At 35.9% G+C, this 230686-nt stretch carries 190 protein-coding genes, 22 tRNA genes, 3 rRNA genes, 2 other RNA genes and 8 pseudogenes (2 of these 225 cut by a window edge); 33 read left to right on the top strand and 192 right to left on the bottom strand.

What is annotated here, in order from left to right:
• Positions 1–483 carry the start of a transglycosylase domain-containing protein gene (locus tag LB888_RS10805; RefSeq protein ID WP_318752921.1) on the bottom strand. 1611 nt of this gene lie to the left of the window's left edge, so only the first 483 of its 2094 coding nucleotides appear in the window; it begins with the start codon at positions 481–483; the stop codon falls past the left edge of the window.
• 194 nt (positions 484–677) lie between these two features.
• Complete coding sequence (locus tag LB888_RS10800) at positions 678–1871, bottom strand: acetate kinase (protein ID WP_318752920.1); 1194 nt, start codon at positions 1869–1871, stop codon at positions 678–680.
• A gap of 262 nt (positions 1872–2133) precedes the next feature.
• Here LB888_RS10800 and LB888_RS10795 point away from each other — a divergent pair, with 262 nt between their 5' ends.
• Entirely contained in the window at positions 2134–3045 is a 912-nt protein-coding gene (locus LB888_RS10795; RefSeq protein WP_318752919.1) for a YitT family protein, read from the top strand.
• A 182-nt stretch (positions 3046–3227) separates the two neighbouring features.
• Here the strand turns inward: LB888_RS10795 and lepA are convergent, their stop codons facing one another.
• The 3 genes from lepA to LB888_RS10780 form a co-directional block, all read right to left on the bottom strand.
• Complete coding sequence (gene lepA, locus LB888_RS10790; protein ID WP_318752918.1) at positions 3228–5054, bottom strand: translation elongation factor 4; 1827 nt, start codon at positions 5052–5054, stop codon at positions 3228–3230.
• A 417-nt stretch (positions 5055–5471) separates the two neighbouring features.
• Positions 5472–6098, bottom strand: coding sequence for an endolytic transglycosylase MltG (locus LB888_RS10785; protein ID WP_311919545.1), 627 nt, complete (start codon positions 6096–6098; stop codon positions 5472–5474).
• A gap of 14 nt (positions 6099–6112) precedes the next feature.
• Positions 6113–6532 (bottom strand): helix-turn-helix domain-containing protein, encoded by a 420-nt coding sequence (locus LB888_RS10780; protein ID WP_276645725.1) that lies wholly within the window; start codon positions 6530–6532, stop codon positions 6113–6115.
• Between the two features lie 161 nt (positions 6533–6693).
• Between LB888_RS10780 and cls the strand changes: the two genes are divergently transcribed.
• The gene (gene cls, locus LB888_RS10775; protein WP_318752917.1) at positions 6694–8280 is read left to right on the top strand and encodes a cardiolipin synthase; all 1587 of its coding nucleotides are present in this window, start codon (positions 6694–6696) and stop codon (positions 8278–8280) included.
• Positions 8281–8462: 182 nt separating this feature from the next.
• Complete coding sequence (locus LB888_RS10770; protein ID WP_318752916.1) at positions 8463–9149, top strand: YjjG family noncanonical pyrimidine nucleotidase; 687 nt, start codon at positions 8463–8465, stop codon at positions 9147–9149.
• Between the two features lie 410 nt (positions 9150–9559).
• Here the strand turns inward: LB888_RS10770 and mnmA are convergent, their stop codons facing one another.
• Genes mnmA through LB888_RS10755 form a run of 3 tightly spaced genes read right to left on the bottom strand, consistent with a single transcriptional unit; the run spans position 9560 to position 12182 of the window.
• Positions 9560–10687 (bottom strand): tRNA 2-thiouridine(34) synthase MnmA, encoded by a 1128-nt coding sequence (gene mnmA / locus LB888_RS10765; RefSeq protein ID WP_066124463.1) that lies wholly within the window; start codon positions 10685–10687, stop codon positions 9560–9562.
• Between the two features lie 23 nt (positions 10688–10710).
• Entirely contained in the window at positions 10711–11049 is a 339-nt protein-coding gene (locus LB888_RS10760) for a cysteine desulfurase (protein ID WP_066124465.1), read from the bottom strand.
• Entirely contained in the window at positions 11022–12182 is a 1161-nt protein-coding gene (locus tag LB888_RS10755; protein ID WP_318752915.1) for a cysteine desulfurase family protein, read from the bottom strand. The genes LB888_RS10760 and LB888_RS10755 overlap by 28 nt, the downstream gene beginning before the upstream one ends.
• A gap of 312 nt (positions 12183–12494) precedes the next feature.
• Between LB888_RS10755 and LB888_RS10750 the strand changes: the two genes are divergently transcribed.
• The 3 genes from LB888_RS10750 to LB888_RS10740 all read left to right on the top strand — a co-directional run bounded on the left by LB888_RS10750 (position 12495) and on the right by LB888_RS10740 (position 14543).
• The gene (locus LB888_RS10750) at positions 12495–13763 is read left to right on the top strand and encodes a replication-associated recombination protein A (RefSeq protein ID WP_318752914.1); all 1269 of its coding nucleotides are present in this window, start codon (positions 12495–12497) and stop codon (positions 13761–13763) included.
• A 266-nt stretch (positions 13764–14029) separates the two neighbouring features.
• Positions 14030–14221: non-coding RNA, 6S RNA (gene ssrS, locus LB888_RS10745), on the top strand.
• A gap of 52 nt (positions 14222–14273) precedes the next feature.
• Complete coding sequence (locus LB888_RS10740; protein WP_066127039.1) at positions 14274–14543, top strand: hypothetical protein; 270 nt, start codon at positions 14274–14276, stop codon at positions 14541–14543.
• A 159-nt stretch (positions 14544–14702) separates the two neighbouring features.
• On the opposite strand, the gene LB888_RS10735 is transcribed toward LB888_RS10740, so the two are convergent.
• The 12 genes from LB888_RS10735 to hisS form a co-directional block, all read right to left on the bottom strand.
• Entirely contained in the window at positions 14703–15473 is a 771-nt protein-coding gene (locus tag LB888_RS10735) for an ABC transporter permease (RefSeq protein ID WP_276645671.1), read from the bottom strand.
• 1 nt (position 15474) lies between these two features.
• A complete protein-coding gene (locus LB888_RS10730) occupies positions 15475–16401 on the bottom strand; it encodes an ABC transporter ATP-binding protein (RefSeq protein ID WP_318752913.1) in 927 nt (308 codons plus the stop codon).
• Positions 16402–16643: 242 nt separating this feature from the next.
• The gene (locus LB888_RS10725) at positions 16644–16847 is read right to left on the bottom strand and encodes a CsbD family protein (protein ID WP_066127030.1); all 204 of its coding nucleotides are present in this window, start codon (positions 16845–16847) and stop codon (positions 16644–16646) included.
• Between the two features lie 216 nt (positions 16848–17063).
• Entirely contained in the window at positions 17064–18476 is a 1413-nt protein-coding gene (gene sufB, locus LB888_RS10720) for a Fe-S cluster assembly protein SufB (RefSeq protein ID WP_078755635.1), read from the bottom strand.
• Entirely contained in the window at positions 18469–18927 is a 459-nt protein-coding gene (gene sufU / locus LB888_RS10715; protein ID WP_318752912.1) for a Fe-S cluster assembly sulfur transfer protein SufU, read from the bottom strand. The genes sufB and sufU overlap by 8 nt, the downstream gene beginning before the upstream one ends.
• On the bottom strand, positions 18914–20131 hold the full coding sequence (locus tag LB888_RS10710) for a SufS family cysteine desulfurase (protein WP_318752911.1): 1218 nt from the start codon (positions 20129–20131) through the stop codon (positions 18914–18916). Before LB888_RS10710 ends, sufU begins: the two co-directional genes overlap by 14 nt.
• Entirely contained in the window at positions 20124–21434 is a 1311-nt protein-coding gene (gene sufD, locus LB888_RS10705; protein WP_318752910.1) for a Fe-S cluster assembly protein SufD, read from the bottom strand. Before sufD ends, LB888_RS10710 begins: the two co-directional genes overlap by 8 nt.
• A gap of 11 nt (positions 21435–21445) precedes the next feature.
• Positions 21446–22216, bottom strand: a complete 771-nt coding sequence (gene sufC / locus LB888_RS10700; protein WP_276647341.1) for a Fe-S cluster assembly ATPase SufC — start codon at positions 22214–22216, stop codon at positions 21446–21448.
• Between the two features lie 329 nt (positions 22217–22545).
• Positions 22546–23208, bottom strand: coding sequence for a DNA alkylation repair protein (locus LB888_RS10695; protein WP_318752909.1), 663 nt, complete (start codon positions 23206–23208; stop codon positions 22546–22548).
• 81 nt (positions 23209–23289) lie between these two features.
• Positions 23290–24189 (bottom strand): deoxyribonuclease IV, encoded by a 900-nt coding sequence (locus LB888_RS10690; RefSeq protein ID WP_318752908.1) that lies wholly within the window; start codon positions 24187–24189, stop codon positions 23290–23292.
• A gap of 12 nt (positions 24190–24201) precedes the next feature.
• Positions 24202–25971 carry an aspartate--tRNA ligase gene (gene aspS, locus LB888_RS10685; RefSeq protein WP_318752907.1) on the bottom strand — a complete coding sequence of 590 codons (1770 nt, stop codon included), beginning with the start codon at positions 25969–25971 and terminating at the stop codon, positions 24202–24204.
• A 2-nt stretch (positions 25972–25973) separates the two neighbouring features.
• Entirely contained in the window at positions 25974–27293 is a 1320-nt protein-coding gene (gene hisS, locus LB888_RS10680; RefSeq protein WP_318752906.1) for a histidine--tRNA ligase, read from the bottom strand.
• Between the two features lie 15 nt (positions 27294–27308).
• On the opposite strand from hisS, the gene LB888_RS10675 reads away from it, so the two are divergent.
• Together LB888_RS10675 and LB888_RS10670 are read left to right on the top strand one after the other, a co-directional pair.
• Positions 27309–27515: a hypothetical protein gene (locus LB888_RS10675; RefSeq protein ID WP_318752905.1), complete on the top strand. Its 207-nt coding sequence runs from the start codon at positions 27309–27311 to the stop codon at positions 27513–27515.
• 908 nt (positions 27516–28423) lie between these two features.
• Positions 28424–29803, top strand: a complete 1380-nt coding sequence (locus LB888_RS10670; protein ID WP_318752904.1) for an N-acetylmuramoyl-L-alanine amidase — start codon at positions 28424–28426, stop codon at positions 29801–29803.
• A 538-nt stretch (positions 29804–30341) separates the two neighbouring features.
• Here the strand turns inward: LB888_RS10670 and frr are convergent.
• From frr to tgt, 18 genes and pseudogenes are all read right to left on the bottom strand, one after another.
• Complete coding sequence (gene frr, locus LB888_RS10665; protein ID WP_078755625.1) at positions 30342–30899, bottom strand: ribosome recycling factor; 558 nt, start codon at positions 30897–30899, stop codon at positions 30342–30344.
• 148 nt (positions 30900–31047) lie between these two features.
• Complete coding sequence (locus LB888_RS10660; protein WP_318752903.1) at positions 31048–32274, bottom strand: ABC transporter permease; 1227 nt, start codon at positions 32272–32274, stop codon at positions 31048–31050.
• Positions 32267–33037 (bottom strand): ABC transporter ATP-binding protein, encoded by a 771-nt coding sequence (locus LB888_RS10655; RefSeq protein WP_318752902.1) that lies wholly within the window; start codon positions 33035–33037, stop codon positions 32267–32269. The genes LB888_RS10660 and LB888_RS10655 overlap by 8 nt, the downstream gene beginning before the upstream one ends.
• Before the next feature lie 102 nt (positions 33038–33139).
• Positions 33140–34432: a hypothetical protein gene (locus LB888_RS10650; RefSeq protein WP_318752901.1), complete on the bottom strand. Its 1293-nt coding sequence runs from the start codon at positions 34430–34432 to the stop codon at positions 33140–33142.
• Positions 34433–34608: 176 nt separating this feature from the next.
• The gene (locus tag LB888_RS10645) at positions 34609–35364 is read right to left on the bottom strand and encodes a glycosyltransferase family 2 protein (protein WP_318752900.1); all 756 of its coding nucleotides are present in this window, start codon (positions 35362–35364) and stop codon (positions 34609–34611) included.
• A gap of 11 nt (positions 35365–35375) precedes the next feature.
• Complete coding sequence (locus tag LB888_RS10640; RefSeq protein WP_318752899.1) at positions 35376–36428, bottom strand: hypothetical protein; 1053 nt, start codon at positions 36426–36428, stop codon at positions 35376–35378.
• Positions 36425–37705: an O-antigen ligase family protein gene (locus tag LB888_RS10635; RefSeq protein ID WP_318752898.1), complete on the bottom strand. Its 1281-nt coding sequence runs from the start codon at positions 37703–37705 to the stop codon at positions 36425–36427. The genes LB888_RS10640 and LB888_RS10635 overlap by 4 nt, the downstream gene beginning before the upstream one ends.
• A 96-nt stretch (positions 37706–37801) precedes the next feature.
• Positions 37802–39217: a lipopolysaccharide biosynthesis protein gene (locus tag LB888_RS10630; RefSeq protein WP_318752897.1), complete on the bottom strand. Its 1416-nt coding sequence runs from the start codon at positions 39215–39217 to the stop codon at positions 37802–37804.
• 9 nt (positions 39218–39226) lie between these two features.
• Positions 39227–40366 carry a glycosyltransferase gene (locus LB888_RS10625; RefSeq protein ID WP_318752896.1) on the bottom strand — a complete coding sequence of 380 codons (1140 nt, stop codon included), beginning with the start codon at positions 40364–40366 and terminating at the stop codon, positions 39227–39229.
• Positions 40367–40706: 340 nt separating this feature from the next.
• Complete coding sequence (gene rbfA, locus LB888_RS10620) at positions 40707–41078, bottom strand: 30S ribosome-binding factor RbfA (RefSeq protein WP_318752895.1); 372 nt, start codon at positions 41076–41078, stop codon at positions 40707–40709.
• A gap of 118 nt (positions 41079–41196) precedes the next feature.
• Entirely contained in the window at positions 41197–43236 is a 2040-nt protein-coding gene (infB, locus tag LB888_RS10615; RefSeq protein WP_412928000.1) for a translation initiation factor IF-2, read from the bottom strand.
• Positions 43194–43523 (bottom strand): translation initiation factor IF-2 N-terminal domain-containing protein, encoded by a 330-nt coding sequence (locus LB888_RS12235; protein WP_412927998.1) that lies wholly within the window; start codon positions 43521–43523, stop codon positions 43194–43196. Before LB888_RS12235 ends, infB begins: the two co-directional genes overlap by 43 nt.
• 94 nt (positions 43524–43617) lie before the next feature.
• Entirely contained in the window at positions 43618–43923 is a 306-nt protein-coding gene (locus LB888_RS10610) for a L7Ae/L30e/S12e/Gadd45 family ribosomal protein (protein ID WP_078755615.1), read from the bottom strand.
• 1 nt (position 43924) lies between these two features.
• Complete coding sequence (rnpM, locus tag LB888_RS10605; RefSeq protein WP_066125739.1) at positions 43925–44224, bottom strand: RNase P modulator RnpM; 300 nt, start codon at positions 44222–44224, stop codon at positions 43925–43927.
• A 25-nt stretch (positions 44225–44249) separates the two neighbouring features.
• Complete coding sequence (gene nusA, locus LB888_RS10600) at positions 44250–45551, bottom strand: transcription termination factor NusA (RefSeq protein WP_318752894.1); 1302 nt, start codon at positions 45549–45551, stop codon at positions 44250–44252.
• Between the two features lie 24 nt (positions 45552–45575).
• Positions 45576–46047, bottom strand: a pseudogene (rimP, locus tag LB888_RS10595) (ribosome maturation factor RimP).
• A 456-nt stretch (positions 46048–46503) separates the two neighbouring features.
• Complete coding sequence (gene yajC / locus LB888_RS10590; protein ID WP_318752893.1) at positions 46504–46848, bottom strand: preprotein translocase subunit YajC; 345 nt, start codon at positions 46846–46848, stop codon at positions 46504–46506.
• A gap of 53 nt (positions 46849–46901) precedes the next feature.
• Entirely contained in the window at positions 46902–48047 is a 1146-nt protein-coding gene (gene tgt, locus LB888_RS10585) for a tRNA guanosine(34) transglycosylase Tgt (RefSeq protein ID WP_071409223.1), read from the bottom strand.
• Between the two features lie 238 nt (positions 48048–48285).
• Here tgt and LB888_RS10580 point away from each other — a divergent pair, with 238 nt between their 5' ends.
• Positions 48286–48462 carry a hypothetical protein gene (locus tag LB888_RS10580; RefSeq protein ID WP_318752892.1) on the top strand — a complete coding sequence of 59 codons (177 nt, stop codon included), beginning with the start codon at positions 48286–48288 and terminating at the stop codon, positions 48460–48462.
• Here the strand turns inward: LB888_RS10580 and LB888_RS10575 are convergent.
• Together LB888_RS10575 and LB888_RS10570 are read right to left on the bottom strand one after the other, a co-directional pair.
• Positions 48417–48584: a hypothetical protein gene (locus LB888_RS10575; RefSeq protein ID WP_318752891.1), complete on the bottom strand. Its 168-nt coding sequence runs from the start codon at positions 48582–48584 to the stop codon at positions 48417–48419. The genes LB888_RS10580 and LB888_RS10575 overlap by 46 nt on opposite strands.
• A gap of 80 nt (positions 48585–48664) precedes the next feature.
• Positions 48665–49423 carry a glutaminyl-peptide cyclotransferase gene (locus LB888_RS10570; protein WP_318752890.1) on the bottom strand — a complete coding sequence of 253 codons (759 nt, stop codon included), beginning with the start codon at positions 49421–49423 and terminating at the stop codon, positions 48665–48667.
• Between the two features lie 100 nt (positions 49424–49523).
• Here LB888_RS10570 and LB888_RS10565 point away from each other — a divergent pair, with 100 nt between their 5' ends.
• On the top strand, positions 49524–50153 hold the full coding sequence (locus LB888_RS10565; RefSeq protein WP_318752889.1) for a lysophospholipid acyltransferase family protein: 630 nt from the start codon (positions 49524–49526) through the stop codon (positions 50151–50153).
• A 137-nt stretch (positions 50154–50290) separates the two neighbouring features.
• Here the strand turns inward: LB888_RS10565 and LB888_RS10560 are convergent, their stop codons facing one another.
• Both LB888_RS10560 and LB888_RS10555 read right to left on the bottom strand, forming a co-directional pair.
• Positions 50291–50797, bottom strand: a complete 507-nt coding sequence (locus LB888_RS10560) for an acyl-CoA thioesterase (protein WP_276648402.1) — start codon at positions 50795–50797, stop codon at positions 50291–50293.
• An 11-nt stretch (positions 50798–50808) separates the two neighbouring features.
• Positions 50809–51120, bottom strand: coding sequence for a metal-sulfur cluster assembly factor (locus LB888_RS10555; protein WP_066124715.1), 312 nt, complete (start codon positions 51118–51120; stop codon positions 50809–50811).
• A 110-nt stretch (positions 51121–51230) separates the two neighbouring features.
• On the opposite strand from LB888_RS10555, the gene LB888_RS10550 reads away from it, so the two are divergent.
• On the top strand, positions 51231–52046 hold the full coding sequence (locus LB888_RS10550) for a Cof-type HAD-IIB family hydrolase (RefSeq protein WP_318752888.1): 816 nt from the start codon (positions 51231–51233) through the stop codon (positions 52044–52046).
• A gap of 433 nt (positions 52047–52479) precedes the next feature.
• On the opposite strand, the gene LB888_RS10545 is transcribed toward LB888_RS10550, so the two are convergent.
• Together LB888_RS10545 and LB888_RS10540 are read right to left on the bottom strand one after the other, a co-directional pair.
• Positions 52480–52845 carry a hypothetical protein gene (locus LB888_RS10545; RefSeq protein ID WP_318752887.1) on the bottom strand — a complete coding sequence of 122 codons (366 nt, stop codon included), beginning with the start codon at positions 52843–52845 and terminating at the stop codon, positions 52480–52482.
• Positions 52846–52866: 21 nt separating this feature from the next.
• Positions 52867–53364 (bottom strand): metallophosphoesterase, encoded by a 498-nt coding sequence (locus LB888_RS10540; RefSeq protein ID WP_318752886.1) that lies wholly within the window; start codon positions 53362–53364, stop codon positions 52867–52869.
• A 256-nt stretch (positions 53365–53620) separates the two neighbouring features.
• Between LB888_RS10540 and LB888_RS10535 the strand changes: the two genes are divergently transcribed.
• From LB888_RS10535 to LB888_RS10525, 3 genes are read left to right on the top strand one after another with little or no spacing between them, the layout of a single operon-like run.
• Positions 53621–54310: a helix-turn-helix transcriptional regulator gene (locus LB888_RS10535; protein ID WP_276648343.1), complete on the top strand. Its 690-nt coding sequence runs from the start codon at positions 53621–53623 to the stop codon at positions 54308–54310.
• Positions 54311–54312: 2 nt separating this feature from the next.
• Complete coding sequence (locus LB888_RS10530; protein ID WP_318752885.1) at positions 54313–55731, top strand: Y-family DNA polymerase; 1419 nt, start codon at positions 54313–54315, stop codon at positions 55729–55731.
• Positions 55728–56075, top strand: a complete 348-nt coding sequence (locus tag LB888_RS10525; RefSeq protein WP_318752884.1) for a hypothetical protein — start codon at positions 55728–55730, stop codon at positions 56073–56075. Before LB888_RS10530 ends, LB888_RS10525 begins: the two co-directional genes overlap by 4 nt.
• A 354-nt stretch (positions 56076–56429) precedes the next feature.
• Here the strand turns inward: LB888_RS10525 and LB888_RS10520 are convergent.
• From LB888_RS10520 to parE, 13 genes and pseudogenes are all read right to left on the bottom strand, one after another.
• Positions 56430–58099, bottom strand: a pseudogene (locus LB888_RS10520) (formate--tetrahydrofolate ligase).
• 186 nt (positions 58100–58285) lie between these two features.
• Positions 58286–59080: a phosphatidate cytidylyltransferase gene (locus LB888_RS10515; RefSeq protein ID WP_078755602.1), complete on the bottom strand. Its 795-nt coding sequence runs from the start codon at positions 59078–59080 to the stop codon at positions 58286–58288.
• 9 nt (positions 59081–59089) lie between these two features.
• Positions 59090–59839, bottom strand: a complete 750-nt coding sequence (locus LB888_RS10510) for an isoprenyl transferase (RefSeq protein ID WP_318753978.1) — start codon at positions 59837–59839, stop codon at positions 59090–59092.
• Between the two features lie 335 nt (positions 59840–60174).
• Complete coding sequence (gene dnaJ / locus LB888_RS10505; RefSeq protein WP_078755600.1) at positions 60175–61317, bottom strand: molecular chaperone DnaJ; 1143 nt, start codon at positions 61315–61317, stop codon at positions 60175–60177.
• A gap of 247 nt (positions 61318–61564) precedes the next feature.
• On the bottom strand, positions 61565–63391 hold the full coding sequence (gene dnaK, locus LB888_RS10500; RefSeq protein WP_318752883.1) for a molecular chaperone DnaK: 1827 nt from the start codon (positions 63389–63391) through the stop codon (positions 61565–61567).
• Between the two features lie 25 nt (positions 63392–63416).
• The gene (gene grpE / locus LB888_RS10495; RefSeq protein ID WP_318752882.1) at positions 63417–64067 is read right to left on the bottom strand and encodes a nucleotide exchange factor GrpE; all 651 of its coding nucleotides are present in this window, start codon (positions 64065–64067) and stop codon (positions 63417–63419) included.
• A gap of 21 nt (positions 64068–64088) precedes the next feature.
• Entirely contained in the window at positions 64089–65102 is a 1014-nt protein-coding gene (gene hrcA, locus LB888_RS10490) for a heat-inducible transcriptional repressor HrcA (RefSeq protein ID WP_318752881.1), read from the bottom strand.
• 466 nt (positions 65103–65568) lie between these two features.
• Positions 65569–66465: a YitT family protein gene (locus tag LB888_RS10485; protein WP_318752880.1), complete on the bottom strand. Its 897-nt coding sequence runs from the start codon at positions 66463–66465 to the stop codon at positions 65569–65571.
• Between the two features lie 9 nt (positions 66466–66474).
• The gene (gene hemW, locus LB888_RS10480; protein WP_318752879.1) at positions 66475–67632 is read right to left on the bottom strand and encodes a radical SAM family heme chaperone HemW; all 1158 of its coding nucleotides are present in this window, start codon (positions 67630–67632) and stop codon (positions 66475–66477) included.
• A complete protein-coding gene (gene ribF / locus LB888_RS10475; RefSeq protein WP_078755595.1) occupies positions 67622–68611 on the bottom strand; it encodes a riboflavin biosynthesis protein RibF in 990 nt (329 codons plus the stop codon). The genes hemW and ribF overlap by 11 nt, the downstream gene beginning before the upstream one ends.
• 25 nt (positions 68612–68636) lie before the next feature.
• A pseudogene (gene truB, locus LB888_RS10470) lies at positions 68637–69553 on the bottom strand (tRNA pseudouridine(55) synthase TruB).
• A gap of 249 nt (positions 69554–69802) precedes the next feature.
• Entirely contained in the window at positions 69803–72280 is a 2478-nt protein-coding gene (parC, locus tag LB888_RS10465; RefSeq protein ID WP_318752878.1) for a DNA topoisomerase IV subunit A, read from the bottom strand.
• A 274-nt stretch (positions 72281–72554) separates the two neighbouring features.
• A pseudogene (parE, locus tag LB888_RS10460) lies at positions 72555–74600 on the bottom strand (DNA topoisomerase IV subunit B); the annotation flags it as partial.
• A 370-nt stretch (positions 74601–74970) separates the two neighbouring features.
• Between parE and plsY the strand changes: the two are divergent.
• On the top strand, positions 74971–75582 hold the full coding sequence (gene plsY / locus LB888_RS10455) for a glycerol-3-phosphate 1-O-acyltransferase PlsY (RefSeq protein ID WP_318752877.1): 612 nt from the start codon (positions 74971–74973) through the stop codon (positions 75580–75582).
• Positions 75583–76220: 638 nt separating this feature from the next.
• Here plsY and adhE read toward each other — a convergent pair.
• On the bottom strand, positions 76221–78863 hold the full coding sequence (adhE, locus tag LB888_RS10450) for a bifunctional acetaldehyde-CoA/alcohol dehydrogenase (RefSeq protein WP_318752876.1): 2643 nt from the start codon (positions 78861–78863) through the stop codon (positions 76221–76223).
• 579 nt (positions 78864–79442) lie between these two features.
• Between adhE and LB888_RS10445 the strand changes: the two genes are divergently transcribed.
• Entirely contained in the window at positions 79443–79568 is a 126-nt protein-coding gene (locus LB888_RS10445; protein ID WP_318752875.1) for a hypothetical protein, read from the top strand.
• A 279-nt stretch (positions 79569–79847) separates the two neighbouring features.
• On the opposite strand, the gene LB888_RS10440 is transcribed toward LB888_RS10445, so the two are convergent.
• The 5 genes and pseudogenes from LB888_RS10440 to LB888_RS10420 form a co-directional block, all read right to left on the bottom strand.
• Complete coding sequence (locus LB888_RS10440) at positions 79848–80339, bottom strand: hypothetical protein (protein ID WP_318752874.1); 492 nt, start codon at positions 80337–80339, stop codon at positions 79848–79850.
• Position 80340: 1 nt separating this feature from the next.
• Complete coding sequence (traF, locus tag LB888_RS10435) at positions 80341–80700, bottom strand: conjugal transfer protein TraF (RefSeq protein WP_318752873.1); 360 nt, start codon at positions 80698–80700, stop codon at positions 80341–80343.
• Positions 80701–80838: 138 nt separating this feature from the next.
• On the bottom strand, positions 80839–82692 hold the full coding sequence (locus LB888_RS10430) for a hypothetical protein (RefSeq protein ID WP_318752872.1): 1854 nt from the start codon (positions 82690–82692) through the stop codon (positions 80839–80841).
• Between the two features lie 262 nt (positions 82693–82954).
• Positions 82955–84142 (bottom strand): CapA family protein, encoded by a 1188-nt coding sequence (locus LB888_RS10425; RefSeq protein WP_318752871.1) that lies wholly within the window; start codon positions 84140–84142, stop codon positions 82955–82957.
• A 27-nt stretch (positions 84143–84169) separates the two neighbouring features.
• A pseudogene (locus LB888_RS10420) lies at positions 84170–87674 on the bottom strand (pyruvate carboxylase).
• A gap of 290 nt (positions 87675–87964) precedes the next feature.
• Here LB888_RS10420 and LB888_RS10415 point away from each other — a divergent pair.
• Both LB888_RS10415 and LB888_RS10410 read left to right on the top strand, forming a co-directional pair.
• On the top strand, positions 87965–89125 hold the full coding sequence (locus LB888_RS10415) for an AraC family transcriptional regulator (RefSeq protein ID WP_318752870.1): 1161 nt from the start codon (positions 87965–87967) through the stop codon (positions 89123–89125).
• A gap of 73 nt (positions 89126–89198) precedes the next feature.
• Positions 89199–89366 (top strand): hypothetical protein, encoded by a 168-nt coding sequence (locus tag LB888_RS10410; RefSeq protein ID WP_318752869.1) that lies wholly within the window; start codon positions 89199–89201, stop codon positions 89364–89366.
• On the opposite strand, the gene LB888_RS10405 is transcribed toward LB888_RS10410, so the two are convergent.
• The 8 genes from LB888_RS10405 to LB888_RS10370 form a co-directional block, all read right to left on the bottom strand.
• Entirely contained in the window at positions 89321–89587 is a 267-nt protein-coding gene (locus tag LB888_RS10405) for a hypothetical protein (RefSeq protein WP_318752867.1), read from the bottom strand. The genes LB888_RS10410 and LB888_RS10405 overlap by 46 nt on opposite strands.
• 301 nt (positions 89588–89888) lie before the next feature.
• Positions 89889–91949, bottom strand: a complete 2061-nt coding sequence (gene topA, locus LB888_RS10400; protein ID WP_276648975.1) for a type I DNA topoisomerase — start codon at positions 91947–91949, stop codon at positions 89889–89891.
• Positions 91950–92081: 132 nt separating this feature from the next.
• Positions 92082–92981, bottom strand: coding sequence for a DNA-processing protein DprA (gene dprA, locus LB888_RS10395; RefSeq protein ID WP_318752866.1), 900 nt, complete (start codon positions 92979–92981; stop codon positions 92082–92084).
• Positions 92982–93027: 46 nt separating this feature from the next.
• Positions 93028–93816, bottom strand: a complete 789-nt coding sequence (locus LB888_RS10390) for a ribonuclease HII (RefSeq protein ID WP_318752865.1) — start codon at positions 93814–93816, stop codon at positions 93028–93030.
• Positions 93809–94678, bottom strand: a complete 870-nt coding sequence (ylqF, locus tag LB888_RS10385) for a ribosome biogenesis GTPase YlqF (RefSeq protein WP_318752864.1) — start codon at positions 94676–94678, stop codon at positions 93809–93811. Before ylqF ends, LB888_RS10390 begins: the two co-directional genes overlap by 8 nt.
• A gap of 1825 nt (positions 94679–96503) precedes the next feature.
• Positions 96504–98264 carry a pyruvate kinase gene (gene pyk / locus LB888_RS10380; protein WP_318752863.1) on the bottom strand — a complete coding sequence of 587 codons (1761 nt, stop codon included), beginning with the start codon at positions 98262–98264 and terminating at the stop codon, positions 96504–96506.
• 38 nt (positions 98265–98302) lie between these two features.
• A complete protein-coding gene (pfkA, locus tag LB888_RS10375) occupies positions 98303–99277 on the bottom strand; it encodes a 6-phosphofructokinase (protein WP_318752862.1) in 975 nt (324 codons plus the stop codon).
• Positions 99278–99482: 205 nt separating this feature from the next.
• Positions 99483–102818, bottom strand: a complete 3336-nt coding sequence (locus LB888_RS10370; RefSeq protein ID WP_318752861.1) for a DNA polymerase III subunit alpha — start codon at positions 102816–102818, stop codon at positions 99483–99485.
• Positions 102819–102977: 159 nt separating this feature from the next.
• On the opposite strand from LB888_RS10370, the gene LB888_RS10365 reads away from it, so the two are divergent.
• A complete protein-coding gene (locus tag LB888_RS10365; protein ID WP_078755571.1) occupies positions 102978–103160 on the top strand; it encodes a YjzD family protein in 183 nt (60 codons plus the stop codon).
• 772 nt (positions 103161–103932) lie between these two features.
• On the opposite strand, the gene LB888_RS10360 is transcribed toward LB888_RS10365, so the two are convergent.
• From LB888_RS10360 to LB888_RS10090, 55 genes and pseudogenes are all read right to left on the bottom strand, one after another.
• The gene (locus tag LB888_RS10360) at positions 103933–104472 is read right to left on the bottom strand and encodes a QueT transporter family protein (protein WP_318752860.1); all 540 of its coding nucleotides are present in this window, start codon (positions 104470–104472) and stop codon (positions 103933–103935) included.
• 117 nt (positions 104473–104589) lie between these two features.
• Positions 104590–105357 carry a 3-oxoacyl-ACP reductase gene (locus LB888_RS10355; RefSeq protein ID WP_318752859.1) on the bottom strand — a complete coding sequence of 256 codons (768 nt, stop codon included), beginning with the start codon at positions 105355–105357 and terminating at the stop codon, positions 104590–104592.
• Positions 105350–105574: a DUF2829 domain-containing protein gene (locus LB888_RS10350; RefSeq protein WP_066124049.1), complete on the bottom strand. Its 225-nt coding sequence runs from the start codon at positions 105572–105574 to the stop codon at positions 105350–105352. Before LB888_RS10350 ends, LB888_RS10355 begins: the two co-directional genes overlap by 8 nt.
• Positions 105575–105752: 178 nt before the next feature.
• Positions 105753–106418 carry a uracil-DNA glycosylase gene (locus tag LB888_RS10345; RefSeq protein ID WP_318752858.1) on the bottom strand — a complete coding sequence of 222 codons (666 nt, stop codon included), beginning with the start codon at positions 106416–106418 and terminating at the stop codon, positions 105753–105755.
• A gap of 354 nt (positions 106419–106772) precedes the next feature.
• A complete protein-coding gene (locus LB888_RS10340; protein ID WP_318752857.1) occupies positions 106773–108053 on the bottom strand; it encodes a hypothetical protein in 1281 nt (426 codons plus the stop codon).
• 525 nt (positions 108054–108578) lie between these two features.
• Complete coding sequence (locus tag LB888_RS10335) at positions 108579–110375, bottom strand: ABC transporter ATP-binding protein (RefSeq protein ID WP_318752856.1); 1797 nt, start codon at positions 110373–110375, stop codon at positions 108579–108581.
• Positions 110372–112126 (bottom strand): ABC transporter ATP-binding protein, encoded by a 1755-nt coding sequence (locus LB888_RS10330; protein WP_318752855.1) that lies wholly within the window; start codon positions 112124–112126, stop codon positions 110372–110374. Before LB888_RS10330 ends, LB888_RS10335 begins: the two co-directional genes overlap by 4 nt.
• A 388-nt stretch (positions 112127–112514) precedes the next feature.
• Positions 112515–113237: a pseudouridine synthase gene (locus LB888_RS10325; RefSeq protein ID WP_318752854.1), complete on the bottom strand. Its 723-nt coding sequence runs from the start codon at positions 113235–113237 to the stop codon at positions 112515–112517.
• Complete coding sequence (gene scpB, locus LB888_RS10320) at positions 113237–113833, bottom strand: SMC-Scp complex subunit ScpB (protein WP_276649936.1); 597 nt, start codon at positions 113831–113833, stop codon at positions 113237–113239. Before scpB ends, LB888_RS10325 begins: the two co-directional genes overlap by 1 nt.
• Positions 113834–113843: 10 nt before the next feature.
• Positions 113844–114581 carry a segregation and condensation protein A gene (locus LB888_RS10315; RefSeq protein ID WP_078755562.1) on the bottom strand — a complete coding sequence of 246 codons (738 nt, stop codon included), beginning with the start codon at positions 114579–114581 and terminating at the stop codon, positions 113844–113846.
• 22 nt (positions 114582–114603) lie between these two features.
• Positions 114604–115002, bottom strand: a complete 399-nt coding sequence (locus LB888_RS10310; RefSeq protein ID WP_318752853.1) for a hypothetical protein — start codon at positions 115000–115002, stop codon at positions 114604–114606.
• A 245-nt stretch (positions 115003–115247) separates the two neighbouring features.
• Positions 115248–116051, bottom strand: coding sequence for a purine-nucleoside phosphorylase (locus LB888_RS10305; RefSeq protein WP_078755560.1), 804 nt, complete (start codon positions 116049–116051; stop codon positions 115248–115250).
• Positions 116052–116061: 10 nt separating this feature from the next.
• Entirely contained in the window at positions 116062–117234 is a 1173-nt protein-coding gene (gene deoB, locus LB888_RS10300; protein ID WP_318752852.1) for a phosphopentomutase, read from the bottom strand.
• A gap of 107 nt (positions 117235–117341) precedes the next feature.
• Positions 117342–118238 (bottom strand): site-specific tyrosine recombinase XerD, encoded by an 897-nt coding sequence (gene xerD / locus LB888_RS10295; protein ID WP_318752851.1) that lies wholly within the window; start codon positions 118236–118238, stop codon positions 117342–117344.
• Positions 118238–119092: a S1 RNA-binding domain-containing protein gene (locus tag LB888_RS10290; protein ID WP_318752850.1), complete on the bottom strand. Its 855-nt coding sequence runs from the start codon at positions 119090–119092 to the stop codon at positions 118238–118240. Before LB888_RS10290 ends, xerD begins: the two co-directional genes overlap by 1 nt.
• Positions 119093–119451: 359 nt before the next feature.
• A complete protein-coding gene (locus LB888_RS10285) occupies positions 119452–123762 on the bottom strand; it encodes a PolC-type DNA polymerase III (protein WP_318752849.1) in 4311 nt (1436 codons plus the stop codon).
• A 109-nt stretch (positions 123763–123871) separates the two neighbouring features.
• Entirely contained in the window at positions 123872–125140 is a 1269-nt protein-coding gene (gene rseP, locus LB888_RS10280) for an RIP metalloprotease RseP (protein ID WP_318752848.1), read from the bottom strand.
• A 458-nt stretch (positions 125141–125598) separates the two neighbouring features.
• Positions 125599–126942 (bottom strand): DEAD/DEAH box helicase, encoded by a 1344-nt coding sequence (locus LB888_RS10275; RefSeq protein WP_318752847.1) that lies wholly within the window; start codon positions 126940–126942, stop codon positions 125599–125601.
• A 157-nt stretch (positions 126943–127099) separates the two neighbouring features.
• Positions 127100–128140, bottom strand: coding sequence for a peptidylprolyl isomerase (locus LB888_RS10270; protein ID WP_318752846.1), 1041 nt, complete (start codon positions 128138–128140; stop codon positions 127100–127102).
• 131 nt (positions 128141–128271) lie between these two features.
• Entirely contained in the window at positions 128272–128634 is a 363-nt protein-coding gene (locus LB888_RS10265; protein ID WP_318752845.1) for a YtxH domain-containing protein, read from the bottom strand.
• Entirely contained in the window at positions 128634–129071 is a 438-nt protein-coding gene (locus LB888_RS10260; protein WP_318752844.1) for an HIT family protein, read from the bottom strand. Before LB888_RS10260 ends, LB888_RS10265 begins: the two co-directional genes overlap by 1 nt.
• A gap of 40 nt (positions 129072–129111) precedes the next feature.
• The gene (locus LB888_RS10255) at positions 129112–129444 is read right to left on the bottom strand and encodes a DUF1294 domain-containing protein (protein WP_318752843.1); all 333 of its coding nucleotides are present in this window, start codon (positions 129442–129444) and stop codon (positions 129112–129114) included.
• Between the two features lie 290 nt (positions 129445–129734).
• Complete coding sequence (gene nrdH / locus LB888_RS10250; RefSeq protein ID WP_276648906.1) at positions 129735–129965, bottom strand: glutaredoxin-like protein NrdH; 231 nt, start codon at positions 129963–129965, stop codon at positions 129735–129737.
• A 490-nt stretch (positions 129966–130455) separates the two neighbouring features.
• The gene (gene epsC, locus LB888_RS10245) at positions 130456–131022 is read right to left on the bottom strand and encodes a serine O-acetyltransferase EpsC (protein ID WP_318752842.1); all 567 of its coding nucleotides are present in this window, start codon (positions 131020–131022) and stop codon (positions 130456–130458) included.
• Entirely contained in the window at positions 131015–131923 is a 909-nt protein-coding gene (gene cysK, locus LB888_RS10240; RefSeq protein WP_318752841.1) for a cysteine synthase A, read from the bottom strand. The genes epsC and cysK overlap by 8 nt, the downstream gene beginning before the upstream one ends.
• A 624-nt stretch (positions 131924–132547) precedes the next feature.
• Positions 132548–132769, bottom strand: a complete 222-nt coding sequence (locus LB888_RS10235; protein ID WP_071408700.1) for a YneF family protein — start codon at positions 132767–132769, stop codon at positions 132548–132550.
• A 77-nt stretch (positions 132770–132846) separates the two neighbouring features.
• A complete protein-coding gene (locus LB888_RS10230) occupies positions 132847–133098 on the bottom strand; it encodes a DUF896 domain-containing protein (RefSeq protein WP_078756640.1) in 252 nt (83 codons plus the stop codon).
• A 49-nt stretch (positions 133099–133147) separates the two neighbouring features.
• Positions 133148–133218: transfer RNA gene (locus LB888_RS10225), tRNA-Gly, on the bottom strand.
• 5 nt (positions 133219–133223) lie between these two features.
• Positions 133224–133296 (bottom strand) — tRNA-Asp (locus LB888_RS10220).
• 2 nt (positions 133297–133298) lie between these two features.
• Positions 133299–133371, bottom strand: a tRNA-Met gene (locus LB888_RS10215).
• Positions 133372–133386: 15 nt separating this feature from the next.
• A tRNA-Ser gene (locus tag LB888_RS10210) sits at positions 133387–133476 on the bottom strand.
• 24 nt (positions 133477–133500) lie between these two features.
• A tRNA-Glu gene (locus LB888_RS10205) sits at positions 133501–133572 on the bottom strand.
• Positions 133573–133578: 6 nt separating this feature from the next.
• Positions 133579–133666, bottom strand: a tRNA-Ser gene (locus LB888_RS10200).
• 37 nt (positions 133667–133703) lie between these two features.
• A tRNA-Ile gene (locus tag LB888_RS10195) sits at positions 133704–133777 on the bottom strand.
• Between the two features lie 12 nt (positions 133778–133789).
• Positions 133790–133860, bottom strand: a tRNA-Gly gene (locus LB888_RS10190).
• 12 nt (positions 133861–133872) lie between these two features.
• Positions 133873–133945, bottom strand: a tRNA-Met gene (locus LB888_RS10185).
• Between the two features lie 15 nt (positions 133946–133960).
• Positions 133961–134050: transfer RNA gene (locus tag LB888_RS10180), tRNA-Ser, on the bottom strand.
• Positions 134051–134098: 48 nt separating this feature from the next.
• Positions 134099–134172: transfer RNA gene (locus tag LB888_RS10175), tRNA-Ile, on the bottom strand.
• A 9-nt stretch (positions 134173–134181) separates the two neighbouring features.
• Positions 134182–134255, bottom strand: a tRNA-Met gene (locus tag LB888_RS10170).
• A gap of 5 nt (positions 134256–134260) precedes the next feature.
• Positions 134261–134333, bottom strand: a tRNA-Ala gene (locus LB888_RS10165).
• 53 nt (positions 134334–134386) lie between these two features.
• Positions 134387–134460, bottom strand: a tRNA-Pro gene (locus tag LB888_RS10160).
• Positions 134461–134466: 6 nt separating this feature from the next.
• A tRNA-Arg gene (locus tag LB888_RS10155) sits at positions 134467–134540 on the bottom strand.
• A 9-nt stretch (positions 134541–134549) separates the two neighbouring features.
• Positions 134550–134635: transfer RNA gene (locus LB888_RS10150), tRNA-Leu, on the bottom strand.
• A 22-nt stretch (positions 134636–134657) separates the two neighbouring features.
• A tRNA-Gly gene (locus LB888_RS10145) sits at positions 134658–134729 on the bottom strand.
• 17 nt (positions 134730–134746) lie between these two features.
• Positions 134747–134819: transfer RNA gene (locus tag LB888_RS10140), tRNA-Thr, on the bottom strand.
• A 19-nt stretch (positions 134820–134838) separates the two neighbouring features.
• Positions 134839–134911 (bottom strand) — tRNA-Thr (locus tag LB888_RS10135).
• Positions 134912–134943: 32 nt separating this feature from the next.
• A tRNA-Leu gene (locus LB888_RS10130) sits at positions 134944–135025 on the bottom strand.
• Positions 135026–135032: 7 nt separating this feature from the next.
• A tRNA-Lys gene (locus LB888_RS10125) sits at positions 135033–135105 on the bottom strand.
• 1 nt (position 135106) lies between these two features.
• Positions 135107–135182, bottom strand: a tRNA-Val gene (locus LB888_RS10120).
• Between the two features lie 21 nt (positions 135183–135203).
• Positions 135204–135319, bottom strand: a 5S ribosomal RNA gene (rrf, locus tag LB888_RS10115).
• Between the two features lie 83 nt (positions 135320–135402).
• Positions 135403–138284 (bottom strand): 23S ribosomal RNA (locus LB888_RS10110).
• A 256-nt stretch (positions 138285–138540) separates the two neighbouring features.
• Positions 138541–140089 (bottom strand): 16S ribosomal RNA (locus LB888_RS10105).
• The 16S, 23S and 5S rRNA genes sit together here with 22 tRNA genes alongside, the layout of an rRNA operon.
• 426 nt (positions 140090–140515) lie before the next feature.
• A complete protein-coding gene (locus LB888_RS10100; protein WP_318752840.1) occupies positions 140516–140980 on the bottom strand; it encodes a hypothetical protein in 465 nt (154 codons plus the stop codon).
• Positions 140981–141075: 95 nt separating this feature from the next.
• Positions 141076–142061 (bottom strand): annotated as a pseudogene (floA, locus tag LB888_RS10095) (flotillin-like protein FloA).
• A gap of 17 nt (positions 142062–142078) precedes the next feature.
• Complete coding sequence (locus LB888_RS10090) at positions 142079–142678, bottom strand: NfeD family protein (RefSeq protein ID WP_318752839.1); 600 nt, start codon at positions 142676–142678, stop codon at positions 142079–142081.
• Positions 142679–142935: 257 nt separating this feature from the next.
• Between LB888_RS10090 and LB888_RS10085 the strand changes: the two genes are divergently transcribed.
• The 3 genes from LB888_RS10085 to LB888_RS10075 all read left to right on the top strand — a co-directional run bounded on the left by LB888_RS10085 (position 142936) and on the right by LB888_RS10075 (position 145484).
• A complete protein-coding gene (locus LB888_RS10085) occupies positions 142936–143517 on the top strand; it encodes a zinc dependent phospholipase C family protein (RefSeq protein ID WP_318752838.1) in 582 nt (193 codons plus the stop codon).
• 218 nt (positions 143518–143735) lie between these two features.
• Positions 143736–144968 carry an MFS transporter gene (locus LB888_RS10080; protein WP_318752837.1) on the top strand — a complete coding sequence of 411 codons (1233 nt, stop codon included), beginning with the start codon at positions 143736–143738 and terminating at the stop codon, positions 144966–144968.
• Positions 144969–145151: 183 nt separating this feature from the next.
• Positions 145152–145484, top strand: coding sequence for a hypothetical protein (locus LB888_RS10075; RefSeq protein WP_318752836.1), 333 nt, complete (start codon positions 145152–145154; stop codon positions 145482–145484).
• A gap of 348 nt (positions 145485–145832) precedes the next feature.
• On the opposite strand, the gene rny is transcribed toward LB888_RS10075, so the two are convergent.
• Together rny and LB888_RS10065 are read right to left on the bottom strand one after the other, a co-directional pair.
• On the bottom strand, positions 145833–147392 hold the full coding sequence (gene rny / locus LB888_RS10070) for a ribonuclease Y (protein ID WP_318752835.1): 1560 nt from the start codon (positions 147390–147392) through the stop codon (positions 145833–145835).
• Between the two features lie 238 nt (positions 147393–147630).
• Complete coding sequence (locus LB888_RS10065; protein ID WP_318752834.1) at positions 147631–149742, bottom strand: penicillin-binding protein 2; 2112 nt, start codon at positions 149740–149742, stop codon at positions 147631–147633.
• Positions 149743–149927: 185 nt separating this feature from the next.
• On the opposite strand from LB888_RS10065, the gene LB888_RS10060 reads away from it, so the two are divergent.
• Positions 149928–152609, top strand: coding sequence for a YfhO family protein (locus LB888_RS10060; RefSeq protein WP_318752833.1), 2682 nt, complete (start codon positions 149928–149930; stop codon positions 152607–152609).
• The gene (locus tag LB888_RS10055) at positions 152590–153930 is read left to right on the top strand and encodes a DUF1189 family protein (RefSeq protein ID WP_318752832.1); all 1341 of its coding nucleotides are present in this window, start codon (positions 152590–152592) and stop codon (positions 153928–153930) included. Before LB888_RS10060 ends, LB888_RS10055 begins: the two co-directional genes overlap by 20 nt.
• 1072 nt (positions 153931–155002) lie before the next feature.
• Here LB888_RS10055 and dtd read toward each other — a convergent pair.
• From dtd to LB888_RS10025, 6 genes are all read right to left on the bottom strand, one after another.
• On the bottom strand, positions 155003–155449 hold the full coding sequence (dtd, locus tag LB888_RS10050) for a D-aminoacyl-tRNA deacylase (protein WP_276649212.1): 447 nt from the start codon (positions 155447–155449) through the stop codon (positions 155003–155005).
• Between the two features lie 14 nt (positions 155450–155463).
• Entirely contained in the window at positions 155464–157674 is a 2211-nt protein-coding gene (locus tag LB888_RS10045; RefSeq protein ID WP_318752831.1) for a bifunctional (p)ppGpp synthetase/guanosine-3',5'-bis(diphosphate) 3'-pyrophosphohydrolase, read from the bottom strand.
• A 190-nt stretch (positions 157675–157864) separates the two neighbouring features.
• Positions 157865–158515, bottom strand: a complete 651-nt coding sequence (gene deoC, locus LB888_RS10040; RefSeq protein WP_078756397.1) for a deoxyribose-phosphate aldolase — start codon at positions 158513–158515, stop codon at positions 157865–157867.
• A gap of 15 nt (positions 158516–158530) precedes the next feature.
• Positions 158531–159280, bottom strand: coding sequence for a 16S rRNA (uracil(1498)-N(3))-methyltransferase (locus tag LB888_RS10035; protein WP_318752830.1), 750 nt, complete (start codon positions 159278–159280; stop codon positions 158531–158533).
• Positions 159281–160222 (bottom strand): 50S ribosomal protein L11 methyltransferase, encoded by a 942-nt coding sequence (prmA, locus tag LB888_RS10030; protein WP_276649216.1) that lies wholly within the window; start codon positions 160220–160222, stop codon positions 159281–159283.
• 12 nt (positions 160223–160234) lie between these two features.
• A complete protein-coding gene (locus tag LB888_RS10025) occupies positions 160235–160717 on the bottom strand; it encodes a DUF3013 family protein (RefSeq protein ID WP_318752829.1) in 483 nt (160 codons plus the stop codon).
• Positions 160718–160958: 241 nt separating this feature from the next.
• Between LB888_RS10025 and gpsB the strand changes: the two genes are divergently transcribed.
• The 3 genes from gpsB (at position 160959) to LB888_RS10010 (ending at position 162901) form a co-directional block, all read left to right on the top strand.
• Positions 160959–161312 (top strand): cell division regulator GpsB, encoded by a 354-nt coding sequence (gpsB, locus tag LB888_RS10020; protein ID WP_066126240.1) that lies wholly within the window; start codon positions 160959–160961, stop codon positions 161310–161312.
• 21 nt (positions 161313–161333) lie between these two features.
• Positions 161334–161697, top strand: an RNA gene (rnpB, locus tag LB888_RS10015) — RNase P RNA component class B.
• A 76-nt stretch (positions 161698–161773) separates the two neighbouring features.
• Positions 161774–162901: a THUMP domain-containing class I SAM-dependent RNA methyltransferase gene (locus tag LB888_RS10010; protein WP_078756393.1), complete on the top strand. Its 1128-nt coding sequence runs from the start codon at positions 161774–161776 to the stop codon at positions 162899–162901.
• Positions 162902–162977: 76 nt separating this feature from the next.
• On the opposite strand, the gene LB888_RS10005 is transcribed toward LB888_RS10010, so the two are convergent.
• Positions 162978–163949 (bottom strand): hypothetical protein, encoded by a 972-nt coding sequence (locus tag LB888_RS10005; protein ID WP_318752828.1) that lies wholly within the window; start codon positions 163947–163949, stop codon positions 162978–162980.
• A 29-nt stretch (positions 163950–163978) separates the two neighbouring features.
• Between LB888_RS10005 and LB888_RS10000 the strand changes: the two genes are divergently transcribed.
• Entirely contained in the window at positions 163979–164392 is a 414-nt protein-coding gene (locus LB888_RS10000; RefSeq protein ID WP_276649463.1) for a ribonuclease HI family protein, read from the top strand.
• A gap of 25 nt (positions 164393–164417) precedes the next feature.
• Here the strand turns inward: LB888_RS10000 and LB888_RS09995 are convergent, their stop codons facing one another.
• The 5 genes from LB888_RS09995 to LB888_RS09975 all read right to left on the bottom strand — a co-directional run bounded on the left by LB888_RS09995 (position 164418) and on the right by LB888_RS09975 (position 171334).
• Entirely contained in the window at positions 164418–165344 is a 927-nt protein-coding gene (locus LB888_RS09995) for a LacI family DNA-binding transcriptional regulator (protein WP_276649465.1), read from the bottom strand.
• A gap of 510 nt (positions 165345–165854) precedes the next feature.
• Positions 165855–167033, bottom strand: coding sequence for a hydroxymethylglutaryl-CoA synthase (locus LB888_RS09990; protein ID WP_318752827.1), 1179 nt, complete (start codon positions 167031–167033; stop codon positions 165855–165857).
• 88 nt (positions 167034–167121) lie between these two features.
• The gene (locus LB888_RS09985) at positions 167122–168363 is read right to left on the bottom strand and encodes a hydroxymethylglutaryl-CoA reductase, degradative (RefSeq protein WP_318752826.1); all 1242 of its coding nucleotides are present in this window, start codon (positions 168361–168363) and stop codon (positions 167122–167124) included.
• Positions 168364–168570: 207 nt separating this feature from the next.
• Complete coding sequence (locus LB888_RS09980) at positions 168571–170091, bottom strand: hypothetical protein (protein WP_318752825.1); 1521 nt, start codon at positions 170089–170091, stop codon at positions 168571–168573.
• Complete coding sequence (locus LB888_RS09975; protein WP_318752824.1) at positions 170081–171334, bottom strand: AI-2E family transporter; 1254 nt, start codon at positions 171332–171334, stop codon at positions 170081–170083. Before LB888_RS09975 ends, LB888_RS09980 begins: the two co-directional genes overlap by 11 nt.
• 171 nt (positions 171335–171505) lie before the next feature.
• On the opposite strand from LB888_RS09975, the gene LB888_RS09970 reads away from it, so the two are divergent.
• On the top strand, positions 171506–172531 hold the full coding sequence (locus LB888_RS09970) for a lactonase family protein (protein ID WP_318752823.1): 1026 nt from the start codon (positions 171506–171508) through the stop codon (positions 172529–172531).
• Between the two features lie 103 nt (positions 172532–172634).
• On the opposite strand, the gene coaD is transcribed toward LB888_RS09970, so the two are convergent.
• From coaD to LB888_RS09950, 4 genes are read right to left on the bottom strand one after another with little or no spacing between them, the layout of a single operon-like run.
• Positions 172635–173132 carry a pantetheine-phosphate adenylyltransferase gene (gene coaD / locus LB888_RS09965; RefSeq protein WP_318752822.1) on the bottom strand — a complete coding sequence of 166 codons (498 nt, stop codon included), beginning with the start codon at positions 173130–173132 and terminating at the stop codon, positions 172635–172637.
• A 1-nt stretch (position 173133) separates the two neighbouring features.
• Entirely contained in the window at positions 173134–173703 is a 570-nt protein-coding gene (rsmD, locus tag LB888_RS09960) for a 16S rRNA (guanine(966)-N(2))-methyltransferase RsmD (RefSeq protein ID WP_318752821.1), read from the bottom strand.
• On the bottom strand, positions 173700–174083 hold the full coding sequence (locus tag LB888_RS09955) for a YlbG family protein (protein WP_318752820.1): 384 nt from the start codon (positions 174081–174083) through the stop codon (positions 173700–173702). The genes rsmD and LB888_RS09955 overlap by 4 nt, the downstream gene beginning before the upstream one ends.
• Positions 174073–175524 carry an FtsW/RodA/SpoVE family cell cycle protein gene (locus tag LB888_RS09950; RefSeq protein WP_318752819.1) on the bottom strand — a complete coding sequence of 484 codons (1452 nt, stop codon included), beginning with the start codon at positions 175522–175524 and terminating at the stop codon, positions 174073–174075. Before LB888_RS09950 ends, LB888_RS09955 begins: the two co-directional genes overlap by 11 nt.
• A gap of 533 nt (positions 175525–176057) precedes the next feature.
• Here LB888_RS09950 and LB888_RS09945 point away from each other — a divergent pair.
• Positions 176058–176897, top strand: coding sequence for a DUF368 domain-containing protein (locus LB888_RS09945; RefSeq protein ID WP_318752818.1), 840 nt, complete (start codon positions 176058–176060; stop codon positions 176895–176897).
• A 476-nt stretch (positions 176898–177373) separates the two neighbouring features.
• Here LB888_RS09945 and LB888_RS09940 read toward each other — a convergent pair whose 3' ends face one another.
• The 8 genes from LB888_RS09940 to LB888_RS09905 all read right to left on the bottom strand — a co-directional run bounded on the left by LB888_RS09940 (position 177374) and on the right by LB888_RS09905 (position 183986).
• A complete protein-coding gene (locus LB888_RS09940; protein ID WP_318752817.1) occupies positions 177374–178717 on the bottom strand; it encodes an MATE family efflux transporter in 1344 nt (447 codons plus the stop codon).
• A 12-nt stretch (positions 178718–178729) separates the two neighbouring features.
• Positions 178730–180145, bottom strand: coding sequence for a hypothetical protein (locus LB888_RS09935; protein WP_318752816.1), 1416 nt, complete (start codon positions 180143–180145; stop codon positions 178730–178732).
• A gap of 218 nt (positions 180146–180363) precedes the next feature.
• Positions 180364–180963, bottom strand: a complete 600-nt coding sequence (locus LB888_RS09930) for a superoxide dismutase (protein ID WP_311920864.1) — start codon at positions 180961–180963, stop codon at positions 180364–180366.
• A gap of 71 nt (positions 180964–181034) precedes the next feature.
• Positions 181035–181463 carry a MarR family winged helix-turn-helix transcriptional regulator gene (locus tag LB888_RS09925; protein ID WP_078756377.1) on the bottom strand — a complete coding sequence of 143 codons (429 nt, stop codon included), beginning with the start codon at positions 181461–181463 and terminating at the stop codon, positions 181035–181037.
• Between the two features lie 147 nt (positions 181464–181610).
• Positions 181611–181943: a DUF2187 domain-containing protein gene (locus LB888_RS09920; protein WP_078756376.1), complete on the bottom strand. Its 333-nt coding sequence runs from the start codon at positions 181941–181943 to the stop codon at positions 181611–181613.
• Between the two features lie 537 nt (positions 181944–182480).
• Positions 182481–182669 carry a hypothetical protein gene (locus LB888_RS09915; RefSeq protein ID WP_318752815.1) on the bottom strand — a complete coding sequence of 63 codons (189 nt, stop codon included), beginning with the start codon at positions 182667–182669 and terminating at the stop codon, positions 182481–182483.
• Positions 182670–182680: 11 nt separating this feature from the next.
• Positions 182681–182971, bottom strand: coding sequence for a hypothetical protein (locus LB888_RS09910; RefSeq protein WP_318752814.1), 291 nt, complete (start codon positions 182969–182971; stop codon positions 182681–182683).
• 115 nt (positions 182972–183086) lie between these two features.
• Positions 183087–183986: a diacylglycerol kinase family lipid kinase gene (locus tag LB888_RS09905; protein WP_318752813.1), complete on the bottom strand. Its 900-nt coding sequence runs from the start codon at positions 183984–183986 to the stop codon at positions 183087–183089.
• A gap of 188 nt (positions 183987–184174) precedes the next feature.
• Here LB888_RS09905 and LB888_RS09900 point away from each other — a divergent pair, with 188 nt between their 5' ends.
• From LB888_RS09900 to LB888_RS09890, 3 genes are read left to right on the top strand one after another with little or no spacing between them, the layout of a single operon-like run.
• Complete coding sequence (locus LB888_RS09900; protein ID WP_276648649.1) at positions 184175–185146, top strand: rhodanese-related sulfurtransferase; 972 nt, start codon at positions 184175–184177, stop codon at positions 185144–185146.
• Between the two features lie 58 nt (positions 185147–185204).
• Positions 185205–185570, top strand: a complete 366-nt coding sequence (locus LB888_RS09895; protein ID WP_318752812.1) for a hypothetical protein — start codon at positions 185205–185207, stop codon at positions 185568–185570.
• Entirely contained in the window at positions 185498–189403 is a 3906-nt protein-coding gene (locus LB888_RS09890) for a transglycosylase domain-containing protein (RefSeq protein ID WP_318752811.1), read from the top strand. The genes LB888_RS09895 and LB888_RS09890 overlap by 73 nt, the downstream gene beginning before the upstream one ends.
• Positions 189404–189475: 72 nt before the next feature.
• Here LB888_RS09890 and LB888_RS09885 read toward each other — a convergent pair whose 3' ends face one another.
• From LB888_RS09885 to rpe, 40 genes and pseudogenes are all read right to left on the bottom strand, one after another.
• Positions 189476–190648 carry a MalY/PatB family protein gene (locus LB888_RS09885; protein WP_318752810.1) on the bottom strand — a complete coding sequence of 391 codons (1173 nt, stop codon included), beginning with the start codon at positions 190646–190648 and terminating at the stop codon, positions 189476–189478.
• Between the two features lie 511 nt (positions 190649–191159).
• Positions 191160–191540 carry a VOC family protein gene (locus LB888_RS09880; protein ID WP_066126360.1) on the bottom strand — a complete coding sequence of 127 codons (381 nt, stop codon included), beginning with the start codon at positions 191538–191540 and terminating at the stop codon, positions 191160–191162.
• A gap of 68 nt (positions 191541–191608) precedes the next feature.
• Entirely contained in the window at positions 191609–192010 is a 402-nt protein-coding gene (gene cdd, locus LB888_RS09875) for a cytidine deaminase (protein WP_311920857.1), read from the bottom strand.
• A gap of 518 nt (positions 192011–192528) precedes the next feature.
• The gene (locus LB888_RS09870; RefSeq protein WP_318752809.1) at positions 192529–193620 is read right to left on the bottom strand and encodes a muramidase family protein; all 1092 of its coding nucleotides are present in this window, start codon (positions 193618–193620) and stop codon (positions 192529–192531) included.
• A gap of 254 nt (positions 193621–193874) precedes the next feature.
• Complete coding sequence (ileS, locus tag LB888_RS09865) at positions 193875–196658, bottom strand: isoleucine--tRNA ligase (protein ID WP_318752808.1); 2784 nt, start codon at positions 196656–196658, stop codon at positions 193875–193877.
• 247 nt (positions 196659–196905) lie between these two features.
• Positions 196906–197715 carry a DivIVA domain-containing protein gene (locus LB888_RS09860; RefSeq protein ID WP_318752807.1) on the bottom strand — a complete coding sequence of 270 codons (810 nt, stop codon included), beginning with the start codon at positions 197713–197715 and terminating at the stop codon, positions 196906–196908.
• A 143-nt stretch (positions 197716–197858) separates the two neighbouring features.
• Positions 197859–198641, bottom strand: coding sequence for an RNA-binding protein (locus LB888_RS09855; protein ID WP_078756004.1), 783 nt, complete (start codon positions 198639–198641; stop codon positions 197859–197861).
• Positions 198642–198662: 21 nt separating this feature from the next.
• On the bottom strand, positions 198663–198929 hold the full coding sequence (locus LB888_RS09850) for a YggT family protein (RefSeq protein ID WP_318752806.1): 267 nt from the start codon (positions 198927–198929) through the stop codon (positions 198663–198665).
• Between the two features lie 477 nt (positions 198930–199406).
• The gene (gene ftsZ / locus LB888_RS09845; protein WP_318752805.1) at positions 199407–200732 is read right to left on the bottom strand and encodes a cell division protein FtsZ; all 1326 of its coding nucleotides are present in this window, start codon (positions 200730–200732) and stop codon (positions 199407–199409) included.
• Positions 200733–200756: 24 nt separating this feature from the next.
• Positions 200757–202217: a cell division protein FtsA gene (gene ftsA, locus LB888_RS09840; RefSeq protein WP_318752804.1), complete on the bottom strand. Its 1461-nt coding sequence runs from the start codon at positions 202215–202217 to the stop codon at positions 200757–200759.
• A 133-nt stretch (positions 202218–202350) separates the two neighbouring features.
• The gene (locus tag LB888_RS09835; RefSeq protein WP_318752803.1) at positions 202351–203241 is read right to left on the bottom strand and encodes a hypothetical protein; all 891 of its coding nucleotides are present in this window, start codon (positions 203239–203241) and stop codon (positions 202351–202353) included.
• A gap of 41 nt (positions 203242–203282) precedes the next feature.
• Complete coding sequence (locus LB888_RS09830; protein ID WP_318752802.1) at positions 203283–203486, bottom strand: hypothetical protein; 204 nt, start codon at positions 203484–203486, stop codon at positions 203283–203285.
• Positions 203483–204637 (bottom strand): UDP-N-acetylmuramoyl-L-alanine--D-glutamate ligase, encoded by a 1155-nt coding sequence (gene murD / locus LB888_RS09825; RefSeq protein ID WP_318752801.1) that lies wholly within the window; start codon positions 204635–204637, stop codon positions 203483–203485. The genes LB888_RS09830 and murD overlap by 4 nt, the downstream gene beginning before the upstream one ends.
• A gap of 21 nt (positions 204638–204658) precedes the next feature.
• Positions 204659–205612 carry a phospho-N-acetylmuramoyl-pentapeptide-transferase gene (mraY, locus tag LB888_RS09820; RefSeq protein WP_318752800.1) on the bottom strand — a complete coding sequence of 318 codons (954 nt, stop codon included), beginning with the start codon at positions 205610–205612 and terminating at the stop codon, positions 204659–204661.
• 18 nt (positions 205613–205630) lie between these two features.
• Positions 205631–207121 (bottom strand): UDP-N-acetylmuramoyl-L-alanyl-D-glutamate--2,6-diaminopimelate ligase, encoded by a 1491-nt coding sequence (locus LB888_RS09815; RefSeq protein WP_318752799.1) that lies wholly within the window; start codon positions 207119–207121, stop codon positions 205631–205633.
• 16 nt (positions 207122–207137) lie between these two features.
• The gene (locus tag LB888_RS09810) at positions 207138–208841 is read right to left on the bottom strand and encodes a penicillin-binding protein 2 (RefSeq protein ID WP_318752798.1); all 1704 of its coding nucleotides are present in this window, start codon (positions 208839–208841) and stop codon (positions 207138–207140) included.
• A 2-nt stretch (positions 208842–208843) separates the two neighbouring features.
• Entirely contained in the window at positions 208844–209215 is a 372-nt protein-coding gene (locus LB888_RS09805) for a hypothetical protein (protein WP_318752797.1), read from the bottom strand.
• 47 nt (positions 209216–209262) lie between these two features.
• Positions 209263–210213 (bottom strand): 16S rRNA (cytosine(1402)-N(4))-methyltransferase RsmH, encoded by a 951-nt coding sequence (gene rsmH, locus LB888_RS09800; RefSeq protein ID WP_318753977.1) that lies wholly within the window; start codon positions 210211–210213, stop codon positions 209263–209265.
• An 11-nt stretch (positions 210214–210224) separates the two neighbouring features.
• Entirely contained in the window at positions 210225–210656 is a 432-nt protein-coding gene (gene mraZ, locus LB888_RS09795) for a division/cell wall cluster transcriptional repressor MraZ (RefSeq protein ID WP_276649308.1), read from the bottom strand.
• A gap of 221 nt (positions 210657–210877) precedes the next feature.
• On the bottom strand, positions 210878–211255 hold the full coding sequence (locus LB888_RS09790; protein WP_318752796.1) for a hypothetical protein: 378 nt from the start codon (positions 211253–211255) through the stop codon (positions 210878–210880).
• A 79-nt stretch (positions 211256–211334) separates the two neighbouring features.
• A complete protein-coding gene (locus LB888_RS09785) occupies positions 211335–211532 on the bottom strand; it encodes a DNA-directed RNA polymerase subunit beta (RefSeq protein ID WP_078756016.1) in 198 nt (65 codons plus the stop codon).
• A gap of 16 nt (positions 211533–211548) precedes the next feature.
• On the bottom strand, positions 211549–212613 hold the full coding sequence (locus LB888_RS09780; protein WP_318752795.1) for a rod shape-determining protein: 1065 nt from the start codon (positions 212611–212613) through the stop codon (positions 211549–211551).
• 22 nt (positions 212614–212635) lie between these two features.
• Positions 212636–213937 carry a UDP-N-acetylglucosamine 1-carboxyvinyltransferase gene (murA, locus tag LB888_RS09775; RefSeq protein ID WP_311920840.1) on the bottom strand — a complete coding sequence of 434 codons (1302 nt, stop codon included), beginning with the start codon at positions 213935–213937 and terminating at the stop codon, positions 212636–212638.
• Between the two features lie 62 nt (positions 213938–213999).
• Positions 214000–214230: a DUF1146 family protein gene (locus LB888_RS09770; RefSeq protein WP_078756019.1), complete on the bottom strand. Its 231-nt coding sequence runs from the start codon at positions 214228–214230 to the stop codon at positions 214000–214002.
• A 435-nt stretch (positions 214231–214665) separates the two neighbouring features.
• The gene (gene typA / locus LB888_RS09765; protein ID WP_318752794.1) at positions 214666–216498 is read right to left on the bottom strand and encodes a translational GTPase TypA; all 1833 of its coding nucleotides are present in this window, start codon (positions 216496–216498) and stop codon (positions 214666–214668) included.
• Positions 216485–217162 carry an inositol monophosphatase family protein gene (locus LB888_RS09760; protein WP_318752793.1) on the bottom strand — a complete coding sequence of 226 codons (678 nt, stop codon included), beginning with the start codon at positions 217160–217162 and terminating at the stop codon, positions 216485–216487. The genes typA and LB888_RS09760 overlap by 14 nt, the downstream gene beginning before the upstream one ends.
• A gap of 135 nt (positions 217163–217297) precedes the next feature.
• The gene (locus tag LB888_RS09755; RefSeq protein WP_078756022.1) at positions 217298–217585 is read right to left on the bottom strand and encodes a UPF0223 family protein; all 288 of its coding nucleotides are present in this window, start codon (positions 217583–217585) and stop codon (positions 217298–217300) included.
• Positions 217586–217683: 98 nt separating this feature from the next.
• Positions 217684–218301 (bottom strand): DUF1054 family protein, encoded by a 618-nt coding sequence (locus LB888_RS09750; RefSeq protein ID WP_318752792.1) that lies wholly within the window; start codon positions 218299–218301, stop codon positions 217684–217686.
• Between the two features lie 920 nt (positions 218302–219221).
• Positions 219222–220124 (bottom strand): ABC transporter permease, encoded by a 903-nt coding sequence (locus LB888_RS09745; protein ID WP_412928333.1) that lies wholly within the window; start codon positions 220122–220124, stop codon positions 219222–219224.
• A gap of 30 nt (positions 220125–220154) precedes the next feature.
• Positions 220155–221117, bottom strand: a complete 963-nt coding sequence (gene opp4B, locus LB888_RS09740) for an oligopeptide ABC transporter permease (RefSeq protein ID WP_318752790.1) — start codon at positions 221115–221117, stop codon at positions 220155–220157.
• A gap of 1 nt (position 221118) precedes the next feature.
• Positions 221119–222075: an ATP-binding cassette domain-containing protein gene (locus LB888_RS09735; RefSeq protein WP_318752789.1), complete on the bottom strand. Its 957-nt coding sequence runs from the start codon at positions 222073–222075 to the stop codon at positions 221119–221121.
• Positions 222075–223088 (bottom strand): ABC transporter ATP-binding protein, encoded by a 1014-nt coding sequence (locus tag LB888_RS09730; protein ID WP_071407868.1) that lies wholly within the window; start codon positions 223086–223088, stop codon positions 222075–222077. Before LB888_RS09730 ends, LB888_RS09735 begins: the two co-directional genes overlap by 1 nt.
• Before the next feature lie 32 nt (positions 223089–223120).
• Positions 223121–223363, bottom strand: a complete 243-nt coding sequence (gene acpP, locus LB888_RS09725) for an acyl carrier protein (protein ID WP_066124101.1) — start codon at positions 223361–223363, stop codon at positions 223121–223123.
• Positions 223364–223480: 117 nt separating this feature from the next.
• A pseudogene (gene plsX, locus LB888_RS09720) lies at positions 223481–224480 on the bottom strand (phosphate acyltransferase PlsX).
• A gap of 425 nt (positions 224481–224905) precedes the next feature.
• Complete coding sequence (gene recG, locus LB888_RS09715; RefSeq protein ID WP_318752788.1) at positions 224906–226939, bottom strand: ATP-dependent DNA helicase RecG; 2034 nt, start codon at positions 226937–226939, stop codon at positions 224906–224908.
• 73 nt (positions 226940–227012) lie between these two features.
• Positions 227013–228707, bottom strand: a complete 1695-nt coding sequence (locus LB888_RS09710; RefSeq protein WP_318752787.1) for a DAK2 domain-containing protein — start codon at positions 228705–228707, stop codon at positions 227013–227015.
• Between the two features lie 24 nt (positions 228708–228731).
• Positions 228732–229088 (bottom strand): Asp23/Gls24 family envelope stress response protein, encoded by a 357-nt coding sequence (locus LB888_RS09705; protein ID WP_066124110.1) that lies wholly within the window; start codon positions 229086–229088, stop codon positions 228732–228734.
• 289 nt (positions 229089–229377) lie between these two features.
• Entirely contained in the window at positions 229378–229566 is a 189-nt protein-coding gene (gene rpmB, locus LB888_RS09700; RefSeq protein ID WP_066124112.1) for a 50S ribosomal protein L28, read from the bottom strand.
• 117 nt (positions 229567–229683) lie between these two features.
• Positions 229684–230346, bottom strand: coding sequence for a thiamine diphosphokinase (locus LB888_RS09695; RefSeq protein WP_318752786.1), 663 nt, complete (start codon positions 230344–230346; stop codon positions 229684–229686).
• A 12-nt stretch (positions 230347–230358) separates the two neighbouring features.
• Positions 230359–230686 (bottom strand): annotated as a pseudogene (gene rpe / locus LB888_RS09690) (ribulose-phosphate 3-epimerase); it runs 313 nt beyond the window's last position.

Genomic DNA, 230686 nt, shown 5'->3' with positions numbered 1-230686 from the left:
CAAGAAAAATTCTTTTAATTTACGATTGAACGTTTGGTCCAACGTTAAAAATGCATTTTTTACTAATTGTTGTGTAATCGAACTTCCCCCACCACCGGTAGTGTTCCGATTTATAATTAAGCGTACAAAAGCCCGCCCCATCCCAATTGGGTCAAAGCCAACATGTTGATAAAATCGTTTATCCTCGGTATTGACGACTACTTCACGCATCGGAGTAGAAATATTTTCTAAACTAACATAACTCCCTTTTTGATCGCGTAAAGTCCCAGCTACTTCATCATTTATATCTAGGACTGTTGTATGAGACATTAAAGCTTCTTGTAAAGTATCTACAGAAGTTGTTTTTGCAATCAGAACTAAATAACTGGATAAGATTAAAGACAGTGTCATCCCTATGAAGATGAGCCATTTCCATCCACGATAATAGCGCCATAAATTTTTGATGCCTTGCCAGATATGACTCGACTTTTTTTGATTAGCCATTTGCGGCACCACCTTTCTTTCATCTATTTCTTCACTTACTATATTATAAAATAAATTAGAAGAAAAATAGACTATCCTGCTACTAATTTGTTAAATATCGATTAATTTCATGTAAAATAGTAAGTAATTCATATTTAATCACGAAAAAAGACTGGGAGCAACCCCAGCCCTTCATCATTTTTCGTCAAAAATAATTAAGCATTTGCTTTTAAACGCTCAACTTCACGTGCAATTTCAACTTCTTCATTCGTTGGAATATTTAGTACCACTACTTTAGAGTCTTCAGTTGAAATAACTGCTTCTTTACGTGTATCATTACGTTCTGCATCAACTTCTGCACCAAATACAGTGATACCATTGATAACATCTTCACGGACAGGAGCTGAGTTTTCCCCAATCCCAGCTGTAAAGACAATCGCGTCAACACCATTCATTACCGCAATATATTGACCAATGTATTTTTGAATACGGTTAATAAAAATCTCGTATGCTAATTTAGCACGTTCATTTGTTTCTTTGGCAGCCATAATTTCACGCATATCACTTGAAATGCCAGAAATTCCTAGTAAACCAGATTGTTTTTGGAAAATATTTAACATTTCATTGATATCATTGATTTCTAATTTTTTCATTAGGAATGGAATGATTGAAGCATCGATATCACCTGTACGTGTTCCCATTGTCACCCCAGCTAAAGGTGTGAACCCCATAGAAGTATCGACTGCTTTACCACCTTCAACCGCAGTAATGGACGCACCATTACCTAAGTGGCAAGTAATAATTTTTAAATCTTCAATGTTTTTACCTAACATTTCAGCGGCACGACGGCTAACATAACGGTGACTCGTTCCGTGAGCTCCATATTTACGTGCTTTGAAATTTTCATAATATTCATATGGTAAACTATATAAATAATTTTCAGCAGGTAAAGTTGTATGGAATGAAGTGTCAAACACTGCTGCCATTGTTGCATTAGGAACGCGCTCTTTAAACGCACGCATAACTGCTGCTTCTGCTGCATTATGTAATGGCGCAAATTCTGCTAATTCATCTACTTGATCAATTACTTCGTCATCTATTAAAGCTGAATCTTTAAATAACTCGCCACCTGCTACTACACGATGACCAATTCCCGTAATTTCATCAAATGAATGAATCACATTATTCGCTTCTAATTGTTCAAATAAGATTTCAACCGCACGATCGTGAGTTGCGATATCCTCCACTAATTTCACTTCTTGGTCGTCACCATATTCTAATTTGAATACAGAGTCATTAATCCCAATACGTTCTACTAATCCCTTAGCGATGACTGTTTCCTCAGGCATCGTATACAATTGAAATTTTAAACTTGAACTACCAGCGTTCACTGCCATAGTAATAGACATTTAACATGTTCCCCATTTCTAAATAATTTTACATAAGACTATTATAACATTAAACACTTTAATTTTTTAGTATTAAATTGAAAAAGTCTTATAAAATTTGTGAATAGAAACATGATAAGCTAAAAAACGACTCCTATTGTACAAATACTTTTGCTTCATTTGATTGTGAAATAATTAATCAGTTTTTAATCAGATAGCCGTTTACAGTTTTATTTTGAGTGGTATAATGGTTGATGAATAATATAGAAATTAGGAGCTTTCAATGAAAAGAATAAATGATTATCTCAAAATGGAAACATCAACCATTATTTTCTCAATCGTGATGATTACTCTGGGTTGCGCAATCTATGCGGTAGGTATTAATAGTTTTGTTCTACCTAATAAATTTGCCAGTGGTGGTGTCGCGGGTATTGCGATTATTTTATACTATATGCGCCAAATTAATGTTGGGGCCACCAACTTTATCCTGAATGCGATTTTACTGCTTATCGGATGGAAATTTATTGAAAAAAGAACACTGGTCTTCACCATTTATGCCTTAGCTATGATGAGTTGGTTTATGGAAATTATCCAAACACCTGGATTTACCTCAGAAAATGTCTTAATTTCTTCGATTGCTGGTGGTGTCATCATGGGGATTGGTATGGGGATTATTGTCCGTGGTAATGGAACAACTGCCGGAACCGATATTATTGCTTTAATGTTAAAAAAATTCTTTGGTTTAAGTTTTTCACTGGGTGTCTTCATAGTTAATTTATTAATTATTATCGCAAGTTCTTTTGTTATTGGGCTAGAAAATGCGATTGTCACGTTAATTATGAAGTTCATTACTAGCTATATGATTGATATTTTCACTGAAGGTTTTGACCGTCGTAAATCGCTAATGATTATCTCTGAAAAACAAGATGAAGTAGCGCATGCCATTATTGAACAAGTTGGTCGTGGCTTAACAGTTTTGAAAGCCTATGGTTATTACAGTCATCGTGAGAAAGATGTTTTATATGTCATTGTCAGTCGTCATCAAGTCGTCCAAATTCAACGATTAATCTCAAAAATTGATGCTAAGGCCTTTGTCACCATCTCTGATGTCCAACAAGTCATTGGTCAAGGCTTCACTTTCTACAATGCCGACAATCGTAATAAGCGATTTTATTCAGATAATGCCAATTACTAATTCACACTAAGATAATGATACCGACAAGGAGCATTAAGAAAACGCCTCGCTTGTCCCTTTCCTCCCTGAAAATCATTGGATAAATTTTGAAAAAAATTAAACGTACGTCAATGTTACAAAAATAATCGGCGACGAGATAGAATTTTATCGTTTCTATCCCGTCACCGATTTTTTAATTAATCTTAATCTTCGTCCATTTGTAAGATAGCCATGAATGCTTCTTGAGGTACTTCTACAGACCCCACTTGCTTCATTCGTTTCTTACCTTCTTTTTGTTTTTCCAATAATTTCTTACGACGTGAAACGTCCCCACCATATAATTTGGCTGTTACATCTTTACGTAATGCTTTAATATTTGTTCTCGCAATAATCTTTTGCCCGACCGCAGCTTGGATTGGCACTTCGAATAATTGACGCGGAATAATGCCACGCAATTTCTCGACTAATTCGCGGCCGCGACCATAAGCGAAATCTTTATGAACAATCATACTAAAGGCATCGATTAAATCACCATTTAATAAAATATCCATTTTTACTAAGTTAGATGGTTTGTAACCAATGATTTCATAATCTAAGGAAGCGTAACCTTTAGTATTAGATTTTAATTTATCAAAGAAGTCATAAATAATCTCTGCCATCGGCAATTCATAAACAACATTGACACGATAATCATCTAAGTAATCCATCGTAATAAAGTTACCACGTTTACGTTGACCAATATCCATTACTGCCCCAACATAGTCATTAGGCACCATAATCGTTGCTTTAACATATGGTTCGAAAATCTGATCAACTTCAGTTGCTGGAGGCATCATACTTGGGTTATCAACAACTACTTCTTCACCATTCGTCTTTAATACTTTATATATAACCGATGGTGCGGTCGTAATTAAATCAATGTTAAATTCTCTTTCTAGACGTTCTTGAATCACATCCATATGTAGTAAACCTAAAAATCCAGTACGGAAACCAAAACCTAATGCTTGTGACGTTTCCGCTTCGAATTCTAAAGCGGCATCATTTAACTGTAGTTTTTCCAAAGCCTCACGCAAATCGTTATAGTCATTGGATTCAACCGGATAGAGACCAGCAAAAACCATTGGATTTAATTTACGATAGCCTTCTAACGGTTCTGCTGCCGGTCGATCAGCTGATGTGATGGTGTCACCTACCCGTGTATCTTGAACCGTCTTAATTCCGGCCGTTAAATAACCAACATCCCCAACCATTAAATAGTCACGCTTAATTGGTTTTGGAGAAAATACACCTACTTCGATTACTTCAAATTCTTTGCCATTACTCATTAAACGAATTGTGTCACCTGGTTTAACCGTCCCATTCACAATTCGGACATTTAAGACAACGCCGCGATAACTATCGTAAGCTGAGTCAAAGATTAAAGCTTGTAAGGGTTCATCAATATCCCCCATCGGTGCAGGCACCTTTTCAACTACTTGCTCTAAAATTTGGTCAATTCCAATACCGGCTTTGGCACTCGCAAAAACAGCTTCACTGGCATCTAAACCAATAACGTCTTCAATTTCTTGTTGAACTCTTTCTGGATCGGCTGCTGGTAAATCAATTTTATTAATAACCGGCAAAATCTCTAAATCATTATCCAACGCTAAATAAACATTCGCTAAGGTTTGTGCTTCAATCCCTTGTGCTGCATCGACAACCAATAGCGCCCCTTCACAAGCGGCTAATGAACGCGATACTTCATAAGTAAAGTCGACGTGACCTGGCGTATCGATTAAATGAAAAATATACTCTTCACCGTCATTGGCTTGATACTTCAACTCAACAGCATTTAACTTAATGGTAATGCCTCGTTCACGCTCTAAATCCATTGAATCAAGCAATTGGTCTTGCATCTCCCGATCTGAAACCGTATGGGTTTGTTGTAAGATACGGTCAGCCAAAGTTGATTTACCATGGTCGATATGGGCAATAATCGAAAAGTTTCTTATTTTTTGTTGTCTTTTTAACATATCATCTCTTAAAGACATAATTTCACATCCTTTTGCTTGAATTCAATAAAAACTTATTTCAAGCTTTATACATACATGATTAATATTAACAAATTTTCGCTTAATTGAATAGTCATTTTTATCATATTCTCTTAAGTTTTCATTGACAATGACACTTTATACAATGGTCTTATAGTATCAAACTATCTTATGAGAAACAACTATTTGATTTTCTATCATTTTAAGGCAATTTACCCACTTCAACATTCATGGTGTTTTGCCACATAAATAAGAGACTGGATGAAACTTAATAAAATTTCTTCCCAGTCCCTTTTATTATTTAATGATAGAATAGTTAAAATCGTGTCAAACTTTGACGTTATATATTACTACTTACACAAAAAACACACGATTTTAAACGGATTAAATCGATTCTTACTAACGACTCATTTAGCCCTATGGAATATAGTAATAAGCGCCATTAGTTAAGATTTCAGCCACTTGATGAACTGACATATCAGGACTTAATTCATATTCTCCCGCTTGGATTAGTGTATCTAAGCCCCAGTTTGCAATAATTTCTTGTAATTCAGCTGAATCTTGAATAATGCCTTCCTCTGCCAAACGATTCGCGATCGTCGTTGAATCTTCCCCTTCACTAATCGTGAAAGTAGTAGTTGATCCTGCTTCAGCTGCTACTTCATCATTATTTTCTTCATTCGTTGCTTCAGTCGATTCGTCTTCGGCTACCGTACTTTCTTCACCACTGGTTGGTTCAATAGAATTACCAGAAGTTGTTTCTTCTTTCTTTTCTGATTGTTTGTTCATTTGCTCTTCTAAGGCTGACATATTCTCAGACAATTTTTGTTTTTCTGACTCTAAATTACTCTTTTCTTCTTGTAATTTACTTACTTCTTCACGATATTGTGCTAATTCCTTATCGTTATTAGAACCATTAAACAAAGAGTTAACTGTCACACCCGGCACCGGTACATTTCCTTGACCGAAGACAGCATAAGCTCCTGATAATAATGCCGCACATAAAAAGCCAATTCCCATTGATCTTAATGTTTGTTTACTCATGAAATCATTCCTTTCTAACGATTTTCGATGTAATCATCAACAATCGTTTGAACGGTTTTAACATTCAATGCAACATCAGCTGCAATTTCTTGCATGGTGAATCCTTGAGAATATAAACGAATGACTTCTTCTTTAGTTAATTCGGAAACTTCTGTAGTATCAACCATGTCAACTTCTTCTACTAATTGTTCTTCATCAACAACTGTTTCGTTAGGATAATTTTGGTCGTTACCATAGACTAAAGGAGCAGGTTCTTTTAATTCTTGCTCAATTTCAGCTACTCTCGTTTTAATATTATATAATTCTCTTGATTGTTGAATTTGAAATTCTTCTAATTGATTTTCAATTTTTTGATCGTCTTTTGCATAAATAGAAGCAATCAATAATACGATGGCGATTGCTAATAACGCAATCACTAAAATCCATATATCCATAAGGCACCTCTTTCATTATTCATACTTTCTATTTTATTCAAAAAACTGAAAATTTTCAATAGAAATGCTATTACAATCAGATTAAGTTTTTCAAAAAAGTTGAAATAAATAGCGTACTGAAAGTATAATAGAAGAAAGTATAGCTTTTTTATGGAGGAAATATGAAACAGGAAGAACATACAACCAAAGCCTTATATCTACTAAAGGATACAGGTAAACATGGGTTATTCAAAATAATTTTTAGTCGTACCGGCGTTATTACCATTTTATTATTAGTTCAAATTTTCTTCCTCTTCTCAATGTTTAAGTGGTTTGGTGAATATTTTCCAATAATCAATGGTATTTCCCTTACATTTTCAAGTTTTATTGTTATTTATATTTTAAACTCACACAAAATTAGTGCCACTGCCAAAACAACCTGGATTATGGTAATTATGACTTTCCCAATTTTTGGTGGCTTGCTTTTTGCTTATACTCAAAGTAATTTAGGTCACAGAATTTTAGCGCGTCGGGTTAATCATTCCATCGTCCGCAGTGAACACAAAATTCGCCAGAATCCACAAGTAATGGAAGAACTAACAAAAATCAATGAAGGAACTGCTACCCTTGCTCACTATCTGAGATTAAATGGTAATTATCCTGTTTATAATCAAACAACGACTGAGTACTTTAAAACCGGTGAAGATAAATATCAGGCAATGATGATTGAATTAGAAAAAGCCCAACATTTTATCTTTTTAGAGTATTTTATTATTCAAGAAGGTGAAATGTGGGGCCATATACTAGAAATACTCGCCAGAAAAGCAGCCGAAGGGGTTGAAGTGCGTGTAATGTACGATGGTACCAATGCCTTTACCAAAGTTCCTTGGGATTATGATGCGAAGATACGTCAATTAGGAATTCAATGTAAGATGTTCGCACCGATTACCCCCTTTGTATCCACTCACTATAATTACCGGGATCACCGTAAAATACTGGTTATTGATGGACACACGGCCTTTACCGGTGGCGTTAACTTAGCAGATGAATACATTAACTTAACTCACCGCTTTGGTCATTGGAAAGATACTGCCATTATGTTAAAAGGTGATGCGGTTAAGACCTTTACTCTGATGTTTTTACAACTATGGAATATGGATGAAAATAAACCGCGTTATTCAGCTTATTTAAATGAAGCCAATCCCCTACCTAACAAACAAACTGGTTTTATCATTCCTTATGGCGACGAACCCTTTGATTACGAAAAAGTTGGCGAAAATGTTTATATTGATATCTTATATCGTGCTAATCAATATGTACACATTATGACCCCTTACTTAATTCTTGATAGTGAATTAGAAAATGCTATCAAATTTGCTGCCAAACGTGGTGTGGAGGTAAAAATCATTTTACCTGGTATTCCTGATAAGAAAATTCCTTTTGCCCTTGCAAAAACATACTACGCCTCTTTAATGGATGCTGGTGTTGATATCTATGAATATACGCCTGGTTTTATCCACGCAAAAGTTTTTGTCAGTGATAATGATACGGCGGTTGTCGGTTCCATTAATTTAGATTATCGTAGTTTGTACCATCATTTTGAATGTGGTGTTTTACTTTATAAAACAGACTCGATTGCCGATATTGAAGAGGATTTCCAAGAAACATTAGGAATGTCAGAACTTATCTTATTTGATAAACTGAATAGTCGTCCCTTTACTCAAAAATTAACAGGGTGGATCGTTAAAATCTTTGCGCCATTATTATAAAAGATGGTGCATAATTGCTAAATTATTATCATAAAGTTTGTCTAAATTATTCCTTAATGTATATAAATTATTGATTCCAAAGAGACCGAGTATAAGTTTAATGCCAACTACTCAGTCTCTTCTTTTATGTTATAATAAAATCTGACTTTGTAAAAAATCTTCAAGACGAAAGGATGTCCATAATGACCTATCAATATATTTTTATCGATTTAGACGATACGATTTTTGATTTTCAAAAAAGTGAACAAAAAGCCTTTAAAAAATTAACGGAACATATCGGTTTCCCCTACTCAGATGACCTATTCAAGCAATTTAAACAATATAATCAACAACTATGGCATCAAATCGAATTAGGGACGCTTACTAAGTCAGAACTACTCGCAACCCGCTTTCCTAATTTTTTTGAGCAGTTAGGTTTTTCGGTAGTACCTGATGATATGGATGATTATTTCCGGGATCAACTTGCAGAAGCTGGTGATTTGATTGATGGTGCAGAGAACTTCTTAAATACGCTACAACAACATCAAAAAACATTACTCGCAGCATCCAATGGTGTCTATCCAACACAAATAAAACGTCTAAATAAAACCGGCATCATCGACTATTTTGACTATATCTTTATCTCAGAAAAATTAGGGTTTAGTAAACCTGATGCTCGCTTTTTCGAAGAATCATTTAAACAAATTAATAATTTTGATTTTGAACAAGCGATTATGATTGGCGACAGTCTTACCTCTGATATGCGTGGAGCGCACAATATTCAGTTGCATTCTATTTGGTATAATCCTCACCAAAAGCAACAGCCAGACGACTTAACCATCACCTATCAAGCACAAAACTTTAAAGAAATATTAGATATTTTAATTTAAACTATCAGTGGACGAGCGATAAAAACCAGCACTTTGGTAAACTTGTCCACTTTTTATTCAACCTTTTATACTAATGAATTCTAATCAAGAGCAAAACTCAATCGTTTTTCAACTTTTTGTCTAATTCTTACTGTACGGGAGGTGAATAAACAATTCGAGAATCAATCGATTTGCTTCATTTTTTACTCCGATTAAGGTTTAAAAAAACAACTGAATTCGTCTTTAACAGCCTTTCTAAAACCTATACCTAATCACCAGGGAAAATTCTTCTATTCACAACCAAAAGCACACAGCCAACAAAATACAGTCAACCTAATATCTTAAATATCACAAACAAAAAAAGAGTGAATTCGCAATAGTTACTTAATGTCCCTATATCGATTCACTCTATCTTTATTTATCTTTTCATCTTAAACATATTGACGTTTTTCACCGTTCATATAAGCAGCATCAATTAAGCCGCCACCTAAACATTCTTCGCCACGATAAAAGACAACTGCTTGGCCTGGTGTTACTGCACGCACTGGTTCATCAAAAATAACTCTCGCTTTAGTGCCTGATTCATCCAATTGCACTTTCACGTTAATATCTTTTTGACGATAACGGAATTTAGCTGTACATTCAAATTCTTTTTCCGTCCAATTATCAGTTGTAAAATGAATTTCACTTGCTTCTAAATATTCAGAATATAAATTATCATGATGGTAACCTTGACCTACGTATAAGGTTTGAGTCGCTTGGTCTTTACCAATAACAAACCATGGTTCATTAGAAGTACCGGCTGTGCCACCAATTCCAAGACCTTGACGTTGCCCAATGGTATAATACATTAATCCCATATGTTCGCCCATTTCTCGACCATCTAATGTCATCATTTTACCGGGTTTGTTTGGTAAATAATTCGCTAAAAACTCATTAAAATCACGTTCACCGATAAAACAAACACCCGTTGAATCTTTCTTTTTAGCTGTCGCTAAACCAGCTTCTTCGGCAATTTTACGAACTTGTGGCTTTTCTAAATGACCTAATGGGAACATCGCTTTTTTCAATTGTGCTTGTGATAATTGACTTAAGAAATAAGTTTGGTCTTTATTCGCATCTTTACCACGCAATAAATGAACCACACCATTTTCATCTGTTTCCACTTGCGCATAATGTCCCATCGCGATATAATCAGCACCTAATCCCATCGCATAATCTAAAAATGCTTTAAATTTAATTTCTTTATTACACATGACATCAGGATTTGGCGTACGACCATTACGGTACTCTTGTAAGAAATATTCAAAAACGCGATCCCAATATTCTTTTTCAAAGTTGACTGAATAATAAGGAATGCCAATTTGTTCAGCAACTTTTGCTACATCCTCATAATCTTCCGTTGCGGTACAATAGCCCTCATCATCTGTATCGTCCCAGTTTTTCATAAATAAACCGACGACATCATATCCTTGTTGTTTTAATAATAGTGCGGCCACCGATGAATCGACGCCACCACTCATGCCTATTACGACGCGTGTATTTTTGTTATCAGTCAACACATGACCTCCTATTTATATTATTATTTGTGTTCAATCATTACATTTCGATCGACAAAACCATCAAAAATAAAGTTAATTTTTTCTACTAACATCGCATTATTATCTAATTTTGAGACATCAACAGCAGTTAATTCATTACTCGTAACAGTAGAGATTTTTAATGTTTTCAAATCGTTTTTTACTGTCACTTTCAATACTAAACCTCTACGATGTTCCGTATCTAAAGGTCGTTTATATTGAAAATTACCACCTTTAGTCTCCATGAAACCATTATCTCTTAAGGTATAAGGTTTACATTCTGGGCTCATGCTAAATGTACGATTGAATCCTTTTAATGTTGCGGTTGTTGTGAATGCCATAGTTGTTTGGTCCTTTCTTTTAAATTAATTAATTGTTGGATAAAAGTATCAATCTCTTCTTTGGTGTTTTGTTTACCAAATGATAATCGAATACTTTGGTGATGACGCTGGTCATCATTTGGATAATAAGCTGATAAAACATGACTTACTTCTAAACTACCTGCTGAACAAGCACTTCCAGCTGAGATAGCGATATTAGCTAAATCAGTTTGGACTAACAGCTGACTTGCATCAATATTAGGAAAATATAAATTAACAATGTATGGTACTTGATGAGCACCATTACGTTCAAATTGAATGCCCTTTTGCTTGAGTTGAGCCATTAAATAACTCGCTAATTCACTAACGTTGTCTAAATTAGCTTGGTTTGCTAATTCAAAAGCCTTCGTCAACCCTAATATATAAGGAAGATTTTCTGTTCCAGAACGTAACCCGGCTTCTTGTCCACCCCCATGCAATAAAGGCTGAAGCGTCATTTTTTCATCCCATGGTCGATAAGCTAAAAAGCCAATACCTTTGGGCGCACCCAATTTATGACCAGAGGCCGAATAAGAAGTGGCATTTAACGCCTCGAGATCAACTTTACCATGACCAAATGCTTGAACGGCATCAACGTGGAACCATTTAACATGGTCTTTGGCAATTTTTCCGAGTTCTTCAATCGGTAAACGCGCACCTAATTCATTGTTAACCAACATGGCTACCCAACCAATTGTTTGTGGGGTGGTTGCGGCAATAAATTGTTCAATTGAAAAATTTAAATCATGAGGTTTTAAATAAGTGATGTCAAAACCTTGAGTCTCTAAATATTTTAACACTTCTAACACTGATGGATGTTCAATTGCCGTAGCGACAATATGATGACCATAACCTAGTGCTTTTGCTTTCTTTGCTTGTGACAGAATGGCCCAATTATTCGCTTCAGTCGCCCCGCTGGTAAAATATAAATCTGCTTTTGGTAAATGAATCAGCTCTTTTATTTGTTGGCGTGCTTGATTAATTAAATGTTTATTTTTCTTTCCCGCTTGATAAACACTTGATGGATTATAATAATTTTCCAACAAAGCTTCATGGATAACGTTTGCTACTTCTGGATCAACGGGTGTCGTTGCAGCATTATCTAAATATATCACGACACATTCCTCCTTATCACAATATCTATTATACTACATTCCAATTTGTTTGTGTATGGATAATTAAAGGGCCCTATCATTAAAGCACCCATTTAATGAATAACTTCTTCACAAACTTTAAAATTGAATAAGCAATCCTTTTGGTCATTCAAAATGAAAGAATCATACCTTCTTCATTCAAATGGATATAATAATGTATTCACAACTTCAGTATCATAACATATAATAAAGACGTAACCAAGACTTTTGCTTTAATTTAATAAATATTTTAAAATAGAGATATTAATTCATAAAAACCAAAGGAGGATTAGCATGTCTCAACCTTTAGCTTACCGAATGAGACCTCGAGAAATTGAAGAAGTGATTGGTCAGCAACACTTAGTCGGACCAGGTAAAATTATTGATCGCATGGTTCGTGCTCAAAGACTAACTTCCATGATATTATATGGTCCTCCAGGCACAGGAAAAACCAGTATCGCCAGTGCCATTGCCGGTAGTACGCAACATGCCTTTCGGGTCCTGAATGCTGCCACTGATAGCAAAAAGGATATCGAAGTCGTCGTTGAAGAAGCAAAGATGTCAGGCACCGTCATTTTATTACTGGATGAGATCCATCGCTTAAATAAAGTTAAGCAAGATTATCTGCTCCCCCATCTTGAAAGTGGACGAGTGATCTTAATTGGTGCCACTACTGAAAATCCTTATATATCCATTAACCCTGCTATCCGTAGTCGCGTACAAATATTCGAAGTCAAGCCCCTAACGAGTGACGAAATTGTTGAAGGCTTAACCAATGCGCTTTACGATTCAGAACGGGGCTTAGGTCACTATCAAGTTGAATTGGATGACAGCACCTTACGTCATTTTGCACATGTCACCAATGGCGACATTCGGAGCGCCCTCAATTCACTTGAATTAGCTGTTTTATCGACAGAAGCGAATGAAGACGGTAAAGTAGTCATCACTCAAGATATTGCTGAAGAATGCTTACAACGCAAACGTTTGGCTCATGATAAAGATGGCGATGCCCATTATGATACTATCTCTGCATTACAAAAATCCATTCGTGGAAGTGATGTAGATGCTGCCCTCTATTATTTAGCGATTTTACTGGAAGCCGGTGAGTTAATTATTGCCTGTCGTCGCTTATTAGTCATTGCTTATGAAGATATTGGCTTGGGTAACCCTCAAGCAACTGAAAGAACAGTGGCCGCTGTTGAAGCAGCAGAAAAATTAGGCTTACCAGAAGCACGTATTCCGTTAGCCTTTGCGACTGTAGAACTTGCCTTAAGTCCAAAATCCAATACCACAATGGTGGCATTAGACAGTGCACTCACTGATATTCGTAGTGGTAATATTGGCCCCATTCCTGATCACTTGAGAGATGCTCATTATAGCGGAGCGACTAAATTGGGGCGCGGCGTTGAATATAAATACCCTCATAGTTATCCTGGTCATTGGGTTTTACAACAATATTTACCGGATAATGTTAAAAGTAAACAATACTTCAAACCAGAGCCAACTGGTAAATATGAAGAAGCCCTCGCTAATGTCTATAAAAAAATAAAAAGCCAGTCATAATTTCAAAGCGAATATCGTGTGTTACTTTGATCAATAGTAATCTGAAAAAGTATCGCTTTTAATCAGAAAAATATTTTTAAATAAGGTTGAATTATATTGTCTAATCGCTCCATTTTCAAGTAATAAAACATTAAAACTCTTCGCAAAAAGTAATAAATATCTTGCGATAAAGCTTGATATATCGCGATTAGTTGCGGTTTATTGATGATATTTTTGCAAAACGCTTTATTTATAAAACATTTAGTGCTATAATATAATCATAGATGAGATATCTGAAGTGTACGTTGTTTACACATCGTGCGAACCGAACACTTTATTATTATATAGGGATTCTACTGAAGGTCTGGAATGACAAGCCTTTTACACTTGGAAGTCAGGAAGGATTTTCTTGAAGCCCACCTGCAGTTACTTGCGGGTTCATTACATGTGTACGCCTTGACGGCATATTCGGATATTCTTATTAGCTGGCGCGAGCCAGCTTTTTTATAAATGAAATTAAAGGAGTACTATATGATATTAACGGTTTTATATTTTGCTTTTCCCCTCTTAATGTTGATTATCGCTGGATATTTATTCTATTTTCGCCATGAATTAAAAGTTTGGTTAAACCTTGAAGATACTAAAATTATTAAAGCTCTCATTTCAGCCTTTTTCTCAATGGGATTAGTCGGTTTATTTTTAACTACCTTAAAATATGAAACTCTCTTTATCATTTGGATGATTTTGGCTATCTTATTAACGGGAGTACTCACCTTCATCTTCGTAAAATTGATGAAATAAAAGAATGCTATACTTTGGGTGTGAATCGACTGAACTTTCTCCGTTCATTCACTTCATTTGAAAAAATCTCCCTTGCTATCACTTATTACAGTGGTAAACAAGGGAGATTAAATTATATTGTGCTCTTTTGGGTTGGATTTGACTGTTATACTGGTTAAATTAGCTACGTAAGCCAATACCTCGATCCACTAAATAATATGCTAATGAATAAAGTACCACAATAAAAATGATTAAAATGGTAATCGACATCGCTATCGGTACATCGCCTATCCCTAAGAAACCGTAACGGAAACCCGAAATCATATAAACGATTGGATTGATTTTCGAAACGGCTTGCCAAAATGGTGGTAACATTGAAATAGCGTAGAACACTCCACCTAGATACGTTAAGGGTTGTAGTACAAACGTTGGCACAATTGAGACATCATCAAAACTTCTAGCAAACACACCATTGATCAGACCTGCTAGAGAAAATAAAATAGCGGTCATTAAAATGGTCATCACTACCACTAACCATGAATGAACATGTAATGGTACAAAGAATAATGACACCATGGTCACTAATGAAGCGACAATTAAACTCCGTCCTACCCCTCCTAATACAAATCCCCAAATGATAACATGAGTGGGTACAGGGGCTACTAATAATTCTTCAATATTCTTTTGTAATTTTTGAGAGAAGAATGATGAGGAAACATTGGCATAGGAACTGGTAATCGATGACATCATTATCAATCCTGGAACAATAAACTCCATATAACTGAAGCCTCCCATTTCACCAATACGTCCACCAATCATTTTTCCAAATATTATAAAATAAAGTGAAGTGGTAATGACAGGTGGAACTAATGTTTGAACCCAAATTCGCAAATAACGATTGGTTTCTTTCATCACTAAACTTTTTAAAGCTGTAAAATATAAACTATACATGTTAATCCTCCGTCTGATCTTTCTCTTCGGTAATTTTCAGGAATAACTCTTCTAAGCGATTTGATTTATTACGCATCGATAATACCTTAATTCCTTGCTCTGTTAATTGGTTAAAAATATCATTAACCCCTTGATTGCGCTCAACTTCGACTTCCAAAGTTTGGTCACCATCAAATTGATATGCATAGCCTGTTAACTTGGGTTGTTGTTGCAATATGCCCAAATCAAAGATAAAAGTTTCATGCTGTAATTTTGATAATAATGCTTTCATACTGGTATTCTCAATTAGTTGGCCCGCTTGGATGATGCCGATATTACGACATAACATCTCGGCTTCTTCAAGATAATGAGTCGTTAAGATAATGGTGGTGCCATTAGCATTTAACTCTTGTAAGAAATGCCACATCCCTCTTCTTAACTCAATATCAACCCCGGCGGTCGGTTCATCTAAAATCAATAGTTTGGGTTCATGCATCAAAGCTCTAGCAATCATCAAACGACGCTTCATTCCTCCCGATAACATGCGCGCTTTTTCATCACGCTTTTCCCATAAATCTGCCTGCTTTAAATATTTTTCACTGCGCTTGTAAGCTTCTTTACGAGGCACGCCATAATATCCTGCTTGATTGACCACAATTTGTTGGACGGTCTCAAATGGATTAAAATTGAACTCTTGTGGTACCAAGCCAATTTGTTGCTTCGCTTTTTCTAACTGAGTATCAATATCATAACCAAATACTTTAACAGTCCCAGAGGTTTTATTGACTAGCGAAGTAATTATACCAATAGTCGTCGACTTGCCAGCACCATTAGGACCTAATAACGCATAAAAATCACCTTCAGAGACCTTTAAATCAATCCCCTTGAGTGCTTGTACTCCTGTATCATAAACCTTCTTTAAATCCGATATTTCCAATGCATAAGTCATATATAAGAAATCTCCTTTTATTCATCTGATACTATTCTAACATCTATTGGAACACAGGTACAATGGAATGATTATTATAAATATAGTATCTTTTTTAAAAGTGTTGGTGGACAGATTTTTCTCAATAAACCCCACCATTTGACAAAGAGCCATCAATATTAGACGATGGCTATCAAATTCCACGCTATTTTTACTTTCAAACAAAAAAAGATTGGACCCTAGAGCCCAATCTTTTAATTAATTTATTTATCTTCTTTGTCAGATAAACCTTCTTTAATACCTTCTACAGTATCTTTTACATCTTCAATGCCTTCTTTAACAGCGCCTTTAACTTTTTCAGCAACGCCTTCAGATTGTAATTTTTCATTATCGGTAACTTTTCCGACAGTTTCTTTTACTGATCCAGATACTTTATCTAATTTCGCTTCATTTTTTTCTTTTGACATATTCATTTCCTCCTTGTTTTATAGCATACTTCTACTATACTACCTGATGATGAATATGTGAAATAATATGCTCAGAGATAAAAGTTTAAACACTTTAATTGCTGACAGCGTTACAGTTATTTAAAACAAAAATTAGTGTCGAAACGTATCGGTTTATTAAAATGATTTTCGTTAAAAGAGCTAGCTATAAATAAAGAGACTGGATAGACAGTCCTTCTACCCCACACTACCTTCCATTTCATAACTGATCAATCGGTTTAATTCAACTGCGTATTCCATCGGTAATTCTTTGGTGAACGGTTCAACAAATCCCATAACAATCATTTCAGTTGCAGCTGCTTCTGATAAACCGCGACTCATTAAATAGAATAATTGTTCTTCTGATATGCGCGATACTTTGGCTTCGTGTTCTAAAGCCACTTGTCCATTATGGATTTCATTAAATGGAATGGTATCTGATTTTGATTTTTCATCCATAATAATCGTATCACATTCAATATGCGACATGGATCCTTGTGAATTTTTACCAAAATAGACTTGTCCACGATAGTTGACACTACCACCGTCTTTCGCAATCGATTTAGAAACAATTGAGCTCGAGGTATTCGGCGCATTATGATAGATTTTAGCACCGGCATCTTGAATTTGATTCGCTCCAGCAAAGGCAATAGACATGACGGTACCACGAGACCCTTGACCTTGTAAGTAAACACTTGGATATTTCATGGTCACTTGAGCACCAAGGTTACCGTCAACCCACTCCATTGTCGCACCTTCATGGGCAACCGAACGTTTGGTTACCAAATTATAAACATTATGAGACCAGTTTTGAATGGTGGTATAACGGCAATAGGCATCCTTTTTGACAATAATTTCCACCACTGCACCATGTAAAGAAGCGGTTGAGTAAGTCGGTGCTGTACAGCCTTCGACATAGTGAATACTGGCACCTTCATCGACAATAATCAAAGTCCGTTCGAATTGTCCGGTTCCTTCATTATTAATTCTAAAGTATGTTTGTAATGGAATATCGCATTTTACGCCTTTAGGAACGTAAATAAAAGTTCCACCACTCCAGACGGCTCCATTTAATCCCGCTATAAAATTATCCGTGGGCGGTACCACCGTTCCAAAATGTTCTTTAAAAATTTCTGGGTATTCCTTTAAAGCTGTATCCGTATCAGTAAATAAAATACCTAGTTTATCAAACTCAGCTTTTAAATTATGATAAACAGCTTCTGATTCGTATTGCACGGCCGCTCCTGCTAAATAAGCACGTTCAGCTTCAGGTATACCAAGCCGTTCAAAGGTATTTTTGATTTCTTCAGGGACATCATCCCAGCTTCTCGCTGGTTTATTAGTGGCTTTTTGATAATAAGTAATATCCTCAAAGTCTAAGCCAGATAAATCAGGTCCCCAATTAACTTTTTTAGCATTATAGTAGGCATCTAAAGCTTTTAAGCGATAGTCTAACATCCATTGGGGTTCATTTTTTTCTTTTGAAATGGTGCGTACCACTTGTTCATTTAAACCTTTTCCAGTTGAGAAAATGATTTCTGCATTGTCTTTAAAACCATAAGCATAGTCATCCACGACTGGCACTTCAAGTTCTCTTACTACTTCAGTCATCTAAATCACTCTCTTTCTGTGGGTCGACTGCCCCTGCTGCTGCTTTCCAAGCTAATACCGCACATTTATAACGTGCAGGAAATTGTTTAACTCCTTCAAGGAAATAAGCATCTTTTAAGGCAATCTCCCATTGTTCATCAATAGTTTCTCCTTTAACCAATCGATTAAAAACGTCAATTAACTTTAAGGCTTTATCAATAGTAAGTCCTTTAATAGCCTCTGTCATCATACTTGCACTAGCCATACTAATCGAACATCCATGTCCGGTATAAGCCGCTTCTTCAATTACCTGATCCTTCACTACCATTTGCACGATAATAGCGTCACCGCAGGTTGGATTTAATAATTCCATGTGATGGGTTGCATTGTCTAAAGCATAATGGTGATGAGGATGTTGTGCATGATCTAAAATCACTTCTCGATATAAATGAGATAAATTAGATAGGGCCATTAAAAAACTCCTTTACGTTTTTCGTTACTTCAATAAAATGGTTTACTTCTGCTTCTGTATTATAAACGGCTAAGCTGGCTCTTAGCGTCGCATGAACACCTAAATAGCGCATCAAAGGTTGCGCACAATGATGGCCAGCTCTAACGGCAATCCCTTCCATATCATAACCGGTCGCCGCATCATGCGGGTGAACCCCATCAATATTAAAGCTTAAAATGCCATTTTGACCTTGGTGATAGACGGTCACGCCATCGATTTCAGACATCCCTTGTGTTAACCGTTGAGTTAGCTGTTGGACATAAGTTTGTAAAGGTTTCATGCCGATGTCGTTTAGCCAATCAATCGCTGCACCTAATCCTATGACTTCCGCAATTGGTGGTGTTCCTCCTTCAAATTTCCAAGGTGCTTCTTTATAATTACTGGTTTCATCTCCGACATAATGAATCATTTCTCCACCATAAAAAAATGGCTGACATGTTTCATGATGACGACGATTGAGATAGCAAATTCCAATACCCGTTGGTCCATATAGTTTATGACCACTAAAACAATAAGCATCGACTCCTAAGGCTTCAATGTCTAGACTTTGATGAGCGACAGCTTGGGCACCATCTACTATCACGATGATATTATGTTGATGTGCCCACTCAGTCAATTGTCGAAGGGGTTGTTCAACGCCTAAAACATTGGAGACATGTTGGATTACCAATGCTTTAACGGATTTTAACGCTTCTGATTGTGGCAATTGAGCCAAATCAACTGTAAAATCCTCTGTTAAGGACATCATTTTTAATTTAGCGCCTGTTCTTTGACACACGGCTTGCCAAGGCACATAGTTAGAATGATGTTCTAAGGTCGTAGTTAAAATAATATCGCCTTTTTTCATTATGGGTTCAACCAAACCACGTGCTATAAAATTTAGACTCGCCGTTGTCCCACTAGTATAAATGATTTCATTCATTGCTTTAGCACCGATAAATTGAGCCACTTTAGATCGAACCGCTTCATACTGTGTGGTCGCTCTTTCAGCTAAGCTATGAACACCACGATGAATATTAGCATTGTCTTCTTGATAATAGCGCATCATAGCCTCCAATACCACCTGCGGCTTCTGGGTAGTGGCTGCATTATCAAAGTAGATTAACGGCTCATCATTGACCGTTTGATTTAAAATCGGGAATTGTTGACGTAATGGATTAATCATTTAAATCATCTGCCTTAATACTCATTAACTTATGATCAATAACTTCCATTAATTCATCGCGTACTTTTTGTGAAGGCATACTTAAAATAACCGGTCCTAAAAATCCACGTATGACTAAATATTCTGCTGTTTCTTTTGTTAAACCACGACTCATTAAGTAATGCAATTGTTGTTCATCGACTTGTCCAATACTTGCAGCATGGCCTGCGGTCACTTCAAACTCTTCAATTAATAAAATCGGATTGGCATCTCCGCGTGCTTTATCTGATAACATTAAAACGCGACTCTCTTGTTGCGCATCAGCATGTTTGGCGCCATTTTCAATTAAACCAATGCCATTAAAGGTTAAGGTCGAACGGTCTAAGATGACGCCATGTTGGAAAATATTCCCAATCGTATGGTGACCACGATTAACAACTTTTGAATCAATGGCTTGAACTTGCTTATTAGAAGAAATACCGACAATCGCCACTTGTGATTCAGATCCATTACCATCTAAATAAGTATCCAAATCTAAAATAACATTACTATCATTCATTTCTCCAATCGCCCAATCGATATGAGCATCACGTTCAGTCCTTGCATAGCGTTTAATATAGGCATGGGTATTCTGTGGTAAGGTATCGATGGCCATATATTTTAATCGAGCTCCTGCTTTTACTATCGCTTCAACAATAATAGTCGTGCTAAAGGTTGCTTCTCCTTCAGCTTGGACACGCTCTAAGTAATCAACTGAACTGTTCTCATCTACAACGATTAAGACGCGTTTATTAAATGCTTGTTGATAACGGGCATCGGCCATTAAAATACTTTCGATTGGTAATTCAATTTCAACATTTTTGGGTACATAAATAAACAATCCACCATTGAGATGTGCAGTGTTATAGGCAACCACTTTATCCGTATGATGTTCAATGACGGTACCGAAATATTGTTGGACTAAATCAGGATATTCGACTAGCGCCTCAAATAAATCCATTAGGATGACGCCTTGTTCTTTTAAGTCTATTGGTAAGCTTTCCATAATAGTACTATTGCCTGCTTTAACAATTTTGGCACCTTCTGCTTCAGTCAATTCTAACGCAGCGGCTTTTCCATAAGTTAATGGATGTATCATTGCTTCAACATCAGCAATTTTGGTGTTAAATAATGGCCAACGATGAAATTTAGCGCGTTCAATTACCGGCAGTGCTAATGCTGCCCATTTTTCACTTGCTTCATCTCGTAATTGAGTAAACCATTCTGGTAATTCATAGGCAAAAGGTAATAGTTCATACTGTGAGTGTAATTCATTTAATGACATTAAATTCACTCCTATTCTTTCTCTTCTAACGTTAGACCTAGTTCTTCACTAATCCCTTTATAACCTTCTGCTTCCAAGCGTTGTGCTAATTCAGGACCTCCGGTCATGACCACTTTTCCGTCCATCATAATATGAACGACATCTGGTTCAATATAATTTAATAAACGTTGATAATGAGTAATAATTAAAGAACCAAATTGTTCACCACGCATAGCATTAACACCCTTAGAAACGACTTTTAATGCATCAATATCTAAACCAGAGTCAATCTCATCTAAAATCGCAAATTTTGGCTCAATCATCAAGCATTGTAAAATTTCATTACGTTTCTTTTCACCACCAGAAAATCCTTCATTCAAATAGCGCCCTGCCATTTCTTCAGGCATATCTAATAAGGCCATTTTTTCATCTAGTTTTTTAATAAACGTCCGCACGTCCATCTTATCATCTTCAGCTCGGCGTGAGTTAATCGCTGCTCGCATAAATTCAGCATTGGTCACCCCAGGGATTTCACTTGGGTATTGAACGGCTAAAAATAGACCGGCACGCGCTCTTTCATCAACCTCCATCTCTAATACATTTTCGCCATCAAGTAAAATTTCACCTTGAGTGACTTCAAACGCAGGATTACCCATAATTGCTGCTGCTAAGGTTGATTTTCCAGTACCATTTGGTCCCATTACTGCATGAATTTCACCGGTATTCAGTATTAAATTCACACCTTTTAATATTTCTTTGTCTTCAATTCTGACATGTAAATCTTTAATTTCTAAAACAGACATGTGAACGCCTCCTTAAATTCATAAATATATTGTAACTAAATTTTAATGGTCTTTCAATCTTTTCCCAAATTCAACTATCGTTATTAATTCAGAGCCCATTTGTGAAATGGACAATAAAAAACTGTACGGCGCATTGACACTTCGTCTATCAAGTACTACAACGTATTGATATCCTTTCCATCATGATAAGAATGATAAGTTCAAAAGATTACTTTAAAATACCATAGTGCAGTTACTTGTTTCTACGTTGATTTTCAGTCTAATTTAGCTGCTGAATCAGTTTCACGCATTGCTGTATATACCAACTTACTCCGGCTTTAGACTTTTCTCTAATTTAAATGCTTACTTGCTTCACGATATGATAATGAAGATAATTGATGTTGATAATCAGCTAAAAATTGACGTACCCACTGGGGATTGGTTTTAGCATACTCTCTAAGACTCCAACCAATCGCTTTATTAATAAAAAACTCATCACTAACTAAATTGTTTAAAATGATTGCGGCTAATAATTCAGCATTCGTTTTATCTTTACGTCCGATTTGATGATCAATCGCTAAGCGTCTAAGCCACATATCCTCATTCTTTGACCATTCGATCATTAAATCATCAACTCGATTATCCGTTAGCCCAATATTACCGATTAATCGATCTAGGCGGTCAATGGTATCCCACCATTGATGTTTTTTAGCTAAGTGGAAAAGATTAGGAATATCCTCAAATGTTAACCATTTAGCCATTGCTTGTAAATAATCCAATGCGACATAATGCAGCTCACGAAATTGACTATCATAACAATCGTTCACAAATTGCCAATCGATTGTTTGAGTTGCTTTTTCATTTTGAATAAATTCTTTAATAAGCGCTTTTCTAGCAGGTGTTTTGACGCCCAAAAATTCAAATTGATTGCGCATATATTGTTTCATTGATAAAGCGTTTTGTGGGTCCGTCGCGGATTGAATCAAGGTTAAAACATGTGTGTATTTGCTCATTACTACAATTCGCTCCTTTGTTAAATCTTAAAAAAGACTACCAAAACAAAATACTGCTGTTGGTAGTCTCTACAATCTGGATTATTGATTATTTAAAATATCATCCATTAAATTTTCATTGAATACACCTTTTCTTAACATCTCAATTTCTTGCTTGTAAGGGGCTACTTTTACCTTCTCATTATCGGGTTTTGGCACCCATGGTGTTTCTAAGATTTTTGGTAACTGCATCAATTGTGGGTGGTGAACCAATTGGTTAATAGTTTCAAATCCAATTGAACCTAAACCAATATTTTGATGACGGTCTTTATTACTATGGAATGGATTTTTGGAATCATTAATATGAATGACTTTTAAGCGATCTAAACCGATGATTTTATCAAATTGGTTTAACACACCATCTAAATCATTGACAATATCATAACCCGCATCATAAACATGACAGGTATCGAAAGTAACTGATAATTTATCATTATGGGTAACACCATCAATCATTTGTGCAATTTCTTCAAAAGTACGTCCTAATTCCGTACCTTTTCCGGCCATTGTTTCTAAAGCGATTTGCACGTTTTGATCCGGGCGAATCACTTCATTTAGACCTTTGACAATTTGGGCAATCCCCACTGCTTCACCTGCTCCAACATGACTTCCAGGATGCAGAGTAACCTGATTGGCACCTACCGCTTCCACACGATTAATTTCTTCTCTTAAAAATTCAACTGCGAAATCAAAATATCCTTCTTTAGTGGTATTGGCTAGATTCACGATATAAGGGGCATGCACGGTAAAGAAATCAATACCATTCGCTGCCATAAATTGACGAGCTTCTTCAATTTTGAATGTCGAAATATCTTTACGACGTGTATTTTGTGGTGCCCCAGTATAAATCATAAAGACATTAGCACCGTAAGAAGCAGCTTCTTTGGCAGAACCTAGAAGCATATCCTTACCTGACATTGAAACATGAGATCCAATAAACATTAATTTACTCTCCTATTCTTGAATGCGTAAATGTAATTCTCTAACTTGATCATTTGCAACATAACTTGGGGCATTTGACAATACATCAACTCCACGCCCTGTTTTAGGGAAGGCAATCACTTCACGAATATTTGGTTCTTTAGCTAATATCATGACTAAGCGATCTAAACCTAATGCCAGGCCACCATGTGGTGGGAAGCCATAATCAAAAGCATTCATTAAGAAACCAAATTGCTCTTGTGCTTGTTCCGGTGTGAAACCTAATAACTCAAACATTTGATTTTGCATTTCACGCGTGAAGATACGGATTGATCCGCCTCCGATTTCATAACCGTTTAATACAATATCATATGCTTGTGCTAATGCATTAGCTGGGTCTTCTTTCATAGCCGCTAAGTCCATATTTTGTGGTGCGGTAAACGGATGGTGCATTGCCACATAACGTTTGGCTTCTTCATCGTATTCAAATAATGGCCAGTCTGTAATCCAGACAAAAGCTAATTCATCTTGATCAAACAATTCATGCTTTTTGGCTAAATGAACACGTAATTCACCTAAAGAAGCCGCTACGACATCTTTTTGATCCGCTACGAAGAATAAGATATCACCGGGTTCAGCATTCGTTGGCTCAGTAATGGCTTTATAACTTGTTTCATCAGCAAAGAATTTAGCAATCGGACCATTGAAACCTTCATCGGTAATTTTTAACCATGCTAACCCTTTCGCACCATAAGGCTTCACGACATTAATGAGTTCATCGGCTGTTTTACGTGTATAAGCATCCGCTAACCCTTTTAAGTTAATGGCTTTTACTTGTCCACCGTTTTCAATCGTTGATTTAAAGACACCAAACTCAGATTGAGCAGCAAATTCTGATAAATCAACTAGTTTCATTTCAAAACGAATATCCGGTTTATCTACCCCATATTCATTCATTGCTTTTTCATAAGTCATTGTTGGAAAAGCTTCTGTCATTTCAATCCCACGAGCTGCTTTTACTACACGTTTTAACATTTCTTCAACAATTGCTTGAATTTCTTGTTGTGATAAGAAACTTGTTTCTAAGTCGACTTGAGTAAATTCTGGTTGACGGTCACCACGTAAATCTTCGTCACGGAAACAACGAACAATCTGATAATAACGGTCAATACCAGCACCCATTAATAATTGTTTAAAGATTTGTGGTGATTGAGGCAAGGCATAGAATTTACCAGCTTCACGACGAGTTGGCACTAAATAGTCACGTGCACCTTCTGGGGTTGATTTGGTTAAATAAGGTGTTTCAACATCGATAAAATCTAAACTATCTAAGTATTCACGAATCGCTTTTGTGACATTGTGACGTAAACGTAAGTTATTGAACATATTAGGACGACGTAAATCTAAATAACGATTGCGTAAACGTATTTCTTCTTCAACGTCTAAGCGTTCTTCAATATAAATGGGTGGTGTCTTTGCTTTAGCTAATACATTTAATTCATGAGCCATTAATTCATATTGTCCGGTCGGAATATTCGGGTTAATTTGCTCAGCGACACGTTTATTTAAAACCCCTGATACTTCTACGACATATTCGCTACGTAAATGATCCGCTAAATCCATTTGTTCAGCCGATAGATTCTCGGCATTAAATACCACTTGACAAAAACCTTCACGGTCACGTAAATCGATAAAGATAACGCCACCTAAGTCACGACGTCTTTGTACCCAACCTTTAAGCGTAATTGTTTTGCCAACTAATTCTTCACTTACTAAACCTGCATATACTGTTCTTTGTTCCATGTTTATTCTCCTCTAAAGTACTTATCGATGGCTGAAGTATCGGTCGTCAACTCACGATAAATGTTCTCGAAATCTGCCAATAGATCATCAATCGCCACTTCTTTTTGTTTATCTAATGCTTTATTTTTGATGGTAACTTTACCAGTCTCTAATTCATCTTCACCTAACGTTAAGGTTAACTTAGCATTTAATTTATCTGCTGTTTTAAACTGAGATTTTAAGCTACGACCTAAATAATCACGTTCAGCAAAATAGCCTGCTTGACGGGCTGCTTGAACGATTTGTAAAGCTTTAATATTAACCGCATCTCCCATTGTTAATACAAATAAATCTAATGGTTCTTCTTCTGGTAATTCAATCTTTTGTTGTTCTAATAATAATAATAAACGTTCCATCCCTAATCCAAAACCAAAGCCAGGTGCTTGGGGACCGCCTAATTGTTCCACTAAGCCATCATAACGTCCACCACCGATGACGGTTGATTGAGCGCCAATCGCATCATCATTGACAATAATTTCAAAAATCGTATCTTGATAATAATCTAAACCTCGAACAATTAAAGGATTGACTGTATAAGGAATATCTAAAGCTTTTAACATCGCTTGAACTTGTTCAAAATGTTGACGACTTTCTTCACTTAAGAAATCTAAAATTGTCGGTGCTTGTGCTACTAAGGCTTTATCTTTGGCATCTTTACTATCTAAAATACGTAAAGGATTATCCGCTAAACGGCGTTGAGAATCCTCACTTAATTGATCCTTTAAAGGAGTAAAATACTCGATTAAGGCTTCACGATATTTTTGACGATCCGCTGGTTTACCTAATGAATTAATGTTTAATTCCACATTTTCAACTTCTAATTCAGATAAAATATCCCAAGCTAAACCAATCACTTCAGCATCAGTGGCAGGATTAGTACTTCCGAATACCTCAACTCCAATTTGATGGAATTGACGTTGACGCCCTGCTTGTGGACGCTCATAACGGAACATTGGCCCGATATAATAAACTTTTAAAGGCTGTGGATGTTCAGGACCAAATAACTTGTGTTCAACATAAGCACGCACAATCGCGGCTGTTCCTTCAGGTCTTAACGCTAGATCACGATCGCCTTTATCCTTAAAGTCATACATTTCTTTTGAAACGATATCACTCGTATCACCGACTGATCGAGCAAATAATTCTTTCGCTTCAAAAATCGGCGTTCTTAACTCTTTAAATTGATAAGTGTCAAAAATCGCTCTAACAGTATCTTCTAAATATTGCCATTTGTAACTATCTTTAGGCAGAATATCTTCTGTCCCTTTCATCTTTTTAATCATTTTCGTTCCTCCTTGATGGAATGGTATTTAGTATTATCAAATAATCAATTGTGTACTTCAAGTGTGATAATTTTTACATTTGATGGATGTGGGAGTGGACAAGAAGTAGAAAATCGAATGATTTTTACTTCGTCTGTTCACCCCCGCACAGTTGGGAGTGGACCAAAAGTAGAAAATCAAATGATTTTCGCTTTGTCTGTCCACCCCCGCAAAGTTGAGTAGGTCTCAAGCAAGTCATTAAGACGCAGATTGAGACCACTCAACCACTGCGCTTTTAATTAATGAGAAATAACTTGAGTGAACTTATCAAATTGATGCCTAACCTCTTTAAGACGCAGTTTGAGACCACTCAGCCCCTGCGCCTTTAATTATCGAGCACTAATCTGAGTGATTTGGTTAAGATTATTCTCAGCCTCATTAAGACGCAGTTTGAGGCCACTCAACCAGTGCACAATTAACTTACGAACAATAATCTTAACTAAAATTATCAAGATTATGACCAGCCTCTTGGTTTTTTCCTTATTAAATGTTGGAAATTAATACTTTAGTAATAGCTATCCTATGAATCTCGGCATTCGATGTTAATAAAAAACTCAGATGATTGAAAATTTTCACCTACTGTTTGGTTACCACAGTGAGGATTGCTATATCGGTCTAATAAAGTAAAAAAATCCTAAAGCAAAACAATTGCTTTAGGACGTTCAATACGTGGTACCACCTAACTTTGTAATAGTCAAACTATCACCTCAAAGCCATATCGCGGCTAACGGAATAACTTTTCATTATTCTTCTCGATAGTGTCTTCGCTCTTGCCTAGGTGCATTCTTTCAGCCACGGAATGTACTCTCTGAAGGTCGGCTAGCTACTTGTCTATGTTATCGAATATACTATTCATCTTTGTATAAGATTACCGTTAGTTAAGGGATTTGTCAAGTTTATTTTGATAAAAAATAATTGATAGTTTAAACGCTTTTAACATATTTTTAATCTATCAACAAATTTGCACTCGTTAAAATGTCACTATTATCACAAATAGATTACTATTCGATAACATTATTAAAAAGTTTGAACATTCTATGAAAAATGTCTTATAATAACATAAAGTAGAATTGTTTTATATTGGAGGAATTATGAAAGATAATCTAATAAAATTTATGCGATTACTCTTATCGCGTCAATATTTCCCTCCTTTCATGACCGTATTAATGCTATTAATTGGTTCTTTAGCTGTTTTCAGTTTAGTTACAGATGAACAGCTCACAATTGAAAAAGATCAAATAGTAGCAAGGATAGAACCCGCAACAAATTCTGAAAGTATCGTAACCTTAGAAAAAGGTAAAAGCTATGATGTTTTATCTAAAGCAAATGGTTGGTACAAACTGAGACTTGATGCTCGTAGCGATGGTTGGGTACCTGAATGGTTTATTGAAAGTGAAACATTAACTAGTGATCATGCTATTGCGGCTCATATTTTAGTTGATACACCTGTTTATACCGAAACGAACGAAAAATCGGCTGTGATGACTACGATGCAACCTGAAAATTACCTGATTGTTCGCTTTGAGAAAAAAGGCTGGCTACAAGTTGAAGTCGATGGGCGATATGGATACATTAAGACACGCGCCGTTAATTTAATCAATTTAAGTGATGTGCCTTCAATTGATCCTGATAAACTGGATGAAGTCTATGACCCCGTAGCCATTCAAAAAGCAAAAGAAGCAGCTGAAAAAATAGTGGTTGTAAGATATTCTGCTGAACCATTACTTGATGCTCCTTCATTGAATGCCAATCGTATTTATGATATTGCTTATGGTCAAAAATTCAAATACATTGATGAAGTTGTTTCGGCAGATGGCAACGAAACAGAATTTATTTTAGTTGAAGATAGTGATGGTCTACAAGGTTATGTAGAAAGTCGAATTGCGGGAATGGAAGCTGATTCGATTGGCCATGTGACTGAGAAGACTGCTCAATCATTACAAGATGCGGTCATTATGATTGACCCGGGTCATGGTGGTGAAGATGCCGGTGCAACTACTGAAGATGAATCCGTCTATGAGAAAAACATTACCTTGTCTACTTCGCTCTTATTAAAACAAAAATTAGAAGCGGTTGGAGCAAAAGTCCTTATGACCCGTGAAACCGATGAATTCATCGATTTGATACCGCGTAGTGATTTAAGTAATGAGCAACAAGTCGATGCCTTCATCAGTATTCATTTTGATAAAGGTCAAGTTGGCTGGTCAGGTTCCACTACCTATTACTTCCATGAAGATGATTATGAATTAGCAAAAAGTATTAATGATGCGCTCTCGACACTCGCATTACCGAATAACGGAACCTTATTCGGCAATTACTCTGTTCTTAGAGAAAATACGCGTCCAGCTGTATTATTGGAAATAGGTTATATGTCCAATGCGATTGATTTACAATATATCACCTCAGCTGATTATCAAGAAGCAGTAACCAATGTCATTGTAACAGCATTAGAAGAATATTTTGATAAATAAATTTAAGACCTTGAATGTCATCTTTGGACTTCAAGGTCTTTTTGGTTGTTTAAAAACTATCGGTCATTCTGAACAATGAATAGCCATTTATCATTAAAGTAGATAATATTTCACAAACTAATGGGAATGGACCAGAAATAGAAAAGCGAATGATTTTTGCTTCGCTTGCCCCTACCAAAGCACAGTTGGTAGTATGCAAAAAGTGAAAATTTAAAAAAATCACTTCGTCTGCCTACCCCCTGTAAAAAGTTGGAATAGTTCTCAAACAAGTCTTTAAGATGCAGGTTGAGGCTACTCAACCACTACACTTTTAATTAGTGCGGGATAAATTGACTGAATTTTTCAAGAATATTGTCAGCTACTTTAAGACTACTCACCCACCGTGCTTTTACTTTACGCGCAGTTACTTGATTGTATTTATCCAGTGGATGCCACCTCATTAAAAACATTTTAAAGCTACTCAACCACAGACCATAAAAAAAGAGGGAACCAAACAGTATTTCAAACTTTTGGTCCATCCTCAATCATAAATATAAAATTAGTCGCCTAAAATTTCTGCTTCTTTTTCCGCAGAAACTTTTTCTAACTCTTTAGTTGCTTCATCGATAATTACTTGAATATCTTTTTCATAATCTTTCACATCATCTTCAGTTAATTCATTATCTTTTTGCATTTTTTTCGTTTGATCAATTGCATCACGACGAATATTACGTAAAACAATTTTAGCATTTTCTTGCTCTTTACCTACTTGTTTAACTAATTCTTGGCGACGCTCTTGAGTTAAAGCAGGAATGACTAAACGAATCACGCTCCCATCATTTGAAGGGGTAATCCCCACATCAGATTGTAAAATCGCTTTTTCAATCTCAGTTAAAGATGATTTATCATAAGGTGAGATTAATAACATTCTTGCTTCTGGGACGGTAATACTTGCTAATTGATTTAATGGTGTGGGAACGCCATAGTACAATACGTTCACATGATTTAAAATACTAGCATTTGCACGTCCTGCACGAATTGTTGCTAATTCATTGCGGTAAGCATCAATTGCTTTACTCATTCGTTGTTTTGTTTCCTTTAAAATGTCGGCTGCCATAAAGACTCCTCCTATATTGACTCTTTTTTATCATTATAGCATACTCTTTCATGAATTCCTATTCTAAGCAGAGTCTTAATGAAATATTTTGTAAATTTAGGAGCAAATAACTTACAAATTCAAGCATCTACTCCTTTAATAACCTATCTTAACGTAATATTTCAACAACATTTTTTCTAGCAGCTGCTCTAGCCGGAAAGACACTAAAACTAATGCCGATTAATACAGAAATCGAAACACTGATTAAAGCGGTCGGGACATCGATTAAAGCTTTAAATGGCAAGAAATTGCCCGCTATAATCGCAATACCAACACCGAACAGATAACCAATTAGACCGCCTAAAGTCGTGATGGAGATCCCTTCTAATAAGAACTGCCATTGAATACTATTTTGCGTAGCTCCTAATGAACGACGGATACCAATTTCTTTCGTTCGCTCAGAAACAGAAATATACATCATATTCATTACACCTACCCCAGCGATAAATAACGAAATTCCTGCCACAGCCCCAATAAAGTAGGTTACCATTGACACTTGTTGACCAATCGATTCCATCATCTCAGACATATCGAAATATTCATAAGTGCCGTTATCTTTCTCAGAGCCATTTTCTTTTAAATAATCCGCTATTTTACGACTAATGCCACTAACATTGGAATCTGGTTTGTAAAATGCTTTAATACTAAAGTCAACATTCGTATTGGGATTGAGTAATTTATTGGTTCCTCTAGGAACAATGACTTGAGGTGCATCAGAACCGCCAAAACCGTAATTTTGGATGTCTTCGATTTCTTTTGCCGTTAACTCTGTTGCATAGACTCCGACAATCATATAACTGGTCCCATCAATCTTAATGGATTGATGAATGGCTTTTTCTGGATTTTCAAAAATATCGCTTGCAACGATGTCGTCAATAATAACATTACGTTTAGCTGCCTTAGAGTCAAAGTCATATAAATTTCGCCCATATAATATTTGCTGATTCGTTACATCGAGATATTTTGTGCCATAGGTCTTGGATTCTTTATTGGCAAAATCCAAGGTAGCATAATTAACCGAATCCTCATCATCAGAAGATGGGACGACTTCATCAACGCCTGGAATTTGGCGGATGCCATCCAAAGTATTTGTATCAAATGGATCTAATTTTGACCAGTCTGCATCCATATTGGATACATTAAAATGGAACATTTGACTGGGACGACCCTTGGAATCTTGTGCTAATTCATCCAAAGTTTTCTTTCGAAAACCATTCCCAAGACTTAATATTGTAATAACCGCTGCAATGCCGATGATAATACCAATCATCGTTAAAAACGTTCGTCGACCATTCATTTTTAAGGTTGATAACGACGATTTAAAAATTTCACTCATCCTCATTATTTAACACCTCATCAAAATCTAATGGTTTTTTACTTAATTCATAAGTGGCTTCACTCACTTCATTCGAATGGATTTGCCCATCGACAATGCGCACTTTTCGAGTCGCATAAGCTTGTAAGTTAGGATCGTGCGTTACTAATACTACTGTTACCCCTTGTTCACGATGTAAACGGGCTAAGATATCCATAATCACTTTGGATGTTTTAGTATCCAATGCACCCGTCGGTTCATCAGCGATAATAAATCGTGGTTGGTTAATTAATGCCCTTGCGATGGCAATCCGTTGCTTTTGGCCCCCAGATAATTCATGTGGACGGCTATTAAACTTACTACCTAAACCGACACTCTCTAAAGCTTGTTGAACTCTTTCTTTAGTTTTTCTAGCCGGCATACCTTTATACAACAGTGGTAAACGTATATTTTCATTGACCGTCATAGTAGGAATTAAATTAAAATCTTGAAAGACAAAACCAACCATTTCATTACGTAAAACAGAAATTTGTTTGTCGGTTCTTGCTTCTACTGGTTTACCATCAAAATTATAATGGCCTTCGAACTTATTATCTAAAAATCCTAAAACATTAATTAAAGTGGATTTTCCAGAGCCGGATGGCCCCATAATGGTCACAAACTCATTGCGATAAATTGATAAATCAATATCGCGTAAAACATGTAATTGATGCTCCCCCACTTGATAATATTTGTTGATCTTTTTCATTTCAATGAGCGGTTGCTGTTGCATTTCGCTAGTCATACTATTGCACATCCCCATCCATTGGCTCTTCTGCTGGAGGCATGGCCATCGGGTCAACCACGGACACTGCTTGACCATCGGTTAAGTCATAAGGATACATGATCAATTGATCCCCTCATTCAACCCTTTTAAGACCACTTTTTGTAAACCTTGAGTCATCAATTCAATTTTAGTTTTGACTGCTTTACCATCTAAATATAAAAAGACGTAATGTTCTTCCCCTTCTTCAATAATTGCATCCGAAGGAATCGCATAACCGGGTAATGTGATATTCACTTTAGCAGAAAACCCAGCTTGTAAAGGTTCATCGGGTTGTACAACAAAACTAAATTGACTCGCATTGCTACCACCACCTGGGCTAGAAGCCACTAGACCTTCTGCTGAATCTGTTTGGCCATTGGTTCCGCTATAAGAAGGAATCTTATCATAATCCACAATCTTACCGGTTACCGTCCGGTCCTCTGCTGGTATATAAATAATGACGGCACGATCTTCTGCTAAAGCGTAAAAATCATATTCGGTCACACTCCCTACAACAGAGCTTTCTTCAGACACAATGCGTACTACAGGTACATTAGGATTATCTTTGGCATCTGGGTTAACCATTGCAACCCCATCGGTCTTGGCGATAACTTTATTATTTTGTAATTCTTGTTGACGAATTAATTTTATTTCTAATTCTTCAATTTGCTCATTGACTTGACGGATTTGTTCTTTAATACCTTCACTAGGATCTGCTGCTGATTCCATTGCTGACATCTCCGTACCACCGGTATCAAGTGCACCTTCAGGACTATCTTGAGAAAGTGAGCTATCAGTGTTGGTGTTAGCCGGAACATTGACTGAAGGCGAGGTTGATTTGCCAATTTCTTTGACAATGTAATAGACTTGCTTACCATCATTCCCCCAATAATACGCAATTTGATCCCCTTGATAATTATATTCTCCGCCTGTATAATCACTTAATTGTTTAATTAATGCTTGGCGGGTATTATATAATTTCGTTTGCTCACGGTATAAATCCTCAAGAGCATATTGATTTTCTTTTGAGGTTTGCTTGTAATTATATAAAGTGGTGCCTTTAGTTACTTTTTGCCCATCTTTAACTAAAATGGCTTCAATTTCACCTAAATCCGCTTGATAAAAATACGCGGTATCAGTCTTTAATTTTACACTCGCATCCACAGTAACGGGATCTTGTCTGAATAAATTATATAATGTATAGGCCATTTCGCCTTCAACCGGCATGCCATCTGGCCCCAACTCCATATTTTCGCTCCCCATCATCTCATCTTGTTGTGTTGGGAAAAAAGTGTTTTTCGCAATAAAGAAGATGCCGGTTAAAGCAATGAGTCCGCCAATAATTCCTAAAATTAATTTACGCTTAATATTCATATGCCACATCCTACCATTAATCTTGTGCTTTATATTATCGTTATCATAACATTTTAGGTCGAAAAAATAAATGCTAAAATTAAAAAACACAGAAAAGAACGTCTAACTTATTATTTAATATTGTCTATTTAGCAATAAATCAAATGTTTTTTCTATGTTTATAAAAAATTTAACAATTATAATCTTCTGCGTATGGCGTTCCAAACATACCAACAAAAGTAATAAACTGCTTTTGGTAAAGGTAATTGTTCTAAATTATAATAAGTATTCCATGTTCTTTTTAAAGCGCCCCAACGGTCACTCGAGATCGAACCAGCAACTTGACGATACTCATTTAAAACTCGATCTAAGCCATAGGCTTTTACATTGCGTTCACGCATTAACATTAGCCAAGTAGCGGTATCTTGACCTTTACGCACCAAAGGCATCCGAAAATCGCCAACTATAGCACGATCTATCACAACAGTTGAACAAGCAATGGCAGTGTTTTTTAGTAATTGATGATAGGTTAAACTCTCAGGTATCGGCGTTGCTTCTTTAAGTGTCTGTCCTGCTTCATCTACTAGTGAAAAACTGGTATAAGTAAAGGCATATTGATGGTCCTGCATAAATTTAATTTGTTCACTTAATTTTGAGGGTGCCCAACAATCATCACTATCGATAAAGGCGATATACTGCCCTTTAGCAGCAGCAATACCCGTATTACGCGCCACAGCGGCACCACTATTTTGTTCTAATTGTATTAATTTAATGCGTTTATCTTGCTTTGCATAAGATTTAATGAACGCGACAGAATGGTCTTGACTTTGATCATCGACCAAAATGTATTCGAAATTAGCAAACGTTTGATTTATCACACTTTCAATTGTGTGTTTAATGAATTTTTCGGCATTGTATACCGGCGTCACAATTGAAACTAATCCTTTGTTCATAAAGTCACCTTCTACATCAATTGCAAAATTTTAACAGGAACATCGTATAATTTTGCCATATGGTATTGTTCATTATACCAAGCTTTATCCGTTTGATTAGCATAAATTACAAAGATAATCTCATCAACATCATCATGGATATCTTGTACTTTCGTTACAAAGATTAAATCCTTTTGATCTTCTACCGGCAATAATTTTTCTGGATCACCTTGAATCACGACATAACGATGATCGCGTTTAGGGATTGACATAAACGCTACAACATCTGCTTCATGTTCAGTATTCGTACGGTTGAATATAAAATGACGATCTTCCATTGCCCAACTATAATCAAATGCATAACCAATTTTTGATTTAAATAAACGTAAGAAGAATAATGCTAAAGCCGTCAATACTGCCCCACCAATTGCACCAGCCACCCCAAAAACAATGGCTGATCGCGTTGAAATTCGGTTATAATGTTCCAATGTTTCAGTATTAGCTAAATTCGGAAATTTTAATTCTGATAACTGTTCACCAATCTCTGCTTTGTTAACCAGTGAGACTTTATAAGATTCTAAAAATGGTAGGGTTTCTTCCACGATTAAGTTTTGATAGGCTTGAGCAATTTGTAAGTTTTCCTCAGCCGACTTTCCGACCGCCACCCGTACTGTAATCATTTCCGTCGAGCCATCTCTTAAAGCTGCCATTGCCCCACGAAACTGACTCGTTTTAATAATTTCTAATAAATTTTCATTCTCCACCCATCCAGCAAACTGAATACCGGTTTCTTTTTCAATTTTTTCGACCACTTCAGGCTGACCAAAGTATTCATCAATTAAAAATGAATTACTAAAGAAAGCACCTTCTGCATTCGTTAAAATAATTTGAAATTCTGCTGGTTCTTGCTCATACCGTTGTTTTAAATCCTGATAAGCCGCCTCCATTTCAGATGTTTCAAATCCACCAAAATAATAGCGCGAACTGGCTACGGCCAATCCTATTAATAATGCACTTAAAATTATTTTTAAGGCATAGTCTTTTAAAAATCTGATTAATTCACTAATAATCGTGACTAAACTCATCCCTTACACCCCTTATTCTTTCTGACCTCAATAATGTTAACATAACTTATAATAAGTGCAAAGATAATCCAATGCCATTCTATTAACATATTGGAAGCACTTGTTATACTAGAAAAGATAAATGTTATCATAAAAACTAACAAACCTAACGACGTTTGTCTTTGATGATGATTACTGGTTTTGGACATTATCCAAAGTTTTCTCATTAAGATAAAATAGACACCTATGTAAATAATAAAAGATACCAATCCATATGCGACTAATATTTCGACCCACCAATTGTGAATATTCACTAATCCATTAATAGGATAATAAGGTACCTGTGCCATCCACGTTTCGATATTTCCTGCACCAACACCCAAGCCATAAGTTTCGGCTAAAAAGATTAACCCATTTTTCCAAAGGTTGATTCTTGCACCGTCCCCAGATAAGGCATAGTTTTGTTGTGATAATAACATCGTCATAATACTCTTACCTAGAGTAGGTTTTAAAAAGAAAATCCCTATGACCATCATCACGCCACCGACTAATAGAATAAGCCAATGTTTTCTTTTTAAGTTAAAATTAAATTGAAAAATCGTATATAATCCAATCATCACCAATAATACCAATAAAGCCATCCGTGAATCCGTACGATAAATTAAATAACTGGCGGCTCCACCAAATAATATCGTTGTTATTTTTAACCAAAATGATTGAGTTCGGTGATAACAAATAGTAGAAATCGCGATAAATGCTAATAATAAAGTGGCATAATCATTTTGATTAGCAAAATAGGTAACCGGCATGCGCGTTGATGGAATCCGACCAAAGGTGCGATACTTATCTAACTTGTCTAAATTAGCAAATAAATATTTACCGGTGAGAATTTCATGATATCCCCATATAACTTGGGTACAAATCATAAACCAAACTCCGTAAATTAAGGTTTGCCATTGTCTTTCGCTCGTAACCCAAAAATAAAGAGCCAGCATCACAAACAATCCCAAACTCATTAAAAACATCGCCTGGAACCAGCTAACAATATCAACCACCCAAATAACCGATAATAAGGCATATAGCCACCATAAAAGATAGCCAACTAGAGCACGAGTCCCATCACTATTAGGTATGATAACTAAATTTTTCTTTTTTATCGCCACTTGATAGGTCAAAATGACTGGCACCCCTATCGCTAATAATCGGTAAATCGTCATTTGGGCGAATGGTGTTGGAATGGCAAGCAATTTACTTCCTAAGAAGACAGCCATTACTAATATTAAAATATAAAGTTGCACGCTTTGTCATTCCCTCCTCGTAAAATATATTTAGAAGGTCATTTCACATCCTTCTGAGTCTCTCTGTTTTTATTGACTGATTACTACTAGACTTAACTAGGTAAAGTCCCAATTTTTACTATCATTTTTTATTTCAATTGCTTGTTGAACGGTCGACCACTGTGCCACTAATGCTAATAAACCTAAGCCTAAAGTGTACCATTCTATATACGGTAATTCAAAAACATTTAGAAAAGCCGCAATCGACATAATGATAATAGAAATCGTCGGTTTCACTTGACTAAAGCCAAAGCCAACACGGTTTGATAAATAAGTTCTCGCAAAGTAAAACATAATATAAGCTGCAAATGAAGCTGCTGCTGCCCCACGATACCCCCAAACAGGCGTAAGGACTATATTTAATACCATACTAGGTAAAAAAGTTAAAACACTAACAATGATATTCAAATATGTTTTTCTAGAGAAGACAATCCCTAAATTGGTTGTCTCAGATAAAGTATACATAATTTGTGGGAATGCTAATAGACCAAAAATATATTTGACATCGCGATAAGCTTCTGCTACCACTATATGAGCAATTAAATCTTTAAATAATAATAATCCAAAAAAGATACCAGTTAATAAAAACAAGACTGCATCACTTACAAATTTAAAGTGACGAATCTCCTTCTGCTCCTCATGCCAACGATAAGCAGTTGGTATCCAGAAAGAGGTAAAAGCTGTTTTAACGACACCAATAACCGCAATAATCGTTGAGGCTGCTCCATAAATTGCGACGTCTTCTAAAGTCGTAAAATTTTTAATGAAGATTTTATCCACTAAAGTCAACGAATTAGTTAATGATATGGCCACCATCAAGGGTAGACCAAATTTTAACATTCGTTTAATTAAATCACGATTCAGTTTAAATCCTCTAATATCAAAATACTGACGATAACGCCAGAAAAGGACCACATCGCCCAGTAATTGACCAAAGATTAACCCGTATACAATGACTTTAAAATCGCGCCAACCCATCCAAATTAAAAGCATGGATAATACGAAAACATTGAATTTTAAAATCATTGAAAAACTAGAAAACTCAATCGCTCTTTCTTCCATTCGAATTGATAATAAAATAAAGCGTTCAATAATAGTTGCTAAAACCCACACACCACCATAGAGAACAATATAAGTATATTCGGGGCTATCAAATAACCAATTGGAAATCTCTGGTGCAAAAACAATTGACACGATAAACATTAAAATGCCGACAATCATTGGAATTAAGGCGGCTTGTTGAATCAATTGTTTTTTATCTTCGGCTTCTTGGTATTCTCTTGTATATGCCTGATCGAGTCCAATATAAATATAATTAGGCAGTGCTACAATTAAACTTGAGAATAAGCTAGCCTTTCCATACTCTGCTTTCGAGATAAAATAAGTGATGATTGGTATTTGGATAAATGAAATAAACGCACCAAATACTGGGCCTAAACTGAATCCTAACAATCGTTTAATAAAATGTTTCATTATTTTCTCCTATTTAATTAAATAGCTATTAATCTTTTGATTTAAAAAATCAAGGTAAATTTGAGCCGACTGTTCATTTGTAAAACCTCGCTCGACCAGTATTTGTTCTCTTTCATTTTTCGATAGTCGTGGTACTTGGCTCAAGCTTTTCAATGATTGGTACCAATTTGCTATTGGTTCATTTAATGAAAGATAATCTACTTGTCCTTTATCGAAATCGACTTCATCCGTAATGGTGTCACTCATCAAACAAGGAATCCCAACTGTTTGAGCTTCTACGACAACGGTCGGTAAGCCTTCATACAATGACGGCATAATAAGCACATCTAACATTGGCATCACTGTTTCGGGTTTATCAATTCTACCTAAAAAGGTCACATAATCCTTTAAATCCTTTGTTGCTACCAATTGATTGAGTGATTCGAAATCTGCTCCTGAACCAATAATAAAGATTTTTGCTTTTAATTGATGTTCACGGATATACTCCGCTAAGCGAAGCGTGTGTTCTTGATTTTTTACTTTATGCAAACGCCCGATTTGACCAATCACGAGTGTTTGATCATCTAAACCATATTGATTTTTTAACTGATTGCGTCTCTGCTCAAATTCATCATCAGATAGTAAATACCTTTCGGTCGAAATACTATTAGGAATCACCATCATCTGTTCCTCTGGAATGGATCCGTAGATAGCTAAATTAGCTAAACGCCCGCAACCAACATAACTATCAGTAATAAAACGATTAATCATTTGATCTAATTGACGCATTATTTTTTGTCTGAATCCCGTAACATGTAAAGCTTTTGTCATATGGGCATGCAGGAAGAAGCGTTTCACATAAGGACGACTAACTAGATAATAAGCTAGCGCCCGATACCCCGTTATATGGCAATGAATCGCTTGATAATCGTGTTCATTTAAGATTTTTTCAAAGGTTGTTTTAAATTTTCTCCAACCTGCTTTTTTGGGATTTTCAAGACGGTAAATTTGCCCACCCATACTATGAATCGCATCCGTAAACAATGTAGAACACTCATCATAAGTGGCGACATCAAACACAATGTTTTTGTCATTAAGGGCAATAGCTTTATTATAAATAAAAGATGAAATACCGCCTCCGAAACCACTCATTATATGTAAAACTCTCATTGATTCAACTCCTATAGTGTTCATATCCTTGCTATTATATCACACTCTTATTTGTTACGCACGAAATTCTATTAAGCTGGTTTAGTATTTATTGAAAGGCAAATAATGATAAATAAAAGCTTAAAGCCAATATCATTTTATAGATTATTCTTTTCATGAATTAAAATAGCTAACTATTCCTATTGTCAAGCCTTACTGAGACGGTTTGACTTAAGTTATCACTGTTTAAAATGTGTTAAACTAGTGGTCTTAAATCGTCAACTTTACACGCATAATGGGCACACATAAAAAAAGGACTGCCAAAACTAAATAAGTTTTGTACAGTCATTAATATCAGATTTTATTCACCTTCATAGGTGATTTCGTCTGATTGTTTAATTTTATCTAATAAAGCATCAATACGATTACCATAATCAACAGAGGTATCACGTTCAAATTTAAGCTCAGGTACTTTATAAAGCTTAATGGCTTTACCTAGTTCTGAACGCACTTTACCTGTCACTGCTTCTAAACCAGCTTGCTCTTTTTGACGAGCGCCAGCTTTATCAGAAAGTGTACTATAATAAATCGTTGCTTGTTGTAAGTCACCTGTCAATTCAACATCGGTAATGGTCACACCTTCTACACGCGGATCTTTAATCTCACGCATTAAAACACGGTTAACTTCTCTTAAAATTTCTTGTTTAACGCGACCATGTCTGAAATTTGCCATGATTAGCCTCCTCTTAAAAGATAACTTCCACTCACTTTTAATTGGATGAGTGGAAGAACTATCCTATCTTACTTCTCTAACTATTATTAAGACTTAAACTGTTATGTGTGGTGCTATCTTATTTTCTTTCTACTTCTACCATATGGTAAGCTTCGATAATATCATCTACACGGATATCATTGTATTTCTCAATCATAACTCCACATTCAAAGCCTTTCGTCACTTCACGTGCATCATCTTTGAATCGTTTTAAGCTCGCTAATTCCCCATCATAGATAACAATGTTATCACGTATTACTCGGACTTTTGAATTACGACGAATATAGCCATCTAAAACATATGCCCCGGCAATCGTTCCTAATTTAGAAACAGTATATGTTTCACGAACCACTAATTGTCCAGTGATTTCTTCAACATATTCTGGTTCTAACATACCTTTCATCGCTGTTTCAATCTCATCGATAACATTATAAATGATTCGGTGTAAACGAATATCAATTTGTTCTTGTTCTGCTTGTGCGCGTGCTTGAGGAGTCGGACGCACGTTAAATCCAATCACAATTGCACCTGAGGCTGCTGCTAATGAAATATCACTTTCATTTATAGCTCCAACTGCTTGGTGAATTGTGTTTACGCGAACACCTTCCACATCAATCTTTTGTAAAGATGCATTTAATGCTTCAGCTGAACCTTGAACATCCGCTTTAATAATGACGTTAACTGATTTTAATTCGCCTTCTTGTAAGCTTTCGAATAAATTATCTAACGTTACTTTCTTATTAGCATCACGATGTTCTTCTAATGCACGTCTAGCACGCTCTTCACCAGCTTGACGAGCTGATTTTTCGTCTGGGAAAACTACGAATAAGTCACCGGCTTGTGGTGCATCATTTAAACCAGTAATTTCAACTGGGGTAGCTGGACCTGCTTGACGAATACGACGACCGGTATCATTTAACATCGTACGTACTTTACCATAAGTATTTCCTACTACGATTGGATCTCCTACATTTAGTGTACCTTCTTGTACTAATAATGTCGCCGTCGCACCCGTTGCTTTATCTAAACGAGCATCAATCACTGAACCGATTGCTAAACGATTGGCGTTCGCTTTTAACTCTTGAACTTCAGCTACTAATAAAATCATTTCTAATAATTCATCGATATTTTGATTAAATTTAGCTGAGATTGGGACAAAGATAGTATCGCCACCCCAATCTTCTGGGATTAAACCATGTTCAGTCATTTCTTGCATAACACGATCTGGATTAGCAGTTGGTTTATCGATTTTGTTAACTGCCACAATAATTGGGACATCAGCCGCTTTGGCGTGGTTGATTGCTTCTACTGTTTGTGGCATCACACCGTCATCAGCTGCGACTACGATAATTGAAATATCCGTAACATTCGCACCACGAGCACGCATCGTCGTGAAAGCCTCATGTCCAGGCGTATCTAAGAACGTGATGGTTTTACCTTGTAATTGTACTTGATAAGCCCCAATATGTTGCGTAATGCCGCCGGCTTCGCCTTCCGTTACGCGAGAATTTCTTAATTGGTCTAATAAAGTTGTTTTACCATGGTCAACGTGTCCCATAATAGTTACAACTGGTGGACGCGTTGTTAATTCTTCTTCATTAACTTCTTCTTCATTGAAATAAACTTCCAAATCAGATTTATCAATTACAACTTTTTCTTCCGGTTCAATTCCGTATTCTAAAGCAATTAATTCAATGACATCTTTAGATAATGCTTGGTTTTGGTTAGCCATAACCCCTATCATTAATAATTTTTTGATGATTTCAGAAGCATCACGATAAATTAATTTCGCAATATCTTGAATATTCATTCCTTCGGTATACACTAACTTCTCAGGTAATTCTTTATATTTACGTTGTGTAATCCCTTTAGATTGTGTTTGTTGTTGATTATTTTTGTTATTACGACCTCGACGGCGATTGCGACGTCCTCGAGGTTCAAATGCTTTTTTATTTTCCCCTGCATCATCTGCTTTGTTTTTAACTTTTTTTACTGGTGCTTTATCTTTGTTAGCTTTTGCACCTTTGGTTGCTTTCTTAATCGCAGGGTTATTTTCATCATTCTCAACTTCTTCAACTAATTTTCTAGGCTTAGCTTTTCCTTTAGTAGAATTGTCCATTGTTTGTTTTGTTGGTTGATTGTTTTCTTTTTCTCTACCATTTTTACCTCTTCACTCATAGCTTTACCGTTATGTGGTTGTTTTGCTTTCTTATCTTGTTGTGAATGATTAGTTTTCTTAGCGGTATTAGTGGGATTTAACTTATTTAACAAAGTCTTTTGTTGTTTTTCATCCATCATGGACATATGGCTGTTGAACTCAATCCCATTCTGTTTCGCCAATCCTAATACTTCTTTACTTGATAATTTATTTTGTTTCGCAAATTCATATACTCGAATTCCTGTCATATAATCACCTTCCTACTTCTGCAAAGTACTAGACAGTTTATTCGCCGTCAGCCTTTGCGATTACAGGGCTTTCTTCATTAATTTATTAATCATTTTACTTAGCCTCATATGATAAGAATTTTTTAATCATACCAGAATTGCCAATTGCACAAATTGTTCGGCTCTTGCCAATTGCATCTGAAATCTGTTCTCTCGTGAATTCAGTAATCAATCTTGCATTAAATGTTTCGCATAAAGATTGATAACGTTCCATAGTGGCACTACTCGCATCACTAGCACATACGACTAGTTTGACACTATTATTTTTAATGGCTTTTTCAACCATTTCATCGCCACTGACTAAAAATCCTGCACGCAGTGCTAGACCAAGTAAATTTAATTTTTTCTGTTGTGGAGTCATTTTAGAATAATTCCTTACGTGCTTTTTGATGTGCTATGTAACGATACAATTCATCATAAAATTCGTCACTAATTTTCATACTAAAAGCAGCATCAAATGTTCGTTTTTTCTTAGCTAGTTTCGCTAATTCTGGATCTAAGCCAATATAAGCTCCGCGTCCATTTTGACGTCCAGTCGGATCAATGGAAACGTCTCCTTCTTTCGTTTTGACAACACGAACTAATTCTTTTTTAGGAAACATTTCTCCTGAAACTGTACATTTTCTTAATGGAACTTTTCGTTTTGACGGTTGTTGTTTCATTATGATGATTCACCTGTTTTCTAAATTAGCCTTCCATATCTTCTTCTGCTTCAAGCTCTTCTACTAATTCTTCGACGGTTTCAACGTCACCAGTGGTGGTTTCAATGATTAAGTCTTCTGCATCTGCATCTGCATTTGCGGTTTCTATCGCCATTTCAACTTCACCAATCGTTTCATCTACAGTCATATCTAATTCGCTTGTTTCATCAGCTGTAACTGAATCAACTGCTTCAACTGTTGCTTCATCGTCTTCTGCTAATTCAGATTTTAGCTCTTCTTGTTCGGCTAAATATTCTTGATAAGCAGTTACCGACTTAATATCGATTTTATGTTTTGTTAAGCGTGCTGCTAAACGCGCATTTTGACCTTTTTTCCCAATAGCTAATGATAATTGGTGATCTGGTACAACCACTATACAAGAAGGATTGTCGCCATCAAAGATAACTTCTTCAACCGTTGCAGGATTCATCGCATTTTTAATGAATACAGCTGGGTCTTCATCCCATTGTACAATATCCATATTTTCACCATTTAACTCATTAACGATTGTTTGCACACGTTGTCCTTTTTGACCCACGCAAGTACCAACCGGGTCAACATTAGTATCTCTTGAGCGAACCGCTACTTTTGAACGGTCGCCAGCTTCACGGGCAATACTCATGATTTCAACGATACCTGAATAAATTTCAGGAACTTCTTTTTCAAATAGACGTTTTAAGAAACCTTCGTGGGCACGACTCACTACCACTTGTGGGCCTTTAGTTGTTTTATCAACTTTTGCCACATATACCATAATGCGCTCATCCATGGTAAATTGTTCACCCGGGATTTGCTCATTAATCGGCATTACTGCTTCGGCACGCCCTAAATTAACATAAACATAACGATAATCTTGACGTTCAACAGTACCCGTTAATACTTCATCTAAGTATTGGCTATATTCATTAAAAATAATTTCACGTTCTGCTTCACGAATTCGTTGCATAATAACATGTTTAGCTGTTTGTGTTGCAATCCGACCGAAATCTTTTGGGGTTACTTCAAAACGAATTTTATCACCAATTTCATAAACGGGATTAATTTTTTGAGCTTCTTCTAGGCTAATTTCTAAAGTACTATCGTAGTTAACTTCTACTACCTCTTTAACGGCAAATACTTTAATTGAGCCTTTTTCTTCATTAAAATCAACCTCAACGTTTTGCGCTTGGTCATAATTCTTTTTGTAAGCCAATTCTAAAGCTGTTTCTAAGGCATCTTTAATCACTGCACGTGAGATTCCTTTTTCTTCTTCTAGCACTTGAATTGCTTTTACTAAATCTTTACTCATTATCTTCCTTTTCTCCTCAATCAACTAAAATTGAATCGCTAATCGAGCCTTAGCGACCGCTTTTTTCAATATTAAGTATTTTTGTTGCTGTCTTAATGCGTACTTCTAATTCATAATGGTCATCTTTAACTGCAACTAAGAAACCTTCATGTTGCTTTTCACCGTGTTGTGGCATATAGTAGTCGAAATGAACATATTCACCTATTGCAGCTTGAATGGCCTCTTCTGTTTTTAGAGGCTTTTCAGCGCCTGGTGAGGATACTTCTAAAAAGTAAGCTTCTGGAAATGGATCAGGTTTAATCCCATCTAATACTTCCCCTACTTTTTCACTAATTAAAGCACAGTCTTCAATGTCAATGCGACCTTCTTTATCAGCAAAAATTCGTAAGTACCAATTTCTACCTTCTTTTACGTATTCGATATCTACCAGTTCGCAACCTAAATCCTCAATAATGGGTTGGACTAAAGGTGTGACTTTATCAATAATTGCGCTCATACTTCACCTCTTATTCAAAATTTTGCCTTTTTCGTAACAAAGGAGCGAGCGTTGCCGCTCACTCCTTCAGTCACTAACTACTTACTCTATAGCATTATTGTAACACAGACATCATCAGACTACAAGAAAAAGATAGTTTTGCATGGTGGTGAAGGGGTGATGAATGATAAAATGATGATTCTATTAGGTTTAGCTTCAATGAAAAAATGACGCTGTTAATAGTGATAACCTAAGCGTTAGTAACACAACGGTATTAAAATTCTATGTTTAAAATTATTGTTACGACTCTAGAATCAAATCTGATAAGTTTAATGTTCTGTACCATCATCATGAATTTGGTACGAAAAAACTACAGTCTTGGCTGATGAATTTAACTATACGCATCATCATAAAAATGTAAGAAATAAAAATCCCACTAGTTTTGATTGACTAGCGGGAAAATACCATATAATGTTATTACGCTTCAGGTGCAACCTCTGCATCATGAACAATTTCTTCTTCAACTTCTTCCTCTACAGTCGTGTTCGGTTGAGTTGGCGTTGCTTCTTTAACCGTTGCAATAGCTGATAAATTAAATGTTAAATAAACACCTTCACAATCAATCACGACCGTTTGAGTAGCGCGATTAATTTCTTCTAAAACACCGTGTAAGCCCCCAATTGTTACCACATGGTGTCCCGGTTGCATCTTTTCTAACATTGTTTTACGTTCTTGTGCTTGCTTCTTTTGTGGGCGAATCATTAAAAACCACATTACCCCCATCATCAAAGCAAAAGGTAAAAACGTTGCTAAAAGTTCCATTCAAGTCATCCTCTCATAATTTAAATCACTTTATAATTATAACAAAATAATCATTAGAATGCACGAGCGTTTTCTTTATTATAACCATATCGCTCAAAGAAGTCTTCTTTAAACTCTAATAAAGAATCGTTCATAATATTTTCACGGACTTGTTTCATTAAATTCAATAAGAAATGAACATTATGGATAGACGCTAATCTTAAACCAAACATTTCATCGGCTTTGAATAGATGACGTAAGTAAGCACGAGAGTAATTACGACAAGTATAACAATTACAATGCTCATCCAATGGACGAAAATCTCTGGCATATTTAGCATTTTTCACTACTAAACGCCCAGTACTTGTCATCGTTGTTCCATTACGAGCAATACGAGTGGCTAATACACAGTCAAACATGTCAACGCCGCGGATAGCACCATCAATTAACGCATCTGGTGATCCAACCCCCATTAAATAACGTGGTTTGTCTTTTGGCATAACCGGTGTTAAATATTCTAACACTTCATTCATCTCTTCTTTGGACTCACCCACTGATAAGCCACCAATCGAATATCCAGGGAAATCTAAGCTAATCATATCCCGAGCATGTTGTAATCTTAAGTCTTTATAACCTGCTCCTTGTAAAATACCAAATAACGCTTGGTCATGTGGTCGTTGATGTGCTTTTAAGCCACGTTCTGCCCAGCGGGTCGTCCGGTTAATTGATTTTTCCACATAATCATGTGTTTCATAAAATGGTGGACATTCATCAAAACTCATGATCATATCAGCACCTAAATTATTTTCAATATGAATGGCTTTTTCAGGCGTTAAAAATAATTTTGAGCCATTTAAATGATTTCTAAAATGAACACCTTCTTCTTCAATACGACGGATATCACTCAATGAAAAAACTTGGAATCCACCAGAATCAGTTAAAATTCCTTGATCCCAGTTCATAAATTTATGTAAGCCGCCTGCTTCCGCCACTAAGTCATCGCCTGGTCGTAACCAAAGATGATAGGTATTACTCAATACTACCTGGGCCCCCATCTCTTTTAATTCTTCAGGTGATAATCCTTTAACGGTAGCTAAAGTCCCAACGGGCATATACATTGGAGTATCAAAGGTGCCGTGTGGCGTATGTAATTTACCAAGTCTTGCGCCGGTATGTTTTTCTTCTTTAATTAATTCATAACGAATTACTGGTTCACTCAATTAGTTCGCCTCTTTCTTTTTGATTTGCTTTTCTATTGTATCAATGAATAATCGTTTCGACAATTAGTTTTTTAGTTTATTTGGAATCGGCAACCTGTACATTCTCCAATGTTTAGTTTGATTTACAAATTTCCCACAATACTCAAATATTTATTGATAAATTGCAATTTAGGGCGTGGCTGGGCAAAATTTTTTTAAATTCTGTTCAGGTATATCTACTTAATTAAAAGCGCAGTGGTTGAGTGGTCTCAACCTGCGTCTTAATGAGGTTAAAGATAAATTTGGTAAACTCAATCAAGTTATTGTTATTAAATTAAAAGCGCAGTGGTTGAGTGGTCTCAACCTGCGTCTTAATGACTTGCTTGAGACCTACTCAACTGTGCGGGGGTGGACAGACAAAGCGAAAATCATTTGATTTTCTACTTTTGGTCCACTCCCAACTGTGCGGGGGTGGACAGACAAAGCGAAAATCATTTGATTTTCTACTTTTGGTCCACTCCCAACTGTGCGGGGGTGGACAGACGAAGCGAAAATCATTCGATTTTCTACTTCTGGTCCACTCCCTCTTCAATTTTTCGAAATAATATAAAACAATTATTGCGAGATGCAAAAATAGACTAAGTCAATTCAACTTCCCATATTATAGGAAATAATTTACCTGTCACATAAAACCGATTCCCTTCAATATGAGCAATGCCATTTAATACACGATCAGGATTAGCATCGGTAACATGAAGTTCCTCCACTAAATCGGTTAAGTCCCATACTTGTTCTACTTGACCATCTTGTAGATTTATTTTAACTATTTTATTGGTTTGCCATACATTCGCATAAATAGCCTCATTAGCATACTCCAACTCATTAAGGCGTTCAATCATCTGATTGTTTTGAGTGACGGTTAAGGTGTCAAGTGCTACTAAAGTTTCAGGGTCTCGCTTGGTCAATTGAGCACTACCATCAGAAGTCCAAATCACATCAGCTTTTTCATCATAAGCCATTCCCCATCCATCCCCATCAAAAGTAATTTCTTCTAATAAGGTTAGGTCATCTAATGAACGTTTATAAGCTTTCTCTTCTCGCCAAGTAAACTGCCATAAATAGTCCGTGGTAGCGGTTAATCCTTCCCCAAAATAATTATCATCTAATTGATCTTGTACTTGAAAGTCGCCAGTTTCTAAGTCAATCCAACCAATTTCCGATTCGCCATATAATCCTGTTCCTAATACTAAGCGATTCTCTATCACTTCCAAACCTTGGGTAAAGACGGGTTCATTGATAGGATATCGGTTAATTAATACCACTGAATCAGCTGCTTGCACTGTAACCGGCATACCAAGTATCCATAATAAAAATAAGCTTTTATATCTGTCTTTCACATTCATCACTCCTCGTGAGTTCATATTTAATTGTAGCTTATTTCTGAAAAAATTGGTAGAATTAAAGTTAAAGTAATATAGAAAGAAAGTAGGTTATCAAATGACCTTTTATCAATTTGCTGTTCATATGATTAAATTTATTTTCCACTTATTTAATGGAAAACCACAAGTCAGTGGCTTAGAAAATCTTCCAAAGGATCAACCACTTATTATTGCCAGTACGCATCGTTCAATGACAGATCCCTTCTTTTTAGCAGATGTGGTCTATCCTAAAGAGGTTGCCTTTATGGCCAAAGATTCTTTATTTAAACAAAAATGGTTAGCGAAATTATTAACTAAAGGTAATGTTTTTCCCGTTAATCGTGAGAAACCATCCACTACAACCATTAAACATGCTGTCAAAGTCTTAACAAAAGAAAATTTAAATATAGGGATTTTTCCATCGGGTTCACGTCATACCACCGAAATTAAAAGTGGAACGGCCTTTATCCAAAAATTAAGTAAAGCCACCATTGTACCAGTTGCCATACAGCCACCTATTGGTTTTTGGCAATTTATTACCCGTAAACGAGCTAAAATTGCCTTTGGACAACCCATTCCCTTTGATTCAACTCAAAAATATGACAAAGAAATGTTAGCCAAAGTTGATGCTCAAATTGCTGAACAATTCGCCTTATTAGATAAGCAACTAGACCCTGAGTATGTCTATGTACCTAAACCTAAAAAGTAAATATATTTGATATCCTTTAGGTTTTATACTAACTGTGTACGCTTATAAAGGTACAAAAAGCATAGAGCCTATAGAAAAATAAAAAGCCATCTCACATTTTTCGCACTAGCATCGAAAAGAATGAGGTGGCTTTAATGTTAATTTAAAGTCAAACGATTATTAAATTCTTTATCTTTCTCCCGGTCATTTAAACGTGCTTTACGACGTCTTTCATACCCTTCGCACACCAATTTTTCTTCATCAGTTTGTGGAATAACTGCTACGATACCTTCAGGATGTTCAGGCTTTTGGGTTGCCACAAAGGTTAAAAAAGCTGTTGCGGCTAAATAAGTTTTGCCTTTTTGTGGATGTTCTCCCGTTACTTTACAAAACACTTCAACAGAGCGATTAGAAACTCCTGAAACAAAAGTATCAATCGTTACCGCATCCCCTTCCGGTAATGGCGCAATAAAATTTAATTGATCCATTGACGCTGTTACTCCCACTAAACGGGTATGCTTAGCAAAGGCTAGGTAAGCGATACTATCAATCATTTCCATTAAACGTCCACCATATAATGTACCATGACCATTGGTATCACTCGGTAAAATATAATGGGTGGTCACCGTTCTTGAATCTTGACAATATTTTCCGTTCTTTTCCATGTCCTACTCCTTTAAAATGGCATCCCTAAAGCAATTTTAGCATAACGCGACATTCGTTCAGGTCCCCAGGCCGGATACCACACAAATTCAATCATTACATCGCTAATACCATCGACTTTTAAGACTGCATTGCGTACATCCGTTACAATCACATCGGCTAAAGGACAGCCCATCGTCGTTAACGTCATATCAATCGCGCAAACGCCTTCATTATTGACTTCAACATTGTAGATTAATCCCAAATTTACTAAATCGATCCCTAATTCTGGGTCAATGACCGTTTCAAGAGCGGCCATCACTGCTGCTTGTGTTTCTTCATTCATCTCAACACCTCATTCTATTATACAAGATATATATTACTAGAATTATGGATTTTTGCAAGTTATTAAAATTCTGTTATAATAGAAAAGAAATTATTCAAAGGAGAGAAAGCATGAAACAACATTTAATTGCGATAGACCTGGATGGGACTACCTTAAATAACCAATCAAAATTAACATCTAAAACCATTCAAGCACTCCGTGCTGTTAGTGACCTTGGCCACCTCGTTTGTATTGTAACGGGCCGCCCTTACCGTAATAGTAGTGATATTTATCGGGAAATCGGGATCGAAGCACCGATGGTAAACTTCAATGGGGCGCTATGTCATTTCCCAGGCCGTGATCATTATATTCCGAGCTATCATTTAACTTTAGATAAAGAAATTGCTTTTGATTTATTTGCGAATCAAGATCGACTTAATATTGATTTATTGTGTGCTGAAGGCAAAGATCGCCTCTTTACTAGCTCAATGAATTTACCTGATAGTCCTTTCTATCCTTTTGATTTAGCCTTAGTCGACCGCTTAAATCGTGAATCTTTAACTTATAATCCAACGGCCATTACCGTCTTCTCACCTGAAGAAAAAATGGCTGACATTCGTGTCAAAATTGAAGAACATTATGGCGACCAAGTATCTGTTCGAACTTGGGGTGGTATCTTACCTTGTTTAGAAATTGTCCGTAAATCGATTAACAAAGCTGTCGGTGTCAAAGCTATCGCTGATTTTCATCGAATACCCGTTGATAATATTTTAGCTTTTGGGGACGAAAATAATGACTTAGAAATGCTAGAATATGCTGGTTTAGGCGTTGCCATGAAAAATGCAACCGAAGAAATTAAAGCTTCAGCTAATGACATTACCCGCCTAACCAATGATGAAGATGGTTTAGCTGATTACCTTATCCGCTATTTTGATTTAGTGATTTAAAGTGTAGTTGCGTAATAGAGTTGTATAGCCCAATTAATTTTAGCTTTTTAAATGCGGATATGTAATAGAGTTGTATAAACCTATTAATTTTACATTTATTATAAAAATTAAACTCAAAGGTATCAATATTAATTGGCTTATTAAGCACTCATCAAATATATAATAATAAGGGAATGGTAAGAAGTAGAAAATTAAAATATTTTCGCTTCATCTACCTCCCCCGCACAGTAAAATGGCATTAAACAACGTCTTAAAGACTAGTTTGATGCCACTTAATTATTTCGCTTATAAATAACGAATAATAACTTGACTGGTCTTATCAATTTAAGCTTAGTATCTTCGTTTCATAAAGTTTCGATTATCAAATGGCATCTCAGGATACTGATACAGACTTTTTGAGACTAAGCTAACAAAGTGACAATCATGGCATTTGCTATTGGTTGTCACCTTTTTTGAACTCATAAAAATATCTAAAGTCAGTCGTAACCGCGCCTGTTGCCCCGTCAATATCAATATAACGAACTCCTCGAAAATCCCCGGATTTTTCATCTCTCCCACAAAACATACCATAGATTAAACGGATTCCTTCCCACATCATTTCAGCATTATTTAAATGATTATGTCCACAATAAACTGAGTCTATTTGTTCTGAAAAAAAGAACTCTGAAAAAAGTCCAGTATTAATACGACTAAACGAGATGCTTTGATTTGGCTCTCTTGATTCTCCCGCTAAAATATTAACTCGCGCTTGATCATATTCGGGTAACGGTGAATGCATAAATACTAAATTATACTTCATCTCTGTATAACGTCGGGATACCTATCTAAACCATTCGACCTGTCTAGGTAATATCCAGTCATTGGTACGCTCTATTCCAGGCGCTGTCCGACCAGAATCCATCACATAAAGAACATTGGATAACCCCTTATCTCCTTTAATCATCACGGCATATTGTGACAAGCCTTCAATCCATTCTTCATGTTCCCGTTTAACTTTATTTACGACAATCTCATTGAATATTTTTTCAATATCCACTCGGTCAAGACATCGTTCAGAATCATGATGGCCGTAGGTGATTGCTTTAGGGGCATGAAATTGGTTCAGAAAGGCAAAAAAGTTTCTGAAAATTAATTCTTCTTGCTCATTTTGATAAGTATTCACATAATCACCGGTTAACATATTTAAATCTGGTTTTAACATTTCTAACGCTTGTTTGATATCCGTTAAAATTATTTGATCATTTTCGTCGAATGGATAATGATTTAAATGAATATCCGTAATTTGTACAATACGAAATTGATTTGTTGGATTCATCATCAAATACATTACCTCACCCTTTCTCTAATTTTATAATCTAAATATTAGCAAAGTAATGTAAACATTTTCTTAATTAACTGTATGTTATTTGTATGGAAAATGTAAATATTTGAGTAAACATTTAATGACAAATCTTAAAAGTTTTAGATAATCATTTAAATTATCGTCAGTTAAAAAACTAACTTTTGATTGCTTTCCGCTACAAAGCGTGCTAAAATATAGTTAGTTAACAAACTTACACAAAGGAGTGATTTTAGTGTTTTCTGGCCAACAATTAAAAAAACGTCGTGAAGAGCTTGGCTTATCACAAAGCCAACTCGCGAAACAAGTCGGTGTGAGTCGTGCTTCATATTTCAATTGGGAAGCGGACAAGACGCGTCCTAATCAAAAAAACTTAGATTTATTAGCGGAATTGCTAGAGGTGACTCCGACTTACTTTGAATCAGAATATGAGATTGTTGATTTATATTTACAACTCACCCCACCTAATCAACAAGTGGTGCTCAATTATACGAAAAAAACATTAGATGATCAGCTTCAACAAGAAAAAACAGCTCAACCCATCCAATTATTCGAATACCGTGTTTACGAGAAATTATCAGCTGGGACAGGATATTCTGCAATGGATGATCGCAATTATGAGACAGTTTATTTTGATGAAGAAATTGATTACGATATTGCCTCTTGGATTTATGGAGATTCCATGGAACCGAAGTATTTAAATGGTTCAGTCGCCTTAATTAAAGACACTGGTTTTGATTATGATGGTGCGATTTATGCTGTGGTTTGGGACGGTCAGACTTACTTGAAGAAAGTTTACCGTGAAGCAGAGGGCTTAAGACTGGTTTCACTTAATAAAAAATACGCTGATAAACTAGCCCCTTATGATGAAGAACCACGTGTTGTCGGCAAAATCGTCGGTAATTTTATGCCCTTGGAGCGATAATAATGGGCTATATTGATTATTCGCGAGAGCCTCGCTCTGATATCGCGTTTATCGATATGAAATCCTTCTATGCCAGTGTTGAATGTGTTGAATTAGGCTTAAATCCGCTAACGACTTCCCTGTGTGTGATGAGTCGTTCAGATAATTCAAATGGTTTAATTTTAGCGTCCTCTCCTTTATTTAAAAAGGTCTTTGGCAAGAAAAATGTGAGTCGTAGCTATGATTTACCTTTTAATATTCAAACCCGTCGTTTTGATCCTTATATTGCTAAAAAACAAGGATTAAAAAGTGATTTAAGAACCAAACAATATATTGAATATTGGGCACAACGTACGTATATTGTACCACCACGTATGGGTTTATACATTGAGCGTAATCTAGAAATCCAAGCCATTTTACAAAATTATTCCCCTAAAGAAGAGATATTGCCTTATTCGATTGATGAGGGATTTATCGATTTAACGCGTTCACTTGATTATTTTATTCCTGACAGTATTACGACCAGTCGCAAAGTAAAGCTCGATCAAATTTCTAAAAAGATTCAGACCGATATTTTTCAAGCAACCGGCATCTATTCTACGATTGGTATGAGTAATGCTAATCCCCTACTCGCTAAGTTAGCACTGGATAATGAAGCCAAGCATAATCGCAATATGCGAGCTAATTGGTCTTATGAAGATGTCGAAACCAAAGTATGGCAAATTCCTAAGTTAACTGATTTTTGGGGTATTGGTAGCCGAACGGAAAAACGACTCAATAAATTAAAAATCTATTCTATTAAAGAGTTAGCCAATGCTAACCCTGATGATTTAAATAAAGAATTTGGTATTATCGGTCTACAATTATGGTTTCATGCTAATGGTGTGGATGAAAGCAATGTATTAGAACGATACCATCCTCGCGCTAAAGGAATTGGCAACTCACAAATCTTACCTAAAAATTATTATTTTCAATCCGATATTGAATTAGTGCTAAGTGAAATGGCCGAGCAAGTCGCGATTCGCTTACGACGTGTCCATAAAAAAGCAACAAATGTGGCGATTCATATCGGTTTCAGCAATGATGTAGACGTAGCTAGTATCAATACCCAAATGAAGGTTGATCCCACTCAAAGCACCAAGCGCTTAACTCAATATGTCCTCACTCTTTTTCGTAAAAAATATAAAGGACATCCGGTAAGAAGTATTGCGGTACGTTACAGTGGGTTAGTGGATGAAGTGTATACCTTTTACAGCTTATTTGATGATCCCATTAAATTAGATAAGCAAGAAAAAATGGATCATGCCATTGATGAAATTCGCAGTAAATATGGTTTTCTTGCGATTCAAAAAGCGAATTCGCTATTGGAAAATTCGAGAATGGTCGCACGTAGTAAGTTAATTGGTGGACATTCTGCAGGAGGGTTAGATGGTTTATCATGATTGATCGCAGTTATTTACCTTTTCGTTCGGCTCGTATGTACCATGATCGTAAGATGGCTAAATGGATTGGTTTTTTCTTATCAGAACATAATAGTGCCTTAAATGATAATGGCGATGTCATTGATTTTTCAAAGGCTTTATCACTCGATGAAAAACTATTATTACTTTCTCAAGCTTATGTTCATCAATTGACCATCAATTTTGTCGTTGGTACCGAAACGATTACTGGAACGATTACAGTGCTAAATACCGAGCAAATCGGTGTCCAAACTAAGCAACATTATCATTTTATTCCGATTAAAGATATTATTACGATGCAGTTAGCCGACGAAATTGAAAGTTAAGAGGAGTATCACCGACGTTTAGCTTCCGTCATGATACTCCTCTATTTTTTTAACATTTATCCTGCAACTAACTTACTAGAGGTTTCCTTTTTGTCACGAACTAACATGATTAAATTACTAGACAAAATAAGGCACTAAGTTAAAAGATAATGTTTGTGCATTGCAAAACAGCACGCTTAATTCACTAAAAGGCGCTCCTAAAACCGACCTATCTCACAACATTAGTGATTGAATGACCTAAAAGCTTTGATAAAATAATTAACCTCACAAGTCTTGACTACTGAATTAATAGAAAACTTGATGAATACCGAACATTTTTAATACGCCACATTTTACCCAAGCAAACCCATAGGACTAAAACAAGCCTGTAATATTACCATCATTATCAATATCGATTGTTTCGGCTGCTGGGACTTTTGGTAAGCCCGGCATGGTCATAATTTCCCCGGTAATCACGACGATAAAGCCGGCGCCCGCCGATAATCGCAATTCCTTAACCGTTATATCAAAATCTTCTGGCGCCCCAATTAACTGTGGTTTGTCAGAAAAAGAATATTGGGTTTTGGCAATGCATATCGGTAAATTAGCAAAACCTAAATTCGTTAGTTGAAGTATTTGTTTGCGCACTTTTTTATCATAGATAACATGGCTACCATGATAAATTGTTTGTACTACTTTGGTAATTTTTTCTTCGATACTATCGTCTAATTCATAGGCATAACGTAATGTAGCGGGCGTTTTTTCACTCATCGCCACTACTTTTCGCGCTAAATCAGCGCCACCTTTCCCCCTTGAGCCCACACATCAGAAAGGACCACTTCTGCATCTAAACTTTGACATAAGCTCAAAATTTCTTGTAATTCAGCTTCAGTATCCGTCGGAAATTTATTAATAGCCACGACGACTGGTACACCATAGACTGTATGCAAATTAGTTAAGTGGCGTTGAAGGTTCGGTAAACCTTGTTTAACGGCTGCAACATTTTCCAGATTTAAGTCAGTCTTGGCCACACCCCCATGCATTTTTAAAGCGCGTACCGTGGCCACCAATACCACTGCGTGAGGATTCAATTGGGCAGTACGGCATTTAATATCGAGAAATTTCTCCGCTCCTAAATCAGCTCCAAATCCAGCTTCCGTCACGACATAATCAGCTAAATTAAGTGCGGTGCGAGTCGCAATCACACTATTACAACCGTGTGCAATATTCGCAAAGGGGCCGCCATGAATAATAGCAGGTGTCTGTTCCAAGGTTTGGACGAGGTTGGGCATGACTGCTTCCTTTAATAAAACGGTCATGGCACCAGCCGCTTTTAAATCAGCTGCGGTTACTGGTTCACCTTTAACATTATACGCCACAATAATTTTAGCAATCCGTGATTTTAAATCCGCTAAATCTTCTGCTAAACATAAAATCGCCATAATCTCACTGGCAACGGTTATATCATATCCATCTTCACGTGGGACTCCATTAGCACTGCCTTGAAGTCCTGATACGATATGGCGTAATTGACGATCATTCATATCAACCACGCGTTTCCAAACGATAGTGCGTGGATCAATTTGCAGATGATTACCTTGATGAAGGTGATTATCTAACATCGCTGCTAATAGATTATGAGCAGCACTAATCGCATGGAAGTCTCCAGTAAAATGTAAATTGATATCTTCCATTGGAACGACTTGAGCACGCCCACCACCAGCTGCGCCACCTTTTAAACCGAAGACCGGTCCCAATGACGGCTCACGCAATGCTAAGGCAGCCTTTTTGCCAATATATCTTAAACCATCAGCTAATCCTACCGAAGTCGTCGTTTTTCCTTCCCCGGCTGGTGTCGGTGAAATAGCTGTTACTAAAATTAATTTACCTGGATCCTTAGCGGGTAATTTCTGATAATCTATTTTCGCTTTATATTTTCCATAATGATGGAGTTGTTCATCTGAAATAGCTAACTTTTCTGCAATTTGTTCAATGGGTGCCATTTCAACTGAATGCGCAATCTCAATGTCTGTTAAATAACTCATCTCGCACCTTCTTTACTTTCTTAACAATTAAATAATTAAATTTCATTATACTCAGTATTTTTTCATTTTTCAAATAGGTTTGTTAAACTCAAAAGGCGTCTGGCATAACCCTCTCCCTCTCGTGCTACTTTTGTATTAAACTCAAAAAGCACCCTCAATCTAATAAGAATGAAGATGCTGAATTATTTATTGAAATAAATTGAGCCAAATCATAAACATAAAGCTCGCAAAAATTAAACTATCAAATCGGTCTAATACACCACCGTGTCCTGGTAAAAATTTACCTGAATCCTTAACATTAAAATGACGCTTTAACGCTGATTCGACTAAATCACCAAATTGTCCGACTAGCGATAAGATAATACTCAATAGCCAAACATGATTGGTATCACCTAAATTAGGTTGAAAAATAAATACAAAGACAACACCAGCAAGCATCGCACAAAGGACACCTCCAATAGAACCTTCAATCGTTTTGTTGGGACTGACTTCCGGTGCTAATTTATGTTTACCATAGGCTCTACCAATAAAATAAGCGCCAATATCAGTGGCCCAAATCACAACGAATAGATAAGCTAATGTGACTAGGCCCATATCTCGAATTAAAATAATAAAACGAAAGCCGAATCCTACATATAAAGCCGCAAACATTAATACCGATACTTCTTCAAAGTTGATTTCTTTATAACCATAGACGGTTAAAACCAATAGCGCCATTCCACACAAATAAAATAAAAACTGAGAATTGAAATTAGTAATCCAACTTAAATTATAATGTTCTGGTAAAACGATTAAAGCGACTGCAAGCGAAGAAATCAATCCAATCGCATTAAAATATTGAATTTGTTTCATGCGAGCAATTTCAAATAATCCTAAAATAGCCACTACCAGGATGCCATAAGCGAAAGGATGACTTCCTAAATAAACAAAGGGAATAAGCACTGCTATCCCTATTATCGCCCCAATAATTCTTGTTCTCATCGGTCCCTCCTAAACTTTTCCGAAACGACGGTTACGATTACTAAAAGCAACCAAAGCTTCTTCAAAATCTCTTTCAGAAAAATCTGGCCACAAGACATCCGTAAAATACAATTCGCTATAAGCAGATTGCCATAATAAGAAATTACTTAATCGTTGCTCACCACTGGTTCTAATCACTAAGTCAGGTTTTGCAATAGCTCCATAACGTGCAGTGAATAAATAATCTTCAACTAATGCCTCATCAATTTGATCTATCTCAATTGCACCCTCTTTAACTTTTTGACTAATCGCCTGGATGGCCTGAATCATCTCTTGTTGTCCACCATAATTAATCGCAAAGTTTAATACTAGTCCAGTACAATGCGCACTTTCAGCAATCGCTTTATTTAAAATATTTTGGGTATCCTCAGGTAATTTGGTAATATCACCAATACATTCAACACGACAATTATTTTCAATTAATTCTGGTAAAAATGACGAGAAAAAATCACCCGGTAATTTCATTAAAAAGTTAACTTCATCTTGAGGTCGTCCCCAATTTTCTGTTGAAAAAGCATAAAGTGTGATTAACTTAATGCCCTTACTATTAGCATATTTAGTGATACGCTTAATTGTTTCGACTCCACGTTTATGCCCAGCTACACGCGGCATCAATCTTTTTTTAGCCCAACGTCCATTGCCATCCATAATAATCGCAACATGCTGGGGTATTGTTTGTAATTCTTTAGACATGTTATATAATCCTTTTCCCTTTTTTATTCTAAACTTAAATTTATTATATCAAAAAAGCCTAGAGAATAGAATAGTTCTGTCACTTTGTCTGATAACCACTGTCGCCATCATAGTAATCTATCTGTTTACAGGTAAAAAAAGCTAAAACGCATTCCTTGTTGACGATATTCAAAATAAAAAACCGACACCTACTAGCTAGGGTAAGCTAACTAGTAAGGCCGGTTTGATAACTCCTCCAGTTGACTATCAAAAGCACAATGAGAAGATGTCTAAGTTACACATTATTATAAATTATTTATTCTATCTCTGCATTACAAACAGCTTGAAAGATCCACTTTTAAAGTCAACTCAGTGAGGATATATTATTTGCCGTCAAACATATCTTTTACTTTGTCAAAAAAGCCTGGGTCATGTCCTTTTAGACTCGATCCGCTTTCTTTGGCTAAGTCTTTAAATAATTGTTTTTCTTTATCAGATAACTTCGTTGGTGTTACCACTTTGACGGTTACATGTTGATCGCCATTTCCTGTTCCACGTACACTTGGTGCTCCCTTGCCACGTAAACGGAAAGTGGTATCCGTTTGAGTACCCGCTGGTACTTTAAGTTTTACATTGCCATGAACCGTTGGTACGGTAATTTCGTCACCCAAGGCCGCTTGTGCGAAATTAATAGGTAAATTGTAGAAGATTTCAGTACCATTACGTTCAAATTTATCACTTGGTTTCACACGGAAAATAACATATAAATCGCCATAAGGACCACCGTTTTTACCCGCTTCACCTTGTCCTGATAAACGCATTTGTTGATCATCATCAACACCTGCTGGAATAGTAATTTTAACAGAATGTTCTTTGTTTTCAATACCTGAACCATGACAAGTGTGACATTTTTCTTTGATTTCTTTCCCCGTACCTTGGCAGACATCACAGACTGTTTGAGTCATCACACGACCAAATGGTGTATTACGTTCTACTTGAATCGCACCTGTTCCATGACATTTCGAACAAGTTACGGGTTTAGTACCTTCTTTGGCTCCAGAACCATGACAAGTATGACATTCTTCATTACGCTTATAGGTAATAGTCGTTTCTTTTCCAAAGATGGCTTCTTCAAAGGTTAAGGTTACACGATATTGTAAATCATTTCCTCGTTGAGGAGCATTCGGACGACGACTGGCACCTCCCATGCCGCCACCAAAGAATGTATCAAAAATATCTTCGAAGCCACCGAACCCTCCGGCTCCACCCCCGAAGCCACCAAAACCACCACCAAAGTTAGGATCATTGGCTGCATGTCCGTATTGATCATATGCTGCACGTTTTTGGCTATCGCTTAGAACTTCATACGCTTCTGTTATTTCTTTAAATTTTTCGTCCGCACCCGGTTCTTTATTAATATCCGGATGATATTGTTTTGAGAGTTTACGGTATGCTTTTTTTATTTCTGCATCTGAGGCATCGCGTGAAACACCTAGGACTTCATAATAATCACGTTTAGTTGCCATTTTCAACCTCCTTCGTTGTAGACTTATCTATCATAATCAAAATTTAAGAATTTATCAATATTCATCTGAAAAATACTAAATAGGAGTGAGCTGGAAGCCAAGTCTCATCGATTCTGACTTCCTCGCCCACCCCAGCTATCATACTCAATTATTAGGTTGTTCGAATTTATTTAATAACAAAAGCCTTCATTAAAGTCTTACATTATCTTCAAAACGAATCAGACCTTATAATCTTATTATCAGTTGATTACTCGTCTACTTCTTCGAAGTCAGCATCTACTACGCCGTCATCATTTTGGTTATCTGAAGTTGCTTCAGCACCTGCTGCTGCTTGTTGTGCTGCTGCCGCTTGTTCATATAATTTAACGGTTAAGTTTTGAACTACTTCATTTAATGCATCACGTTTAGCTTTCATTGCTTCTAAGTCGTTTGCTTCAACGGCTGCTTTCAATTCATCACGTGCTGCTTCTGCTTCTTTAACTTCTTCTTCAGATACTTTGTCTTTTAATTCATCTAAAGTTTTATCAGTAGCGAAGATTAATTGATCCACTTCATTACGTAAGTCAGCTTCTTCACGACGTGCTTTATCTGCTTCTGCGTTGGCTTCAGCATCTTTCACCATACGATCGATTTCTTCATCAGTTAAACCTGAAGATGATTTAATCGTAATCGTTTGTTCTTTTTGAGTACCTAAATCTTTTGCACTTACGTTAACGATACCGTTTTTGTCAATATCGAAAGTTACTTCGATTTGAGGGATACCACGTGGTGCAGGTGGAATATCCGTTAATTGGAAGCGACCTAATGTTTTGTTGTCAGCTGCCATTTGACGTTCACCTTGTAATACGTGTACATCTACTGCAGGTTGATTATCAGCTGCGGTTGAGAACACTTGTGATTTAGATGTTGGAATTGTAGTGTTACGGTCAATTAATTTAGTGAACACGCCACCCATTGTTTCAATACCTAATGATAATGGTGTTACGTCTAATAAGACGATATCTTTCACATCACCTGAGATAACCCCACCTTGGATAGCAGCACCCATTGCAACCACTTCGTCTGGGTTAACTGATTTGTTAGGCTCTTTACCAGTTTCTTTACGAACAGCTTCAACCACTGCTGGAATACGTGTTGAACCACCTACTAAGATAACTTCGTCAATTTCAGATTGTGATAAACCAGCATCTTTAAGTGCTTGACGAACAGGTTGTTTTGTACGTTCTACTAATTCATGGGTTAATTCTTCAAATTTCGCACGAGTTAATGATAATTCCATATGTAATGGACCTTCTGCTCCTGCTGTAATGAATGGTAAGCTAATTTGTGTTGAAGTCACACCAGATAAATCTTTTTTAGCTTTTTCAGCAGCATCTTTCAAACGTTGTAAGGCCATTTTATCTTTCGATAAGTCAATACCATTTTCTTTTTTGAATTCTGCTACTAAATAATCCATAATTTTTTGGTCAAAGTCATCTCCACCTAAGTGGTTGTCTCCTGATGTAGATAATACGTCGAATACGCCGTCACCTAATTCAAGAATTGAAACGTCGAAGGTACCGCCACCTAAGTCGAATACTAATACTTTTTCTTCTTTATCAGTTTTATCTAAACCATAAGCTAAAGCTGCTGCTGTCGGCTCGTTAACGATACGTTCTACTTCTAAACCAGCAATACGGCCAGCATCTTTTGTCGCTTGACGTTGAGCATCGTTGAAGTAAGCAGGAACCGTAATAACAGCTTTTTCAACTTTTTCGCCTAAATAATCTTCAGCAAAACCTTTTAAGTATTGTAAAATCATCGCTGAAATTTCTTGTGGTGTGTAGTCTTTGCCACCCATTGAAACTTTATGGTCTTCACCCATATAACGTTTAATTGAACTTACAGTGTTAGGATTTGTCACTGCTTGACGTTTTGCAACTTCCCCTACTTGAATTTCATCATTTTTAAAAGCAACAACTGAAGGTGTGGTACGATTACCTTCTGGGTTTGGAATAATTTTTGCTTCTCCACCTTCTAAGACAGAGACAGCTGAGTTTGTAGTACCTAAGTCAATACCAATAATTTTAGCCATTTTACATTTCTCCTTTATAATTTAATTATTGAGATACAATAACCATTGCTGGTCGTATCACGCGTTCATGCAATAAATATCCTTTTTGTAAAACATTGATTACCACGTCAGAATCTTGACCTTCTTCTGCTTCCATCACGCTGACTGCTTGGTGGAAATTAGGGTCAAATTTTTCTCCCATTGGATCAATGACTTTAATGTTTTCACTTTCAAAAGCATTTTGTAATTGTGAGAGAACCATCTCAACACCTTTTTTCAATGCTTTAGCGTCATCAGAATTAGTCTCGCTTTGTAAAGCGCGTTCTAGATTATCAACTACTTCTAACATTGAAGTTGCTAATTTTTGCGAACGATATTTTGCTAAATCTTGACGATCCTTAGCGTTCGATCTTTTCATATTCGCAATTTCAGCTTGTAATCTTAGCACTTGGTCTTCTAGAGCATCATTTTTTGCTTCTAATTCAGCAAGTGGATTCTCTTCCACCTTTGTTTCTACTGTTTCTTCAACAGTGGATGTTGCTTCTACTTCTGCTGTAGTTTCTACTGTTTCTTCATCAGTTGATGTTGCTTTAACTTCTGCTGTTGTTTCTACAACATCTTCGGTAGTTTGGGAATCAACTTCAACTTCTGGAACATCTTTTTCTAATTCTTCATTACGTTTGTTTTCTTCTGCCACTACGATACCTCCTTTTAATTGTTAATAATTCGATAGTTCGATTAATAAATCTTGCATTCCTGTCATAATTTTATGATAAGGCATTGTCGCAGGACCTACCAAACCAAAGGTAATGACATGATTGCCAATTTTACTTTTCGCCGTAACGATACTTACATTTTTAAAGTGATACGGTGGCGTTGTAAAATCAAATGTGACATTCAAACCAACTTTTGCATCAGTTAAAAATTGATACCAGGCTTCGTTTCCATCGATTAAATCAAACAAAGTGCGCCAGCCTTCAGTTGGTAGTTGTGGATCAATGAGATCAAACAAATGATTTTTTCCTGCAACATGATAATACTGACTGTCATGTGCTTCGATTGCCTTTTTGATTAAAGAGGCAAAATTCAATTGTACTGAAACAGCCTGTTGAATTTTTAAGGGAATTGTCAATTTCATACGTTGATACACATCATCTAATGTTAAATCGATCAATTCATCTTGAATAATTTGTTCAATCCTATCGATTGCCTCGTCTTTTAAAGCATATGGTAAATCAAATAATTGACTTTCAACCTGTCCATGGTCACTAATCACTGACGCAATGAGTTGATAATCCGATAATTTGGTTAATTTAAAATCGCGCATCCTACGATGACTCAGATTCGAAATCAAAACGACTACCGGATAACCAGTATAGTGTGCTAACTGATTCGTCGCATGTAAGACAAATTGTTGAACATCATAATAACGTTCACCAAATAACTTACTTGATTGTTCTGGCTTATTTTCAGACTCTTGCTTTAGTTGTTCGATTAATCGATCAATGTAAAATTGGTAGCCTTCATAAGAAGGAATACGACCACTTGAACTATGAGCTTTCATTAGAAACCCTAATTGCTCGAGCGCCATCATATCATTACGAACAGTAGCTGGACTTACTTGTAAGACACTTCTTTGCAATAAAGTCCTCGAACCGATAGGTTCTTCGGTCTCTCCGTACAATTTAACAATCAACTGTAATATCTGTTGTTGTCTAGGCGTTAAATTCATCTATTTTTCTCACCTCACAAATTAGCACTTATATACTTGGAGTGCTAACCTATCTATATCATACACCCTACTATAGCCTTTGTCAACACTTTTTAATAAAAAATTAGCACTCTTTTATAGAGAGTGCTAATCGACAAAAAGTTGCTATTATAAGGTTTTGTATAACAATGATAAAATGTTTAGTTTAAAATAGAAAATAATTGCTAAAAACAAAGCTATTAATTGAGTCATAAAAAAGTTGGTTTGGGGCCCTGTACTAACAGTTACTTAATACATACACTTAGCTATTTAATTTATGACTTTCGTAATCGTCTCTTTGCTTCCATCTCATTATGTGAAAGTTTGGATTGAAGGCAATAACGGCTTTTAGGTCGCAATACCAGACTTTCCATTGATTAATCCATCATTAAAACGTGGTAACGACTTGAAATGACTAGCTTTTACTATATTACCATGCCTTAATAAATTAAGGTTCATTACTAGAAAGGTTGGTTACTGCTGGCGTATCTTTCTCAGGTTCAATAAAGAAAGTAAAGCCTTCGCCAACCACTTGATGAATATCGGTGACGGTTACAAATGCCTTAGGGTCAATTTCATGAACAATTTTTTGTAATGCCAGTAATTGACGTTCGCTAATGACAATATATAGCACATGCTTTTCCAGTTGCGTATAAAAACCATAACCATTTAATACTGTAATACCACGATCTAATGTATCGGTAATTTTCTGTGCGATCGCTTGATGCTCATTCGAAACGATCGTAACAGCTTTACGTGGGTTAAATCCTTCCAAAATAAAGGAAAGAACTTGACTTGTAATCAATAAAGTAATGACCGTCATCACACCTTTTTCTAAGCCAATGACAAAAGTTAAGGGGGTAATAATCATAATATCTAAAATTAACAAACCACGCGCCACGCTAATCCCTAAATATTTTTTCATCATTAGAGCTAAAATGTCCGTTCCAGCAGTCGTTCCATTACCATGGATAACAATCCCAACGGATAATCCGATTAGAAAACCAGCTACTAATGGTGCAACAATAGTATTTTCAGGAATAAATGCTCCTAAATGGATATATTGTAAAAAAATCGTTAATGACGCAATCGCTAAAATTGTATAAAAAATAGTCTTCTTATATAAAAACCTCCAACCGACAATTAGTAAGATCGTATTCACCACAAAACTAACAATAGCATTATTCCAATTAAAAACATATAGAAAGAATAATGAGAACCCCGTGATACCACCTTCACCTAATTCATTCGGAATAATCACTGAATTAATGGCAATCGAAAAAATGAAATTACCTAATAATACCAAAAAGATATTCATCAAAATTCTAATATGATCTTTTTTCATAAGCTCCCCCTACTTTGTAATAGTCCCTAATAGATTACGAAATACCGAATCTGCTAAAAACAATCCACGATTCGTTAAATAAACATGGTCATCAGCAATATTTAATAAGCCATTGTGTTGTTGTTGTACAAAAAAATCATCGAACAGTACGGCCGCATCTTGATTAAAACGCTCCGCAAATTCACTTAAATAGAAACCTCGTGTCGTTCTTAAAGCTAAAAATAAAAATTCTTCCATCTGATCAGACTCTGTTAATGGTAATCGATTCACAACCGGTTTTTGATTCGCTTCCGTAGCTTTTAAATAATGATGAACAGGTCCATTATTATAGTATCGAACATTATCAATAAAGCCATGTGCTCCAGCACCAAAACCATAATATGGCGTATAATGCCAATATTTCAAATTATGACGTGACTCGAATCCAGGTCGTGCAAAGTTACTCACTTCATATTGCTCAATACCATGCTCTTGTAAACGACGAATGGCTAACTCAAACATATCGGCATCTACATCTTCAGACGGCAATGGCAGTTTGCCTTCTCTTTGTAATTGTTGAAAAACTGTTTGATTTTCAATGATCAAAGAATAGAGTGAATAATGTGGTAAGTTTAATGATAAGGCTTTGGTTAAACTATCATCAAAATCGGCTAACGTTTGTCCCGGTAGTCTAAATATCAAATCAATACTTAAATTCGTTAGTCCAGCTTCTCTTAACCATTCAATACATTGATAAACATGACGTTCACGATGATTACGACCTATTTTTCGCAATAACAAATCGTTAAAACTCTGTACCCCCATACTCACGCGATTAACACCAAAAGACTTCAATAATCGACATTTTTCTGGAGTTAATTCACCAGGATTAATTTCAAATGTATACTCCGTTTGATCATCATAGGTCAATATTTGTTGGATGCTCTCCAATAAGTGCGTTAATTCTTCAATATTTAAGCAACTTGGTGTGCCACCGCCTACATAAATCGTATCAAATGGTTTGGTAGACTCTACTTCATCCATATATAATCGCATTTCATTGGCTAAGCCCGTTAAATAACGACCTACTGGTTGTCCATCATAGAAATATTTATTAAAGGCACAATAATGACAAATTTTCTTGCAAAATGGAATATGGATATAAACGGCATCCGCTCTATTCATCATCTTTCACCTTTTCATTATCAGGTATCGTTGACTGTTGTGCTAGCTGCTCAAAATACGTTTTTGTATTAATTAAATCCTGGTCTAATTGATGAATTAGACCTTTAATGCCATCAAATTTCATTTCACCACGCAAATAATGATGCCATCTTACTTTTACAAAATGCCCGTAAATGTCTTGCTCAAAATCTAATATATAGACTTCACAGGTTTTTTGGCGATTCGCTTCAAACGTAATATTATAACCAATGGAAGCCATGCCTTGATACCATTTTCCATCTACTTCAATCTCGCAAACATAGACTCCAACACTTGGTAATACTTCTTGAGGATTAATTTGCACATTAGCAGTCGGGTAGCCAATTGTTCGACCTCTTTTATCTCCATGTACCACCATTCCACTGGTTTGATATAAATAACCTAGCTCTTCATTAGCAATTTCGATTTGATTGTTCGCCAATAAATCCTTAATATTGGTAGTCCCAACTTTTAAATTATTATTTTTTAATTCAGGAACTTCAATGACGTCAAAACGCCCTTTAGCATGCTCCGGCAAAGTTTTCATATTGGCAAGCTCTTGCTTACCATAGGTATAATCAAAACCAGCTACTACTGTGACCGCACCGAGATCGACAATATAACGATCAACAAACTCTTGGGGACTTTGCGTCCCGAATTCTAATGTATAATCAATTAAATATAAAACATCAACCTCTAATGCACTTAATAGCTCAACTTTACGATCTAATAAAGTCAAATAAGTAACTTCTTCTGGGTCTAATTGATGGTAAATAATTTTTGGATGCTGATTAAAAGTCATCACTGCTAAAGGAATCTTTTTTTCATTGGCAATTTTTTTTGCTGTATTAATAACTGCTTGGTGCCCACGATGAACACCGTCAAAGAAACCTAATGCTAAGACAATCGGTCCAGGAAAAATTTGTTCTTGATTATAGGGATGATGTAATTTTATTATATTCATTACGAAACCCTTCTTTCTAGTAATCTTATTCGTTCTCGACGAACATTCTTAATGGTTTTAATAAATTTGGTTTTAAGGGATGGGGTTGGTAAATGGCCCGAGCCAATCCTTGATAAAATAAGACGGTTGGTTCCAACACTAATGAACTAAAATAATCATGTGGTAATAATTTTCCATGTTGAACATCATGATATTGTGATTCTGTTAGGATGATGCTTGGAAATTCAGTCAGTGCCGATTCAATCGAACAAATAGCCTCGTTAATGGTTCCTTGTTCAACTGCTGCTTGAACTTGAGCAAGCGTTAATGCTTGCTGTTGATTGAAACCACCCGTTGCATTGCGTGTTAGCCGCGACATGTGGCTGGCAAATCCTAGTTTTTCTCCTAAATCAACGGCTAAAGTACGAACATAAGTGCCTTTGCCACAAACAACATGAAAATCCCATGTTTGGGTTTGTTGACTTTCATTATAAACAGGATCACTGGTGCGTATAAAGGAATCAATTTGTACTTGTCTTATCGGACGCTCCACTTTTTCCCCAGATCTTGCATATTCATACAGTTTGCGACCATTGACTTTCACCGCTGAATAATAAGGTGGAACCTGATTGATAACCCCTTCCATTTCAGCCATTTTTTGATCAATTAAATCAATATTGACAGGAGTTAACACAGGTGTGGTCGACACTTTTTCTCCACTAGCGTCTTCTGTTTCAGTCGAATATCCTAAAGTAATCGAACCTTGATATTCTTTTTGTCCATCCATTAATAATTCAACCAATTTAGTCCCTTCGCCTAAGCAGACTAGTAAAACTCCGTCTACATCTGGGTCAAGTGTCCCAGTATGGCCAATTTTTTCATTTTTAATAGTTTGCGCAGACGAAAAACGACATCATGACTGGTCATGCCTTTTTCTTTCCAAATGGGTAATAAACCTCTCATGCTGTGCCTCTCTCCTTTAGATACAAAATTAATTATATCAGATATTGCTTTCATTTGTGAGTGATTAACTAATTTTTCATTATATACTTAATAAATACTTATCATGAGTTGTACTAAGCTTTCTCAAACAAGCCAAACTGAAAAACGATAGACGATTAAAAGCAAATTTATGCGCATTTCACACCTTAAAAAATAAAAAAGACCCCATCAATGTTTATCATCCTATTGATGGAGCCTATCGAAATAAAACTATTCCTCATCTAGCATTTTTAATCGCGCAGGATACATTCCGACAACTTTACCTAAAGTTTCTAATTCTTGAATAGCAGATCCGTTTGATAAGCGGTCGGTTAAAGCAATATCCATCGCCTTAATTTCGAGTGTTTTACCAGTGTCACCTAAGATAACTACTGGTATATTTCCTTTTTGTAAAGCTAAAACTTGAATAAAGCGATGTGGATTCGTTTTTAATTCTTTTAATAATAAATGTCCCCGACTGGAGCGGTTATTCACTTGAGAGATAATCTCTACGTCAAAACGTTTGATATTTGCTCTTTGGGTTAATGCTAATAATTGTGGACGTTCCACTGCTTTATCAATTAATAATGAAGCGACTACTTGATCATCATCCTTCAAGTTAATTGCCACTACACCTTGTGCTTTGGTTCCGCTAATCGCCACTTCTGACAATTCATAACGGACTCCATAACTTTTCTTAGTAATTACAACCACTTGATAATCATGGTCGACTTTTGCTAGGTTAACTGACACCAATTCATCTGCTTTATCTTGTAATTTCATTGCCATCATCGTCTTAGTTTTATAGCTACGATAAGTTGTAAATTGTGATAAAGTTGTTTGCTTAATTTTACCATTTCGGCTAGTCAATACCAATGTTGGGTTCGCTTCAGGCTTTAATTTGTCTGGTTCCATTACCGATTTAAAAGCGGCAATTAACTGCTCTCCATCTTCTAAATGATAATTAGTTGAAATATGCATTCCCATATCTTTCCAACGAATATCTGGTAATTCATGAACTGGTAAATGAATATAGTTACCTTTATTTGTAATTAACACAATCGCATCATGCGTACTCATCTCTTTAACAAAGATTGGATAATCCAAATCGCGACTTCCTAAGTCAGTCGTATCAGAAGCACTAAAAGAGCGAACACTGGTTCGTTTAATATAGCCTTCATTCGTTACTGATACATAAACTTGTTCTTCGGGAATCATAATGCTCGTTTCAACGACTATTTCTTCCACTTCAGCTTGAACAATGGTTCTTCTTGGTGATGCAAAACGCTTTTTAATGTCTTTTAATTCATTGGCCAATACTTTTTTCAATATATCTTCATTATTTAAAATATTTTGATACATCAAGATACGCTCATTTAATTCAAGCTTTTCATTTTGTAATGCCTCAATATCCGTATTCGTTAAACGATATAATTGCAAGTTAACGATTGATTCTGACTGAACCTCTGAAAAATCAAATTCACGTTCTAAGTTACGCTTAGCATCTGCTTTATTATCAGAATTACGAATGACCGCAATCACTTCGTCTAAAATCGACACAACCCGAATTAAACCTTCAACAATATGTAGACGTTTTTTATCGGTTGTTAACATATACTTGGTACGCTTTGTAATCACCTCTTTTTGATGATCAATATAAGCTTCTAACATTTGCAATAAGCCTACCACTTCCGGACGGCGATTATGAATTGCGACCATATTAAAGTGATAATTAACTTGTAATTCAGTATTTTTTAATAAGTATTGTAAGATTCCTTCAGCATTCACTTCACGTTTTAATTCAATGACCACACGCACACCATTTCGGTCACTTTCATCACGAACTTCCGATATCCCTTCAACTTTCTTCTGAATACGAATATCATCCAAACGTTGAATTAATTTGGCTTTATTAACATCAAATGGTAATTCCGTCACCACAATTTGTTGCTTATTACCTTTCAGGTCTTCTATTTCAGTTAAAGAACGTACGACAATTTTTCCTTGACCCGTTTCATAGGCTTTACGGATTTGGTCTGCCCCTTGAATAATCGCCCCTGTGGGAAAGTCGGGTGCAGGAATTAATTTTATAATATCATCTAAACGATAACGCTTATGGGTTAACATATAGACAACTGCATCGATCACTTCACCTAAATTGTGAGGTGGTATTTCAGTGGCATAACCAGCCGAAATACCAGTGGCACCATTGACTAATAAATTTGGAAAACGAGCAGGTAAAACAGTTGGCTCTTCTAGTGTATCGTCAAAGTTTAGCAGATACTCAACCGTCTCATGTTGAATATCACGTAATAACTCATCGGCAATAGGTGATAAACGCGCTTCTGTATAACGCATAGCCGCTGCTGGGTCGCCATCCATACTCCCGTTATTACCATGCATATCAATTAAGGTTTCGCGTAATTTCCAATCTTGACTCATGCGGACCATCGCTTCATAAACGGAAGAATCCCCATGAGGATGATAATTACCAATTACATTCCCTACTGTCTTAGCAGACTTACGGTATGGATTACTAGCGGTATTGCGGTCCATGTACATTGCATATAAAATACGGCGTTGTACCGGTTTCAAGCCATCACGGATATCAGGTAAAGCACGGTCTTGGATGATGTATTTAGAATAACGTCCAAAACGATCTCCAATGACACTGGCAAAATTTAATTCTTGAATATTTTCTTTTACCATGTTTTACCTCCTAAAATAATTCTAACTGGCCATTTTCATCATCTTCATTATCCAATGGCTTATCAGTCTCTTTTTTTACTGTCTTTGATTTTGATTGAGTAGATTTTTTCTTTGTTGTTTTGGCTGTTGGACGGTTAACCGTTGATTGCTTTTTGCTTTTACGATTAGTAGTGTTTTTCGTATCGTTTGAACTCTGTTCGGTCATTTCATTGGTCTCGTCTACTACATGATGATTAGGGCTACTATTTTCAGCATTTTCTAAATCCATTGCTTCTTCCAATGTGTCTATTTCATCATCATCCTTCAATCCATGAGCTTCTTTAATTAACTCTTCAGTTGTTTGGTCAGTAGACTGACTAGTCCCTTGGTTTTCTTTTAATAAAGTATCTTCTTCATCCATCGTGAATTGAACATTACTTTCAATCCATTTACGACGCGGTTCAACTTTCGCTCCCATTAAGGTCGTCACACGGCGTTCAACCTGCGCCGCATCATCAATCGTTACACGAATTAAAATTCGAGAATCTGGGTTCATCGTTGTCTCCCATAACTGGTCCGCATTCATTTCCCCTAAACCTTTGTAACGTTGTAAAATATAGCCTCGCCCAATCTTCTTAATAGCTGATTGTAACTCCTCATCGGTCCAAGCATATTCTATTTGTTGTTTCTTACCAGAACCTTTTGAAACTTTATAGAGTGGTGGCATTGCTAAATAAACTTTTCCTGCTTCAAGTAATGGTTTCATATAACGATAAAAGAAAGTTAAGAGTAAGACTTGAATATGAGCCCCATCGGTATCCGCATCGGTCATAATAATAATTTTATCGTAATTACATGAATTAATATCAAAATCAGTTCCTACTCCTGCCCCGATAGTATAAATCATCGTATTGATTTCTTCGTTTTTCATGATATCTTGCATTGACGCTTTTTCAGTATTAATTACTTTACCACGTAATGGCAAAATAGCTTGATAACGGCGGTCACGGCCTAATTTTGCAGATCCACCAGCTGAATCCCCCTCGACTAGGTATAATTCGTTTTTACTCGCATCTTTTGATTGAGCTTTGGTTAACTTACCAGAAATCAATTTTTCTTGTGCTGATTTTTTAGTCCCACTACGAGCGGCTTCTCTAGCTTTACGCGCCAATTCGCGGGTTTCACGAGCACGAATCGCCTTGCGTAAGATCATTTGGCTAAAGTTCCCATTTTCATTTAAGAAACTTGAAAGACGTTCATACATTAAATTTTCTACTAAAGGCCGGGCTTTAGGTGTACCCAATTTTTCTTTGGTTTGACCTTCGAATTGTAAATATTGTTCTGGAATACGAACAGATACCACAGCTGTCAAACCTTCGCGAACGTCACTACCTTCTAAGTTTTTATCTTTTTCTTTAATTAGACCTACTTTACGACCGTAATCATTAAACGCTTTAGTAATCCCGGTTTTCATACCGACTTCATGCGTTCCCCCAGAAGCAGTCCGAACATTATTAGCAAATGATAAAATTGTTTCGGAGTATCCGTCATTGTATTGCATTGAAAAATCAACTTCAAATTCTTCCACCGCCGCTGAAAAACTAAACGCATCACCCAATACATCTTTTTCTTCATTTAAATATTGAATAAAATCTTCTAAACCTTTTTCATAATGAAAAAGTTCTTGGTAGTCATGGCGTTCATCTACTAATTCTATCGTTAAGCCCTTTAGTAAAAAGGCAGACTCTCTTAATCGCTCAGCAATCACTTCCGAATTAATTTGAGCATTACCAAAAATACTTTTATCTGGCATAAAATGCACGGTAGTACCATGAGCCGATTTACTTGAAGCTTTTGATTTAACTAATTTAGAAGCAGGCTTCCCTCCATTTTCAAATCGCATTCGATAAAGATTGCCATCACGTTCAACGGTCACTTCTAACCATGAAGACAAAGCATTAACCACACTGGCGCCCACACCATGAAGTCCTCCGGAGGATTTATAGCCCCCTTGACCAAACTTACCACCCGCATGGAGGACAGTTAAGATAACTTGAATGGTCGGTACCCCACTTGCATGCTGACCAACCGGCATCCCGCGGCCATTATCTTGTACTCGAACACTGCCATCTGCTTTAATTTCTACTTTAATATAATCAGCAAAACCAGATAAAGCTTCGTCGACTGAATTATCGACAATCTCATAAATTAAATGATGTAATCCTCTTTGGTCTGTCGAACCGATATACATCCCTGGTCTTTTTCTTACTGCGTCCAAACCTTCCAATATTTGAATCGCGTCATCATTATATTGAATTGGTGTCGTCTTTGTTTCTGACATTTAATCACCTCTAAAATTTTCTTATACTCAACTCTTCTATAATAGCAAATAACTTTACTGCTTTTCAAATATTACTCGAAATTTGTAATTTAAGCAAATACAACTTACATGAGAGTGGACCAGAAGTAGAAAATTAAACGATATTCGCTTCGTTGGCCTACCCCCGCACAGTTGAGTAGGCCTCAAACTGCGTCTTTCGACTTGTTTGAGGCCAGTCAACCACTGCGCTTTGAATTAAATAGATATGCCTGAACAGAATTTAAAAAGTTTTTGCCCAGCCTCCTGCTTTTTAAATATGATCAGTTAATCATTGTTGTTTCACTTTATTTAATGTAAAATAATAGCGTATATCCAAAGATGGAGGTTTATTATGCAATTTATATTTTTATTTATTTGTTATTTATTAGGATCAATTCCAACCGGTGTTTGGTATTCAAAAATGAAACACCAAATTGATGTGCGAGAATTAGGTAGTGGTAATAGTGGCGCCACCAATATTGGACGTAATTTTGGATTTAAAGCTGCTGTTTTTGTCTCAGTCATCGATGTTCTAAAAGGGCTGGTAGCGATGTTACTGGCACATTACTTTTATCCTCATACCAATTGGGTAATAATGGGAGCCGGTATAGCCGCTATTTTAGGTCATGCTTATCCTATTTTTGCCAATTTTCGTGGTGGAAAAGTGGTCGCAACTTCTTTTGCCGTACTAGCGGGTTATAATTTTTTCATTGGTCTAAGCTTTGTATTAGTGTTATTTATATTAATCTATTTAACAAGTACCATTAGTTTAGCCGCCTTAACCAGTTTTTCATTAGCCGCCTTATATGTTTTATTTACCCAACCGTTAATTTTTGGTCTTGGCTTTGTCGCAATTGCCGCCTTTATGATTTATCGCCATCGTTCTAATGTGGTACGTTTGATGAAAGGTGATGAAAGTCGTATTAATTTCGGTCTTAGAAAACCAAAAAATAATAGCAAATAACACCTAATATCAATGAGTCATAATATACTAGCTATCCTTTCTATCGGGGGCTTGCTTGTTTTTTAAGTATAGTTTAGAAAGCAATGTCTAATGATGATTCTCTAAGGAAAGTTTGGTAAATATCTCTGGTATGTTTCTCTATCAAGCTTGTACTTATTCTCAAGTGAGAGATTCAACAACATGACAGCTGTCTTGTTTTCAAAAAAGATGTTTGGTAGAACTCTGTTTCTTTTTTGTGAATCTATTTTTACACATACTTAAAACTCGAGTGTTTAATAATAAAGATTGCCAAGAAAACAATAGATCATTTTCCACTTCTTACCCATTCCATTTTCTCTACTAAATATTTAGTGGATGCCCACCAGAAATACTCTCTTCTGGTGGGGCCACACAAAATTTGTAGAATCTTATTAATAACAGGCCAAGTGATGTTACACTTGGCCTGTATTCTTTACAAAAACAACGGAATAGCCGATTGGCTATTCCGATAAGAAATGACTAGACATTATCTCCCATAAAAACTAGTCCACAATTGAAGTTAACACGAAGAGGAAGCGAATTATTTTGTGCTTCGTGTTAATAAGAGTTCTTTGTGCTCTGCATCAGCACAAAGCTCTTATTATTTTAAATTACCTAAATTATTTTATACGACCTGGACGTTCTTTGTATCCATAGTAAGCATCTTCAATAATTTCTTTCATATCACTTACTAATGCTAAACGTGGGTTAACCGGTGTACATTGATCTTCATAAGCAAGATAAGCAATTTCTTCTGCACGTGCCATGTATTCTTTTTCGTCAACACCTTGTGCTTTAATACTCATTTCGATACCACAACGTTCACCTAAGTCATAAACCGCTTGAGCTAAGCTAGCAACTGCTTCTTCTGGTGTATCAGCTTTAAGTCCTAATAAACGTGCAATATCTTGGTAACGAACATCTGCTTTATAGTAGTTATATTTTGGCCAGTTACCTTGTTTTGCAGGGCGTGTACCATTGTAACGAATAACATATGGTAATAGAATCGCATTGGTACGGCCATGGACAGTATGGAAGAATCCACCAATCTTATGAGCCATTGAGTGAGAAATTCCTAAGAATGCATTCGCAAATGCCATACCCGCCATTGTTGAAGCATTATGCATTTTCTCACGAGATTCAAAGTCTGCTTCTTTAACAGAACGTTCTAAATATTCAAATACAATCTTAATCGCTTGTAATGCTAAACCATCGGTATAATCGTTTGCCATTAATGACGTATAAGCTTCAATCGCATGCGTTAACACGTCCATACCGGTATCTGCTGTTACAAAATCTGGCACTGTCATTACTAATGCAGGGTCAATAATTGCAATAGTTGGTGTTAATGAGTAGTCTGCTAACGGGTACTTCATATTATTTTTCTTGTCTGAAATAACCGCAAACGGTGTCACTTCCGATCCTGTACCAGAGGTCGTTGGAATACCAACATATTTTGCTTTTTCACCCAATTCAGGGAATTTGAAAGCACGTTTACGAATATCCATGAATTTTTGTACTAAGTCACGGAAGTCGATTTCTGGTTGCTCATAGAACATCCACATTACTTTAGCAGCATCCATTACAGAACCCCCACCTAAAGCAATAATTGTATCAGGTTCAAAGCTCTTCATTTGATCAGCACCACGACGAACAGTTGAAATATCTGGATCTGGTTCTACGTTAGAGAATACTTGATAAACCACTTTATTACGACGTAAATGTAATTGTTCGATAATCTTATGTAAAAATCCTAATTTAACCATCATTTCATCAGTTACAATAAATACTTTTTCAACATCACGCATTTTTTGTAAATATTGGATTGAATCACGTTCGAAATAGATTTTTGAAGGAACTTTAAACCATTGCATATTATTTCTACGTCTCCCCACTTTTTTGATATTAAGTAAATTGATTGCGCTAACGTTATCACCAACTGAGTTGGCACCGTAAGAACCACATCCTAAAGTTAAGGAAGGAATGAAGGCATTATAAACGTCCCCAATACCACCAAAAGTTGAAGGTGAGTTCCAAATAACACGAATTGCTTTAACTTGACGTCCAAATTCTTTTACTAAATCTTCATCATTAGTATGGATAGCAGCTGAGTGTCCTAAACCATTGAACTCAACCATTTGACAAGCTTTCTTCAATCCATCTGCTTGATCTTCTGATTTTAGAATAGCAATCACTGGTGATAATTTTTCACGTGTTAATGGTTCATTCGGTCCTACTTCTGAAACTTCTGCTGCTAAAATATTTGTTCCTTCTGGTACAGTAAAGCCAGCTTGTTCTGCAATCCAAGTAGCAGGTTTACCAACGATATCAGCATTTAATTTTGCATCTGCACAATTTTTACTATTTGCTTTTGCTCCAAAACAGAATTCTTCTAATTTAGCTTTTTCAGCTTTATTAACGAAGTAAGTGTGATATGACTTCATTTCGTCACAGAATTCATCGTAAATTTCTTTATCAATAATGGCTGCTTGTTCAGAAGCACAAACCATTCCATTATCAAATGATTTACTCATCACGATATCATAAGCTGCTTGTTTAACATTAGCTGATTTTTCAACATAAGCTGGTACGTTCCCTGCACCTACCCCTAATGCTGGTTTACCACAAGAGTAAGCGGCTTTAACCATTGCGTTACCACCTGTTGCTAAGATAGTAGCAACGTCTGGATGATTCATTAATGCAGAGGTTGCTTCCATTGAAGGTAAAGTAATCCATTGAATACAATTTTCAGGAGCTCCGGCTGCTACTGCTGCTTCGTAAACGATTTTCGCTGCATGAGCAGATGATTCTTGAGCTGCAGGGTGGAACGCAAAAACAATTGGGTTACGCGTTTTTAATGAGATTAATGATTTAAAGATTGCAGTTGAAGTTGGGTTAGTTGTAGGTGTAATACCACAAACAACTCCTACTGGTTCAGCAACTAAAGTTAATCCTGTAACATCATCTTCTGAGATAATGCCAACTGTTTTAGTATGACGCATATTATTAACAACGTGTTCGCAAGCAAATAAGTTTTTAGTTGCTTTATCTTCAAAGACACCACGTCCGGTTTCATCATAAGCGTGTTTTGCTAAAACACCGTGTTGATCTAATGCTGCAACTGATGCTTTTGCAACAATATAATCCACTTGCTCTTGATCTAAAAGACGGAATTCTTCTAATGCCACCACCGCTTTTTTTACTAATTCATCGACATGCTCTTCAGCAATTTGCTGTTTGTTTTTTTCTACAACTTCTGCCATTTTTTAAATCCTCCTCAATAGGTGTTTCTTCTTTACAAGTACATATTACATTTTTCACAATGTTATGTCAAGCCTTTTGTGCAAAAAATCACATATTTTTTAATAAATTTTTTTCGATAGAATCCGATGATGATAACAAAATAATGAAAACGCTATCAAAAATATCGGCGTTTTTTCGTTATTGTGAAGCGATTCATGATAATCTTATAAGATGCTTTCACAATGTTTTTCTTATCTAATTCCCTTTAAATAAATAATGATTGTGTTCTAAATCACAATCAGATTGTGAAGTGTTTATCTAAAAAAGCCTGAACCAAAATAACACTTTCGGTTCAGGCTTATTATAATGTCTATTTTTATAACAAAAGAGTGGCTACTTATGATGTCTTTTAGATTTGAATTTATTTTTATGTTTCTCCATTTCAAGGGAGTGGGCAAGAAGTAGAAAATTGAACAATTTTCGCTTAGTTGGGCTACCCCCGCAAAGTTGGGAGTGGACCAGAAGTAGAACATTAAATGATTTTCGCTTCGTTTGTTCACCCCCGCACAGTTGGGAGTGGACCAGAAGTAGAAAATTAAATGATTTTCGCTTCGTCTGTTCACCCCCGCACAGTTGGGAGTGGACCAGAAGTAGAAAATCGAAGGATTTTCGCTTCGTCTGTTCACCCCCGCACAGTTGGGAGTGGACCAGAAGTAGAAAATTAAATGATTTTCGCTTCGTCTGTTCACCCCCGCACAGTTGAGTAGGCCTCAAACAAGTCGAAAGACGCAGTTCGAGGCCACTCAACCACTGCGCTTTTAATTTAATAACAATAACTTGATTAAGTTTACCAAATTTATCTTTAACCTCATTAAGACGCAGATTGAGACCACTCAACCACTGCGCTATTAACTAACGCACAATAATCTTAACTAAATTTATGAAGTTTATGCCCAGCCCCAATTGATTTTAATTTCATGACTACTGATTGTTTATCTCATTTGTTAATTGTGAGTTTCCACATCTTCACCATGTAAGATAAATTCACCTACTTCTACTTGCTGATCTGAAAAATTTTGAATCACACGCACATGATACTCTTCCGGGTTATGACTGATATTTTCGACATAAAATAAATATTCAATCGCATCATAATATTCTTTTTTATCTTGCAGTATTTTGATAATTCGTTTTAACCCTTTTTCTGCTGGCTTAACGGGGTTACTCCAATTAATAATTTCCGTTGAAGTATAAATACCATCTGACAGTGGTGAACTATCTACTACAGTTGTTGCTTCTTCAGTTGCTTCAGCTGTTATTATTTCTCCAGTCGTCGCCTCTAAAGTTGATGATGTTTCCGCTACGGTTTCCTCAAGAGTTTGCGTAGTCATCTCAATAGTCGCTTCACTCGTAGGGTGATCCGTTTCCACTTCTTCTTTCTTATCACATCCAATAATGAATGTGCTCAAGATTAAAAGTAAGAGAAGCTTTTTCATTTTACTTCTCTTCTATCATTTGAACGATTTCTTCTTCAGTCATTGAACTGTCACAACGAACTGCGACATCTGAAGCTTGTTTAACTAAAAATCCAGGTACAGTCGGAATGTTAAACTGTTCGCGGAATGATTGAATATCTTCAAAATCATATTTTTCACTTTCAGAATCAATTAAATAAATTTTATATTGACGCGCGTGTGCTACTTTACTTAATTTATTTACAAAGCGACGGCAGTATGGACAAGTTTTTCTTCCAATATAAATAATTGTCCCCTCTTGTTCTAATAATTCAATCCCTTTGACTGGTGAAATTTCCTCAAATGTTTTAATTTGCTCTAAGTAAGTTTCGATTTCATTCATTTTATCTACCTCCATAATATGAATAAATTGTAACATAGTTATAAGGGAATTTCACGTAATGAAAACTGTTTATAAGTAGGACAATATATTTTGCTTTACTAAAAATATAAGGGTTAGTTTGGTTTGTGCTATCAGTATTTAAGCATCTAAATCAATCTCATCCAATTTTTGGCGTTGCTTGCGTTTATATATAGTTGAAATTAAGATTAAAATAGCACCTAACATTAACAGAATTAATGCCCAGGTCATGACTCTTTGTTGTTCTCCAGTTGTAGGTAATTGGACAGTTTGATTCTTATTTGATTTTGATGTTGACTCTTGCTGACCATTAGTCTTACTGGCTTCTGTTTCACTTGATTGATTATTACTATTCTTTTTTCTCGATGGATTTTTATTTGACTGTGTCTTTTTCTGGGACGATAGATTATTCGATTGCTCTGTTGACGTATTGCTTTTATTATTTGGTTGCTTGTTGTCGTTAGTCTTTTGATTGGTTGCTAACTTTGCTTTAATATTGTCCAGCGTATCAGTATTATTACTTGATTTGGTGGTCGATGGTACCTGTTGGGTATTCGTGCTACGATTAGCAGAATATCTTGAACCCGATAATGGCTTAGGTAATGAATGAGACTCTTGGTATGATGAACTGTCCACTACATGATGGGGAGCTTCATCTTCTTTTGTATCTTCAATATTAGAAACATCCGTATTGGCATTAGTTTCTTCAATTTCAATTGTGTTGGTCGTTTCTTCTTCGCTAAGCATATGCCAATCAATGTCACGGTGATAGTATTCTGCTAAATAGCAGGTACTTAATGCTTCAACCGGCTGCCAAGTTTGAGTCGCTTCATTGAATGTAACCAATTTTACTTGATATTTCTGATTCAATTGACGTACTAAAGCAATCGCATCATCACTCACATAGCCTTGACTATTTAAAAAGTTTGCTAAATTATCTTTGATTAATTGCCATGCATTGGCGTTAATTTGACTAAAATAAATAAATTGTGCTTCCTTAATTAATAATAATTCTTGATATCTCATCAGATAGTCTTCACTGGTTTGCCTTTGATAAACATCATTTTGTGCTATACTGACCAAACGCACCACATCATTAAGGCTCAACTCTTCCCGATATTGATAGGCGTTCTTTAAATCATCGTCTAACTGAATATTCCCTTTTAAATTAAGTATTTGAGTAATCTCCTCTAATGTCAAAATTTGAGTAAATTGTTGATAAATATCTTCAAAGCGTAGTTGATAATAAGGATAAGGTACTAATTGTGATAGATAGAAATCCAAAGTAGCTAAATATTCGGTTAAACTACTCATTTGGTGATCCATTAAAAAGCTTTCCGCATTTAATTTAGGAACAGAATAAGCATATAGAAGACATTGATTCAATTGTTGATCAGCAATTTGATTTTCTGCTAGTTGATTTTGTGCGACCTCTAATAAATATAAGGTCTCATGATACTGCGTTTCGACCATTGAGCGGGATGCAATCACTTCATTTTGTTGTTGGATAATCCCCTCCAAATAATGTTGCCAATCAATGACGTTTTGATCCATTTCCACCAAACTTAATTGTTCCGCTTCCGTAAGATTATTAAATTCGGGTTCGGTTGTCTGTAGCATTAAATAAGTTCCTTCGATGACTTCATTTAAGGTGTTGGTTGCTTGTGTAATCGAATAGTTTTCATTGTTTTCTAGAGATTCAATTTCACTTGTCAATCGATTAAATTCGATTTCTAATTCTGATAAAGTTGTTTGATAATCCGTTATCAACTGATTAAGTTCACTCATATTGTCACTTTGATTAAACTGGTTTTGGATTAAAATTTGACAATTTTCTTGATTAATGACGTCTCCTTCCCACTGGGTAATTAATTGGTAAGGTTCAGCTAACTCAACAGCTTGTGCTGCAACAGCGTTCGATACTATCATCATGATTAAAAATACTATCAATATAATGTAATGACATTTTTTCATTGTACACCCTCCTAAGAATAGGTACGTAAAAATGATGCCACATACTTTTGAACATATAAAAAAAGAGTGGACTAGAAGTAGAAAATCAAATAATTTTCACTTCGTTGGTCCACCCTACCTACTAGCGTTAAGTATAAAATAAATCTAGAGGGTAAAATTCTTATATTATTAGTCAATAATCCTTAAAACAGCATCTAAAATAATCATGGGACTTTTCTAGAGAACTATATTCAGCCTTTGGGGAAGGTCACCTACTCTATATTTAGTCTAAATAATCGACCACTTCAACTAAGTTTGAGTAATAAGTCATTCGCTCTTCTAAATCAGCAAACAAACCATCACCATTGTAAATACCATATTGTTCCCAATCAGCCAATGGGACTACATAATAATCTTCGAATTGAGCACCGATACAATATGTCGGCATAAAACGTATTTTACTAATTTCAAATTCGCCATCCACTTCAGTAAAGGTGTACTCTGCAATACCCCCTACCTTGTTTTCTTGTTCGACTTGACCGGATAAGAAGTTACCATGAGAAAACATCGCGGCTTGATGTTTGTTATAAACAATAAACGGTTGTGGCAAATGAGGATGACCACCTAAAATAAAATTCGCCCCAGCATTTCGCACAACATTATTGACATTGGCTTGGTAGACTGATGGTAATGCATCATATTCTTCACCATTGTGAATCATCACCACAGAAATATCCGAAATCTTATTTAAAGCTTCGACTTCTAATGGCATTAAATCCGTATCAATTAAACTCAATAAATAGGCTTGATCTTCAGGGATATAATTCCCATTTGCGCCATAACTATAAGAAAGGAAGCCTACTTTAACACCATTCGCGTCTAAAACGCGCATATTATTATAATCATCCCAACTTTCATAGCTACCAACATAAGGCATATCACGTTCTTTCAAAGCTTCAATTGAAGCATAAGCTCCTTCGGCTCCTAAATCCATTGAGTGGTTGGTTGCATTATTGACAATATCCACCCCAACCGTTTTTAATGCATCGATAATTTCCGAAGGGGCATTAAAGGCTGGATAAGTAGATATTTGGTAAGTATCACCAGCAGCAATCACTTCTAAATTAGCCGTCGTGATGTCCGCATTTTCTAAATATTTTTTTATTGGTTCAAACATTGGAGTGAAGTCATAGCCATCAGCAGTCGCTGCATTGTCGTAAACCCAGTCATGAATTAATATATCACCGATTGAACGAATGGTCACCGAACGTCCTTCTTTAGTTGTAGTCTCCCCTTCAGCATCAGCTTTTGCTTCATCCTTTTCTTCAGTACTTACGGTAGTCATAGCATCTTGGGCACTTACCGTAGTCGTTTGCGCATCATTGGCTTGAGAATTAGTAGTTGGACTTTGACAAGCCACATTTAATAAGGTTAGTGCACTTAATAACAAAATGTTTCTTAATCTTTTCATCTATATACTCTCTCTCTTTAATTACTATTAGCCTAATTCAATCAGTAACTCCCCTGCTTTGATTGAATCTTTTTCTTGGATGTACAATTTCTTCACCACACCCGCTTTAGTCGCAACAATCGACGTCTCCATCTTCATTGCTTCTGTAATAATCAATAATTGTCCTGCTTCAACTCGGTCGCCTTCTTTGACTTTAACAGCAAATACGGTTCCGGGCATTTGAGCCGCAATATGGTTATCATTTTGACGGTCGGCCAATGGTCTAATATCTTCTGTCGTTTTCGCCGATAAATCATGGACTTCTACTTTTTGTGATAGTCCATTTAAATTAAAGTAAACCGTCCGTAAGCCATTTGATTTAACTGAACCAATTGAAGTCAATTCAATATTGATTGTTTTTCCTGGTTGTAACTCAACTGAAATTGTTTCATGGGGTTTCATACCATAGAAGAAAGTTGGTGTCTCTAACACACTTACCTTACCATATTTTTCAACAAAATCAAGAAATTCTTGGGTCACTTTTGGATACAAAGCACCACTTAATAATAATTGTTCGTCTACTGGTGTATAGAGTCGTTTAGATAAGTCCTGTCTTAATTCATCAAAATTATATTCAGTCATCAATTCACCCGGTCTTTGAGTGAAAGCAGGTTCTCCTTTTAATACAACCTTTTGTAAGTCTTCGTTCATCTTGCCTGCCGGTTGACCGATTTCCCCTTTAAAGAAGGAAACAACTGAAGCTGGAAAGTCTAATTTAGACCCTTTTTCAATGACTGAAGCTTCATCTAAATCATTTTGTACCATAAATAAAGCCATATCGCCTACAACTTTAGAAGAAGGTGTTACTTTAATAATATCCCCAAATAATAAATTTACTCGGCGATACATTGCACTGACTTCATCAAAACGGTCTCCTAATCCTAGGGATTCAGCTTGCATCTTCAAATTGGAGTATTGTCCACCAGGCATTTCATATTGATAAACCGGTGTCCAAGCTGTTGTTAAATCGGTCTCAAATGGACGATAATATTGACGTGTCACTTTCCAATAATCAGTTAACACATCATTAGCTTCGACATTCAACTTGATTTGTCGGTTGGTCCCTTGACGGGCATAGTATAGTGAATTAGCATTCGGTTGCGAATTTTGTCCACTTAAAGCTGGGTTGGCAGTGTCAACAATATCGACGCCAGCATCGATCGCTCGTGAATAAGTTAAAACACCATTACCCGCGGTATCATGCGTATGCAAATGAATCGGTAAAGAAACTTCCTCTTTTAAAGCTTTAACTAATTGATAAGCTGCCTCTGGTTTTAATAGTCCGGCCATATCTTTAATCGCAATCGCATGAACGCCTAATGCTTCAAGTTCGCGTGCTAAATTAACATAATATTCCAATGTATATAAAGAAGAACGCTCTGGATTTAAAATATCTCCGGTATAACATAAGGTGCCTTCAACAAATTTATCGGTTTTTAAGGCTGTTTCAATCGGTAATTTCATGGCTTCTGACCCAGTTTAATGAGTCAAAAATACGAAAAACATCAATGCCAGCATGCGCACTTTCTGTAATAAAGCGTTGAACGACATTGTCCGGATAATTTTGATACCCGACTGCATTAGCAGCTCTCAATAACATTTGGAATGGAATATCAGGAATTAATTCACGTAATTGTGTTAATCTTTCCCATGGACTTTCTTTTAAGAAATTATACGCCACATCAAAGGTCGCACCACCCCACATTTCAAGTGAAAAATAATCTTTCATCGTTGCATTAATATACGGTGCAACTTTTAACATATCTGTTGTTCTCATTCGAGTAGTTAAAACGGACTGATGAGCATCGCGTAAAGTGGTGTCGGTTAATAAAGCTGATTTTTCTTCTAATAGTAATTTAGAGACTGTGCTTGGTCCCTTGTCATCTAATACTTGCTTCCAAGTAGGTTGCTTTATCGCTGATGGAGCTGTTTTTAATCGGTTACGACTCGCTTTATTGAAGCTAGCTGGGTGAATACTAGAGCGAACGCCTTCAACAGTCGGTATTTCACGTCTTGTAAAATCGGGTTTGTCTATCTTTTCAATGCCTGGAAAACCGTTAACAGTCACATTGGCAATATATTTAAGTAGTTTTACTCCTCGTTCTCGTGGGGGAACAAAGTCAAACAACTCCACTTTTTCAGCAATAAAGTTAGTATGATAGTCTCCTAACATAAAGTCAGGATGATGAATAATATTTTCTAAGAAACGAACATTCGTTTTAACACCCGCAATTTGAATTTCATCGAGCGCCCGTGACATTTTAACAATCGCACCTTTTTTATGGATGGCATATGAAGATATTTTGACTAAAAGCGAATCATAATAAGGTGTAATCATAGATCCCGAAAAGGCATCACCAGCATCTAGCCGAATCCCTGTTCCGCCTGGCGATTGATAACTGACGATAGTGCCAGAATCTGGTGCAAAATCATTTAATGGGTCTTCAGTCGTAATACGACATTGAATGGCATATCCTCTTGTCACTAGTTGGTCTTGTGATGGAATACCAATCTCCTCACCAAATAAACTTTCACCATCGGCAATTTGAATTTGTGTTTTCACTATATCAACGCCTGTTACTAATTCAGTAATAGTATGTTCAACTTGCACACGCGGATTGACTTCAATAAAGTAAAATTCATCATCGGCAACTAAAAACTCTACCGTACCCGCATTAACATAACCGACATGTTGCATTAATTTCAAGGAAGCATCGGTTAATTTTTGACGCATCTCTGGTTGCAAGCCAAACGAAGGAGCCACTTCCACTACTTTTTGATGGCGTCTTTGGATTGAACAATCTCGTTCATATAAATGAATGACATTACCATGTTGATCCCCTAATATTTGCACTTCGATATGTTTAGGGTTGGCAATATATTTTTCTATATATAAGCGATCATCACCAAAAGATGACTTAGCTTCAGACTTTGCTCGTTCATAACTCTCAGCTAATTCACTCGCTGAATGAACGATACGCATTCCCTTACCGCCACCACCACTGACTGCTTTAATCATTAATGGGTAACCAGTTATTGCCGCAAAAGCTTCAGCTTCTGCAAGAGATTGAATAATCCCCTCACTTCCTGGAATAACTGGCAGTCCAGCACTAATCGCTGTTTCGCGTGCACGAGTTTTATTACCAAACATTTCTAAATGTCTTAACTCGGGTCCAATAAAAATAATTCCCTCTTCTTGACATCTTCTAGCAAAAGTTTCATTTTCACTTAAAAATCCATAACCAGGATGTATCGCATCGACTGATTTTTCCTTGGCTAAAGCAATAATTCCTTCAATATCTAAGTACGCTTCGATAGGACCTAAATCCTCCCCAATTAAGTAAGATTCATCCGTTTTTTGACGGTGCAAGGTACCGATATCTTCCTTTGAGTAAATACTAACGGTGTTAATGCCAAGCTCCTTACATGCACGTCCAATGCGAATCGCAATCTCTCCACGATTGGCGATTAGCACTTTCTTTATTTTATTCATGATAAATCCTCCTCGTTGGTCTACATCTTCTGTCTATTCATCCAAGTTAATTGGTAAGCATCATTTCACTCACGAAGACTTATGAAATGTATAGGTGTATTATAGCATGTTATGAGAAAATTTCTCATCTTTTTTTGAATTTAATTATTTCTTTAAATATTAAAACATTCCACTTATACGTTCAATTGTCTTTATCAAAGAAATGATTATCAAAATTAGATAAATAAAGATGATATTTTATCTTTATTAGTATATAATAGTATTAACAAAAACTTATGGAGGTCATTGGAATGTATTATACTAATCAAAAATTTGATCATACCGCTTATTTTTTTGAAAATCCAAAGAATCCCTCATCAACTAAGGAATATATCTATCATCGTCAAATCAACTTAAATGCCAATCATACGCAAACGCTCTTCCATTTTGAAGTGCCGGTTAAGATAACTCCAATCAAGGGCTTAACATTATTAGTCATTAAAACAGCCGGAACAGATCAATTTCAAACTTATCTAATTGAATCGGAAGTCACTTTAAGAAAAGGGATAGAGTTCAATGTCTTATGCCTTTCGTCCACTGCCACTGTTAACCTATCAACCCAAATCAAAGCAGAACCTTCCTATATCAAATTAGATAAGATTTTTACTGCCCCATCAATACCTGTATCCTTTAATTTGTTAACTATTGTATCAACTGTTAGTACGCTTTACTCAGAAGACTACCGCAAAAAATTTATTAAGCAACCTCACTTTGAAATCATTATCGTAGAGTCGGGACAATTCAACATTGAAATTAATCATACGGTTTATACTTTAACTAAAGGTCACTTAATGATTTTACCACCAGATACACCAAGTATAAGATTTCATCACGCTGACAAACGAACACTTACACATTCGATCCGCTTTACTGCAGAAGGCATCGATTCAGCGTTAATTAAGCACTTAATCAATGCAACAGAATATCTAGCTCCATTATATGATGTCTTGCATCAGGACTTGAGTTTACCATTAGGTGCCGATAAAGTTTGGAATCAATTGGATAATCTCGTCTTTAGTCTACATCAGTCATTGCATCAAAATGACAACGAATCAAGTTCAACTATTATGCGTGAACGATATGAAAGTGATATATTCAATGAAATCATCGCTTATATCCATCAAAGCGATATCGTAGCTTTAAAAGTGAGTGATCTCGTCAATGAATTTAACCTATCACGTTCTACTTTGCAACAGTTGTTTAATAAATATGAACATACGACACCAAAAATTTATATTAACCAACAACGCTTAGAAAAAAGTCGTCAATTAATTCGTGAGTCCAATTTATCCATTACACAAATTGCTACTGAATTAGGCTATGGTTCGATTCAATATTTTTCAAGAGCCTTCAGTAAAGCTTTTAATATGAGCCCATCGGAATATGCAAAGGGCTATTCAAAACGCATGTAATATCGTTATCTAGTCGTAATTTATCTTTTAATAGTTTAGGTGCATTGGGAGTAGACCAGAAGTAGAAAATTGAATGATTTTCGCTTCGTCTGCCTACCCCCGCACAGTTGGGAGTGGACCAAAAGTAGAAAATCAAATGATTTTCGCTTTGTCTGTCCACCCCCGCACAGTTGGGAGTGGACCAAAAGTAGAAAATCAAATGATTTTCGCTTTGTCTGTCCACCCCCGCACAGTTGAGTAGGTCTCAAGCAAGTCATTAAGACGCAGATTGAGACCACTCAACCACTGCGCTTTTAATTTAATAACAATAACCTGATTGATTTTACCAAATTTATCTTTAACCTCATTAAGACGCAGATTGAGACCACTCAACCACTGCGTTTTTAATTTAATTACAATAACCTGATTGATTTTACCAAATTTATCTTTAACCTCATTAAGACGTAGGTTGAGGCCACTCAACCACTGCGCAATTAATTAATGTACAATAATCTTAACTAAATTTATCAAGTTTATGCCTAGTCTCTTAAGTAATCACTACTTAAAAGAAATAACGACTATAACCGGGCTCTTATTAATAGTAGAAAGCGATCTTTTTAATGCTTTTAAATAATTTAATTGCGATGTCTTTTCGAACATTCCCTTTTATAACAAAAAATATTTTTCTATAGTAGTAATTTTTATTTTGACTCCTTTTATAACATAAAAAAGCAGTCTGCCAATGGATTAATTTTCCATTTGCTTGACTGCTTTTTGATTAATATTATGATTCTACCTCTTCTTGGTAATCACAGTTACTACATTTTACTTCGCGACCTTTACGAGTCGTTTTTTCTACAAGGTAGTGGTCACATTTTGGACAGTTACGTGCAATTGGTTTGTCCCAAGAGACAAACTCACAAGCAGGATAACGGTCGCATCCATAGAAGATACGATTTTTCTTCGATTGTCGCTCAATGATTTCACCTTCGTGACATAGAGGACATTTTACGCCAACTTTCTTCACGATTGCTTCGGTATGACGGCAATCCGGGAAGTTACTACATGCATGGAATTTACCATAACGACCAATCTTAACGACCATTGGATTGCCACATTCTGGACAATCATACCCGGCTGGTTCGTCTTTGATTTCAATCTTTTCAATTTTTGATTCGGCTTTTGTTAAATCCGTTTCGAAATCACCATAAAACTTACTTAACACATTGACCCATTGTTCTTTACCTTCTTCGATTGAATCCAATTCATGTTCCATTTCTGCGGTAAAGTCGGTATCGACTATCTGTGGGAAGAACTCTGACATCACATCATTCACAATCTCACCTAATTCAGTCGGTTCAAACCGTTTCGCAACCATCTTAACATAGTAACGCTTGCGTAACGTTTCAATTGTAGGTGAATAAGTTGACGGACGACCGATTCCTTTTTCCTCTAATGTCTTAATTAAACTTGCTTCATTAAAACGTGCTGGAGGTTGAGTAAAATGTTGTTTCGGTTCTAACTCAACAGCTTTTACTTCGTCACCGATAGTTAATTCTGGTAAGTAATTGTCTTTCGCTTTACTTGGATACACTTTCAAGAAACCATCAAATTTGATGCGTGATCCTGATGCTCTAAATTGAACTTGATTTTGATCAATATCACAACGAATCGTATCATACACTGCATCAGCCATTTGACTCGCCATAAAACGCGCCCAAATAAGTGAATACAATCTCAGTTGATCTTTAGTCAATGAATCACTAATGCTGTCTGGCGTCATCGCTGGATTGGATGGTCGAATGGCTTCATGGGCATCTTGAGCACCACTACTATTTTTAGTTGCTCTAGATTTACCATTATATTGTGGACCATAATTATCACGAATAAACTCATACGCGGCAGCCTGTGCCGAAGGTGCGATACGCGTTGAATCGGTACGCATATAAGTAATTAAACCAACGGTTTGACGTCCAATCGTAATCCCTTCATACAATTGTTGGGCAACCATCATCGTTTTACTGGTTCTAAAATTCAAGCGATTAGATGCTTCTTGCTGTAAAGTACTGGTAGTAAAAGGTGGTGAAGATTTTCGTAAACGCTCTTTCTCTTCAATGTTGGTGACGTTGAAAGGTGCTTTTTCATCCAAACGTTTCATCACTTGTTCAACAGCGGCTTCATCTGGTAAATCCATCTTCTTACCATCCATACCGTAAAATTCTGCTTCAAATTTTTGACGACCTTTACTAAATTTTGCTGGAATTTTCCAATACTCTTCCGGTTTGAAATTACGAATTTCTTTTTCACGATCGATAATAATTTTTAGAGTAGCTGATTGCACACGTCCAGCAGATAGACCCCCTTTAATTTTCTTCCATAATAAAGGTGAAATAGAGTACCCTACTACACGGTCTAAAATACGACGAGCTTGTTGTGCATCTACTAGGTTCTGATTAATTTTACGTGGCGATTTGAACGCTTCCTTAACGGTATCTTTCGTAATTTCGTTAAAAACCACTCGATTTTCTGCATCTAAGTCTAAATTCAGTAAATGGCATAAATGCCATGCAATGGCTTCACCTTCACGGTCCGGGTCGGCTGCAAGATAAACTTTTTCAGAATTTTTCGCTAATTTTCTTAATTCTTTAATCGTGTCACCGCGGCCCCTAATACTAATATAGTGAGGTTCGAAATTATTTTCGATATCAACACCCATTTTACTTTTAGGTAGATCACGTAAATGACCTTTACTGGCAACAACTTTATAGTTTTTTCCAAGATAGCGATCAATTGTTTTCGCTTTTGTTGGCGACTCGACAATGACTAGATTTTTATAGGTAGACATTATCGCACCTGCCTTTCTTTCAATCTTTTTGAATTTTTTCTTCTATTATATAGTCAAAAACTGACTCGTAATTTTTTGATTCAAATCGTTAACCATATTATCGGAAAGAAGACAGGTTGTCAAATATAAATATTAAAAATAATTTTGATTCTTAAATAATTGTCGGATTTCAGCCACTGTTTCAGAGACATTTAAAATAGGATACGCACCACTAGCAATTAATTGATTGCAGCCTTGAGATTGCTTATCAATCACGCGCCCCGGTAAAGCAAATACTTCTCGGTTACACTGCAAAGCATAATTAGCAGTAATTAAACTTCCACTCTTTTGAGCTGCTTCCATCACACAAGTAATCGGTGAAATTCCCGCTATTAAGCGATTGCGCATAATAAAGTGATGCTTTAAAGGCGGACTATCCGGTAAATATTCCGAAATTACTAAATGATTTTTGGCTAAGGTTTGTTGAAGTTGTTGGTGTTCACTCGGATAGGTACGATTAAGACCACTGGCAATCAAAGCGACAGTACTCCTTGAATGATAAGCTAATGATGTCTCATGCACAATCCGATCAATACCACGAGCTAAGCCCGAAACGACACCCCAACCTTCTTTGGCAAAGGCCGCGACTAATGACTCTGTCATCATTCGACCATATTCAGTGGTCAGCCGTGACCCTACAATTGATACCAATGGACGAGTTAAACAAGACAAATCCCCTTGATAAAAGAGCAATAAAGGCGGTTGCGCCAATTGATACCATAGACGTGGATAATGCGCTTCACCAAAAATAATCGTCGATTTTGCTAATTGTTTGAAATATGCCAATTCAGCCTCTTGCCAATCAATCACTTTTTGATCCGTAAATTGATTACTAAGCCTTAACATTTTAATAATTTGATAAATCTCTTTCATTGATAAAACTTCTTGTTGTAAATGTTCTTGAAATAAATAAGACAAGTAGCATTTTTGGGAACGATAATTAACCCCTGTATATATTAGTCCTATCATCTGCTCTTTAATAGATAAATCCATGTGTATTCACTCTCCTTAATAAGTAAATACGCATGGATGAATAAATTCATTTGTTATAAATTTTAAGCGTTTGGGCTACTGGTGAAAACGATTGGCGATGAATGGGAGTATAACCAAATTCAGCCAAAGCATCTAGATGTGTTTTGGTACCATAACCCATATGTTTTTCAAAACCAAATTCTGGATATGTTTTTCCATAATCAATCATTAACTGATCACGATATTCCTTAGCTAAAATACTCGCGGCTGCTATCGTTAAAGAACGTTGATCACCTTTTATAATAGAAGCTTGTGGTAAAGGCGAATCAATTTTCATAGCATCTAATAATAAAAAATCTGGTTGAAGGGTTAGTTTTTGAACCGACGCCAACATTGAACGTCTAGTAGCTTCATAAATATTAAATTGATCGATTTCTGCAACAGACGTTACTGTGATAGAATAAGCTAAAGCAGTTGCCTTGATTAAGTCAACAAAATGTGCTCGTTTTTCATGATTTAATTGTTTAGAATCATTTACACCCATTAAGGCATCACAATCTTCAGGTAAAATAACAGCTGCTGTCACGACTGGTCCCGCTAAAGGACCACGCCCCACTTCATCAATACCGGCAATATATTGAAACCCCTGTGCTCTAAGTTTATTTTCAATACTTAAGCGTTGTAAATGCTCTTCTTTAACTAAAGCTTCTCGTGCTAAACGTTTTTCAAACTGTTGAATTAACTTTTGCACACCTTTTCGCTCATCTTTTAATAAATCGGTCGCCTGCAATTCTTCTATTGTTTGAAATGAGTCGATTAACTCTTTAATTGAACGAATGGATAAAGATTTAGTCATCAAATGACACCTCATGATACGGAATGTCCAATGTTAATTGCCCTAATTTATTTTGACGATAATCAAAAATAAAACATTCAGCTGCCATCATATAATCTTCTTTCAACCCCATTTTTTCTGTCATGGCAAGTAAAAGATTAACACTAGTTTCAGCATGTACTTGTTCCTCGGTTAATTTATACTGTTCAATTAAAATATCAGCATAGCGATTGCGGATAATATCAATCAAAGCTAACGCTATATCATCCATATGCAGTAATTGATCCTTAATCGCACCAGTAATCGCTAATCTTTGTCCTACTGCCGGATCCTCAAATTTTGGCCATAAAATTCCAGGCGTATCTAATAATTCAAAATCTTTCCCCATCTTTAACCAACGTTGTGCTTTGGTAACGCCAGGCTTATTACCGGTAATCGCTTGATTTTTACCAACAAAACGATTAATTAAGGTAGATTTACCTACGTTAGGAATCCCTAAAATCATTAAGCGGATTGCACGTGGCTTAACGCCTTTGGCTTTTTGCTTTTCAAAATAAGGTTGCATTATCTCATTGCAGAGTTTCATTAACTGTTTTAACCCTACATTGTGTTGCGCATCAATCGCCACTGCTGGAAAACCTAATTCTTGGTAGTGGTCAATCCATTGTTGTGTCATACGTTTATCTGCTAAATCAGCCTTATTTAAGACTAGCACACGTGGTTTTTGACCGACAATCTCATCAATCATTGGATTACGACTCGATTCAGGGATACGTGCATCGACCAATTCAATCACAATATCAACTAAGTTTAATTTTTCATTTGCTTCTCGTCTAGCTTTCGCCATATGACCAGGAAACCATTGGATATTACTCGAAGTCACATTATCATCCTTTCTACAATTATTCTCATCAATTGTACCATAAATAGAACTTGATTTATATCTGAAATTATAGTCCTGATAGTTGACTAAACTGAGATAAGGTTATCTTTATTAGTGTCTTGATTATGATAAATATTTGTATATTTGTCTTTATTATGGATTTAGTGATAAAAAAGAACTGGCATAAGAAGTATAAAATTAAATATTTTTTACTTCGTCAGTTCCCCCACACAATTGGGAGAAGACCAGAAGTAGAAAATTGAATAATTTTCGCTTTGTCTGTTCACCCCCGCACAGTAGAGTATGACTCAAACAAGTCGTTAAGACGAAGATTTAGACCACTCAACCACTGTGCTTTTAATAATGACCAATAACTCGATGGATTTTATCGACTTTATGCCTAAACTATTTAAGACGCAGTTTGAGGCCACTTAACCACTACGCTTTTAATAATGACCAATAACTCGATGGATTTTATCGACTTTATGCCTAAACTATTTAAGACGCAGGTTGATGCCACTCAACAACTGCGCTATAAATTAACGCTCCTTAATTTGACTGAATTTTTCAAGATTAATCTCAGCAACATTAAGACGCAGGTTGATGCCACTCAACCATTGCGGTTTAACTAGGATCAATAATTTGACTGATTATATAAAGTTTATACCTTCGCTCTATTATGGCAAATTCAAATCAGAATAACACTATAGATAACTAGAAATTAGTTTATTTGATTTCTTATTTAATCTAGATTTTATTTACTGTGATAATAATACGACTCAGAATATAAAAAGTTTAGCTGAATAATGTTAGATTTCAATTATATACTTCAATTAAACAATCTATTTTTGGAATCATTAAAATATCATAATTCGATACGAATTAAGTAAATTTTGACCTGTCGAATTTGTAAATATAATTGGTTCATTAGGTTTAAATTAGTTTAGATTTCCAAAATGAGTAGTATAATTATTTTCCATCAAACAATATTGGAGACACCTTTATGTAATGATTCCTCAAAAATACTTCATACAGGTGAATTGAGCTCGATCGATGATATTTCGATAAATCCAAAATATCTATTAATACCACTTTCTTTAATATTCAAAGAGTATTTTTCGGAAGTATATAATGGACACGCACGTCACGATCAAACTTATAATATATTTTGCAGAAATTTACCAATATTATGTTGAGTTAAACTGACACCAGGTAAAGTATCATCATTAAAATACTGATATGTTGTGGTTGTGTAGCATTACTATGATTGTAATTGTTGAACCAATAATCAGCATTTCGCCAACAACTGAGAAGATTATAGTAACCATATCACCAGTAGCAGGTAATTCAATTCCATTATTATTTTCTACTGTTGTTTAAATAATATATTGGCTCTTCTACTGAGTTTTTCCCCCCATAATTGTTTGACTAGGTTATTATTTTAAGTTATATACTTTTGGATCCTTTATTCCAATTAGATTATATGGTCCAGCTTTATAGTAGAGGTCATTAATTCGCCTTCAGGATTGATAGTGAAAACTATAGATTTTTATTTCGTCTCAAACTGATTTCTAATTATTGTAGTCTCACTTATTTCTTGAATTAAATAACTACCCTGATTAACATTCACCAAAATATATTCAGCATGCTCTAAAGTTTATAATTCTTTTCATCAACTTTTTATCTTGAATTTCACTACCATAAAAATCTATTTCTAGCTTAATTTGACATCTCAAAAATAGCCCGAACCGAAGTTCGAGCTGATTATTCTAGCTGGGTTCAAAAAGCAATCGTTCTGATGACCCTCTATTTATATTTAAATTGATTAGATACTAATTGTAGCGCCACGATAGATAACTCCACGACGAGCATCAACAGTAATTAATTCACCATTAGCAATTTTATCCAAAGCTTCTTTAGCTGAGACAATGACTGGAATACCACGTTCAATCCCCATAATAGCTGCGTGTGAAGTGATTCCACCTTCTTCAGTAATAATTGCGCCAACTTTTTCTAATGCTGGTGCATAGTCTTTATCGGTTGTGCGAGCAACTAAAACTGATCCAATGACAGCATTTTTGTTAGCAGTTTCTGCATCTTCTGCTAAAACTGCTTTACCGATAAAGTGTCCATTACCAACACCTTCACCTTTAGCTAATTGAGTTCCAATAACTTGAATCTTCATTAAGTTTGTTGTTCCAGATTCACCTACTGGTACACCTGCTGTGATAAGGATTAGGTCACCTTCCGAAACATAATCTTTTTCTTGAACTAAAGCTGTTGCATTATCGAACATTTCGTCTGTTGAAGCCGGACGTTCAATCACGTGTGCATTAACACCCCAAGTAATTGATAAACGACGAGCTGTTTGTTCATCAAATGTAGCTGCTACGATAGTTGCATTTGGACGATATTTAGAAATCATTTGCGCTGTATGACCTGAAGATGTTGCTGCTACAATAATTTCAATACCTAGATTACGCGCTGTATGACCAACTGCTTGTCCAATTGCTTCGGTCATGTCTGATTGATCGTAACGTTTTAAAGCAAAAGCATCTTGACCTTCTAACGCTGCTTCTGTACGAACACAAATATCAGCCATTGTCGTAACGGCTTCAACCGGGAAGTCACCTGCTGCTGTTTCACCAGATAACATTACCGCATCAGTACCATCAAAGATAGCATTCGCTACGTCCCCTGCTTCTGCACGAGTTGGACGTGGGTTACGTTGCATTGAGTCTAACATTTGAGTAGCTGTTACAACTGGTTTACCTGCTTCGTTACATTTTTTAATGATGTATTTTTGAACGATTGGCACTTCATGAGTTGGGATTTCTACCCCTAAGTCACCACGCGCAACCATGATACCATCAGAAACAGCTAGGATTTCTTCGATGTTATCTACACCTTCTTGGTTTTCAATTTTAGAAATGATTTTAACTTTTGAGTCGCCTTCTTCTTCTAAAATTGCACGGATTTCCATAACGTCACTTGCACGACGTACGAAAGAAGCTGCAATAAAGTCGATTCCATTTTGTACACCAAAACGAATATCTGATTCGTCTTTTTCTGTAATTCCAGGTAAATTAACAGAAACATTTGGTACGTTAACACCTTTTTTAGATTTTAACACACCAGTATTTTCAATTTTGGTTACAATTTCACCATTTTCATGGTCGATTTCTGTAACTAATAAATCAACTAAACCATCATCTAATAAAATGTGATTACCAGGAGCTACATCATTGATTAAATCAGCATAAGTAACTGAGAATTTTTCAGCATTTCCTAATACTTCGGTCATTGAAATACGGATAGTATTACCACGGACTAATTCTACGCCATTGTTTTCCATATCATTTGTACGGATTTCTGGTCCTTTAGTATCTAAAAGGATTGCTGTATTTAATTTACCAGTTGCTTCACGCGCTGCTTTTAAAGCATTGAAACGCTCTAAATGTTCCTCATGGCTACCATGTGAAAAATTAAAACGAGCAACGTTCATACCGGCATTAATTAATGCTTCTATTTTATCTTGTGTATTAGTTGCTGGACCTAAAGTACAAATAATTTTAGTCTTTTTCATCTATGTTTTTCTCCTTTTAATTGAACTTTGCGATAATGTTAGTTGGCTTTATCAGTTAAATCTTGATTTAATTGGTATAAATCTTGACGTACAGCATGTGATTTTTTCTCTAAAGTTTCGATGATATCGAAAGTTGCGAATTGTTCACCTTTCACACCCATAAACAGACCGGCTTGACCATTAATTAAACAGTCAACCGCACGTGCACCCATTAAAGTTGCGAAAACACGGTCACGGGCACTTGGACTACCACCACGTTGAACGTGGGCTAAAGTAATACCACGAATTGACATACCAGGATCTACTTTTTGGAAACCATGGATAAATTCGTCAACACCCATTACGCCTTCAGCTAAGATAATCATTGAATGATCTTTACCATTCGCACGACCAGAATGGACACGTCTTACAATATCCTTCATATCAAAATCTGCTTCAGGAATCGCAATTGCATCCGCACCCGTTGCAACCCCAGCCCAAACAGCAATATCTCCTGCATGACGTCCCATTACTTCCACCACAAAAGTACGGTTATGAGAAGATGCTGTATCTGAAATTTTGTCAATTTCATCTAAAGCATTATTAACGGCAGAATCAAATCCAATCGTATATTCTGTTCCTGGAATATCATTGTCAATTGTTCCCGGAATACCAATAATTGGATAGCCATGTTTTTGTAATTGTAATGCTCCGGTAAAAGTACCATCGCCTCCGATTGCTACTAAAGCTTCGATACCGTTTGCTTTCATTTGTTCGATAGCTTTAAGCTGGTTTTCTTTTTCTCTGAACTCTGGGAAACGTGCAGAATATAAGAAAGTCCCACCTCGGCGAATCTTATCTTGACAGTATGCAACAGTCAATTCTCTAAAGTTTCCTTCAACCAAACCTTTAAAGCCATAGTTTACTCCTACCACTTCAATGCCATGGTGAGCACCTTGTTCAACAACAGCACGAATCGCTGCGTTCATTCCTGGAGCATCGCCACCACTGGTTAAAACGGCAATACGTTTCATATAAAACTTCACCTCAATTTTTTTGTCAAGAATCACAACTCGACTCTTCATGGGTATTGTATCATTTTTTTTAATATAAGTCATGTATTTGTCAAGAAATTAAGATTTATTTTTCAATTATTTTTATGTAAACATTTACAAAACCAGCCTTTTTGTGAAAATGAGTTGGTTTTCATAAACACTTCATAAAATCAATCAAATCGTCTTAACGAAAAGCTATATTTTGCTTGCCTAGACGGTTTTCTAATTCCATTTGAACGCTTTGTCCAAACCCGATTTGATAGGTATCATCTAATTGCCAAGTCTGTTTATCTTCCGTCACAAAAATAATGTTACATGGACCAGGATTTTCTGTCGCTAGTTTTTTGACAAATTCAACTACTTCTTTTAGGTCAATATTACCTGTCAGACGAATAAAACATTTGCCCATCGATTTTGGCTTTTCATCTACAGTGACATACTCGTCTACTGGTGCCAAATGATTCACAATGACTTGCATTTCGCCTCGACGGCTACGATCAACTGTCCCTTCCATATATAAGATGGCATGGGGCTGTATCAAGCGACTTCTACGTATATAAACATTGGGGAATACGACTAGCGATACTTCATTTTTTCCAGTATCCGCCGTGACAAAGGCCATCTCATCCCCTTTTTTAGTTTCAATTACTCGTATATCTTGTACAAAAATAATCGTCTTTAATTTACGTTTGATTTTCATTTGATAAAGCATGTTTAAATCGTCTAACGCCGCTAACTGTGCTTGATACTGTTCTAAAGGATGTGGTGCCAGTGTAAAACCTAAAGCTTCTTTTTCTTCTGTGGCTGTTTTTGTCTGAGACCATTCTTCCTGTATGTCCACTTTTGGTTCTATCGCTTCAAATAAGTTAAGGTTTAAGCCACTATATTCGATACTTTGTAGGAAACTTGGTAAATTATAAAAAATAGTCGCACGATTATAACCAAAGCTATCAAAAGCTCCCGCTCGAACTAGATTTTCAATCAGTTCTTGTTTTTGCCATTTCTTCGGTAAGCGTCCTAAAAACGAAAATAAATCTTGATAATTACCCTCCAATTTACGCTCATCTAAAATATGAGTAATCATTTCACGTCGAAGGCCTTTAATACTTTCAAAGCCGATTCTTAATCCATCCTCTTCAATCGTCACTCCACGAAAACTGCGATTAATATCAACCGGTAAAATTTTACCTAAACGCCTTTTTGCTTCTTCGATATAATCCACAAAACTATTTAAATTGGAACGTCCTTGATTCAAGATCGCTTGGTAAAACTCTAAAGGATAATGTGCTTTTAAGTAAGCCAACTGATAGGCCAATGTAGAATAAACAACCGCATGGGATCGATTGAACCCGTAACTGGCAAAGGCTTCAATATAATGATAAATCTTTTGAGCTAAATCTGATTCGATGCCACGTTCTTGGGCACCCTCAATAAAATGTGCCTGTTCTCTTTGCATAACATCAGCTTGTTTTTTACCCATTGCGCGACGTAAAATATCGGCTTGTCCCAAGGTAAAACCGGCTAGTTGTTGACAAATCTGCATGACTTGTTCTTGATAAATGATAATACCATAGGTTGATTTTAAGATCGGTTCCAACAGAGGGTGTAAATACTCAACGGGTACTTGCTGTTTTTTACGTTTGATATATTCATCAATTTGTTGCATCGGACCCGGTCTAAATAAGGCATTGACGGCGACTATATCTTCAAATTCACTTGGTTGTAAATTACGTAAGACATTTTTTATCCCTTCCGACTCAAATTGGAAAACGCCATTGGTATCGGCCGTTTTGAATAAAGCCAATGTTGCTTCGTCATTCATCGGAAATTGATAAACATCTAATGTTTGACCATGTGTTCGCTTAATATTTAATAAAATATCGTCAAGCAGGGATAAATTTCTTAATCCGAGGATGTCCATTTTTAAGAGACCTACTTTTTCAACATGATGCATCGTTAATTGCGATAACATCATTTGGTTAGATCGTTCCATAACTGGTATTATTTGTTCAAGTGGTTCATCATGAATAATAACTCCCGCTGCGTGGGTTGACATATGACGTGGTAATCCTTCTAATGTTAAAGCTACTTGAAAAATGGCACGATTTTGCTCATTCATTTGTACAATTTCTCGTAATTTAGCGGAGATGGTATAGGCGCGTTCTAACGTTATATTTAATTCCGTCGGTATTGAACGAGACCATTGACTCATCTCTTGTGTTGACGCACCTAATACTCTTAAAGTATCCCGCACCGCTTGTTTGGCGCCAAATGTTCCCAGTGTCCCAATTTGAGCCACTTGAGAATGACCATAATGTTCTTCGATATGTTTTAATACTAAGTCACGTTTGTTATCAGGAATATCCAAATCGATATCCGGCATATTATAGCGTTCAGGATTGAGGAAACGTTCAAATAGTAAATCGTATTGCAAGGGATCAACAAAGGTAATACCCAATAAATAACTGATTAATGCACCAGCTGCTGATCCTCGCCCTGGACCTACCCGAATATTATTTTTCTGGCAAAAATCCATAATTTCCCACACGATTAAGAAATAATCACTAAATCCCATCTGCGATATAATGGATAATTCATACTGAGCACGATCGATATAAGCCCGGTTTTCAAAGAGACCTTTTTCCTTCATCGAATCTTCTACTAAAGTTTTTAAATAAGCATCCGCATCATAGCCGGCTGGTACTTTAAATTTCGGTAAGAAGGCCTGTTCAAGGGGAATATCAAATTGAAGTTGATTGATTAATTGCTGGGTATTTTCCATAACATCCGGTATTTTCGCTAATTGATACATAGTTCTTAATTCGTCTAACGGATATAGAAAATGATGTCCTTTCATCTCTCTTAATGACAATTCTATCGTTTCGGCTTGATCGATAGCTTCCAATACTTTCAAACTAAATAAATCTTTGGCTTCTAATGTATTTACTTTTTGGTTAGCTACCATTGTCAAATGATGTGACTGAGCAAATTTAGTATATAATGCCACATCTTTTGGATTATAAGGATAGGCAGCAATGCCAAAATAAACATTCTCATATCCGATTATTTCACGCCACAAACGGACTACTTTTTCGGCCGATCCATAATCGCCCGCTAGTAAAAACTCCTCTAATTCTGATTCACTACCAGTTGAAATCAGCACTAAATTTTTGGTATGCTCTTTTAAAAAACTCCATGGTTCATGTAGCCCTAAATTTTCTTGTGACAATTTTTTGGATAAGGCAATCAGTTCTTGATAACCTTTGTAATTTTTAGCATATAAAAGTACTTTGTATTCTCGATCTTCTCGAATTAATCCATGAGTTTTCATGGTCATGCCAATCATTGGAGTTAAATCCTGCGCTTTTGCTGCTTGATAAAATTCAACAACGCCAATTAAACTATTAATATCAGCTATACCGATGTGTTGATAACCATATTGTTTAGCTTGTTGAACATACTGGTCAAGACGTAAGGTACTTTGTAATAATGAATAAGCTGTTTGTACATTTAATAACATTGCCATCCTCCTTTCTTTTAACAATTTAATTCTATTATACTATACTTTGATAGGGAGCAAAACTGAATAATTTTGTTGCTAATCGACAAATTATTATAGAACTACTACCCGTTTTTCGTTAATTATGTTACACTAATTCTGAAAGAAGGTTGTTATATTATGAAATATATCGTTACGCTCGTTTGGGCTTTTATTCTAGGTCAAGTTGCTTATTATTTAGGAAGCCAATTAACAACTGCTGCCTATGACTTTAAAAGTGCTTCAATATTAGGTATTGTTATTGCAATTACTGTTTTCATTATTGCTCCGATTTTAAAGCAAGAACCCCAACATGATCATTAATCAAAATAAGCTAATGGACAGAGAGGGAGTGGGCAAGAAGTAGAAAATTGAATAATTTTCGCTTCGTCGGCCTACCCCCGCGCAGTTTGAGGCCAGTCAACCACTGCGCTTTTATTATCGAGCAATCACTTGATTAATTTTATCGAATTGATGTCGACCCTCTTTAAGACGCAGTTTGAGGCCACTCAACCAATGCGCTATTAATTAATGAATAATAATCTTAACTAAATTTATCAAGTTTATACCCAGACACTTAATGCTTCATTAGTTTTTTATCTTTAAAAATGGTTGAAACAAAACAACCGTAAAATCAAGTGCTCACCTTTTGATAGGCTATTAGACTTTTTGCAGAGCGATAGTACGAAACCATTAGTCAAGAACACTCCTTTTGACACAAAATTAGTATGTTAAATGAGTAAGACTAAGAAATGTAAAGTCGGTCTGTCACCTTTGGTTGTTATGGAATATTCGATAAACGTCACTACGTTACCTTTACTCAGGATATCAGCTTTCAAAACAAATATGTCACTATAATAAGCGACCCTATCTAGCCTTAGTTAGCATGTCGCCTTTTGATTGAATATCAGTTGATTATACAAGCATCCTAAGATTTCTTGATGCTATCCTAACTCTTTAAACAACTAGTAAGAATATTGTAAATTTATGAGGTTATCCCTTATTAACCCATCGGCTTTTATTGAATAAACAAAAACCTTATAGTCTAGCGACTCCAACAGGAATCATTACTTGACTATAAGGTTATTTTTATTTATTAAGCATTAAAATCAACACGTTTACTAATCGCATACATCACAGGGATTCCTAATAACATGACGACTAATTCACTGACAAATAACGAACCGTAAACTGGCCAAAATGCAGCTTCAGCGCCCACCATTACTAACATAATCGCAATGGTAATACATCCTGCGGCAAATACTACAGCCATCGCTAAATATCTTAAAAACATCGGATCATATTTAAAGAATTGGTGTTTTTCATTTAATGATACTAACCAATCCCCTACCCAACGACCAATAAACATCGAAGCTAATGTTGTTAAACTTCCGATGACCATATCGACTGGGCCATATTGATAAAAGTTTGCTAAAAAGACGCCCATCGTTACAGCATAAATATAACGACGATTATAAAGTCCTAAGAAATTTAACATTTCTGAAATTCTAAATTGAACTGGACCATAAGCGACTGGTGCAACTAATAAGGTTAAGACCATATAGAGAGACACGACTATAGCGGATTTTACCAAATCCATGGTGCGACTTTGCGCAGTATAACTTTGATGATTCATTTTTGATTCTCCTTTGTAGGCTGTCATCCTAGCCTAGTAATAACGATGACCAAAGGATGCAGAAGGTATTCCTTCCGTCGAAGTGTCATCGTGTTGTTTATTAACAACTCTGTTATTTTATCGTATTAACCAACCACCGTCAAGTGGAAGAACAACGCCTTGCATATAATCAGCTGCATCGCTCGCTAAAAACACTGTTAATTCGGCTACTTCTTCCGGTTGAGCCCACCGTTTAACTGGTGTTTGATCCGCTACCCAATTTGCCATTGGCTCTTCACCGATAAAATCATTCGCATTCATAGGTGTTTGAATAGCGCCAGGTGCGATCGCATTGACTCTTAGACCACGTTCAGCATAATCATAGGCTAACTGTTTCGTGAGTCCTGCAATCGCATGTTTAGCGGCTGTATAAGCAACTCCACCACCACCAGCAGTTAAGCTCGCTATAGAAGCCATATTGATAATACGCGAGGTCGGATTTTTTAATAAATACGGTAAAGCATACTTCGCCATTAAAAATTGAGAAGTCAGATTATTCGCAAGTATCTGTTGCCACTGACTGAAGCTCGTTTGTTCAATTGTTTGATAATTATCTAGCATTCCTGCCGTATTACAAAGTACTTGTAATTGCCCATATTTTTGATTTAAAACTTCAAAAACTTCCTTAACGTGAGCTTCGTCGGTTAAATCTTTTTTGATAAAAATTAAACGGTCTGTTTCTGATAGATTATCTGGATAGGATACTTTATCGACCGCTAAAACTTGGTGCCCTGCTTTTAAAAAAGCTTGTACTTGTGCATAACCAATGCCAGAACTAGCACCTGTCACGATAACCGTCATTTGCTGTGGCAAAAAGTGTTCTCGCTTAACTTTAGGACTAGTCATTGACAATCATCCAATCCTCTGCCAAAATGTCGCATACTGTTGGTTGAAACATGCTATATCCTTCACCTTTTACCATAATGACAAAATAAGGGGTCATGGTAACACCTTCAATGGTCGTTTCAGGAATATATTTTACATATTCTTCATAACCGCCCCAACCTTTACGAATAATTTTAGCTCCTTTTTTTAATTCTGGTAAGATTGCTTCAAATGTCATGATTAATAACTCCTTTTTGATAATTTTTTATTGTTTTATAATAGACATAGTACGCATGAATCCTTTATTGTTAGTAACGCTGTGTAATATTACTTAGATTAGCCTAATTTTTTGATAGAATCTGTATTTTAAATCTACAGGCTCAACCATTATAAAAGAGTATCGTATTCTTGGCCAATCATTTTTTAACCCATTGAATGGGATGCTTATCCAATATTTGATTAATTTTACTAAAGGGTTTTGAACCAAAAAATCCACGATAAGCTGATAAAGGACTTGGATGAGGTGCCTCTAAAATATAATGTTGTGGATTTGTAATCAACGCCCGTTTCTTTTGAGCGGGTTTACCCCACAAAACAAAAATGATAGGCTGTGATTGCTGATTTAATCGTTGAATGACGAGATCGGTTAAGGGTTCCCAACCAATATTTTTATGGGAATTAGCTTGATGTGCTCTTACAGTCAATGAAGTGTTAAGCAATAAAACGCCTTGTGTTGCCCAATGACTTAAATCACCCGACAGCGGAGGCTCAACACCTAAATCATCGGCTAGCTCTTGAAAAATATTTCTCAATGAAGGTGGTAACTTCATACCATCAGGGACTGAAAAAGCTAATCCTTGCGCTTGACCATCATCATGATAAGGGTCTTGTCCGAGAATCACTACTCTTACTTGATTTAATGGTGTCAGCTTAAACGCATGAAAGATTTGCTCATATTGAGGAAATACTTGATTTGTTTGATACTCTAAATCAACCACTTTTTTTAATTGAATGCCGGCAGGTGTATTGAAATAACCGGCAAAAAAATCATTCCAGTTACTAGCATCATTGCAATTATTCATTAAAAACTCCATCTATAAAATATTTAGGTTGTTTAAGGTAACCTATCATCCTTTTTCAAAACATTCTTGAAAATGTGATCATCATTAAAATCTTATGATGTTCACTGCTTCATATAGTTTATCAAACTACAGGAAGATTGTAAAAGCATCTCTATAAAGAGACTGGGCATAAACTTGATAAATTTTTTCCTTACTCGAGTAGTCACTGTTTAATACTTAATAAACCCGTATTGGTTTTTATCAAGAGTAAAAATTTTAACGAAACAAAAAAGAACTTTCCCCTGTTAAATTGACTTAATTTTTTAAGTCTTATGTTAACAGGAGCAGTTCAATTTAAAGTTTTTAGCTAGCATTTTAATCTAATACAATTTGCACAGGCTCACTTAAAATAATATTATTGTAGGCTAGTATTTGGGCTGAATAAAAGATTAAAGTTTCTCCTGGCGATAAAGGTGTCGTTATATTAATCTGAAACAGTCCCTTTTCATCGGTTTCTGTCTGTAGAAAAGTAACTTTTTCTGCTATCACTCTCTTAAACACGATTAATGTATTGGAAGCCGCTTTTCCTTTCAGTTGCATACTTGCTTGTTGCACAGGTTCAATTGTTGGTATTGCAGGTCGATTTGGATTGGGGTCAATCTCTTGGATAATTCCTTTTTCAGACATATTGTCAGCTAAATCCACACTAAATACCGAAATGATATCATCCTCTTCAAATGGTGTCGATAATTCTAAGTAAAAATAACCCATCGAATCTGTAGGAATGATTACCGGTGGTTTGGTCGTTGAACGCAGTAATACTAAAGTGTTGGGCTCACTATAGCCAGTGATGACCATTTGTCCCGCAACTAAATGTTGTTCTAATGTCGGAGCATTAGGAGCTTGCGTATCGGCTACACTCGTCTCCATCGTAATGGGAATCGTCTCAATGAGTACTTGATTCGCATCATAAATATTAATTTGAAATTGTTCAGCACTTGATAATTTCCATGGTAGTTCAATATAAAAATATCCCATCCCAACATAAGTAGCTTGATAAGCTTGACCATTAGACATTATCGCTTCAATGATATACCCATCGCCAAATCCTGTTAAAAAAATATCGCCGACATTCGTTTTTGAAAATTCAACATTCGTTTTAGAGGTTACAATGGCTGTCAATTGAGTCGTCTGCGATGTCGGTTGTGGCGCGGAAGAATATAGCGACTCTTGTATTTGCTCATTTGTTTCATTAGAAGTACTCGTGACCGTTATAGAATGTAATAACGACTCGTCAATCACAACATCGGGGCCAAATAAAATGTCTTTATTAAAATTAAATTGACCATTGTTATCAGCTACTCCATCAAATGTATACACTTGTTGATCAAGCAAAATATCAATTTTTAATTTTGCTAAAGGAGACGTTGTACCCGTAAAGTCAAATTGATTCAAATCAAAAGGCTGTACTTCTAAGAAATGACTTGTACTAAAATCGCTAGTTGTTTGTACTGTCACAATTTCAGATGTTTCCGTCGATTCTTCTGCATTAGCAATCAATTCCATCGTATTGTTATAGCTTATTAAAAAAACACTTAATAATAAAATAAACTTCTTAATGGAAAACGTCTCCTTTCTTAAGAAAATCTTAACCATAATTTCATTATATGACTTTTGTTATCCGTTTTCAATTGTTTTATTTGAAATATTCCTTTGTACCAACTATAACAATACGCGAATAGGTTCAATGATGTACATAGGGGGCTTTAATCAAAACCAAGCCCACCATTGTAATACAAACTATTCACTCCCTATCATTTGTAAGCTAGTAACATATTACTATCAAAGACACCTAATTTTTGTATCTTCCAACTACAACAAAATAAAACTACAAAACCGGAGTGGGTCAGAAGTGAAAATAAGTTAATTTCCGCTTCAACTGCCCATCCCCGTTTTGTTGAGTAATTATCTAATTAGTCTTTTGACTAGCATTTAAGTTAGCAAGTGATATATCTAAACTTCGCTGATTGAAATGAAGATCGATTACATAGGATAGCCTTAAAATTAATGATTCATTTAGTAAATATATTGCTAATACCTCTTTAGTCCATCCTATTCGAACAATACCAACACTAACCTGTTTATGAAGTCTTCGCGATAAAAGAGGTGTCATCTTATTGATTATGATGCGTGACTCATTGATTGCAACTGATACATTTGATAATAAGTCCCTTGCAAAGCAATTAGTTCATCATGGGTACCACGTTCAATAATACGGCCTTTATCTAAGACTAATATTTCATTTGCATCCTTAATGGTACTCAAACGGTGAGCAATCGCAATCGTTGTTCGTCCTTGGCGCATCTTTTGTAAACTATTTTGAATATATGTTTCCGTTTCAGTATCAATATTCGCTGTTGCCTCATCGAGAATTAATAGTTTTGGATGACGTGCCATGGTTCTAGCAAAGGAAATTAATTGTTTTTGACCACTAGAATAACTGGCACCCCGTTCAATGACTTTCTTATGATAACCTTTAGGATCCGTTTCGATAAAGGTGTCGGCATTAACAAATCGCGCCGCTGCTTTAATTTCTTCATCACTTATGGAGGTATCTAATAATCGAATATTACGCGCTACATCACCATAAAATAAAAATGAATCTTGCAATACTAGTCCTACTTGGTCTCTTAAGTGTTCATAACTAAACTCCCTTAAACTATGACCATCAATTAACACATCACCGGCATGGTATTCATAAAATCGCATTAACACATTGATAATAGAACTTTTACCACTACCTGTATGACCTACTAAAGCAACTGTTTCTCCAGGATTAACCGTAAAAGTAATATCCTTTAAGACATCTTGTTTGCCATCGTATGAAAAAGATACATTTTTAAATTCAACTTTTGCCTGATCAATTGTCGCTTCATCATTCACTAATTGTTCAGGTACTAACTCTGTATGATTCATGACCCGCAAAATACGTGAACTTGAAACCACTCCGTCTTGCATTTGGCTTAAGCTTTCCATCATCATGCCCATCGGTCTAAAGAAGGTCGTACTATATTGAGTAAAGGCATAAACAATCCCCACTTCAATCGTTCCGTCAAAAAATTGATTTCCTAAAACATAAAAGACAATAGCTAATGATATTGATTCTAATAACGCAATAAAAGGATTAAGCATTAATGCATGCATCGAAATCATTTTGCGACGTCCTCTATACTGTTCTTCGTTATCAATATCAAACTCATCAATCATCCGTTGTTCTTGTCTGAAATGTTGAACAACAGACATTCCTGTAATATTCTCATTCAATTTAGTATTTAATCGACTTAAATTTTCTCGTAAAGTACGATAAACGCGTGAACTATAAGATTGATAATACCAAATAACAGCTAACATTATCGGTAAGAAACCTAAGAAGATTAAGGCCATCTTCGGATTTAATATAAACATTCCTACAAAAACCGATGTAGCGGTGACAATCCCTTCAAATAACGAGAAGAAGACCACCCAAAAATCTTTTAATGTTTCGGTATCATTCGTAATTCTTGAGACAATAGAACCGGCTGGTGTTTGATCAAAATAACGCATTCCTAAGCCATTAATTTTGCGAAAAATTTTATTTCGTATCGATTCTACGGTCTTTTCAGAAGCCATACTAAATAAAAAAGAAGAATAGTAATTACTGATTGCTTGTATGACAATCAACAGTAAGTAAATTAAAGCAAATAATAAAGCTGTTTGTAAGGTACCACTAGTATTTCCTAAATACTTATCAATATATGTTTGAATGACACGCGGCATTGCAACTGTCACAATTGAAGAGACCGCACTAAAAATCATTGCTAATATAAATTGGCCTTTAAATTCAAAGGCGAACGCCATGATGCGACGAGAAACATCAATTTGTTCTTTTACGGGCATTTTACTAGCCCAATCTGATTTATAAGTTTCTTGTGCACTCATTCTGTCACCTCTTTCGACCATTCTTGTTCTAATTGTTGACGGTCAAACATTTCTTTATACCATCCACCTAAATTAATTAATTCATCATGTGTGCCTCTTTCTGAAATCGTTCCATTATCAATGACAATGATTTCATCGGCATGCATCACACTACTAATGCGATGAGCTGAAATAATCGTCGATTTATTTTGACGATTGGCTTTTATTGCATTTAAAATTTCTTCTTCGGTTCGAGCATCAACCGCAGATAATGAATCATCTAAAATAAGTAATTCCGGGTTCATCATCATCGCTCTGGCCATTGAAATACGTTGTTTTTGACCACCAGAAAGGGCTACTCCTCGTTCACCAACTAATGTATCATAGCCATTAGAAAAGCCTTCAATATCATCATGGACACTCGTCAATTTAGCTGCTGCTTCTACTTCCATTCGGGATGCTTGCGGGTCCGCAAAACGGATATTATCCCGAACGGTAGTTGAGAAAAGAAAATTATCTTGTGGCACAAAGCCTATGTTCGTTAATAAAGAATTTAATGAATACTCCTTAATATCATAACCATTAAAGCTAATATGACCATCATATTGATCATAGTCTCGCATTAATAATTTGAATATCGAAGACTTACCGGCACCTGTTTTCCCTACAATTCCCAGTGTTTGTCCTTGTTTAAGTGTAAAATGCACATCTTCTAATATCGGTTCTTGATCACCTGGATAGGTAAATTGATTAATATTAAATTCAATATCACCAGCAATTGGTGTTGTTATAGCATCTGTTGCTTCGACAATATGGGTTTCATTTTTTAATAAATTTTCAATCCGATTGTAGCTAACAGCTCCACGTTCTAATGTATTGAATAACCGTCCAATCGCAATCATCGGCCATCCCATGCGGGTTACATAATTTAGAAATGCCACTAATAAACCAACTGTTAATTCACCTTTAGAGACTAAATAACCACCATAAAAGACTGAAATAACCGAAGATAAGCCCATCACCGCTTGAATACTTGGTCTAAACAAAGCATCATAACGGTAGGCATTGCGGTTTTTTTCAACCACTTTTTTGGTATGATCTTCAAAGTCTGCAATATCGCGTTCTTCTTCACCAAAAGTCTTAATGACTTTCATTCCACTTATACTTTCTTGAACTTTATCATTCATGGATGAAAAAGCTTCTTGTGCATGTCTAAAATGATAATGAACCTTTTTACCATTAAAACGGATAATAACCGCTAATAATGGTAATGGTAAAATGGCTGCTAAACTCAAGCGCCAGTCAACTGCAAAAAACATCATGAAGATAGTCATTAAACCTTGTGAAATAGAGTCAAATAAAGTCAGTATCCCGCCACCAGCAACCATTCGCACCGTGGTAACATCAACCGTAGCATGGGCCATTAAATCACCTGTACGGTGTTGTTGAAAGAAAACTGAATCCATCTTAGTAAAATGAACAAATAAACGACGACGCAGGATTTTTTCTAATTTAGCCCCTGTTCCAAAAATATTCATTCGCCAAAAATAGCGCATAATATACTGGGCAATAGCAATAGCTAATAATATAGCAATCCAAATCCACAATTGATTGGTTGTTAACGTTTTGGCCGTCATGCCATCAATAATCGCTGCAATGACCATTGGCACTAATGTCGCTAAAATACTTACTAAAAATAACAATGAGACGCCGATAATGTATTGTTTCTTTTCTTGTTTAAAAAACCATCCTAATCTTGAAAATATCTCCAAAATACCACTCTCCTTATATCAATAATTAGTTTACCATTAAAATTTGATAAGTCAATCAGTTAACACTGTTAACCTATATCATGAGAACTGATTTTTCATATGTTTTAGTTAATAGTATTCTTCTCAATACAAATAAAAAAAGGAGTGGATAAAGTAAAAATCACCGGATTTTCACTTTTTATTCCCACTCTTATAAGTTTCTTTATTGATTAGCAATCGTATCGTGCTAAGCATCAAATCAGTCAAATGATTTTGCATGTTACCAGTGATTGGTCTAAACCGAGTCATTAAAACGCCGTTTGATCCTACTCACAATTTAGGGTGTAGCAGACGCAACCAAAATCAATCGCTATTCTACTGCTTGGCCATTCCCGCTGTTCAGTCACTTTTAACGATTTTCAGCCATTTGAATTAATTTATTTACTTCAAAAGCCGTTAAATCGCGTGAGTCGCCAGGTTGTAAACCTTTCAAGTCTAAAAAGGCATAACGTTCACGTTTTAACTTCATTACCGGATGGCCGACTGCTTCAAACATTCGTTTTACTTGGTGATTCCATCCTTCATGAATCGTTAATTGTACAATTGCTGTATTATTATCTTTATTAAAGTTAATTAATTCTGCTCTGGCTTTACTGGTTTTCTTACCATCAATAACGATGCCGCGTTCTAAACGTCTTAGCGCCTGAATATCCGGTATCCCATTGACTTTCGCAATATAGACTTTATCCATTTGCGAACTTGGGTGCATCATTAAATTCGCAAAGTCACCATCATTGGTTAATAATAGTAAGCCGGTTGTGTCATAGTCTAATCGACCTACAGGATAAATCCGTTCCTCGATTTGTGGTAATAAATCTACTACCACTGGACGACCTTTGTCGTCACTAACCGCACTAATATAAGATTTAGGTTTATACATTAAAATATACACTGGGTGTTCACGGTAAATCGGCACGCCATCGACTTCAATTTTATCATTGGCCGATACCTTGAATCCTAATTCAGTGACAACTGTCCCATTAACCGTTACGCGTCCTTCTTGAATAATAGTTTCACATTTACGACGACTATCTACCCCTGCGTGTGCCATTACTTTTTGTAGTCTTTCCATTAATCTGACTCCTCTTCGTCAAAATATTCAATTTCCCATTGTTTGGTTGAAAATAATGATTCATTGACCGGTTGACCATGCAAGGCCAGTGGTTCAATTTCCGGTAAATCTTCTAAAGTGGTTAAACCGAAATAATCCATAAAATAATCCGTCGTGCCATATAAAACTGGACGGCCTGGTGCTTCTACACGCCCCACTTCTTTAATTAAATCTCTTAATAACAATCGTTGTAACATACCACTGGATTGTACGCCACGAATCTCGTCAATCCCCATACGGGTAATCGGTTGACGATAGGCGATAATGGCTAAGGTTTCGATGGCTGCTCTTGATAGTTGTTGCGTAAGTGGTGACTGGGCAAATTTTTCGACATCGAATTCGAGTTCCTGCTTTGTAATTAAGCGATATTGCTGATTAAAGTTTACCAATTCAATCGGCGACTGCGCATCATGTTGTAAGTCCAATGATAATTGTTGCAGTGCATTGGTCACATCCGTTAAAGGAACTTCCAAAGCGTTAGCAAGTTGCTCTCTCGTTACTCCTTCATTGCCAGCAACAAATAAGATGCCATGAATTCTTTTAATTAATGATTCCAAAAAATTCCTCCTATTGTGCAACTGCCTTAATCGTAATCGGGGCGAGTGCTTCTTCTTGGTAAAAGACAATCGACTGCTTTCTCACCATTTCCAGTACCGCCATAAAAGTCGTAATAATTTCATGACGCGAATGGGAATTTAAAAGTGATGAAAATTTAATTTTTCCCCTTTGAGTTTGAATGATAGTACGTATTTCAGCAATTTTCTGTTCTACCGTTAGCGGATCATGTTCAATTTGTCTTTCTTTTGGAGCTCGTGCTAATTCACGTTGTAAGGCTAATGAAAAAGCATCCGCTAATTGTGCTAAGGATATTTCATTTTCTGGTAAAGGAATTGCGCTTTGATATTTTGATAAATCTTCCGCCGGTCTGGTGAATAAATGTGAACGATTAGCTTCTTTAATTTCTAAGGCAGTAGCCACTTGCTGAAATTGTTGATACATTAAGAGTTGTTGTACTAAGATTTCCCTAGGGTCACCTTCATATTCACTATCGATGTCTTCTATCGGCTCAATCGGTAACAACATCCGCGACTTGATTTCTAATAAAGTAGCAGCCATTACTAAATATTCTCCGGCTATATCTAATTCCAATTCTTGCATACTTTTAATATAGGCAATATATTGTTCCGTAATTTCAGTCATTGGAATATCATTTATATCTACTTTTAATTCTTTAATTAAATGCAAAAGCAAATCGAAAGGACCTTGAAATGCTTCTAACTCTAGTTTCAGTATTTCTTTGGTCATCTCGATTTACTCCTCTAACTTACTATTCTTGATTTTCCTCACGATATCGAATCGACCAATTTTTAACGATTTCACTCATCAAAATCGAACCCTGAATCGAGGCTTCAGGATATAAGTCTCTTAATTCGACATACATTTGATAGCCTAATCCTTCTGTCCGATAAGACGGTAATAGGGCAGCACGATGAATGGAAATTGCCATTTCAATCTCCTCAGATACGTTTTTATTAATTTCAACTACCATAACTCCGATGTAGTTGTCTGAGTCTTCTCCTTTATATAGAAAAATCTCATAATTAGGATTTTCTTTAATCGATTCAATGACCTCATGCTGCTCTGCCGATGTCATTGAATCATCAAATGTATATGACAATAATCCCCATACTATTTTTTCATTTTTATTTTTTGAACGTATAAGCATGTAATGCCTCTTTCCATAATTTTGAAGCACAAATGATTCCTTTCAAAGAGTTCTGTTCATTTGAACTTCGATTTTGTTAATTTAAATTGATATTAATTCGTTGTCTGAGATTCACTCAGGTTTTGCTATAGAACTCTTAATCACCGAAATATACTAACATTAAAAGACGAAAATTGCAAATCTTTCCTCAGAACAATCAGCTTTAAAAATGAAGATAGACGTTTAGTAAACCTCGATTCCCCACCTTAATCTAAGCGAGCGATGGTGCCGCGTAATAATTTTTTGAAATTAGGTTTCGCTTTTTGTGAATATTCCATCACTTCTTCATGATTTAAGCTTGCTTGCATACCTGCTGCATAATTAGTAATACATGAAATACCAATGACTTCCAAGCCACAGTGTTTTGCTACAATCACTTCCGGCACCGTTGACATCCCTACAGCATCCCCACCGATAGTACGTGCATAACGAATTTCCGCTGGTGTTTCGTAAGTTGGTCCTGTAAACCAAGTATAAACCCCTTCTTGTAAAGTAATCCCAATCTCTTGAGCCACTTCTTTTAGTAAAGCTTGCCCTCTTTTACTATAAGCTTCAGACATATCGACAAAACGTGGACCATGATCGTCAATATTCGCTCCAATTAAAGGATTTTCTCCGGTGATGTTTAATTGATCTGTAATGATCATTAAGTCCCCTGGCGTAAAGTTTTCATTCACTCCACCCGCTGCATTGGTTACAATCACTGTTTTACAGCCTAATTCTTTGAAAACACGCACGGGATAAGTGACGGTTTGTAAATCATAGCCTTCGTAATAATGAAAACGTCCTTGTAATGCAATAACTTTTTTACCTTCTAACTCACCGTATACCAATTGCCCCGCATGACCCGCAACTGTTGAAACAGGGAAATTGGGAATGTCTTCGTAAGGAATGACGATTTTGTTTTCAATCTCATCCGCTAATTCACCTAGCCCAGAACCTAAAATTAATGCGATTTGCGGCTCTACGATACCTTGTTTGATTAAATATTGAGTGGTTTCTGTAAACATATTATGCCTCCTAAATTAATTGAGATAAGAATGATTGGCCAAGTCCGGTTGATTCAACCTCGAAATTATCAGAAATGGTTGCTGCAATGTCTGCAAAGTGAGTCGCTTGTAATTCTTTTGGTTCCATTAATGACGGACTATAAACTAAAATTGGCACATACTCGCGAGTATGGTCGGTACCAGTAAAGGTTGGATCATTTCCATGGTCGGCAGTAATGATTAATAAGTCGTCTTCTTGCATTTTTTCATAAATTTCAGGAAGACGTGCATCAAATTCTTCTAACGCTTGGGCATAGCCTTCTGGGTTACGACGATGACCATAGACAGCATCAAAATCGACTAAGTTGGTAAAACTTAAGCCAGTAAAGTCTTGATCCATAACACGTAATAAGGTGTCAACACCATCCATATTATTTTGCGTACGATTGCTTTCAGTAATTCCTTTTTCATTATAAATATCAGCAATCTTACCAACTGAAACAACACTTTTTCCTGCATTTTTTAAGAAATCTAAAGTCGTATCCGAAAATGGACTCAACGCATAGTCATGACGATTTGCGGTCCGCACAAAATTACCTGGTTCCCCAACATAAGGACGCGCAATAATTCGGCCTAACATATAGGGATCTTCTAAAGTAATTTCACGAGCATACTCACAAATACGGTATAACTCTTCTAATGGTATCACTTCTTCATGAGCAGCTATTTGTAATACGGAGTCAGCAGAAGTATAAACAATTAAGTCCCCTGTTTCCATTTGATGTTTACCATAGTCTTCTAACACTTCTGTACCAGAGTATGGTAAATTACAAACAATTTTACGCCCAGAAAAAGCTTCAATTTTATCTAGTAATTCTTGAGGGAAACCATCAGGGAAAACACGAAAAGGAGTCTTAATATGTAATCCCATAATTTCCCAGTGACCTGTCATCGTATCTTTCCCTGCAGAAATTTCTTCTAATTTAGTCCAATATCCTTTCGTTTGATCAACTGGGGTCATTCCATGCAAGGGTTCGATATTGACTAAACCTAATTCAGTTAAATGAGGAAGTGCTAGTCCTGCAGTTTTGGCGATATTGCCTAAAGTATGAGCACCCACATCACCAAAATCTTTAGCATCTGGTGCTTCCCCGATTCCGACTGAATCCATTACAATGAGATGGATACGATTAAATTTTGTCATATAACTTCCTTCTTTCTTTAAAATGATTAATAATTACATTTGTTATCTAAATTAATAGTTATCTAATTTAATTTCGATAGGATGTCTATTAAGCGTTTGACCTGTTATCAAGAACGTGGAAAAGCTTTCCGATATACTTCTTGCAGACGTGTTTTAGAAATATGGGTATATATTTGAGTGGTAGAAATATCAGAATGTCCTAATAATTCTTGTACCATCCTTAAATCGGCTCCATGTTCTAATAAATGCGTCGCAAATGAATGCCGTAAAACATGTGGCGAAACGGCATCATTATCCAGTCCTATTTGCGCTACGTATTTCTTAATGTTTTTCCAAATACCTTGTCTAGTAAAAGGTTTACCGCGCTCAGTTAAAAAGACAATATCAGTTGGTTTCCCTTTACGTTGAAATGCGGGTCTAACTTCTTCAAAATAGCGTTGCATCCAATAGGTTGCTTCTTCACCTATCGGAACGATTCTTTCTTTATTGCCCTTACCAATCGTTCGGATAAAGCCTAACTCTAGATGACAATGTCGCATCGATAAATGGGTCAATTCACTCACTCTTAGGCCACTCGCGTACATCACTTCCAAAATAGCTCGATCACGAATCCCCCAAGCCGTACTTAAATCAGGAGCTTGTAATAAATCATCAATTTCATTAACCGTTAGTGCTTTAGGTAGACGTTTGGGCTTTTTAGCACTTTTAATCATGGTCATCGGCGATTGTTCGATGACCTTTTCGATTACCAAGTAATTAAAAAATTGTTTTAAACTGGATAACATGCGATTGGTTGAACTCGCTGAGTAATGTTCAGCTTTTAACTGTGCTAAAAAATTTTGGATTAAAGGTTTATTTAATTGTAACATCGTCTCAATGTTTTGTGCTTTAACAAACTCATTAAACTTTCGCAAGTCACGGCCATAACTTTCAATTGTATTACTAGAACGCGCCTGGTCTAATAATAAGTATCGCTTAAAATCTTCAATATAGGAACTTAACATTATAATTGATAAATTCCTTCATTTTTCTCTTGTCTGATTTTTTTATTTTTTAAAAGATTACCTATGGCGCGTTTAAATTGAGCTTTACTAATCCCTAATTGTGCTTGAATGGCTTCTGGGTCTGATTTATCATGCAAAGCTAAAAATCCATTAGGTGTTTTGTCTAAAATAGCTAAAATCATTTGCGCATCATCGGTGATCGCTTCATGAGCGCGCGGTCGCATAGAACCATTTAAAGAACCATCTCGTGCAACATTTACCACACGCACTGTGACTTCTTGCCCTAATCTTAATGTTTCAGTTTGTTCACTCTCATGAATGAAAACTCTAAATCCTTCTTCAGAAATGGCTAATGCCCCAGCTAATTTCACTTGATAGACTGTCACCTTTAATTCTTGATTCATTAATCGTTCAGGTGCTTTTTTAAATAATTGATTAAATTGTTCTACTTCAGCAAATTGTCCCCAAAAACGATTCTTATCATCTACAAAGAAAGTTAGATAAAGTTTATCACCTTTCTTCGGCCATAACTGTTTATTCTCTGGTAAATAATCCAGTGACATCACGACATCTTTTTCTTCTAATCCGACATCAATAAAAACACCTAAATCCTTACGCACACTGATGACGGTTCCCCAACCATAATATCCCGGCCGAATTAAAGGTAACTCTGTTTGCATCACTTTTTGGTTAAAGCGATTCTCATAAATCATCCCTTCAACCGTTTCTCCTAATGTATAAGTATCCTCGGTTGTTTTTTTATTTAATTCGAAGGTAATCCCTTCATACTGTGCATAATAAGCTTGTTCATTCTCATCAGTAATTTTACCGACGACGATTTGTCCATATTTCACTAACAACACCTCACATTCATTCAATATTTTAACATAATTCACTATAAAATGCTTTCAAAAACATTAATTTCTCTATGACTAATCTTATTCAAACCATCACTGATTTACTTTTTATCATAACTTTCATCTTGAAAAAAGCACTGCTTAAGTTCAACTCAAGCAGTACTTCATAAATTTAAGTATTATGTTATTACCTGTCATTCTACCCAATAGAGTGAAACAGGGCATCATCGTTGAATGACCAAATAACACTCCTTGAGAATTTATTTGTAACTACTCGATTATGTCAATCGCGACAGATTAATTAAACAAACTAATGTTTTTCACCTTATGTCTACTCTCAATTAACTCAACTATCCTTAAAATAAGCTTAATTGATCTTGGTCTGGTAAATGGTCTAAGACCCCATTTTCAGAAAGATATTCAATAATTGTTTTCGAAACTTTGCCACGTTTTTGTAAATCTTCTTTGGAAATAAATGGAGCTTCTGATCGTGCTTTAACGATCTGTTGGGCGACACTTAGACCTAAACCAGATACCGCATTGAATGGTGGTATGAGCGTATCTCCTTCAATTTTAAAGACATCAGCTTCTGATTTATCCACATCAATCATCGAAAATTTAAAGCCACGCTCCAGCATTTCATTGGCTAATTCCAGAACGGTTAGTAAGCTTTTTTCCTTCACTGAAGCATCAAAACCTTTTGCTTGAATTTCTCTAATCCGACGTTTAACCATCTCTTTTCCTTGATGCATCGCTACTAAATCGAAATCTTCAGCCCGAATTGAAAAATAGGCAGCATAATAATACATCGGATAGTGCACTTTAAAGTAGGCCACTCGTAAGGCCATCATAATATAGGCGGCCGCATGGGCTTTCGGGAACATATACTTAATCTTTAAGCAAGAATCAATATACCACTCTGGTACTTTGTTTTCACGCATCGTTTCTTGCCAATCATCTGGTATCCCTTTCCCTTTACGGACACTTTCCATAATCTTGAACGCTAAGCCATCTTCAATGCCATATTGCATTAAGGTCACCATAATATCATCACGACATCCGATTACTTTGGCTAGCGTCGTCGTTTTATTTTTGATTAGTTCCTGCGCGTTCCCTAACCAAACGTCGGTACCATGTGACAGCCCTGAAATTTGCAGTAATTCAGCAAAGGTCTTCGGTTTGGTTTCCGTTAACATCCCTCTAACAAAGAAAGTTCCGAATTCCGGTACGCCCAAAGTTCCTGTTTCCGAAAAAATTTGCTCACTCGTCACACCTAAAGCTTCCGGTCCACTAAATAAAGACATCACATCTGGGTCATTCATCGGAATGGTTTGGGGGTCAATGCCACTTAAATCTTGTAATTTACGAATCATTGTCGGATCATCGTGTCCTAATATATCGAGTTTTAAGACATTGTCATGAATCGAGTGGAAATCAAAATGGGTAGTACGCCATTCGGCTGATAAATCATCAGCTGGATATTGCACTGGGGTAAAATCGTAAACATCCATATAATCTGGAATAACAATAATCCCTCCCGGATGTTGACCAGTCGTTCTTTTTACACCTTCAATTCCTTTGGCTAAGCGTTCTTTTTCTGCTTGTGGCATATGTTCTCCGGTAGTTTCAAGATAACCTCTCACATAACCAAATGCGGTCTTTTCTGCAACAGTCGAAATGGTTCCGGCACGATAAACATAATCTTCACCAAATAATACTTTGGTATAAGCATGGGCACGTGGTTGATATTCACCAGAGAAGTTCAAATCAATATCGGGTACTTTATCACCATAGAATCCTAAGAAGGTCTCAAATGGAATGTCATGGCCATCTCGGTATAAAGGCTTGCCACACTTTGGACAGTCTTTCGGTGGTAAATCAAAACCTGACCCAACTTCCCCTTTAGTGAAGAATTCACTGAATTTACACTCTTTACAATAATAATGGGGTGCTAAAGGATTGACTTCAGTAATTCCTGTCATGGTTGCGACTAACGAAGAACCTACCGAACCCCGTGAACCAACTAAGTATCCATCTTCATTACTTTTATGAACCAGTTTTTGGGAAATTAAATAAATAACCGCAAAACCATTTGAAATTATCGAATTCAATTCTTTTTCAATACGTGCTTCAACAATTTCTGGCAATGGATCACCATATAATTCATGAGCTTTATCATAACTTAATCGACGGATTTCTTCATTACTTCCTGGAATATTAGGCGTAAATAGTTTATCTTTTATAACTTCGATCTCATCAATTGAATCAGCAATTTTTTGAGTATTGGTTACCACTAATTCTTTAGCCTTTTCACTACCTAAGAAGGCAAATTCCATCAACATTTCATCCGTCGTTCTAAAATGAACAGGTGGTAAAAATACTTGGCGATTAGCATTAATTTTCATCGATTTAATTAGAATTTCACGATAAATTGAATCTTTTTCATCTAAGTAATGAACATTACCAGTCGCAACAACGGGTATATTCTTTTCTTCACCTAAACGTACTAATTCACGCATAATATTTTCTAAATCGGCAACTGAACCTAATTGTTCTTGGTCGATTAAAGTTTGATAAACTGATTTTGGTTGAAGTTCAATATAATCATAAAAATCAACTAGCTCCGCAGTCTCATCATACCCTTTTTGCATCATCGTAGTGAAAATTTCACCTTCACTACAAGCCGTACCTACTAGTAAATTTTCACGGTATTTGACTAATAAACTTCGCGGTATCCGTGGTGTTCTAAAAAAATACTTAACATTGGATTCAGAAATGATTTTGAATAAATCTTTTAATCCATTTTGATTTTTCGCTAAGAGCGTCGCATGGAATGGGCGAGCATTTTTATAACTATCACCCTCACCTAATTGATCATTTAATTGCGAATGCAAGGTCATATTAAAATCATCTTTTGCTTGTTCCAATAATTTATACAAAATATAACCTGTTGTTTCCGAATCAAATACAGCTCGGTGATGTTGTTCTAAATTGATATTATAATGTTTTGCTAATGTATTTAAACGATGCGCCCGTAAGTGACTATTAACTAAACGTGATAACTCTAATGTATCAATGACAGGTTGCGTTGTCTCTTCAAGTCCCACACGAAGATAGCCCTTATTTAAGAAGCCCATATCAAAGCTCGCATTATGAGCGACTAAAATTGTATCTTTACTAAATTCATAAAATTTTTGTAAAACTTCGGCTTCCGGTGGTGCATCTTGCAACATCGCATCAGTAATACCGGTTAACTCTGTCGTAAAGGCAGAAAGCGGATGCCCAGGATTAATAAAGGCTTCAAACGTATCGATCACTTCTCCATTTTGCATTTTAACACCAGCTAATTCAATAATCTTATCGTAAACAGCCGAAAGTCCCGTTGTTTCCACGTCAAACACTACATAGGTAGCGGAATCCAACTCGATTGGTTGTGGATAATAAGCAATCGGTTCACCATCATTAACGACATAGGCTTCAATACCGTAGAGCACCTTAATATTATTCGCTTTTCCTGCTGAATAAGCTTCTGGAAAGGCTTGGGCTGCTCCATGATCGGTAATAGCAATAGCTGGATGCCCCCATTTAGCAGCCTGTTTAATAAAATCACTAACACTATTAGTAGCATCCATTTGACTCATATTCGAATGTAAATGCAATTCGACCCGTTTTTCTCCCTCTGGGGCACGATCAACCCTTTCGCTATGGGTAATATGACGAATACTACGCGGTCTAAAGTCTAATTCCGATGTAAAGTTATCCGGCACCATATCCCCTTCTAGACGTAACCAGTCCCCCTTATTATACAAGGTAAATGATTCTTTTTTAATACCGCGTCCACTCATTAATTTTACAGTTACCGAACTCGTATAGTCCGTGACTTTTAAAATCATTAATTGATTGCCAGAACGTAAATCTTTAATTTCTTTACTAAAGACATATCCTTCAATGACTTGTCTGAATTGATTATCAGGCAACTCTTTGATGGGGGTAATAATATTACTAGTAATGTCTTTACCGATTGGTTTAATATCACTATTATTAACAGGTACTTCGATACGCGTTTGTTGTTGACGCTTTTCAGCCATTTCCATAGCTTCTTTAAGATTTTTTTCATCTTCCAACATCTTACGTTCCATGACACTTAAACGTTCTGCTTCGTGCAATTTTTCATCAAAATAATATTCAATCTGAATATTATTAATTCCAACTCTTGATAAATGTTCCATTAATAACGCATGATATTGGTTTTGGATAACATCAATTTGTTGTTCCATTGCTAAAGCAACTTTAATTGTTCGACCATCCAATTGATGCTTAGCTGAACCTAAAAGTGTTTTAACGAATGGTTTTTCCATTGAAACGACACTTAAAACGGCCGTCCAATAATCTAAAATAGTTTCATCAGTCATTTGATCATGATCAAACTGCCACCAAACCTCCACTTTAGCAATAGCTGAAAAAGCCATGCGCAAATGGTGTATAAAAACATTATAAACATGTGGATGGAATCGTTCGGCACTTTTCAAATGAAAATGCCATTGATTTGATTGTGCTAAAATATCGACATGCTCAATAGCTGTTTGCGATAAAGCATCTAAAATATCTTCATCTTGCAATTGAATTTGATTTAACAAATGTTGAAATAATTCTGTCTTGTCCATCATTATCCTCCATTTCCACTAACATAAAGAAAAGGAGGCGGATAAAGTCACCTGCGTCACTTTATTGCCACCTCATCTTTTCTTGGCTTTTATATTTTATCAAACTATGCGATTAAAAGAAAGCTCTCATAATATCATTCCATGTCACTACAATCATCAAAATAAATAAGATTGCTACTCCAATTAAAGTAATAATGCCCTCTTTTTCTTGTGCTAGTGGTTTTCCTCTAATAGCTTCATAAATATTTAAGATAATTTTTCCGCCATCAAGTGCTGGTATAGGTAATAAATTCATAATACCTAAGTTTGCACTTAACATAGACATAAAGCTGATGACCGTTAAGCCGCCATATTGGACAACTGTATTCGTCATTTGTGCCATGGCTACCGGCCCACCAAATTGATTCACATCAAAACCACGCTTAAACATTCCTAAAATAGTAGAAATAACCATCGTAATCACAGCCCATGTTTGACTAAAGCCAAATAATAATCGACTCTTGATGCTCGTATCGTAAGAACGGATAATCCCAATTTGTCCAAATGTTTGCCCAGATTCCTCATCCTTAACTTCGCTAACGGTAATTTGACTCGTCTGGATCTGATTATCACGTTGATATTCGATAGGAATTGTTTTTCCAGGATTTTCTTGGATGGCCATCGCTAATTCATTCCAATTATTAATCGTTTGATCTCCAAATTTCGTTATCCGGTCTCCTGCTATTAAACCGGCTGTGTCTGCCGGGGAATCAGCACTTACCTCACCTATGATGGAAGTGTCTGACACAACACCTCCTGAAATTAAGGCAACAATCATAAATCCAACGATAGCTAAAATAAAGTTGTTCACTGGTCCGGCAATATTGGTCTTAATTTTATTCCAAGGCGTGGCACTTTCATAACGTGTCGCTCTTGGTGAAACCAAAACCTTAGTGCCATCGGCCTCGGTAATAAAAGCATTTGGATCTACTTGATAAGTAACCATCGTTTCTTGTCCAATGGGAAGTGCTCGTATCATCATCTTATCGATTAATTCTGCTTCATCTACTTGTACCGGTAATTCCTCAGGGCCATTTTTATCGGAAAGATTAATACCAGTTACAATGTTTTGTTCATTGAGGATTAATCCTACTTGCATCCCCGGTTCGATCCCGTCTTCTTCATTTAAACCTGCTAAGCGCACGTAACCTCCTAATGGCAACATTCGCACAGTATAAGTCGTACCGGATTTATCTTGTTTGGCAAACAATTTAGGACCCATACCTAAAGCAAATTCCCGCACTCGAATCCCGGCTTTTTTGGCACAATAATAATGCCCAAATTCATGATATACAACAATAATTGAAAATATCAGTAAAAATATGACAATTGTTTTTAACATTTAAAACACCTTTTCTTAATGAATATGCTTCTTATTATAGCATAACTCCAATCTCTTATTGAAGTGACTGGGCAAACAGTTTAAAAAATCCATTTGGCTCAATATGTTGATTTTATAGCGCAGTGGTTGAGTGGACTCAAACTTCGTCTTAAAAAGACTGAAAATAAACTTAATAAATTCAATCAAGCAATTACTTGATAATTCAAAGCGCAGTGGTTGACTGGGGGTGTGCCGACGAAGCAAAAATCATTTAATTTTCTATTTCTGGCCCGCTCACAACTTTGCTAGGATGAACAAACGAAGCGAAAATTATTCGATTTTCTACTCCACGCCCACTCCCTAAAACCTCACTCATCCAAATTATAATAGTGAATGTAATCCGTCTAATTACAGACAAGATTCCCTTCCTTATCAATACTCAGAATGGGTTTAGCCAAAATATTTAACACGATTCAGAATTATTTAGCTGGACGTCCTTGATTCCGTCTCATTGAACGTGCTTGCTTTTTAGCTGTTTGACGTCTTTGTTCTTTAATTTGAATATCTAGCTTTTTCTTATAGCCAGGTTTAACTTTACGTTTTTTATTTTTAGCAATCATGCCTTTGATTACCGAATCATCCGTATCTTTTTTAGTATCTTGGCGTTTTTGACGGCGATTACGCATTTTGGCTGGTCTGATTTCACCTTTTACTAGCTCAACTTCAGTAAATTCAATACCTTTTTTCTCTAACTGGATAATCGCTTGATCATCATCTGGTGTCACAAAGGTATAAGCAGTCCCAGCAATATTATTACGTCCTGTTCGTCCTACACGATGAACAAAGAACTCTAATTCCTTAGGTACTTCAGTATTAATCACCATTGAAACTCCAGGTATATCAATCCCTCTAGCAGCTAAGTCGCTTGCTACTACAAATTGATAGTCCAAATCTCGAACTTGTTTCATTAGGCGTTTACGCTCGCGCGGTGGGATTCCACCATGAATCAAAGCTACTTTTAAGCCTTGTTCTTTTAGATAATCAGCCACTTCATCAGCATATTGTCTAGTATTACAAAAGACTAACGCTAAGTAAGGATGTCCCATCGTTAATAATTGATAAACTAATTCACGACGATCTTGCCCTTTCGTATTGATTAAATAATTTTGAATTTCTTCAGCTAATACTTGTTTTGGCTCAATTTTAATCTGTTTAGGGCTGGTCACATATTTATTTAAAAAGACCGATAATTGCTGAGGTATGGTAGCTGAAAAGACCATTAATTGTAACTCTTGGGGCATTCTCGAAGCAATTTCATCGATAATCGATAAAAAGCCTAGATCCATCGTCATATCGGCTTCATCAACAACCATAATCTTAGTTGTTTGAACCCATAAGGCATTGGCTGACATGAGGTCAAAAATACGACCAGGGGTTCCGATAACAATATGTGGTTGACGATTGTTAAGCTTTTCAATTTGACGATCCTTATCAGTACCACCGACATAATTATTTACAACAATTTCTTCTGGTGCATCTTTGACCAATTGTCGCGTCACATCATATAATTGATTCGCTAACTCACGACTGGGAGCGGTAATAACGACTTGCACACTTGCCTCTTGAGGATCGATTTGATTGACAATCGGTACTAAAAAACTATGTGTTTTACCTGAACCAGTCTGAGATTGAACGATTAAGTTTTCACCTGCTAAAGCCGGTTTTAAAACTTCTTCTTGAACAGCCGTTAAATTTTCAAATTGTAATTCTGATAATGCTTTCTGGATAAACGGCTGTAAATTTAATTCTTTAAATGTTGTCATTGTTTTCTCCTTCTTGTTAGAACATACAAATAAATTGTATCATATTAGGAGTTGTATCTCACTACTAAAATAATAAAAAGTCAGGCTTGAGTCTTTTAAAAAGTTAATCCTTTTAATGCCTCAAAACCTAACTTAGTCATTTGTATTATCTATTTAATTACTCAGCAACTGTTGTCTCTTCAGCGGCTTCGTCTTCAGCAGCAGCTCCTTCTGCTTCTGTTTCTTCTGATTCGCCTTCAGCTGTCGTTTCTTCTGATTCGCCTTCAGCTGTCGTTTCTTCGGCTGCTTCTTCAGCGGCTTTAGCACTTTCTTCAGCTGCTTCAATTGCAGCCATTAATTCATCTAAGGCTGGTTTTAAATCTTCATCTTTAATTTCTACGCCTTTTTCTTTAATGAATTTACCAACAATGTTATAAGCTAAATTAGAATCGTTGTATTTACTATCTAAATACTGTTGTTTCACTTCATCTTTTACTTCATCATAAGGTTTCTTCTCACCATTATTGATAACATTGATAACATGGTATCCATATTGTGATTTAACAGGTTCTGGCACTAATTCTCCACTAGCAACTGATTTAACAGCTTCTTCAAACTCAGGCACCATTTGTCCAACTGAGAATTCACCTAAATTACCACCATCTGCTGATGAGCTATCAGTTGATAATTCTTTCGCTAAATCTTCAAATTTTTCACCGTTATTTAAACGTTCAATAACTGAGTTAGCTTCTTCTTCTGTTTCTACTAAAATATGTTGTGCTTCCATTTTTGGCGCATAATCACTTTCGTAGTAAGCTTTAATTGCTTCTTCTGAAGTATCTACATTTTTACCAATAACTTCTTGGAATAAGTTACGAATATAAACAGACTCTCTAAAATCATCAATTGAACCTAAGTTTTGATAAGCTAATAATTGTTGGAAAACTTGTTCACCACCAGAACTTTCAATTTGTGCGTTTACTTCTTCGTCAGCAGATTTCTTCAATGCCTCAGCGTCATCTACATTTTGAGTTAACACATTTTGAATAATCATACTGCGTAAAGTAGCAGTACCAGCTTTCGCTTTTAACTCTGCATAAAAATCATCTAACGAAATAGTTTCGTCACCGATAGTTGCAATGACTTCAGATTGACTATCAGCAGTTGCTTCTGTGTTTTCATTCGCTTTTGTAGGAGTGCAACCTGCTAATAAGAACATTACTGCCGATCCAGTCACTACTTTTACTAAACTTTTTTCATTATAAATAAAACTCCTTCATTGACTTAAAGTGTATAACAAGATAACTATAACATATTTTGTGGTCTTATGGTACTTTTTCAAGAAAAATACTAATTTTCTGATGCATTTGCTAGATTGTTCATATTTTCTTCTAAATTATCTTTCAATGTCTCGATTCTTCTTCGAATGCGATTAATACGTGGTTGATTATTTTCCATAAAATGTTTAATATCACCTTGTAATTCTTCAACCAATGCCTGAGTCTTTTGGACACCATCATTTTTTACTTGATCAACAACAGTATTCAAATGATCTACTTTAAATTTCAAGTCGGTCACATCGCTTTGAGTTTGCTCTTTAAATTCCTTCAATTGCGTACGTGTTTCGGAACCTTTTCGTGGTGCATTGAGTAGACCAATGGCTGCTCCTATCACAGCACCCCAAAATAAGCCGGACCTAAAAGTTTGTTTCATTATTCAGTCACCTCACTAATCCCTTGCGTAATTTGGTCAGCTAAAGATGCTAGCTGTTCTTTCGATACATCATCCATATGATTAGTAAATGTCAAACCAAAGCCATCTTTTTCACCATAACGTGGAATGAGATGCCAATGTGAATGAAACACCGTTTGGTAAGCTGCCTCGCGATTGTTATTTAAAATATTTAAACCTAACATATCTGGAAATGCTTTATCTAATCCTTTCGCAATTTTTGGTAAACGTGACAACACATCCCCCGCTAATGTTGGTGAATAATCAAAAATATCTTGCACATGTTCTTTCGGAACTAATAATGTATGACCAGGAGTTGTTTGAGAAATATCTAAAAAGGCATACACCAAATCATCTTCATAGACCTTTACAGAAGGAATTTCTCCATTTATTATTTTACAAAAAATACAATCAGTCATTTATAAAACCTCCATTCTAATTGAAATAAGTATAACAAATTTAAAATAGTGAAGCAAAAAATTGATAATATACTAACACTACTAAAAAGATACCCGCTAGATAAACAATCGTAAAATAAGGTTTACGAATTTTATGGCGAAAAAGAAATATTCCCACTAATCCTCCAAGTCCACCGCCAAAAAACCCCATGGCTAATAAGGTCTGCTCTGAAATCCTTTGCGCCTTATTAATAGCCATCCATTTATCCCAAAGCATCGCGAACAGCGAACTGACATTTAGAATAATTAAATATACAATGAAAAAAGTTTGAGCATTTAAATGGTTAATAAAGTAGTCGAACAAGTTATTTGTTAGTAAAATGATGTTTTCCAATTGATTTCCTCTCTTTACTAATGAAATTAATCTATTATGCCAGAATCTTTTTGGGCTTAAAAGTCCATATGGACAATCAGCATCATCGAGTATGGTAATTTATTTGCAACAAATTTTCTATTAGTAACCCGTTATTAAAATTACTTTTTAATAAAAGCTCTATACCATTCAGTGCGAATAAACTGAGTAATATTGCTCACCTAAACTATTTGATCAAAACTCCTAATAACAAAAAAACTCGACTATTAGTCTAATAACTAATTAATCGAGTAAATCTGAATCATATTGATTTATACCGCTAATTTTGCTAAGCGATCAGGTCTAAAACCAAAGAATGGTTCTTCGCCTTCAATTTCTACTACTGGTAAAGATTGGAAGCCCATTTCCTTAATTTTATTTAATGCTTCTTCATTTTCATAAACATCAATCATTGTATATTCTACAGAATTATCTTCTAAGAATTTTTTGGTAAAATTACATTGCATACAATTTGGTTTTGAATAAACAGTTACAGTTTTCATAATCCACTCTCTTTCCGTCGATTTGATTATCGACTGATTGTCAATGACTATATACTACCCTATCTTTACTGCTATTGCAACTATATATTGTGTTTAATTTTTACTTGAACACTAAATATAGTGTTTTTAGTGAGGTTTGGCTGCTTATCAAAATTAACAATACTAAATTTCATACATTTTAAATTTTCCAAAAGCGATTAGAACAGGCTCAAAAATTAAACTAAATGTAATTCTAATAATTCTATTTTGTAAGGTGTTAACTTGTCTTAACTAAGTTATTTATTGATTAAAAAATAGGGAGTGAATCAGAAGTAGAAAATCGAATGATTTTCGCTTCGTTTATTCACCGCACTTAACCAATGCGCTATAAACTAACAAGCACTAAGTTGACTAAATTAATCAAGTTTAAGCCAGTCTCTTAAAGATGAATTGTTAAATGATTAATTACATATCCTTAATATTTTTAATCACGATAAAAAAACATATTTTATTAAATAAACCATTCTGGTGGAACACTATTAACAGGTATATCTTTTGTTTGATAATATTTTGCCGGTATTCCAACAGCAGTCACATTTTGAGGTACTGACTTTAACACCACAGCACCGGCACCTACTTTAGCACCTTGTCCAATAGTAATATTTCCTAAAACCGTTGCGCCTGCCCCTAAGATCACATCTGATTCAACAGTAGGGTGACGTTTAATCCCTTTCTCTTTACCGGTTCCGCCTAAAGTTACACCATGGAAAATCGTTACACGATTGCCAATGATGGCCGTTTCACCTATTACGACTCCGGTACCATGGTCAATAAATAGATGATGCCCAATTTGAGCACCTGGATGAATATCGATACCAGTCTTAGTTTTGGCTCTTTCGGAGACCCAACGAGCTAAAAATAAATGCTGACGTCGATATAACCAATGACTCAAGGTATGATATCGTCTAGCTTTTATGCCTGGAAATAATAGAAAAGCTTGTATCACACTAGTACAAGAAGGATCTTGTTGATAAGCCCATTTGGCTTCCTCCCACCAAAACTTAAATAATTTAAGCATTAAACAACCCTGCAGATAAGTAACGTTCACCTGTATCTGGTAAAACGGTCACCACTGTTTTTCCATATCCTAATTCTTTTGCTAATTCTGTAGCCGCAAAGACATTAGCACCTGATGAGATACCCACTAACAATCCTGCTGTTTTAGCCAATGATTTTGTTGATTCAATCGCATCTTCATTAGAAACTGTATAAACACGATCTACAACTTCAGCTTTATAATTATCAGGTACAAAATTTGCCCCAATTCCTTGAATTTTATGAGGGCCTGCATGCCCTTCGCTTAACATTGGTGAAGCAATCGGTTCAACCGCCCAAACAATCGTCTCAGCATTTGCTTCCTTTAAAGTAAATCCTGTACCCGAAACAGTACCACCGGTCCCCACACCAGCCACAAAACCGTCTACTTGTTCTAAGTCTTTTAAGATTTCTTTACCGGTTGTTTCTCGATGTGCTTTAATATTCGCTTCATTAGTGAATTGTCCAAAAATAGGCGCCGATAATTCCTCAGCTAAAGCTTCTGCTTTGGCAGTAGCCCCCTTCATTCCTTCTGAACCAGGAGTTAATACTAGATCCGCCCCATAAGCCGCCATTAAGTTTCGACGTTCAATCGTCATAGTTTCTGGCATTACTAAAATAACTTTGATTCCTAATGCAGCACCCATCATAGCTAAAGCGACTCCAGTATTTCCACTAGTTGCCTCAATAATAGTGCCACCCGCTTTTAAGACTTCTTTATCTAATAAATCTTGTAAAATAAATTTCGCAGCACGATCTTTAATACTTGCACTTGGGTTGAAACTTTCTACTTTAACATAAATATCAGCACGATCTTGATTTGGATTAGCTAACTTTACTAAAGGTGTATTTCCTACTGTTTCGATAATGTTCTCAAATAACATATAAAATTTCCTCCTAATAAAACCCAATACTTTTCGAATATTATCTAAGTAATAATTGGATTATCAATAATTCATAAGAAGTATTATGCCATATCTCTTTATGATTATAAAGCAAAATGCTTGTTAAAATGTCTTGTTTTTATAACCGATAAGATAATCGCTATACCTGCTAATACTGCTCCAATCAATAAGAACATAAGATTCGATCATATATAAGAAGTATTTAATATTTCCAAATTACAAAAAATATTGTTACGAATTTACATAAATGACATCCTCCATCAAACTAAAGCATAAGGATAACTATTAGTAAATTTTTAACGTATGTTTAAGCACATAAAAACAATCACTAGCATCCGCAAGAAATAGTATATTGAATAATTTTCACTTAGCCTGCTGTACAATCAAGTCAGTTTCAAAAATTTTTTAAAACGCTGTTTAATGCCAATCAACAATAACGATGATAATTAACGCCCCATAACATGACTACATTATTCAAGTTTATATCAATCATCATTAAAAATGATTGATTAAAATCCCCATTTTCTGCCCCATTTCAAAATCGTGGTATAAAAAAAGACTGTTTTACAAGTCGTTTTTAACCAGTAAAACAGTCCAGAAAGCTTATTGTTGTTGCATTTTCATGCTATTTAAAATTTGTTGAACTTTTTTCTTAGATGGTTTTTGACCCATTTGCGCCATCATTTGTGTAATCATACGCTCATCAATTGGTGGGTTTTCTTTAAAGTAATTCATCATATAACGACGAGCAGCAAAAAAGCCTCCTACGAAACCAGCGATAATACCAATTACAACGATAATTAACCATGCCCATGTTGGTAACATACTATTCCCTCACTTTCCTAACTAAATACATTATATATAATACTAAAGAATGATTAAAAATAAAAGCATTAATCTAATTAATCCTCATTATGACGATTATGGATACGTTTTTCTTTTTGAATCGCCTTCAATTTATCAGGAGTGACATCATTTCCTTCTTCATCAACTATTTTTAATCCTTCAATATGGTTTCGAAAACCTTTACGTAAGTTTTGTAAATATTCTTCCCTTAGTACAGATTGTTCTTTTAATTCAGCATCAGTCAAACCATGCTCTTTCTTCTTTTTCGATAGTTCATTAATTCGACGTAATTTATCTTCGCTTAACAAAAATGTTTCCTCCTAACTATAAAAAAAGACTCACCGAAGTGAGTCGTGAAGCGGGTGACGAGAATCGAACTCGCGACAACAGCTTGGAAGGCTGTAGTTTTACCACTAAACTACACCCGCATCGACGGTCCCGACGGGATTTGAACCCGCGATCTCCTGCGTGACAGGCAGGCATGTTAACCCCTACACCACGGAACCAATTGCGGGGGTAGGATTCGAACCTACGACCTTCGGGTTATGAGCCCGACGAGATGCCAGCTTCTCCACCCCGCGATAATATTATATATAAGGAGGATGTGGGATTCGAACCCACGCACGCTTTTACACGCCTGACGGTTTTCAAGACCGTTCCCTTCAGCCGGACTTGGGTAATCCTCCATCAGCTTCTTTACTTTCATTCAATGATCCGTACGGGATTCGAACCCGTGTTACCGCCGTGAAAGGGCGGTGTCTTAACCACTTGACCAACGGACCGTCTGACGGGGAAGAAGGGATTTGAACCCTCGCGCCGGTAAACCGACCTACACCCTTAGCAGGGGCGCCTCTTCAGCCTCTTGAGTACTTCCCCATTAACCAAGTTTGATACTTTTTTTATTCAAAAAAGATGGGCCTAAATGGATTCGAACCATCGACCTCACCCTTATCAGGGGTGCGCTCTAACCAACTGAGCTATAGGCCCGTTGTCGCTTTAAGCGGGTGACGAGAATCGAACTCGCGACAACAGCTTGGAAGGCTGTAGTTTTACCACTAAACTACACCCGCATCTTCTCTTAATTGCGGGGGTAGGATTCGAACCTACGACCTTCGGGTTATGAGCCCGACGAGATGCCAGCTTCTCCACCCCGCGATAATATTATATATAAGGAGGATGTGGGATTCGAACCCACGCACGCTTTTACACGCCTGACGGTTTTCAAGACCGTTCCCTTCAGCCGGACTTGGGTAATCCTCCATATGATAGCTTCTATTCTTTGATGCTTTTCTCTTGTCCTACAAGACATGGACCTTGCAGGACTCGAACCTGCGACCGGACGGTTATGAGCCGTCTGCTCTAACCAACTGAGCTAAAGGTCCCAGTGCTTATAGCGGCGAAGGGGATCGAACCCATGACCTCCCGGGTATGAACCGGACGCTCTAGCCAGCTGAGCTACACCGCCATCAATGGAGAATAGCGGGATTGAACCGCTGACCTCCTGCGTGCAAAGCAGGCGCTCTCCCAGCTGAGCTAATCCCCCATTTTGGTATTACTTTAATATTTAAGATTTTTTTGATTTTTGGTTCAAAAAAATCGGGAAGACAGGATTCGAACCTGCGACCCCTTGGTCCCAAACCAAGTGCTCTACCAAGCTGAGCTACTTCCCGTTTCTATACACCCAGTAGGAGTCGAACCTACAACCGCTTGATTCGTAGTCAAGTACTCTATCCAATTGAGCTATGGGTGCATGCTTTAATGCCGAGGACCGGAATCGAACCGGTACGGGTATCACTACCCGCAGGATTTTAAGTCCTGTGCGTCTGCCAGTTCCGCCACCCCGGCATTTGCCTAAGTTTGCTGGCAAAGCGGAAAACGGGATTCGAACCCGCGACCCCCACCTTGGCAAGGTGGTGTTCTACCACTGAACTATTTCCGCGTTCTTTTATTCACTCATGCCGGCTGCAGGACTTGAACCTGTGACCTACGCGTTACGAGTGCGTTGCTCTACCATCTGAGCTAAGCCGGCCTCTTCTAAAAGGCCTAAATGCCGGCTAAAGGACTTGAACCCTCGACCCTCTGATTACAAATCAGATGCTCTACCAACTGAGCTAAGCCGGCTTGTTACCTCGACAAACATCTGTTCGTCTTCATGCGGGTGAAGGGACTTGAACCCCCACGCCCGAAGGCGCCAGATCCTAAATCTGGTGCGTCTGCCAATTCCGCCACACCCGCATTCTGATGACCCGTACAGGATTCGAACCTGTGACCCACTGATTAAAAGTCAGTTGCTCTACCAACTGAGCTAACGAGTCATGGTGGAGGTTAACGGGATCGAACCGCTGACCCTCTGCTTGTAAGGCAGATGCTCTCCCAGCTGAGCTAAACCTCCAATTTGAAAATAATTTACCCTGCGCGGCAACGTCCTACTCTCACAGGACCAAAGGTCCAACTACCATCGGCGCTAAGAAGCTTAACTGCTGTGTTCGGCATGGGAACAGGTGTATCCTTCTTGCCATCATCACCACACAGGTACATTATTTTCTTTAAGTAAACTTATTATAGTTCACTCAAAACTGAATAACTCACAAACTCTTTAACCTTAAATCTTCGTGGTTAAGTCCTCGACCGATTAGTACTAGTCCGCTCCATATATCACTATACTTCCACTTCTAGCCTATCTACCTGATCGTCTCTCAGGGGTCTTACTTCTTTCGAATGGGAAATCTCATCTTGAAGCTGGCTTCGCGCTTAGATGCTTTCAGCGCTTATCCTTCCCACACATAGCTACCCAGCGATGCTCCTGGCGGAACAACTGGTACACCAGCGGTGCGTCCATCCCGGTCCTCTCGTACTAAGGATAGCTCTTCTCAAATTTCCTACGCCCGCGACGGATAGGGACCGAACTGTCTCACGACGTTCTGAACCCAGCTCGCGTACCGCTTTAATGGGCGAACAGCCCAACCCTTGGGACCGACTTCAGCCCCAGGATGCGATGAGCCGACATCGAGGTGCCAAACCTCCCCGTCGATGTGAACTCTTGGGGGAGATAAGCCTGTTATCCCCAGGGTAGCTTTTATCCGTTGAGCGATGGCCCTTCCATACGGTACCACCGGATCACTAAGCCCGACTTTCGTCCCTGCTCGACTTGTTGGTCTCGCAGTCAAGCTCCCTTCTGCCTTTGCACTCTACGAATGATTTCCAACCATTCTGAGGGAACCTTTGGGCGCCTCCGTTACTCTTTAGGAGGCGACCGCCCCAGTCAAACTGTCCACCTGACACTGTCTCCCGTTGCCTTACAACGCGGGTTAGAGGGTTCATATCACAAGGGTAGTATCCCACCAACGCCTCCTCGTAAACTGGCGTTCACGATTCCTAAGCTCCTACCTATCCTGTACATGTCACACAAACACTCAATATCAAGTTACAGTAAAGCTCCATGGGGTCTTTCCGTCCTGTCGCGGGTAACCTGCATCTTCACAGGTACTATAATTTCACCGAGTCTCTCGTTGAGACAGTGCCCAGATCGTTACGCCTTTCGTGCGGGTCGGAACTTACCCGACAAGGAATTTCGCTACCTTAGGACCGTTATAGTTACGGCCGCCGTTTACTGGGGCTTCAATTCGAAGCGTCGCTTGCGCTAACCTCTCCTCTTAACCTTCCAGCACCGGGCAGGCGTCAGCCCCTATACGTCATCTTTCGATTTGGCAGAGACCTGTGTTTTTGATAAACAGTCGCCTGGGCCTATTCACTGCGGCTGGTATTGCTACCAGCACCCCTTCTCCCGAAGTTACGGGGTCATTTTGCCGAGTTCCTTAACGAGAGTTCTCTCGATCACCTTAGTGTTCTCCACTTGACTACCTGTGTCGGTTTGCGGTACGGGTTCATGTTATCTCGCTAGAAGCTTTTCTCGACAGTTTGATTATCCACCTTCGCTACTTTAATTCGCTACGCTTCACAGCTCATTCTCTTAAGTAAAAGCATTTAACTCTTACTAAAACTTACTGCTTGCACATCCTCTTCCATCCGGATGCGTGGAGTCACCTCCTGTGTCCCTCCTTCACTCAATCGATAACATCAAGTACAGGAATCTCTACCTGTTGTCCATCGCTTACGCCTGTCGGCTTGGGCTTAGGTCCCGACTAACCCAGGGCGGACGAGCCTTCCCCTGGAAACCTTAGTCTATCGGTGGACGGGATTCTCACCCGTCTTGCGCTACTCATACCGGCATTCTCACTTCTATACGCTCCAACACTCCTCACGGTATGCCTTCCCCGCATATAGAACGCTCTCCTACCACTCTAGTCTTAAACTAGAATCCACAGCTTCGGTGTATTGTTTAGCCCCGGTACATTTTCGGCGCAGAATCACTCGACTAGTGAGCTATTACGCACTCTTTAAATGATGGCTGCTTCTAAGCCAACATCCTAGCTGTCTGTGCAACTCCACATCCTTTTCCACTTAACAATTACTTGGGGACCTTAGCTGGTGGGCTGGGCTGTTTCCCTTTCGACTACGGATCTTATCACTCGCAGTCTGACTCCCAGAGATGAGTACTTGGCATTCGGAGTTTATCTGAATTCGGTAAAACTTGCGTCCCCCTCGTCCAAACAGTGCTCTACCTCCATCACTCTTACTCTGAGGCTATACCTAAATATATTTCGGAGAGAACCAGCTATCTCCAAGTTCGATTGGAATTTCTCCGCTACCCACAAGTCATCCAAACACTTTTCAACGTGTCCTGGTTCGGTCCTCCAGTGTGTCTTACCACACCTTCAACCTGCTCATGGGTAGGTCACTTGGTTTCGGGTCGACAACAACATACTTTCGCCCTATTCAGACTCGCTTTCGCTACGGCTCCGTTTCTTCAACTTAACCTCGCATGTTATCGTCACTCGCCGGTCCATTCTACAAAAGGTACACCATCACCCCTTAACGGGCTCTGATTACTTGTAGGCACACGGTTTCAGGTACTCTTTCACTCCCCTCCAGGGGTGCTTTTCACCTTTCCCTCACGGTACTGGTTCACTATCGGTCACTAGGGAGTATTTAGCCTTGCCAGATGGTCCTGGCGGATTCCAACGGGATTCCTCGTGTCCCGCCGTACTCAGGATACTCCTAAAGCTTCAGTCAGTTTCGTATACAGGGCTCTCACCTTGTCTCGCTCTGCTTCCCATCAGATTCTACTACTCACTTCAGTCTTATATCGGAGTCCTACAACCCCATTGTGCATGCACAATGGTTTGGGCTCTTCCCTTTTCGCTCGCCGCTACTTAGGGAATCGATTTTTCTTTCTCTTCCTGCAGGTACTTAGATGTTTCAGTTCTCTGCGTCTTCCTCGCTTACGCGTACTGCATTTAGCAGTGGGTTCCCCCATTCGGATATCTCTGGATCATAGCTTACTTACAGCTCCCCAAAGCATTTCGTCGTTCGTCACGTCCTTCATCGGCTCCTAGTGCCAAGGCATTCACCGTGCGCCCTTTGTTTCTTAACCACATTTTTGCGCTCGTAAAGGCTCTTCCCCTTTACTCTTATTTTCTCTATATTATTATATAGACTCGGTCAATTCTCGGTTTATTATATCTTTCTCTTGAAATTATATAATCTATATTGATTACTCCTGTTAAAATAATCAATATCGTTTGTTTTGTTATTCAGTTTTCAATGAACTAGGTGTTTTGAGTAAGTGAACCTCACTCAAAACTGAACAATGACAAATCCTAACTCTGTGTAGTTCCAGTACTCCTTAGAAAGGAGGTGATCCAGCCGCACCTTCCGATACGGCTACCTTGTTACGACTTCACCCCAATCATCCATCCCACCTTCGACGGCTCCCTCCTATTGGTTAGGCCACCGGCTTCGGGTGTTACAAACTCTCGTGGTGTGACGGGCGGTGTGTACAAGACCCGGGAACGTATTCACCGCGGCGTGCTGATCCGCGATTACTAGCGATTCCGGCTTCATGTAGTCGAGTTGCAGACTACAATCCGAACTGAGAATGGCTTTTAGAGATTGGCATGCTCTTGCGAGTTAGCGACTCGTTGTACCATCCATTGTAGCACGTGTGTAGCCCAGGTCATAAGGGGCATGATGATTTGACGTCATCCCCACCTTCCTCCGGTTTGTCACCGGCAGTCTAACTAGAGTCCCCATCTGAATGCTGGCAACTAGTTATAAGGGTTGCGCTCGTTGCGGGACTTAACCCAACATCTCACGACACGAGCTGACGACAACCATGCACCACCTGTCTTCTTGCCCCGAAGGGTTTCTCTTATCTCTAAGATATGCAAGAGATGTCAAGACCTGGTAAGGTTCTTCGCGTTGCTTCGAATTAAACCACATGCTCCACCGCTTGTGCGGGTCCCCGTCAATTCCTTTGAGTTTCAACCTTGCGGTCGTACTCCCCAGGCGGAGTGCTTATTGCGTTAACGCCAGCACTGAAGGGTGGAAACCCTCCAACACTTAGCACTCATCGTTTACGGCGTGGACTACCAGGGTATCTAATCCTGTTCGCTCCCCACGCTTTCGAGCCTCAGTGTCAGTTACAGACCAGAAAGCCGCTTTCGCCACTGGTGTTCCTCCATATATCTACGCATTTCACCGCTACACATGGAATTCCGCTTTCCTCTTCTGCACTCAAGTTCCCCAGTTTCCAATGACCCTCCACGGTTAAGCCGTGGGCTTTCACATCAGACTTAAGAAACCACCTGCGCTCCCTTTACGCCCAATAAATCCGGACAACGCTTGCCACCTACGTATTACCGCGGCTGCTGGCACGTAGTTAGCCGTGGCTTTCTGGTTAGATACCGTCAATCTACTAACATTTCCTCTAGTAGCCGTTCTTCTCTAACAACAGTGCTTTACGATCCGAAAACCTTCTTCACACACGCGGCGTTGCTCCGTCAGACTTGCGTCCATTGCGGAAGATTCCCTACTGCTGCCTCCCGTAGGAGTTTGGGCCGTGTCTCAGTCCCAATGTGGCCGATCACCCTCTCAGGTCGGCTATGCATCATCGCCTTGGTAAGCCGTTACCTTACCAACTAGCTAATGCACCGCGGGGCCATCCTTTAATGATGCCGTAGCACCTTTCCCAACTTAACCAGGCGGTTAAATTGTCTATGCGGTATTAGCAGTCGTTTCCGACTGTTATCCCCCACTAAAGGGCAGGTTCCCCACGTGTTACTCACCCGTGCGCCACTAACCTTAACGAGAACAAGTTCAAGTTGCGGTTCGTTCGACTTGCATGTATTAGGCACGCCGCCAGCGTTCGTCCTGAGCCAGGATCAAACTCTCATGAAAGTTTCATGAGTCGTTTCAGACTCTTACTATTTACTAGCTTGTATATTTATAGAGTTACCACTCTGTCTCGAATTTATATTCGGGTATGTTGTGATAATTCAAATGAATTATCCCCTACACATTTTTGGTGTTTGTCTTTGTTCAGTTTTCAATGAGCTTCGTTGTTGCTTGCTTAAGCAACTTCTATATAATATCACGTTTGATTGAAACTGTCAACGAGTTTTTTCAACTTTTTTTACTTCTTTTTCAATCTTTCGTCTTGTTCGCTTGGAACTCCCTTATAGTATCATGTTATCCAACACTCGTCAACACCTTTTTTACTTTATTTTTACATTTTCTCAAAAAAACCGATTACTTTAAATCGTAATCGGTTTTTTTAATCTTATTTACGTTATTTTCGGTCTTGTGGCCGTTTCATTATTTCGCTCATGACGATAGCGTCTTTAATTGTACCAGATCGTAACATTCGTTGATACGGATGTTGTTTAAATTGATGTTGCTCTTTTTTTCCACTTGTAGTGTATCTTCTTCATCTTCAATTAAATCATCTGCCAATGACTCGAAATAATCAATATCCTTTGTTAAATAGTCTTCTATGGATTCTTCTTTTGAATTTCTCGCCTCTAATGATTCATGATTCAACGATTGACTGTTAAGTGTTATATTTTTGTCGCTTTCTAATTCATCCATCAAGGATTGATCTTCTTCTATAGAAAGTTGTTCCATTTCACTATCAATCGAGAACTCTTCCAAAAGCTTTCTTTTTCTATTATTCTTTGTTTCTCTTGTTTTTGCTTCTATTAAACTGCTTTTTAGTTGATTCATAGAACGTTCAGCTGCTTCAATCGCATTTTTGGTTTTTTCACTTAACTTTTCTTCATCAACTTCCAACTTTTTTACTATATCAAACTTTTTTCTTTTGATCTACTATTAATAAACCAAAAGTAGATGAGAATCAACAGAAATATTTCCATGGTTCATCGCCCCTATTCATTTTCATTTTGAATAGTTGGATTGGCAATTGAATCGCGCATCGCAGTGTCTGATTTTATATTTTGCATTTGATAATAGTCCATTACACCTAAATTACCTTTTTTGAATGCTTCCGCAATAGCTAAAGGAACTTCTGATTCAGCCTCTACTACTTTAGCTCTCATGCGTTGAACTTCGGCCAACATCTCTTGTTCTTGAGCAACAGCAAAGGCACGACGTTCTTCGGCTTTGGCTTGCGCAATCTTCTTATCGGCAATCGCTTGATCGGCTTGCAATTTTGCTCCTATATTACGGCCTACATCCACATCCGCGATATCAATCGATAGAATTTCAAATGCGGTACCGGAGTCCAATCCTTTTCTTAAAATTGTTTGCGAAATAGAATCTGGATTTTCTAAAACAATAGAATGTTTTGGAGCACTACCGACTGTCGTAACAATCCCCTCTCCAACACGGGCAATGATAGTTTCTTCACCAGCACCCCCGACTAAACGCTCGATATTAGCTCTTACTGTTACTTTGGCTTTTGCTTTTACTTCAATACCATCCATCGCAACACCAGCAATAATGGGGGTTTCAATTACTTTAGGATTAACGGATACTTGTACGGCTTCAAAAACATTACGCCCGGCTAAATCAATAGCTGCTGCTTGCTCAAATTCTAAATCAATATTAGCTCTTTGGGCGGCGATTAGTGCATCTACTACTAAATTGATATTACCGCCCGCTAAATAGTGAGCTTCAAGTTCATCTGTACTGATTTTTAAACCTGCTTTAGTTGCTTTTATAAGGGGGTAATGATGTATGATGGTACAACTCGTCGTAGACGCATCCCAACTAAATTCCCAATCCCGACTTTCACACCAGAGAAATAGGCTGTAATCCATAATCCTACTGGTACAAATCTAAAGAACAAAGCAATAAATATTATTGCTAAAACAGCAATAATGACTATTGAAACGATGGTTGTTTCTCCCATTTCTTCCACTCCTCTAATTATTCATTTATTTTTCTCACATATAGCTGAGTCCCTTTGACCCTTGAAATGTATACTGGTTGACTCATTTCAAGCATCCCTTCTTCACTCATCACTTCGTAAACTTGTTGATCTGTATCTAATTTAATTTTTCCGACTGGTCTTAAATCTTCAATGACCCTTCCTGTTTCATTAATTAATTTTCCATAACTTACCAAAGTATCTTCATCAACCTGTTTTCCAATTGCTTTATTTAAAACGAATTGAGGTGAGATTTGTAATGTTAATCCCGCTTGGTAAGAGATGAAACTTACTGCTAATACTAAACCTACTAATGCTAATAATAACAAAATCAAATCAGGAATCTCTCTGACTTGTTCAGCTAATGAGTAGATAATCGTGATCACACCTAAAATACCCACAATGCCAAAATCTGGAATATATAATTCGATGATTAAAAATGCTACCCCGATTAGAAAAATAATATAATCGAAAATTGGTTGATTCAACACATCAAAATATACTGCAAAAAAACCGACCGCCACTACAATATTTAGCCACTTAAATTTTAAAAATAACGCTAGCGTTAATAGCGCTGTCCCCGAAAACAGCCAAATCATATTTTCTCACCTCACTTATCAGTAAAATTATAACAAATTTTTTTATAAACTAATAATGATAACCCTTCTTTTTCACCCTTATAAATAAATAGTGTCATTTTCGTTTTATCAATATGTATGTTTCTTTATGTATGTTTCTTTATGTATGTTTCTTTGTTGTCTATACAAATTTACATATTGTTTACAATCTATTCTATCTATCGATGACTAAATCATGTTATGATTAATTTACTATAATATATGGAAGGATTGATTCTATGGCAAGTATTTATACCCATCATCGCTTTGGTCTACAATTGCTTGAATTACTACCTGAGCAATATAAAATTATTGCCGAAACACATCGAGATTATTATTTATTAGGCCAACAAGGTCCAGATATTTTTTTCTTTAATCCTTTAACCTTGATGAAATCAGATAGCCCTGGAATGATTATTCATAAAGAATCTGGGATAAATTTTATTGAGAATCAAAAAGAGATGCTCCTCGATTGCGAATGGAATTCACCCGAGATGGCTTATTTTATTGGTAGTCTTTGTCACTACTTGCTTGATTCAAATATACATCCACTTGTAAATCAACTAAGTGAAGGAGAATTTTCTCACTTAAATGTTGAAACAGAATTGGACCGTTACTATTTAATCAAAGACCAGAAAAATCCCTTTAAATTCAAACTAGAAAATCTCATTGCGAAAGAGCCAGGTTTTAAAAAGGTTATTCCAAAATTTTATACTCGTTACCCAAAAGGAACACCACAAAATGTTAATTTAGGTATTCATTTCTTTCGTTATATTAAGTGTTTTTTCATAGCGAATCACAAATTAAAGAGAAGTTTTTAATATCTTTACTTAAATTTGCTGGGTTTTCTAACTTTAAGTCTCTCATTATCTTGCAAACTCCTTTTAAGGAAGCGGCGGCTGCTAATCCTCAATTGGATGCTATTTTTGAAACTACCTTGAACAGGTCCCCTGCTTTAATTGACAATGTATTTCAATATTTAATGAACGGACACGCGTTGGCTGATGCATTTAAAATAAATTATGATGGAGAGTAAACTATGAAAGATTTAACAAAATTAGAAAAAAATTGGATTTTATATGATGTTGGAAATAGTGCTTTTACCCTATTAGCTACTACTATCATTCCGATTGTCTTCAATACTTTAGCTGAGAATAAGGGTTTATCAGAAGATGTCTATTTTTCGTATTGGGGTTATGCCGTCACTATTAGCACTATTATCGTTGGGATCTTAGGGCCTATTTTAGGGGCCAAATCGGATAGTCACGGTCATCGTAAACGCTGGTTCACAATAATGTTAGTTTTCGGTTCAATTGGTTGTGTCTTAATGCCATTCTTTCAACATTGGTTATCTTTTCTCATTGCCTATGTTTTAACGAAGGTCTTTTATAATTCATCTTTAGTTTTCTATGACAGTATGTTAACCGATGTGACCACTCCTGAACGGATGGACCGGGTTTCATCTCATGGTTATGCTTGGGGATACGTCGGTAGTACAATTCCTTTTGTCATTAGTATCGCAATTATTTTTAGTAAAGACATGATTGGTATCTCAACTTTTCATGCTACGATTGCTGCATTTGTAATTAATGCTTTATGGTGGTTCTTATTTTCAATTCCACTCATTAAAACCTATGAACAAAAACATATCAACACTGAAAATAGCACCAATCAAGTGTTCCAACAATTATGGGCGACCTTACAACAAATTATTAAAGACCGTAAAATCAGTCTGTTTTTATTATCATTCTTCTTTTATATTGATGGTGTCTATACAATTATTAATATGGCTACAGCTTATGGTACTTCTTTAGGTTTAGATTCAACCGGTTTAATTTTAGCTTTATTAGTTACGCAATTAGTAGCATTTCCAGCTGCACTCTATTTTTCAAAGATTTCTCATCAATATAAAACAGAAACCTTGATAAAAATCTGTATTATTGCCTATGGTTTAATCGCATTATATGCCATTCAGTTGGATCAATTGTATGAGTTTTGGATTCTAGCAATTGCGGTTGGGATGTTCCAAGGAGCAATTCAAGCATTATCACGTTCCTATTTTGCTAAAATCATTCCTAATGAAAAATCGGGAGAATATTTTGGTATCTTTGACATCTGTGGAAAAGGAGCGTCAATCTTTGGCACATTAATTGTTTCTTTAATTACGACTTTTACTGGTAATCAACAATATGCCGTGGCATCATTAACGATTTTATTTATTGCTGGTTTTATTATCTTAAATCTTTCATTAAAAGAGCCGGTAGTAAAATAATCGTTTACGGTATGAAAAACCACAAGTGATGAGACTGGGCAAAAACTTTTAAAATTCTGTTCAGGCATATCTATTTAATTCAAAGCGCAGTGGTTGAGTGGTCTCAATCTGCGTCTTAATGTGGTTTGGGATAAAGTTGATAAATTCAATCGAGTTATTGCTCAATAATTAGAAGCGCAGTGGTTGAGTGGCCTCAATCTGCGTCTTAATGAGGTTAAAGATAAATTTGGTAAACTCAATCAAGTTATTGTTATTAAAGTAAAAGCGCAGTGGTTGAGTGGCCTCAACCTGCGTCTTAATGAGGTTAAAGATAAATTTGGTAAACTCAATCAAGTTATTGTTATTAAAGTAAAAGCGCAGTGGTTGAGTGGCATCAACCTGCGTCTTAATGAGGTTAAAGATAAATTTGGTAAACTCAATCAAGTTATTGTTATTAAAGTAAAAGCGCAGTGGTTGAGTGGCATCAACCTGCGTCTTAATGACTTGTTTGATACCTACTCAACTGTGCGGGGGTAGGCCGACGAAGCGAAAATTATTCAATTTTCTACTTCTGGTCTACTCCCAACTGTGCGGGGTAGGCCGACGAAGCGAAAATTATTCAATTTTCTACTTCTGGTCTACTCCCAACTGTGCGGGGAGTGCGCAGACGAAGCTAAAATCAACTGATTTTCTACTTCTTGCCCACTCCCACATTGAGCAATTACACTAATTTGCTTTAAATTGTTCTACTCAAAAAGGATTGCGTTCATTTGCTTATATAAGTAATATAAACTTGCGCTAAATCCTTAATTCTTACTACCTAAAATTTTCATAAATAAAAAGACGGGATTCGAACTAATGTTCTTCCCGTCTCAATTCTTCTATCTATTTTGCATACTCAACAGCACGCGTTTCGCGTATAACCGTCACTTTAATATTTCCTGGATAATTCATTTCTGCTTCAATTTTATTTTTGATATCTCGTGCTACTTTGATTGCTTGAGCATCATTTAACTCTTGTGGTTTAACCATTACTCTGACTTCACGCCCAGCTTGAATAGCATAACTATGAGAAACACCATCATAGCTGTTAGAAATTTCTTCTAATTTCTCTAGACGGCGAATATAGTTTTCAAGTGATTCACTTCTTGCACCTGGTCTAGCAGCAGATAAGGCATCAGCAGCTGCTACTAATACCGCAATTGGTGAGGTCGGTTCAGTATCACCATGATGAGATGCGATTGAATTCACTACAATTTCAGGTTCGTGGTATTTATTGGCGATTTCAGCACCAATTTCAACGTGAGAACCTTCGATTTCATGGTCAAGTGCTTTACCTAAATCGTGTAAAAGTCCTGCTCTTTTGGCCATAGCAACATCTTCACCTAATTCTCCAGCCATCACTCCTGCTAATTTTGCTACTTCAATACTATGTTTTAAAACGTTTTGTCCGTAACTAGTTCTAAATGACAAGCGTCCTAAAATTTTAATGATGTCTGGATGTAGCGAATGGACACCAACTTCAAATGTTGCTTCTTCACCAATTTCACGAACTTTTTCGTCAATTTCTTTACGCGCACGATCCACCATTTCTTCGATTCTTGCAGGATGAATACGTCCATCTTGAATTAATCGCTCTAAAGCAATTTTAGCAATTTGTCGTCTAATTGGATCAAATCCACTTAATACGACAGTATCTGGTGTATCGTCAATAATTAAATCGATACCAGTTAAACTTTCTAATGTGCGAATATTACGTCCTTCACGACCGATAATGCGTCCTTTCAAGTCATCACTTGGTAAGTGTACAACAGTCACAGTGTTCTCCGCTACTAAATCAGTTGCAGATTTTTGAATGGCTTGTAAAATAATATTTTTAGCATTACGATCTGCTTCATCTTTAGCTCTTTGTTCTGAATCTCTAACCATAATCGCAATTTCATTCGATAATTCTTGTTCAGTCTCAGACATAATAATTTCTCTGGCATCTTGTCTTGAAAGAGTGGCGACTCTTTCTAACTCAAGTTTTTGTTCATCGATTAATATTTGAACTTGTTTTTCTTTTTCAGATATTGCTTGTTGGCGTTTGATATATTCCGTTTCTTTTTTCTCAAGATTTAATTCACGCTTATCTAAATTATTACTTTTGATATCTAAATTTTCTTCTTTTTGCATCAAACGTTGTTCTAATCTAGTTACTTCACTGCGTCGTTCTTTTAATTCTTGTTCAATCTCATTACGGAACTTTAAGTTATCTTCCTTCGCTTCAAATAGTGCTTCACGTTTTAGATTTTGCGCTTGTTTAATCGCATCATCCACAATGGCTTCTGCATTTGCTTTGGCGCCATCGACACGTTTTTCATCATTTTTCTTTTGAATAAAAATCCCTAAAACTAATCCGATTATTAAAGCAACGATAGCGAAGGCGATTGACATTAAGTCCATAAGAGTCACCTCCGTATCATTATTATATTTTATTTCATTTCAAAAAAATTGAAGTTAAATAATTAAAAAATGTGCTTTCACACATCTTTTATTTTAGACTTTATTATATTAATTGTCAATTGATTTAATATGAAGTGTCAATGATGGTACTTGACGTAAAAAAGAGGCTTAGCATGAACCTAAGTCCTTGCTAAACCTCTAAAATAACGATGTTATTTTTATTTTCTTTTATAAGATACTATTGTAACTCAGGGTGAGCTTCCATATATGTTTTGATAGTATCCTTTGTTTCGGCTTGCATTTCAAAGTAAGCATTCATTACTTGATGGGCAATATAGGTACTTTGACGACCAGTGGCTGCTTCTTCTAAATACGGTACAACAACAGTAATCGCAATCTCTGGATTATCATAAGGCGCATAACCAATAAATGTTGCATTCGTTACGGGTTGGTTTTGTGCATATTGAATTGGTCCAGAATAAAAGGCTTCGGTAGTCCCTGTCTTAGAACCGACTTTGATTGGATAATTTAAGAAATAGTATCGTGCTGTTCCTTGATCTGTATGGGAAACTTGGTACATCCCTTCGTGTATTCGGTCAAATGCTTCATTTGGTAATTGCACCACATTCATTACTTTAGGATCAATCGAAGTTTTTACGCCACCTAATTCACCATTGGCATCTGTACTTCGTATTTCTTTCACTAATCGTGGCGAATAACGGAAACCGTTATTCGCAATCGTTGAAACATATTGAACCATTTGTAATGGTGTATACAAGTCGAACTGTCCATAGGACAAATCCAGTGCCGATACTAACTGAGAACTGTAAGGTGTATACCCTTCAGATTCAGTTGGCAAATCAATCCCAGTTTGAGTTCCTAATCCAAACTCTGCGAAATACTTACGCATAATATTAATAGTATCAGGTGAAATGGTTAATTGACCATTTTGTTCCCAACTTGATTGTCCTCCAATCATCATCGCCATTTTAATCATATAAATGTTAGAAGATAATTGTAATGCTTGAATGTCAGTAATCGGTACTTCTCCAGTACGGTTAAAAACAGAACTTTTTTCTTGAGACGCCTGGAATTTCATTGGTTCATCGACGATAGTATTGTTGGTTGTGTTAATAACTCCTGTTAAATATCCCATTGCGACCATCGCAGGTTTTACCGACGACCCCATTCCGTAACTTGTATTAATTGCACCTAGGGCATCATCGATAATTTTACCCGTATAAGAGTCGGTATTTTCATCATATTCAAACTTTTTACCAGCAATACCTAAAATATCACCATTATTAGGATTCATTGCGACGATATAAACACGATCATTTAATCCTTGATTGTCCATGTTTTTCAACGCATTTTCAGCAATTTGGTCTAATTTTGCATTGAAGGCTGTATCAATCGTTAATACCAAATTATCGCCTTTGGAACCTTCAAAAATTTGTTGATTTGATAAAATGTCATCGGTCGAATCGGTTACGACTGTTGAAATGGATTTAGTCCCTCGTAATACATCTTCATATTGTTGTTCTAAAAACGAAATTCCTACACGGTCATTCATCGCATAACCTTTAGCTATTAATTCATTAGCTCTCTCGCTAGGGAGTCCGCGCTGTTCTGTTGAAACATGACCTAAGATGGAACGTAATAAACCATTTTGAGGATACGTTCGTTGCCAATCGGTACCAATCGAAATGCCAGGTAAAGAACCTAATTGTTCACTGACACGTGCAATTTCTTGTGGAGTCACATTTTGATTTTTTACTGTTACCGTTGATAATGCATAAGCACTATTCATGTTTTTAAATAAAGCTATTACCTTTTTTTCACCATCAGAATAATTTAATTCTTCTGATTTCACTGCATTTAATTGTTCTTTATAAAAGGCTGAACCCGTTAATTGCTTTTGCTCTTTAGTGAGTCGACTATTAACCGTTGATTCATTATTGATAATAAAATAATCTTTTAAATCCCGCTCAGATAATCCTTGAGTTGGAATATCAATTAAAGAAGCTAATTTACGTGCTAAGTCCACTAAATCTGAAGGGGAAACTTTTGAATCGGTATCACGAGTGAAAAGTATTGCCATTTCAGGATGATTCCCCACCAAGATTCGTCCTTGGCTGTCATAAATCATACCTCGTGGTACTGAACCTGTCGTTAAGGTCGATTCTGTCTTTTGTACCATGGACAAGAAGGTGTCTCCTTTATAAAGTTGTAAATATCCTAATCTCACAAATAAAGCCGCAAAGCTTAAAAATGCTGCAAAAAACAAAATATTTAATCGTTTGGGAATATGTGAATTATTCTTATTTTTTTTCAATTTGTATTTAGCCATAGTGTCACTCAATTCTGTTACTTATTTTGATTCAGAATAATCATTTTCTATTATAACAAACTATTTAATCTTTGGGGAATAAAATATTATTATCTTTTGATGAACTATTCATAATTTAACTGATAATTGTTGATTAAGTAGTGTTTTGCTATAATATAGATATTCTATTTTGGAGGAAAAAAACCTTGAAATCCAAATCATTTATACCTTATTTTATTAACTTTATAGTCTTTACTTCAATTTTTTCTTGTATTGCTATTATTTTTAATTTTATTCCTTTTGGCCATAAGACAATGTTAACAATTGATTTAGGTCAACAATATATTGATTTCTATAGTGCCTATCGACAAGCGATATTAAAAGACCCTTCTCTTTTCATCTATAGCTTTCAAAAAAGTATTGGCGGTGAAATGATTGGTTTATGGGCTTATTATTTAATGAGTCCTTTTAACCTGATCTTTTTGCTTTTTAAGCAAGAACAATTAGATTTAGCTGTAACAATAATTACGTATTTAAAACTACTAGCGATGAGTTTAAGTTTTATGTATTGCTGTCGCTATCAATTTAAAGCTTCAACACTAGTGAGTCTGAGTTTTAGTTTAAGCTATGCTTTTATGAGCTACACTATGGTTTATGCCTTAAATATTATGTGGTTAGATGGCCTCATCTTGCTGCCGATTATTGTGGTTGGTCTTGATAAACTTCTAAAAGGAACTTCTTATCTACATTATCTGATTGCTTTAACAGCGATGCTCATGTTTAATTACTATATCGGTTATATGATTTGCATCTTTTTAAGTCTCTTTACAATATACTTAATATCGGCAACAGAAGGCTTTTCATTTAAAAACAGAGTCATTCAATATCTTAAATTTGTAGGAACTTCTTTATTAGCTACTAGTTTAGCCGGTATTACTCTCGTTCCGGCTTTTTATTATTTATTAACCAGTAAAGGCGCCAATAGCAATTTTGAATGGTCTTTTGAAACAACGATGGATGGGATGACTTTAATTTCAAAATTATTTTCAAGCAGTTTTATTTTTGATGAAATTAAAGAAGGTGCGCCACCCTTATATGCCGGTGCCCTCATTCTTATTTTATTTGTCTTTTATTTTATAAACAAAGAAATCAAACTTTCTCAAAAATTAACAGCATTCATCATCCTACTGTTTTTCGCAATCAGTTTATATTTTAAAGTGCCTAACCAGCTTTTTCATGGGGGTCAAGACCCAATTTGGTACCCTTATCGTTATTCATTTCTAATTACCTTTTTCATGATTTACTTAGCTCTTGAGACTGTGCAGTTAATAAAATTTAAGCAACCTACTATTTTACAAACCTTAATCATAATTGTTTTATTTAGTAGTTTTTGCTTTTATTATTTAATACATCAAGTAGACTATTTTTATCTTACGACTCATAATATTTTATTAACGATGATCTTTGCTTTCATTCTTATTTTATTATTTGAAACGAATAGTATGACATGGCACTATAAAGAAATCGTTTTGGTTATGGTAGTAGTAATCGATTTATTTATTAATGGCGTTCAGATTATCCAACAAATGAGCTATGTCGATCAAAGTAAATATCAAGACTATACCCATCTTTTAGTAGAAACCACCACACCTTTAAAACCATCGCACAATGAATTTTATCGTATTCATAAAAATTTTGCTCGCACAAAAGACGAAGCTTTCTTTGCACATTATTATGGATTAGATAATTTTAGTTCAACGATTGAAGCGGCGACTAACAGTTTATTTGGCTATTTAGGTTTACCTGAAACGAGCGGCAATGCTACCTATGCCAATGGCACTCTCTTCACAGACGACTTTTTTAATATTAAATATTTATTGGAAGCCAATATCGAAGCCAACGAACAACTGACCGATGAACAATATTCACTTTCTGCACGCACTAGTGATTTTGATGTGCAACAATACCCTTTAGTGAAACACTATCAACGGGTTAATGTTTATGAAAATGAGCAGCGATTTGGTTTAGGCATTGAAGTTTCAAATCAAATACTTGATGATTCTAGTACCTTTAAAAAACATGATCCTATCGCAAATCAAGAGGTATTATTGAGATTAATTGATTTCGAAGGTTCAGGTCAACCCTATTTCACCAAAAAAGCCTTAGCACAGACCAAGTTAATTAATGTGAGTATCACGAATAAAACTGAAGGAAACTATTTTACCTATCATTCTTTAATTAACGATGTCTTAGAAAAAGAAAAAGGAACAATCCAATATCAATTTAAAACTGAATCAGATAATCCCTATTACTTTACATTGCCTAGCCAATATGATCATGAAAATGTCAAACTAACGTTAGATAAATTAGACTATCATTTCAGTTCCCCTTTTAGACAAAGACAAGTGACTAATGCTGCTTTTAAGCAAAAAAATCAGAATCATCTTTTGGAGGTTACTTTATTAGAAGAAGAATTAAAAGCTAATCAAATCGCACTTTATGAGTTTGATAATGAGCGTTACCAACAAATGGTACAATCTAAACAAACCAATCTATTTAATATCGAACATTTTTCAAATACAGCGATTCGTGGTAACATAGACTTTAAACAAACAACTGGTCAGTTACTATTTACTATCCCATATGATGAAAACTGGCAAGTAAAAGTCGATGGAAACATTGTTCAAACCCATTCCGTGCTTAATAATACCTTATTATCCATTGACTTAACGAAAGGTGAACATCAAATAGAGTTAAATTATTTACCTAAGTCAATTAAGTATGGTACGATACTTAGTATTATTGGATTAGGAATTGTATGTATTATCCAATTATCAGTTTATATTTATAAAAAGAATGGAGATTTAAATGAAGAAAAACATCTTTAAATTTTTATTGAAAGCCTATAAAGAACCACGTTTATTTATTCAGATCATTGCGGTGAAATTTAGACAATTACGTCACCTAGCCATCGTCGCGATCATGATAGCGGCCACGTCAATGACGATTGGTAACCAACCCTACTTTAATGAAATATCACAAAATATTGCAGATGCATCAACTTTTGTTCCGGAATATCAATATATAAATGGACAATTACAACTTGCGGATAATGAAAAACCACTGTATTATCGTTCAAAAAATTTTCAATTGGTTATTGATGATTCTATTGAATCTAACAAACAGTTAGAAGATATTACACTTGACAAAGATAAAGCAAAAGCCATTGATTCCAATACCTTTATCAATCTTTACCTGTTTAAAAACAGTGCTTTTGCTAAGGTTGGCGGGCAATTTTATCGTTTAAGTGAAACAGAGTCAGCTTTTGTTTCAAGAGCAACTTTAATCCGTTTGTTAAATGCCTTGAATGAACATCCTTATATTACACTCTTTTCACAATGGATTAGTTATTTCGTGGTCAACTTACTAACATATGTACTGTTAATATTACTACTCACTCTTGTGACGACTAGTTTAAATCATCGTATCTCGACACCTTTCAGCTTTTGGCAACGGATTAAACTGACGATGGCAATTAGCTTTGCACCTTATGTTTTAATTCAAATTGTGAAAATCTTTGTTCCGGATTTTGTCGGTAGCTTTTTTGCATTAGGTATTTTCTTGATGATTTACCTTTACCAAATGGTAATACGTCATACCCTTTTTGTTAAAGAGTTTTTATTAAGTCTTACTGAAGAAAGTTCCGGCGATTTATCAAAGTTCAATAATTATTTCCCAGAGCTTGATTATATTGAACCTGAAAATCGTAAGGAAAAAGATGATGATAATCCGAAAAAAATCATTATCTCACCTGATATTTTTACAGGTGATGAGTTTAATAAATTGAAACGTCATGACATTGTTAAAGACGTCGACCCCTATTTTAACGATTTAAAACCAATTGATACCAAAGAAGAAGCTTTAGCAAAAATAAAACGTCAATACGAAGAACGTTTAGCTAAAGAAAAAGCTAAAGACGAAACCAACCAACAAGATAAAGTGTCACAATCAGACGATAATACACAAGATGATAACGCGAATGAAAATCAAACTGATTCAAATGACACTGCACCTCATTATAAGGCGAATGAAGATCTGACTGATTCAAATGACACTGCACCTAATGATAACTCAAAAGAAATATCGCCTAATGATTCTATGACAAACATTGATCAGGGTGAAGAAGCTGATTTTATTGAAAAAGAATAATATACATTAGGCAAATAAGTGATCAAATCAAGTAAATGAGCAGTTAGATAAAAACTTGAGATATTCAATCAAGTAATTGCTCTCTAATAAACAGCGCTAAGTTGAGTGCTCTCAAACGGCGTCATAAAGAGGTAAGGCATCAATATTCTAAATTCAGTCAAGTTATTACGCGCTAATTAAAAACGCAGTGGATGAGGGGCAGATGTACTGGCAATCACTTTAATGACTACTTCTTGCCTACCCGCAGAAAACAAATTCTAATCAGACAAAAACACGTTGAGCACCTGATTTTGTGTGCTCAACGTGTTTTTTATTTATTACATAATGTTGTCATCAAAGATAGAAAATAAGTGATTGCTTTTTTATCCTATGAGTCCGGGCATAAACTTTCTAAATTCTGTTCAACATCGGTGATAATTCAAAGCGCAGTGGTTGAGTGGTCTCAATCTGCGTCTTAATGTAGCTGAGATTAATCTTGAAAAATTCAGTCAAATTAAGGCTCGCTAATTTATAGCGCAGTGGTTGAGTGGTCTCAAACTGCATCTTAATGTAGCTGAGATTAATCTTGAAAAATTCAGTCAAATTAAGGCTCGTTAATTTATAGCGCAGTGGTTGAGTGGCATCAACCTGCGTCTTAATGTAGCTGAGATTAATCTTGAAAAATTCAGTCAAATTAAGGCTCGCTAATTTATAGCGCAGTGGTTGAGTGGCATCAAACTGCGTCTTAATGACTTGTTTGAGGCCTACTCAACTGTGCGGGGGTAGGCCGACGAAGCGAAAATTATTCAATTTTCTACTTCTGGTCTACTCCCAACTTTGCGGGGGTGGACAGACAAAGCGAAAATCATTTGATTTTCTACTTTTTGTCCACTCCCAACTGTGCAGGGGTAGGCCGGCGAAGCAAAAATTATTCAATTTTCTACTTCTGGTCTACTCCCAACTTTGCGGGGGTGGACAGACAAAGCGAAAATCATTTGATTTAAACTTTTGGTCCACTCCCAACTGTACGGGGGTAGGCCGGCGAAGCAAAAATTATTAAATTTTCTACTTCTTGCCAACTTCCTCAACAAGATTAGCGATTTTTGGAGTCTAAAATAATGGTTACTGGGCCTTCATTGATTAAAGCTACATCCATCATTGCCCCGAATTCACCAGTAGCTACTTCTACATCGTAACTTCTCAATTCTTCATTAAATTGTTCGTATAGCGTTGTTGCTAAATCAGGCTTAGCAGCTTCCGTAAAGCTAGGACGATTGCCTTTCTTGGTTTGCGCATAGAGAGTGAACTGACTAATTGATAAAATAGAGCCACCCACATCTTTTAACGACAAGTTCATTTTTTCATTCTCGTCTTCAAAAATACGCATCTGCACAACTTTTTTAGCACAGTATTGAATATCCTCAAATGTGTCAGTGTGAGTAAATCCTACTAACAGCATTAATCCATGTTGTGTTTCCCCTAACAAGGTATTATTAACTGTGACTGAACTTTCTTTTACTTTTTGAATAATAACTCTCATTTAATTCATCCTAATTATGTATTTGCGACCCGTTCTACTTCATGAACATCGGGTATATTGCGCAATTTATTCATTAAATCATTCAATTGAATAGTATTAGAAATGGCTACTTTAATGGTGACTGTCGCCGTACTATCCGCATCGACGCGTCCATTCACATTTTTAAGATTTTTTACGGTGTGATTAACCACATGCAAAACATCATTAATCAATCCTGAACGGTCAAAACCAATGATTTTAATTTCAGTTTCATAATCTGAGGTTAAATCTGCTTTATTTTCCCATTCAACATCAATCGTCCGTTTCAATAAATCTGGTTCATGCACTAAGTTTGGACAATCTTTGCGATGAATTGAAACACCACGTCCGCGAGTAATATAACCGACAATATCGTCTCCTGGTACCGGATTGCAACAGCGGCTTAAGCGCACCATTAAGTTTTCGACCCCATTGACTACCACACCACTTTCATGAACGGTACGTGGCATTTTATTATCTGCTGCTTCTTTTTTAATGGTTTGAATCGGTTGTTTTTTTACTTCTGTTGTTTCTTCCATCGGTTTTAAACCTAAGAAGTTAATGATGGTTTGTGGAGATAATTCTCCTAAGCCTACCGCTGCATATAAATCTTCTAAGCTATTAAAGTTAAACCGTTCTAATAACTCTTTATCACGATTTTTCTTATTCAATTGCTTTAATGAAAAGCCAACCGGTTTAAATTCACGCTCTAACATTTGTTGGCCTGATTCACTATTACGATCACGATCTAATAATTTAAAAAATCGTTTAATGCGATTACGGGCCTTACTCGTATGAGTTAATTTTAACCAGTCACGACTTGGACCATTTGAATTGGGATTGGTTAATATTTCAATAATATCGCCATTTTTTAAAGTATAATTTAAGGGGACAATGTTACCATTAATTTTAGCACCAATAATTTTATTTCCTACCTCAGTATGGACATGATAGGCAAAATCAATCGGACCTGATCCTGCAGGCAATTCAAAAACATCCCCTTTTGGAGAGAAAATATAGACTTGGTCTTTAAATAAATCTTCTTTAACAAAATCCATAAATTCACTAGCATCTTTTGCTTCATCTTGCAATTCAACAATTTCACGGAACCATTTCATTTGACGTTCAATATTTTTTTCAGACTCTACTTTATCTGTTTTGCCTTCTTTATAAGCCCAGTGGGCAGCGACCCCATATTCTGCTACTTCATGCATCTGATGTGTTCGAATTTGAATTTCGACTGGTTTACCATATGGTCCAATGACAGTTGTGTGAATCGATTGATACATATTCGCTTTTGGCATCGCAATGTAATCTTTGAAACGACCTGGCATTGGTTTCCATTTAGTATGAATAATTCCTAGTACTGCATAACAGTCTTTAATAGTATCAACCAACACTCTTACTGCTAGTAAATCATAAATATGGTCAAAATCTTTATTTTGGTCGACCATTTTACGATAAATTGAATAAATATGTTTAGGTCGTCCATATACATCAGCCTTAATGTCCATTTCAGCTACAGCTTCGTTAATCTCGACGATGGCTTCTTGAATATATTTTTCACGTTCATCACGTTTAGCATCCATCAATCGTACAATTCGATAATATTCAGCTGGATTAATGTAACGGAGCGCTATATCTTCCAATTCCCATTTTATCGCATTCATCCCGATACGATCAGCTAATGGAGCATAAATCTCAATCGCTTCTTGTGATTTTTCCACTTGCTTTTCTGGTTTTTGAAATTTTAATGTGCGCATATTATGTAAACGGTCAGCTAATTTAACCATCACGATACGCATATCTTTGGCCATCGCCAATAACATTTTACGATGGTTTTCTGCTAGCGCTTCTTCTTTACTTTGAAATTTGACTTTACCTAATTTGGTAACACCGTCGACTAAAAACGCAACAGTACTCCCAAATTCAGACTCAATATCTTCTAATGTGTATTCGGTATCTTCAACGACATCGTGTAAAAAGCCCGTTACTACTGTTGCAGGATCTGCTTTTAATTGAGCTAAGATTCCAGCTACTTGAATAGGATGTATGATATAAGCTTCTCCTGATAATCGTACTTGATTACGATGGGCATGGGTGGCATATTCAAGAGCTTTTTTTATAAACTGTACATTTTTGTCATTCATATATTCTTTACATATGCCGATTACTTCTTGTGCAGTTAAATCTTGAGTACGAGCCATTTTTTTCACCTAATTTCTGTTAAAATATGTACCACTAATTATACGATAAATTTGTATATTCTACAATGTTAACTGATTAAAAAAGCCTTAGACTATCATGTTTTACTGTTTGGGAGTAACCAATTATCCTCGTTGTAAAAACATTCAGTCTAAGCTTTATTCATTAATTCTTTAGATTAACGGTATCTAATTATTTGCCAATAATTGCAATACCTTTTGATGCACCAATACGTGTTGCGCCTGCTTCAATCATTGCTAACGCTTCTTCGGTATTAGAAACACCACCACTTGCTTTAACTCCCATATCTGGTCCAACTGTTTCGCGCATTAAGCGAATATCTTCGACCGTTGCGCCACCTGTTGAGAAACCAGTTGAAGTTTTCACAAAATCAGCATTCGCTTTTTTAGCTTGTTGGCAAGCTTTCACTTTTTCTTCATCTGTTAATAGACTTGTTTCAATAATAACTTTAACAACCACTTCTGATGGTACAGCATCTACGACTGCTTTAATGTCTTGATATACTAACTCCCAATCACCTGCTTTAGCGGCACCAATATTAATTACCATATCCACTTCATGAGCACCATTTTTAACTGCTTCAGCTGCTTCATAAGCTTTTAATGACGTTGTATTTGCCCCTAGAGGAAAACCAACAACCGTACAAACCTTAACATCACTGTCACTTAATAAAGACGCCGCATAAGGTACCCAAGTTGGATTAATACAAACAGACATAAAGTCATGTTCTATTGCTTCTTGACATAAGACTTCAATCATTTTCTTAGTTGCTTCCGGTTTTAAAATGGTATGGTCAATATATTTTGCTAAATTTTGATTCATGATCTTCCTCCAAATTTATAATTCTAATTGATAACTTAATGCACTTAAAAAGTATACAGGCGCCGTTTCAGCTCTTAAAATCCGTGGACCTAAGCTACAACAGATAAATCCAGCCTCCTCTAATTGGCTCACTTCCTCTGGGTTTAGTCCCCCTTCAGATCCAAAGACCATTAATAGACGATCACTTGCTTTTAAATGAATTAACGCTTCTTTTAACTGAGCATGTTGACCGCTTTTGGCAGTTTCTTCATAAGCGATTAACTTAATTGTATAATCATCTGCTAAATTAATCAATTGCTTTAAAGAAGATAGTTCATTAATAGTCGGAATATGTACTCGATGACTTTGTTCAGCCGCTTCTTGAGCAATTTTTTGTAAGCGAATCATTCGCTTAGTTGCTTTTTCCCCTGGCCATTTCATGACATCGCGTTTCAATGTGAGTGGATAAAACTGAGTCATCCCACACTCTGTTGCTTTTTGAACAATCCATTCTAATTTATCATTTTTCGAAAGACCGCAAGCAATTGCAACCTCACTTAAAGGAAATTCAGATTGATATTCAATTTCACTCTCAATTATCGCCATCCCAGACGCACCTTCTTTGGTTGCTAAAGATGCTAAAAAAACTTGTTGCTTTGTATCAACTAGTAAAATATGCTCTCCAGTTTTACCACGCATGACATCATAAACATGATGCGTAATATCAGCATCTAAAATGACCTGTTGACCAATTGTTAAACTCTCTTCTATAAAATAACGTTGCATCTACTCTTGCTCCTGCTTTTCTAAAATTAATGAAACCCACTCACCCATTATAGTCTTTTGATACAATTTCCAACCTCGAGTTCGTAACTCTTTTTCAAGTCCGTGGCTTTTTGATATTAGAATACCACCTAAAATTAACCAACCATTTTCTTTTAATAGACGTTCGGCATCGTCTAACATTTCAATAATGATATGAGGTAAAATATTTGCAACGATAATATCAGCCTTAGTCTCTACCCCTACTAAAAGATTATTTACAGCAAAATGAATGCCTTCTTTATCAGGTTGATAATTTAAATTTTCATTGGCACTGGCTACTGCTTGTGGATCTAAATCATATCCGTGAACCGTTTGAGCGCCTAATGCTTTCGCAATGAAGGTTAAGATACCGGAACCTGTACCAACGTCTAAAATGGTTTCTCCCCCACGCATCACGATTTCTAATGCTTGAGCCCCTAATTGAGTTGTTGGATGATTACCGGTCCCAAAGGCCACGCCAGGATCTAAATAGACTATTTGTTCTTGCGGTTGAGCTTGGTAATCATCTTGCCAAACAGGAACAATTGTTAAATAACGACTGATTGGCTGTGGGTGATAGTGTTGCATCCAGTTCTTTTGCCAATTCTCATTTAACTGTTTATTTTGTGTCAATTTAAACGGTATTTGGTTGAATAATTTTTTAATCGAAAATTCTAATTCAGAAAGTTCCATCGGTTCGTTAAAATAAGCAATGATTTCGGTATCGCGATCCAATACTTTTAACATCTCTTCATCGAAAATTTCTCCAAATAGATTTTCATCATTTTCTAGGTAACCTTGTGCATAATTTACTTCTACACCAATAGAACCTAATTCAAAAAACAAATTGGACACTAATTCAATTAATTCGCCTTCCTTATTAGTCGTTTCTAATATTACTTTATACCAATTTTTTTCCTCCATATAGACCTCTTTCTAATCAACTATCGGCAAAAATAATGCTTGTTGATTATATTGATTTGTTTGCACGAGGCGCTCTTTAATGATTTGATAGTCCTGTTCTTGCCAAGTAATTTCAAAATGATCGATAGAATCATCATGGATAAAATCATACCATTCAGCCTGTGCTTGACTTGTTTTCTGCTTTAAATATTTAAAGATAGCTGTCACTTCTCCTGTAGGAATACCTTTTGTCTTATCAACTACAAAACGTTGAATCACATTTGGTGTGTAGAAATGGGCAGCTTGAGGGTCAACAAATAAAACTTTGCATTCGTACAGTACTGTCTCATCTGCTTGGCCTAAATTTAATTGAATATCATTATTATTTTCAAATTCAAATTGTAAAACCAGTTCAATACAATGCCAATCTTCTTGCCAACTTAACTGCCACTCACAATGAAAATATAATTCTTCTAATAAATAATGTTGATAGGTTAATAAATTATGTTGTTGCATCGGTTCACCTTCTTTCTTCTATTATGCTTTATTAAAACTTTAAATTCAATAAAAACTAGCTTTAAGAATTTTTTTAATTATTTTTCTTATTCTTTACTAGATATTTTCGACAATGAATGGCATAATATAGATTATATGGCATTTTTTTACCGCCATAATTTTAAAAAAATTCTCATTTTTAACTAAAATGATTCTTAATGTTGTATAATACAATCGGATTGAATATTAAGAGGTGATATACTTGGCAGAGAAAAATTTAACAGCAAAAGATATTTTACAAAAAGAATTTACCCGTGCAATGAGAGGGTACAATACAGCTGAAGTGGATGAATACTTAGATAGTATTATCCGCGACTATGATTCTTATCAAAAAGAAGTTACTCAATTAAAAATTGAGAATGAACGTTTAATTGGTAAAGTTGATGAATTAACAAAACAATTAGCCTTAAACAAAAAGACTTCCCCAACTACACCAGGTAGTGGCGTGACCAATTTTGATATTTTAAAACGTCTTTCTAACTTAGAAAAGCATGTTTTTGGCTCAAAAATAAATAATGTTGATAATACCATTGACTATTCACAAGTAAACAAATAAAATGAGAAAGTTAACTAAGCAAATTTTAGGTAATCGCGGCTAATAATTAGTTGAGGAAAGTCCATGCTCGCACACGCTGAGATGCGTGTAGTGTTCGTGCTTAGCGAAACCATAAGCTAAGGCAATTTAATTGACGGCAGTAAAACACACTAAGGTCTACGGACTATGTGTTAGTATACTTGAAAGTGCCACAGAGACGAGTTTCATTGGAAACGATGAAAGTGGAACGTTGGTAAACCCCTCGAGCGAGCAACCCAAACTTTGGTAGGGGCGCTTCTTCTATACGTAAATGAACGGAAGAAGGAGACACGTAAGTGTAGATAGATGGTTACCCGTCGTTTTATCTGCCTAGGATAAATCGATTGACAGAACATGGCTTATAGAAATTTGCTTTATAGGATTTGAGGGTGGGACATTGTCCTGCCCTTTTTGTAAATTGTCGACAAAACAAAGGAGAAAACATGAAAAATTACCATTTACTAGCAACGGCTGCTGCTGGCATCGAATCGCTGGTCAATCAAGAATTAAAAAAACATGGTTACCAAACTCAAACTGAAAATGGACGCGTACGCTTTGATGGCAATGCACGCGATATTGCTTTCACCAATCTTTGGTTAAGAACGGCTGATCGCATTAAAATTATTTTTGGTGAATTTAAAGCCACAACATTTGAACAACTCTTCGATCAAACCTATGCTTTACCCTGGGAGGACATCTTACCATTAGATGCAGAATTTCCTGTCAGTGGTAAATCACAAAAATCAAAATTACATTCTGTTCCTAATTGTCAACGTATAGTTAAAAAGGCGATTGCCAAACGTTTAATGGAATACTATCATCGTCGCACTCCCCTTGCTGAAACGGGAGCAAAATATCCCATTGAAGTAGCCATTAATAAAGATCATGTGATGATAACACTTGATACGAGTGGCTCTAGTTTATTTAAACGTGGCTACCGAATTGATAAAGGTGGCGCCCCATTAAAAGAGAATATGGCTGCTGCACTAATCATGCTCACTACTTGGCATCCTGACCGTCCTTTATATGATCCTACTTGCGGTTCTGGTACGATTTTAATTGAAGCAGCGTTAATTGGACACAATATTGCACCCGGCTTTAACCGTTCATTTGCAGCTGAAGAATGGACTTTATTAAATCCTGAAGTATGGGAAGATGTACGCAATGAAGCAGAAAGTTTAGCCGACTACGATCGCCAATTAGATTTATTAGGCACTGACATTGACCATCGTATGATTGAAATCGCCAAACAAAATGCGCTTGAAGCTGGTGTGGCGGACAGTATTCAATTTAAACAAATGCAATTGAGTGATTACGTGCCCGATAAAGAATTTGGCATTTTAATCGCCAATCCACCCTATGGAGACCGTTTGTTAGATGAAGAGAAGGTTCATGAACTTTATCGTCAAATGGGAAATATTTACCGTCAAATGCCAACTTGGAGTAAATATATTTTAACTAGCGATGAAAACTTTGAAACCTATTATGGTGAAAAAGCAACGAAAAAACGTAAATTATATAATGGTGCCCTGAAAGTTGATTATTATCAATTTTGGAGTACGGTAAAATAAGTTTTTTAAAACAAATCCATTTAGTACCCACCCCGGTATAATTCGCCGGTTCTGATGAGACTAAATGGATTTTTAATTAATCTAAATAAAACAATAACATAATTTCTTGTTGGTTGCGTAACAGTAACTGATAAGTAAATTGATTAATGTTACTCGGTGCCGACTCTTCTAACCCCATTGAATAGAGTAAAAAATCAATCCATTGATGACTCGTTAAAGCCAAATCATCATAAAATGGAAATAATCCGAAATATTGTAAACGAAACTGTTCCTTGATAGTTTCTTCTAAATGAGGATTATCCTTATTACAGTAATGCTCTATTTGTTTTAAACCTTCTTGATAAAAGCTTTGTTGGTGGTAAGCGACTAATTCATTAATCGATACGTTTTTCGAATTACTAAACCAATACCAATTAAATGAAGCATCAATATGATGAAAAATACAATAATGCACAATATCAGCTTTTAAATAATTAAAGACCGATGGATGCTCTAAAATAGTTTGATAGAGAGGTTGGACTAATGAAAAATCTAATAAATAAAGTTCTTTTAACTGCGTTAATAGATGATATTGCCCTTTAGCTAATGTAGTTGTTAACCACTGATCAACAGTCCCCTCACTGACTAATTCTTCTACGGTTAATTTCAGTAGATTTAAGTTTTGATAGCGTTCAATTTTTTCATTTATTTGATTTAAATCAAAATTTTGTTGATTCAATTGTTGTTTTAGCTGTGTAAATTTTAATAAACGTTTGTCAACTGGTATCATTAAATCCATGGACTCCACGTACAGCTTTACAAGGGCTTCGTCTTTAAAGATATCGTCTGTCTGTGGATAGTATTGTTCCCAAACAGCCATCAAGTTTTCTAGTTTATTAAAAATAAGACAAGCGTGAACTAATTCTAAAAACACTTCTTGCTCAAAAGAAAGAGCTAATGATTTTTGAAAAAAGTCATATCCCTTCTCAAAGTCGCCTTTCTCCAAAGATTGAACACCTTTACGATAGAAATTTTCATGATTATTTGGTAAATTGATAATATCAGACATATGATTTCCTTTCAGAAAGTTGGTATATAATGGTCAAAATTTATACAGATGCTGCTTTTGATCCTAATAAAAAAATGGCAACGATTGTGACGCTTTATCATCAAAGCAATCAACGTTTTCAATTTAGTGAGTTTGTCCCGCATATTGAAGACAATCATCAAGCCGAATTTAAAGCTATGATATTATGCCTTGAAAAACTGATACAACAACAGCTACAGGACCAATTGTGCCAAATTTATAGTGATAGTAAAATCGTCATCAGTTCCATTGAAAAAGAGTATGTAAAAGATGAACGTTATCAACCCTATCTTAACAAAATCCTCTTTTTAAAGAAAAACTTCTCTTTAATTTTTTTCAATTGGATTCCTGAAAAACAAAATTTAGCCGCTGATCAGCTGGCTAAATCTGTCTTACATAAGCATATTAAAGCAATAAAAGAATAATAATAATTGACTGCCATTCAATATCTTATGGGCGTAAAGTTTCTCTCTTAACTAAATGCGCATCGAAATAATTGGCAGTTTTTTTCAATTTTTTGCCATCAATTCTTTTCATTAATAATTCCACACATGCGCGACCCATTTGCTCAACTTCTTGTTTCATCGTGGTCATTTTAGGTGAAGCAATGCGATCAAGAAAAACACCATCAAAACCAGTGACACCATAATCTTCAGGAATATTCCCTTTTTTCAAAATAGCACGTTGTACACCGACGGCAATGCGATCTGTAGCACAAATAAAGCAGGTATTCTTAGGATATTCTAAACCATCAACCATTATTTCTGCTGCTGTTGAAGAATTTTTTACTTTATAAATTTCATGACCTTTTTCTGGTCGAGTAGCCATCGCTGTTTCAAACCCTTTTTCACGATTAGCTGCAAATAATTCCGGTACATCGATACCTACATATATATAATGGTCATATTCTTTTTCTAATGCATAGAGGGTCATATTTTCAACGCCATGTTCATTATCAGAATCGACAAAAGGTAAGTTTATATCATTTTCACCAAAAACTATCAAGGGCTCCTTGATTTCTTTTACCCATTCGTAATCTTCACGAGTCATACCTGAAATAATAAAACCGTCACAGCGTCCTAAATCATAAGTATTTTCAGTCACTAATTGTAATGCATAATGATATTGGTCCAAACCTTTGGCAATACCATTAATTAAATGCATGAAATAAGGCTCTGTACTATCCATCTCTTCTAAAATCAAGACTTTTACTACCATTGTTCTATTTTGCGCTAGGGCGCGTGCTACTGTGTTAGGTTTATACCCTAATTCTTTCATAACATTATGAACTAATTCTTTTAGTTCGTCTGTTACTAAGTCAGGGTGATTAATCACTCGTGATACAGTCATTTTAGAAACATTTGCTTTTTTAGCCACATCTTTTAAGGTTACGATGAGAATCCCCTCCTTTTTCTATTAAATTATACCCCAATTTTTTTAAAAAGTCATTTATCCTTCAATATTTTGAAACACAACATTATCTTATGAAAATTTCATTTGTTTTCAATGAAAATAGAATCTCATCAACTGAAATAAGATCAATAGATGTTACCTTTAATAAGACAGGCATAAATTTGATAAATTCAGTAAAGTTATTACGCGCTCATTAAAAGCCAAGGATTGAGTGGTATTAATCTGCGTCTTAAAGATTTGTTTGAAGCCCCTCCAACGCTGCAGGAAAGCAAGACGAAGCAAAACTCAATCGTTTGCTCGCACTCAATCTTTAGTAGTCCAACAAAAAACCTAATTCTTGTGGCTTACACTAAAAGTTGTAGTGGCTTAATCATTTGCTCCCCTTACCTAACAATCAAATAAAAAACCGCCGAATTTATCTATTACTCTAGATATTCAGCGGTTAATGCGTTGTTTAGATTAATGAAGAGTCAGTTATGCTTGATAATGATATTGACGCTTATAATCTGTTATACCTGCAAAGTAAAAACCAACTTCATCAGCGGTTAAAGGTGCTGATTGGCCATCGTTGACTAACTGTTTTTCTAAAAAGATGGTTTCATATTGTTCAACAGTTAAAGCATGTCGTCGATCTAAATGTTGTTCAATAACTTCTAAATCAACATATTGACGATAATCAGGTTGTAACTGACCAATTAACAATTCAGAAACGGCTCCTGAACCGTAACTAAATAAGCCAATTGTTTCTCCAGCTGATAATGTATCATCTTTAGCTAATAATGATATTAGACTTAAGAAGAGCGAACCTGTATAAATGTTCCCTACTCGTCTGTTTAAAACACGTGAAGCATCATAATGAGAACGCCATTTATCTATTATAGGATGTGATCCTTTGGCTTCTTCGTAAGCATTTAATGCCTTTAATCCCATTTTAGTAAACGGTAAATGGAAGGTCATCGCTTCGATACGCTCTAATAATGAAGGATTCATCGCCTCAACATGTTCTAATACTTTAACAAATTCATCTTGATATAGCTTGGTTGAAAAATGACCATCAACCATTGCATATTCAGAATCATTAGGACGCCAGAAATCGAATTGATGATTCGTATGCATGAAACTTTCTTGACGAATGGTCAATATTTTTGGATTGGCGCTAACTAACATTGCGATGGCTCCTGCCCCTTGAGTTGGTTCACCACTGGTATCTAATCCATAACGTGAGATATCAGTCGCTATGACTAATACTTTTCTTTCTGGTCTTAAACGTACATAATCGCAAGCTAATTGCAAGGCAGCAGTTGCGCCATAGCATGCTTGTTTAATTTCGAACGCTTTAGCAAAAGGGTTTATTTCTAATAAGCCATGTACAAAAGTCGCAATTGATTTTGAGTGGTCTACACCGGATTCGGTACCAACAATAACCTGATCAATTAAACCTTTATCTTCCTCTGTAATAATTTGGTTGGCTGCATTAGCAGCTAAAGCAACGACATCGCTAGCTAAGGTTGGAACTGCCATTTGTTCTTGACCAATTCCAATGGTCCATTTGTTAGGATCTACACCACGATAGGTTGCTAATTCTTTCATATCGATATAATACTTAGGCACATATAGGCCTATTTTATCAATTCCTACCTCTAGTTCTTTCACAATATCCTCCTAATCTATGATGTACTTCTTCAAGCCACTATAGTATATTAACATATTATTTTAAAAATTTGTTATCTTTTGAAAAATATTATCGGTTTTGACGCATTTTTGCAAGTAATTCAGTAGCCACCGAAATACTAATAGCCTTTTCTTGCCTTTTTAAAAGTTCAATTAAACGTGGAGCTTCTGCCTCATTAGCCCCTGCTTGAATCGCTAACTGGCGCGCATGTAAACTCATGTGACCTTTTTGAATACCTTCTGAAACCAAAGCTCTTAACGCAGCAAAATTTTGCGCTAAACCAACTGCAGCGATTATTTCACTTAACTGTTGTGCATCAGGATTACCTAACAAAGCCAATGATTGTTTTGCCTGTGGATGCACCGATAAGGTTCCACCCACTGTGGCGACCGCTAATGGTAGTTCAATTTTACCCACTAGATAATCTTCTTCAATCTTCCAATCAGTTAATGATTGATAGTCTCCGGTATGACTCGCATAAGCATGTACGCCGGCACTGACAGCTCGCCAATCATTACCGGTCGCCATTAAAACGGCATCAATCCCATTCATTATTCCTTTATTATGAGTGGTTGCCCGATAGACATCTAAATGTGCATATTCACTAGCTGCCACTATATTTTGCGCTAATAGCTGACTGTCTGCTTGGTTATTAGCTAAAGAGAGAATAGGAATTTTAACCTTAGCCGTTACTAATGATTCGGGTTGATAATTCGATAGAATACGCATCAAAGCAACACCATTGACTAACTGTTCGATTTCCTCACTCAGTGCTTCTAATACATGATTAATCGCATTTGCCCCCATGGCATCACAAGGATTAAAGCCAAGATAAACGGTAAAGTACGATTCAAAAGTTTTAGTCCAAATACGAGTAGGACCACCACCGCGCTTTACCATATTGATGGAAAATGATTTAGCTAAATCCAGTAAATAGTGTTCATTTTTTTCAATCACAGCAGTCGCTTGTTCAGGGTCTATGACTTCTTTCAAAATAATTTGCCCAATTAATTCACGTGGCTGACTTGTAGTGATAATATTCCCAACCCTTTTAGCACCATTACTAGCCGCTGCAACCACGGAAGGTTCTTCTATCACCATAGGAATATGATAAAGTTGTCCATTAATTTGAAAATTTGGCGCAATTCCCATTGGTAAGGAATAATTTTGAAAATAGTTTTCAATCATCGCATCTGCCGTTGTTTCCGTTAATTGCGTATCTGATTCTATAAAAACATCAGGAAAATTTCCCTTTAACACTGCTCTTCTTTGCTCGGGTGATAAACGATATAAACCTTTAATTTCAGTCACCGATACAACCTCTTTTCTTTCGTAATAAATAGCATCATTCTATATCGAAACTCGTTGAACTTATCTTATTCGATGTATTCTATCACTTTGATTCACTATCGATACCATATAAAAATAGGCAAGGCAATGATAAAAAATGTTGCCCTGCCTCAAGTAAAATCTCATTATATTATGTTAACACAAAAAACCTTTTATGATTGTGTTACATTATTCATTCATTGCTTCTGTTGTGTTTTCTTCTAGAATAGCATCTACGTCATCAAGGTTATCCATTTCTGTCGTCTCATTATCCGCTTCTTCTGATGCTAATTCATCAACTACTTCTAAATCTTCATTAATATATTTTACCAATTTCGGTTCCCATACAAAATTCCCCACATACATCAACTCTGTCGCTTCACCTATTTCTTCTTCTACAATAATTTCCGATTCATCGCCCGTCATAAACTCTTCGACTTGTTCCACTTCAGTTGATTCTTCAACCGTTGTAGTTGCGTCCTGATTGTCTATTGAATCATCGGGAGATACCTGAATATAAATTTGTATATCTTGATTTTGCCAATTTTGTTGATACGTATATTTATCTAAAGCAAAAGTTTTAATGATTGTTCTTTTTTCACCTGGTTCTAAATGCTCGCCATATAATTCATTAATTAAAATATAATCACTTTGAATAGTATCGCCATTAATGACTAAATTAACTAAACTATCGGTAGGTAATAAAGTATGTTCCGATTGATTGTCAATTTCAATTTGTAATGAAACAATCACTTGACCATTAGGGAAGTATTGAAATGTTTCTTCATAATTTTCTTTTGGGGTAAAATCCGAAATTTCAATACGTTTTAATGTAAAATCAACTTCACCATCCGTGTCTTTTTCTTCAAGAATCTCATCGGCTAATATTTCTTTTTTCCCCCACCATTCAGCAGAAATACGATCTTGAATCTGCTTGTTCTTATCCACTAATTCTTGTTCAATCGTGGCAGTCAGTGGTAAATATAAAGGTAATATATAACCTAAATCGGTTGAACTCAGGCCTACAATACTATCAGCATCAAGTCTAGGGGGAACGACTGTTAAATTAAACGAATTTTGCTCTTTAATATTCTCAAAATCCTCTTTAGTTAAACTATAAACTAAATAACCTTCGACAGTGGAAGTTGGTGAGATGGCGCCATGGTCGTCACTTAATAAAATTTCATATAAATTCCCTGATTGCAAAGGATACAATCCTGAAGTCGCCAAACGTGCAACCGGTGCATTCGGATAGCTTAATTTTAGTTCATCAATTGGGAAATAGAAAGTTTCTGCCGTTTTGTTAGTAATAGCGACATTAACGATAACAATCGCGCCTTCATCACTATCGGTTGATTTCATACCTAATAGTTGATCATCCGACTTCGCTTCATAAACCACCATTTGATTAACTGAAATATCGAATTTATCTTGTGATTGCGTAATAGTATGCGAAGTACGATAAATTTCTTCCCCTATTTCTAAATTATCAATGGCTTTTACCGCTTCTTCTACTTGAACAAATTCAGGAACTAATCGAATATCAACTAATTTTTCTGGAACTTCAGTTGTTTCTTCACTTTCAACTACTGTACTTTCTTCAGCTTTTTGTTCAATAAATTGATTGTATTTTTGATTAACTGAGTCACAACCGCTCAGTATCATGCCTACTATAGGTAATAGTAAGAGTTTATTTTGCTTATTTCTCATTCGTTTTCTCTGTACTTTCATTAATATTTTTGCTTTCCATCATTGAGTTAATCACCGGGGTACTACCCGTTGAATAGTCAATGATTGGTTCTTGATAGGAAGGATTATTTTCACGGTACCATGAATATATTTCTGAAACTATTACTTTTAAGACAGCAAAACTCGGAATACCTATCACCACACCTACCACTCCAAATAACTTACCACTGGCTAATAACACCATTAGTATCGTCACAGGATGAATTTGCATACTATTGCCTAATACTTGCGGTGAAATAAATCGACCTTCAATCGTTTGTTCGACCACCATCACAATAATTACTTTAATCAGCATGATGGGTGATGTTATTAAACCAACAATTAATGCCGGAATAATCGCAATAAACGACCCTAAATAAGGAATAATATTTAATAAACCCGCAAGCACTGCTAATGTTGTACCGTATTCAAGGCCAATAATCGCATACCCTATCGCAAATATTATTCCCACACAAATTGCCACAATAATTTGTCCACGAATATATTGAGATACTTGATAATTACCTTGATATAACATTCGACTGACTACTTGACGATATTTTGTCGGAATATAATATAGAAGCTTTTTGGGAATTTTATCGGACTCTACTAATAAATAATAAGTAAAAATTGGGATAATTAATAGCCCGGTAAAGGTGGTAGTTACCGTTCCAACAATACTTCCCAATCCACCAAAGGTGGAAGAAACAATACTATCGAGTCGTTGGCTAAAGCCTTCAGTTGAGAAACCTTCGAATACCTTCTGTAAATCAATGCCTAATTCAGGTAGTACATCATTGAAAGAAAATGGTAAATCTTTAAACATTTTCATTAAAGTTTCGTAATAATTAGGAACATTTTCAATAAAGGTATTGACTTGATCACGCATAATCGGAACAATTGAACCAATAATTAAACTGATTGCTAAAATTAAGAAAATAAAAATTCCAAATACTGATATCGATTTTTTTACCCCACGATTATGTAATTGATTGACTATCGGGTAAAACAAATAGTATAAAACCGCACTCGAAACAATTGGAAAACCAAATATTTCGAATAAAGTTAAAACTGGGGTAAAGATATAAGCTAATTTGGTCATTAAGAAAATAATAATTAAAACTAATAAAATAATCATTAAAGTCGTAACCATTTTACTGTTTAAAAAATTATGCCAAAATAAAGGATGACGTGCATCTGTTGATTTTTTATGACGTTGATCCATCAAAATCCTCCTTTTATAAAGCGATACGTTTATTTTACCATATTTTAACTAAAAAGAGATACTACTAAAGACCTAAAGGCTATTTATTAATAAATTTTAATAATGTTTTGAATTTCTTTAATCAGATGTTATACTATAAATAATCAAATACTGCTTTTAGGAGGAACATACGTGCAACAAACTTACTTTTTAGGCGGATACACAAAAAGAGTTAATAAAGGAATATCCTCAGTCACATTTGATCCAAGCAAGACTAAATTTGGACCAGTCATCCCTGTTTCTGCGCTCAATAATCCAACTTGGTTAACCCTTAATGAAAATAAAGATACCTTATTTGCTATTAGTAAAGCTGATAAAGGTGGTCTGACAGTACTGAAAAAAGATGCCAATGGTATTTTCATTACGCAATCAGAATGCTTTGCAACTGATATTCCTGGGTGTCATATTTCATATCATGAAGCAACACGTACTGTTTATGTTTCGAATTATCACCAAGGGTCCATCGATATTTACCGTTACAGCGAAGCAGGAGAACTCTCTTTCATTGAGCAAGTCACTCATTCTGGCTCAAGCGTTCATAAAAATCAACAATCACCTCATGTTCATATGACTCATTTTAGTAAAGATCAATCACAACTATATGTTTGTGATTTAGGAACAGATGAAGTGTATGTCTATGATATTCAAAATGATGGTTTACTGTCAGAATTTTCAGTAACGAAGTTTCCAGCCGGCACTGGACCACGTCATATCACACTTCACCCAACCTTAGACGTAGCATATGTCATTGGTGAACTGGGTAACACGACTTCAGTTGTACGAATTAATGAAGATAAAACCTTAACCGTCATTAATACTTTACCAAATGTGGACGCTTCTGAAGTAGAGACCTCAGCTGGTGCAGCTATTCGTATTACTCAGGATGGTCAATTCTTATATTGTTCAACTCGTTTTTCAAATTTAATTACCGCATTCAAAGTGGATTCTGTTGGAATGTTAAGTGAAATCCAAAGAATATCAACTTATGGTGAAATTCCTCGCGATTTTATCTTGGATGAAACTGAAAAGTTTTTACTGATTCCACATCAAGACACCGATATGATTACAGTATTAAATCGTGATACAAAATCTGGTTTATTGAAAAAAGCTAAAGTGACGGCCTTAGCACCAGAATGTGTCAATATTATCCTAGCGTAATTATTATTTCTAGCACATTCAACTCGAATCAATTGACAATAGAAATGATAACATATAATTGCAAAAGTTTGGCAAAACTTCCGTTCTGCCAAACCTTTTTATTTTATATATCTTTTAAAGTGCCATATTTTTCTTCAATGGCCATTCGCACATTAGGTGGTACCATATCACTGATATCACCTTTAAAATAAGCCACTTCTTTAATCATACTTGAACTTAAATAACGATATTCCTCGTTGGCATACATTAACACTGTTTCCAGAGATTCAAATTGTTTACGATTGATAATCGCAATATTGCTTTCATATTCAAAATCTAGAGCATTGCGTACGCCTCTTAATAAAGCGACTGCATTTTTATTACGATAATAGGTTGCTACTAAGCCATCAGAATACAGTTCTACCGAAACATTTTTGATACCCTTAACGGCTTCTTCAATTAAGGTAACGCGTTCATTCGGTTCAAAAAGTCCTTTTTTGGTCGTATTAACGGCTACAAGAACAATTAATTCATCGAACAATTTGCTACCACGTTCAATCAAATCCAAATGTCCTAAGGTCAAAGGATCAAAACTACCTGGAAAAATTCCGATTTTTTTCATTTTATTCTACTTCATCCTCCCATTCATATAAATGAATTAATGTTAATCCGTATTGCTTCTCACGATATTTAGTCCATTGATTGATTGTCTCAGGTAAAGTTGTTTCATTATCAGTTTCACACATAATAGTCGTATCCTGATTGATAAAACCGTGTTGTCCTAACCATTTAATATCCTCAACAATTTTCTCTCGTTTATAAGGCGGATCAATTAAGATTAAATCAAAGATAACGGTTGGATGTGCCGTTTGATATTTTTTCAAACTCGCATAATTATCTCCAGCTAATAAGGTAAAACGCTCAGTTTCTTTAGTCATTTCAATATTATGTTTAATCGTCGCAATTGCTGCTCGATGTTTTTCACAAATAACCGCATGATCCATTCCTCGTGACACAGCTTCAATGGCTAGACCACCTGTTCCACCATATAAATCCAAAACGATGCCCGATTGACAACGACTTCCTAATAAATTAAAGATACTTTCTTTTATTTTATCCGTTGTCGGACGCGTATTTTGTCCTGGGACTGCTTTTAAAGGACGGCTGCCATATTTTCCTGCTACGACTCTCATTGTAGATCATCCTTATTTAACAGTGAATCACGTAATGATTTTAAAAATGAATCATAATGGACATCACCAGTTGCCGTATCTTCCTCTGCTTCAACTACCGATTTTTCTTGGAGTATATCTTTATCTTTACGATTGGGAATTGCATCCTTCCAAGTCATATCAATATCATCACGGTAAGAAACTTCGACTTTTTGAACAAAATGTAATTTATTTAATTTTTCAATTATCTCATCTTGTTCATCACGATTTACATATAAGATAACATAACGTAATCGATTGCTAATGAAATGAACATGCCCATATTTTCGAATATTTTTTACTTGTTTTAAGGTATAGAGCCACACAACCAGCGCTTGACGCTCAATTAATTCAAATTCCATTCTCATCACTCCAGTCTACTAATGAATCATCATCCATCTCATTCTCAAAACATGTTGATTGTTTTCTCTCCATTGATTCTCCTGAATAAATTTCATTAGCTAGTATTGTTTTTTTACGATTATTATTAATTACCAAAGGTGAATGCTCTTCATTTTGTTCATGAATGAACATTGCCTCTACTACTCCGATTGCAATCAAACTAACCATGATACTGGTCCCACCATAGCTAATAAACGGTAAGGTCACACCCGTTAATGGCAATAGACTTAGTGCACCACCAATATTAACAATCGACTGCACCAAAAACATAATTGCAATCCCCATTGTTAAATGACGACGATAGCTATCTTTCAAGGTGGTAGCTATTTTAAGTATATAAATCATTAAGAAAAAGAAAAAGATTAAGAAAATACTAATGCCTATAAGTCCTACCTCTTCTCCCATAATTGAAAAAATAAAGTCTGTATGCGCAGCCGGTAAATGATTTCTTTTGACTAGTCCCTTTCCTAGTCCTTTACCAAATAACCCACCATTACTAAAAGCGGTCAGTGATTGAATTATCTGATAACCTGAACCTAATTCATCGATAAAAGGATTAGTAAAAATACCAATACGTGCTTTACCATAATTTCCCGATGCAATTAAATTTGGACCATAAATATTCGACACCAAACGCAACATGAGATAGCCTAACATCAGGATGCCATAAATTATCGCGATTCCTTTCTTGGAAAACCAACTGTGGCCAAAAATCAATATCAAAATTAGACCAATAATTAGAATAGTCCCATAATCAGGCATTTTTAGTAATGCAATTAAAGTCATAGATAATATAATAAAACTTATTAAATGAAGTGGCTCTTTTTTTATCTCTTCGATTATGTCATTCAAGGTTTCAGATGGCTGTTTTAGTAAACTTGGAATCTTTAAAACTGTATTAGTAACCAAATCTAGATTGCTAAAACTTGCATACCACGCAAATAAGGCGATTAACGCTAGTTTTGATAATTCGGAAGGTTGGAATGAAAAACCGCCAATTGATAACCAGTTGGCTGCACCACCACGTTCTTCCTCAAATAATGCAGTATATAACATCATTAACATGAACGAACCTGAGATAGTCAAGATTAATGGTAATGAGCGATACCATTTACTAGGAATTAAAGGCATCAAAAACAATCCCAATGAACCAATTATGACCGCTCTAAACTGGCTAAAAACTAAACTTACTGCTTCATTGGTTCCATTACTATTTGTCTGATACATAGAGGCACTAAAGACAAAAATCATTCCAATAATCACTAAGATATACGTCATTAACAACAGTATATGATCTAAGGTTAAAAAATAATTGCGTATGGCCAAATATCCATTTTTAAGCCATTGTAACCCTTTTCTATTCTTGAAAGATAGCTTAAATTTTGTTTGATTTAATTTCATGAATGGCCTCCTCTCAGTTTCATTATTATAGCATAAATGAAAGTTTGAATGGTACTTTTACAAAATTTTCTTCGTAATAACAGCAAATCAATTCTTATTAAATAATAGACCGATTTTATTTTTAACCTGTATTTATATAAAAAAGAACCATTGAAGGAGTGAACTATCCGTTAAAAATAAAATGATTCTTGCTTCGTCTGTCTCCCCGCACAGTTGAGTGTGGGCAAGAACTAATAATTTTCGTTTCATCGTCCATCCATCACTCAACCACTACACTTTTAATTAACTTGCAATAACTTGATTGAATTTACAATGTTTATGCCTTTCCTCTTTAAGACGAAGAGAGACCGTTCAACCCCTGTGCTATAAAATAAACAGATGAAACAAACGAATTATTAAACGTTTCTAGCACCCCTCATTGCCCCTATTGATTATTTTCAAGGTCAAAATATGGAAATTACTTGATAAAAATAGTGAAGCACTATACACTATTATAGTGTCATATTTTTTAGATACACAAATGGAGGAATGAAATGCAAACAAATGAAATAACAAAAACAGAAAGTTGGTTCTCACGATTTATTAAAGGAATGTTTATTGGTTCAGGATTTATCGTTCCGGGAATCAGTGGCGGAGCTTTAGCAGCTATCTTTGGTATGTATGAACGTATTATTCGTTTTTTATCCAATATAACCAAAGACTTTAAAGAAAATGTTATCTACTTTATTCCGGTAGGGTTCGGAGCTTTGGCTGGTATTGTCTTCTTCTCTTTCGGAGTAAGTTGGGTTTTAGAAAATTATGAAACAATCGTTCGATGGTTCTTTGTCGGATGTATTGTAGGTACTGCTCCTTCATTATGGGCAGAGGCAGGCAAAAAAGGACGTCAGCAAAAAGACATCATCGTAATGGTGATTGCATTTATCTTTGGTTTTGTTTTATTAGTCTTTGGCCAACAATTATTCCAAGGTCAAGTTGCAGCTAATTTTATTAGTTGGTTTATCTCTGGTGCCTTAATTGCACTTGGAATTTTAATACCTGGTCTTAGTCCTTCTAATTTTATTATGTATATGGGGCTTTATCAAAAAATGTCAGATGGTTTTAAAACATTAGACTTTAGTGTTATTATTCCGATTGCCTTAGGTGGCTTAGCAACCATTGTTTTATTATCCAAATTAATTGCTTATATTTTTGATCGTAATTACTCTGGCTTCTTCCACTTTATTGTAGGTGTTGTCATTGCTTCGACGATAGTCATCATACCGACAGATTATGCTGGTTTTGGTTTTATCCAATATTTTGCATGCCTATTATCATTATTAGGCGGTACGCTATTAGGTTGGTGGATGTCTCAATTAGAAGAAAAATATAAATAAAAACAATCCATAATTAAAATTAATGACTCGTTCTTACTTTTGACGTTTCAAATGAAAAATAATTTTATTAGATGACTTTTGTACTAATTAACTACAAATAAATAGACTGAACAGTAATTTATTATGAACAGCCTTCTATCTAACTGATAGAGAGCTATCCATCATTTCTGTTCAGTCTTTTTGTATATCCAAATACATTTAATTTCGTCGTATTATATAGTTAAGTTTATCCAAAGATAAAGTTCGACCATTAAAATATCATACGGTAACAGCCGATTACTAAAATGAGTAATATCGAGTGACATACTTTATTTTTATCGCTTTAGAATGTAGACCATTGAGTCAAAATTCCTCAAGACCTTAACTTGTCGATTGATGCCATTCTACCATATCTCTCAATAATCAAAATCACTTGCATCGAATTGGCATCTTCGTTTTTAACGAGTCGCTTTCATTAAAATAATTTTAGTTTAAGACTACTTAATAACATGAATCCATTTTTGAGACCTAAACCTCATGAACCCGACAATTGCTTTAACTACTTCATCCATTAACACCATTGACATCACCCATAAGATTGGCAATCCTAAAAATTTAGCTCCAATAAAAGCTAAAGGAACTCCTACCAACCAAACTGCAAAAGTCTCCATAAACATTGAAAATCTTGTATCACCACCACCTCTAAGGATGCCCACTACAATAATGGAATTAAAGGCTTTTAATACATAGAATAACCCAATTACAATGAATAATTGACTTGAAATATGTCGAACTGTTGGACTTAAGGATGGAAATGCCATTAATAAAATATCTCGTCCCAGAACAACCGATGTTCCGATGATAATTCCAAGTATAATGACAATTTTAATGAAACGAAGCCCTAAATCGTAGGCTTCTTCTGTTTCGCCTCGTCCCACGGAACTTCCAATCATAATTGTACAACTGTTAGCCAATCCTCGTACTAATACAAATAATATGTTCTGTATAGAAGCAACAATTTGAACCGCAGCAGTTGATTCTGTCCCCGTCATCGCATAAGCAATATTGTAAAGCACTTGCCCTAATGACCAAAAGGTTTCATTTAAAATAACCGGACTCACAATTTCAATATATTGTTGTATAAAAGTTTGGTCAAAATTAAAAAATTGTTTAAAAGAAGCATTAATCGGTCCCTTATAACGGAAGGTATACCAAAGAATCATCATAAACTCTACAAAACGTGCAATAACCGTTCCTAATGCAGCCCCTACTACACCTAAACGTGGTAAGAAACCAATCCCAAAAATTAATAAATAATTAAAAATAGCGTTCGTAAAAAAGCCCACAATCGAAGCATATAGTGGTCGATTAGGTGCTCCGGTACTTCTTAATGAGGTACCAAAAGCAAAACTAACGCTCGTCATAATATATGATAAACTAACCACCTGCAAATAGCGACTGCCACTAGCAATGACTTCTGGATCACGAGTGAGTAGGCCCATTATAAAGTTTGGGAACAATAAAGCAATCATTGTAAACAATAAACCAAAACCGGTACACAATGCAATTGCAAAGCCTGTTACACGTTGAACATTGGCTGTATCCTTTCTTCCCCAGTACTGTGATACTAACACTGATGACCCTGTATTAATTCCAAAACATATCAAAATATAAAAGAAAAATACTTGGTTCGCCAACCCCACACCTGCTAGCGTAATATCTCCTAATGAAGAAATCATGAGCGTATCTAGCATATTTAAAGAAGAAGTAATTAAATTTTGAATCGCAACTGGTATCGCAATTGCTAACATTGTTTTATAAAAATGATTTTTTTGTTCCATTCACCAAACCCCTTATTCATTTATCATTTCTAAAATTTGATCACTCACCTGATCCATTAATAAGCTCGGATTATATACATTAAAGTTATCAAAATTAAGTGTTATCGTTGCTCCCACTTCTGCCGTAATGGCATCGGCACTCCATAAAATGACACCCATTAATTGATACGTTTCTTTATTAATCAGATAATCAATTCCATAAACCTTGTTATCTTGATTGAATACTTCCTTATCTAATTCAGTTAAGGTTGATGAAAATTGTTCATAATCTTGTTCAAAAAACTCTCTCAAAGTAATAAAAGTTGACTCTTCGGTTGCTTCTAATTGTTCTAACAGATCGTACTGTTCGTCTAAGCGCTGAACAAATTGTGCATAGCGATTACTTTGCTTAACTTCTTGAATTTCAACATTTCCTTCTATTTCTTGGTACTGTCGATTTGCTTTCCAAAAACTTACATTAGTCAATGACTGTTCTTTCAATACACCTTCAATTAAACTATAGGGTTCGCCATTTAAATAATTTCCCATTATTAAAGTCGTTTTGGTTTGATCATCTCGGTAAGTCTCAAGATAATTAATCACTTGATAAGGATTAGCTTCTGCAATCAATTGCTGTTGTTCTTTTTGTGAGGTTTCCAAGCTAACTGTTTGATTCGTATCAATTTGCCAGTTTTCAAACTCAGCTTTCGAATTAATATTAGATTCGATTTTGACCTTGTATTGAGAATCTAAATCATTGATCACCATATTCATTACAATATAAGTAATATCACCATTTTCTGTATCTACTCGATATTGTGCATCCATTTCAATCTGAGCATTTTTAGAAAGCATCATCGGTAAACTAAATAATTGAGGTGCAATTGTTAATAGTTGTTCATCCTCAATCTTACGCTTAACCATTACGTTGTTTTCTGATTCATCAAGCTGCCATTCATCGCTTCCTTCAAATAAATACTTCATTAAGGAAATATAAAGAATGGTCGATTTAGTATCTCCTGACAAATTTTGCCACGAATTAGAATTGAAGCGATAATAATACTCTTCTCCAGTATAGTAAATTTGCTCTTCAAGCTCATGAGAGTTTTGCTCAATTTGGTTTGTCACCAAATAACCTTTAAGTTGACCTTCTTCATAAAGTTCCTCTGTTTTTTCTTTGACTTTATATAATTGGTCATTAATTGTAGTGGAAACAGCCAAATTCATGCTCACTTTATCAAGGGCTTCAAAACGCTTAGCTATTAATTGTTGCAATTGTTGCTTCTTGGTAGTACTTTGTTGGTGGTCTTCCATTACATTGACTTTGCTATCGTCAACTGACTCAGAAATATTACTAGTCGTTTTAATGGGATTAACTGGGCTTAAATCAACACATCCACTTAGCAATAATACACTTAAAGTCACAAGACAATTTCTTTTAAAGTTCATCAAACTCTCCCCCTATCTCTTTTGTATTATATCTGATTAATCCCCTACTAACAACCTATGAAAAAGAAGATTATCAACTTGTAACAAACTGAAATATCTGCAACTAACAGCCTTAAAAATGCTTGTTTACGCCTCTTGTAGCGGATAATTTTACATAAAAAAATCGTCTAACATTGTAAAATGTTAGACGAAAATTAATTCAACTATATAATCTTAGACTAAGCTAAGCGATCTGCAACAACTTCCCAGTTTACTACGTCCCAGAATGCTTTAATATAATCTGGACGACGGTTTTGGTAGTTTAAGTAGTATGCATGTTCCCAAACATCTAAACCTAATAAAGGTACTAAGCCATCTGTTAATGGGTTATCTTGATTTGGAGTAGAAACTACTTCTAATTTACCATCATTAGAAACTAACCAAGCCCAACCGGAACCAAAACGTGAAGCGGCAGCAGCAGCAAATTTTTCTTTAAATTCGTCTACAGAACCAAATGCTTCAACAAGTTTTGCTTCTAAATCTGCTGGAATCTCTTTCGCTTGAGAAGGCGCTACTAATTCTTCCCAGAATAATGTATGATTATAGTGACCACCACCGTTGTTGCGGACAGCAGTTTGAATATCTTCTGGCAATTCTGCCCAACCTTTAACTAATTCTTCAATTGATTTGTCAGCATATTCTGTACCTTCAACTGCTTTATTCAAGTTAGTAACATAAGCGTTATGATGTTTTGTATAATGGATTTCCATCGTTTGAGCATCAATAACGGGTTCTAAAGCAGCATATTCATAGTTTAATTTTGGTAATTCAAAAGTCATAAAGAATCCTCCTTAATATTTTAACTTAAGTTTAACATTTTTAAAGATAATAAAAAAGTTATTTGCTTATATTAAGATTTTATACCATTCATTTTCTTTAATAACTGACGAATTTCAGTAATATCGTATTCACTTAATTTATCAAAATTAGCAGTTAGTTGCTCCGCATGAGTTGGGAATAACTCATCCATTAATTTGCGTCCACTTTCCGTAATCTCTACGTTGATTACTCGACGATCTTCTGGAGCAAATTCACGTTTAACTAATCCTTTATCACATAATTTATCAACGATATAAGTCGTACTACTATTAGCAATCAAAATACCTTCTTTAATTTGTTGCGTCGTTCGTTTTCCTTTATGATATAAGATTTCTAAGACCGCAAATTCATTCAAATTTAAACCAAAACTCCCTACAAATTTACGAGTTTTAGATTCTATTTCATTAATGCTGCGTTTTAAAGCAATATAAGTTTTTAAAGATTCTGCTTTTCGTGACATACTTTGTCTCCTCTCTTAGTGTCATAAATCCTCCCATATTTATGCCTCATGTCGTTGTTTAACACGCTTAAATATATTAACATACTTTCTCTAGAGATAAAACAAAAAAAGGATTTAGCATTTAAATAAATGCCAAATCGCTACCTTTTAGCCTATAAAATCAATAATATCCTTAAAATTAACAATGGTCTTATCTTCACAAATATCTTTCATTGTAGTGTCTGAATAGTCCCAGTTAATTTTTACAACGGCGCTATTTGTCAATAATTTAATAATTGTCCCACGCATCATATTATCCCTAAATTCAAAAGTAATGACTTCGTTCAATTCAGGTCTAATCGATTTTTTTACCTTTTCAATCATTTCTTGTGCTTCATCAAATTCTACTTGGAGAATAGCGGCAATTCGTGATTTACTTGTCCCTCGACGTAACTCTTTTTCAATTATTTTCTTGGTTTTTATGTTAAGTTTCTTTGTCATATCGTACCCTCTTCCTAATTGACAAGAACGCCTACAACTAAATCTATTGTACCACATTTAAAAGAAAAACGCATTCAATTTGAACTTTTCAAGATCTTTAGCTGTGATTTAGATTTAGATTTAAAATAAGTATACATAGTGGCTTATATTTTTAATAAACATAATCAATATTATTTTTTACTTGTGAATAGTTTGTAGAAGGATTTTTCTCAATGTTTTATTAGGATTTTAATTGAGACTGTGACTTAAGTTCAAAAACTCTACATTTACGAATTTTGAGGTCAAAATCTTAGCCACTCGCTATGAAATGGAACAGAAGTAGAAATTGAATAATTTTCGCTTCGTCTCTTCTCCCCGCACAGTTGGGAGTGGACCAGAAGTAGAAAATTGAATAATTTTTGCTTCGTCTGTTCACCCCCGCACAGTTGGGAGTGGACCAGAAGTAGAAAATTGAATAATTTTCGCTTCGTCTGTTCACCCCCGCACAGTTGGGAGTAGACCAGAAGTAGAAAATTGAATAATTTTCGCTTCGTCTCTTCACCCCCGCACAGTTGGGAGTGGACCAGAAGTAGAAAATTGAATAATTTTCGCTTCGTCTCTTCTCCCCCGCACAGTTGGGAGTGGACCAGAAGTAGAAAATTGAATAATTTTCGCTTCGTCTGTCCACCCCCGCAAAGTTGAGTAGGTCTCAAGCAAGTCATTAAGACGCAGATTGAGACCACTCAACCACTGCGTTTTTAATTTAATAACAATACTTGATTGAGTTTACCAAATTTATTTTTAACCTCTTTAAGACGCAGGTTGATGCCATTCAACCACTGCGCTTTTACTTTAATAACAATAACTTGATTGAGTTTACCAAATTTATCTTTAACCTCATTAAGACGCAGGTTGAGGCCACTTAACCACTGCGCTTTTACTTTAATAACAATAACTTGATTGAGTTTACCAAATTTAACTTTAACCTCATTAAGACGCAGGTTGAGGCCACTTAACCACTGCGCAATAAAGTAAAGCGTTGGCTTCACAAGAATTATTATATTTTTTGCAAATTTTTTCCGTCATAGCCCGACAATCAACTATTCGCAGTTTATTTAATTTTTATCAAAATATATTCGATTAGACGGTAACAGCTATTATTAATTATTCAACTACTGGTTGCAATACCTTAATCGCTTGTGGTAGACATTTTATTGATAATGGCACTGCTGGTCCTTTATCTCCATCAATATTACCATAAACTTCATGGTCATCATCTTTATCAGTATAACGAATATTAAATTGTTCACTTTCTAAGATCAGTAAATGATCTGAATCTTGTAGTTTTAATCCGCCATCTATGGCTGCTTTAACTAAATCTTGCGGGGCACTTCCTTTAGCTGCCAATAGGTGAATTTTTCCATCATCAATTGTCGCCTCTGGTACAAGTTGTTCAAAACCACCCACACTATTGGTTAAAGCACAAACCACTAAATTAGTGTCAATAGGATATTCATTTTCTCCATCATCAATTGTTAACTTCAATGCGTCTGACTCAAAAAATGAACTCACAGCATCTTTAACATATGCAAAGAATCCTAAAGTATTTTTGTCATCAGAATCAGTCTCCATCACTGAAGTTGCAATTGAACCAACTGCTAAAGTGTTAATAAAGTAAACATCATTGACCTGAGCCATATCAAGTGGCTGTGGATGAACATTGCGAAATTGTTCAATCGCACTTTCAGGATTCAAATCATACCCTATTGCCCGACCTAAATCATTGACCGTTCCAAGAGGAATAAAACCAAAATTAGGTTGCTGAGGATTTTTCAAAACACCATGTGCTGTTTCATTAACAGTACCATCTCCACCTAAACAAAGGACACTATCCCCCTCAAATTGTGCGGCCCATTCCGTCGCATCTCCCAATTTTTCAGTTACTCTTACAGTTACCTCTGCTTGATACTCTTCTAGTAAAACTTGTGTTAATTTTCCTGCATACTCCACTGCTTTATTTTTACCTGATCCTGGATTTGCAATCACTAAGACTTTTTTCAACATAAAATCTCTCCTCTTAATAATACTCGCTATTCTCTTAAGTCAATTATTACATAAATCGTTACAACTAGGTTAAATTTATGCTTATAAATTATCTAAATTGGAGAAATATGTTAAAATATTATATAATAGAAAGGCTATCCATAGCAAAAAAAATTGTAGCATGCAACTACAAGGAGGAATTATAAATTATGTCAAAAGATTACCGTGTATTACTCTTCTATAAATATCAAACCATAGAAGACCCAGAAGCTTTTTGTCAAGAACATTTAGCTTTTGCAAAAAGTATCGGCCTTAAAGGGCGTGTATTAGTCGGAACTGAAGGGATTAATGGGACTGTTTCAGGAACAATTGAACAAACTGAAAAATATAAAGAATATGTCCATTCATTACCTGGCTTTGAAGACTTATGGTTTAAAGAAGATGAAGCAGATGACTATGCTCACAAGAAATTGTTTGTCAGACCACGTGAAGAAATTGTGGCTTTAAACTTAGAAGATGATATTGATCCACATACTACTACTGGACAATATTTATCACCAAAAGAATTCCGTGACGCTATCTTAGACGAAGATACCATTGTCTTAGATACTCGTAATGACTATGAATATGACTTAGGTCATTTTAAAGGTGCCATTCGCCCGGATATTCGTAATTTCCGTGAACTACCTCAATGGGTTCTAGATAATAAAGAAAAATTCATGGAAAAACGTGTTGTAGTTTACTGTACTGGTGGTATCCGTTGTGAAAAATTCTCAGGTTGGATGCTTCGTGAAGGTTTCAAAGACGTTGGTCAATTGCATGGCGGTATTGATACTTACGGTAAAGATCCAGAAGTACGTGGGGATTTATGGGAAGGTAAAATGTATGTCTTTGACGAGCGTATTGCAGTTCCAATTAACCATGTAAACCCAACAGTTATTGGTAAAGACCATTTTGACGGTACACCATGTGAACGCTATGTCAATTGTGGTAACCCATTCTGTAATGAACAAATCCTATGTTCAGAAGACAATGAGCACAAATATGTGCGTGGTTGTTGTGCTGAATGCCGTCGCCATCCTCGTAATCGATACATTGTGGAAAATAAATTATCAACAGAAGAATGGGAAGCACGTTTAAACGCAATTGGTGAGTCATTAAAAGATTCCGCTACTGCGTAAGTTATAATCAAATTAGCTAATTAAGTATGGACGATAATAGAAGAAAGTAGGTGTGATAGTGAGTAAGTTTGAAGATGAGATTCCTCAAAACAATAAAAAGAACGGCAATTTTTACGATGTTGATTTTGACTATCATGAGCCTCCTAAACCTAAAAAGCCGGAGTTGCCTCATGAATCTAAAGAAGTAGAGCCTAAAAGCCAAACTTCTAGTCACATTGATCGTTCAATCCGCCGTCTTCAATCACTTTTCACTCAAGCAGTCGATAGTCAGTCGCCTCACCAAAATCCATATAAAAAAATGATAAGATGGATTTTTATGAACGTGAAAAAAATCGGGATAAGATGGGCAAGATGCCCTTACCTACTCGCGAACAAATTAGAGCTGAAAGAGAGCGTCGTCGCCGTCTACGCATTGAAGAGTTAGAAAATATTGCTGATGCCAGTGAAGTTGAAAGAACATTCCATGAGCGTAATCTTAAGGAAGATTATTCACTCTATGCTGGGTCAACTGTTAACTCCCCAAATGAAGAAATAGCCGATTCAAAAATTGATAATTTTTCTGATATTAATCCCGTTCATAATGATCAGTTGAATGAAAAATCGAATGCTGCTTCTGGTCGTCAATCAAAGTATACCCATAAAGAATACCAGCAGGAAGATGCAACTTATCATGACATCAATTCTTATCATGAAGCTTTGATGGTCGATGATAACTCTCATCAAATGGATTCTATTCAACTTCCAGATGAAGAAGCTCTAGCGAATCCACCTATCTTGGATTCCTTAACTCCTTCAAAAGTGAATACAATGGGAAAACAGCACCGAGAAAACGACGTTCAATCGGGTGATAATGTTGATGGAACCTCGTCTAGCAAAATCGACTATTCGAGTGAAGAACTTTTAACGATTCACCCCGATAATCTTTCTAAAAATTCAAAATCTGACTCATCAATCGATGATAAACAAAACAAGAAGGTTTCAGCAAGTAATGTTTTTTCTGATAACAACGTCGATCATGAAGAGGTTTCATCATCTAGGATTCTATCAAATGAATACTCTGAAAGTAAGGATAGTCGTTACTCAGCTCAAAGTAATGTCACTATTGATAATATATCACCTACCGGTGACGCGAGTTTCCTATCAAAATCGGCTTCTAACATAGTTGATTCAACATCGACTAAAGCTGACACAATGGCAAAAGCTGATGAAAATGACCAGTTACAGAATCAATTAGCGGGTCAAAACAATCAAAACGCATTATCTGAACAAAATAGATCGTTATCTCATAATGATGCGTCTGATTTAGAAGCTTCAGATACGATAGGCAATTATGATTATTCTGACTCGAAAGCTGTGAAAGATGACTCTGAAATTGACAAAGACGACTCTGGAATTAACAAAGCCGATTCTGAAACTATGAAATCAGACGCTGAATCCAATAAAGCCGATGTTGAATCTGATTATTCCAACTTAGGAGCTAAAGATCATGCAGATGGACCTACAGTTCCTCTAATAATGGATGATCATACTGAAAATGAAACAGAAAACCAGTCTACATCAAAAAATGAAGTTCATTCTGAACACATTAATGATGACACTGATAACTTTGACGAGGTAGTGGTGGCATCTTCAGTGTCGCAAAATAAAACTGAAATAATCAAAGCCAAAAAACATAATAAAAAGAAACGTAAAAGTAAAAAAGAAAGTGATATCTATTCACTCTCCAATCTTTCAACCAAAGAAAAAGTAATTTTTGGTTTTAATGTTTTCTTTGACGTTCTAAAACGTTTTGCAATTTATATTTTATTAATCGGATTATTAATGGGTGCATTAGCGGGCGGTATTGGTCTAGGCTACTTTGCCAATTTGGTTTCCAAGACACCCCCTCCTTCTAAGGAAGAGATGGCAGAACAAATTAATCGTGTCGAACAACAAAGTACCCTATACTATGCCGATGGTAATCCTATTGCGAATGTTAGAGCCGATGTGGTTCGAAGTGTCACTCAATTAAGTGATATTTCACAATATATCGTAGATGGATTGGTTGCAACTGAAGATGAATATTTCTATGATCATCCAGGCATTGTGCCAAAAGCAATCTTAAGAGCAGCCTTACAAGAGTTGTTATTGTCTGGTTCTGGTACTGGTGGTTCTACCTTAACGCAACAATTAGTTAAACAACAAATGTTGACGAATGATGTCACCTTCTTCCGTAAAGCTAACGAGATATTACTAGCTTTACGGGTTGAAAATTATTTTAGTAAAGATGAAATTCTAACTGCTTATTTAAATATTTCGCCTTTTGGTCGCAATAACAATGGCGAAAACGTCGCAGGTATTCTAAGTGCTTCTGAAGGTATTTTTGGAAAAAGTCCAAATGAAGTAAACTTAGCTCAAGCCGCTTTCTTAGTTGGTTTACCACAAGATCCATATAATTACACGCCTTATAATCAATATGGTGAAATTAATGAAGATCAAACCGCAGGAATCGAACGGATGAAAGAAGTACTGTTTAGAATGTACCGTGCACAAAAAATCACCAAAGAAGAATATGAGCAATCGATACAGTATGACATCACCAAAGACTTTATTCCTACTGAACAAAAGAGTGTCGAAAGACAAACTTACTTATATCAATCCATGATGAATGGTGCAATTGAACAAATTATGCGTTTAAATATTGCCGACCAAGGTTTAACTTGGGATCAAGTTAATGCTGATGTAGATTGGTATAACGAATTTTATTTTGAAGCACTTGAACAATTAAGAACTGGTGGCTACCATGTCTATACAACTATCAATAAAGATATTTATGATTCATTACAAACACTAGCTGCTAAATACAAAGATCAATTAGGTGTGTCATATGATGGTGTCTATACAGATCCTGATTCAGGCGATGAAACATACTATGTTGAAACTGTTCAAGCTGGTATTGTCGTAATGGAAAATAAAACAGGTAAAGTACTTGGTTTTGTGGCTGGTACAGATTATGAAAACAATCAAATTGACCATGCCTTTGGTATGAGACGTTCACCGGGTTCAACCATTAAGCCTCTGGCAGTATATGGTCCGGCTGTTGAAAATAATTTGATTAATCCATCAACTGTTATTCCGGATACCGCCTTTGAAATTACCTTTGAAGATGGTAGCACATGGACCCCAACTAACTACGGTGGTGTGGTCAGTGGAGGGTTAATGACTGCTCGTACTGCTTTACTGAAATCAGATAACCTACCAGCCGTTCGTATTTATCAAAAATTAGTCGAAAATAACATTCCAATTTTTGATTATATGAAAAAAATGGGCTTTGATATCAATGATTCATATACTAAAGAAGATACCGAAAACTTAGCCTTCTCCTTAGGTGGAGTCACGACTGGTCCGACCGTTTTTGAACAGACAAGAGCCTTTACGACCTTTGCAAATAATGGACAATATATTGATGGGTATTTTATTGAGCGTATTGAAGATGCTTATGGAAATGTGATATATCAACATGACGTAGAACCTGTAAAAGTTTTTTCAGAAGATACAAACTATATTTTAGTGGATATGCTGAGAGATACTAATACCGAAGGTACAGGCCGTACAGCAGCTGCTCATATGCAAATGGGTGGTGATTGGATCGCCAAATCCGGTATCAGTGAAAATTCACGTGATATTTGGTATTTAGCTTCAACCCCTAAAATTACTACTGGTACTTGGATAGGTTATGACAATCGTTATTATGATTATTATATTGATATTAACGATGGTTACGGACGTGAATCCGAGCGTATCCAAATTTATTGGGCTAATATTATGAATGAACTTTATGCTCAATATCCTGACATCTTTGGTACCGAAGAAATATTCGTCATGCCAGATAGTGTTAAAGAAACAGAAGTCCTTAAAGAGACAGGTACACTACCAGGGTCTATAACAGTGAACGGTACTAACATTAATGTTAACCAACCACTGGTTAAAGAAATTTTCAAAACTTCTAGACCTGCACCTGAATTAAAATACGACTTTATCTTTAATGGAACTGAGCAAGATGCACAGAATTTCTGGGCTTCTTATATTGCTAAAGCTCAAGAAGCGGCTCGTAAACAACGAGAAGCACAACAAAGAAATAACTCTCAAACAACGACAACGGAATCTAGTGAAACGACAACTGATGGTGAAACACCAAATGAAAGTGGAACGCCAGCTCCTGAAACTCAACCAGAGGTTACAGAGCCACCTGCTAGTACAACCGTTGCTCCAGGTTAATTGAGAACAGAAAACTCCGAGAAGAAATCAGTATTAATCGACTGATACTATCTCGGAGTTTTTATTTATCTTTTACAAATGGTCTAATATCTTTTGAACAGCTTCTTCAATAATCGCAGGTGAAGTTGCTAAATTCAAACGAATGTAACCATTATAACCTTTCCCAAACCATTCTCCAAAATCAACAGCCAAGCCACATTGATCTTGAATAAACGCCTTACAATCACGTCCCTTTAAAATAGGATTCAAATTGATAAATTGAAGATAGGTTCCTTCTAATGGGTATATGATAATTTCTGGTGCATGATCTGTCAATTTTTGACGCACTAGTTGATCATTATATTGAATCACTTGTAGTAAAGATTCTAACCATGCTTCACCTGTTTCATAAGCTGCCGCAGTAGCGATAGAACCTATTAAATTGACACCGATGTCGCCCACACGGTTAACATATTGATCATAGTGTGAACGTAATGTTTCATTAGGTATCATAACCATGGAGTGAGTTAAACCTGCAATATTAAAGGTTTTAGATGCAGATGTTACCGCAATGACACCCTCTTGAATATAAGGGTGATTGAGGCTCAATAATGCGATTTGTCGGTGGGGTTGATAAGCAAAATCTTGATGAATTTCGTCCGCAATTATCACAACTTGGTGTTTTTGACAAATATCTAATAATCTTCTTAATTCTTTTTCCTTCCATACCCGTCCTACTGGATTATGAGGTGAACATAAAATAAAGAGTTTAACTTGATGTTCAATAAGTTTGGCTTCAAATGCCTCAAAATCTATTTCAAAATGATGGTCCGTTGTTTCGATTAAGTCCGCTGATACTAATTTCCGACCGGTATGTTCGATAGCATGACTAAAAGGATAATAAACGGGTTGCATTATAATAACAGCCTCTTCTGGTTTTGTAAAAGCATTTACAAAATGATACAAAGCCTTTACTACACTTGGAGTGAAACGAATCCAATCCTTGTTTAATTGTACATTAAAGTGTTCTTGCATCCATTTAAAAAACGGCTCATAGTAGTCATCATCCAAAAAAGAATAACCATAAACGCCATGTTCAATACGCTTTGTAATCGCTTGATTAATTCCGTCCGCTACTTTAAAATCCATATCTGCGACCCAAAGTGGAAGCAAATTTTCGGCACCAAAGATTGGTTGGAGACCATCCCATTTTACAGAATGAGTGCCTTTTCTATCAATCGCATACTTTTTAATAAACTTTTGCATTAAATCCCTCTTCTCTATTCCGTTACTAACTGAATTGTATAATTTTTATCATTTGACTGTCAATGGTAATCAATATTTATTAATACTTAGACAGAACATATACTATCGAACAACTATTATACAATCGGCTAATAACAAAAAAAGAGACTTAACAATAAAGAAAACTTTATTGTTAGTCTCTACGAAACGACAGAATACTAAAGTATCAGTTATCACGGTTCACAACATGATAACATATAGCGCCATCCTGGCTTCATGCTATACTGTCTTTCAGTCTACCAGACTGCTTTCGACTCATCGCATATAGACACTATATCATATCCTTCAATCGAAAGCAATCATCTGACTGAATTCATCTAAATGATGGATGTCCAAGCTTAACATATTTAATCATTATCTTTTATATTAAAGTAAATATAAAAGATAATGGATAATTAACTCACTGAAAGAATAAAAAAGAGCTCTGGCACCCTTATTAAGGTAAGCTAAAGCTCAATGATCCTGTAATAAATTATTTGTTACGCATTACTTCTAAACGATAGCCATCTGGGTCGGTTACGAAGAAGTAAGACGGTTCAGAACCAGGCAAACCTTTTAACTCGGTTGTTTCATATCCAGATTCTTTACATTTTGCATGAATTGCTTGTAAATCATCTACACCGATAGCTAAATGACTAAAGCCATTTCCAATTTCATAGCGATCTGAATCATAATTGTAAGTTAACTCTAATTCAAAATCTGAACCAGGTACTACTAAATAAATAATATCAAAGCCATGTTCTGGGAAACGACGTTCACGACTAACAGTAAAGTCAAATACCTCTGTATAAAATTTAATTGATGCTTCTAAATCATAAACGCGATAGCACGCGTGTAATAATGTTTGTGCCATGTTTTCACTCCTATTTCATTACTACTTATATCATAGCAAATTATTAATTTTATAACAAAAGTTTTGCTTTACATATCTAATTTTTCGAAAGCAAATGGCACTAATTCTTTTACCGAAGTTGTTAAAATGTCACCATTATTTCTTGTTAAATAAACTGGCGTATCTGGATCACAAAATTCAACCATTACTTGACGACAAATACTACATGGTGGAAGAAAATCTTCTGTATCACCACTGACAGCGATCGCTGCTATTGACTTAGGTCGGTAACCTTTCGTGGCAGCAGTAAATATCGCTGAACGTTCAGCACAGTTCGTAACACCAAAAGAGACATTTTCAACGTTCACACCTTCTATAATGGTGCCATCTTTCATTTCCATTGCGCATCCTACGGGAAAATGTGAATAAGGAATATAAGCATTTTTTTGTACTGATCTTGATAATTTAATTAATTCTTCTTTAGTTGCCATCTTAACACCTCATTTTCCTTTGTAATAATCAATTAATGCCGCTTCATCAAAAATTAAGGTTGCATCTTCCGTTACTAAAACTGGAATACCTACTTGATTCATTTCTTTTTTTCCAAAAATTCTTCACGAGTATCTCGTAAACTTAAAAATCTTTTCAAATTCGGCATTGTTTCCGTAATATTAACCGCCTCATATTCGATTTGATAAGGTTCTAATAGTTTAATAAAAGGATCGGTATCAGGACAAACTGAACTAAAAATAAAATAGGTTTACTCATAAACTTCATCCTCTCAATGGGGGTATTAATCTTATTATAAACGATTTTATGTAAAATGTCAGTTGAGTTTCATCAATTCATTAAATTTAAATGTACCATTATTCCGATTAAAAACGATTAAAAATAGACAATATAAATAAATCCACCCCATTCCATTTGTAATAGATGAAATGAGATGGAAATAACGAAGCTAAGTTAGCATAACAATCGAACGATTAATGCTTCACTTATAGTTTAACTACTATTTAATAGTTAATTTTTGACCAATTTGTAAGAAATCACTCGTTAAATTATTTAATTGTTTAATTTTAGCAACTGTTGTACCATGAGCTTTTGCAATAGTCCATAATGAATCACCTTTGACAACAGTGTATTGTTTAGATGGTGCTTCTGGTGCAGTAGTTCCTGTTAATTTTAATTTTTGACCAATTTGTAAGAAATCACTGGTTAAATTATTTAATTGTTTAATTTTAGCAACTGTTGTACCATGAGCTTTTGCAATAGTCCATAATGAATCACCTTTGACAACAGTGTATTGTTTAGATGGTTCTTCTGGTGCAGCGGTTCCTGCTAATTTTAATTTTTGACCAATTTGTAAGAAATCCCTGGTTAAATTATTCCATTGCTTAATTTGCGCTACAGTCACGCCATGTACATTGGCAATCTTCCATAATGAATCGCCTGCTACGACGGTATACACTGTACTTGGTTCAGATGGTTCTTCTGGTGTTTCTGGTGCAGCGGTTCCTGCTAATTTTAATTTTTGACCAATTTGTAAGAAATCACTGGTTAAATTATTCCATTGCTTAATTTGCGCTACAGTCACGCCATTTGCATTGGCAATCTTCCATAATGAATCGCCTGCTGCGACCGTATAAACGGTACTTGGTTCAGTTGGTGTTTCTGGTGCTTCTGGTGCAGTCGTACCTGTTAATTTTAATTTTTGGCCAATTTGTAAGAAATCACTGGTTAAATTATTCCACTGCTTAATTTGCGCTACAGTCACTCCATTTGTATTGGCAATCTTCCATAATGAATCACCCGCTACGACGGTATAAACTGTACTTGGTTCAGATGGTTCTTCTGGTGCTTCTGGTGCTTCTGGTGTTGTAGCAGAAACAGTTAACTTTTGACCAATTTGTAAGAAATCACTGGTTAAATTATTCCACTGTTTCAATTCAGCTACTGTCACACCATTTGCTTTGGCAACTTTCCATAGGGTATCTCCGGCAACTACTGAATATTGAGTTGCTTGAGCTTCAATCATTAATGGTGATACAGAAAATCCTAAAGTGGCAATTGAAACTAATAAAGTACGCTTTAAATTTTTCATTGTTAACTCCCCTTTTTTGTAACATTTGTAACACTTTTGTTACATTAAAGATAACACTCTCATATAAATTAGTCAAGCGCTTCAATCAGAATTCAAAAATTTTTCAAAAAATTTTCATAAATATAAAAAGTACCTAGTGAGAGTTCAAAAAACACTCACAGGTACTTAATATAATACTGTTAGATCAATAATAATTTAGAATCAAGATAAGTTTTTCAGTAAAATCTAAATTAGTTTCATACATTTAATTTATACTAGTCTTCTTTTTCCGAAAAATATTCTGGAAAATGATTTGTTACAATCTCGTTACAACGATAGCATAATTCCTCAGCTCCAGCAATTGTTCCTACTTCCTCTCGGATTGCGCGACATCTTTCACATACATGTCCCGGTGCATGAGTAACTGAAACTTTAAAATGATCAAATTCATGGGCACTTGCTGCGGCTTCATTAATATCTTTTAAATCTAATTTAGATACAATTAATAATTGATCCAATTGATCACTTAAATTAGTCAATACTTGACGCATTTCTCCATCTGTATAAACCGTAACAGCTGCTTCAAAAGATTTTTTAATTGGGTCTTCTTCAACATTTTTCGCTTCTTCTAGAACTTTATTAACAGCATCTTTCATTTCAAAGAATGGCTCCCATTCTTTAATTACTGCTAAATCTTCTGTAATGTCTTTTGTTTTAGGCATATCTTGTAATTGTACAAAGCCTTCAGCTCCAGGTAATTCTTTCCAAGCCTCTTCCATTGTATGTAATAAAATAGGGGTAAGCAATGGAATTAACCCACTTAAAATGTCATAGATAACAGTTTGCATTGCGCGACGTGCACTGGCATCTGCTGCTTCAATATATAAGACATCTTTAGCGAAGTCTAGATAGAATGCAGATAAATCTACGGTAATAAAATTGATTACTTTCTTATAAATCGTTGAAAATTCAAATTCATCATAAGCTTTCAATACATCGTGTACCAATACATTATATTTTGCCATTAAATATTGGTCTACTTTACGTAATTCAGATACTCGATCGGTCTCTGGATTAAAGTCACCAATGTTTGATAGCATAAAGCGAATCGTATTACGAATTTTACGATAAGATTCTGATACTTGTTTTAAAATATCATGCGAAACACGAACATCATTTTCATAGTCCACACTTGCTACCCACAGACGAATAATGTCAGCTCCTAATGTTTCCATTACTTCTTCAGGTAAAATAACATTACCCAATGATTTACTCATTTTTTGACCCTTACCGTCCATGACGAAACCTTGTGATAATACAGCTTTGTAAGGTGGTACGCCATTTACCGCAATCGAAGTAGTAAAACTTGAGTTAAACCAACCACGATATTGATCTGACCCTTCTAAATATAGGTCTGCTGGGAATGATTGACCTGGTCTTTCTAAGACACTTGCATAAGAAGTTCCTGAATCAAACCATACGTCCATAATATCCATTTCTTTCGTAAACTCACCATTTGGGCTACCTGGGTGAGTAAAGCCTTCAGGTAATAACTCTTTAGCTTCACGTTCAAACCAGATATTAGATCCATTTTCAGCAACTAATTGTGCCACATGTTCAATGACTTGTCCATCAAGAATGGCCTCGCCATTTTCAGCATAGAAAATTGGTAATGGAACGCCCCAGACACGTTGACGTGAAATGACCCAATCGCCACGGTCACGTAACATATTATAAATACGAACTTGACCTGATGGATGATACCAAGTGACATCATTATCAACAGCCGTTAATAAATCTTGACGGAATTTATCAATCGAAGCAAACCATTGTGGCGTCGCACGGAAAATGACTGGCTTTTTAGTACGCCAATCATGTGGATAACTATGAAGCAATTCATCTTGTTGTAATAAACTGCCATTTTCAGCTAATTGCTCCATCACAAGCTTATTCCCTTTAAGATAGAATACGCCTTCTAAACCTGGTGCTTCATCCGTGAAATGTCCGCGATTATCAATTGGCGATAAAATTTCTAATCCATATTTTTGACCAATTTGGTAGTCATCTTCCCCGTGTCCTGGTGCCGTATGAACTAATCCAGTACCTGCATCCATCGTTACATGATCTCCGACCATTAATAATGATTCGCGGTCATACATCGGATGTTGAGCTGTCATATGGTCGAATTGAATCCCTTCATATTCGGCTACCACTTGGTAATCTTCCCAACCAATTTCTTGGGCAACTTTTTCTAATAACTCTTTCGCTACAATGAATTGACGTTCTGCCACATTAACTGCTACATAAGTGGCATCGGGTTTAACTGAAATCCCTAAGTTTGCCGGAATGGTCCAGGGAGTCGTCGTCCAAATAACAAATTCAGCTTTTTCATCAACTACGCCTTTCGTATCTTTCACTTTGAACGCTACATAAATAGTTGGCGAAGTGACATCTTGATATTCTACTTCAGCTTCTGCTAATGATGACTCACTAGATGGTGACCAATAAATTGGTTTTAACCCTTTGTAAATATAACCTTTTTCGGCCATTTTACCAAAAATACGTAATTGAGCTGCTTCATATTCAGGTTGTAAAGTTAAGTAAGGATGGTCCCACTCTCCTGTTACACCTAAACGTTTAAACGTTTCACGTTGTGCATCTACTTGTTTTAAAGCATATTCCTCACACATTCTTCTAAAGTCAGCAACCGAATATTTTTTACGATCAATGCCTTCATTTTTAGTTAATGCTGATTCAATCGGTAACCCATGCGTATCCCATCCTGGAATATACGGTGCGCTAAAACCGTTCATTGATTTATAACGAACAATAAAGTCTTTCGTTACTTTATTTAAAGCATGCCCCATATGAACTTTACCATTGGCATATGGAGGACCATCATGTAAAATATATGACGGTTTGCCTTCATTTTTTAATTGGATCTGGTTATAAATATCTGCTTCTTTCCATTCTTCTTGTAATGATACTTCTTTGACCGGTAAATTTGCACGCATCGCAAAGTTTGTTTTTCCTAAATTTAATGTTTCTTTTAATTTCATTGTTATCTCCTTAATCATAATAAAAAATGTCCCTTCAAATTGAAGGGACGTAAAATTACGTGGTACCACCCAGTTTAGTTTCAATAAATTATTAAAACTCACTCTTTCATGATAACGCTATTTAAGCGACAAAAACTACTTTTATTTCATCTTTGTAATTAACAATTGGGGATAATTAAGTGATTAGTGATGCCAAGCTTACACCCTCCTTGACTCGCTGATAATATAATCAAATGATTGTGTCCAATTACTCTTTTGGTAAATCTATACGAATTGTACGGCCAAGAACACTTTCAACTGGTTGTTCAGAGTCTTCTCCAGCAACCGGATAGTTATGATGTTCGTCAACTGGATCTGATTCAAAAAAATCATCTTGTACAGGAATATCTTTTCCATCTTCTTCAGAAATTTCAAAATCCATTTGGTCTAATTGACTTCTTTTATCTTCTTTCAATTCATCAGTAGTTTCCACAACTGCTTGAGCGGATTCTACTTCTTGAATTGGTTCAAGTTCAGATTCAACTGATAAATCTTCAGATTGTTTTCTTAATTCATCACGTAAATGATTGATTGGTGTTTCTATCTCACCTTGCGCTTCTTTAAATAATTCTTGATTGTCTTCTTTATTTAATAATGACAATTGAGCTTCAACCATATTTCTTAGGCGATTTCTAAAGTTTAAACTATATTGATGTAAATGTTCCGTTTCACTTACAATGGTTTTAGAACGGTTATTAGCATCTTCTAAGATGCGTTCAGCTTCTCGGTCTGCTTCATATAAAATTAATTCAGCTTCCTTACGAGCGTTTTGTTTTAAACGCTCAGCTGCTTCTTGTGCGACCATAATAGAATTATTTAATGAATCTTGTAACTGTTTGAAATAATTCAATTTATCTTCCATGTCGGCAATCTTGGTCATCATTTCATTATTACTTTTGGTTAATTTTTCAAATTCAACCACAATAATATCTAAGAAGTCATTGACTTCATCTGAATCATAACCTCTAAATTTAGTGTTAAATTCTTTATGTAAAATCTCAGATGGTGTTAAAGACATCCTCACACTTCCTTTCAAAAGTTGCAATCGATAAAATATACAATTACTATTCTACACTAATTCCATTGAAATTTATAGAGTTTCATGAGAACTTTTGTTAAATCATTAAAATTAAAACGTTGTCATCGATCGATAAGGCTTCATTATTTGATTAGCACATTAACCGTTAGACGATAATTATCTTTCTTGGTCACACCATCAATCGATTGTATCCAAAAACGGCCATATTTTCTAAGTGAAACAATATCATTAATTTTCACTTCTGCATCAGAACGAGTCATTGCCATAAAATTCATTTTTACATTACCTTCATTAATTTGATCTTTCGCTCTTTGTCTTGAAAAATTATAAACATTCGAAAGCATCGCATCTAGTCTTAAGGAACTACTGATCACTGTAATGGTTTCCCAAGCTTCATTGGATTCTAAAATTTGTTCCCACTCAATTTCTTCTAAGTGAACACCAACATTACCAATTTTAGTAACATTACTGATTAAATATAATTTAATGGTTTCATCGACTATTACATGCCACGCTTCCCCATCGGTAATAATATCCCCAATGCGTTCGCGATCAATTCCACTACCAATTAAGGTTCCTAATATTTTTCCGTGAGAAATGTTAGCAAATTTCACTGGAAATTTGATATTTAATAAACTCAAATTAAAATCATCTTCTTGAAGTTCATGATAAGGTGGAACGATTAGTGCTCGTTTTCGTTCAGCTTTTTCATATCCTCCCCTAAAATAAACTGCTAAACTTTCATTATTTGCTACTAACTGTTTGACAATGAGTGCTTCTCTAGGTGTTAAGAACGGTGTTAAGTAAGCACTATAACGATTTTCAACTATTTGCATCCAACCAAAAACTTGGTCAATAAAGGATTGCTCCTCTTTGCCATAATGTTGATATATGTCCTGATTCACTTTAATCCTCTTTCTAAACGATTATAAAAACAAATTAAGTAAAACAACAATACCTCTTTTAACGAGGTTGAGCGTGAAAATAGCAATAATCACGTTAAAGCTAATACCACCAATTGGTGGAATAAAACTGTCAAAAATATTTAAATATGGTTCTGATAATTTAGAAACCCACTCTTCAATTTTGCTGCCACGTGCATTTGGAAACCAACTTAATAATGCATAGACAACTAATACCATTTGGTAGGCATCAATTAATTTCATTAAATAAACGACAAAATTAAAAATCATATATCTGTTCCCCTCAAATTTTCTTAAAGCTATTCTATCATAAAAATGACTGTTTACCTAATGAATCAGTGACTAATATAAGAAAAACAAAGTAAACATACCAAAATTTTTATATCGACCATTCATGAGGCTGGGCATAAACTTGATAAATTTAGTTAAGATTATTATTCGTTAATTAATAACACAGTAGTTGAGTGGTCTCAAACAGCGGCTTAAAAAGTATAGAGATAAAATTGATAAATTCAATCAAGTTAATGTTCATTAATGACGTAATTCGCTCATTATATCTTGACTAATTAAAGCCAGATACTCACAAAAATCACGTAAAACTACTAGGCCTAACTTCCTATATTAACAAATTCTTAGCAATAGTCTCAAGGTGAACTTAACGTAATACTCATTTAGCAGAAAACTCGATATATGCAAAACCGGACAGAGAAAATCTGCCCGGTCTACTGAATTACGTTTTAATCTTTATTAGTTACGGTGACGTTTACGGAAAAATGGTGGTGTATCTAATTCGTCGTCTTCGATAACATCATTTTTACGAGTCACTTCGTTGTCATTACGTTGGAACGTACGTTGAGGAACTTCATTTGAAACCTCACGTGTATTCTGTTCACGTTTAATATCCCAATCACTGAATAAATCACGTTCTTCTTTTTGACGAGGGACATTTAATTCAGGTCCACCTTGATTAGATGGTGGATTCGGGGTATTACCTGTTTGTGGTTGATTATAATTGACATTTGCTTCACGTTCAGTACCAATTTGGTTGTAGCCACTTGTTGACGTAAAGGTTGTACGTTGTTGACGTGGATTAATTTTATTGCGTTCAGATTTTTCTTGTTCAATACCAGTCGCAATAACTGTTACTACTACTTCATCACCTAAGTTTTCATTAATTGACGTACCGAAGATAATATTGACATCACCTGATGAAGCATTGGCAACAATTTCACTTGCATCTTGGGCTTCAAATAAGGTTAAGTCTGAACCACCAGTAATATTTAATAAGATTTGCTCTGCACCATCGATTGAAACTTCTAATAATGGTGAAGAAATAGCTTTCTTAGTCGCTTCAGCAGTACGGTTTTCACCGCTTGCTGTACCAATTCCCATTAAAGCCGTACCTTGGTCTTTCATAACAGTTTTAACGTCAGCAAAGTCTAAGTTTACATAACCAGGAGAGGTGATTAAATCTGAAATCCCTTGTACCCCTTGACGTAAAACATTATCTGCTTCACTAAATGCTTCTAACATTGGCGTTTTGCGGTCTACAATTTCTAATAGACGATTATTTGAAATGACAACTAAAGTATCAACACTGTCTTTTAAATTTTTCAAACCTTCAGCAGCATAGCGTCCACGTTTAGGTCCTTCAAAGGTAAATGGTCGTGTCACAACCCCAACAGTTAAAGCGCCTAATTCTTTCGCGATTTTAGCGACAATTGGGGCAGCACCAGTACCAGTACCTCCACCCATGCCGGCAGTAACAAATACTAAGTCCGCACCTTCTAAAACGCTACGGATTTGCTCTTCACTTTCTTCAGCAGCACGTTGACCAATTTCTGGTAATGATCCTGCTCCTAATCCTTTAGTTAATTTTGAACCTAATTGGATTTTAGTTGTTGCTTGTGAACCAGCTAAGGCTTGGGTATCGGTATTCGCAACGATAAATTCAACACCTTGAACATCTTCTACAATCATACGATTGACGGCATTCCCACCTGCTCCACCAACACCAATAACTTTAATTACCGCGCCAGTCTGATTCATTGATGAATCGAAAGATAATTCCATTATAATTTCCTCCTAATTTCATGACTAATCAAAAAATGTATTGAAAAATGCTTTTACTTTTGAAGCAACTGAATTTTCATTGCTTAGTTCTTCATAAACACCTTGGTTAGTTTCCTCTTCATAATATTCATTTTCGATATATCGTTGATTTTCTTGACCATTCGTTTGTTGATATTGATCATAATTTGCTCTTGGTCTTTCAGGTCTTGGATTCATTTCAGACATCGGTCTTTGATATTTAGTCGTTTGTCTATTAGGTTGAGCTGGGTAATAGTCATTACTTGCATCGTGATTTTGTTCAGGTTGTTGCGCCGGACGACTATTAGGTCGATAAGTTCCTTGAGCAATCCGATGAACATCATCCAAACCTGCAACATATTCAATAATTCCCATACTAGTAGAAAAGACTGGATTACGCATCCCCATCTGTTCTGGAATATATAGACGTACTTTACTACCAAAGAATTTTTGTGCTAATTCCAAAACACCTGGTAATGATGCTGCACCTCCGGTAATAACAAAACCACCTGGTAAATCAAGAGCATCTACAGCACCTAAGTCTTCATGGATTGTTTCAAAAATTTGAGCTAAACGCGCTTCTATGATTTCAGCTAAATAACGCTCATCTACACGAACAGGTTCTTTTTTTCCTACTGTCTCAACTGGGAAATATTCTTCATCTGAAGTTTGACTAGCAATTGCATAACCATATTCACGCTTAATCCGCTCAGCACTTTCTAAAGATGTATTCAAAATAATTGAAATATCTTTAGTAACAAAATCGCCACCTTCTTGATCGACAAAAGAATATTTTAATTGATTATCATAAATGATTGAAGCAGAAGTTTGTCCCCCACCCATATCAATAATGACGGTACCAAATTCACGTTCGTCTCGACTTAATGCTACTTCCGCAATGGCTTGTGGTTGTAAAACCAATTCTTTAATTACTAAACCTGCTTTTTCAACACAACGTTTAATGTTATGAATAATCGTTCTTGGTCCTGTTAATAAGGTCGCATATAATTCTAAACGAACACCTATCATACCGCGTGGATCACGTATACCGTTAAATCCATCTACCACAAATTCTTCTGGGATAACCGAAATGATTTCTCTTTCTGGTGCCACAGAGCGAACTTTAGCCGCGGTAATAACATTATCCACATCACGATTGGTAATCTCTCTATTTTCATTCGATACAGCAATCATTCCATGACAAGATTCTAAACCTAATTTATTACTTGGAATGCCCACCGATACTTCTTTAATTTTAACATTAGATTTTTGTTCGGCTAATGTAACAGCCTGTTGAATCGAGTAAACCGTTTCGTCAATATCAACGATCACGCCTCGACTTAACCCTCTAGACTTTACATTACCAACACCAATGATGTTAATTTGTCCATTAATATATTCTGCAACCACAACTTTAATCGATGTGGTGCCGATATCTAAACTCACAAAAATTTCATGATTTCTCATTACAATATGTAACCCCCTTAACGTAGTTTTATGTATTATAGGAGTTGTGTCTACCTCTAATAGCTCTCTACAATTTTAACACAAAATAAATTTATATTGAAGATAAAACTTCAAATAGTACCAGAAATATTTATTAATTATCTAAATTAGCATCAAGTTTAATATTATTATTACCTTCTGTCTCTGGTGTGAAGTAAGCTCCTACTTCTAAATTAACAGTTCCCATTTGGTCTCCAATAATATTTTTCATGGCAGGATATTTATTAATTTTTTCAGCCACGGTAGAAGCAACGGCTTTGACATACATCCCGTCCTTCATTTTCATCGATAAATGATTTGGACGATTCAGATCCTTCGATAATTCAATAGTATCGATTAAAGCTAAGACATCTGGTTCAACTCTTCTTAAAGCCGTTGCTACTGTCACTAATTTACCTTTTTGTTCAACATTTAAAATTCTTGGTAAATTAAATCGGTCCATATTCTCTTGCAAATATTTATTGGATTCCAGTAATATTTCACCATTTTCCAATAAAGGATATAATTCCCCTTCAATTTCTACAATCGCCACAATATGATATTCTGAAACTTTAATATCCATCTGTTTCCAATTAACACGATCGAAAACAACGCCCGAAACAATGGGATTTGATTGAATAATATTCTTTTCGATTTGTTCTCTATTAGCCATGACATTTTTAATCGTATCAAGAGAGCGAATCCCAGAAGAATAAGCAACCATTTCCGATTCTGCAATTTCATTTCCGGAAACGGTTAAATGATTGACTTTATTAAAAGGGGCTAATTGCCACCCGAATGTCCACATAAAAATAAAAATTACGGCCGTCACACTAGCTAATTCAACTCTGCCAGTTGGCAACCCTTTAGTCCAATTAATGGGTGCTTTCTCTGGTTTATTTCTTACAATTCTTTGATTAGATGTTATAACGTCATTTACTTCTGCTTCTAATTGTTCATTAAATTGTCTCACATTATCTAATTCATCTTCAAAAATATTTGGCATTATAACACCTCCTTCAAAAAATCCTAAAAAATGAAGCTCGATTATTGATTGAGAGCAACAATTAATTCATTGAATTGTGCCCCACGTTCTTCAAACGATTGGTACTGATCCCAGCTTGCACAAGCAGGCGATAATAAGACAACATCCCCACTTTCAGCATAAGATTGCGCGGCTTTCGTTGCTTGTTCTAAATTATCCACCATCACAATATTTTCAATCTGAGCTTGTTCCATCGCTTCTTTCATAATTTTTTTGATTCACCATATAAAATAGCAACTTTGACATTTTCTAAATAGGGTACTAATTCCTCAAAAGTAATGCCACGATCCAAGCCACCACCAATATAGATTGTTGGTTCAGTAAAACTCTTTAATGCGGTAATGGTTGCATCAGGATTAGTCGCTTTAGAGTCATTATAATAACTGATGCCATTATAAATCCCAACAGGTTGGATACGATATTCAACACCTTGATAATTCATAATTGTATCGTGAATAAGGTTGTTAGGAACGTTTAATATTTTGGTAATGGCAATAGCAACTAAAATATTCTCAATATTATGCTCACCGGGAATTTGAATATCGTCTTCTTTCATAATTAATTCGCCTTTAAAGTATAAACCACCATTTTCATAATACGCTCCAGTTTGTCGTACTAAATCTGATAAATTTAATCTAGCAAATGGTACTTTATTAGCAGGCGATTCAATCAGATAGCTAGCAAGTTCTTTTTGATCTGCATTAAAGATTATAAAGTCATGATTATCTTGGTTTTGAATAAGTCGTAATTTTGCTTTAACATATTCTTCTCTTGTGCCATGATAATCTAGGTGAGCGGAGAAGATATTCGTAATGGCAGCAATATGTGGTTTGAATTTATCTGTTCCCATCAATTGAAAACTCGATAGTTCCATCGTTACCACATCTTTTTCTTTTACTTTTGGTAAAACCGATAGTGTAGGAATACCAATATTACCTGCTAAATGGGCTTGATACTGACTATTTTGTAAAATATTATTAACTAAAGTTGTAGTGGTTGTTTTACCGTTACTGCCCGTTATACCAATTAATATTCCCGGATTATACCAATCGAAAATTTCGATATCTGTATAAATAGGAATCTCTTGTGCAATAGCCGCTTGTAATAATTCAATTTGATAAGGAATACCAGGGTTCTTTACAATAAAGTCAAAGTTTTCGTTTAAAAGTGTAACTGGTTGTTTTTTATCAACAACGATAACGCCTTTAGCTTTTAACTCTTCAATCGATGGTTCTTCGCTTAAATCATTTAAATCGTTGATTGTGACATTCGCACCTTGAGAAACTAAAAACTCAGCGGCTCCTCTTCCCGTTCGAGCGTAACCTAAAACCAATACTTTTTTATCTTTTAAATCCATTTTGACACCTTAAATCCTTTTTTATTTGAATATGCTAATATAAATCATTGCGGCAATCATACCAACTAACCAAAAGACATAAACGACTTTCGGTTCAGACCATCCACTCATCTCAAAATGATGGTGAATCGGACTCATTTTAAAAATACGTTTACCTCTTGTTTTGAATGACCATACTTGTAAAATAACACTTGCAGTTTCTACGACAAATACAAAACCTATGATTAATAAACTCCATGGATTATTTAATAAAATCGATATAACTGCTAATCCGGCACCTAAAGCGAGTGATCCAACATCACCCATAAAGATTTTAGCGGGTTTCTTATTATAAATTAAGAATCCTAATAAGGCACCTACCACCACTAAACAAGCTAAGGCAATAGCCTGGGCACCTTGATTAATAGCAATAGCAAAATAAGCACCATAAGCAATAATATTTAGTCCTGTTGCTAGGCCATCTAAACCATCGGTAAGATTAACGGCATTGGAAAATCCATTAATCCAAACACTAGCAAAAATAATTAAGATAATTGGATTGGTAATTTGTGTAAACCCTAAGGGGATAGATATTTTATATTGATGTAAAACGCCAATCAACATAATAACGATTGAAAAGATGATTTGCAAAATGAATTTTTGTTTGGCGGTTAATCCTTCGTTTTGCTTTTTGAAGATACTAATAAAATCATCAACAAAGCCTATTCCTCCAAATAATAAGAAGGTTAAGAGAATCATCCAAACACTACCTTCCAATAATTTCATTAACCATGCACTGACTAATAAAGTAACTAAGATTGCAAAAACAAATACCGTTCCACCCATGGTAGGTGTTCCCGTTTTAACTTCATGCCACGTTGGACCTTCCTCACGAGTTGTTTGACCGATCTTTTTATAATTAAAATAACCAATAAAAAATGGCATAATTGAGACAGTAATCGCGAAACTTACTGCCAATGGTAAAGCTAATTCCATATTTTTTCACCTAATGTCCTATTTATTTTTTCTTAAAGTAGCTTTAATTACCTCAACTTCATTATATGGGACATAATCATCCCCAATGACTTGATATAATTCGCCACCTTTACCTGTAAAGACAACCGTATCATGTTCATTTGCATGATTCAATGCGAAGGCTATCGCTTCTTCTCTTTTTTCAATAATTGTATAGTCTACTTCATTATGCTGACCAATTATTTCCTGACAAATTTTTTGAACCGGCTCGTGGCGTGGATTATCGGCTGTAAAAACGATATAATCTGAATATTTAAAGACAATATCCCCTATTTCAGGACGAGCTCCACTATCTCGATTACCTCCACTATGTCCAATTAAAGTAATTAATCTTCCTTGCTTTTTAGCTGCTAATTCTTTTAAAACATTTTCGATAGCATCTGGTGTATGGGCAAAATCCACTACTACTTTATAGGGTTGTCCTTCATCTACTAATTGCATGCGACCACTCACACCTTCAAACTCAACGCTTACTCGAATAATTTCTTCGGTAGAATAGCCATAATAATATTTCAAACATAAAAAGGCTGCCATATAATTTGCAACATTATAGTCACCTAGCATTTTTAAAGAAACTTGATGAGAACGTTGATTAACCCAGAGCTTAAACTCAGTTTGGTTATCTACTACTTCAATATCTGTAGCATAAACTGTGGCATCCGCGTTACCAATACTATAAGTGGCTACTTCGGCAGCTGTAGCTTGAGCCATCAGCTGACTGTATTCATCATCTAAATTAACAATCGCTAGTTTTGGTCGTCCATTAGCAAATTTTTGACCTAATTGAGCGAATAATAAACTTTTAGCATAAGCATAATGCTCCATCGTATGATGAAAATCTAAATGTTCGCGTGTTAAATTAGTGAAAATCGCACAGTCGACTTCAGTATACCATAATCGACCTAATTGCAAAGCATGTGATGACGCCTCAATAATTGCATCTTGACATCCTTCTACTACCATTTCATTAAATAAACGCTGTAATTCTAAGGCATTTGGAGTAGTGTTGACTGCAGGATAATAATTTTCGTTGACCTTATAGTGCAAAGTTCCTAACAATCCTGTTTTATGTCCTAATCTCGTTAACCAATCACTAATCATTGAACTCGTGGTTGTTTTGCCATTCGTACCCGTAATAGCAGTTATAGCTAATTTTTCGGATGGACGGTGATAAAATTGATTAGCTAAGATTGCTTGTGCACGAAAAGTTGAATCTACTAATATAATCGTTGCATTTAAATTTTGCCATGCTTCACGGTATTCTTCTACCACTACAACATTGGCACCCGCTTCAACAGCTTGTTCGATAGCTTGATGCCCATCAAAATGTTCACCTCGTATCGCAATATAACAACTGTTTGGGATAATTTTGCGTGTATCATTCACTAATAAACTAATCTCTTTATTTGCTAATGGTTGTCCATAAATAGCTTTTAATCGAAGGACTTCGATTAAATCTGTCGCTTTCATGTATTTCCTTCTTTCTTTACTGATTAATATAAATCGATTCAATAAACGGATGGAATGTTTGGGCTAAAATCTGTGAACCAATTAAGCCTTTCTTATCCGTCGGTTGTTTCATATAAAGATACATCATATATTTCGGGTCATCAGCCGGAAAAAAAGCCACTACCGAGTCGGTATAATCATTCGGCCCAGTTAAATAACCGGTACCATCTTCATTGGCAATTTCAGCCGTCCCTGTTTTAGCCGCTACTTTAACGATGTCACTCTTGAATGGCTTTGCCGTCCCATAATCTTTTTCAACGGTATCGACCATTAAGCCTAAGACATGATCAGCAGCTTCTTTTGAAATTGGTTGTCCTAATTCTTGCACTTTATACTGATTATTTTTTTCACCAATACCTTCGATGTATTGAACCTTAACCATTGTACCATGATTTGCAACAGAGGTAAAAGCTTGAAGCAATTGAATCGGTGTTGTCGAAAATGCTTGGCCAAAACTTGACATATAACGCGATACAGGATTATCAAAACTAAAGGTACCGTCAATTTCATTGATTAATCCTGAATTAGTTGATTTTCCAAATCCAAACTTGGCAAGTTCGTCAATCCAATTTTCTTCACCAAGACGTTCAATTAAAGTGACCATCGCCGTATTACTTGAACGGGCTAAACCTTCTTCAAAGGTAATATCTCCCCATCCATATAAATTATGATCATTAATTTTAGTATCAAATATTTCAATTGTTCCCGAATGATACTTTTCATCTGGCTGATATAGGTTATGGTCATAAGCGACACTCATCGTTAATATTTTGATTGTTGATCCCGGTTCATAAGCATCTTCTGTTAAAAAATTACGCCATTCTTTATCGATGCCCTCACGGGTATTTAAATTAAAAGAAGGACGTTGAGCCGCTGCAATTAATTTACCAGTTTTAACTTCTACTAGGTAAGCTCCCATCTCTTTTGGTTGGTAAGTAGTAATAGCGGTATTTAATAAATCCTCTAGTTGATTTTGTAAGCGACTATCGAGCGTTAAGTAAAGATCATCACCAGATAAATAATTAAGGTTATTCGCTGCTTCCCATTGTTCTCGGTAGTCTTTCGCACCACTTAACTGTTCATCGTAACTTAATTCAATCCCTAACTGTCCTTTTAATATTTCAGCGTCTTCATAATCATCATTTTCTCCAGCCAGTAAGGGCTTCGCATATCCTATTAAATGGGAAGCAAAAAAGTCATTAATGTACTGACGCGTTGTTTCACTGGCAAAATAGACACCCGGTAAGTTGGCTTCTTCAATTTTCTCTTTTACTTCTTTTGATAAATTACGACCGGCTTCACCAAATTCAATTTGATTAGCATCCGGATTACGCAATAAAGTTAAAACTTGATCTCGGGTTAAAGCAATATTCTCAGATAGTACTTTGGCGGTTAAATCATAATCTTTAACAATTACTTCCTCATCTGCATTTCTTAAAATTGCAAATAAAGAATAAGAAGTAGTATCCATGGCAATCGGTTGATCTTTAGAATCAAAAATCGTCCCTCTTCTTGCTTGTGTAATACTACTTCTTTCATTGGCTATTTCAGTGTAACTAACTAAATCGACGCCATTTACTGATTTTAGAACAGTTAATTGCACAATTCTAGTAATAAATAACACACACATTACTACAGCCGTCATAGCCAAAATAAATATGTTTAGCTTACTACTTTTCATTATTACTCAACTGACCTCACTCTCGATGAATCAATGTTTAAATTTCCTTCTTTAGCTGCTTCTTTTATTATTTCGTAATTATATTGGTCACTAATTTTAGTGTAAATAGTGTCTGTATGTGTCTGAAGGGTTGAAATCTCTGATTCATAGTTTCTTACTGCAATTTCAGCTTCAGCTGTCTTTTGTTGCATTATTAAATTAAATGCGATTAACACGGTGCAAACTAACATGACTCCCATTAAAACCAAGGCATGGATACGTGTAAAGATAAATACAGATGTTCCTGTTTTACTATTCGATGCGTCAAATGGTTGAGAATAAGTTTGATTATTCATTGTTGGATATTCAGTTGTTTTGCTTATTACATCCGCCATTTTTATCACCTCATGAAATATCAAATATTAGTTTGATATTTTTTCTCTTATTGTTTTATTCTTTCAATTATTCTTAACTTAGCACTACGAGAACGATTGTTTTCAGATAGTTCTTCCTCACTTGCGACAATAGGTTTACGATTAACTAACGCATAATCAGCACTAGATATTGTGGGCAACACTGGTAAATTATGTGGTATTTCAGGTGCGGTACTTAATTCTTTAAAAAATTGTTTTACAAATCGATCTTCTAAAGAATGGAAAGTAATGGCGCTAATACGTCCACCTACTTTTAATAATTTAACCGCTTGTTGCATTGAATCTTCTAAGGCTCCTAATTCATCATTTACTGCAATACGGATTGCTTGGAAAGTCCTTTTAGCAGGATGGCCCCCTGTTCTTCTCGTTGCAGCTGGAATTGAAGTTTTGACAATTGCTGCTAATTGCGTCGTCGTCTCAATAGGTGCAATTGAACGTTCTTTTTCAATATTACGTGCAATACGTTTAGCAAATTTTTCCTCTCCATAACGAAAAATTATTTTCATTAATTCTTCAAATGACCACTGATTGACTACTTCGTAAGCAGTCAATGCTGCCTCTTGATTCATTCTCATATCTAAACGTGCTTCTTGATGATAACTAAATCCTCTTTGTGCAACATCTAATTGTGGGGAGGAAACTCCTAAATCATAGTAAACGCCGTCGACTTCATTTACACCATAAGTCGTTAAGGCTTCGGTTATATTTCTAAAATTATTATGAATAAAGATTACTTTACCCTTTTCGACTTCGTCTGCTAATTCTTTTTTCGCATTCTCAATCGCCACCATATCCTGGTCAAAGGCATAAAGTCTTCCATCATCATTTAATTGGGATAGGATATATTTAGCATGTCCAGCCCCACCTAATGTACAGTCAACATAAATGCCATTTGGTTTAATATTTAGACCATCAATTGTCTCTTTTAATAACACTGTATAGTGCTCAAATGACATAATCTCACTCCTAATTAAAATCCAAAATCAAACAAATCTTCTGCAATATTTTCAAATTCATCATCATTCATTTCAGAAAAATTATTCCATTGTTCACTGCTCCAAATCTCGATACGGTCTGACACGCCGACCACACGGCATTCCTTATCGATTTTTGCGAACTCTATTAATTTTTTTGGTAAATTAACACGTCCTTGACGGTCAAACTCTACTTCAGTGGCAGCTGAATAGAATAAGCGCGTAAAAGTACGTGCATCTTTTTTTGACAAAGGTAAATTCTTTAATTTTTCATGGATGGTTTCCCAACTTGACATCGGAAATCCAAATAAGCATCCATCCATTCCACGAGTGATAATAAAACGCTCACCCAAATCTGGTCTGAATTTAGCAGGCATAATGAGTCGCCCTTTTGTGTCAATATTATGTTGATATTCACCAATAAGCACGACCCTTCACCTACTTTCTAATGCTTTGATTATAGTTTACCACAATTCCCCACAACGTACCACTTTTTCCTAAAAATTATCAAAAAAAATACGACTTTTATAAAAAAAGTCGCTAAACGTTGATATAATAAGGTTTACATTCAAATAAAAAAGTGGGGGATTTTCCCATAATAGTGGTAGAATCCCCCATGAAACGTCTATAAATAAAAAAAGGTGGGAGATTATCCCACAAAATAAGTAAAAAATCTTAAAATCACTAAGCCAAGAAAAAAAGCCGATAAATGTTGAAATAATAATTTACTTGCCATTAAATAATAATTTTTAAAGGTAAAGTGATCGATGCGACGCACATAATCATATAATTGCAAAACTAAAATAAAACATGAAAAAAATAAAATAAACGGCACTAAATTATAATCAAAAATTAGCCACCCTAATAAATAAATGGAGGTTACCCATAATGGTATTAAAATGATAGCCATCGTCAATGGCCACTCTTTAAAAATTTTCAGATACTCTTTGAAATACTTTTGTATTAAATAAACCATTAAAATAGGCGTAATATAAATCATTAGTTCACTTAATGAAAATGGGTACATTCTATCACCTTCTAAAAAAGAGGCAAGGCAAAGTCATCATTTTTTTGCCAAACCTCCGTGTCAAAATAATTGTTCAGTGCTATTTTACAAAATTAATAATATGTTGCCAAGTATCACGATTTAATACTTCCCAATAATTACCATCACCTATAAGACAATAACCAACAAACAACCCAATCACTACAAACAAAATAAGTAATAATAGGTAAAGTATTGTTTTTAATATTAATTTCAATGCTTTAATGAGCATCGATTCTGTAAGATAGGTTTCGCTCATAAGAACCATCCTTTTATTATCCAATTAATCGTCTCTTAAGTCGTAAGAACCAACGTTTTAGTTTGTGTTTTTCGGAAACATTTTTTCGTTCTAATTTTCCACTTAAGATTAATTCTAACATGAGGCCAGTGCCAATCGCAACACAACTCATTGGTTGTTCTGCTCTTAAAGCGCTAACCCCTAACTCCTCGGTTAAATATGTATCCAAATGATAAATCATCGCGCCACCACCGGTTAAAATAATCCCTTTTTCAATGATATCAGCTACCATTTCCGGTTCGGTGTCTTCCAAAATACGTCTTGCTGTACGTGCGATTATTTGTAATTGTGGCCGGATTGCTTCGTAAATATGATTAGAAGTGACATTTAATGATCGTGGTAATCCCGATACTAAATCGCGACCTTTTAAATCATATGTTGCTAATTCCCCTTCTTCAACAGGTAAAGCACTCGCCAACATTTTTTTTACTTCTTCAGCGGAGCGTTCACCAATTAATAAATTATGATGCTCTTTAAAATATTGAACGATTGCTAAATCAAAATCATCCCCTGCGACCTTTAAGGATTCACTATTAACAATTTCCCCTGATGAAATCACTGCGATGTCTGTGGTCCCGCCACCGATATCCATAATCATGTTAGCAGAAGCATCCGTTAAATCAATCCCTGCTCCGACAGCAGCAATTTTCGATTCTTCCTCAATAAAAATTCGACCACCAATTGCTCTTTCTGTTGCTTCAACTAGTGACAATTGTTCAATTTCACTTATATTAGAAGGGCAACAGATTAACACATTGGGTTTAGAAAACCAGCGTCGTGCATGAATTTTTTCTAAAAATAAAACTAACATTGCTTCAGCTAAATCAAAATCAGCAATCACACCACCTTTTAAAGGATGTATGATTTCAATTGATTCTGGCGTTCGCCCTATCATTTCATAGGCACGTTTACCAACCTCAATAATTTCATGTGACCGGCTGTCCACCGCCACTACTGAAGGTTCATTGACCACAATTCCGCGCCCTTTAAAATGAATTAACACATTTGCAGTACCGAAATCAATTCCTATATCTCTGCTCATATGTTCACCTCATTTTGCCTTCTTAGACAGTTACAGGCTTCGTATTGGTTTGATTCAATGAATGAATGTCAACACGTTCTATATTCGCCCCTAAAGCAATTAGTTTTTCATGGAATTTATAATATCCACGATCTAAATATTGTAATTCGGAAACACGGGTTAATCCTTTTGCGGTTAAACCTGCAATAATTAAAGCGGCAGCTGCTCGCAAATCAGTCGCTTTAACGCTAGCCCCTGTTAATTCAGATGGTCCGTACATTGCAACGGTTTGTCGATCAACTTTAAATTCTGCACCCATACGACGTAATTCTTCAAAATGCATAAAACGATTCTCAAATACTGTTTCAGTTAAAACTGAACTACCTTCTGCTAATAATTGTGCGATAGTCATTTGAGCTTGCATATCTGTTGGAAAACCAGGGTGTGGTAAAGTTTTTACATCAACTGGTTTTAATTTCTCAGGACCTTGAACACGAATACCGTCTTGATAGTCTTCAATAACAACGCCCATTTCTCTTAATTTACTAATTAGTGGACGATTGTGCTCAGCGATTGCTCCTTCAATATAGACATCACCTTTCGTAACAGCTGCCGCTACCATAAAGGTTCCCGCTTCAATTCGATCTGGTACCACGGAATGTTCTGTTCCATGTAATGTTTGCACACCTTCAATACGAATTGTCTCTGTACCAGCTCCGACGACGTGGGCACCCATTTTATTTAAAAAATTCGCTAAATCAACAATCTCTGGTTCACGGGCCACGTTTTCAATGATAGTAGTCCCTTCGGCATAAACAGCTGCCATCATAATGTTTTCAGTAGCTCCGACACTTGGAAAATCTAAATATATACGCGCTCCAACTAATTTATCAGCTGTTGCTTCAACATATCCGGCAGCACGCGTAATCTTCGCGCCTAAAGCTTCAAATCCTTTTAAATGTAAATCAATCGGTCTTGACCCAATTGCACAACCACCTGGCATTGCAACACGAGCATGACCAAATCGTGCTAATAATGGTCCCATTACAACAATAGAAGCGCGCATTTTACTAACAAAATCATAGTCAGCCGTTGTTAGGATATCACCTGTTGCATCTAAAACCATTGTATTGTTCTCTGTATCAAATTTATTTTTTACATTAATATTGTTCAATAATTCATTAATTGTATAGACATCTGATAGAACTGGAACATTTGACAAGTATGTCTTACCCTCTTCAACCAAAATAGAAGCAGCTAAAATGGGTAATACGGCATTTTTCGCTCCTTCAACCTTAACAGATCCCTCTAAGCGATTACCGCCTTGTACTAAAATTTCTTCCATATTCAATTTATTCCCCTTTTGTTTTACCTTATCGTTTTGGAGCGAACGATAAGTCGATTTAATTATAGGAATATGCTGTATAAAATACTACGCAATAATTCCATGATCGTAATAACAAACGAGCCAGTAAGATGTCCCAGTGCGATGCTTGCTAAAACACAAACATACTGAGCATAAACATAATTTCTTTTGGAAAATAATTTACGCCAATCGATTTTTTCTAAAATCATATAAGACATCATGACGAATAAAAATCTTACAAGCAGTACTGCCATACCATTAGCTGTTGTCATTTTATTCTCACCCCTCGTTTCTTTTCTATCATAGCATAAAATAAATTTAAATACACCCAAAAGTTATTTTGTAATCAAAATTTTTAAAAGTAATCTTATTGTAAATTAGTCAATCTCCTTGTTTGATTTGCAATAAAAGCGCGAGAATAAGCTTTTTGACATTAATAAATGGGAGTGACTAAGAAAATAACAGCTAATTTTCGCTTACTCTATCCAGTCTCTCTATACTTTTTGATAGACAGCAAATAGAATCAGCTTTCATTTGCTAACATTCAACCTACTTCCAATAACGAAAAAAGTCATTGGCAAAAATTTTGTTTCTGCATTATAGGATGAATGGTTAATCTTTCATAGCTCGCACATATTAATAAAGAACCAAAAAACTGGTATCCCTCGGGACACCAGTTATGATAACCTTTATTTGTCTTAAAAAAACTATTTACTTTCTTTTTTATTGGCTTTCTCACGTAAAGATTTATCTAAAATTTGTTTTCTTAGACGAATACTTTGTGGGGTTACTTCACAATATTCATCATCATCCATAAATTGAATGGATTCTTCTAAAGTCAAGATTCGTGGACGTTTGATGACTGCTGTTTGATCTTTAGTAGCAGAACGAACGTTAGTTAAGTTTTTCGCGCGAGTAATATTGACTGTTAAGTCATTTTCACGATTATGTTCCCCCACTATCATACCGCCATAAACTTCCGTACCAGGTTCTACGAAAATCGTACCGCGATCTTCTAAAGCCATAATACTATAAGTCGTTGCTGTACCATTTTCAATCGAAACCAAAGTACCATTACGACGACGACCAATACTACCTTCAATTACTGGTAAATAATCATCGAAAGTATGGTTAATAATGCCGTAACCACGCGTAATAGACATGAACTCTGTAGAAAAGCCAATTAAGCCACGTGCTGGTACTAAGAACACTAAACGTACTTGCCCATTACCTGTATGAATCATATCGGCCATTTCAGCTTTACGAGAACCTAATGCTTCGATAATCGAACCCATATATTCTTCAGGTGTATCAATTTGTACGCGCTCAAAAGGCTCACACATTTTACCGTCAATTTCACGTAAAATAACTTTTGGTCTTGAAACTTGGAACTCATATCCCTGACGACGCATTGTTTCAATTAAGATGGATAAATGTAACTCACCACGTCCCATCACTCTAAATGCATCTGGTGAATCAGTTGGTTCTACTTTTAATGAAACGTCTGTATGTAATTCTTGCATTAAACGATCTTGTAAATTACGCGCTGTTACATATTTACCTTCACGTCCAGCAAATGGTGAATTATTAGTTAAGAACGTCATTTCTAGTGTCGGTTCATCGATATGTAACAATGGTAGAGCTTCAGGCTTTTGTGCGTCAGCAACTGTTTCACCAACGAAAATATCTTCCATACCAGAAAGTGCAATTAAATCTCCGGCTTTGGCTTCATTAATTTCCACACGTTCTAAACCAAAGAAACCTAAAATCTTGGTAACTCGGAAATTTTTCTTAGTGCCATCTGCTTTCATTAAAGCGACATTATCCCCAACTTTAATCTTACCGCGGAAAACACGCCCAATCCCAATACGACCTACAAAGGCATTATAATCTAATAAGGAAACTTGAAATTGTAAAGGCTCATCACTATTATCAACGGGTGCTGGTACATGTTCGATAACAGCATCAAAAATAGCATCCATTGATGGTTGTTGGTCTTCTAGTTGATCAGAGGTAGAAGAAGTACCGTTAATAGCTGAAGCATAAACTACTGGGAATTCTAATTGGTCATCATCCGCACCGAGTTCAATAAATAATTCTAACACTTCATCGACCACTTCTGCCGGTCTTGCTGATGGTTTATCAATTTTATTAACAACCACTACTGGCGTTAACCCAACTTCTAACGCTTTTTTCAATACAAAACGTGTTTGTGGCATGGTGCCTTCATAAGCATCAACAACTAATACTACTCCATCAACCATTTTTAGAATACGCTCTACTTCACCACCAAAATCGGCGTGCCCAGGTGTGTCTAAAATATTAATACGAGTACCTTTATAGTTAACAGCTGTATTTTTAGCTAAGATGGTTATGCCACGTTCTTTTTCGATATCTCCCGAGTCCATTGCACGTTCTTCTAATTGTAAACGAGCGTCAAGAGTATCTGAGTTTTTTAGTAATTGGTCAACCAAAGTCGTTTTACCGTGGTCAACGTGAGCAATTATTGCAATATTTCTTATATCATTACGCGTATTCATTAATTTCCCCTATTTCTGTTGGATTGTTTAAAATTTTGACTGCTTCTTTATAGACACTTGGATGTGCAAAGAGGACCGGTGATTTTTCTAAAATAGATAATGGTGAGCCATCTGCTTGGGTACAAATAATGCCACCCGCTTCACAAATCGCATATCCTGCAGCAAAATCCCAAGGATGTAAGCCAAAAGATAAGTAAAGTGAGGCTTCACCTCTTAAAACTTGAATCACCTCTAACGCTGCAGAACCATGTGCTCTGGCTCCTAATACCGTTGCTAATAAACTTTGACAATTATTTTGATTGCGACTAAACATCCCGACATTTCCCATAATGAGACTATCGTTTAATGGACCTACCGGTAATGGCTTCAATGGTTTGTTATTTAGATACATCCCTTCACCAACGATACCATAATATAAATCATGTTGCATCACATCATAAATATAGCCCGCTACTGGCTTACCATTATTAAATAAACCAATCATAATACCAAAATTATTTTTTTGTTTCACAAAGTTTAAAGTACCATCAATCGGATCAATAACCCAAATCATCCCATTGGTATCATTTACCGGACCACTGATTCCTTCTTCGCCAATAATGCGGTGTTCTGGATAAAACTGACGAATTTTTTCAGTAAAGAATTTTTCGGTTGCTTTATCCATTTCAGTAACTAAGTCACTGGCATCCTTTTTTCATCGACTTGTAATTTTCTACTATGAGATTCTCTCAAAGCTTCTGCCGCTTCTTCCATCCAAACTAAAATATGATGATGTAATTGGTAATCCATATTCATCCTCCTAATTAATCCTCATCTTTTTGTTTTTGGTTTCCGTTTTATTCAGCTCTTTCATTAATTTCACAGCTTGATAAATGGAATAACCACTTTCACTTTGAAACACTTTATCTAATTGTTTTTCACCACTTATACTGGTCACTACTTCTTTAAATTTTTGATATTTAATCGAGAATTCTTTAACATCCATCGAAGACTCATAAACTTGCTCAACAGCTGCTAAAAATTCCACAACTTTAACTGTCTCATCTGTTGACCAATCTGAATCGATAGGATAAGCATAATTTTGCATTAGCCCGCCTCCTGTCCATGTACTACTATACAGTATTTTGCAATAAAAATAAAAACATTTTTTCTGATGAAAGCGGTCTATAACAAATAATTTTAGTTTTAATAAAATGACATGGCTTCCATATATAACGGCATCAGTTCGTCAAGAGTCTCAATGAAACTTTCCGTTAATAATTTACTATCACTTAATATCTTTAAATCTTTTGGATAGATTCTTCCTATCATTAATTCAGCTTTTTTTACTTTTTCCAAACGTTCAAGTAAGTTCGCCCAATCAATATCTGGCCCCTCTTGAAACTCAAACTGGGTATGATCTGGAATGACTGCGAAATCTTGCGGCAACTCTTTAAATGCAGACAATTTTTGTTGCCATAATTGAGCAATTTCTTTTTCATAGAGTGGATTATCTATTAACGCCAAAGTGAAAAATACATAATGTTCATTAATACCAATTTGAAAATGAGGATACTTCTTATATCCACGTTTATCGCCACCAATCGCTACCCATGTTGATTCCGGAGGATAAGCTGTTCTCCGTAAATGTTTTGCAATATGCACAAACACCTCCGTTGATGGTGGTGATTGTTCCCGAATATGTTCTGCTAAAATATCACCAAAATACTGAAAAGTTGGTTGAATACGTGCTTGAATGGCCGCCATTCTTCCTGCTAGTTCAGGTTCATTAAAAACAGCAAAAGCTGTGTGATCAAAATTCATAAGTCTCACTCCTCGTCTATCCTCTATTATCTCAATATGGAAGAGTGTTTGCAATGAAGAAGTGCTTATCTCCAAGCGATTTCCACTACCATTTAAGGTAAAAGTCTATCTGTCTTTCTCAATGATGTAAAACTAATATATTATTATTTGCTTGCATTGGGATACGAAAAAATAAAAGTAATCCGAAAGTTAACAATCGTTATTGTACCTTACTAAAGTTCACAAATTTGATTAGCTTTAAGTAAGCCAAGAAGATGCTGTTGGGTATTGTGCCGATTCAATAAAATATTGTTGTGATTGACAAACAAAAACAGCCTTCTCTTTCATATGGATAAGAGTAAGGCCGATAAATAATAAAACTACTACATTGAAAATTACAATTTTATATTTAACTTTTCAAATAAAATCGATAATAGTTTTAAAGCTAAAAGGATCAATCCTTTAATCGTCAACCAAGTGTATGTAACAACCGATAATACTAAGGGATGACAAAGTAAAATCAAAATCATGAAAAAATTAAAAATCCATTATGGTCACCTCAAAGGTTATATAATGGATTTTACTCTATTATATCGCAATAGCAATGATAAACAATCCGTTAAAGTGTAACAGAATGAAATTTTAGAATCAAAAAGACCACCAAAGGGTGGTCTGATTTCGGCATTAAGCCTTATCTTGCAAAATTTGTAATAATTTCCTATCAGTAAAAATTATTAGAACTTGAGGCTGGGCCAAAAACTTTTTAAATTCTGTTCAGGCATATCAATCTAATTCAAAGCGCAGTGGTTGAGTGGTCTCAAATGGCGTCTAAACGACTTGTTTGAGACCTACTCAACTGTGCGGGAGTGGGCAGACGAAGCGAAAATTATTTAATTTTCTACTTCTTGCCCACTCCCATTTGTTAATTATTAAGATTATGACTAACCACGACGTTGGCGAGCGTCAGCTGCACGTTGTAAGGTTTGTCCGATATAGTTAACACAAAGCATTAAGATTAATACTAGGATAACCGCCGGTAACCAAACCCAAGTTTTATTTTCAATAACGTCTGGGTTATTAGCATAACCGATTAAAGTACCAATTGATGGGGTTCCTACTGGTAAACCAAATCCTAAATAACTTAACCCGGTCTCAATCCCGATATTTCCAGCAAAACTTAATGTTAAGTTGGTAATCATCATCGAACTTAAGTTAGGTAATAATTCAAATAAGATAATCTTCCAGTCGCGGGTTCCCATTGTTTTTGAAGCACTAATATAATCTTTAGCTGCTTCAGATAAGGTTGCTGTACGGAATAAACGTGTAGTACTTGGCCACGCGAATACAGAAATAATTAAAATTAATTTCCACATACTGAAACCTTCAACGATTGTAATCATAACGATGGTAAACATGAACGTCGGTAAAACCATTATAAAGTCAACAATACGCATCATGACATCATCTACGACACCACCATAATAACCAGAGATTACCCCTAAAGCAATCCCAACAACGGCGGTAATAACCGTTACGGACCATCCGATGAATAATGTATTTTGAGTACCGGCAACTAACATCGTAAAGACATCACGTCCACCTTCATCAGTACCTAAAATATGGCCATCTACACCCGGTTTTAAGAAACGGTCAAAAATGCTAACTTTCATTCCCGCAGGAACATCGATAAAATATGGCGATAATATTGAAACTAAAATAATAGAGATCAATAATACTAAAGCGAAAATCGCTAGTTTATCACGCATAAATTCACGGCGAATAACTTCAAAACCTAGGGGTGGCACAGATGTTTCTTGATCTTGAACTACTTCGGTTTCTTGCATATTTTGTTGTAATTCCATTGTGTCCTCCTCCTAGTCTATTCTAATTCGTGGATCCACGAATACCATAATAATATCAGATAACAAGGTACCTAATAAGGTCATAAATCCAAAGAACAATACTAAGGTCATCATGACTGAGAAATCACGACCACTGATTGAGTCTAAGAATAAACGTCCCATCCCTTGATAAGTGAAGATATTTTCTGTAATAACTGCCCCTGAAACTAAACCGGTAATGGTATATCCCATGAAGGCGGCAATTGGTAATAATGAGTTACGGAAAATATGACGACGGTAAACCACGGATTCAGGTACCCCTTTCGCACGAGCAGTTCGCACATAGTCTTGTGATTTTGCATCAATAATTCCAGTACGTAAGTATTGAATGGTACCAGTAGTACTAATTAAAGCTAAGGTAGTACCCGGTAAAATGATATGATACAAGCGTGATAACATGGCTTGAATCGTACCCGGTGTGACACCTGAACTGATTGTCCCACGTGTTGGGAACCATTTTAATGTATAACCAAATAACCAAATCATTAATAAACCTAATACAAATGATGGCATTGAATACGAAATAAAGTTATATAAGTTAATCGTACGGTCAATCCAAGAATCTTGATAGCGACCCGCTAATAAACCTAAAGGTAACGCAATAAGATACGTTAAAATTGCTGTAAATAATGATAACCAAATCGTTGGCCATACACGTTGTCCAATGATAGATAATACAGGTTGTTTGTATTTCCAACTTCTACCGAAGTCTCCCACTAAAACACCTTTCATCCAATCAATGTAACGTTCATACCATGGCTTGTTTAAGCCTAATTTTTCACGCATTGCTTCTAATTGAGCTGCTGAAATTGTTGGGTCAATTGTCCCGGTTAGAGCATCCCCTGGCATTAAGATACTCAATGCAAATACTAAAATTGTTAATATAAACAATTGTGGCAGCATTAAGACAATACGTCTAAGAATTGTTTTCCACATATTAATTGACGCCTCCTTGTCCATTAACATCCTTCAGAGCTACTTTGTGCGTAGATGATAAATCTTTCAAGTCGTAAACGCGACCTTCTTCCGTGAAATACTTAGATGCATTCGTTTGGTATTCTTTTTCGACACGTAAACGATTCATTTTGTTTTCTTCACGGTTATTTGGATCGATTTGCGGAATCGCAGATAATAAACGACGAGTGTAAATATGTTTTGGATTGCCATAAATATCGGTACTTGAACCATATTCAGTGAAACGACCACGATACATAATTGCTAACTCATCACACATATGTTTAACGACTCCTAAGTCATGGGAGATAAATAAATAACTCGTATTATATTCATCTTGGATACGTCTCATAAAGTTTAATACTTGTGCTTGTACAGATAAGTCCAATGCAGAAACTGGCTCACCGGCAATAATCAATTTAGGATTAATCGCAACCGCTCTGGCTACCCCAATACGTTGACGTTGACCTCCTGAGAATTCGTGTGGATATTTGTTTAAAGCATCTTCGGATAAACCGACAATATGCAGTAACTCAATCATTTTACGTTTTTCTTCTTCTGGTGTCATATTTTCAAAGTTACGTAATGGTTCTGATAAAACATCAGTAATACGCTTTTTAGGGTTAAAACTACTCATTGCATCTTGGAAAATCATTTGCACATTTCGACGATAATCAGATCGTCTTTTACGTGCTTCAGAGGTAATGTCTTTACCTTCATAGAAGATTTTACCGTCGGTAATTTTTTCTAATCCAATAATGGCTTTACCGATTGTTGATTTACCTGAACCTGATTCTCCTACTAATCCATAAGTTTTTCCTTCTTCAAAGACTAAGTCAACGCCATCAACCGCATAAACATAATCAGTAATACGGTTAAAAAAGCCACTTCTAATTGGATAATGGACTTTCAGTCCTTCTACTCTCATAAATTCTGCCATTATTTCGCCTCCTCTTCAAAGTGGAAGTGTTCATGACAGGTACAACGAACGAAATGACCTGGCTCTACTTCGTGTAAGGTTGGATTTTCTTCGTGAGCTTCTGCTCCAATCCACGGAATACGTGGAGCAAAACGGCAACCTTTTCTTGGTAATTTAGGTAGTGGTGGAACAATTCCTTGAATAACATGCAATTCACCTGATTCATCTTCTAAATTACTATCCGTTTGTGGGATTGAACGTAATAAAGAACGCGTATATGGATGGCGAGGGTCGTTGAATAAATCATGTACCGTTGCAATTTCAACGATTTGCCCTGCATACATCACGGCTACACGGTCAGCTGTTTCAGCTACAACTCCTAAGTCATGTGTAATTAAAATAATACCTGATTCAGTTTCTTCCTGAATATCATTTAATAAGTCCAAAATTTGAGCTTGGATAGTAACATCCAATGCTGTTGTAGGCTCATCGGCAATAATGATAGCCGGTTTACAAGCTAATGCAATCGCTATAACCACACGTTGACGCATTCCACCGGATAATTCATGTGGATACTGTTTTGCTGTACGTTGTGGATTCGCAATCCCTACTTGATCTAATAATTCTAAAACGCGTTCATGGCGCTCATTAGAATTTAACTTTGTATGATAAATCAAAGCTTCATCAATTTGAGCTTCAATGGTCATCAAAGGATTTAATGAAGCTAATGGATCTTGGAAAATCATTCCGATTTCCTTACCACGTATCCCATTAAAGGCAGCTTCATCATACTCAATAACATTTTCGTTTTGATAAATAATTTCACCAGTAATTTTCGTTACATTTGGGTTGTGTAATCCCATAATGGTGGTTGCAAGCGTACTCTTACCACAACCTGACTCTCCAACTATTGCTAATTTTTCATTTTTGAATAGTTGTAAAGATACACCATCTACCGCATCATAATAATCATCTTTGATACGGAACCCAACATGCAAGTCTTTTATGTCTAATAATAATTCTTGCTCATTCATGTTTTCCCTCCGTTCAGTTATACCTTATACTACTACGCTGTTAACGTCTCGATATATTGAACGGCATCGCCAACATTATCAAGTTGTTCTATTTTGTCATCATCAAAGGTCACTTCAAATCGATTTTCTAATTCCATTACTAATTCAACGATATCCAATGAATCAGCACCTAAATCATTAAACGTCATTGTCGGAGTGACACTTTCTTCTTGAACATCAAAACGATCGATAATCATTTCTTTTACAATTTCGAATACATTTTCTTTAGTTCCCATTAACATACCTCCAACTAATTTTGCGTCTACACGCGCTAGTATACTCATACTATTTTACATACTAAATACTAAAATGTCTACCTAAAAATTAATTTAATTTAAGAATTCCGTATTTAATTATGAGAGATTTCTAAAATGGTTAGCTATTTCTTCCACAACATTGCTTGTTAATATTTTATTTGCTTGTCTAATCGCATTGAAGATGGCTTCCTCATTAGAAGAGCCATGTGCTTTAATGACGGGCGCTTGTACTCCTAATAAAATAGCTCCGCCCTCTTTAGTGTCATCAAATTGATCTTTTAAATCACTCAATGCATCTTTGATTAATAATCCACCTAATTTGGATTTTAGGCCAGTATTTAATAATTGATTTTTGATTGCTTTAAAAATGGATTTAGAAGTTCCTTCCAATGATTTTAAAATAGCATTACCAGTAAAACCATCTGTAATAGCGATATCACATACCCCTTGCAACAGTTCTTTTGCTTCGACATTGCCCACAAAATTTAATTCAGTTGTTTCTTTTAATAAAGGAAAAGCTGCTTTAGTTAATTCATTCCCTTTGGTTTCTTCAGTACCATTATTAATCAAGCCCACTCTTGGATTAGCAATGCCGAACATGGCTTTGGCATAAAATGAAGCTAAAACGGCAAATTGATATAAATTATTAGGTTTACAATCAGCATTTGCGCCTGCATCGGCTAAAATTAAATGTGGAGATTCAGGATTAAAAGTTGGTAAAACTGGCATTAAACCTGGACGATCAATCCCTTTCATACGCCCAACGACGAGTAAACCACTTGCTAATAAAGCGCCAGTATTTCCGGCTGATAATAAAGCATCCGCTTTTTCTCTTTTACATATTGTGCTGCCATTACCATTGAAGAACCTTTTTACGACGAACCGCTGCAACAGGTTCATCATCACTTTCAACCACTTCATCGGTATGAATGATGGTGACTCTGTCTTCAACTGTTAATAATGGTTTTATTTGTGCTTCATCTCCAAATAATAGTACTTCAATTTCAGGAAAAGTCGCGATAGCTTTATTGACTCCCTTTACGACTGCATGTGGAGCATGATCGCCTCCCATGGCATCGATTGCAATTTTAAACATTATATACCTTCTTTCTTAAACACATATTATCTTTTTTTATCTTTCATTTAGGAAGTGGACAAGTATAACAAAATGAGATAATTTTCGTTTCAACTCCTAGCACTCTCAGTCAGAAACTGTTAACCTTTCTTTTTAGGTACTGTTTGATGTCTAATCAAAAATGCGCTGAGCATTTACGTGTAAAAATTGAATCTATTTTATCAAATTTTTGCCCATTTCAAACAAGCTAATAAAAATCTCTTCCTATTATATAGATAAGATTTATAAGTAATGATTTTCTTTTCACTTAATGAAGCTATTTTACACTACTTTTTTAAATAGTTCATCTGATATGGTTATTATCAAAATAAGTCTTCAGGTTTTGATCGTTTTCAAAAAAGTCATCACCATACAGTGATTCATTAATCATTATCTTGATTCGAAATTTACATTTCAATGATGGTAGAATCTTGCCAATCTTTTAAGGCTTGTTCTTCTTCATCAGATAAACGATGTAAATGATTTAATAGTTCTTTGGCTTCTTGACGGGCAATCGCTAAAATATGCGCATCTTCGACCACATTCGCAAAATGAAATTGTGGTAAGCCTGATTGGCTACGTCCCATAATATCGCCAATTCCTCTAATTTTCATATCCTCTTGACTAATAAAAAAGCCATCTTGCGATTGGGTCATAATATCCAGTCGTGCTTCTCCTTGTTCAGTAGTAGGCGATCCGATGAGGTAACAATAACTTGGTAAATCACTTCTTCCGACCCGTCCTCTTAATTGATGTAACTGAGCTAAACCAAAGCGTTCAGCAGACTGAATCACAATGACTGTTGCGTTAGGAACATCGACACCGACTTCCACCATGGTAGTTGCCACTAAAATTTGGATCTGGTTATCATTAAATTGATCCATTACCTGTTCTTGTGCTTCTTTATCTAACTGTCCATGTAAGACGCCTACTTGATATTGAACAAAAACCTCGCTTAAATGATCGGCAATCTCGATTACATTATCAATCGACTGCATATTTTCTGAAGCATCAATTAATGGCAACACATAATAAACTTGATGACCTGCCGCCAGTTCAATGTGCATGCGTTCATATACTTCATCTATTTTTCCTGGTTCTACTCGATGGGTAGTAATTGGTTTACGTCCACCTGGTAATTCATCAATGGTCGAAACCGACAATTCGCCATATAATGTCATCGCTAATGAACGAGGGATCGGAGTAGCAGTCATTTGTAATAAATTAACTGCCGTATCATTTTTATTCAGTAAGGCTTGTCTTTGTCCGACACCAAAACGGTGCTGTTCATCAATAATGGCTAAGCCAAGCTGTTTGAATTGAACATTATCTTGAATGAGTGCATGCGTCCCAATCACAATTCGAATTCTACCCGTTTGTAAGCCTTCGATCAAATTTTGTTTTTCTTTTGCTTTTAAATTACTCACTAATAATTCTGCGTGTAAGCCCACCGGTTCAAATATCCGGTTAAAATTCTCATAATGTTGTTTGGCTAATATTTCAGTTGGTGCCATTAAAGCCGTTTGAAAACCTGCTTGAATCGTTGCTATCATTCCTAAAAAGGCCACTAAGGTCTTCCCGCTCCCGACATCACCTTGTAGCATTCGTTTCATAGGATAAGGCGCCATTAGGTCATAACAGATTTCATTCACGGCTTTTTTCTGAGCATTGGTCAAATCATAGGGTAAGGTCTTAATAACACTTTTTAAATCTTCAACCTCATAAAAAACTCGTACACCCTGCTCTTGACTATCACGATAAGCAGTGTTTAATAAGCGCCATTGATATAAGAAAAATTCAAGAAAGATGATTTTGCGCGTCGCTTGTTTCTTTTGCACTGAGTCTTTTGGAAAATGCATTTGGTACAAAGCTTGATTCAAAGGTATTAAGCGATATTTATCATTTAAATATTGGGGAATAATTTCAGGAATCTGATGATAATACTCATCAAAACCAGCTTGAATTGTTTTTAAAATGGTTGTTTGACGAATTCCTAGTTTGCTAGGATAAACGCCGGCAATATTATTCTCCCCTTCTTCATCAATTTTAATCATTTTCATGCCTAGTAAACTCTGTTGGTTACTTTGCCATTTACCATAAACTACTTTTGTTTGGCCTAATTCAAATGATTTTTTTAAATAAGGTTGATTAAAAAAAACAACTTGGATGACCTCGGTGTCAGATACAGCAAAACGAAATGATAAACGACTCTTGCGTCGACCATAATAATTGACCACCGGCGGTGATACAACTTGTCCTTTTAAGGTTACTTTCTCTTGATCCATAATTGTTTTTAAATCTCGAATTTGAAAATCTTCATAACGAAAAGGGAAATAAAATAATAAATCTCGAATAGTTAGAATGCCTAAAGAGGCAAATTGTTGTACTTTTGCTGGGCCCACTCCTTTTAAGATTCCAATACTATCCAACCAATCACTCACTGATCTTGCCTCCTCCCTTAAAATAACACAAAAGAGCCGGGTTGCCCCAGCTCTAACTATCATCCTTAATACACTACTCTGCTGAAATGATATAATTATATACCGGTTGATTACCTTCTACAATTTCAAATTCAACGTCTTCAAATCGTTCTTCTAATTCTTCAGCAATTTGATTTGCTTCATCGACTGAACCGTCTTCGCCTACAATAATCGTCACAATTTCAGTTTCTTCAGTCATCATTAATTTTAAAGTTTGGTCTAATGCAGTTGGAGCATCTTGTACGGATAACATAATTTTACCACTCACAATGCCCATGTAATCTTCTTTGTTAATTTTAACACCATCAATTTCGGTATCACGAATTGAATAAGTAATTTGACCACTGGTTACTTGGTGACTCATTTCAGTCATTTGTTCTTTATTTTCTTTAATCGATGCATCCACATTAAAGGCCATTAATGAGGCAATTCCTTCTGGAATGGTAGTCGTTGGAATGACCACTGTTGGAACTTCAGCCACTTGCGTTGCTTGCTCTGCAGCCATGACGATATTCTTATTATTAGGTAATAAGATAATTTTCTTAGCGTTTACTCTTTCGATTGCTTTAATAAAGTCTTCAGTAGATGGGTTCATGGTTTGACCGCCTGATAACACTTCAGTAACACCGAGTGAGCGGAATAATTCCATAATCCCTTCACCTGCTGCAACTGCGATAATAGCATATTCACGTTCTGGTTCCGTTGGTTCAGCCACTTGTTGAGCTTTTTCATTTAATGCTTTTTCATCATTTTCTAGACTACGCACTTGTTCGCGCATATTATCTACTTTAATCTTGATTAATTCACCAAACTCTTGGCCTAATTGCATAATTTCCCCAGGGTTTTCAGTATGAATATGAACTTTTACGATTTCATCGTCGGCTACTACTAATAATGAGTCTCCTTTTTGATCTAAGGTACTTCTAAATTCATCATAATTAAATGATTTAATTGTAGTAGGTCCTTCCCCAATGCGCACCATGATTTCGGTACAGTAACCATACGTAATCTCTTCAAGGGTCATTGGATTTTCTGCACCCTCTTCAAACATTGCATGTGCATGAGCTTGAGCTTGTTGTGATAATTCATCAGCATCTTGGGCAATACTTGCTTCGCCTTTAAGTGCAGATAAGAATCCTTCATAAACACTTAATAAACCTTTCCCACCTGAGTCAACGACACCTACTTGTTTTAAAACGGGTAATAAGTCAGGTGTCTTAGCTAAAGATTTTTCAGCGCCTGTTACGATTGATTGCATTACTTCAATAATATTATCTGTTTTAGACGCTTTTTTCTCACCACGAATAGCTGATTCGCGGGCAACAGTTAAAATGGTTCCTTCTACGGGTTTCATCACAGCCTTATAGGCAGCTTCAACACCACCGGCAAAAGCAGCAGCAAAGTCATTAGCATCTAAAGTATCTTTGCCTGTAATTGCTTGTGAAAAACCACGGAAAATTTGCGATAAGATAACACCAGAGTTACCACGTGCTCCCATTAATAAACCTTTAGCTAAAGCACCCGCTAATTCTCCTACTTTGTCAGATTTTGATTGTTTTAAATTTTCTACCCCAGAAGTAAACGACATATTCATATTCGTTCCGGTATCACCATCTGGTACTGGGAACACATTTAATGAGTTAATGAGTTCCATTTGATCATTTAGTCGTTGGCCACCGGCAATCACCATTGCTCGAAACTCGGCTGCAGTTATTTTTGTTAATTCCACTTGAATCCTCCTCGATTTTAAGACTTAGTCCACTTTAACGCCTTGAACATGAACATTGACATAACTTGTCTCAAAACCTAATAATTGTTCAACATTATATTTCACGGCTTGCTGAATATTTTGACAAATGACTGATATTTTGGTGCCGTATGTAACTAAAATATACACATCGACTGCTACATCATTACCTTGTTGGCTAATGACGACCCCTTTTGCATAGTTATCTTTTTTTAGAATTTCTGTAATATTATCGCGAATAACATTTTTACTAACCATTCCAACGACACCGTAATTATCGGTTACAGCTGCACCTACGACGGTTGCGATTACTTCGTTGTTTAATGTAATTTGACCATTTGGAGTTTGAATTTTAATAGCCATTTATATACGCCTCCTCAAACTTATGTTTTGTATCGTAATAATTTTACCATAACTAGTGATTAAACGCTATTTATTACGGATGAAATCTGTATATTTTACAGAATAGGTATCATTTAAACTTAAAAACAAACAATTAAACTTGCTCTACCTATCCCATACAATTTGGCTTGGATTGAAAGCATCTCAATGAATTTAGTCCTATCCAGTCATTATGACTCTTTTAACAAAAATAGGGACTGGCAATCAACAAGAATGTGTTTGCCTAGCCCCTATTAGTATATTGTGTTAATTATACACGTTCAATTTTACCTGATTTTAAAGCGCGAGCAGATACCCAAACTTTTTTAGGTTCTCCGTCGATCATCACACGAACTTTTTGTAAATTAGCGCCGAAACGTCGTTTGCTTTGATTCATAGCATGAGAACGAGTGTTTCCTGATTTAGCTTTACGACCAGTGAAATAGCATACTTTAGCCATCGTAATTCCTCCTTTATATCGCAGGAGCTGAGTCTCTGCTTTTTCATACCTTACAAATTTACCATAGTTTAGCTGTAAAGGCAAGATACTTTACAGACTTTTTTGCTTTTTTAAAAATTAATGATCATCTTGAACCCACAAAACACTAATCATTCCCTTAGTAAAGGATAATTCAATCGTTGGTCGGTTGGTGATAAACTCATTACTAATTAAAGCGGTCGGCGTCTTAAAATCAGTCGCTGGCAAATTGTATTTGGCACCTTTAATTTGCCACGAGCTAACTGGGGTTAAAGAAATGATCGATAAATACTTCGCTTGCGATGGATTCAATAATTGATGATGACCTGGTTGATAAAAGCGCGCTTGATGTTGAGTTTCAATAAAATGAAGCTTTTCAACAATGTTTTCAAAGCGCGGTTCCAAAGCTAACCAAATATTGGCTAAAAAGTGGTCAACACGACCGTCTCCACCTAAGGCCCCGTATATTGCAATCGTTTCATATTGAGAGTAATGCTCTAGCACATATAACAAAGCTAATTGCAAATCCGTATCATCTTTTTCTGATGGATATCGATGAAGTGTTTGCGTATTTTCTTCAATGAAAACTAATTCACTTGCACTAACTGAATCAAAATCACCGAAAGCATGAGTTAAAGTAAAACCGGCTTTTATTAAGCGATAGGCACCACGATCAACCCCTATTAATATGTCTTCTTCTTTTATTCGCAACTGGTCTAGGGCCGGATTAGATCCTCCTGCGCAAATTATGACTTTTGCCATCCGCATCGCTCCTTATTTACGTAAAGACTCAATCGCTTGTTGACGGTCCGTTGCGTTAAAAATATAGGATCCCGCTACTAAAACATCTGCTCCAGCTGTCAGACATTGTTGAGCAGTCATTTCATTAATCCCCCCGTCAACTTCAATTTCATATTGATATTGGTGTTGACTACGTAACTCTTTTAATTGACTAATTTTGGTTAAAGTCGATTCGATAAAACTTTGTCCTCCGAACCCTGGATTAACCGTCATGACCAATACTAAATCCACTTCTGATAATACAGCTTCGATGGCGGACACTGGTGTGCCGGGGTTAATCACCACTCCTGCTTTTTTCCTA

This window comes from Globicatella sp. PHS-GS-PNBC-21-1553 (assembly GCF_033564055.1).
In the GTDB taxonomy this organism is placed as follows: domain Bacteria; phylum Bacillota; class Bacilli; order Lactobacillales; family Aerococcaceae; genus Globicatella; species Globicatella sulfidifaciens.
Note: the sequence above shows the minus strand (reverse complement) of the source record. Positions and strands in the feature narration are given on the sequence as shown.

What these genes read in the sequence shown, in the direction of transcription:
- LB888_RS10010 (WP_078756393.1), top strand. Translation starts at nt 161,774, where the DNA reads ATGAAAAATTACCATTTACTAGCAACGGCTGCTGCTGGCATCGAATCG.
- LB888_RS10550 (WP_318752888.1), top strand. Translation starts at nt 51,231, where the DNA reads ATGAAACAACATTTAATTGCGATAGACCTGGATGGGACTACCTTAAAT.
- LB888_RS10085 (WP_318752838.1), top strand. Translation starts at nt 142,936, where the DNA reads ATGGCAAGTATTTATACCCATCATCGCTTTGGTCTACAATTGCTTGAA.
- xerD (WP_318752851.1), bottom strand. Translation starts at nt 118,238, where the DNA reads ATGTTAAGTTCCTATATTGAAGATTTTAAGCGATACTTATTATTAGAC.
- LB888_RS10335 (WP_318752856.1), bottom strand. Translation starts at nt 110,375, where the DNA reads ATGAGTGCACAAGAAACTTATAAATCAGATTGGGCTAGTAAAATGCCC.
- deoB (WP_318752852.1), bottom strand. Translation starts at nt 117,234, where the DNA reads ATGACAAAATTTAATCGTATCCATCTCATTGTAATGGATTCAGTCGGA.
- LB888_RS09770 (WP_078756019.1), bottom strand. Translation starts at nt 214,230, where the DNA reads ATGACAACAGCTAATGGTATGGCAGTACTGCTTGTAAGATTTTTATTC.
- LB888_RS12235 (WP_412927998.1), bottom strand. Translation starts at nt 43,523, where the DNA reads ATGACAGGAATTCGAGTATATGAATTTGCGAAACAAAATAAATTATCA.
- LB888_RS10655 (WP_318752902.1), bottom strand. Translation starts at nt 33,037, where the DNA reads ATGACTAGCGAAATGCAACAGCAACCGCTCATTGAAATGAAAAAGATC.
- LB888_RS10425 (WP_318752871.1), bottom strand. Translation starts at nt 84,142, where the DNA reads ATGAAAAGATTAAGAAACATTTTGTTATTAAGTGCACTAACCTTATTA.
- LB888_RS10370 (WP_318752861.1), bottom strand. Translation starts at nt 102,818, where the DNA reads ATGTTATTAAATGTACAAACAGCTTATTCATTATTACAAAGTACCTTA.
- LB888_RS09755 (WP_078756022.1), bottom strand. Translation starts at nt 217,585, where the DNA reads ATGCAAAATTATGCTTATCCTATCGATTCAGATTGGTCAACAGATGAG.
- LB888_RS10670 (WP_318752904.1), top strand. Translation starts at nt 28,424, where the DNA reads ATGAAAGATAATCTAATAAAATTTATGCGATTACTCTTATCGCGTCAA.
- deoC (WP_078756397.1), bottom strand. Translation starts at nt 158,515, where the DNA reads ATGAATCAAAATTTAGCAAAATATATTGACCATACCATTTTAAAACCG.
- LB888_RS09950 (WP_318752819.1), bottom strand. Translation starts at nt 175,524, where the DNA reads ATGAAATTAAATCAAACAAAATTTAAGCTATCTTTCAAGAATAGAAAA.
- LB888_RS10555 (WP_066124715.1), bottom strand. Translation starts at nt 51,120, where the DNA reads ATGAATGAAGAAACACAAGCAGCAGTGATGGCCGCTCTTGAAACGGTC.
- LB888_RS09830 (WP_318752802.1), bottom strand. Translation starts at nt 203,486, where the DNA reads ATGAAAGAAGCGATGGAACAAGCTCAGATTGAAAATATTGTGATGGTG.
- LB888_RS10345 (WP_318752858.1), bottom strand. Translation starts at nt 106,418, where the DNA reads ATGAATAATTGCAATGATGCTAGTAACTGGAATGATTTTTTTGCCGGT.
- LB888_RS09835 (WP_318752803.1), bottom strand. Translation starts at nt 203,241, where the DNA reads ATGCCAAATATTTTTGAAGATGAATTAGATAATGTGAGACAATTTAAT.
- LB888_RS09815 (WP_318752799.1), bottom strand. Translation starts at nt 207,121, where the DNA reads ATGAAAGCGACAGATTTAATCGAAGTCCTTCGATTAAAAGCTATTTAT.
- LB888_RS09885 (WP_318752810.1), bottom strand. Translation starts at nt 190,648, where the DNA reads ATGCAAAAGTTTATTAAAAAGTATGCGATTGATAGAAAAGGCACTCAT.
- LB888_RS10090 (WP_318752839.1), bottom strand. Translation starts at nt 142,678, where the DNA reads ATGATTTGGCTGTTTTCGGGGACAGCGCTATTAACGCTAGCGTTATTT.
- pfkA (WP_318752862.1), bottom strand. Translation starts at nt 99,277, where the DNA reads ATGAAACGTATTGCCGTTTTAACCAGTGGTGGCGATGCTCCAGGAATG.
- LB888_RS09860 (WP_318752807.1), bottom strand. Translation starts at nt 197,715, where the DNA reads ATGTCTTTAACACCATCTGAGATTTTACATAAAGAATTTAACACTAAA.
- LB888_RS09780 (WP_318752795.1), bottom strand. Translation starts at nt 212,613, where the DNA reads ATGAGCAGAGATATAGGAATTGATTTCGGTACTGCAAATGTGTTAATT.
- LB888_RS10640 (WP_318752899.1), bottom strand. Translation starts at nt 36,428, where the DNA reads ATGAGTTTAGTCACGATTATTAGTGAATTAATCAGATTTTTAAAAGAC.
- lepA (WP_318752918.1), bottom strand. Translation starts at nt 5,054, where the DNA reads ATGTCTTTAAGAGATGATATGTTAAAAAGACAACAAAAAATAAGAAAC.
- LB888_RS09760 (WP_318752793.1), bottom strand. Translation starts at nt 217,162, where the DNA reads ATGGATAAAGCAACCGAAAAATTCTTTACTGAAAAAATTCGTCAGTTT.
- yajC (WP_318752893.1), bottom strand. Translation starts at nt 46,848, where the DNA reads ATGGAACTTTTAGCAACGTTTTTACCTTTTGCTTTGATGATGGGGGTA.
- sufD (WP_318752910.1), bottom strand. Translation starts at nt 21,434, where the DNA reads ATGTCATTAAATGAATTACACTCACAGTATGAACTATTACCTTTTGCC.
- LB888_RS10310 (WP_318752853.1), bottom strand. Translation starts at nt 115,002, where the DNA reads ATGCTTATACGTTCAAAAAATAAAAATGAAAAAATAGTATGGGGATTA.
- LB888_RS10515 (WP_078755602.1), bottom strand. Translation starts at nt 59,080, where the DNA reads ATGAGAACAAGAATTATTGGGGCGATAATAGGGATAGCAGTGCTTATT.
- LB888_RS10740 (WP_066127039.1), top strand. Translation starts at nt 14,274, where the DNA reads ATGATATTAACGGTTTTATATTTTGCTTTTCCCCTCTTAATGTTGATT.
- LB888_RS09790 (WP_318752796.1), bottom strand. Translation starts at nt 211,255, where the DNA reads ATGTACCCATTTTCATTAAGTGAACTAATGATTTATATTACGCCTATT.
- topA (WP_276648975.1), bottom strand. Translation starts at nt 91,949, where the DNA reads ATGTCTACCTATAAAAATCTAGTCATTGTCGAGTCGCCAACAAAAGCG.
- LB888_RS09805 (WP_318752797.1), bottom strand. Translation starts at nt 209,215, where the DNA reads ATGGCGGATGTAATAAGCAAAACAACTGAATATCCAACAATGAATAAT.
- LB888_RS09945 (WP_318752818.1), top strand. Translation starts at nt 176,058, where the DNA reads ATGCAAACAAATGAAATAACAAAAACAGAAAGTTGGTTCTCACGATTT.
- LB888_RS10055 (WP_318752832.1), top strand. Translation starts at nt 152,590, where the DNA reads ATGAAGAAAAACATCTTTAAATTTTTATTGAAAGCCTATAAAGAACCA.
- LB888_RS10610 (WP_078755615.1), bottom strand. Translation starts at nt 43,923, where the DNA reads ATGACTCCACAACAGAAAAAATTAAATTTACTTGGTCTAGCACTGCGT.
- LB888_RS10340 (WP_318752857.1), bottom strand. Translation starts at nt 108,053, where the DNA reads ATGGTTAAGATTTTCTTAAGAAAGGAGACGTTTTCCATTAAGAAGTTT.
- LB888_RS09880 (WP_066126360.1), bottom strand. Translation starts at nt 191,540, where the DNA reads ATGGCACAAACATTATTACACGCGTGCTATCGCGTTTATGATTTAGAA.
- LB888_RS10525 (WP_318752884.1), top strand. Translation starts at nt 55,728, where the DNA reads ATGATTGATCGCAGTTATTTACCTTTTCGTTCGGCTCGTATGTACCAT.
- LB888_RS10530 (WP_318752885.1), top strand. Translation starts at nt 54,313, where the DNA reads ATGGGCTATATTGATTATTCGCGAGAGCCTCGCTCTGATATCGCGTTT.
- LB888_RS10365 (WP_078755571.1), top strand. Translation starts at nt 102,978, where the DNA reads ATGAAATATATCGTTACGCTCGTTTGGGCTTTTATTCTAGGTCAAGTT.
- ftsA (WP_318752804.1), bottom strand. Translation starts at nt 202,217, where the DNA reads ATGAGAAATCATGAAATTTTTGTGAGTTTAGATATCGGCACCACATCG.
- LB888_RS09935 (WP_318752816.1), bottom strand. Translation starts at nt 180,145, where the DNA reads ATGAACTTTAAAAGAAATTGTCTTGTGACTTTAAGTGTATTATTGCTA.
- LB888_RS10410 (WP_318752869.1), top strand. Translation starts at nt 89,199, where the DNA reads ATGATTTTCGCTTCGTCTGCCTACCCCCGCACAGTTGGGAGTGGACCA.
- nusA (WP_318752894.1), bottom strand. Translation starts at nt 45,551, where the DNA reads ATGAGTAAAGATTTAGTAAAAGCAATTCAAGTGCTAGAAGAAGAAAAA.
- LB888_RS09730 (WP_071407868.1), bottom strand. Translation starts at nt 223,088, where the DNA reads ATGAATGAGCAAGAATTATTATTAGACATAAAAGACTTGCATGTTGGG.
- LB888_RS10315 (WP_078755562.1), bottom strand. Translation starts at nt 114,581, where the DNA reads ATGACCAAAGAAATACTGAAACTAGAGTTAGAAGCATTTCAAGGTCCT.
- dnaJ (WP_078755600.1), bottom strand. Translation starts at nt 61,317, where the DNA reads ATGGCAACTAAACGTGATTATTATGAAGTCCTAGGTGTTTCACGCGAT.
- sufC (WP_276647341.1), bottom strand. Translation starts at nt 22,216, where the DNA reads ATGTCTGTTTTAGAAATTAAAGATTTACATGTCAGAATTGAAGACAAA.
- LB888_RS09735 (WP_318752789.1), bottom strand. Translation starts at nt 222,075, where the DNA reads ATGGCAGAATTTATGAGAGTAGAAGGACTGAAAGTCCATTATCCAATT.
- LB888_RS10545 (WP_318752887.1), bottom strand. Translation starts at nt 52,845, where the DNA reads ATGAAGTATAATTTAGTATTTATGCATTCACCGTTACCCGAATATGAT.
- coaD (WP_318752822.1), bottom strand. Translation starts at nt 173,132, where the DNA reads ATGAAAAAAATCGGAATTTTTCCAGGTAGTTTTGATCCTTTGACCTTA.
- LB888_RS10730 (WP_318752913.1), bottom strand. Translation starts at nt 16,401, where the DNA reads ATGACTTATGCATTGGAAATATCGGATTTAAAGAAGGTTTATGATACA.
- LB888_RS10565 (WP_318752889.1), top strand. Translation starts at nt 49,524, where the DNA reads ATGACCTTTTATCAATTTGCTGTTCATATGATTAAATTTATTTTCCAC.
- LB888_RS10415 (WP_318752870.1), top strand. Translation starts at nt 87,965, where the DNA reads ATGTATTATACTAATCAAAAATTTGATCATACCGCTTATTTTTTTGAA.
- LB888_RS10625 (WP_318752896.1), bottom strand. Translation starts at nt 40,366, where the DNA reads ATGAGAGTTTTACATATAATGAGTGGTTTCGGAGGCGGTATTTCATCT.
- LB888_RS10445 (WP_318752875.1), top strand. Translation starts at nt 79,443, where the DNA reads ATGATTTTCGCTTCGTCTGTTCACCCCCGCACAGTTGGGAGTGGACCA.
- LB888_RS09955 (WP_318752820.1), bottom strand. Translation starts at nt 174,083, where the DNA reads ATGGAATTTGAATTAATTGAGCGTCAAGCGCTGGTTGTGTGGCTCTAT.
- murD (WP_318752801.1), bottom strand. Translation starts at nt 204,637, where the DNA reads ATGGATTTAAAAGATAAAAAAGTATTGGTTTTAGGTTACGCTCGAACG.
- ileS (WP_318752808.1), bottom strand. Translation starts at nt 196,658, where the DNA reads ATGAAATTAAAAGAAACATTAAATTTAGGAAAAACAAACTTTGCGATG.
- hisS (WP_318752906.1), bottom strand. Translation starts at nt 27,293, where the DNA reads ATGATTAAAAAGATGAAAGGGACAGAAGATATTCTGCCTAAAGATAGT.
- LB888_RS10265 (WP_318752845.1), bottom strand. Translation starts at nt 128,634, where the DNA reads ATGAAACAAACTTTTAGGTCCGGCTTATTTTGGGGTGCTGTGATAGGA.
- LB888_RS10005 (WP_318752828.1), bottom strand. Translation starts at nt 163,949, where the DNA reads ATGTCTGATATTATCAATTTACCAAATAATCATGAAAATTTCTATCGT.
- LB888_RS10065 (WP_318752834.1), bottom strand. Translation starts at nt 149,742, where the DNA reads ATGGCTAAATACAAATTGAAAAAAAATAAGAATAATTCACATATTCCC.
- hrcA (WP_318752881.1), bottom strand. Translation starts at nt 65,102, where the DNA reads ATGAATTTAACGCCTAGACAACAACAGATATTACAGTTGATTGTTAAA.
- frr (WP_078755625.1), bottom strand. Translation starts at nt 30,899, where the DNA reads ATGGCAGCCGACATTTTAAAGGAAACAAAACAACGAATGAGTAAAGCA.
- LB888_RS10675 (WP_318752905.1), top strand. Translation starts at nt 27,309, where the DNA reads ATGGAATGGTATTTAGTATTATCAAATAATCAATTGTGTACTTCAAGT.
- LB888_RS10690 (WP_318752908.1), bottom strand. Translation starts at nt 24,189, where the DNA reads ATGTTTATTGGATCTCATGTTTCAATGTCAGGTAAGGATATGCTTCTA.
- LB888_RS09705 (WP_066124110.1), bottom strand. Translation starts at nt 229,088, where the DNA reads ATGGCTATTAAAATTCAAACTCCAAATGGTCAAATTACATTAAACAAC.
- LB888_RS10800 (WP_318752920.1), bottom strand. Translation starts at nt 1,871, where the DNA reads ATGTCTATTACTATGGCAGTGAACGCTGGTAGTTCAAGTTTAAAATTT.
- LB888_RS10440 (WP_318752874.1), bottom strand. Translation starts at nt 80,339, where the DNA reads ATGAAAAAGCTTCTCTTACTTTTAATCTTGAGCACATTCATTATTGGA.
- LB888_RS09905 (WP_318752813.1), bottom strand. Translation starts at nt 183,986, where the DNA reads ATGTTGAAAAAAGTCTTAGTGATTGCAAATCCAGGATCAGGTAAAAAT.
- LB888_RS10660 (WP_318752903.1), bottom strand. Translation starts at nt 32,274, where the DNA reads ATGAGTGAAATTTTTAAATCGTCGTTATCAACCTTAAAAATGAATGGT.
- LB888_RS10430 (WP_318752872.1), bottom strand. Translation starts at nt 82,692, where the DNA reads ATGAAAAAATGTCATTACATTATATTGATAGTATTTTTAATCATGATG.
- dprA (WP_318752866.1), bottom strand. Translation starts at nt 92,981, where the DNA reads ATGGATTTATCTATTAAAGAGCAGATGATAGGACTAATATATACAGGG.
- cls (WP_318752917.1), top strand. Translation starts at nt 6,694, where the DNA reads ATGAAACAGGAAGAACATACAACCAAAGCCTTATATCTACTAAAGGAT.
- plsY (WP_318752877.1), top strand. Translation starts at nt 74,971, where the DNA reads ATGCAATTTATATTTTTATTTATTTGTTATTTATTAGGATCAATTCCA.
- LB888_RS10780 (WP_276645725.1), bottom strand. Translation starts at nt 6,532, where the DNA reads ATGGATATATGGATTTTAGTGATTGCGTTATTAGCAATCGCCATCGTA.
- LB888_RS10485 (WP_318752880.1), bottom strand. Translation starts at nt 66,465, where the DNA reads ATGAAAAAAGATCATATTAGAATTTTGATGAATATCTTTTTGGTATTA.
- LB888_RS10355 (WP_318752859.1), bottom strand. Translation starts at nt 105,357, where the DNA reads ATGACTAGTCCTAAAGTTAAGCGAGAACACTTTTTGCCACAGCAAATG.
- LB888_RS10540 (WP_318752886.1), bottom strand. Translation starts at nt 53,364, where the DNA reads ATGATGAATCCAACAAATCAATTTCGTATTGTACAAATTACGGATATT.
- nrdH (WP_276648906.1), bottom strand. Translation starts at nt 129,965, where the DNA reads ATGAAAACTGTAACTGTTTATTCAAAACCAAATTGTATGCAATGTAAT.
- LB888_RS10575 (WP_318752891.1), bottom strand. Translation starts at nt 48,584, where the DNA reads ATGATTTTCGCTTCGTCTGTCCACCCCCGCACAGTTGGGAGTGGACCA.
- typA (WP_318752794.1), bottom strand. Translation starts at nt 216,498, where the DNA reads ATGAATACGCGTAATGATATAAGAAATATTGCAATAATTGCTCACGTT.
- traF (WP_318752873.1), bottom strand. Translation starts at nt 80,700, where the DNA reads ATGAATGAAATCGAAACTTACTTAGAGCAAATTAAAACATTTGAGGAA.
- cdd (WP_311920857.1), bottom strand. Translation starts at nt 192,010, where the DNA reads ATGGCAACTAAAGAAGAATTAATTAAATTATCAAGATCAGTACAAAAA.
- LB888_RS10235 (WP_071408700.1), bottom strand. Translation starts at nt 132,769, where the DNA reads ATGTTACCAACATGGGCATGGTTAATTATCGTTGTAATTGGTATTATC.
- LB888_RS10260 (WP_318752844.1), bottom strand. Translation starts at nt 129,071, where the DNA reads ATGACTGATTGTATTTTTTGTAAAATAATAAATGGAGAAATTCCTTCT.
- LB888_RS09745 (WP_412928333.1), bottom strand. Translation starts at nt 220,124, where the DNA reads ATGCAAGAAACCGAAGTAGTTCAAGATCAAGAAACATCTGTGCCACCC.
- mraY (WP_318752800.1), bottom strand. Translation starts at nt 205,612, where the DNA reads ATGGAATTAGCTTTACCATTGGCAGTAAGTTTCGCGATTACTGTCTCA.
- LB888_RS09695 (WP_318752786.1), bottom strand. Translation starts at nt 230,346, where the DNA reads ATGGCAAAAGTCATAATTTGCGCAGGAGGATCTAATCCGGCCCTAGAC.
- dtd (WP_276649212.1), bottom strand. Translation starts at nt 155,449, where the DNA reads ATGAGAGTTATTATTCAAAAAGTAAAAGAAAGTTCAGTCACAGTTAAT.
- LB888_RS09870 (WP_318752809.1), bottom strand. Translation starts at nt 193,620, where the DNA reads ATGAAAAATTTAAAGCGTACTTTATTAGTTTCAATTGCCACTTTAGGA.
- LB888_RS09925 (WP_078756377.1), bottom strand. Translation starts at nt 181,463, where the DNA reads ATGTCACGAAAAGCAGAATCTTTAAAAACTTATATTGCTTTAAAACGC.
- LB888_RS09930 (WP_311920864.1), bottom strand. Translation starts at nt 180,963, where the DNA reads ATGACTTTTGAATTACCAAAATTAAACTATGAATATGCTGCTTTAGAA.
- rsmD (WP_318752821.1), bottom strand. Translation starts at nt 173,703, where the DNA reads ATGAGAGTCGTAGCAGGAAAATATGGCAGCCGTCCTTTAAAAGCAGTC.
- aspS (WP_318752907.1), bottom strand. Translation starts at nt 25,971, where the DNA reads ATGGAACAAAGAACAGTATATGCAGGTTTAGTAAGTGAAGAATTAGTT.
- LB888_RS09980 (WP_318752825.1), bottom strand. Translation starts at nt 170,091, where the DNA reads ATGAGAAATAAGCAAAATAAACTCTTACTATTACCTATAGTAGGCATG.
- LB888_RS10305 (WP_078755560.1), bottom strand. Translation starts at nt 116,051, where the DNA reads ATGTTTACAGAAACCACTCAATATTTAATCAAACAAGGTATCGTAGAG.
- LB888_RS10795 (WP_318752919.1), top strand. Translation starts at nt 2,134, where the DNA reads ATGAAAAGAATAAATGATTATCTCAAAATGGAAACATCAACCATTATT.
- hemW (WP_318752879.1), bottom strand. Translation starts at nt 67,632, where the DNA reads ATGATGAATAGAGCGGATGCCGTTTATATCCATATTCCATTTTGCAAG.
- LB888_RS09900 (WP_276648649.1), top strand. Translation starts at nt 184,175, where the DNA reads ATGTCAAAAGATTACCGTGTATTACTCTTCTATAAATATCAAACCATA.
- LB888_RS10000 (WP_276649463.1), top strand. Translation starts at nt 163,979, where the DNA reads ATGGTCAAAATTTATACAGATGCTGCTTTTGATCCTAATAAAAAAATG.
- LB888_RS09920 (WP_078756376.1), bottom strand. Translation starts at nt 181,943, where the DNA reads ATGACAAAGAAACTTAACATAAAAACCAAGAAAATAATTGAAAAAGAG.
- LB888_RS10750 (WP_318752914.1), top strand. Translation starts at nt 12,495, where the DNA reads ATGTCTCAACCTTTAGCTTACCGAATGAGACCTCGAGAAATTGAAGAA.
- LB888_RS10360 (WP_318752860.1), bottom strand. Translation starts at nt 104,472, where the DNA reads ATGAATCATCAAAGTTATACTGCGCAAAGTCGCACCATGGATTTGGTA.
- rny (WP_318752835.1), bottom strand. Translation starts at nt 147,392, where the DNA reads ATGGACTTAATGTCAATCGCCTTCGCTATCGTTGCTTTAATAATCGGA.
- LB888_RS10710 (WP_318752911.1), bottom strand. Translation starts at nt 20,131, where the DNA reads ATGATTAATCCATTACGTCAACAATTCCCGATTTTAAATCAAACGGTC.
- LB888_RS10770 (WP_318752916.1), top strand. Translation starts at nt 8,463, where the DNA reads ATGACCTATCAATATATTTTTATCGATTTAGACGATACGATTTTTGAT.
- prmA (WP_276649216.1), bottom strand. Translation starts at nt 160,222, where the DNA reads ATGGAGGAAAAAAATTGGTATAAAGTAATATTAGAAACGACTAATAAG.
- LB888_RS10390 (WP_318752865.1), bottom strand. Translation starts at nt 93,816, where the DNA reads ATGACTAAATCTTTATCCATTCGTTCAATTAAAGAGTTAATCGACTCA.
- LB888_RS10785 (WP_311919545.1), bottom strand. Translation starts at nt 6,098, where the DNA reads ATGAGTAAACAAACATTAAGATCAATGGGAATTGGCTTTTTATGTGCG.
- LB888_RS10080 (WP_318752837.1), top strand. Translation starts at nt 143,736, where the DNA reads ATGAAAGATTTAACAAAATTAGAAAAAAATTGGATTTTATATGATGTT.
- acpP (WP_066124101.1), bottom strand. Translation starts at nt 223,363, where the DNA reads ATGGGAACTAAAGAAAATGTATTCGAAATTGTAAAAGAAATGATTATC.
- LB888_RS10560 (WP_276648402.1), bottom strand. Translation starts at nt 50,797, where the DNA reads ATGGAAAAGAACGGAAAATATTGTCAAGATTCAAGAACGGTGACCACC.
- LB888_RS10650 (WP_318752901.1), bottom strand. Translation starts at nt 34,432, where the DNA reads ATGAATATTAAGCGTAAATTAATTTTAGGAATTATTGGCGGACTCATT.
- LB888_RS10760 (WP_066124465.1), bottom strand. Translation starts at nt 11,049, where the DNA reads ATGGCATTCACAACAACCGCAACATTAAAAGGATTCAATCGTACATTT.
- LB888_RS09750 (WP_318752792.1), bottom strand. Translation starts at nt 218,301, where the DNA reads ATGAATTTTGATCACACAGCTTTTGCTGTTTTTAATGAACCTGAACTA.
- cysK (WP_318752841.1), bottom strand. Translation starts at nt 131,923, where the DNA reads ATGTTATTTGAGAACATTATCGAAACAGTAGGAAATACACCTTTAGTA.
- LB888_RS10325 (WP_318752854.1), bottom strand. Translation starts at nt 113,237, where the DNA reads ATGGAAAGACTACAAAAAGTAATGGCACACGCAGGGGTAGATAGTCGT.
- LB888_RS10025 (WP_318752829.1), bottom strand. Translation starts at nt 160,717, where the DNA reads ATGCAACAACATAATTTATTAACCTATCAACATTATTTATTAGAAGAA.
- rnpM (WP_066125739.1), bottom strand. Translation starts at nt 44,224, where the DNA reads ATGAAACAACAACCGTCAAAACGAAAAGTTCCATTAAGAAAATGTACA.
- LB888_RS09890 (WP_318752811.1), top strand. Translation starts at nt 185,498, where the DNA reads ATGCCCTTACCTACTCGCGAACAAATTAGAGCTGAAAGAGAGCGTCGT.
- ftsZ (WP_318752805.1), bottom strand. Translation starts at nt 200,732, where the DNA reads ATGGAATTATCTTTCGATTCATCAATGAATCAGACTGGCGCGGTAATT.
- ribF (WP_078755595.1), bottom strand. Translation starts at nt 68,611, where the DNA reads ATGAATATAATAAAATTACATCATCCCTATAATCAAGAACAAATTTTT.
- infB (WP_412928000.1), bottom strand. Translation starts at nt 43,236, where the DNA reads ATGGACAATTCTACTAAAGGAAAAGCTAAGCCTAGAAAATTAGTTGAA.
- LB888_RS09940 (WP_318752817.1), bottom strand. Translation starts at nt 178,717, where the DNA reads ATGGAACAAAAAAATCATTTTTATAAAACAATGTTAGCAATTGCGATA.
- LB888_RS10725 (WP_066127030.1), bottom strand. Translation starts at nt 16,847, where the DNA reads ATGTCAAAAGAAAAAAATGAAGCGAAATTAGATAAAGTATCTGGATCA.
- murA (WP_311920840.1), bottom strand. Translation starts at nt 213,937, where the DNA reads ATGGAAGAAATTTTAGTACAAGGCGGTAATCGCTTAGAGGGATCTGTT.
- LB888_RS10735 (WP_276645671.1), bottom strand. Translation starts at nt 15,473, where the DNA reads ATGTATAGTTTATATTTTACAGCTTTAAAAAGTTTAGTGATGAAAGAA.
- rbfA (WP_318752895.1), bottom strand. Translation starts at nt 41,078, where the DNA reads ATGGCAAATTTCAGACATGGTCGCGTTAAACAAGAAATTTTAAGAGAA.
- pyk (WP_318752863.1), bottom strand. Translation starts at nt 98,264, where the DNA reads ATGAAAAAGACTAAAATTATTTGTACTTTAGGTCCAGCAACTAATACA.
- LB888_RS10035 (WP_318752830.1), bottom strand. Translation starts at nt 159,280, where the DNA reads ATGCAACGTTATTTTATAGAAGAGAGTTTAACAATTGGTCAACAGGTC.
- LB888_RS10350 (WP_066124049.1), bottom strand. Translation starts at nt 105,574, where the DNA reads ATGACATTTGAAGCAATCTTACCAGAATTAAAAAAAGGAGCTAAAATT.
- opp4B (WP_318752790.1), bottom strand. Translation starts at nt 221,117, where the DNA reads ATGTGGAAAACAATTCTTAGACGTATTGTCTTAATGCTGCCACAATTG.
- LB888_RS09850 (WP_318752806.1), bottom strand. Translation starts at nt 198,929, where the DNA reads ATGATTTTTAATTTTGTCGTTTATTTAATGAAATTAATTGATGCCTAC.
- LB888_RS10270 (WP_318752846.1), bottom strand. Translation starts at nt 128,140, where the DNA reads ATGTTCTTATTAGCAGGTTGCACTCCTACAAAAGCGAATGAAAACACA.
- LB888_RS10630 (WP_318752897.1), bottom strand. Translation starts at nt 39,217, where the DNA reads ATGAAACATTTTATTAAACGATTGTTAGGATTCAGTTTAGGCCCAGTA.
- LB888_RS10695 (WP_318752909.1), bottom strand. Translation starts at nt 23,208, where the DNA reads ATGAGCAAATACACACATGTTTTAACCTTGATTCAATCCGCGACGGAC.
- sufB (WP_078755635.1), bottom strand. Translation starts at nt 18,476, where the DNA reads ATGACTGAAGTAGTAAGAGAACTTGAAGTGCCAGTCGTGGATGACTAT.
- LB888_RS09810 (WP_318752798.1), bottom strand. Translation starts at nt 208,841, where the DNA reads ATGAAAAGTAGTAAGCTAAACATATTTATTTTGGCTATGACGGCTGTA.
- LB888_RS10645 (WP_318752900.1), bottom strand. Translation starts at nt 35,364, where the DNA reads ATGAACAAAGGATTAGTTTCAATTGTGACGCCGGTATACAATGCCGAA.
- LB888_RS10275 (WP_318752847.1), bottom strand. Translation starts at nt 126,942, where the DNA reads ATGACAACATTTAAAGAATTAAATTTACAGCCGTTTATCCAGAAAGCA.
- LB888_RS09975 (WP_318752824.1), bottom strand. Translation starts at nt 171,334, where the DNA reads ATGGATCAACGTCATAAAAAATCAACAGATGCACGTCATCCTTTATTT.
- adhE (WP_318752876.1), bottom strand. Translation starts at nt 78,863, where the DNA reads ATGGCAGAAGTTGTAGAAAAAAACAAACAGCAAATTGCTGAAGAGCAT.
- rpmB (WP_066124112.1), bottom strand. Translation starts at nt 229,566, where the DNA reads ATGGCTAAAGTATGCTATTTCACTGGTCGTAAAGCTAAATCAGGAAAC.
- LB888_RS10045 (WP_318752831.1), bottom strand. Translation starts at nt 157,674, where the DNA reads ATGGCTCGTACTCAAGATTTAACTGCACAAGAAGTAATCGGCATATGT.
- parC (WP_318752878.1), bottom strand. Translation starts at nt 72,280, where the DNA reads ATGGTAAAAGAAAATATTCAAGAATTAAATTTTGCCAGTGTCATTGGA.
- LB888_RS09785 (WP_078756016.1), bottom strand. Translation starts at nt 211,532, where the DNA reads ATGAGCGAAACCTATCTTACAGAATCGATGCTCATTAAAGCATTGAAA.
- sufU (WP_318752912.1), bottom strand. Translation starts at nt 18,927, where the DNA reads ATGGCCCTATCTAATTTATCTCATTTATATCGAGAAGTGATTTTAGAT.
- LB888_RS10285 (WP_318752849.1), bottom strand. Translation starts at nt 123,762, where the DNA reads ATGATGGACAAGACAGAATTATTTCAACATTTGTTAAATCAAATTCAA.
- dnaK (WP_318752883.1), bottom strand. Translation starts at nt 63,391, where the DNA reads ATGGCTAAAATTATTGGTATTGACTTAGGTACTACAAACTCAGCTGTC.
- epsC (WP_318752842.1), bottom strand. Translation starts at nt 131,022, where the DNA reads ATGCTTAAATTATTTAAGTTTTGGTGGGAGGAAGCCAAATGGGCTTAT.
- rseP (WP_318752848.1), bottom strand. Translation starts at nt 125,140, where the DNA reads ATGTTAAAAACAATTGTCATATTTTTACTGATATTTTCAATTATTGTT.